Source organism: Rubellimicrobium arenae (genome assembly GCF_017916275.1).
GTDB classification, from domain to species: Bacteria; Pseudomonadota; Alphaproteobacteria; order Rhodobacterales; family Rhodobacteraceae; genus Rubellimicrobium; species Rubellimicrobium arenae.
Genome location: NZ_JAFMST010000002.1, coordinates 223,468 through 447,739 on the forward strand (window position 1 = coordinate 223,468; position 224,272 = coordinate 447,739).

A 224,272-nucleotide genomic window follows, 5' to 3' on the forward strand; every position below is an offset into this window, starting at 1 on the left:
GCTGGCTCTCGGCCGACAGGTCCTCCTGCCGGGCCAGCTCGGCCTGCGCGGTGGCCAGGAGCGAGGCCTGCCGCTCCGCCTCGGATTGCGTGTCCCGCGAGGACGCCTCGGAGGCGGCGACCTGCTCCAGCGCCTCGGCCAAGCGGGCGCGCAGGTCGGCCTCGGCCTGCCCGGAGGCCTGGGCCGCCTCGTCGCTCTGCTGCTGGCGCAGGACGGCCTCGGCCAGCCGTGAGGACAGGTCGTTCCGTTCGTCGGACAGGCGTTCCAGCTCCCGCTCTGCGGCCGCCCGGGCCTGGGTCTCGCGCGCGAGCTGCTGCTGGAGATCCGTGCGCTCGGCCTGGGCCGCCGTCAGCGCCCCGGCGGCGTCCTGCCCCTCGGCCTCGAGGGCCTGGAGCCGGGTCCGGGTTTCCTCCTCCCGCGCACGGGCGGCGTCGCGGTCGAGGATGGCCTGGGCCAGACGCTCCTGGGCGTCCTCCTGGCTCAGACGGGCCTGGGACAGCGCCTGCTGAAGCGCCTCCTGGGCCGTCTGGAGATCGCCCTGGGCCGTCTCCCGGTCCGCGAGGGCAGCAGCGAGGCGCGCCGAGAGCGAAGCCCCTTCGGCCTGCGACGCCTGCAGGGCATCCCGCGCCGCCTGAAGGTCGGCTTCGGTCGTCCGCTGGAGGCTCAGGGCGGCCAGCAGCCGGGCGTCGAGGTCGTCGCCCCGGGCCTGAGCATCGGTGGCCCGCTCCTCGGCCTGCTGCCGCGCGAGGATGGCAGCGGCAAGCTGGGTGTCCAGGTCATCGCGCGCGGCCTGGGCCGCGGCCAGGAGCGTCAGCGTGTCCTCGGCCTTCTTCCGTTCCTCCTCGAGCGACAGCGTCATCGCGGTGAGCTCGGCCTCGGAGTCGCGGAGCTGCGCGCGGAGCTGCTCGGCGGCGGCGGCATCGGCCAGGCGCTGCGCCTCGGCGTCGGACAGAGCCTGCCGCGCATCGGCCAGCGCCTCGCCCCCTTCGGCGGTGTCGTTCTGCAACGACCGGATGAGCTGCTCCAGCGCCTCGCGCCGGGCGGCGGCCAGCCGGGCCTGCTCCTGCCCCGCGTCGATTTCCTGCCGCGCGGAGGCGAGCGCCTGGTTCAGCGCCTCGGCCTCGTCGGCCTGCCGGGAGGTCTGCTCCTCGAGGGAGGCCACCCGGTTCCGCGCCCGGTCACGCTCGGTCAGGAGGGCCGCGACCTGCGCCTCGAACTCGGTGATCCGGCCCTGGGCGTCGGACAGCTGCTGCGCCTGGGTGTCCCGTTCCTGGGTCAGGCGGTCGATGACCGAGGCCTGCTCCCGGCTCTGGCGGTCCGCCTCGCCAAGGGTGCGGCTCAGCTCCTCCTCGCGGGTCTGCGACAGGCCGAGCGCATCGGTCAGCGACGCGACCTGGGCGGCAAGATCATCGAGCCGGGTCTGCTGGCCCGTGATCTGGTCGCGCAGGGTGAACTGGACGACAGTGAAGATCGTGAGAACGAACATCAGGACCAGCAGCAGGCCGGTCATGGCGTCCACGAAGCCCGGCCAGGTGTTCGCGTGCTGCCCTCGGCGTCGGGCGCGGAGCATCCCCTACCTCGATTCGTCGCGGAGCCGGGCGGGCGCCCGCAGCGTCCGTCCGAGGTTGGCCAGATCGGTCCGCAGCTCGGCCATGGTCTCCTGCCGGCCGGCCGAGATCTCCTCGAGGATGCGGAGGAGCTGCACGTCGATCGACCGCAGGCGCATCCGGCTTTCGGCGTCGGCCCCGCCCTCGGCCATCTGGGCGTTCAGCCGGTCGAGCGCCGCCACCATCCTTTCCTGCCCTTCGGCGATCCGGGCCAGGGCCGGGCCGTTGTCGCGTTCCTCGATCTTCTGGACGAGCTGGCCGATCAGGATGGCGAGGTCCCCCAGCCGCCGGTCGGTCTGCGCCCGGGTCATGTCCGACTGCGTGAACATCCGCTGGAGGGATTCCATCTGCTCGGCCATCGTGTCCACGACCTGCCCCATGATCGAGCCCTCGCCCGATCCGCCCTCCTCGCCCGAAAGGCCGACGCGCGTCATCGAGGACAGCCATTCCTCCAGCTCGCGGTAGAACCGGCCCTGCCCGTGCCCGGCAAAGAGTTCGAGCAGGCCGACGATGAGCGAGCCGGCCAGCCCCATGAGCGAGGACGAGAAGGCCGTCCCCATCCCGCCCAGCTGGCTTTCGAGCCCGGCCTGAAGGCGCGCGAAGATGTCGGCCCCCGTCTCGCCTTCGGCCGGGGTCAGCGTGCGGATGGTCTGGACCAGCGACGGGACCGTCGTGGCAAGGCCATAGAAGGTGCCGAGAAGCCCCAGGAAGATCAGGGTGCTCGACAGGTAGCGGGTGATCTCCTGATCCTCGTCCACCCGCGTCGCCACCGAATCGAGGATCGATCGCGTGGAGGTCGAGGTGAGCTGCATCCGCGCGCCCCGCGACCGCAGGAGCGAGGCCAGCGGCGCCAGCAGGGACGGCGGCGCGCGAAGCTCCCGGTCGCCCGGCTCGGACCGGGCGAAGGCCTCGATCCACGAGACCGACTGCATCAGCAGGATCACCTGCCGAAAGCAGCTCAGCACGCCCAGGGTGAACACCACGGCGATGACGGTGTTGAGGTAGACGTTGGTGAAGTAGATCGCTTCCAGCGTGCGGAAGCCCAGATAGGCCCCGGACAGCACGAGAGCGAGCACGATCAGCATCAGGCTGATCTGGCGCACCGGCTGAGAGAAATGCGGCGCGGCGCCGTTGTCCCGCTTGTCCATGCCCCCGCTGCGATCCCCGTCCTTGATCCCGACAGCGGCAGGCTAGAGGAGCGCGCCTGGAAACCCAAGCCCCGCCGGAGGGGCGTTTCCCCCGTCCAGGCCTCAGCCCCCGAGCGACCGGGTCCGCTGCATCAGGGCCTCGATCTCGGCGTCGTGGATGCCCAGCCGGTCGAACTGCGCGGCGGTGTTGGTCAGGTAGTCGAGGTTGGGGCCGCGCTGCCCTTGCGCCCGGGCGATGGTCCTGGCCTGGGTCTCGAGATCCACGCGGGCGTATTGCCGGTGCTCGCGCCGGATCACGTAGGCGACCGCCTCCACGACGCGGCCATCGGCCAGCGCCAGCGGAAGGCGCCTTTCCTGGTAGGCGTCCGACACCAGCTCCCGGGCGCGGAGCCCGTCGAGGACCTCGTCCGCCTTCGCCGGATCGGCCCGCAGGGCCAGCCCTTCGCAGAAAGCGCCGGCATCCTCGTCGAGCGCGAGCACAAGGCCGGGACGATCCTCGCTGCCGCGGTAGTGGAAGGACCACATGCAGAAGCTGCGGCGCCAGCCGTCGAGCCGCGCGCGCACCGACTCCACCGGCTCGAACCCCGCATCCCAGAGGAGCGATCCGTAAGCGAAGACCCACATGTCCATCGATTCCGTCACAAGGCTGGTTGCGTCCTGCCCGTCACCTATAGAAGACGGTGGAAAGGATCACGGGATGCGCGTTCTCTTTTTCGTGGTGGCCGTTCTGGCGGCCCTCTATGGCGGCTATTGGTTCGTGGGCTCGTCGCAGGTCGAGTCCCGCGCGCGCGCCGCGCTGGCCCAGCTCGAGGAGCGGGGCTGGGATGTCGCCTATTCCGACCTGTCCACCGAAGGGTTCCCGTCGCGGTTCGACACCACGGTGACCGACCTGCACCTGGCCACGCCGGGGGACCGCGTGACCTGGGACGCGCCCTTCGTCCAGCTTCTCGCGCTCAGCTATCGGCCGAATCAGGTGATCGCGATCTGGCCGCCCGAGCAGCGGCTCAGCGTCCTGGGGCAACCGCTCGACGTCACCTCGGATGGGCTGCGGGCCAGCGCGACCGTCGGCTGGTCCACGGACCTCCCCCTGGATCACGCCGTGGTGGAAAGCGGGCCGCTGAACGTCACCTCGGGGCCGGGATGGAACCTGTCGCTGGACCGGGTCCTGGCCGCGATCCGGACGGCGGGCCCCGCCGCCAACAGCTATGACATCTACCTTGAGGGCCAGGGGCTCAGGTCGGCCGCCATGGCCGGCGGGCTGGAGCAGATCCGGCTGGACACGCAGGCCGAGTTCGCCGCCCCGCTGGATCGGCGGCTGGAGGGGCCGCCGCAGCTCCGGCGCCTCACGATCCGGGACATCCGGCTGGCCCAGGGCGGCATCGCCCTGAGCGGGTCCGGCGGGCTCGCCCCCGATGACCAGGGCTTCGCGGCCGGAGAGGTCACGCTGGCCGTCGAGAACTGGCGCGGCCTTCTGGACGTGCTCGATCAGGCGGGCCTACTGCCCCTGGCGCAGCGGGCCTTCCTGCTCGCCCTGTTCGAGCAGCTTGCGCAGGGGCGGACGGATGTCAGCGTGCCGCTCACCTTCGCGGACGGAAGGGTCGAGGTGCTGGGCGTGGCCCTGCTGGAGGCTCCGCGCCTCAGGTGAGGCGCCCCCCCTGGACCGATCAATCAGGCGGCTGGCCCGGGCACCCGGCCGAAGTCCGGAGCGGCGGTGTCCTGACCGGCCTCGACGATGCCCCGCCGGATCGCGCGCGTCTTGGTGAAGTAGGCGTGCAGATGTGCGCCATCCCCCATCCGGATCGCCCGCTGCAGCGTGAACAGCTCCTCGGTGAAGCGGCCCAGGATGTCGAGGGTGGCGTCCCGGTTGGTCAGGAAGACGTCGCGCCACATCGTCGGGTCCGAGGCGGCGATCCGCGTGAAGTCCCGGAACCCCGAGGCCGAGTACTTGATGACCTCGCTGTTCGAGACCTGCTCCAGGTGGTCGGCCACGCCGACCATCGTGTAGGCGATCAGGTGAGGGGTGTGCGACACGACGGCGAGCACGAGGTCGTGGTGATCGGCGTCCATCTCGTCGACGTTGGCGCCCATCCCGCGCCACAGCTGGGCCAGGCGTTCGGTCGCCTGCCGGTCGGCGCCTTGCGGCACGAGAATGCACCAGCGGTTGTCGAAGAGCGTGGCGAAGCCTGAGCGCGGCCCCGAGTATTCCGTGCCGGCCAGGGGATGCGCCGGAATGAAATGGACCCCGGCGGGAACATGCGGGCCCACGGCCTCGATCACGGCGCGCTTGACCGAGCCCACGTCGCTCAGCGTCGCGCCGGGCTTGAGGACGGGGGCGATCTCCTCGGCGACGGCGCCCATGGCTCCGACCGGCACGCAGAGCACCACGAGGTCCGCGCCCTCGGCGGCCTCGCGCGCGGTGTCCACGACCCGGTCGCAAAGCCCGATCTCGCGGGCGACCTCGCGCGTTTCGGCGGTGCGGGCGTAGCCCACGATCTCCCCCGCGAGGCCGCCGCGCCGCATGGCATGGGCCATCGAGGAGGCGATCAGCCCCAGTCCGATCAGCGCGACGCGTTCGTAGATCACCTTACGCCCTTGAACTGGCCGATGGCGTGCGCCACCCGGCGGCAGGAAGCCTCGTCGCCGACGGTGATCCGCAGGCAGTGGGGCAGCTTGTAGCCCGCCACGCGGCGGACGATGATGCCCTCGCCCCGCAGGTGCGCGTCGCAGGCGTCGGCCTCAGCCGGGTCGGCGAAGCGGGCCAGGATGAAGTTCGCGGTGGACACATCCGAGGGCACGCCCATCTCGGCCAGCACGCGGGCCAGCCAGTCGCGCCAGCGGGCGTTCTCGGCCCGGCAGCGGACGACCCAGGCGCGGTCGCGCACGGCGGCCTCGGCGGCGGCCTGCGCGGCGGTGGACAGGTTGAACGGTCCCCGGATGCGGTTCAGCACGTCGATGATCGCCTGCGGGCCGTAGCCCCAGCCGACCCGCAGCCCCCCCAGGCCGTAGATCTTGGAAAAGGTGCGCGTCATGACGGCGTTGTCCCGCTCCGCAATCAGGGCGGTCCCGGCGTCATAGCCTTCGACGTATTCGGCATAGGCGCCGTCGAGCACCAGGATCGCCTGCGGCGGCAGCCCGTCGGCCAGGCGGCGCAGCTCGGTCTGGCCGATCATGGTGCCCGTCGGGTTGTTGGGGTTGGCCAGGAACACCAGCCGCGTCCGGTCCGTGCAGGCCGCCAGGATCGCGTCCACGTCGGTGGTCCGTTCCCGTTCCGGCACTTCCACGGGTGTCGCGCCCACGGCCAGCGCCGAGATGCGGTACATGGAGAAGCCGTGCTCGGTGTGGATGACCTCGTCGCCCGGGCCGGCATAGGCCTGGCACAGGAAGGTGATGATCTCGTCCGAGCCGACGCCGCAGATGATCCGCCTCGGATCGAGCTGCCACACCTCCCCGATCGCCTGCCGGAGCGCGGCGTGGTCGGTCGACGGATAGCGGTGGAGGTCGCGCACGGCGCGCCCGAAGGCCTCCCGGGCGGGCTCGGGCGCGCCCAGGGGGTTCTCGTTGGAGCTGAGCTTCAGGACGTTGGCCTTGCCCTCGAGATGCGAGACGCCGGCCTCGTAGAGGGCGATGTCCATGATGCCGGGCTGTGGAACGATCCTGGTCAAGGGGCTTTCTCCTGTCGTCGCCCTTCTAGCGACGCCGACACGGGGATGCCACTGTCAATTCACGGCCTTGGAGACCAGCGCCGACAGGCGTTCGGGGTCGTATTCCGAGGGCAGGACGCGCGCCGCCCCGTCCTTCAGCACGGCCAGCGTCGGAAAGCTGCGAAGCCCGATCCGCCGTCCCTGGGCCCAGACGGCTTCGGCCAGCTCGGCATCGTGGATGTCCGGAAGCTCCGGGCCCAGCCCCACCTCCGCCAGGAGGGGCGCATAGGTTTCGGCCTTGTTGAGGTCCCGTCCCTCCAGCGCATGAACCTCGATGACGCGGTGGGCGAAGTCGAGCGCGCGGTCCGGGGCGAGCCCCGCCACATGGGCAATGGCGATGCACGGCGGGCCGCTGTCCGCCATCACGCCGGGCCGGGCGATCAGGCGGAAGAAGGCGTCGGAGGGCTCCCGTCCCGTGACCTGCCGGAGCTGCGGCGCCGCGCCACGGATGAAGTCCGAAAGCTGCGCGTAAGGACGGACCCCCTCTTCGGCGAAGAGGCCGGCCATCACCAGCCGGATGGGGATGTCGGGGTGGTCCGCCCGCACCTGGCGCATGGCCGGAACGATGCCGAAGCACCAGCCGCAAAGCGGGTCGAAGCCGTAGATGAGTTCCGTCATGTCAGTTCCCCAGGGGTGACGCTTCGGCCGCGCCGCCGGGCGAAGGCGCAAGCCGGCCAGGCGGTCCCGGCGTCCACCCCCACGAGATGGCCACGGCAGGACGCTGCCGCAAGTGCCCCGCCCCGTCCGTGGCTCAATCAGCGCACGACGGCAGGAGCTCCGCACAACCCTCGGAGGGACCAGCCTTTTCGGGCAGCCCCCTTTCGCCGGTGCGGCTCGGAACTAGATCAGGGTCACTGGGGTCTTACCCGACCGGGTGCCGGCATGTGGCCGGTCCGGTCCTCGCGCCGGTTCGGGCGCGCTTCGGAGGAACGAATGCCGACCAACTTCTCATTCTCGTCCAACACGCTGACCGACGTCACATTCCTGTCCCGCGCCCTGTTCACCTCCGGGTCGGGCGGAGGCGTGGACGACCCGCGCTCGCAATCGATCATCGCGACCAACCAGACCATCGAGTCCAGCGGGGACGTGGACGTCTTCGCCATCTCGCTGAAGGCGGGGCAGACCTACACCTTCGACATCGACCGCGGGGCGGGCGGGTCCAACTCGATCGACCTCCAGCTCGATCTCATCAACGACCGGGGCAGCCGCGTCGCCACGAGCGACGATGCCGGGGGCGGCGACGATCCCCGCCTGGTCATCAAGCCCGACACCTCGGGCATCTACTACGTCGCCGTGCATCAGGACCGGAACGACTACATCAACGGGGAATTCCGGTTCGACGACGACGGGTCCGACCGGGGCGACTACATCTTCAGCCTGTCCACCCCCAAGCTCCCCAGCCTCCAGTCGCTTTCGGACTCGAGCAACGACCGCTCCTTCTCGGACAGCGCGCAGCGCGTCCTGGCGCTCGCGGGGAACGACACGCTGCGGATGAGGGGGGGCGACGACATCGCCCATGGCGGGTCGGGCAATGACCAGCTTTATGGCGGCTCGGGCACCGACGAGCTCTTCGGCAGCACCGGCGACGACCGGCTGTTCGGCGGCAGCTCGCGCGACATGCTGGTCGGCGGCTCCGGCTTCGACCGGCTCTATGGCGGCGACGGTGGTGACGACCTGAACGCCGGCGCGGGGAACGACCTTCTTCTGGGCGAATCCGGCGCCGACACCATCTGGGGCGAATCCGGCAAGGACCGGATCTACGGCGGCGGCGGCGACGACTTCATCCGCGGCGGCTTTGGCGTCGACACCCTGTACGGCGGCACCGGCGATGACACCTTCCATTTCCTTCGCGGCGAAGGCCCGGCCAGCGACGTCCAGGTCGAGGATCGGATCGAGGATCTGGAGTCCGGCGACCGGATCGACTTCAGCGACCTTTACAGCGGCACGCTCGAGTGGCGGGGCACCGGCAGCTTCACCGACGCCTTCCAGGTGCGCGCCGTCGTCCTGGAGAACGGCTATATCGACGTGCGGGTGAACCTGGACTTCGACTCCGGGAGCGAGCTCGAGGTGCTGGTGGACATCGACGACGGCTCCTCGCTGGGCAGCAGCGACTTCATTCTCTGAAGCCCCTGGCGGCCGCCTGGCCTGTCCGGGCGGCCCGTCCCGGCGCGGGGGAACGGGACGGCCCCGGAGGGCCGTCCCTTGCAGGGAGGCCGCCATGACCGAGAAGCTCCTGCGACAGGCCATCGCCGATCGCCGGGTGATCGAATTCCGCTACCACGGCGAACTTCGCACCGTCGAACCCTACCGGCTCGGCCTCGACGGGGGCCGGGTGCGCCTGATGGGATGGCAGGCCCGCAAGGGCTGGCGCAGCTTCTATGCCGACGACATGGAAGACCTGGAGCTGACCTCCCGCACCTTCCTCGATCCAAGGGAAGGCTATGTGCGCGGCGACGACCGCATGGACCGGATCCTGGCCGAGGTCTAGGCCGCCGCGCCGCCCCTCAGGTCGCCAGCACGTTGATGAAGGCCCAGGGCTCGTGGTCGTCGTGCTCCTCGGGGAAGAGGTCCCACCGCGTCGCGAGCGGCGTCCAGTCGGTGTAGTGCGCCTCGACCGGCCCGAGATAGGGTCTCTGGATCTCCAGGCAGCGCGCATGGTCCATCTCGTCGGTTTCGACGATCCCGGCCCGCGGGTTCTCCAGCGCCCAGACCATGCCCGCCACGATGGCCGAGGCCACCTGCAGCCCCGTCGCGTTCTGGAGCGGCGCAAGACGGCGCGCCTCGTCGTTGGATAGCCGCGACCCGTACCAGAGCGCGTTCCGTTCGTGCCCGAAGAGCAGCACCCCCAGCTCGTCCCCACCTTCCGTGATCTCGTCGGCGGTCAGGATCTCCTGGCGGGCCTGCTTGCTGCCGGACCCGAACATCTCGTGCAGGGACAGGATCGCCTCGTCGCAGGGATGATAGGCGTAATGGCAGGTCGGGCGGAACTCGGGCGACGAGGGGTCCCCGACCGTATAGTAGTCGCTGATCGAGATCGCCTCGTTGTGGGTGACCAGAAAGCCGTATTGCGGTCCGGGGGTCGGGCACCAGGTGTGGACGCGGGTGATCGCGCCGGGGCGCTCCAGCCAGATGGCGGCCTGGCAGCCCGTCTCGAACCGATGGCCGTTCTCGGGGAACCAGGGCTCGAAGGTGCCCCAGCCCAGCTCGGCGGGCTGGAAGCCCTCGGCGATGAAGCCCTCGACCGACCAGGTGTTGACGAAGGTGCCGCGCGGGCGCGGACGCGGGCGGGCCTGGGTGTCCCGCTCGGCGATGTGGAGCCCCTTGACGCCCAGGGCCTGCATGAGACGGGCCCAGCCCTCGCGGTCCCTGGGGGCGCTGACCTCGCGCCCGGTATCTGCGGCGAGGCGCAGGAGCGCCTCCTTGACGAACCAGGACACCATGCCGGGGTTCGCGCCGCAGCAGCTGACCGCAGTGGGCCCGCCGGGGTTGCGGGCGGCCTCGTCCCGGACCGCCTGCCGGAGCGCATAGTTGGTGCGGGCCGCGTTGTCCTCGGTCTCGAAGTAGAAGCCGGCCCAGGGCTCCACGACGGTGTCGATGTAAAGGACGCCGATCTCGCGGCAGAACTTCATGACGTCGAGCGAGGACACATCCACCGAGACGTTCACGCAGAAGCCGGGGCCGCCGTCGAACAGGCCGCCCAGCACCTCCCGGAAGTTGTCGCGCGTCAGGCCCAGATTCAGGTGGTTGATCCGGTGCTGGGTGAGCCAGTTGCTCATGTCCGGATCGGGGTCGATCACCGTCAGCTTCGAGGCGTCGTACTGGAAGTGCCGTTCGATGAGGGGCAGGACCCCCATGCCGATCGAGCCGAAGCCGATGATGACCACCGCGCCTTCGATGCGGGCGTGGACGGGATGGCTGGGGGCGGTGCGCCCGCGAGGTGCTGTCTGGACCATGATCCCATTCCTTTGCACCGAACGCTTGGCTTCGGCAACGAAAAGACCCGTCGCAGGGTTCTGCGACAGGCCTGTGTCGTCCGGCCGGAATGGGCTCGGATCAGCCGTTCTTGGCGTAGAACTCGACCACGAGGTTCGGCTGCATGATGACCGGGTACGGCACGTCGGCCAGGCCCGGCTGGCGCACGAAGGTCGCGGTCAGCTTGTTGTGGTCCACTTCCAGGTAGTCGGGGACGTCACGCTCGGTCAGCTGGATGGCCTCTTGGATCAGGCCGAGCTGCTTGGACTTGGCGCGGACCTCGATGACGTCGCCTTCCTTCACGCGGTAGGAGGGGATGTTCACCGACTTGCCGTTCACCGTCACGTGGGCGTGGTTCACGAACTGGCGGGCGGCCCAGATGGTGGGCACGAACTTGGCGCGGTAGACCACGGCATCCAGGCGACGCTCGAGGAAGCCCACGAGGTTCTCGCCGGTGTCGCCGGTGACGCGGGCGGCGTCGGCGTAGATACGCTTGAACTGCTTCTCGGTCAGGTCGCCGTAGTAGCCCTTGAGCTTTTGCTTGGCGCGCAGCTGCGTGCCGAAGTCGGACAGCTTGTTCTTGCGGCGCTGGCCGTGCTGGCCGGGGCCGTATTCGCGCTTGTTGACGGGCGACTTCGGACGGCCGAAGACGTTCTCGCCCATGCGGCGGTCAAGCTTGTATTTGGCAGCGGTGCGTTTGGTCACCCCTGATCTCCTTCGATGGCCCATGTCGGGCAGGTTGAAGGGCGTTGTCCTTTCCCCAAGGGGCGACAGGCATCCCCTTGCGGGGGCCACCAACACCAGGCGCGCCTCTTCGCCGCTTCGGCGGGGGTTGTCAACCCTCGCGCCGAAGCCCAGGACTGTCGGCCATGAGAAAGCAGTTCCTGGCCATCCGCTGGGGCCGGAAGTACGGGCCCGAGTATCTGAACCGCCTTTACGGCATGGTCGCGCGCCACACGACGCCGCCCTTCGACTTCTGGTGCCTCACCGACGACTCCGCCGGCGTCCGGCCCGAGGTGCGTTGCCTCCCCCTGCCCCCGATGGGCTGCGAGATGCCCCGGAACACCTATGGCGTCTGGGGAAAGTCGCGGCTCTGGCGTCCGGACCTGGGCGGCCCGCAGGGGCCGGTGCTGTTCATCGACCTCGACGTGGTGATCACCGGGTCGCTGGACGCCTTCTTCGAATTCGGGTCCGAGGATGACGTGATCCTCGCCCGCAACCCCAACACCCCCTTCGAGAAGCTGGGCCAGACGTCCATCTTCCGCTTTCCGGTCGGCAAGCTGGCGCCCTTGCGCGAAAGGTTCCTGGCCGACCCGCAGGGCGTCGCCGACGAGTACCGGTTCGAGCAGCGCTTCGTCACCCGCAACGCGCCCGGCGGCGTGACCTTCTGGCCCGCGGGCTGGGTCGCCGTCTTCAAATGGCACTGCATCCCGGCCTTTCCGCTCAACTACGTCCAGGCTCCGCGCCTGCCCAGGGATGCCCGCGTCGTGATCTTCCCCGGACCGCTGAACCCGCCCGACGCCATCGCCGGGCGCTACCGGGACAGCGAGCCCGCGCGCGCGCCCCTCGACCACCTCGCCCGGGGATTCCGGGGCGAACGGCGCGAAGGGCTGGTGAAGCATCTCCGGCACTACATCCGTCCGGCCCCCTGGGTGGCCGAGCATTGGCGGGAGTGACCATGGCCGATCCCGCATCCCGTCCCCGGCCGCTGCACATCCTGGCGGCGCTGGGCTCCGGCGGGCTCCTCTCGCTCATGGTGCTCTGCAACTCGACGGTCACGGCCCATGCCGGTCCTTTCTGGGGGTCGCTCGTGCCCCATGCGACGGGGACGGTGGCGGCCCTTCTGGCCTTGGCCGTCCTGCGGCGGCCGTCGCCACCCGGACAGGGGGCGGGGGCGCCGGCCTGGGCCTATCTGGGCGGCCTCCTGGGCGCCATGACGGTGATGCTGTCCTCGGTGTCGGCCAACACGGCCCTGGCGCTGTCGGGGACGCTGGCGCTCGGGCTCGTCGGGCAGGCAGGCTTCGGGGTCGCGGCGGACCGCTGGGGGCTGCTCGGGCTGCCGCGCCGCAAGGCGACGGCGCGCGATCTCGTGTCGCTGGGCCTGATCCTGGGCGGCAGCGCGATCCTCATCTTCGGAGCGCCGGCATGATCGGCCCGATCGCCATGGCCGTGCTGGCAGGCGTGCTCATCGGGCTCAGCCGGCAGGTGAACGGCCGCCTTTCGCTGTCCAAGGGGGCGCTCGGCGCATCGTTCTGGAATCACCTGGTGGGCGCGCTGGCCCTGGTCGCGGCCGTTCTGGCGCTCTGGGTCGGCGCGGGCGGGCCGCTCTGGCCCACGGCCCTGTCCGACGTGCCGGCCTTCGCCTGGGCGGGCGGCGCGCTCGGGGTGGTCTTCGTCGCCTCGGGGAGCTGGCTCGTGTCCCGCATCGGGGCTGCGAACACCGCACTCCTGGTGATCGCGGGCCAGATGGTCACGGGAGCTCTGCTCGACACCCTGCGGGGGGCCGAGGGGGCGCCGATCCGGGCCCTGGGCGTCGCCGTCATCCTTGGCGGCGTGGCGCTCCGCTCAAAGGGGTAGGATCTCGATGCCCTCGGGCCCGTGGCGGGGGCCGTCGATCCCTTCGGCCCGGAGCCGCCGCCAGTAGCCGCTGCCTGCGTTGAGCGTCGGATCGGCCCGCGTCTCGGGCAGGCAATACAGCTCCACCACGTCGTCGCCCCAGGCGAGGAAGCTCACCTCGACCGGACCTTCGGGTCGCTCCAGGGTCACGCGTGACCGCTCCTCGAGACCAAGATCAACGAGGAACCGGCGCATCGGGTCGAACTCGGCGCAGGACAGGCCGATATGGTCATGCCCCCAGGGGGCTGGCGGCGCGGGCGCGCGCCGGGCCAGCAGCTCGACCTTGGCGCCCTCGGGACCATCGATGAACACATAGTCCACCCCGGCCTGCCAGAATTCCGGGATATGGAGAGGGCCGTCCGGCGTCGCGGAGGACAGCCGCCCTCCCCGCGCCAGGCACTCCTCCAGCGCCGCCGGCACGTCCGGCACCGAAAGCGCGAGGTGATCGAAGCGGCCGTGCCGCCCGTCGGGCTCGCCCTGCGCCAGGATCACGGCCTGCGATCCCCTCGCCATTCGGTCGCCCTCGCGGCGGAAGCCGAAGACCTGCTCCAGCTGGGCGGCTCCGGCTTCGGGGTCCCGCAGGACGAGCTCGGGGATCAGGGCACGTGACATGGGGGCCTCCTCGCAACCATTCCCGGCCTCCTAGCCAGACGGCACGAGGATGGCGAGTCCCCGGAGGCGACCCCGATGGAGCGGCCTCCGGCGTCCCGACCTCGGGGATCAGTCGTCCTCGACACCGCCCTTCCGTTCGTTCCCGGCCATGGCATCGTCCAGGAACTCGCGGGTGTCCTCGTAGAGGCGGCTGATCGAGTCGGTCTGGTTGAGGTCCTCGGCCTCCATCTCCTCGTTGACGCCCACTTCGGCGCCCGCGGACAGCGGGTCCTCGCCCGGGGTGGCGATCAGCTTCTCCTCCAGCGACAGGTTGTCGTCCGGAAGGTCCCGATGCTCGGGCAGGAACGGCGTGTTGTTGGGATCGATGATCGAATCGTCGGCCAGGATGTCGCCGGCCATGCCCTCGATGGTCATGTCCCCCGCGATCTCCTCCTCTTCGGACAGCTCCGGATCGAACTCGTCGTCGACGCCCTGCGCCACCACCGTAGAGGCGTCGCCTCCTTCCCAGCCTTCCAGCGCCCCCGCGAGGACAGCGCCACCGACGCCCGCGCTTTCCGACGTGGCGTCGCGCAGGTCGCGCTCGTCGTTCTCGAGGTCCTGGAGATGAGCGACCCGCTCCCGGTTCCAGGCGGCCTTGTCCTCGTGGCCGTGGCCGATGATCGAGCCGTCGGTGTCCTCGTCCTCGATCGGCACCTCCCCTTCCTCGGGGGCGTTCATGCGGATGCCGTGCCCGCCGTTCAGGTTGGGGTCCGTATCCCGGTCGCCGCCCAGGGCGTCGCCACCCGGCGGCACCATCAGCTCCTCGAGCTGCCCGTCACCGGTTTCCAGCCCGGGAGCGTCGCCGCTGCGGTCCGCCGCTCCGCCGCCCGCGACGGGGAAGCTGTCCGAATCGGGCATCATCTCCTGGAGCTGCCCATCCCCGGTCTCGAGTCCGGGCGCGTCGGAGCCGCGGCGATAGCCGTCGTCATCCTCATCCTCGTCGAAGGTGTCGGGATCGTTGTCGTCGTCGCGATAGCCGTCCTCGTCCTCCTCGGGCGCGACCGGATCCACGTCGTCGCGGTCCTCCGAGGGGTAGCCGGCGCCCTCGATGCGGAGATCCTGCTGGCCGGTGGTCTCGGCCTGCGGGGCGGTCGCGTCCTCGGGGCGGCGGCGGCTGAAGGCGGCGTTGATCGCCCGTCCGGCGCCCGCTTGGGCCGCGGAGGGCCGCCCCATGTCCACGGCGCGCTCGGTGATGGCGTCGTCGGGATCGGGCGGGTTCGGTTGGTTGGCCACGATGTCGCTCCTTCCGATGCAGTGGTCGGGGCGCGGAATTGCCTGTCCTGTCCCCTTCCCCCCTTCAATGCCCAAGCCGCGCGGGGGTTCCTGTCACCCGCAGCGCGAGAAGCCGCAGGTGGCGCAGCTCAGGCAGCCTTCCTGCACCCGGACCTCGTAGCTCCCGCAGGAGGGGCAGGCCATGCCGGGCGGCGCGGCGACGGCGTCCCGGGCCGGGGTTTCCTCCCAGCCCGCGTCGTCGAACTTGCCGGTCCGGATCACCGGGGTCGCCACGCCCTGCGGCTCGACCAGCGCCACCGGCCCGTCCACGAAGCCAATGCGCTTGAGGTGCTTCTCGATCTCCAGGCCGATGGCCGCGAGGATCGAAGGCACGTACTTGCCCCCCATCCAAGCGCCGCCGCGCGGGTCGAAGACCGCCTTCAGCTCGTCCACGACGAAGGCCACCTCGCCCCCGCGCCGGAACACCGCCGAGATCATGCGCGTCAGCGCCACCGTCCAGGCGTAATGCTCCATGTTCTTGGAGTTGATGAAGACCTCGAAGGGCCGCCGCTTCCCGTCCACCACGATGTCGTTGACGGTGATGTACATGGCGTGCTCGGAGCCGGGCCAGCGCAGCTTGTAGGTCGCGCCCTCCAGCTCCTCGGGCCGTTCCATCGGCGTGTCCTCGGCCCTGGGTTCGGGCTTGGGCGGCTCGGCCACCGACAGCACCGATCCCGTGACGGCGTTGGGCCGGTAGGTCGTGCAGCCCTTGCAGCCCTGGTCCCAGGCGGCCTGATACACGTCACGGAACGCCTCGAAGGGGATGTCGGCGGGCACGTTGATCGTTTTGGAAATGGACGAATCCACCCACTCCTGCGCCGCCGCCTGCATCCGCACATGGTCCAGCGGCGCGAGGTCCTGCGCCGTCACCACATGCGCGGGCAGCGGCGCGTCGCCCTTGAGCCGGCGCCAGAGCGCAACGGCATAGTCCACCACCTCATCTTCGCGCCGGGTGCCATCCGGCATCAGCACCTTGCGCGTGTAGGAGGTGGCGAAGACCGGCTCGATCCCGCTCGACACGTTCCCCGCATACAGCGAGATCGTCCCCGTCGGCGCGATGGAGGTCAGGAGCGCGTTGCGGATGCCGTGCGCCCGCACCGCCTCGCGCACGTCCTCGTCCATGCGCCGCATCGTCCCGGACTCCAGGTACTTCTCCGCGTCGAACAGCGGGAACGGCCCCTTCTCTTTGGCCAGATCCACGCTCGCCAGATAGGCGGCCCGCGCCACCTGCCGCATGACGCCCCGCGTCCAGTCCGCCGCCTCGGGCGAGCCATAGCGCAGCCCCACCATCATCAGCGCATCGGCCAGCCCCGTGACCCCCAGCCCGATCCGCCGCTTGGTCTGCGCCTCCTCGGCCTGCTGCGGCAGCGGAAAGCGCGACAGGTCCACCACGTCGTCCATCATGCGGACCGCGACGGCGACGAGGTCCCGCAGCTCCCCCTCGTCCAGCCGCGCCTCGGGGCCGAAGGGGTCCCGCACCAGCCGCGACAGGTTCACCGAGCCCAGCAGGCATGCGCCATAGGGCGGCAGCGGCTGCTCCCCGCAGGGGTTGGTGGCGGCGATCGTCTCGGCGTAGCGCAGGTTGTTCTGCTGGTTGATCCGGTCGATGAAGATGACGCCCGGCTCGGCGAAGTCGTAGGTCGCGCGCATGATCCGGTCCCACAGGTCGCGCGCCCGGATCGTCCGGTAGACCTTGCCGCCGAACACGAGGTCCCAGTCGGCGTCGTCCCGCACCGCCGCCATGAAGGGGTCGGTGACCAGCACGCTCACGTTGAACATCCGCAGCCGCGCCGGGTCCTGCTTGGCGGTGACGAAGTCCTCGATGTCGGGGTGGTCGCAGCGCATCGTCGCCATCATCGCCCCGCGCCGCGACCCCGCCGACATGATCGTCCGGCACATCGCGTCCCAGACGTCCATGAACGACAGCGGCCCCGAGGCGTCGGCTCCTACGCCCTTCACCGGCGCCCCCCGGGGCCGCAAGGTCGAGAAGTCGTAGCCGATGCCGCCCCCCGCCTGCATCGTCAGCGCCGCCTCCTTGAGAGCGTCGAAGATGCCGGCCATGGAATCCTCGACCGTCCCCATGACGAAGCAGTTGAACAGCGTCACCGCCCGGCCCGTCCCCGCGCCCGCGGTGATCCGTCCGGCGGGCAGGAAGCGGAAGCCCTCCAGCGCCGCCTGGAACCGCGGCTCCCACTCCTCCGGCCGCGCCTCGACCGAGGCGATGGCCCGCGCCACCCGCCGCCAGGTGTCCTCGACCATGCCGTCCACCGGCGTCCCGTCCGGCGCCTTGAGCCGGTACTTCATGTCCCAGATCGACTCCGAGATCGGGGCCAGGAACCGCGAGCTCATCGGGCTTTGGTCGTTCGCCATGGGGCCTCCTGAACAAAGGGGGAACACCGATCTTGGCGTTCCGCCGGGGCATGGTCAACAACATGTGGGACCGGCCCCCTTGCGGACAAGCGCCGCGGGCCGCATGGTGCCCGCCGCGCTGGGGGCGGCGCATGTTCGGGGGTCGGGGGACCGCATTGGCCAAGCTGCATCTGATCAAGCTGTCGGTGGGCACCGACGACGTGGCGGACCTCGCCGGCTGGCAGTCCGGCCCGGGCCGGGGCCATGACGGCCGTCCGCGCCACGTCACCCGCATGTGGCCCAAGCGCGAGGAGGAGCTGCTCGACGGCGGCTCGATCTACTGGACGATCAAGGGCGTGGTGCTCTGCCGCCAGCGCCTCCTGGGCCTCGAGGAGGTGCGGGGCCACGACGGCATCCCCCGCTGCGCCCTGGTCCTCGACCACGAGATTGTCCGCGTGACGCCCACGCCCCGCCGTCCCTTCCAGGGCTGGCGCTACCTTCCCCATGACGAGGCGCCGCGGGATCTCGGCCATTGGGATGCCACCGAGGATGAGCTTCCCCCGAAGCTGTCCATGGCGCTGGCCGAATTCGGCGTCGTCTGGGGCCCGGCCCCCAAGCGATAGCCCTGGATCGGCGCAGGGCCCGGCCCCTGACGGGCCTTGGCCCGACGTCCTCCTGCCCAAAGCGCAAATCCCACTGTTGATGAACAATCAACAATGGATGTCAAGTTCGGACCGCCTCACTCGTTCAGGTGAGGTCGGACGCGATACCACTGACTCACGCCCCGATTGCCGGGGTGGCCCAGTCAGATTTTCAGCCAAGAGATCATTATGGCCAAGGTATTCGCGAACAAAGCGTACAACATGACGAAGTACGACTTTAACTCCCTCTACTCGCTCACCGAACTCGTGACCCACGCGGGCGAGCCCTATACGGTCAAGGGCGTCACCTACCAGGATCAGATCGAGGCCCGCTACAATGATGGCAGCGGGTCGCTCGTGCTCGCGTTCCCGGACGCCAGCACCGGCAAGCTCGGCGGGTTCTTCCACTCCTCGAGTTCGTCGGCTTCGGATGTCTGGGCCGGGATCCAGGACTTTTCCGTGGACTTCACGCAGATGGGAAATGCCTGGGACACGCCCGATCGGGCCGACGACATGGCCGTCCTCGAGCGGATGCTGTCCAAGGCCGACACCTTCAAGCTGTCCAACGGCAATGACGTGGCGATGGGCTTTGGCGGCCGCGACACGATGAACGGCAACGGCGGCTCGGACCGGCTGTTTGGCGGGAACGGCAACGACAGCGTCCACGGCGGCAAGGGCGACGACAAGCTGTTCGGCGAGGATGGGGCGGACACGCTCGTGGCCGGAGCGGGCAGCGATTCCCTGAACGGCGGCGGCGGCAAGGACATCCTGATCGGCGGGACCGATGGCCAAAGGGATGTGTTCGTGTTCCAGGACTGGCTGGACAGCATGCCCGGCTCGGCCCATGACGAGATCCGCAACTTCACGCGTGGCGTGGACGACATCAACCTCCGTGCGGTCGACGCCGACGAGAACTCGACCGAGTCGAACGAGGCGTTCCACTGGTCCGGCAAGTCCGCCGACGAGTACTCCGTCTGGTGGAAGGGCACGAGCGGCGGCGTCCTCCTGCGGGCGGATGTCAGCGGCGACGGGGTCTACGAGTTCGAGATCTTCGTGAAGGGCGTGGATCGGCTCAGCGAGAGTGACCTTATCCTCTGAAGCCTGCGCCCCGGGCCGACTGGCGGAGCCGGGGGCGGGACGGCGAAGGTCGTCCCGCCCCCGGCCCCCAGGGTCCGGCCCCCGGATGCCCTAGAGGCCGAGGCGAACCTTCAGGCTGGCCAGCGCCGCCTGCTCTCCTCCGCTCCAGGGGGCCTGGCGGCTCAGGAACAGGGTCGCCTGGCTCGCGTGGATGAGGCCGTCCGAGAGGATCTTGAGGCCATTCGCGCGCAGCGTCTCGCCGGTGGAAGTGATGTCCGAGATGGCCTCGGCGGTCTCGCCCCGCACCACGCCCTCGGTCGCGCCCTGGCTGTCCACCAGCAGGTAGTCGGCGACGCCGTGCTGCTGCAGGAAGTCGCGCGTCAGCCGGTGGTACTTGGTCGCGATCCGCAGCCGCTGGCCATGGGCGCGCCGGAAGGCCGCGCAGGCGGCGTCGAGGTCGTCCAGCGTCTCCACGTCCACCCAGAAGCGCGGCACCGCGATCACCACGTCCGCCGCGCCAAAGCCCATGGGGACCAGTTCCTCGACCCGGGCCTCCCACCGCGCGACCTTCTCGCGCACGAGGTCCGATCCAGTGACGCCCAGATGGATGCGCCCGCCCTCCAGCTCTCTCGGGATCTCCCCGGCCGAGAGGAGAACCGGCTCCAGATGCTCCCAGTCGGACTGGGCGGCGTATTCGCGCTCGCTCCCGGCGCGGCCCAGGGTGATGCCGCGCGCCGCGAACCAGCCGAAGGCGTCCTCCATCAGCCGCCCCTTGGACGGCAGGCCCAGGCGCAAGGTCATGCCGCCCCCCGCAGTTGCACGACCAGCTCGGGCCGGATGACGCCGCCCACGGCAGGGACCACCCGCCCCCGCCCCAGCACCCGCGTCAGCGCGTCATAGCGCCCGCCCGTCGCGACGGGGGGCAGGTCGGGACGCCCGGCGGCGAACAGGCCAAAGACGAAGCCGTCGTAATATTCCAGCGTGGTGCGGCCAAAGCTGCCCTCGAAGGCCATCTCGGCCACCGCCACCCCGCGCCGCTCCAGCGCCTCGACCCGCCGTTCGAGCCGGTAGAGCGCGGGGCCAAGGCCGGGGGCGTCCTGCTCCAGCCCGCGCAGGGTCTCCAGCGCCACGGGCACCGGCGCGGCCAGCGTCAGGAGCGCGTCGATCAGCGCCACTTCCGAGGACGGCAGCGGCGGGGCCGCCGCCTCGTCCCGCAGGAGGGCGAGCCGCGCCTCCACCTCGGCCCGGGTCCGCAGCCCGATCTCGGGCCCGGCCTCGGCGAAGGGATCGGCCGAAGCCAGCAGCGCCGCCCGCCCCTCGGGCAGCGGCGTGCGCCCGGCATAGCGGTCGAGCAGCGCCCGAAACCGCCGGGGCCGCCAGACATGCCGCCGCAGCGCCGCCTTGCGGGGGGCGGTCGTGGACAGCCCGTCCACCGCCGCGAGGATCAGCCCGATGTCGCCCATCGCCGCCCGCAGGTGCAGGTCGGGGATGGCCGAGGCCAGCGTCGCGAAGACCTCCGCATCGGCCTCGGCGGGGTCGCGCCCCCCGAACAGCTCGAAGCCCGCCTGGAGGAACTCGCTCGGCCGGGTCTCGCTCTCGGTCTCCTGGCGGCGGAACACCTCGCCCGCGTAGGCGTAGCGCGCGGGGTCGAGCCCCGCCTCCATGTGCATCCGCACCACCGGCACGGTGAAGTCCGGCCGCAGCATCACCTCGCCGCGCAGGGGGTCCTGCGTGACGAAGGCGCGGGCGCGGATGTCCTCGCCATAAAGGTCCAGAAGTTCCTCGGCGGGCTGGAGGATGCGGGCCTCCACCTCCTCTGCCCCTTGGGCGGCGAAGTGCGACAGGAGCCGCTGCGCCTCGGCCCGGGCGGCGATGCGTTGGGCGGGAAGGGTCACTTGGCCAGCAGAGCCCGCAGATGCGCCACGAGGTCGGCGCGCGCCACCTCGGCCTGCGCGGGGCGGTCCTTCCATTCCTCCAGGCTCGCCGTCTGGGCGGCCTGCGCCCCGGCGATCAGGTCCTTGACCTGCACGACCCCCCTCGCCTTCTCGTCCGAGCCTTCGATGATGGCGAAGGGCGCGCGGCGGCGGTCGGCGTACTTCATCTGCGCGCCGAAGTTCTTGGGGCTGCCGAGATAGGCCTCGGCCCGGATGCCCGCCTGCCGCAGCTCGGCGACGATGGCGAAGGTGTCGGCCATGCGGTCGCGGTCCATGACGGTGACGACCACCGGGCCCGCCCCTTCGGCCTGCGCGCGGCCCTTGGCGCGCAGCGCGGCCAGCAGGCGGTCCACGCCGATGGAGATGCCGGTCGCGGGGACCGCCTCGCCGGTGAAGCGCTTCACGAGGTCGTCGTAGCGCCCGCCCCCGGCGACCGAGCCGAACTGGCGCGGCTTGCCGTCCTCGCCCAGGATCTCGAAGGTCAGCTCGGCCTCGAAGACCGGGCCGGTGTAGTAGCCCAGGCCCCGGACGGTGGCAGGGTCGAGGAGGATGCGGTCGGGGCCGTAGCCGCCCGCGTCCAGAAGCTCGGCCATCTGCGACAGCTCCGCGACGCCGGCCGCGCCGGTCTGGGTCCGGCCGCAGAGGTCGGTGAGGTTGCGGAGGGTGTCCGCCCCGGTGGCGCCCCGCGCCTCGACGAAGCCCAAAACGACCTGCGCCTGATCCTCGGACAGGTTGGCGCCCTTGGTGTAGTCGCCGCTCTCGTCCTTGCGGCCCTCGCCCAGGAGGGCCCGGACGCCCTGCGGCCCGAGTCGGTCGAGCTTGTCGATGGCGCGGAGCACGATGCCGCGTTCATGGGCGAAGCGGTCGGGGTCGGCGGGGTCGAGGACGCCCGCGGCCTCCATGACGCCGTTCAGCACCTTGCGGTTGTTGATCTTCACCAGGTAGTCGCCGCGCGCGATGCCGACGATTTCAAGGGCGTCGCAGAGCATCCCGCAGATCTCGGCGTCGGCGGCGACGGTGGGGGTGCCCACGGTGTCGGCGTCGCATTGATAGAACTGGCGGAAGCGGCCCGGCCCCGGCTTTTCGTTGCGCCAGACGGGGCCCATCGCATAGCGGCGGTAGGGGGTCGGCAGGCTTTGGCGGTGCTGGGCGTAGACGCGGGCGAGCGGCGCGGTCAGGTCGTAGCGGAGCGCGAGCCAGTCCTTGTCCTCGTCGAGCCAGGCGAAGACCCCCTCGTTCGGGCGGTCCACGTCGGGGAGGAACTTGCCCAGCGCCTCGACCGTCTCGACCGCCGAGGTTTCCAGCGCCTCGAAGCCGTAATGGCGGTACACCTCGGCGATCCGCGACAGCATCGCGGTGCGTTCGGTCACCTCGGGGCCGAAGTAGTCACGGAAGCCCTTGGGCGTCTCGGCCTTGGGGCGGCGGGTCTTGGGTTCCTTGGGCACGCGGGGTCCTCCGGGCTGCGGAGGCGCTTTAGCGCGGGGCCGGGCCGGGGGCAACGGCGGGGGCTGGACAGGCGGCACGGCCTGGGGCTTCCTGCGCCGATGGACCTCACCCCCCTCGAAGAGCGCATGGCTCACCTGCTGCGGACCGTGGACGACCTGTCGGACATCGTGGCCCGGCAGGAGCGCGAGATCGCCCTCCTCACCCGCCGCGTGCAGATGCTCATGGAGCGGGAGGCCGACCGCGAGGCGCAGGCCCTGCGCGAGGTGCCGATCGACAAGCCGCCCCACTGGTGACGGCCCGATCGCCGCAGGCGGCCGGGCAGGAAGGAACGCGTTCGTCGGCACCTGGGATCTCCTTGCTGGTGTGGAAGGAGAGTGCCCGGACGCGGTTGACGGACCCTTTCGGCACCGCGCGGTGGGGTTAACGATTCATGACGGCGGCGCGTCGGCGGCCACGAGCTGCCCGCCGTGGAGCAGGAGGTCGTTGTGGCTCTCCTGCCCGAAGACGGGGTAAAGGGACACGAACACGGTATCCGCGGCCAGCCGGTCGAGGGCGTCGCCGCAGGGCTGGCCCGGCGAGGCGCCGCAGGCCTGGGCCTTGATCTGCTCATAGGCGGTGTCGGCGGCGGTATAGGCCCCGTCCGGGGCCTCGTAACGCGTGGTCTCGTGGGTCGCGAGGTCCCCGAACATCACCAGCGCCGCCGTGACCGGGCGGGCGCAGCCGTCCTCGAATCCGGTGATGTAATGGGTGCGCGGCGCAGTCGTCCCGGGCGCGGTGTCGTGGACGGTGTAGCCCGCGCGGGATTCCACCGGCGCGCCCAGGGCGGCGTCGGACAGGCCGCAGGCGGGGGGGATGCTGGCCGAAGCCTCGGCAAAGGCGGCGGTCATCCCGGGGCGCTGCATGGCCTGGTCGCAGGCGGCAAGGGGCAGGAGCGCAAGGGCGACGGTGGCGGCGCGCGACATGGGGATCCTCCGGATTGTCCGAAGGGTGTAGGGCGACGGCCGCCGTTGTCGAAACTGGCGGCCCGCTTGGGTGGTTCTTCGCCCATCCGGGCGAAGGCCGCCCCCGGGATCACACCTCCTCCACCTCGAGCACGCCGGGCAGCGACCGCAGGGCGCGGCGGATCTGCGGGGTGACGGGGAAGTTGTCGCCCACCTCCACCTCCACCTCGCCCGGAAGACCCGGATGCATGAGGAGGAGCGTCACCGGCCCGCCCCGCGCCCTCTTGGCCGCCTGGCGCGCCTGATCGAGGAGTCTGGCCACCGAAGAGAACGCCTCCTCGGCCTCGATGAAGACGCGCAGGCCGGTGCCGCTGTTGGCCAGGGCGTCGTCGATGGGCGTGACGGCGCGGCCCGTGAGGCGGAGCTGGTCGCCCTCGGAGGTGGCCTCGACCTGGATGATCACGCGGGAGCCGGGTTCGAGATGGGGACGCCCGGCCTCGAGGGCTTCGCTGAACAGCGTCACCTCGAACTGGCCGGTCGGGTCGGACATGGACACGAAGGCGAAGCGGTTGCCGCGCGCCGACTTGCGTTCCTGCCGTGCCGCCACCGTGCCCGCGATCTTGGCGATGTGGGGTCCCTGCTGCACCCGCAGCGTCACCTCGTCGTAGGTGGAGACCCCCTGCCGCTTGAGGGCGGGGAGGTAGTCGTCGAGCGGGTGGCCGGTGAGGTAGAAGCCCACGGCCTTGAACTCCTCGGCCAGACGCTCGGGCGGGTCCCAGTCGAGGGTGTTGGGGAGGCGCGGCTCGGGCAGGTCGGCGCCCGCCTCGCCGAAAAGGCTGACCTGCGAGGAGGCGCGCTGCTCGTGGACGGCGGCGGAATAGGCCACGAGGGCGTCGAGCCCCTCGCAGACGCGCTTGCGGTTCTTGTCGAGCATGTCGAAGGCCCCGGCGCGGGCCAGCATCTCCAAAGGCCGCTTGCCCACGCGCTTGAGGTCCACGCGGCGGGCCATGTCGAAGAGCGTGGCGAAGGGACGGTTGGCCCGCCCCTTCACGATCAGCTCCATCGCGTCCACGCCCACGTTCTTGAGGGCGCCAAGGCCGTAGATCAGCTTGCCGTCCTCGACGGAGAACACGGCCTGGGACCGGTTCACGCAGGGCGGTACCGTCGGGATCCTGAGGTGCTTGCGCACCTCCTGGAAGTAGACGGCGAGCTTGTCGGTGATGTGGAGGTCGCAGTTCATGACGCCGGCCATGAACTCCACGGGGTGGTTCGCCTTGAGCCAGGCGGTCTGGTAGCTGACGACCGCGTAGGCGGCGGCGTGGGACTTGTTGAAGCCGTAGTTCGCGAATTTCTCCAGAAGGTCGAAGACCTCGCCCGCCTTCTTTTCGGGGACGCCGTTCGCCTTGGCGCCCTCGACGAACTTGGGACGCTCCTTGGCCATCTCCTCGGCGATCTTCTTGCCCATGGCGCGGCGCAGGAGGTCGGCGCCGCCGAGGCTGTAGCCCGCCATGACCTGCGCGATCTGCATCACCTGTTCCTGGTAGACGATGATGCCCTGCGTTTCCGCGAGGATATGGTCGATGGTCGGGTGCAGCGGCTCCAGCGGGCGGGTGCCGTTCTTGACCTCGCAGTAGACGGGGATGTTCTCCATGGGGCCCGGGCGGTAGAGCGCCACGAGGGCCACGATGTCCTCGATGCAGGTGGGCTTCATGCGCTTGAGCGCATCCATCATGCCCGTCGATTCCACCTGGAACACGGCCACGGTCCGCGCGCGGGAGAAGAGGTCGTAGGTCGCCTCGTCGTCGAGCGGGATGGACAGGATGTCGTTCTCGGTCCCCGGGGCGGGATCGTAGATGCGGCGGCCGTCGGCGGCGACATGCAGGTCGCGGGTCTGCCGGATCAGCTTGACCGCGTTGTCGATCATGGTGAGCGTCTTGAGGCCCAGGAAGTCGAACTTCACGAGGCCCGCCTGCTCCACCCACTTCATGTTGAACTGGGTCGCGGGCATGTCGTCGGTGCCGGGCGCGCGGTAGAGCGGCACCAGTTCGTCGAGCGGGCGGTCGCCGATCACCACGCCCGCCGCGTGGGTGGAGGCGTTGCGGAGCAGGCCTTCGAGCTGCTCGGCGTAGGTCATGCAACGGTGGACGACCTCGGCGGATCGCATCTCCTCGCGCAGGCGGGGCTCGTCGGCCAGCGCCTTGGTGATGGAAACGGGCTTGACCCCTTCCATCGGGATCATCTTGCTGAGGCGGTCCACCTGGCCATAGGGCATCTGGAGGACGCGGCCCACGTCGCGCACGGCGGCCTTGGACAGCATCGCACCAAAGGTGATGATCTGGCCGACCTTTTCCGCGCCGTAGCGGTCGCGCACGTATTCGATCACCTCGCCGCGCCGGTCCATGCAGAAGTCGATGTCGAAGTCGGGCATCGACACGCGTTCCGGGTTCAGGAACCGTTCGAACAGCAGGGAATAGCGCAGGGGGTCGAGGTCGGTGATCGTCAGCGCATAGGCCACGAGCGACCCGGCGCCCGAGCCCCGGCCCGGCCCCACCGGGATGCCCTGCGACTTGGCCCATTTGATGAAGTCGGCCACGATCAGGAAGTAGCCCGGAAAGCCCATCTGCTCGATGATGCCGACCTCGAAGGCGAGGCGCCGTTCATACTCCTCGACCGGGGCGGCGTGCGGGATGACCTTGAGGCGGGCCTCCAGCCCCTCCTTGGCCTGGCGGCGCAGCTCCTCGACCTCGTTGTCGGCGAACTTGGGCAGGATCGGCTTGCGCTTGGGGACCTTGAAGGCGCAGCGCTTCGCGATCTCGACGGTGTTCTCCAGCGCCTCGGGGAGGTCGGCGAAAAGGGTCGCCATCTCCTTCTGCGACTTGAAGTAGTGCTGGGGCGTGAGGCGGCGGCGCGGCCCGGACTGGTCGACATGGGCCCCCTCGGCGATGGCGAGGAGGGCGTCGTGCGCCTCGTAGAGGTCTTCCTTGGGGAAGTAGACGTCGTTGGTGGCGACGATGGGCAGGTCGAGCGCGTAGGCGAGCTCAAGGGTCGGGCGTTCCGTCACCCGCTCCGACTCGGGAAGGCCGCCGTCGATGGGGTGGCGCTGGAGCTCGACGTAGAAGCGGCCGGGGAAGATCCCGGCCATCCGGCGCAGGAACTCCTCGGCGCGGGTGCGCTGGTTGGCCTGGAGCATCCGGCCCAGCGGGCCGTCGGGACCGCCGGACAGGCAGATCAGCCCGGCGTTGTGCTTTTCGAGGTCATCGAGCGTGATCTGCGGCAGGCCGTCGCCGTTGGTGTCCACCAGATAGGCGCAGGAGGACATCTTCATGAGGTTGTTCCAGCCGGCCTCGCTTTGGGCGAGCAGCACGACCGGAGCGGGGCGGTAGGGTGGACGGCCCGGATCGGGCGGCAGGTAGCACAGGTCCATCTGCGCCCCGATGATCGGCTGGACGCCCATCTTGGCGGCGTAGTCCGAGAACTCGAGCCCGGCGAACATCGCGTTGGTGTCGGTGATCGCCACGGCGGGCATCCCGGCCTCGGCGGCGAGCTTGGGGAGCTTCTTCACCGGGACCGCCCCTTCGAGGAGCGAATGTTCGGTGTGGACGCGGAGGTGGATGAAGCGAGGATCGGCCATGGAGACCAGACTAGGGCGGATGGCCCCGAGTCGAAAGTGCAGGCTGGCCACATCCCTGTGGGTAAGTCGTGCCGGGGTCGCCGGGTGGCGCGTTGCCGCCCGAGCGCCGGCCCGCCCGTCACGCGGCGCGGGCGGGCTCCTCGCCCGGGGTGCGGGCCAGCGCCACGGCCAGCCCGAGGCAGGCGACAAGGCCGCCGAGAAGGATGATCTCGCTCATCCCCGGGCGCAGGACCAGCAGGGCCAGCGCCGCGGCCTGGGGCGCCAGATGGATCGCGGCCAGGCCCAGGACCCTCCGGACGGAGGCCGGTCCGGGGACGTGGCGCGCCATCTCGACGGCGGGACGCAGGACCGTGATGCCAAGGGTCAGAGTCGCGCCCATCAGGGCCAGCACGACCAGGGCCCAGCCCCCGGGGAGCGCGCCCGCGGCCCAGGCCAGCCCCCCGCCCCCGGCCACCGTGGCCAGCATCGCGGGCCGAAGCGCGCAGCGGTCGATCAGGGCCGCCTCGTCCACGGCGCGCCGGGCGGCCTCGTGGTCGGAGCCGTCGGCGACGCTCAGCAGGATGAGCCCGAGCACCGCGACGGAACCGGCCCAGACGAGGCCGCCGATGATGTGAATGAGTCCCGAAACAAGGAGGAGGTCCATTATCGTCGCCAAGGAAAAGATCCGATGAATAAGCCGAGATTAGGCGATTCCGGAGGGGCTGGGCATGGAGGTATTTCCTACCTGTCCGCCCGGTGGTGTCCCGTTGGCCCAGGGGGCGATGCCGTGCCCGTCCATGGCAAGGGCCTGCCGCGGCATGCGCGGCAGGCGACCGGGTCCATGACCCGCTGTGCGTCGGGATGGGAGGGAGTGGCGCGCGGGCCGGGACGGCCCCCGGCTCAGGCCGGCTGGGCGGCGACGGGGCGACCCGGCGCCCGGAGAACGGCCAGTCCGCCCAGGAGGAGGAGCGCCGCCGGGACCAGGAGGTGGAGGTCGGTCCAGGACGGCTTGAGCACCATGAGGCTGATGATCGCGAACTGTCCGGCAAGGTCGAGCTTGACGAGCCGCAGGACGCGACGCCCGTGCACCATGGACGCCGCCGCGTCCCCGCTCTCCTGGTGGGACTTGACTGCGCGCTCGCAGGTGGGGCCGAGGAACAGGGCGCCCAGGACGAAGGTGCAGGCCACGATCATCGCGGCCAGGATCGTCCAGGCGGCAAAGCCCCAGGACCCCAGCCAGGCGGCCGCGAGGCCCGTGACGATGGTGAAGAGGCCGAGCGGCGCGAAGACTCGGTTCCCCAGGAGCGCGACGTAGGACACGCCGGTCATGGTGGCCGCGTCATCGCCCCGGCGGTCGAGGATGAGCACGAGGAGCGTCAGGATCGAGGCTCCGCCGACCCAGAAGATCGCCGCCATGACGTGAGCGAACTTGAGAAGCAGGTAAGGGTCCATGGGAAGGGTTCCTGGAATTGGCAGGGAAAAGGATGAGTGAATGGCCCTTGTCCTAGCCCCGCCACGGTCGGCGCAGACAGTCGGGATTTCCTGACCCCTCACCGCGCCGGTCGTCCGGGTCTTGCCAAGCGTCGATCTTTCCGCCTTGATCGCGTCTGGCGCGGTCTACGCCGCATCGACCGCGCCCAAGGCCAACGGGGTAAGGCGGCGGGCTTTCAGATGAAGATCGAGTTTCTCCTCAACGGGGAACGGGTCGAGGCCGAGGGGCTGCCGACGCGAACGCTGCTGGACTGGCTGCGCGACCAACGGGGGCTGCGCGGCACCAAGGAGGCCTGCCGCGAGGGCGACTGCGGCGCCTGCACGGTGATGGTGACGGACGATCGGGGCGCGCGGGCGCTGAACGCCTGCATCCTGTTCCTGCCGCAACTGGCCGGGAAGGCCGTGCGGACGGTGGAGGGCATCGCCTCGCCCGAGGGCGAGTTGCATCCCGTCCAGAGGGCGATGGTGGAGCATCACGGCTCGCAGTGCGGGTTCTGCACGCCGGGCTTCGTGGTGGCGATGGCGGCGGCGCACCTGAACGGGGAGCGGGACTTCGACACGGCGCTGGCGGGGAACCTTTGCCGCTGCACGGGCTATGCGCCGATCATCCGCGCGGCCGAGGCGGCGGCGCGGGCGCCGGTGCCGGACTGGGTGCGCGACGTGCCCCCGGGCGGGCCCCCCTGGGTAGTGGGCGAGGCGGCGGGTCCCGGCGCGGGCGACATGCCCCCCGGCGAGGGATGGGCAGGGCGGCGCGACGATGCGGTGGACCTGGTGGAGAGCGACGCCACAGGCCCTGGCGCGGAGCCCCCGAAGGCGGGCCAGCGGGGCGAGGCGACGGGCGGCGCGGTGACGTCGGACCCCGGGGTGGCGGTGCCGGTCGAGGTGCCCCCTGCCCCGCCAGCCCCCGAGGGCGCCGCCGTGCTGCCCGACAGCGCCGATGCCCTCGCCGCATGGTACGAGGCGAACCCGGACGCGACGCTGATCGCGGGGGCGACGGATGTGGGGCTCTGGGTCACCAAGGGGCTGCGCGACCTGCCCAAAGTGGCGTTCCTGAACCGGGCGCGGGACCTTGCCCGGATCGAGGTCGCGGGCGACCGCATCCGGCTGGGCGCGGGCGTCACCATGACCGAGGTGCTGGCCCTCGCGGAGGAGCGGTTCCCGAGCTGGGCGCGGCTGATCCGGCGCTATGGCTCGCAGCAGGTGCGGAACGCGGCGACGATCGGGGGGAACGTGGCCAACGGCTCCCCTATCGGGGACAACCCGCCGGCGCTGATCGCGCTGGGGGCGGTGCTGCACCTGCGCCGGGGGGCCACGCGGCGCGAGATGCCGCTGGAGGACTTCTTTCTGGCCTATGGAAAGCAGGACCGTCAGCCGGGCGAGTTCGTGGAGGCGGTGACGATCCCGGCCGCCGCGCCGGACTTCCGCGTCTACAAGCTGTCGAAGCGGTTCGACCAGGACATCTCGGCCGTCTGCGGGGGGTTCAACGTCGCGGTGCGGGACGGGGTGGTGCAGTCGGCGCGGATCGCCTTCGGCGGCATGGCCGGGGTGCCCCAGCGGGCGGCGGCGGTCGAGGCGGCGCTGGTCGGGCGGCCCTGGACCGCGGAAACGGTGGCGGCGGCGATGCCGGCGCTGGCCCGGGACTTCACGCCGCTGTCGGACATGCGGGCCAGCGCGGCCTATCGGCTGGAGGCGGCGGGCGGCATGCTCATGCGCTATGTCGCGGAGATGTCGGGGGCCGAGACGGACATCCGGGAGGTCGCGCCATGAGCGTCGGGCTGCGCGAGACGCACGATTCCGCCGTGCTGCACGTCACCGGGGCGGCGCGCTACGTGGACGACATCCCGGCGCCCGAGGGCTGCCTGCACCTGGCCTTTGGGCTGTCGGACGTGGCGCGGGGGCGACTCGTGTCGCTGGACCTGAGCGCGGTGCGCGCCGCGCCGGGGGTGATCGCGGTGCTGGCCGCGAGCGACCTGCCGCGGCCAGTGGACACCTCGCCCTCGGCGCACGACGAGCCGCTGCTCTGCGACGGGCCGATCCATTTCGTGGGGCAGCCGCTGTTCCTGGTGGTCGCGACCAGTCACCTCGCCGCGCGCAAGGCGGCGCGGCTGGGCCGGGCCGAGGTGGCCGAGGAGCCGCCGATCCTGACCATTGAGGAGGCGCTGGCCGCGAACAGCCGGTTCGAGGAGGGGCCGCGCGTCTGGACCAAGGGCGACGCGGAGGCGGCTCTGGCCCGCGCGCCGCGGCGGCTGAGCGGCACCTTCGAGATGGGGGGGCAGGAGCATTTTTACCTGGAGGGGCAGGCCGCGCTGGCCCTGCCCGGCGAAGGGCAGATGGAGGTCCACTGCTCCACGCAGCACCCCAGCGAGATCCAGCACAAGGTGGCGGACGCGCTGGGCGTCCACATGAACGACGTGCGCGTGGTGATGCGGCGGATGGGCGGCGGCTTTGGCGGCAAGGAAAGCCAGGGGAACGCGCTAGCGATCGCCTGCGCCGTCGCGGCGGAGCGGACGGGCCGCGCCTGCCGGATGCGCTATGACCGCGACGACGACATGGTCATCACCGGCAAGCGCCACGACTTCCGCATCGCCTATGAGGTGGGGTTCGACGAGGACGGGCGGCTGCTGGCGGTGGACGTCACGCAGATCACCCGTTGCGGCTGGTCGCAGGACCTGAGCCTCGCCGTCGCCGACCGGGCGATGCTGCACGCGGACAACGCCTACCTGATCCCGCACATGCGGATCACCTCGCACCGGCTGAAGACCAACATGCAGTCGGCCACCGCCTTTCGCGGGTTCGGCGGGCCGCAGGGCATGCTGGGGATGGAGCGGATCGTCGAGCATGTCGCGCGCGAGCTGGGCCGCGACCCGGTGGAGGTGCGGCGGCTCAACTTCTATGCGGCCGCGGATGCGGACGGTTCCGGGGCGGACGGGGACGGCGCGGCGCGGGGCGGGCCGGGCACCGGGCGGCGGTTCGGCGGGGCCCATTCCCGCCGGGAGGAGCCGCAGACGACGCCCTACGGGATGCCGGTCACCGACTTCCTGCTGCACGAGATGACGGAGGACCTGCTCGCGTCCTCGGACTTTGCGGCGCGGCGCGAGGCGATCCGGGCCTGGAACGCGCAAAACCCCATCCTGAAGAAGGGGATCGCCTATTCGCCGGTGAAGTTCGGCATCTCCTTCACGCTGACGCACCTGAACCAGGCGGGCGCGCTGGTGAACGTCTATCGCGACGGGTCCATCCTGCTGAACCACGGCGGGACCGAGATGGGCCAGGGCCTGCACCGCAAGATCACGCAGGTCGCGGCGGCGCGGTTCGGCGTGCCGCTGGAGCGGGTGCGGATCAGCGCCACCGACACGACCAAGGTGCCCAACACCTCGGCCACGGCGGCGTCCTCGGGGGCGGACCTGAACGGGATGGCGACGCAGGCGGCCTGCGACACCCTGCGGGAGCGGATGGGCGCGCATCTGGCCGGGCTCTACCAGACCACGCCCGACCGGGTGGAGTTCCGGGACGGGATGGTGACGGTCGGCGGCGAGAGCCTGACCTGGGACGGCGCGGTCGAGGCCTGCTACCTGGGCCGCGTGTCGTTGAGCGCGACGGGCTTCTACGCCACGCCGGACCTGGAATGGGACCGGCTGCGCGGCCAGGGGCGGCCGTTCTTCTACTTCGCCTACGGCTGCGCGGTGACCGAGGTGGTGATCGACACCCTGACCGGAGAGAACCGCATCCTGCGGGCCGACGTGCTGCACGACTGCGGCGCCTCGCTGAACCCGGCGCTGGACGTGGGGCAGATCGAGGGCGGCTATGTGCAGGGCGCGGGCTGGCTGACCACCGAGGAGCTGGTCTGGGACGACAAGGGGCGGCTCAGGACGCACGCGCCCTCCACCTACAAGATCCCGGCGGTGAGCGACCGGCCCGCGGTGTTCAACGTCCACCTCTGGGATGCGCCGAACCGGGCGGAGACGATCTACCGCTCCAAGGCCGTGGGAGAGCCGCCGTTCATGCTGGGCATCTCGGCGTTCCTCGCGCTGGGGGACGCCTGCGCGGCCTGCGGGCCCGCGTTCCCGGACCTTCAGGCGCCCGCGACGCCGGAACGGGTGCTGGCCGCGGTGCATCGGGCGCGCGGGTTATGAGCCTCGACCCCGCCAGCCTCCAGGGGGCGGTGGCGGCGCAGGGACGCGTCGTCCGCATCCTCGTGGTGACCGTCGCGGGGTCCGTGCCGCGCGACGCCGGCACCTCCATGCTGGTCTGGGAGGGCGGCGAGGAGGGCACCATCGGCGGCGGAGAGCTGGAGAACCAGGCGGTGCGCGAGGCGCGCCTCATGCTCGCCGCCGGCCATCCGGAGCCGTTCCTGCGGACCGTGCCGCTGGGGCCGGCGCTGGGCCAGTGCTGCGGCGGCTCGGTGACCCTGGCCTGGGAACGATTCGACGCCGGGACCCTGCCCGACGCCCTGCCCTACGCGCGGCGGCTGTCAGGCACCGCCAGCCCATGTCCGAGCGTGGAGCTTGCGCCGGGGTCGAGGCCCCTGGTGCGCGACGGCTGGCTCATCGAGGCGGCGCCCGCGCCTGGACGGCCCCTTTGGGTCTGGGGCGCGGGGCATGTCGGACGGGCCATCGTGAACGTGCTCGCGCCCTGGCCCGGCGTGGCGATCACCTGGGTCGACCTCGGGCCCGACCGGTTTCCCGCCGCGGTGCCGGCGGGCGTGACGATCCTGCCCGCCGCCGAGCCTGCCGCCCTGGTCCGCTATGCCCCGGTCGAGTCGGACCACCTGGTGCTGACGCGCTCGCATGAGCTGGACCTCCAGCTCTGCCATGCCCTTCTGGTCCACGGATTCGCGAGTCTCGGGCTTATCGGATCGGCCACGAAGATGGCCCGGTTCCGGTCGCGGCTGGGCTCGCTCGGCCACACGGCTGCTCAAATCTCGCGCATTGCCTGTCCGATAGGCGATCCGAGCCTCGGGAAGCATCCTCAGGCCATTGCCGTCGGCGTTGCCGCCGCGCTAATCAGGGCGATGGAAACGGGCGGGCAACGCCAGGAAAGGGATGCGACCGGATGAGCGACGTGCTGCTGGCGATCCGGGGGCTCACCAAGGCCTATCCGGGCGTGGTCGCCAACAGCGACGTGAGCTTCGACATCCGTCCGGCCAGCGTTCACGCCCTGCTGGGCGAGAACGGGGCGGGCAAGTCCACCCTCGTCAAGACCATCTACGGCCTGGTGCGGCCCGACGCCGGCAGCATGACCCTGGCGGGCCGGCCCTATACCCCCGCCGAGCCCCGCGCCGCCCGCGCCGCCGGGGTGGCGATGGTGTTCCAGCACTTCTCTCTGTTCGACGCGCTCTCGGTGGCCGAGAACATCGCGCTCGGCATGGAGAACCCGCCGCCGCTGCGCGACCTTTCAAGCCGCATCGCCCAGGTCTCCAGGGAATACGGGCTTCCGCTCGATCCCCGGCGGACGGTGGGCGACCTGTCGGCGGGCGAACGGCAGCGGGTGGAGATCATCCGCTGCCTGCTGCAGGCGCCCCGCCTCCTCATCATGGACGAGCCGACCTCGGTGCTGACCCCGCAGGAGGTGGACATCCTGTTCGGGACGCTCCGGCAACTGCGCGAGGAAGGGACGGCGATCCTCTACATCTCCCACAAGCTCGAGGAGATCCGGGCGCTGTGCGAGGAGGCGACCATCCTGCGGGGCGGCAAGGTCGTCGCCACCTGCGACCCGCGCGCGACCTCGGCCCGGCAGATGGCCGAGATGATGGTCGGCGGCACGCTCAAGACCCCGGCCCGCGCCACGATCGCCGGAGGAGAGGTCGTGCTGGAGGTGCAGGGATTGTCGGCGGCCTCGCCCCGCCAGCACGGCATGGCCCTCCGGGACGTGACCTTCTCGGTCAGCCGGGGCGAGGTCCTGGGGATCGGCGGCGTCGCGGGCAACGGGCAGGACGAGCTGCTTCTCGCGCTGTCCGGCGAGATGAGGACCGCGCCGGGGATGGTGCGGCTCGGGTCGGACCCGATCGGGCGCTGCTCCCCCTCCGAACGCCGCGCGCGCGGGCTGCTCTGCGCCCCGGAGGAGCGGATGGGCCACGCCGCCGCGCCGGACATGACCCTGACCGAGAACGCCTTCCTGACGGGGCGCGTGCGCGAACGGCTGGCCCGGGGCGGCTTCGTCGACTGGACCGGCGCGCGGAGCTTTGCGGAACGCGTGATCCGGGGCTTTGACGTCCGGACGCCCGGCCCCGGGGCGGCGGCACGGTCGCTGTCGGGCGGGAACCTCCAGAAGTTCGTCATCGGGCGCGAGATCCTGCAGCGCCCCGAGGTCCTGGTCGTCAACCAGCCCACCTGGGGCGTGGACGCCGCCGCCGCCGCGTCGATCCGGCAGGCCCTGCTCGACCTCGCCTCCCAGGGGGCGGCCGTGGTGGTGGTGAGCCAGGATCTCGACGAGCTGATGGAGATCTCGGACCGCTTCGCCGCGCTCAACGAAGGGCGGCTCTCGCCCGCGCGCCCGGCCCGTGGCCTCACCGTCGAGGAGATCGGCCTCATGCTGGGCGGCGCGCACGGGATGGAAGTGGCCCATGCGCACTGAGCGCGTTCGTCCGGCGTCCGTGGCGGGCGCCGCCCCCTTTCCTCCGACCCGCTCGGAGCATCCCGGCCGGAGGCGCGCCCGATGATCTACCTGGAAAAGCGCCCGACCCCGTCCCGCGCCTGGGCGCTGGCGACGCCGCTGCTCGCGGTGCTGGCGACCATGATCGTGGGCGGCCTGCTCTTCGCCGCCATGGGCAAGGACCCCGTCCTGGCGATCCGCACGATCTTCTGGGACCCCCTGTTCGGCGAGTTCGCCAGCTACACGCGGCCGCAGCTGCTCATCAAGGCGGGGCCGCTGATCCTGATCGCGATCGGGCTCAGCTTCGGCTTCCGGGCCGGCATCTGGAACATCGGCGCCGAAGGGCAGTACATCCTGGGCGCCTTGACCGGAGCGGCGGTGGGGCTGGCCTTCTACCCGTCCGAGTCCCGGCTGATCTTCCCCCTCATGGTCCTGGCCGGAGCCTTGGGCGGCATGGCCTGGGCGCTGATTCCGGGGCTTTTGAAGGTCAGGTTCGGCACGAACGAGATCCTCGTGTCGCTGATGCTGGTCTATGTCGCGACCAACCTTCTGGCCTATGCGGCGCTGGGGCCGCTCCAGAATCCCGAAGGGATGGGCTTCCCGGGGTCGCGGAACCTGTCGCAATGGTCCGCCTCGGCCAATCCGGAGCTGTTCACCGGGACGGGCATCCACTGGGGCGTGATCGCGGCGGGGCTGTCGGTGCTCGTGGCCTATGTCCTGCTCGCGCGGCACGCCTTCGGGTTCGCGGTCCGGCTGGCCGGGCAAAGCCCGCGCGCCGCGGCCTTCGCGGGCGTGTCGCCGTCGCGGCTCGTGCTGACCTGCATGGCGATCTCCGGCGGCCTCGCGGGGCTCGCGGGGGTGTTCGAGGTCACGGGCCCGGCCGGGCAGATCTCGATCGACTTCAACGTGGGCTATGGCTTCACGGCGATCATCGTGGCCTTCCTGGGCCGGCTTCACCCGGTCGGCATCCTTCTGGCGGGGCTGCTGATGGCCCTGACCTACATCGGGGGCGAGATGGCGCAGCTCCAGCTCTCGCTGCCCGCGGCGGCGATCCAGCTCTTCCAGGGGATGCTCCTCTTCTTCCTGCTGGCGATGGACGTGCTGACGCAGTTCCGCGTCCGCGTGCGATCCGGCCGCGCCCAGGCGCCCCAGGCCGTGGTCGCCCAGCCCAAGCCGGCCCAGGGAACGCACTGATGGATCTTTCGGGCATCTCCCCCGTCCTCCTGCTCGCGTCGCTCATCGTGGCGTCGACCCCGATCCTCCTGGCCGCCCTGGGCGAGCTGGTCGTGGAACGGTCGGGGGTCCTCAACCTCGGCGTCGAGGGCATGATGATCACCGGGGCGATCACCGGGTTCGCCACCGCCGTGGCGACGGGGTCGCCGGCCCTGGGCTTCCTGGGCGCAGCCGTCGGGGGCGCGGCGCTGTCGGTCCTGTTCGCGGTGCTGGTGCTCTGGCTCAAGTCGAACCAGGTGGCGACGGGCCTCGCGCTGACCCTCTTCGGGCTGGGCCTCGCCTCGATGGTGGGACAAGCCTACAACGGGATCCGCGCGCCCGAGATGGGAGACATCGCGATCCCCCTGCTGTCGGACATCCCCGTGCTGGGCCCGATCCTGTTCCGGCACGACTGGGTGGTCTACCTGGGCGTCGCGCTGGTGGCGGGCGTCTGGTGGTTCCTGAACCGGAGCCGGGCCGGCCTCACGCTCCGCGCCGTCGGCGAGAACCACGACGCCGCCCACGCGCTGGGCTACCATGTCCTGCGGCTGCGATTCCTGGCCATCCTGTTCGGCGGCGCCTGCGCCGGGCTGGGCGGGGCCTACCTGTCGCTCGTGCGCGTGCCGCAATGGACCGAAGGGATCACCGCCGGCGCGGGCTGGATCGCGCTGGCCATCGTGGTCTTCGCCTCCTGGCGGCCGCTGCGGCTGCTGCTCGGGGCCTGGCTCTTCGGCGGGATCTCGGTGCTTCAGCTCAACCTCCAGGCCGCGCGGGTGCCGATCCCGGTCGAGGTGCTGTCGATGGCCCCCTACCTCGTGACGATCCTGGTGCTCGTCCTGATCTCGTCGGGCCGGGGGCGGGCGGCGCTGGCGGCGCCGGGCTCGCTCGGCCAACCCTTCCACGCCTCGCGCTGAGGCGGATGACATCCAACTAGGGAGTTTCTTGGATGAATCTGAACAGACGGACGCTTCTCGCCTCGGGCGCGACGGCCGCGACGCTGGCGACGCTGGGCCTGCCGGTCCGCGCCCAGGAAGGCCCGCTCAAGGTGGGCTTCATCTATGTCGGCCCGATCGGCGACGGCGGATGGACCTTCCAGCATGACCAGGCCCGCCTTGCGGTCGAGGAGCATTTCGGCGACGCCGTCGAGACGGTCTACCAGGAATCGGTGCCCGAAGGCGCCGACGCCGAACGCGCGATCACCCAGATGATCCTGGGCGGCGCCAAGCTGATCTTCACCACCTCGTTCGGCTTCATGGATGCGACCGTGAACGTCGCCACCAAGTTCCCCGACGTGAAGTTCGAGCACGCCACCGGCTACAAGCGGTCCGACAACGTCGCGACCTATGACGCACGCTTCTACGAAGGCCGCGCCGTGATGGGGACCATCGCGGGCCGGATGACCAAGACCAACAAGATCGGCTACATCGGCTCGTTCCCGATCCCCGAGAACATCCAGGGCATCAACTCGGCCTTCCTGCACGCCAAGAAGGTGAACCCGGACGTCGAGATGGTCGTGATCTGGGCCTACACCTGGTTCGATCCCGCCAAGGAAGCCGACGCCGCCAAGGCCATGATCGAACAGGGCGTGGACGTCATCCTCCAGCACACCGACTCGACGGCCCCGCAGGCCGCCGCGCAGGAGGCCGGGAACGTCTTCACCTTCGGGCAGGCCTCGGACATGGCGGCCTTCAAGCCCACGCCGCGGATCTCGTCGATCATCGACAACTGGGCGCCCTACTACATCAACCGCGTCCAGGCGGTGCTCGACGGCTCGTGGCAGAGCCAGGCGTTCTGGGGCGGCATCGGCGAGGGCGAGGTCCAGATCGGCGAGATCACCGAGGCCGTCCCCGCCGAGGTCAAGGCCGAGGCCGAGGCCCTGCGCGACCGGATCGCCTCGAAGGAGTACCACCCGTTCACCGGCCCCATCAACAAGCAGGACGGGACGCCCTGGCTTGCCGAAGGGCAGGTCGCCACGGACGAGGAGCTGGCGGGGCTCAACTTCTACGTCGAAGGCCTGTCGGGCGACATCCCGTCCTGACCAGCCTTCGGTCGGGGACCCGGTTCGCCGGGCCTCCGGCAGCTCCGGGCGGTCGAATCCGGACCGCCTGCGAAACATCCTTGCAGGGCCGGCAACGGGGCCGGGCGGGCGCAGGTGTCCCTGCGCGGATCGTCGCGGGGCCTTGGCTCCCGGGCCTGGCGCCGCGGCCGTCACCTGACTGGGCCGCGGTCCTCCCGCCACCTCCAGACATCGGGCCTCGATGATCGACTATCTTGTCATTGGCGGCGGGATCGCCGGCGTCTCGGCTGCGGCACGGCTGTCCTCGCTGGGCTCCGTGACGCTGCTGGAGGCCGAGCCCACGCTGGCCCACCATGCCTCGAGCCGCTCGGCTGCGGTCTTCGAGGAAACCTATGGCGCGCCGTCGACGGTGGCGCTCAACCGCGCGAGCCGGGCCGAGCTGGAACAACGCGAGGTGATGTCGCCCCGGGGTCTCCTGATGGTGGGCCGGTCCGGCGAGGAAGCGGTGTTCGAGGCCGACCTCCTGGGCCTCGAGATGACGGAGATCGGGCCCGACGAGGCGCGCAGGCTTTTCCCGATCCTGGGACCGGAGGTGACGCGGGCGGCGTTCCAGCCCAACACCTTCGATCTCGACACGGACCGCCTGCTTCAGGGCTTTCTGCGCGAGGCCCGGAGCCGGGGCGCGGAGGTCGCCACGCGCGCGCGCGTCACCGCGATCCGGAAGATCGCGGGGGGCTGGGCCGTGACGGCCGGCGACACCTACGAGGCACGGGTCCTGGTCAACGCCGCCGGCGCTTGGGCCGACCGGGTGGCGGAGCTTGCGGGGCTGCCGCGCCTCGGCCTTGTTCCCATGCGGCGGTCGATGGCCCGCATCCCCGCGCCGCAGGACCCGTCGAGCTGGCCCATGGTGATCGGCGCCGGCGAGAGCTGGTACATGAAGCCCGACGCGGGCGCCCTGCTCGTGTCCCCGGCCGAGGAGGACCCGCAGGAGCCCCACGACGCCTGGGCGGATGACATGGTGCTGGCCGAAGGGCTCGCGCGGTTCGAAGCGCATGTCACCCTGGAGGTCACGCGGCTGCTCGCCTCGTGGGCCGGCCTGCGGACCTTTGCGCCCGACCGGCAGCTCGTGCTGGGGCCGGACCCGCTGGACGGCTCGTTCCTGTGGTGCGCGGGCCAGGGCGGCTACGGCTTCCAGACCGCCTGCGCCGCGAGCCGGCATCTGGCCGAACTGGCCGCCGGCACCGCCCCGACCCTTGGGGCCGATGTGGCGGCCGCCCTCTCGCCCGCGCGGCTGCGGAAGTGATCCTATCGGGCGACGGCAGGAGCCCCCTCCCCACCCGGGTCCGGGGGTGATAGGGGACCTCATGCTTTCCTATCAGCACGGCTATCACGCCGGGAACCTCGCCGACGTCCACAAGCACGCCACGCTCGCCTGGGTGCTGTCGGAGCTGACGAAGAAGGACAAGCCGCTCAGCTACTTGGAAACGCATGGAGGCCGGGGCCTTTACGACCTGGGCAGCCCCGAGGCCCTCAAGACCGGCGAGGCCGCTGCCGGCATCCGGAAGGTCGAGGACTGGTTCCCGCCTGCCGATCCCTACGCGCGCGTCCTGGCCCGGACGCGGCAGTTGCATGGGCGGCGCAGCTATCCGGGCTCCCCGCTCGTGGCGGCGCTCTGCCTGCGGCCCAAGGACCGGATGGCGGTCGCGGAGCTGCACCCGCGCGAAGGGGAGGCCCTGGAGCGGAACCTCCGGCCCCATGGCGCGCGCATCGAACGGCGGGACGGCGCGGAGATGGCGCTGACCCTGACGCCGCCCGATCCGCGGCGCGGGTTCCTGCTGATCGACCCGTCCTGGGAGGTGAAGGACGAATACGCCACCATCCCCGACCTCATGGAAAAGGTGCATCGCCGGTGGAACGTGGGCATCCTGATGCTGTGGTACCCCCTCCTGCCCGATGCGCGTCACGCCCCCATGGTCCAGCGGCTGGAGCGAAGCTTTCCCGACGGGTTCCGCCATGAGGTGCGCTTTCCGCCCGCGCGGCCCGGCCACGGGATGGAGGGCTCCGGCCTCTTCACCGTGAACCCGCCCTGGCGCATCGGGGAACGTGCGGACTGGCTGTCGCAACGCTTCGTGACGCTCTGAGCCCTTTCCCCCCGCGCCCGACCGCTATACCTCCGCCCCATGTTCGAGTCCCTTCTCCGCCGCCTCCTGTCGCCCGCCCCGGAAACCCTGCCCGACCCCGACGCGCGGCTGGCGCTCGCGGCGCTGCTGGTGCGGCTGGCGCGAACCGACGGTCACTATGCGGGCGCCGAGGTCAGCCGCATCGATGCCGTCCTGCGCGCCCGCTTCGGCCTCGGGCCGTTCGAGGCCGCCCGCCTGCGCGGGGACGCGGAGGATCTGGAGCAGGAGGCCCCCGACACGGTGCGTTTCACCCGCGCCATCAAGGAGCACGTCCCCTACGAGGAGCGGCTGGGCGTCATCGAGGCGCTCTGGGAGGTCGCGCTGGCGGACGGCAAGCGGGACGCGGACGAGGACGGGCTCATGCGGCTCGTGGCGCCGATGCTGGGCGTGGAGGATGCGGACAGCGCCCTCGCACGGCAGCGGGTCGAGGCCCGGATGCGGTGATCGCAAGCCTGCCCATGTACGACCGGCCCGAGAACCGGGCTGCGCATGACGCGCTCTGGGCCCTGATCCGGGACGGGCTGCGGGCGCGCGGGGTCGCCGCGCCGGACGCGCTGGACCGCGAGACGGACTACATGGAGGGCTGGGGCCGGCCTGACCTCGTGCTCGGGCAGATCTGCAACCTGCCCTGGCGCGCCCGTTTCCGCGACAGGGTCACCGTCATCGCGGCCTCGGATTACGGGCTGCCCGGCGCAGGCCCCGGAGAGTACTACAGCTACATGATCGCGCGGGCCGACGATCCGGCGCCGGGGGACCGCTTCGCGCTCAACGACCCCTTGTCCAACTCGGGCTGGGACTTCGCGCAGGAATGGTCGCGGGCGACGGGCGTCCCGCTGCGCCCCGTCATGATCACCGGATCGCACGCCGCGTCCCTGCGGGCGGTCGCCGACGGCCGGGCGGACCTGGCCTGCATCGACGCGATCACCTTCCGCGCCCTCGAGCGGTGGGACGAGGCGACGCAACGGGTCCGCATCCTGGGGCGGACGGCGGCGGGCCCGGGCATGACCTTCATCACCGCGCGCGGGAACGACCCGGCCCCCTTCCGGGAGGCGATCGCCGCCGCCGTCGCCGCGCTGCCGCCGTCCGAGGCGGGCCTGCTCGGGCTCCGGGCGATCGTGGAACTTCCGCCCTCGGCCTACGAGCGCCCGCTTCCCGGATCACCCGACGTCACGGCCCGCTGAGCCCAAAAACGTTGCAATCGCTTGGGAAATGACGTCTCCTTCCCGGACAACAGGGATCCCAACGTGCCAAACGACGTCGCGCCGGTCATCGAAATCCGCAACCTGCACAAGGCCTACGGGTCTCTCGAAGTGCTCAGGGGCGTGGATATCGCGGCTCCGGCGGGGCATGTCGTGGCGATGATCGGCTCCTCGGGTTCGGGCAAGTCCACCCTGCTCCGATGCTGCAACCTGCTCGAGGACAGCCAGCAGGGCGACGTGCTGTTCTGCGGGGAGCCGGTGCGCTGGAAGGGGACCGGCGTCGAACGGCGCCCTGCGGACCGCGCCCAGGTCGTCCGCATCCGGACCAACCTGTCGATGGTCTTCCAGAGCTTCAACCTGTGGTCCCACCTGACCATCCTCCAGAACGTCATGGAGGCCCCGGTCACCGTCCTGCGGCGCGACCCCAGGGAGGTCGAGGAGCGGGCCCGGGCCTATCTCGCCAAGGTGGGGATCGGCGACAAGGCCGACGCCTGGCCCGCGCAGCTTTCGGGCGGGCAGCAGCAGCGCGCGGCCATCGCGCGGGCGCTCTGCATGGAGCCCAAGGCGCTGCTCTTCGACGAGCCGACCTCGGCGCTCGACCCCGAGCTGGAGCAGGAGGTGATCCGCGTGATCAAGGCGCTGGCGCAGGAAGGCCGGACGATGATCATCGTGACGCACGACATGAAGCTCGCGGCGGATGTCGCCGACCATGTGGTGTTCCTGCACAAGGGCCGCATCGAGGAGGAAGGCCCTCCCGAGCAGCTCTTCGGCCATCCCCGGACCGAGCGGCTCCGGGGCTTCCTGTCGGCCACGCAGGCCGCCTGACACGAACGCTCGACCAGCAAGGGATCCCGATGACGACGACCAGACTTCTCCTTGCCTCCGCCCTGGCGCTCTGCGGCTCGGCCGTGCTGGCCCAGGACGTGGTGCGCATGGGCACCGAGGGCGCCTATCCGCCGTTCAACTTCATCAACGACCAGGGCGAGGTCGACGGCTTCGAGGTCGAGCTCGGCAACGAGCTTTGCGCCCGCGCCCAGCTGACCTGCCAATGGGTCACCAACGAATGGGATTCGATCATCCCCAACCTGGTGTCGGGCAACTACGACACGATCCTTGCCGGGATGAGCATCACCGATGAGCGGGATGCCGTGATCGACTTCACCCAGGAATACTTTCCCAACGTCCCCTCGGCCTATGTGGCGCTGAGCGACGGGGTCGACGTCACCGGCGGGGTCGTGGCCGCGCAGACCAACACCATCCAGGCCGCGCATGTCGCCGAGACCGGGGCCACCCTGGTCGAGTTCGCCACCCCCGAGGAAACCGTCGCCGCCGTCCGCAACGGCGAGGCCGATGCCGTCTTCGCCGACCGCGACTTCCTGGCCCCGATCGTCGAAGCGTCCGGCGGACAGCTGGTCTATGTCGGCGAGCCCGTTCCGATCGGCCAGGGCGTGGGCCTCGGCCTGCGCGAAAGCGACACCGAGCTGAAAGCCAAATTCGACACGGCCATCGCCGCCATGAAGGAGGACGGGTCGCTGAACGCCCTGCTCTCCAAGTGGTTCGACATGGACGCCCCGACCTATTGACCCGAAAGGACCCGGGGGGCCTGCCGGTCCCCCGCCCAGCCCACGATGTGCTCCGACCCGTCCACGCTCAATGACCTGTCCTGGTTCGTCTGCTACCTGACGACCGGAAAGCATCTGAGCTTCTACGCGTCCTTCGGGACGGTCCTCCTGCTGCTGGCGGTGACGGCGCCCGTTGCCCTTCTCCTGGGCTTCGGCGGAGCCATGCTGGCGCGGTCGCGCGTGGCGCCGCTGTCCTGGGCCGGGCAGTCCTACATCTCCATCGTGCGGGGCGTCCCCGACATCGCGTTTTTCCTGTTCTTCGTGATCGCGCTGGATCAGGCGTTCGAATACGTCCGCCACCGCGTCCTGTGCCCGGACTGGGGCCAGGCGGTCTACCAGGGGAACGACTTCGTCGTCTGTCCGGCTGCCAAGCTGCCGTTGTCCTCGGCCCCGCAATGGGAGCACGAGGTCTACGGTTTCCTCCTCGCGGTCATCACCTTCTCGCTCGTCTTCGGGGCCTTCGCGGCGAACGTGCTTCATGGCGCGATGCGGGCCGTGCCCCGGGCCCAGATCGAGACGGCGGAAGCCTATGGCATGACGCAGCGCCAGGCCTTCTGGCGCGTGCTGGTGCCGCAGATGTGGGTCTATGCGCTGCCCGGGCTGTCGAACCTGTGGATGGTGCTGATCAAGGCCACGCCGCTGCTGTTCCTCCTTGGGGTCGAGGACATCGTCTACTGGGCGCGCGACCTTGGCGGCTCCAAGACGCCGCAGTTCACCGACTATCCGCACGGCGACTGGCGGATGTGGTACTTCCTGTTCCTGCTCGTGTTCTACCTGGCCTTCACCAAGGTCTCGGAGGTCCTTCTCAACCGCCTGATGCGCCGCCTGACCCATGGGCAGGCGATCGCCGGAGGCGAGGCGCAGCGCAAGTCCGCGCTGGAGGGGGCCGCATGAGCTGCTGGGACACCGTCCAGTCCTATGCCTTCCGGTCCCTGGGCTACGGCGAGAGGCTCCTTCCCTCCACCGACTTCACGATGTGCCAGCAGGTCACGCTGATCGGGTCGGGCCTGCTCTGGAACATCTACTTCGGGGCGCTCTCGCTGGTGGCCGGGTTCTTCCTGGCCACGGCCGTGGCGCTGGCCCGAACCTCGCACCACGTCTGGCTGCGCAAGCCTGCGGAATGGTTCGTGTTCGTGTTCCGGGGGTCGCCGCTCTTCATCCAGTTCTTCTTCGGCTATTTCCTGTTCCTGAGCCTCAAGGGCCAGTTCCCCGGCCTCGGGATCCTCACCTCGGCTTGGCTGGGCGCCCTGGTCGTGCTGTTCCTGAACACGGCCGCCTATTCGGCGGAGATCTTCCACGGCGCGCTCCAGGCGATTCCGCGGGGCGACCTCGAGGCGGCGGACGCCTATGGCCTGTCGGGCTGGACCAAGTTCCGGCGGATCGTCTGGCCGACGATGCTGCGGCTGGCCTGGCCCGCCTACACCAACGAGGCGATCTTCCTGTTCCACGCGACGACGCTGGTGTTCTTCACCGGCTTTCCCGCGATCCAGCAGAAAGGCGACGCGCTTTACTATGCGTCGTATTTCGCGGACAAGACCTTCAACCCCTTCGTCCCGTACCCCATCCTCGCGGGGTATTTCATCCTCCTCACCCTGAGCATCGTAGGCCTGTTCTACCTTGGCTCGAGGAGGCTCAACCGCCATCTGCCCTCCCGGTCGGGACGCTGGAGGGCCAAGTTCCAGGTGATACGATGACATGGCCCCCACGGTTTCTGGCCGTCGGCCCGACGCGCGACTGACCCTTCCAGAAACGTCATAGGTGACCAAATGAGCTGGCTCGACCAGCACCCCGAGGTGCGCAACGTCCGTTGCGGCGCCGTCGACCTCAATGGACAGGCCCGCGGCAAGCGCATCCCTGTCCGATTTGCCCGCAAGATCGAGGAGGAAGGCACGCGCTTTCCCCTTTCCGTCCTCAACCTCGATATCTGGGGCGAGGACGTGGAGGACTCGCCCCTGGTGTTCGAGATCGGGGACCCGGATGGCGTCCTGCGGCCCACGGAACGGGGCTATGTGCCCATGCCCTGGCTGGGCACCCCGTCCGCGCTCCTGCCCATGTGGATGTACACCGAGGAGGGCGAGCCCTTCGCCGGCGACCCCCGGCACGCCCTGCGCTCTGTCGTGGAGCGGTTCCGGGACCACGGGCTCGTCCCCTGCGTCGCGACCGAGATGGAGTTCTATCTCGTGGACGACTCGGGCAGCGAGATCCGGCAGCCGCCCTCGCCCCGCTCGGGCAAGCGGAGGCCGGGCGCCGAGATCCTGAGCCTGAGGGCGCTGGACGCCTTCGACGCCTTCTTCAACGATCTCTACGAGGCCTGCGATGTCATGGACATCCCGGCCGAGGCCGCGATCAGCGAAGTGGGCCTGGGCCAGTTCGAGATCAACCTGAGCCACGTTCCCGACGCGCTCAAGGCGGCGGACGACGCCTGGCTCTTCAAGCAACTGGTGCGCGGCCTGGCCCGGAATCACGGCTTTGCGGCCTCCTTCATGGCCAAGCCCTACGAGGACTATGCCGGGAACGGGCTCCACACCCACTTCTCCATCCTGGACGGGGAAGGCCGGAACGCCTTCGCCGACGGCACCTTCGAGGGGTCGCCGCTCCTGCGGAACGCCATCGCCGGCTGCCTGAAGGGGATTCCCGACCTCACGTTGGTCTTCGCGCCCCATTCCAACAGCTACGAGCGCCTGGTGCCCGAGAGCCACGCGCCGACCGGCGTCTGCTGGGCCTATGACAACCGGACAGCCAGCGTGCGCGTCCCGGGGGGCAGCCTCATGTCGCGCCGGGTCGAGCACCGGGTCGCGGGCGGGGACGTGAACCCCTACCTGTTCCTGGCGGCGGTGCTGGGGTCGGCGCTCGTGGGGATCGAGGACAACCTGCAACCGCCTCCGCCGATCATGGGCAATGCCTATGAGCAGGACCTCCTGCAGATCCCCGACACCTGGGAGCAGGCCATCGATGCCTTCGAGACCAGCGGGATCGCCCGCCGGATCTTCCCGGCGCAGCTCATCGAGAACCTCGTGATGACCAAGCGGCAGGAGTTGCACTACATGGCGGAGCTCACGCCCCGGCAGCAGCTGGAGCTGTACCTGGACACGGTGTGACCCCGGCCCGCCACGGCGGGAGATGCCCGCGCCCCTCGCCGTCACGGCCAGAGGCGCGGGGCGACAAGCCCGGCGCGCCGCAGCACCACGGCCGCCGCCCCATCCGGCTGGGGGATCGGAGGCACCGGGCAGGACGCACCCACCCGCCGATCCCGGAGGCCGGAGGGCTTGACGACCCCCCCGGGTCCGGGCGTAGGCAAAGGCACCTCAACACGAGACTCCCATGCTTATCGGCATCTTGCAGACCGGCCACGCGCCCGACGCGCTTCGGCCCGACTATGGCGACTATCCGGATCTCTTCGAGCGGCTTCTCAAGGACAAGGGCCTGACCTTCCGCACCTGGGCCGTCGTCGACGGGGAGTTCCCCTCCGGCCCGCATGACGCGGAAGGCTGGCTCATCACCGGATCGCGCCACGGCGCCTACGAGGATCATCCCTGGATCCCGCCGCTCGAGCGGCTGATCCGCGACATCTACGCCGAGGCCGTGCCGCTGGTCGGCATCTGCTTCGGCCACCAGATCATCGCCCAGGCGCTGGGCGGCAAGGTCGAGAAGTGGCCGGGCGGCTGGTCCGTGGGCCGCACGGAATACGACTGGGGCGGAGAACGGGTCGCCCTCAACTCCTGGCACCAGGATCAGGTGGTGGACAAGCCGGAGGACGCGGTCGCCGTGGCCTCCTCCCCCTTCTGCGCCAACGCCGCGCTCGTGTATGGGAACCGCATCTTCACCGTGCAGGCCCACCCCGAGTTCGATCAGGGCTTCGTTGCCGACATGATCGAGAAGCGGGGCCGCGGGCTGGTGCCCGATCCGCTTCTCGATGCGGCCAAGGCGGCGGTCGAGCAGCCGATCGACGACGGCCGGCTTGCCGACCGGATCGCGCGCTTCTTCAAGGAACGGGTGGCGGCATGAGCTGGAACGACCGGATTCCCGCCGCCGCGCGGGACTACCTCGACAAGAACCGCCTCGACGAGGTCGAGTGCGTGATCGCCGACTTCCCTGGCATCGCGCGCGGCAAGGCCGTGCCGGCCGCCAAGTGGGAGCGGCAGCAGTACTTCCACCTGCCGAACTCGATCTTCTTTCAGACGATCACCGGCGACTGGGCCGAGGCCGCGACCGACGGCTTCACCGAGCCGGACATGATCCTGCGCCCCGACCTCGACACCGCGACGGCGGCGCCCTGGGCGGTGGACGGAACGCTCCAGGTGATCCACGACGCCTTCGACATGTCGGGCCAGCCCATCGGCGTCGCGCCGCGCAACGTGCTCAAGCGGGTCGTGGCGCTTTACCGCGAGCGGGGCTGGACCCCGATCATCGCGCCCGAGATGGAGTTCTACCTCGTCGGCAAGAACATCGACCCCGCCAAGGAGATCGTGCCGATGATGGGCCGGACCGGCCGTCCGGCCGCGGCGCGCCAGGCCTATTCCATGACCGCGGTGGACGAATACGGCCCCGTCATCGACGACATCTACGAATATGCCGAGATCCAGGGCATCGAGATCGACGGCATCACCCAGGAAGGCGGCGCGGGGCAGCTGGAGATCAACCTGCGCCATGGCGATCCGGTGCGGCTCGCGGACGATGTGTTCTTCTTCAAGCGGCTGATCCGCGAGGCGGCGCTCAAGCACGACTGCTTCGCGACCTTCATGGCCAAGCCCATCGAGGGCGAACCCGGATCGGCCATGCACATCCACCATTCGGTGGTGGACACCAAGGGCCGCAACATCTTCTGTGGCCCGAACGGCGAAGAGACTCCGGACTTCCTGAACTTCGTGGGGGGCCTCCAGCGGCACATGCCGGCGGCCATCGCGGTCATCGCGCCTTACGTCAACAGCTACCGCCGCTATGTCCGCAACCACGCCGCGCCGATCAACCTGGAATGGGGGCGCGACAACCGGACCACGGGGCTGCGCGTGCCCGTGTCCTCGCCCGAGGCGCGACGGATCGAGAACCGGCTGCCGGGCATGGACTGCAACCCGTACCTTTGCATCGCCGCCAGCCTCGCCTGCGGCTACCTGGGCATGGTGCAGCAGACGCCGGCCGGGCAGATGTTCGAAGGCGACGCCTACAAGTCGGACGCGGAGATCCCCTATTCGCTGTCGGATGCGCTGGACCTGTTCGAAGAGGCCAAGGATCTGCACGGCGTGCTGGGCGAGGAGTTCGCCCGGGTCTATTCGATCGTCAAGCGGACCGAGAACGAGGAATTCCTGCAGGTCATCAGCCCCTGGGAGCGGGAGCATCTCCTGCTGAACGTCTGATGCCGCGTGATCCGCTGAGCCGGAACGATCCCACCCCCGGGGCCTATCCGTCCTCGTGGTACGCCGCCTCCGCGCAGGTCGCCGCCCCCCGCGGCCCCCTCAAGGGATCGCACCGCGCCGACGTGGCCATCGTCGGCGCGGGCTACACCGGGCTCTGGGCCGCAAAGACCCTGGCCGAACGTGGCCTGAAGCCCGTGATCCTCGAGGCGCACCGGGTCGGCTGGGGCGCCTCGGGGCGCAACGGCGGCCAGGTCGGGACGGGTTACAACTGGGACCAGCGCAAGCTGGAGGCCCGCATGGGCCGCGACGCCGCCCGCGCCGTCTGGGACGTCGCCGAGGAGGGCAAGCGCCAGCTGCGCGACTTCTGCGCCGCCGAGGCGCCCGAGGCGCATTACCGGCCCGGCGTGGCGCATGGGGAATACTCGGCGTCGGAAGCGCGCGACACCCGCGAGGCCGCCGAGCATCTTGCCCGTCATTATGGCTATGACCAGATCGAGGTCATGGACAGGGAGGCGTTCCGGGCGCTGGTCAAGTCGCCCCTCTATGTCGCGGGAGCGCTGGACCGGGGCGCGGGCCACATCCACCCGCTGCGCTATGCCCTGGCCCTGGCCCGCGCGGCGGAACGGGCCGGCGCGGTGATCCACGAGGGGTCCATCGTCCTGGGGATCGAGAACGGGCAGCCCGCCGTGCTGCGGACCCGGGACGGGGAACTTCGCGCCGATCATGTCATCCTGGCCGGGAACGGCTACATGCCCGACCTGGAGCCTCGGGTTGCGGCCCGGGTCATGCCGATCAACAGCTTCATCGGTGCGACCGAACCCCTGCCCGACCGCTGGCAGGACGTGCTGGCCGAGGACATCGCGGTCGCGGACTCCAAGTTCGTGGTCAACTACTACCGCTTTTCCGAGGACCGCCGCTTCCTCTTCGGCGGTCGGGAAAGCTACGGGCTCGGCTTTCCGCGCGACATCGCCGGACCGCTGCGACGCCGGCTCGCGGACCTGTTTCCCCAGCTGACCGGAGCGAAGATCGAACATGTCTGGGGGGGCACGCTGGGCATCACCATGACGCGCCTGCCGCTGCTGCTCCGGGTCGCGCCGAACATCCTGTCGGGCGGCGGCTTCTCGGGGCATGGCGTGGCGCTGTCCGGGATCTCGGGCCGCGCGATGGCCGAGGCGATCCTGGGCCAGGCGGGGCGCTTCGACGCGCTCGCCCTCCTGCCCACGCCACGGTTTCCGGGCGGGGCCCTGGCGCGGGCGCCGCTGCTCACCCTGGCGATGACCTGGTACGCCATGCGCGACCGGCTGGGCGTCTGAAGGGCCGGGAGCGACCTCCGCGCAAGGCCGTTCGGCGCAACTACGGGCGGACGCGAGGATCTTGCGCTGGCCAGCGTCGATCCCGCGCCGGCTCGCATTGCCCGCAGCGCGGCCGACAGGTTAGACATTGTCAGAACGAGGAGAGCCGCCATGAATGACCAGAGCCCCAACAGCTGGGAAGCGCGCGCCGACGCCGCCACCTTCTACGGCTTCACGGACCTTCCCTCGGTGCGACAGCGCGGCGCCGTGGTCCTCACGCATGGCAAGGGGCCCTACATCTACGATGTGCATGGGCGCGAGTACCTCGACGCGAACTCGGCGCTGTGGAACATGGTGGCGGGCTTCGACCACCCGGGCCTGATCGCCGCCGCGCAGGAGCAGTACGCCCGCTTCCCGGGCTATCACGCCTTCTTCGGCCGCCTGTCCGACCAGACGGTGATGCTGAGCGAGAAGCTGGTGGAGGTTTCGCCCTTCGAGAGCGGGAAGGTGTTCTACACCAACTCGGGGAGCGAGGCGAACGACACCCTGGTCAAGATGCTCTGGTTCCTTCACGCCTCGGAGGGGAACCCCCAGCGCCGCAAGATCCTGACGCGGATCAACGCCTACCACGGCGTGACGGCGGTCTCGGCCTCGATGACCGGCAAGCCCTACAACAGCGTGTTCGGGCTTCCGCTGCCCGGGTTCATCCATCTGACCTGCCCGCATTACTGGCGGAACGGAGCGGATGGGGAGACCGAGGAGCAGTTCACCCAGCGCATGGCCGATGAACTGGAGGAGGTGATCGCCCGCGAAGGCGCCGATACCATCGCGGGCTTCGTGGCCGAGCCGGTCATGGGCGCGGGCGGCGTCATCGTGCCATCCAAGGGCTACTTCCAGGCCATCCAGCCGATCCTGAAGAAGCACGGCATCCCGCTCATCTCGGACGAGGTGATCTGCGGGTTCGGTCGCACCGGCAGCACCTGGGGCTGCGAGACCTTCGGCTTCATGCCGGATGCCATCATCTCCTCCAAGAACCTGACGGCCGGCTTCTTCCCGATGGGGGCCGTCATCCTGGGGCCGGAGCTGACGGACCGGCTGCAGCGCGCCTCGGACGCCATCGAGGAGTTTCCCCATGGCTTCACCGCATCGGGCCACCCGGTCGGCTGCGCCATCGCGCTCAAGGCCATCGACGTGATCCTGAACGAGGGCTTGGCGGACAACGTGAAGCGCCTGACCCCGAAGTTCCAGGCCGGCATGGCCAAGCTTGCCGAGCATCCGAACATCGGCGAATGGCGGGGCGTGGGCCTGATGGGGGCGCTGGAGGCGGTGGCCGACAAGGCCACCAAGCGGCCCTTCGACAGCAAGCTTTCGGTGTCCGAGCGGATCGCGAATGCCTCGACCGATCAGGGTCTGATCTGCCGTCCGCTGGGCCAGGCCATCGTGCTGGCCCCGCCGTTCATCATGACCGACGCGCAGATGGATGAAATGTTCACCAAGCTCGGCCGCGCGCTGGACAAGGTTTTCAGCGAAGTCGCGTGACGGATCACGGGGAAGGGTCGCGGCCCTTCCCCATCAGGGCGCCGCGGCGGGTTCCGTTCCGGCGGCTTGCCTGGGCGTCGGGTCAAAGCGTCGTCATCCGTCAATGACCAGGGCCGACCTTCCGCCCGTCCTTGAGGGCCGACCCGTCGCGGGAACACAGCGGTCCCCGGACGCCCGCAAGGTCACCTTTTCTTGTCCTCGTCCTCGTCCTTCTGGGGCCCCGAGGTCCCGGAGAGGCCGCCTGTGAGCGCCTTGAAGAACGCTTCCTGCTGGGCGCGCATGGCCTCGAAGCCCGGAAGCTTCGTCATCGGATTGCCCTTGGTCATCTGCTCCAGCATCTTGGCCTGGCTGTCGCGCATCATCTCGAAGCTGGCGGCCAGGAACTGGGGCATGACGGCGGCGGCCTGGGTGGTGTAGGTCCGCACGAGCGAGGTCAGCACATCGGTGGGCAGGACGTTCTCGCCCCGGCTTTCATGTTCGGCGATGATCTGGAGCAGATACTGCCGGGTCAGGTCGTCCCCGGACTTGAGATCCACGATCTGCACGTCCCTGCCCTGGCGGATGAAGGCCGCGATGTCCTCCAAGGTCACGTAGTCGCTCGTTTCGGTGTTGTAGAGACGGCGGCTCGCGTAGCGCTTGATCAGGAGCGGCTTATCGTTCTCAGGCATGGACGGCCCCACTTGCTGCGACTGCAAACAGCCTAGGACGCCCGTTCGCAAAAAGAAAGGGCGGACCCGCCTGGGCCCGCCCTCATCTATGATCCGGCAGGAGAAGTCTCCCGCCCGGCCATCGCTCGATCCCGGACGGGATCAGACGTTGGTGGAGGTCGAGGTGACCTTGACGCCGTTCGTGGCGGCGGTGGTCATGTCGGCCGTGGCCTTGCGGGCGGCGGCGGTCATGTCTTCGGACATGTCCTTGCCGGCCGCCATCAGCAGCTCGAGCGTTTCGGTCTGGACGCGCTTGGCGATCTCGGCGAAGGCGGCCATGTGCTCGGCGGCGGCTTCGGCCGAGGTCGACACGAAGTCGGTCACGGACTTGGCGTAGTCGGCGGGCTCGGCCTTGACCTGGGTCACGGTCGAAAGCTTGGACAGCGTGTCCTGCATCCAGCGGGCCGACAGCTCGGTGGACTTCTGCGCGGCCTCGATGGCGACGGCGGACATCTTCTCGGCCAGGGCGGCCTGGGACTTGGCGAGGTTCTCGACCGAGGACGTGTCCACGGGGAAGTTGCTCATCATGTCCTTCATCATCTGGGCGTAATCGGTCGAAGCCATCTCGGTATCCTTTCGGAATTGGAGTCGAGGGCGTCGCCCCCGCGTTCAGTGACCGAAATATGGATGCTGCGGTGCAGCATTGCAAGGGTTTCCTCTGCGCCGCAGCAAGGGGATGCGCGGAATCTGGCGTGCCAGATTGCCGCAGGGTCAGGAGACGGCGGGCACCGCGCGCACATAGGTGCCGGGCGCGGGGGCCAAGGGCGGATGAGCGGCGTCGCCGGGCTGGCGCGCAGGCACGAGACCGCCGGACCGGGCGCCCAGCCATTCCCCCCAGCGGGGCCACCAGCTTCCGTCGTGCTTTTCGGCCGACTTCAGCCATTCCTCGGGCGGCAGGGACAGGTCGTGGCCGGTCCAATGGCCGTACTTCTTCTTGGAGGGCGGGTTCACGATGCCGGCGATGTGGCCCGATTCGGACAGGATGAAGGTCTTGTCCGTCGCGCCCATCTGCTGGACGCCCCGGTAGGAGGACTTCCAGCCCGCGATGTGATCCGTCTCGCAGGCCACGGCGCAGAGCGGGACGTCCACCTCGGAGATGTGCGCCGTCTGTCCGCAGATCGGGAAGCCGTCCGTGGCGAACAGGTCGTCCTGGCAAAGCCCGCGCAGGTATTCGACGGCCATCTTGGCGGGAAGGTTGGTGGAATCGCCGTTCCAGTAGAGCAGGTCGAAGGCCGGCGGCGTTTGCCCCATCATGTAGGACCGGATGGCCGGCTGGTAGATGAGGTCGTTCGAGCGCAGATAGCTGAAGGTGCGCGACATGAAGAAGGCTTCGAGCACCCCCTTCTCCATCGACTCCTTCTCGATGCCATCCACGAAGTCGTCGTCGAGGAAGACCCCGACCTCGCCCTGGTCCGAAAAGTCCGTGAGCGTGGTGAAGAACGTGGCGGAGTTCACCGTGGTGTCGCCCCGCTTCTTCATCAGCGCCAGCGTCAGGGCCAGCGTGGTCCCGGCGATGCAGTAGCCGACGGCGTTGACCGCCTGGGTCCCGCAGATCGCCTTCACCTCGCGCAGGGCGGCCAGGTAGCCGTCCTGCACGTAGTCGTCCATCGTCGTGTCCCTGTAGGACGGGTCGGGGTTGACCCAGGACACCACGAAGAGCGTGAAGCCCTGATCCACGACCCACTTGATCAGGCTGTTCTGCGCCTTGAGGTCGAGGATGTAGAACTTGTTGATCCACGGCGGAAAGATCACGACCGGGATCTCGCGCACCTGATCCGTGGTGGGGGTGTACTGGATCAGCTCGAACATCCGGTTGCGGAAGACGACCTCGCCCGGCGTGGTGGCAAGGTTCTCGCCCACCTGAAACGCGCTCTCGTCGGCCAGGCGCACGATCAGCTCGCCGTCGTTGCGCTCCAGATCGGCCACGAGGTTGGCGAGGCCATCCACGAGCGACTGGCCGTCCGTCTCGATCGCGCGTTCGAGCGCGTCGGGGTTGGTGGCGAGGAAGTTCGTCGGCGCCAGCATGTCCACGATCTGGCGGGAGAAGTACTGGAGCCGCTTCTTGTCCTTGGCCGTCAGTCCGTCCGTCTGCTCCACGGCCTTCTGCACGGCCTCGGCGTTGATCAGGTACTGCTGCTTCCAGAAATTGAACCACGGATGGCTTTCCCAGAGCGGGTTCGAGAACCGCTTGTCCCTGGGCCCAGGATCCTCGGGCGCCTTGAACGGTCCCTTGGCCAGCGCGGCCTGCGCCTCGGCGAAGTGGGCGAGCGTCTTGCCCCAGTATCCGGCCTGCAGCTCGATGATCTTGGCGGGATGCTCCATCGCTTCGGACATCCAGGCCTGCGCCGCCTTGAGATAAAGGTCCTGCGACGGACCCTGGAGCGCGGCGGGGACCTTCCTGCGCTTGGCCATGATGGCCACCAGCCGCTTGGTCAGGGCGTCGATCTTCTTCAGGTTCCCTTCGAACACCTCGAGGTTGCGGCCCATTTGCTGCCCTCCCTCGTTCGTGTCTGTGCGCTCCGTTGCCATAAGCGGAACCCCGCGTTAGTTTTGCAGTTGCAGCATCAAGGCGTCGTCAAGGACCTGGATGCGATCCTTGCCCGCCCTGAGCCGGAGACCTGCCATGAAGTATATGTTGACCTACGACCTCATGGAAAGCGTGCGCAACACCAATCAGTGGCTAGGCGCGACGGCGCGGGCCATCGGCGCCTACCCGGCCATGGCGGCCACGGGCAATCCGCTGGTCGAATGGATCAAGGCCTGGGGCGACGTGACCGAGCGGACCTTCGCCCGCATGGTGGTCAAGCCGGACTGGGGCATCTCGGCGGTCACCGGCGATGACGGGCGCGACCACACCGTCCGGATCGAGACGCTGATCGCCAAGCCCTTCGGCAATCTCATCCACTTCCGCGTGCCGGGGCGCTTTCCGCGCCAGCGGCGCGTGCTGCTCGTGGCGCCAATGTCGGGGCACTACGCCACGCTGCTGCGCAAGACGGTGATCTCGCTCCTGCCGGATTGCGAGGTCTTCATCACCGACTGGCACAACGCCCGCGACATCCCGGTGAGCGAGGGCAAGTTCGACATCGAGGATTATACCCTCTACGTCACCGAGTTCATGCGCCACCTCGGCCCCGACATCCACGTCATGGCCATCTGCCAGCCCGCGCCCCTGGTCCTCGCCGCGACGGCCCTCCTGGCCGAGCAGGCGCCCGAGGCGCAGCCCCGGTCCCTGATCCTTGTGGGCGGCCCCATCGACCCCGATGCCAACGCCACGGACGTGACCGACTTCGGCCGCCGCGTGACCATGGGCCAGCTCGAGCAGCTCGTGATCCAGCAGGTGGGCTACAAGTACAAGGGCGTGGGACGGATGGTCTATCCCGGGCTGCTTCAGCTCGCGTCCTTCATGTCCATGAACGCCCAGACCCACACCGAAAGCTTCGTGGACCAGATCTTCCGCGCCTCCAAGGGCGAGGCCTCCGATCACGACAAGCACAACGCCTTCTACGACGAGTACCTGGCCGTCATGGACATGACCGCCGAGTTCTACCTTTCGACCGTGGAGCGCATCTTCAAGGGCCGGGAGGTCGCGCGGAACGCGTTCAACGTCGCCGGCCGGGCCGTGGACATCGGACGCATCAGCACCGTGGCGGTCATGGTGGTCGAAGGGGAGAAGGACGACATCTCCGCCCCCGGTCAGTGCCTTGCTGCCCTCGACCTGCTGACGGGCCTGCCCGACGCGAAGAAGGCCGCGCATCTCGAACCCAAGGCCGGCCATTACGGGATCTTCGCGGGCAAGAGCTGGCGCGACAACATCCGGCCCCTGGTGCTCAAGTTCATGGACGACAACGAGGGCAAGTCCGAGCGCCGGCCCCGGCCCTCGATCGTCATGCCCGCCGTCGCCGCATCCAGCGCCGACTGACCGCGGCGGGCCAGCTCAGCCGGACACCTCGCCGATGGCCTGGGCGATGAGCTTGAGGCAGCGCGGCGAGGAGAACCGGTGGTCGGCGTCCTTGACCAGCGTCAGCCGGATGTCCGGCCCCGTTGCGTGGTCGAACAGCCGCTGGGCCGTCGCCATGGACACGTCCTCGTCCGCCGAGCCCTGGAGCATCCGCGTCGGCATCGGCAGGTGGAGCGGCGAGCGGAGCACGAGGTGGTCGCGTCCGTCCTCGATCAGCTTGCGGGTGATCGGATAGGGCGCGCCGTATTCCGATGGCAGATGGATGATCCCTTCGTTCAGGAGCTGCTCCTGGAGGAAGTCGGGCGCGTTGGCCCAGTAGGAATCCTCGGTGAAGTCCGGCGCGGCGGCGATGGTGACGAGGCCCGCCACCCGTTCGGGCGACCGGCGCGCGATCAGGAGGGAGATCCACCCCCCCATCGACGACCCCACGAGGGTCACCGGCCCGGGCGCGAGGTCGAGGACCGCCTCGGCGTCCTCGAGCCACTGGCCGATGGCCCCGTCCTCGAAGGCGCCCTCGCTCTGGCCGTGGCCGGAGTAGTCGAAGCGGATGAAGGCCCGGCCCTGGGCCTGCGCCCAGTCGGCCAGCCAGGCGGCCTTGGTGCCCGTCATGTCCGAGCGGAAGCCGCCCAGGAACACGACGTGGGGCCCCTGCCCCGCCTGCCGCATCATCGCGAGCGTCCGTCCCTGGGGCGTGGTGATGGTCTCCATGGCGCGTCTCCTGCTTCGCTGCGGTTGCATGGTGCTCGGCCCTTGACGGTTCCGCAAGCGGGGGGCAGAACCCCCGGACCCGCAACCGGGCGCAATCGTGGGCGCCAAACCGACGAGGAGCAGGCTATGGCCTCCATCTCCCTGACATTCCCCGATGGACAATCCCGGCAGTACGACGCCGGAGTCACCGCCGCGCAGGTGGCGCAGTCCATTGCCCCTTCCCTGGCCAAGTCTGCTGTTTCGGCGACCCTCGACGGCCGTCACTGGGATCTCCAGTGGCCGATCGAGGCCGACGGCGCGCTGGCCATCAAGACGCTCAAGGACGCCGAGGGGCTCGAGCTGATCCGGCACGACCTCGCCCACGTCATGGCCCGCGCCGTCCAGGCGCTCTGGCCCGACGTGAAGGTGACGATCGGCCCCGTGACCGAGACGGGCTGGTTCTACGACTTCGACCGCAAGGAGCCCTTCACGCCCGAGGACCTGGGCGCCATCGAGGCCGAGATGCGCCGCATCATCGGCGCCAAGGACCCGATCCGGACCGAGGTCTGGGACCGCGCCCGCGCCATCGCCCACTACGAGGCGAACGGCGAACCCTTCAAGGTCGAGCTCATCAACCGCATCCCGGAGGGCGAGCCCATCCGGATGTACTGGCACGGCGACTGGCAGGACCTCTGCCGCGGCCCGCACCTGCAGAACACCGGGCAGCTTCCGGGCGACGCCTTCCGGCTGATGGGCGTCTCGGGCGCCTACTGGTTCGGCGACGTGAACCGGCCGCAGCTCCAGCGGATCACCGGCGTGGCCTTCCGCAACCGCGACGAGCTCAAGGCGCACCTGACGATGCTGGAGGAGGCCGCCAAGCGCGACCACCGCAAGCTCGGCCGCGAGATGGAGCTCTTCCACATGCAGGAAGAGGCGCCGGGGATGGTGTTCTGGCACCCGAACGGCTGGACGCTCTGGCGGACGCTCCAGGACTACATGGGCCGGCGGCTGCGGCGCGCGGGCTACAAGGAGATCCGCACGCCCCAGGTGCTCGACCGCATCCTGTGGGAGAAGTCCGGCCACTGGGAGAACTACCGCGAGAACATGTTCATCGTGGAGGTGGACGAGGACGGGGCCAAGGAGAAGCGCATCAACGCGCTCAAGCCCATGAACTGCCCCTGCCACGTCCAGGTCTACAACCAGGGCCTCAAGAGCTACCGCGACCTGCCGCTTCGGCTCGCCGAATTCGGGGCCTGCCACCGCTATGAATCCTCGGGCTCGATGCACGGGCTGATGCGGGTGCGCGGCTTCACGCAGGACGACGCCCACATCTTCTGCACCGAGGACCAGATCGGTGAGGAGTGCCGGGCCTTCATCGAGCTCCTGGCCTCCGTCTACGAGGACCTCGGCTTCGACGGCTTCGAGATCAAGTTCTCCACCCGCCCCGAGAAGCGGATCGGCTCGGACGAGACCTGGGACAAGGTCGAGGGCGCGCTCGAGGCGGCGATCCGGGCCACGGGGCGCGACTTCGAGGTCGATCCCGGCGAGGGGGCGTTCTATGGGCCGAAGCTCGACTTCAAGCTCACCGACGCGATCGGCCGGAAGTGGCAGTGCGGCACGTTCCAGGTGGACCCCAACCTGCCCGACCGCCTAGGCGCCGAATACGTGGCCGAGGACGGGGCCAAGCACCGGCCCTACATGCTCCACCGCGCGATCCTGGGCAGCTTCGAGCGGTTCCTCGGCATCCTGATCGAGAACTACGCGGGCAAGTTCCCCTTCTGGCTCGCCCCCCGGCAGATCGTCGTGGCCTCGATCGTCTCGGACGCGGACGACTATGTCCGCGAGGTGACCGAGGCACTGCAGGCGGCGGGGCTGCGCGCCGAGGCCGATACGCGGAACGAGAAGATCAACTACAAGGTCCGCGAACACTCGGTCGGCAAGGTCCCGGTGATCCTGGCGCTGGGCATGAAGGAGGTCGAGGGCAGGACCGTGTCCATGCGCCGGCTGGGCGAGGACGGGCAAAAGGTGATGCCTCTGGGCGAGGCCATCGCACAACTCGCAGGCGAAGCGCGGGCGCCCGACCAGCGGGGCTGATCGCCCCCTAATTTCTGGGTCCGCGCGCGGAACGAACCGCGCGCGGAGGCCGTTTGTCCTGCATCCCGCCTAACGGGGCAGACAGACGGCGAGGACCCATGGCGCTTTCCCCCATTTCCGGCACGACTGATTCCCTTTCCGACGAGGAGCGGCTCCGCCTGGCCGAGCGGCTCCCCGAGGGCGCGTTCATCGAACGCATCGAAGAACGGGTCGTGCTCGGCAAGCGCGTCGTGGACCAGGGCGGCGTTCGCGTCGCCACCCGGACCGAAGCCCATGCGGAAACGGTCCGGGACACCGTCGAAGAGACGAGCGTGGAGGTCGAGCGCATCCCGGTCGGCCGCTTCGTGGACGCCGTCGAGGCGCCGCGCGTCGAGGGAGACCTCACGATCCTGCCTGTCTACGAGGAACGCCTCGTCGTCGAGAAGCGCCTGTTTCTCGTCGAGGAGGTCCATGTCCGCCGCCAGGCCCGGACCCGGCAGGTCGATGTGCCTGTCGAGGTGCGCCGCCAGGTGGCCGACGTGACCCGCCTGCCCCCGTTGGACGATCAAACCCTAAGTCCAGACACCCACCAAGGAGTGAGCAGCATGATGGACGACATGTACACGGGGTCGCGAACCGTCACGGCCCTTTTCGACAACAGCGCCGAAGCCGAACGTGCCGTGTCCCGCCTGCGGACGGCCGGGATCTCCGATTCGCAGATCCGCGTCACCCCCGGCGCGACGCAAAGCTATTCGGGCACCACGGACTACAACGACACCACCTACCGCGACCAGCACAAGGGCTTCTGGGACTCGCTGTCGGACTTCTTCTTCCCGGATGAGGACCGCTACACCTACGCCGAGGGCCTGTCGCGCGGGTCGACCATGGTGACGGTGACCGGCTTCGATCCCGGTCTGCACGACACGATCGTCGATATCCTGGACGACGAAGGCTCTGTGGACATCGACGCCCGCGAGAGCGAGTGGCGGTCCTCGGGCTGGGGCGGCTACCAGGGTTCGGCCGACATCTCGGGCACGGGCGGCATGGCGGGCGGGCATTCGGGCCAGTACGCCACCGGGTCGGCCGGGATCGCGGGCTCGGAGGACACCTCGGACGTCGGCGGAATGAACACCCGCGGCACGATCTATGACGACGGGCTGCAGGACCGGAACGTGCAGATGGCCGCCGACATGGGCCGTCGCAGCCAGGCCGACCTGGGGTCGCAGCAGCAGGGCTATGCCTCGTCGGGCTCCATGGGCCAGACCGGCGGCCTCGGCGGGGCGGGCGACTTGGGCGCCACCGGTGCGATCGGCGGCACGGGGTCGACCGACTTCGGCGCCACGGGCTACCGTGACAACGAGCTGAACGAGGATGGCACCGTCAAGGTGATCGAGGAACGACTGGCCGTCGGCAAGCGCGAGCAGGAGATGGGCCGCGTCCGCGTCCGGTCCTATGTCCGCGAGGAGCCGGTCTCGGCCGACGTGGACCTGCGCGCCACCCGCGTCTATGTCGAGCGCCGTCCGGTGGACCGCGCCGTCAATCCTGGGGACGTCGACCTGCGCGACCAGGTGATCGAGGCCCGCGAAACGGCCGAGACCCCGGTGGTCGCCAAGGAAGCCCGCGTGGTCGAGGAGATCGGCCTGCGTCAGGAGACCGAGGTCCAGCACCAGACCATCCAGGACACCGTCCGCAAGACCGAGGTCGAGATCGAGGACGAGCGCACCGGCGAGCGTACCTCGCTGAGCGGCGGCACGACCGGAACCGGCTCGGGCAGCACGGGTTCGGGCACCTTCTGAGCGGCCTGCTGAACTGACGGGCGGAGCCCCGGATTGCGCAGGCAGTCCGGGGCTTTCGCTTTGGGAGGTCCTGCAATTTCCGGCAGAGCAAGCGTTGCCCCGTTTTGCTCGGCCCCTAGATCGCACGAAGGGACCGGCCCTGGCCCGGCCAAGACGCGATGGAGAGACTGACTATGCCCAAGGGCACCGTGAAATGGTTCAACACGACGAAGGGCTATGGCTTCATCGCCCCTGACGACGGGGGGAAGGACATCTTCGTGCATATCAGCGCCGTCGAGCAATCGGGCATGACCGGCCTGGCCGACAACCAGAAGATCGAGTTCGACATGATCCAGGGCCGCGACGGGCGGCAGATGGCCGGGAACCTGCGCAAGTCGCAGTGACCCTGCCCGCCTGAATGGATGAAGGCCGGGGCATCGCTCCGGCCTTTTGCGTTCCGGGCGGGGTCGGGCCAGGCCCAGCCGGTCAGGCGCGCCGTCGCCGCGCCGCCGCGCCGAGGAGACCCAGCCCCAGGAGCAGCGCCGCCGCCGGCGTGGGCGCGGGGATTGGCGCCACCGGAGCCAGCGCGACGTTGTCGATCGCGAAAGTCCCGGTGCTGCCGGGAGCGAAGGCGAACTGCAGCGAGGTCGTGCTGGACAGGGAACCCGCGAGATTGACGAAGACCGGGCTGTCCCCTGTCAGCGGGATGCTGGCGAGGGTGGTTCCGTCGCCATCGGAGATCAGAAGCTCCCCCGAGGCGGCAAGGCCGGAGTCGAGGACGGCGGACACGTCGAGGCCCGCGAGGCGGAAGGGTTGCACGTCCAGCCGTTGAAGCGTGAAGAACGCGCCGCCCGCTGCCGCCAGAAGTTGGGACGCATTGCCGGTGGCGCCTGTCGGATCACCGGCCACGACGCCGGGCGAGCGATCCCCCATCCCGAGCACGAGGTAATCGCCAACGACGAGCGACGTGCCGGTGCTGCCAAGGGCGGCATCCTCGAAGTCGAGGACGGCGGGCGTGACCGTGGCCGCGCTGGCGGCGCAAGCCGTCAGGCCAAGGACCGCCACCAGGGCCGCCGTCAGTCGTCGCATGATCGCCTCCCCCGGTGAACGGACCCGAGGGATCATGCCACAGGTCACATTGTTGCCAAAGCGGGAACAGAACAGCGGCCGTAGCGTCAAGGAGGCCGACGCGAGGCCGCAAGGATCCAAAGGCCCCGGGGCGCGTCCTCGACGCGCGGCGGCTGGCATGGCACCAGCGGACCCCGCCCATGTGGTCCCCAAAGAGCTATGGCCCGGCGGGGCGGTTCACATCGGCACGGGGGCCGGCCTCCGGGGGCGCGGGCGGGAGCATGTGGTCCCGGGCCGTCGCAGGGGGAAGCATGGCACAAGATGGTTAAGGGGCCGTTAGCTCCAGACGGCCTCGAACTCGCGCCATTCGCCCTTGCTCATGCCGGAGGTTTCCTGCGTGACGACCTCGCCGGCCAGGCGGCGGCGGAGCACCTCGACGGCCTTCGCGGACAGGCTGACGCCGCCCATGCGGAAATCCTCGAAGGCGGTCCAGGCGAAGGGCACCCAGTCGCGGACGATCCCCGCGATGGCGTCGGCGTAGACGCGGATCTCGTACTGGGCGTGGGAATCGGCACGCAGGCGGATGAAGTTGAACAGGTTGTGGAGGTTCGTCTTCCAGTACCACTGGGTGTAGACGTTCATGGGGAGGTTCATGCGGGCAAGCTCGCGCGCGAGGCCCTGCTGCCCTTCCTGGGAAATCATCGCCTCATAATGGTCGTAGGTCTGGGTCGCATCCTCGCGCAGCCAGTCGAGCACGCGGGCGGCCTCGTCGTCGCCCAGCACGTCCCCCCGTCCCTGGTTGTTCACCGCGCTCTGGGCGGCCAGCGCCTCGCGGGCGGGGATGTAGAACTCCCGGTCGAGGATGGAGTAGCGGGCGGAGTATTCGTTCACGCTCGCGGTGCGGTGGCGGATCCACTGGCGGGCCACGAAGACCGGCAGCTTCACATGGAGCTTGATCTCGCACATCTCGAAGGGGGTCGAGTGCCAGTGGCGCATGAGGTAGCGGATCAGCCCCTCGTCGTTCTGCACGGACTTGGTGCCGCGCCCGTAGCTGACGCGGGCGGCCTGCACGATGGAGGAGTCGTCGCCCATGTAGTCCACCACGCGGACGAAGCCGTGGTCGAGCACCGGATGGACGAGGTGGAGGTGCTTTTCCATCCCGTCCGCCACCGGACGGAGGGTGGGGCGCGGCGCATCGCGGAGGGCGGCGATCTCGGCTTCCTGTTCGGGCGTGAGCGGCATGGGCTGTCCTCCTCTGGTCGGGACCGTCTTGCGGCTTGGGGGGCCAAAGGGTCAAGGCCGCGACGGACCCGATCCGCCTGCGGCGCCCCGGCCCTTGCGCCGCAGCCGCAGGGCTGGCGCGGCGGGGCGGCGCTGCTAGGTTGCCGTCCGACAAGGAGGGGACGAATGACGATCCGCTATCTGCACACCATGGTCCGGGTGCTCGACCTGGAGAAGAGCATGGCCTTCTATGAAAAGCTGGGCCTTCGGGAGATCCGGCGCATCGACAACGAGGGGGGCCGCTTCTCGCTCGTGTTCCTGGCGCCGCCCGGCCAGGAGGAGTGCCCGGTCGAGCTGACCTGGAACTGGGACGGGGACGAGGGGCTGCCGTCCGATTCGCGGCATTTCGGGCACCTGGCCTACGAGGTCGACGACATCTACGAGATGTGCCAGCAGCTCATGGATTCGGGCGTGACGATCAACCGCCCGCCGCGCGACGGGCACATGGCGTTCGTCCGGTCGCCCGACAACGTGTCGATCGAGCTGCTGCAGCGGGGCCCGCGCAAGGCGCCGCAGGAGCCCTGGTCCTCCATGCCCAACACGGGCCACTGGTGAGATGAGGCCCTGCCCCCCGGTCCTGGCACGGACGGTCCGGGGGGCGGCGCTGCTCCTGGGGCTGGCGGCGGGCGGCGCCGCGGCGCAGGACTGCCGGCTGGCGCTGGTTCTGGCGCTGGACGTGTCGTCCTCGGTCGATGCGGCCGAGGACCGGCTCCAGCGCGAGGGGACGGGGCGGGCTCTCGTGGCGCCCGACGTGGTGCGGGCCTTCCTGCTGGGCGATCCCGTCGCCCTTTATGCCTTCGAATGGTCGGGGCGGCGCGCGCAGGTGCCGCTGCTGCCCGGCTGGGTCCTGGTGCGGAGCGAGGACGACCTGCGGCGCGTCGCCTCGGCCATCGCCAAGGCGCGCCGGAGCCACAACGAGCTGCCGACCGCGCTGGGCGCCGCGCTGGGCTTTGCCGCGACCCGGCTGGGGGACGCGCCGGACTGCCGGGCCCGCACGATCGACGTGTCGGGCGACGGCATGAACAACGAAAGCTTCGGGCCGCGGATCGCCTACGAGACCTTTCCCTTCGACGGCGTCACGGTCAACGCGCTGGTGATCGGCGGGTCCCGATCGGCGGCCGAGCTGGTGGCGTGGTTCCAGGACGAGGTCCTGCGCGGACCCGGCGCCTTTTCGATCTTTGCCGACGGCTACCAGAGCTACGAGGACGCCATGCGGGCCAAGCTCCTGCGCGAGCTGGAGATCCCGGCGGTCAGCAGCCTGCCCGGGGGTCGTTCGGACGCGGGCTGACGGTCGGGGGGAACAGCGGCCGGGCCGTGCCGTTGAACGGGGGGACCGGGGTATCCAGATTAGGGCGTACCGTTCGGGACGGTCCGGCGGCTTGGGGATGATGTGGCATGGCGCGGCTGATCCTGTTCCTGATGCTGTTCGCGGCGCTGGCGCTGGCCGTGGCGGCGGCGGCGACGGCGTTCCGCGCGCTGACCGCGCCATCGCCCGCGCCGCTGCCGGTGGCCAAGGAGGACAAGATGCCGAAAGGAGCCCGCACCCTGGCCTATGGGGTGCTTCTCGTGCTGCTGCTCGGACTGACCAGCGGCTGGCTGGGCCCGGCCTGATGGCGCGGCGGTTCGGCGGGAAGTACAGCCCCGGCGCGGCCCCCGGGGATGGTCCTCCGGCCCAGGCCGTGCAGGAGGCCATCGTCGAGACGCGCCGCGTGGATGCGGCGGGGGCGCGGGCGAACCTCCTGTTCGTGCCGGCCGTCATCGCCGCGGTGACCGGGATCGCGGGCGGCCCCGAGGTGCTGGTCCTGAGCCTGGGGGCGGCGGCGGTCCTGGGCCTGGGGGCCTGGCTGCTCCGCGACGGGCTGCGCGCCGAGGCCGCCTACGACGCCCGTCCGGCGGCGCGGCGCCCCGCCCTGCCCCGCAAGATCCTGGCCGGAGTGCTGGCGGGCGGCGGAGCCATGCTGGCCGCCCTGTCCGGCGGGACCGACCTCCCGGGGAGCGTCCTTTACGGGGTCGTGGCGCTGGCGCTGCATCTGGTGGCCTTCGGGATCGATCCGATGAGGGACAAGCGGGTCGAGGGGATCGACACCTTCCAGCAGGACCGCGTGGCGCGGCTGGTGGACGAGGCGGAAGGCTACCTTGCCACGATCCGCGACCGTATCGCGGCGCTGGGCGACCGGGGCCTGGCCACCCGGGTCGCGGGCTTCGAGGCGCTGGCCCGCCGCATGATCCGCACCGTGGAGGAGGACCCCCGCGACCTGACCGCCGCGCGCAAGTACCTGGGCGTCTACCTGATGGGCGCGCGGGACGCGACGGTGCAGTTCGCGGACCTTTACGCCCGCACGCGGGACGCACGCGCGCGCACGGACTACGAGGCGCTGCTGGGCGACCTGGAGACCAACTACGCCCAGAGGACCGCCCGGCTCCTGGAGGGCGGGCGCGAGTCCATGGACCTCGAGATCAAGGTCCTGCGCGACAGGCTTCAACGAGAGGGCGTGACGCCCGAGTAACAGGAGGGGTTCGACATGTCCGACACCACCCGCGAGGCCGCCCAGGCCGCCCTGGCCCAGGCCGAGAAGGTCACCACGATGGTGCTGCCCGAGCCGGCCCCGGCGGCCGAGGTCACGCCCCTGGCGCAGGCCACCCCGGCGATGAGCGAGGAGATCCGCCGCCGCATGGCCGAGATCGACCCGACGAACACCGGCTCGATCGTCGCCTTCGGGTCGCGCGCGCAGGGCGAATTGCAGCAGATCAGCCAGTCGATGCTCCGGGGCGTCCGCAACAAGGATGTCGGGCCGGCGGGCAATTCGCTGCGGTCCATCGTGGCGGCGCTGCGGGGGTTCTCATCCGAGGAGCTGGACGTCCGCCGGGAACGGTCCTTCTGGGAGAAGATCACCGGGCAGGCCGCGCCCATCGCGAGGTTCGCCGCCCGGTTCGAGGAGGTGCAGGGCCAGATCGACCGGATCACCGACGACTTGCTCAAGCACGAGCACCAGCTTCTCAAGGACATCGAGTCGCTGGATCAGCTTTATGACAAGACCCTCGCCTTCTACGACGAGCTGGCGCTCTATATCGCGGCGGGCGAGGCCAAGCTGCAGGAGATGGACAGCCGCGACATCCCCGAGAAGGAGCGCGCCGTCCAGAACGCCCCCGAGGAGCAGGCGGTCATGGTGGCGCAGGAGCTGCGCGACCTTCGCGCCGCGCGCGACGACCTGGAGCGGCGGGTGCATGACCTCAAGCTGACGCGGCAGGTCACGATGCAGTCGCTGCCCTCGATCCGGCTGGTCCAGGAGAACGACAAGAGCCTGGTCACCAAGATCAACTCGACCCTGGTCAACACCGTCCCGCTCTGGGAGCAGCAGCTGGCCCAGGCCATCACCGTCCAGCGGTCGGCCGAGGCGGCGGACGCGGTGCGCGAGGCCAACGATCTCACCAATGAGTTGCTGACGCGCAACGCCCAGAACCTGCGGGAGGCCAACCGCACGATCCGGACGGAGATGGAGCGTGGCGTCTTCGATATCGAGGCGGTACGGGCCGCAAACGAGAACCTGATCGCCACCATCGACGAAAGCCTCCAGATCGCCGACCAGGGTCGGAGCCGTCGCGCGGCGGCCGAAGCCGATCTCGAACGCATGGAGCAGGAGTTGAAGACGGCGCTGGCCTCTGCCAAGTCCGGCAACAATCGCCCGAACGAGTCGATGGCTGGCTCCCGGGCGCGCTGACGCACCTTCGAGGGAGACCACCGTGAGCCTTCGCCGCCCCCTGTCCGCCGCATTCGCGGGCCTTCTGGTCCTTGCGGCGGCCGGCTGCGAGAAGGCTCCGGTCGAGCCGCCCGGGCGCCCCCCCGCCGTGAGGCCCGCGCCGCCGCCGCCCCGCGCGGTCGAGACGCCCGCGCCCGAGCCCGCCCCCGCCGTGGCGCGCCCGCCCTCTCTCGAGAGCCTGGAGCTGGCGCAATACTACCAGCGGCTCCAGGCGGATCTCCTGAAGCAGGGCCTGCTGCGGGGCGACGCGGGCGGGGTGGATACCCCGTTCACGGACACGATGCTGGCGCGGGACTTCATCGCCATCGCGCTTTACGACGAGTACGTCCAGGGCGCGGACACCCGGGTCTCGAATCCGCAGGAGGCGGTGCTGCGGCGGTGGGACCAGCCGATCCGCATGGAGATGGTCTTTGGCACCTCGGTCCCGGCCGAGCAGGCGGTGCGGGACCGGGCCAGCATCGGGGCCTATGCCGCGCGGCTGTCGGGCCTGACCGGCGTGCCGATCCAGCAGGTCGACGGGGGCGCGAACTTCCACGTCGCGGTCCTGAGCGAGGACGACCGGAAGGATTTCGCCGCGCAGCTTCGCGACATGGTGCCGGGGATCGCCGAATCCTCGATCCGCGCCTTCATCAACCTGCCCCGGTCGACCCTGTGCCTGGTGATCGCCTTCGGGTCGGGCGAAAGCTCCGGCTACAGCCAGGCCGTGGCCCTGATCCGCGCCGAGCATCCGGACCTGCTGCGCACCGCCTGCATCCACGAGGAGCTGGCGCAGGGCATGGGCCTGGCCAACGACAGCCCCCTGGCCCGCCCGTCGATCTTCAACGACGACGAGGAGTTCGGCCTGCTGACGCGGCATGACGAGCTCCTGCTCCGGATGCTTTATGATCCGCGCCTGCGCACGGGCATGACCATCGACGAAGCGACCCCCGTCGTGCAGACGATCGCGGCCGAGATGATGGGCGGAGGTCCCGTCTAGGACGCCGGGCCGCGTTCCCCAAGGTGGGGAAAGCCGCCGTGGCGCCACGGCCCGGACGCGCCTATATTCGGGGTGTCCGGCCGGGTCCGCGTCCCGGCCCTCCACCCATGCAGGAGCCGCCCCCGATGGCCCTCTTCGACTTTCTGTCCGGCCAGTTCATCGACGTCATCGCGTGGACGGACGACACGCGCGACACCATGGTCTGGCGCTTCGAGCGCTACGGCAACGAGATCAAGTACGGCGCCAAGCTGACGGTGCGCGAAGGCCAGGCCGCCGTCTTCGTCCACGAGGGGCAGCTCGCCGACGTGTTCGGGCCGGGGCTCTACGAGCTCCAGACCAACAACATGCCGATCATGACCACGCTCCAGCACTGGACGCACGGCTTCCAGTCGCCCTTCAAGAGCGAGGTCTATTTCGTCAACACCACCCGCTTCACCGACCAGAAATGGGGCACCAAGAACCCGATCATGTGCCGCGACCCCGAGTTCGGCCCCGTGCGGCTGCGGGCCTTCGGCACCTATGCGATGCGCGTGACGGACCCGGGCCTCTTCATCAAGGAGATCGTGGGCACCGACGGGGAGTTCACCACCGACGAGGTCACGAACCAGATCCGCAACGTCGTCGTGCAGGAGGTGAGCCGCGTGCTCGCCGCCTCCAAGATCCCGGTGCTCGACATGGCGGCGAACACCCAGGACCTGGGCGGGCTGGTGGCCGAGGCGATCAAGCCGACCATCGCGGCCTACGGGCTCGTCATCCCCGAGTTCTACATCGAGAACGTGTCGCTGCCCGAGGAGGTCGAGCGCGTGCTCGACAAGCGGACCTCGATGGGGATCGTGGGCGACCTGAACAGGTACAGCCAGTTCTCGACCGCCGAGGCGATGACGGCCGCCGCGGCCAACCCGTCGGGCGGCATGGGCGCGGGCCTGGGCATGGGGATGGGCATCGGCATGGCCGGAGCCGCCGGCCCCTGGGGCGCCCGCCCCGCCGAGCCCGCCGCCCCGGCCGCCCCGGCGCAGGCCGCCCCGCCCCCGCCGCCCCCTCCGGCGGCCGAGCCCCAGTGGCACGTCGCGGAGAACGGGCAGACGCGCGGTCCCTTCGGCCAGCGGGAGATCGAGCGGATGGTCCGCGACGGGACGCTGACCCGCGGCAGCCTGGTCTGGACCGCCGGGCAGGACGGCTGGAAGCCCATGGGCGAGGTGAGCGCGCTGGCATCGGCCCTGGCGCAGGTGCCCCCGCCTCCGCCGCCCGCCCCCTGAGGATCCATCCCTGACGCCGGGCCGCAGGTCCGGCGCGCCGGGGGGACCGGCGTTGCACCGGCCCCGGCCCATCGGCCATAACGGCGCCACGACCCGCGCGCGCGCGCCCCGGAGATTCCATGCCCGAACATCGCTTTCCCTGCGACAACTGCGGCGCGCAGCTCGTCTTTGCGCCGGGGCAGACGGTGCTCACCTGCCCCTACTGCGGCCATGTGCAGGACATCCCCGCAGGCGGCGCCGAGGAGCAGGGCGTGGCGCTCCGGGAGATCGACTATTCGGACACCGTGGCCCGGATGGAGCGGGGCGCCGTCTACGAGGAGACGCGCGTCCTGAAATGCCCGAACTGCGGGGCCGAGACCGAGTTCCCGGAAGGCACGCAGGCCACCGTCTGCCCGTTCTGCGCCACGCCGCTCATCACGGGGACGGGCGTGCACCGGCACATCAAGCCCGCGGCGCTGATCCCGTTCCAGCTCAGCGAGGATCAGGCGCGGCGCGCGATGACGGACTGGCTGGGCAGCCTGTGGTTCGCGCCGAACGGCCTGCAGGACTACGCGCGCAAGGGCCGCAAGATGGACGGCATCTATGTCCCCTACTGGACCTTCGACGCCGACACGACCACGACCTACCAGGGCCAGCGCGGCGACGACTACTACGTGACCAAGACCCGCACGGTGAACGGCCGGACCGAGACCTACCAGGAACGCCGCACCCGCTGGCGATCGGTGAGCGGGACGGTCGCGCGCTTCTTCAACGACGTGCTGGTGCTGGCCTCCACCTCCCTCCCGCGCGAGCACACGGACGCGCTCGAGCCCTGGGACCTGAGCGCCCTCGCGCCCTACCGCCCGGACTACCTGTCGGGCTTTGCGGCCGAGGGGTATCAGGTCGGGCTGGAGGACGGGTTCGCCCTCGCCCGCGAGAAGATGGACCGCGTGATCGAGCAGGACATCCGCCGCGACATCGGCGGCGATCACCAGCGCATCACCGCCAAGCATCCGGTCCTCAGCGACGTGACCTTCAAGCATGTCCTGCTGCCGGTCTGGATGGCCGCCTACAAGTTCCAGGACCGGAGCTTCCGCTTTGTCGTCAACGCCCAGACCGGCAAGGTCCAGGGCGAGCGGCCCTGGTCCAAGTGGAAGATCTTCTTCGCGGTCGTCCTTGCCCTCATCCTGGCCGGAGGGGCCGCCTACCTTTACCAGTGGGCCGTCGCCAACGGTTACATCCGGCCGCAATAGGGCTACACGATCCCGAGACCGACCAAGAGGCCCGAGATGATTCTGTCCTGCGGCGAGGCGCTGATCGACATGCTGCCCCGCACCACCCCGGCGGGTGAGTCCGCCTTCGCCCCCTACGCGGGCGGCGCCGTGTTCAACACCGCCATCGCGGTGGGCCGCCTGGGCGCGCCGTCGGGCTTCTTCTCGGGGCTGTCGTCGGACCTGTTCGGCGACCTGCTGCGGCAGGTGCTGGCGGATTCGCGGGTGGACACCTCGCCCGCCCACGTCTCGGCCCGGCCGACGACGCTGGCCTTTGTCCGGCTCACCGACGGGCACGCCACCTACACCTTCTACGACGAGAACACCGCCGGACGGATGCTGTCGCCCGACGACCTTCCCGTGCTGGGCGAAGCGACGCAGGCGCTGTTCTTCGGCGGCATCTCCCTGGTGGGCGAGCCGGCCGCGCAGGCCTACGAGGCGCTGCAGGCCCGTGAATCCGCCACCCGCGTGACCATGGTGGACCCCAACATCCGTCCGAGCTTCATCACCGACGAGGCCGGCTACCGCGCCCGCATCGGCCGGATGCTGGCCCGCGCCGATGTCGTGAAGCTGTCCGACGAGGACCTGCACTGGCTGATGGGCGCGGGCGACAGCCACGACCAGGCCCGCCGGATCCTCGACATGGGGCCGAGCCTCGTCTGCATCACCGAAGGGTCCCGCGGCGCCACCGGGCACACCCGGGCCGGATATGTCCAGGTCCCGGCCCCGCGCGTGACCGTGGCCGACACGGTTGGCGCGGGCGACACCTTCAACGCCGGGCTCCTGACCGCGCTGTGGAAGGCCGGCCTGCTGACCAAGGCCGCCCTGCGGTCGCTGGACGAGGAGGCGCTGCGCGAGGCCCTGAGCCTCGGCGTCCGCGCGGCCGCCATCACCGTGAGCCGCCCCGGCGCCAACCCGCCCTGGGCGCACGAGCTGTGAGGGCGCTGGTCCAGCGCGTGTCCGAGGCCGCCGTCCGCGTGGATGGCGAGACCCTGGGCGAGATCGGGCCCGGGATGCTGATCCTGGTCTGCGCCATGCAGGGCGACGACGATGGCAAGCCGAAGGCCCTGGCCGAGAAGCTGTCCAAGCTCCGCATCTTCCAGGACGAGGCGGGCAAGATGAACCGCTCGCTCAGGGACGTGGGCGGGAGCGCCCTCGTGGTCAGCCAGTTCACGCTCGCCGCCGACACCTCGCGCGGGAACCGCCCCGGCTTCTCCACCGCCGCGCCGCCCGCCGAGGGCGAGCGGCTTTACGAGATGTTCGCCGGGGAAGTGGCGGCGCTGGGCATCCCCACCGCGCGGGGCCGGTTCGGCGCGGACATGAAGGTCAGCCTCGTCAACGACGGGCCGGTGACCATCTGGGTCGAGGTTTGACGCTTGCATCACGCGGCGTCAGCCCCTAAGGCCCGTTTCATGAGCAGGACCCACGCGATCCGACGCCGACGCTGACCTTTCGCCCCCCTGGGGGCTGTTCCTGCTCGTCCCTCCCGTTGACACACCTATGGCCCTCCGGCATCGAAGGGCCTTCCACTTTCGGGGTATTGCCGATGATCCCTGCCGTCCTGCCCACCTACAACCGCGCCCCCCTCACCTTCGAGCGCGGCGAAGGATCCTGGCTCGTGGCCGAGGACGGCCGCCGATACCTCGACCTGGGCGCCGGGATCGCGGTGAACGCGCTGGGCCATGCCAATCCCGCCCTGACGAAGGCGCTGACGGACCAGGCCCACAAGGTCTGGCACCTGTCGAACCTGTACCGCATCCCCGAACAGGAACGCCTGGCCGAGATGCTGGTCGACAAGACCTTCGCGGACACGGTGTTCTTCACCAATTCGGGCACCGAGGCGGCCGAGCTCGCCGTCAAGATGGCGCGCAAGTACTGGTACGAGGCGGGCCAGCCCGACCGCACCCGCATCCTGACCTTCGAGGGCGCGTTCCACGGCCGCTCCTCGGCCGCGATCGCCGCTGCCGGGTCGGAAAAGATGACCAAGGGCTTCGGCCCCCTCCTTCCCGGCTTCACGCAGCTGAAATGGGGCGACCACGAGGCGCTGGAGAAGGCCATCCGCGAAGCCGACGTGGGCGCGGTGATGGTCGAGCCGATCCAGGGCGAAGGCGGCATCCGCCCGATGCCCGACGTCTGCCTCAAGGGCCTGCGCGACCTTTGCGACGAGACCGGCGTGCTCCTGATCCTCGACGAGGTGCAGTGCGGCATGGGCCGGACGGGCAAGCTGTTTGCCCACGAATGGGCGGGCGTGACGCCCGACATCATGATGGTGGCCAAGGGCATCGGCGGCGGTTTCCCGCTGGGGGCGGTCCTCGCCACCGAGGCGGCGGCGGCGGGCATGACGCTCGGCACCCACGGATCGACCTACGGGGGCAACCCGCTGGCCTGCGCCGTCGGCGCGGCGGTGATGGAGGTCGTCGCGGACGAGGGCTTCCTGGCCGAGGTGCGCCGAAAGGCGGGATTGTTCCGCCAGGGGCTCGAGGGCCTCGTGGCCGCGCATCCCGACGTGTTCGAGGGCGTGCGCGGCCTGGGCCTGATCCTGGGACTCCGGTGCAAGGTCGCCCCGGCGGACCTGGTCAAGGCAGGCTACGCGCAGGGCATCCTGACCGTGCCCGCGGCCGACAACGTGGTGCGCCTGCTTCCGCCGCTGAACATCGCGGACGAGGACATCGCCGAGGCGCTGCGACGCCTCGATGCCGCCGCGACCGCCGTGAGCCCTGCCCCCTGATCCGACAAGGGGGTGCCAAGGCCCCCCGACAAGAGACCCGCGATGAACCACTTCCTCGATATCGACAAGATCGATGCCGCCGATCTCCGGGCCATGATCGACCATGCCCGGAGCATGAAGATCGCCCGGAACGGCCGCCCCAAGGGGATGCCGGACGATTCCCAGCCGCTGGCGGGGCGCATGGTCGCCCTGATCTTCGAAAAGCCCTCCACCCGGACGCGCGTCAGCTTTGACGTGGGCGTCCGCCAGATGGGTGGCGAGACGATGGTCCTGTCCGGGGCGGACATGCAGCTGGGCCACGGCGAGACCATCGCCGACACGGCGCGGGTGCTGAGCCGCTATGTCGACCTCATCATGATCCGCACCTTCGAGGAGGCCACGCTCCTCGAGATGGCGGAATACGCCACGGTGCCGGTCATCAACGGGCTGACGAACCGCACCCACCCCTGCCAGATCATGGCCGACGTCATGACCTACGAGGAGCACCGGGGCCCGATCGGCGGGCGCAAGGTGGTCTGGTCCGGGGACGGCAACAACGTCTTCGCCTCCTGGGCGCAGGCGGCGGGGCAACTGGGCTTCGACATCACCTTCACCGGCCCGCCGACGCTGGACCCGGAGCCCGCCTTCATCGACTTCGCCCGCGGCAAGGGGTCCAGGGCCGAGATCGTGCGCGACCCGTTCCAGGCCGTGCAGGGGGCCGACGTGGTGGTGACGGACACCTGGGTGTCGATGCACGACCCGCAATCGGCCAAGGAGCGTCGGCACAACCAGCTCCGCCCCTACCAGGTGAACGAGCGGCTGATGGCCGCCGCCAAGCCCGACGCGCTGTTCATGCATTGCCTGCCCGCCCACCGCGACGACGAGGTGACGAGCGCGGTGATGGACGGACCGCAGTCGGTGATCTTCGACGAGGCCGAGAACCGCCTGCACGCCCAGAAGGCCGTGATGCGCTGGTGCCTGGGGGTCTGAGGACCCCCGCGCTCAGTCCGGGGGACCGCCGCGGTCCCCGTGCCGGCGAAGCCCCTCCTCCAGCCGGTCCGCCAGCGCGGCCCGGCCCTCTGGCGTGATCGCGGCCATGCGCGCCACCAGCGCCTGCTGGACAGCGTCCTGCACCTCGGCCACGCGGGACCGCTGCGCGGCGAGCGCGCGCGCCAGCCGGTCGGGCGCGAAGGGGTCGGCCCGGAGGGCGGCGACGATCTCGGCAAAGGCGGCGGCCTGCTCCTCGCGCCGGGGCGGCTGAAGGTCCGGGCGCGCGCGCACCGCCGCAAGGATCGCGTCGCGGTCCTCCTCGCCCAGCGCCCGCGCCAGAGGACCCAAGGCCAGCTCGACCGGCCGGGGCCGCCGCCCGGGACCGTCCTCGTCGAAGAACGAGCCGACCACGATCCCCGCCACCAGCAGGTTGAGCGCCAGCGAGGCGACCAGAAGCCAGCGGAACGGCCCGGTCAGGCGCGGGACGGTGGGGGAAACGCGGGTCACGATTGGCTCTCCAGTACGCTCAGGGGATCCTCGTCCACCCCCACGGCCACGGTCACGCTGTCGCCCCAAAGGCTCGGGGCGACGCTGGACAGCCCCTCGGGCGGGGCTGCGCCGATCCACAGGCCCGCCGCCGTGGCGGCGACGAAGCCCCCCAGCGCGGGCCAGCCGCCGAGGGTCCGGAACCAGTCCCGCCAGTCGGCGCGGCGCGGCACCGGGGCGGAGACGGGCGGGCGCGGCCGTTCGCGCGCGGCGTCGGCCATCAGGCGCGCCATGAGGTCGGCCGACGGCTGCGGGTCCTGCGCCCGCGCCCGGGCGAACAGGTCCTCGAGCCCGTCCTCGGTCGGGTCGTCCCCGGCCAGGTCGTCACGATCATTCATCGCCATAGCCCAACTCCGCCCTTCGCCCCTTGAGAAGCGCCGCCAGCGCCCGCTTGCCCCGTGCCGTCAAGGATTCGACGGCCTCGATCCCGATGTCCATGACGGCGGCGATCTCGGGATTCGAGAGCCCCTCCAGATGCCGGAGCGACACGGCCTGGGCCTGCCGTTCGGGCAGTTGCGCCAACGCATCCGACAGGGCCCTCAGCCGCGATTCGCCCTGCATCCGGTCGGCCGCCGAGGGCGTCGGGTCCGCCGGCTCGGCGATGTCGTCGAGCCCCACGGACCGGCGCCGGCGCCGCAGCCGGTCGGTGCACAGGTTCGCCGTCACCCGGTAAAGCCAGGTGGACACCCGCGCCTCGCCCTGCCGCCAGTCGGGCGCGACCCGCCAGAGCCTCAGGAAGACCTCCTGCGTCACGTCCTCGGCCTCGGCGCGATCGGCCATCATCCGCAGCGCCTGGGCGAGGACACGGGGCGCGAGCGCCTCGGTGATCTCGCGCGCGGCGTCGGTGTCCCCGTTGGCGTAGGCCACAAGAAGCGCACCCTCCCGATCCGGAGGCGGGACAGGCTGGACCGGGAAGGATGGCACCTCGGAGGGCATGACCCTCGGGTTCTGGTACATGGGACGCCGACCGTAAAGCGGGCAGGCCGTCCCCAGGCCGGTCATCGCCGACCCGGGAACCGCAGCGGGGTGTCAGTCGCGATGGCCGCGGCCATGGCCGCCGTGGCCGAAGCCTCCGTCCGGCCCCTCGCCGCGACCCGGACGCCCGGCCTGCATCTCCTCGAGAGAGATGCCGTCGTCGCCATCGGTGTCGAGCCGGTCGAAGAGCGGCGCGAGGCGCGGCGTGCGGGCTTCCATCTCCTCGGTCTGGAGGAGGCTGTCGCCGTTGTCGTCCATGCGGCGGATCTGCTCGGCGGCCCGGGCGAGGCGCATCTCCTGCCGGATCGCATCCTCGAGAGCGATCAGCTCCTGCGGCGAAAGGGCGCCGTCGCCGTCCGCGTCGGCGGTGGCGAAGCGTTCGGACCGCTTGGCCTCGATCTCGGCCTGGGTCACGATGCCGTTGCCGTCGGTGTCGTAGGTGGGAAGCGGCGCGAGGCCCAGCGCGTCCACGCCCCGGCCGCCCATCGGCCCCCGTCCCATCGGACCCATCGGGCCGTCGTCGCCCATGGGCGGAGCCGGAGGCGGCTCGGCCCCGGCGGGGGGCTGCGGGGCGGCTCCGGGCGCCGCGTCCTGCGCAAGAGCCGCCGTACCGATCAGCCCGGCCAGGAGGCCCGCCATCAACGCAGTCATCTTCATGTCCAGGGTCCTTTCCCATCTGGAACCCGGCCCGTGCTGGCCGGAACTGACCCTTGAACGACGCACCCGGGGCCTTCCGTCGTCGACGACGCCGTCGTGACCGACAGCGGCGGGGGCCGGAGCCTGTCGCGACATGGCGCCGCAATGGCCGGTTGGGCTCTTTCCAAAGCCGCCGCAGGAGGCCAGATCAGGCGGGCCCCTTCCTGTCAGACGAGGTCCGTCATGGACGATCACGCCACCACGGCCACGGCCGCCCAGACCCTCGCGGATGTCGAGGAACGGCCCACCTGGCCCGCCGTGCGGCGCGGCCTCCTTCGGCGCTGCCCGAACTGCGGCCAAGGCCACCTCTTCGACGGCTACCTGAAGGTGACGGACACCTGCGCCGCGTGCGGCGAGGTGCTCAAGCACCACCGCGCCGACGATGGCCCGGCCTACCTCACGATCCTGATCGTGGGGCACCTGCTGGCCTTCGTCATGCACTTCGTCTGGGTGAACTTCCGGCCCGAGCCGCTGGTCTTCGCGACCATCCTCACGGTGTTCGCGGTCGGGCTGTCGCTCTGGCTGTTACCGCGCTTCAAGGGCGCGATCGTGGGCTACCAGTGGGCCCACCGGATGCACGGCTTCGACGACGGGCGCTGAGCGCGGCGCCCGGCGCAGGATCGGGTGGGGGACCGGATCCTTGGCCCGGAACAGGTGCCGTCCGAAGATCTCCCGGTAGGACCGGTACCGATAGCCGCCGTTCACGCCCAGGTAGCGGGCCGGATTCGACCGGTAAAGGCCGGGCAGCCGGTACCAGGGCACGCGCGGGTGCATGTGGTGCACGACGTGGAGGTTGTTGTTGAGGAACAGGAGGGCGAGCGGCCCCCGGTCCTCGATGATGACGGTGCGGCCCCGCACCTTCTCGTGGGCCTGATGCTCCAGGAAGGTCCGGATCTTGAGAAGCGACAGCCCGAGATAGGCCGCCGCGAGGTAGGCCCAGACCGGCATCGGCGACACCGCGACGACGACCATCACCAAGAGCGCGGCAGGCAGGTGCCAGAGCCAGCCCTGCGCCACCCGCCGGTCGCCCGCGCGCAGCAGGCGCGCCTCCGACTGCATCCAGAACACCTGCCCGACCAGCGGGCCGATGAGCAGCCGCCCGGCCAGGGTGTTGTTCAGGCGCAGCACGCCCCGAAGCCAGCCGGGCAGCCGCCGCCAGTCGCCTTCGGCCATGTAGTTCGATTCGGGGTCGTCATAGGGATCGGTCAGCACCGCGTCCTGATGGTGGGCGAGGTGGCTGTCGCGGAAGCGCAGGTAGGGCACCACGAGGGTCAGGGCCGGGAACACCAGCGCCGCGTTCAGGCGCGGGTCGCGAAACGGATGGCCGTGGATGACCTCGTGCTGGAGCGAGGAATGCTGGGCGATGGCCCAGGCGGCCACCGGCACCGCGATCCAGAGCGACAGGTCGGATAGCCAGAACACCGCCGCGCCCCAGGCCGCGTAGCAGGCCAGCAGCAATCCCAGCGTCGGCCATTCGGCCGCCCGCAGCATCCGTTTCATGTCATGTCCTCTGTCGCCGCCGTCCCGAAGCGGTCCTTGGCCCGAATCCTGACAGAAGGCCCTTGACGCGCCCATTCGGCATCTGCGCAACATTTCCGCAACTCTGTTGCGTTCGGTCAACGATGTCGGAAAAGATCGACAAACGCGCCCGATCGGGCCTGTTCCGGCAGCGGCTCGCAACGGCCATGGCCGAGTCGGGCATGACCCAGGCCCGCCTGGCCCGCAGCATCGGGGTGGATCGCTCCACGATCTCGCAGCTTCTGGACACCGAGGCCGCGCGCCTTCCCAACGCCCAGGTGGCGGCGGAATGCGCGGGCGCGCTGGGCGTCTCGGCGGATTGGCTGCTGGGGCTGTCGGACCGGCGCGAGCCGGCGGCGGACCTCGTGGCGGCGGCCCTGACCATGACCGAGGCGCCGCGCGCGCTGGTGGACGACCAGATCTTCGCCTGGCACCGCGAGGCCGCCGGTTACAAGATCCGCCATGTCCCGGCGGGCCTGCCCGACATGATGAAGATCCCGGAGCTCCTGCATTGGGAATCGGAGCCCTCGCTGGGGCGGACCACCGACCAGGCCATCGGAGCGAGCCGGGACCGGCTGGACTGGATGCGCGGCGCCCGGTCGGACCACGAGATCGCCCTGCCCCTGCACGAGCTGGCGACCTTTGCGCGGGGCGAAGGCTATTATGCCGGGCTCGACCCCGCGCTGCGCCGCGCCCAGATCGCGCATATGAGGGAGCTGCACCGGCAGCTTTATCCGACCCTGCGGGTGCATCTGTATGACGCGCGGCGGGTGTTCTCGGCTCCGATCACGGTGTTCGGGCCGCTCCTCGCGGTGATCTATCTTGGGCGGCATTACCTGGCCTTCCGCGACACGCACCGGGTGCAGGCCATCAGCCGGCATTTCGACGATCTCGTGCGCGAGGCGGCGGTCCCCTCCCGCGACTTCCCCCGTCACCTGGAGGAGCTGGCCGCCGGGTTCTGACCGCTTGCCGCGGTCCCGGGGGTCGGGCAAGCTTTGGGGGACGTTTCCCAAGGAAGGATGCGATGCTCCTGTTCCTGATCTTCCTCCTCGCCTGCCTTTGCGCGGGGATGACCGGCTACCTGTTCCCCACGGGGGACTGGTACAGCCGGCTGCGCAAGCCCGACTGGACGCCGCCGAACTGGGCCTTTCCGGTGGTCTGGACGACGCTTTACCTGTTCATGGCGATCGCCGGGGCGCGGGTGGCGTCGATCGGCGGGCCGGGGGCCACGACCGCGCTGGCCTTCTGGGCGCTCCAGATCGCGGCCAACACGCTCTGGACGCCGACGGTCTTCGGGCAGCACCGGCTCCGGCTGGGCCTTGGGGTGATCGGCCTGCTGTGGATCGCCGTGTTCGGTGCGATGATCGCGCATTGGAGCGTCTCGACCTTCGCGGGCCTCCTGTTCCTGCCCTACCTCGTCTGGGTGAGCATCGCGGCCGCGCTCAATGCCGCCCTGATCCGGCTGAACCCGGGCGAGGCGCGCTGATCTGCGAGGAGACTGGCCCGCCCCGCTGGGGGCTGGCCGTTGCTGGAGCGGGTAGCGGGAATCGAACCCGCCCCATCAGCTTGGAAGGCTGAGGCGCTACCACTACACCATACCCGCGCTCCGGGTGTCATATAGGCCGACGTCGGCCCCGCGCGCAAGCCCGTCAGGCGGGGTTCAGGGGAACCGGCACGATCAGCCCTTCGCCCTGGGACCTGGACGAGTTGATCTCGGTCCCGACGCGGACCATCTCGAGCGCATTGTCCGGCACGGCGCCCATGAGCCGGGCGGCGCCCTTCCCTTCCTCGCCCAGCCAGAGCGGCCAGTCCTCGGGTTCGAGGATGACCGGGAGGCGGTCGTGGATGCGCGACATCCGGGCGTTGGCGGCGCAGGTGACGATGGCGACCGTGGACATCAGGTCCTCGCCCCGCCCCCAGTCCTGCCAGAGCGCCGCAAAGACCATGGGCGCGCCGTCGCTCCGGGTGACGTACCAGGGCAAGGGCTTCTTGGGATCGCTCCGGTCCCATTCGTAGAAGCCCGAGGCGGGCACGAGGCAGCGGCGTTCGCGGATGGCGGCCCGGAAGGCGGGCTTTTCAGCGACTGTCTCGCTGCGGGCGTTGATGAGGAGCGGGCCGTCGTTCGGCGTCTTGTACCAGTGGGGGACCAGGCCCCAGCGCATCGGACGGTAAAGCCGCCGTTCCTCCTCCCGGGTGCAGACGGCGATGCGCTGCGTCGGGCAGACGTTGAAGTTCGGCACCTCCGGCAGGTCGTTGGCCGGTTGTGCCGCGAAAAGCTGCGCCATGGCGTCATGGGGCAGCGTGATGGCCATGCGTCCGCACATGGGGGAAAGGTGGCGCGGGACCCGCGCCACCGCAAGGGGTCGTCAGGGATTCGCCGGGGCGGCGGGAAGCTCGCCCGTCACGGTGATCCGGCCGTCCACGAAGGGCGTGTAGGGCTGGTGCGCCGCGAGGTATTCGGCGGTGACGTCGGCCAGGTCGGGGCCGTAGTCGTAGGGGTTCTGGGCGTCGATGAACATCTCGAAGCCGTCCCCGCCCTGGCGCACGTAGTTGTTCGTGACCACGCCATAGGTCGCGGCCGGGTCGATCGGCGCCCAGGCGTCGCCACCCACGAGCACCATCACGTCGGACACGCGGGACCCGGCGGGCTTGGACAGGTCGATGCTGTACTCGAGCCCGGCGACCTGCGCGAATCGGCCGGCCTGCTCCTCGATCTCGCTTGCGCCGTTCTCGAGGGCCTCGACGATGGTCTGCCCGTCCGTCTGGAAGGTCGAAAGCGTGTTCTGGAACGGAAGCACGGTCAGCACCTCGCCCATCGTGACGGGCCCGGCGTCGATGGAGGCGCGCAGCCCGCCGCCGTTGGCGATGGCGATCGTCACGCCCTGGTCCTTGACGCGGTCCAGCATGGCCTCGGCCACGAGGTTGCCCATCTCGCATTCGACGGCGCGGCAGGACTCCCGCTCTCCGTCGACGGCGTCCGCGGTCTCGGCCACGACCTTGGCGCGCAGCTCGTTCAGCGGCTCGGCCAGCTCGGCGACGCGGGCCTTGGCGGCCTCGTCCTCGGCCACCGAGGCGTCGAGCAGGATCGGGTCGCCCGAGGCCGCCGTCACGTTGCCCTGGTCGTCGAAGGTGACCGTCAGCTCGCCCAGGTACTTGCCGTAGGACCGCGCGGTCACGATGGGGACATTGTTGACCATGGTCGGATAGGGTCCGGCGGCGCCCTCCTCGGTGTTCGACAGAAGGGTATGGGAATGCCCGCCGACGATCACGTCGACGCCGGTCAGCTGCTGCGCCAGGGCCTGGTCCTCGACGTAGCCGGCATGGCTCAGCAGGATGATCTTGTTCACCCCCTGCCCGGTCAGGTCGTCGATGGCCTGCTGCGCGGCATCATACGGAACGAAGTTCACATTCGGGCCCGGCGCGGCGATCTCGGGCGTTTCCAGGGTCGTCAGGCCGACGACGCCGATCCGTTCGCCGCCCACCTCGATCACCGTGGACTTCGCGATCTTGCCGGCAAGCTCGGGCTCCCGCGAGGCGTCGATGTTGGCCGACAGGACGGGGATCTTCAGCGCGTCGATGAACCGGCCCAGCACGGCCGGGCCATCATCGAACTCGTGGTTGCCGACGGCCATGGCCTGGTAGCCCAGCTGGGGCATGAACTCGGCCGACATCGCGCCCTTGTACTGGGTGTACAGGAGCGAGCCCTGGAACTGGTCGCCTGCATCCACCAGGATACTGTTCTCGGCCCGCCCGCGCGCGTCGTTCACGGCGGTGATGAGCCGGCCGATGCCCCCGAAGCACTCGTTGGCGGCGGCGTCCTCCTCCGAGCAGGTCGAGTCGCTGCCGTTGATGGGCTCGAACCGGTCGTGGAAGTCGTTGGTGTGAAGGATGGTCAGCGTGAAGTCGGCCGCGGCCTGGGTGGCAAGCAGCGCGACCCCGGCCGTGGTGAGCCAGAGGCGAAGGGACATGGGGGCAGTCTCCCTGGGTTGTTTTGCCGTCTAATCTGCACTGGCCTTCGGCACAGTCAAAGCCGTACTGCCCGGACTTTGCGAAGAGGGCGTGACGTCGCTTGACCCCCGCGCCGACCCGGCGCATCTGGCGGGGCATGGCCATCTACAAGATCTTCCGCGCCCCCGAATGGGAGGAGTTCGCCGCCGCCGGGCACAGCCTGGGGGCGCCCATCGACCGCCAGGACGGCTTTGTCCACCTTTCGACCGCCGAGCAGGTGGAGGAAACGGCCGCCCGGCATTTCGCGGGCGAGGACGGGCTCATGCTCCTCGCCGTCGATGAGGGGCGGCTCGTGCCCGAGCTGAAATGGGAGCCGTCGCGCGGCGGCGCCCTGTTCCCGCACCTTTACCGCGAGCTTCGGGCGGAGGACGTGATCTGGTCCGCTCCCCTGCCCCTCGAGGGCGGGCGGCACAGGTTCCCCGCGCCGTGAGGCGGCTGGTCGAGCAGGCGGGGCTCCGCGCCCTGCGGCGGATGGACCCCGAGGCGGCCCATGGTCTCGCGCTCCGGGCGCTGCGGTCGGGCCTGGGGCCGGTCGGGGGGCCGGTGACCTCGGCCCGGCTTCGGACCAACCTCGCGGGGCTGGTCCTGCCGAACCCGGTCGGCGTCGCCGCAGGATTCGACAAGAACGCCGTCGCCCTGGCGGGTCTGGCGCGGAGCCCGCTGGGCTTTGTCGAGGTCGGCGCCGTCACGCCACGCCCGCAGGAGGGCAATCCCAGGCCCCGCCTGTTCCGGCTGACCGAGGACCGGGCCGTCATCAACCGCTTCGGCTTCAACAACGACGGCATGGAGGCCGTGGGCGACCGCCTCGCGCGGCGCCCGGACGGGATGGTGCTGGGGGTCAATCTCGGCGCCAACAGGGACAGCGCGGACCGGGCCGGCGACTTCGCCCTCGTGCTCGGGCGGCTCGGCCCCTTCGCGGATTTCGCGACCGTGAACGTATCCTCGCCCAACACCGAGCGGTTGCGGGACCTTCAGGGCCGAGCGGCGCTGTCGGCCCTTCTGGCCCGCGTCATGGAAGCGCGCGAAGGCCTGCCGCGGTCCATTCCGGTCCTGCTCAAGATCGCGCCCGACCTGAGCGCGGAGGAGTTGGCCGACGTGGCCGAGGTGGCGAACGGCTCGGGCCTGTCCGGCCTCGTGGCGACCAACACGACGCTGTCGCGGGACGGGCTCCGGAGCTCCCATGCAGGGGAAAAGGGCGGCCTGTCGGGCGCGCCGCTGTTCGAGCGCTCCACCCGCGTCCTGGCGCGGCTCTCGACGCTGACCGACCTGCCGCTGATCGGAGTGGGGGGCGTGGATTCGGCCGAAGCGGCCTTCGCCAAGATCCGGGCCGGGGCCAGCGCCGTCCAGCTTTACACCGCACTGGCCTATGGCGGCCTGTCGCTCGCGGGGGAGATCGCCCGGGGGCTGGACGCGCTCCTGGCCCGGCACGGCTTCGAATCCGTGGCCCAGGCCGTGGGCACCGGGCGCGGCGACTGGCTCTAGGCCGCCGCGCGTTCCAGCGCCGGATAGCGCCAGGCCAGGGTGACGGCGCGCAGGAGCCAGCTCAGCGCGAGGGCGCCCCACAGCCCGTGGTTCCCGAAGGCCAGGGTGAGCGGCCAGGCTGCGGCGAAGTAGAGCGCGACCGCCAGCACCGTCATGTTCCGCATGTCGCGGGTCCGCGTCGCGCCGATGAAGATGCCATCCAGCATCCAGGACGGCAGCCCGGCGAGCGGCGCCGCGACGACCCAGGGAAGGAAGCGCGCCGCCTCGGCCCGCACCTCGGGCGAGGTGGTCATCGCAGCGACGACCGCAGGGCCTGCCGCCGCATAGGCCAGGCCCAGCAGCACCGCCATGGCGAGCCCCCAGACCGAGGCGACCCGGATGCCCTGGCGCAGGTCGCCGATCCGCCCCGCCCCGAAGGCCTGCCCGACCAGCGCCTCGGTGGCGAAGGCGAAGCCGTCGAGCGCGAAGGCCGCGACGTTCACGAACTGCATCAGCACTTGGTTGGCGGCGAGCGTGACATCCCCGAGCCCCGCGCCCCAGAACTGGAAGCTGACGAAGATCGACAGGAGCAGAACGGTCCGCACCAGGATGTCGGCGTTCACGGCGGCCATGACGCGCAGCCGCGCCGGATCGAGCACGCGCGCCGGGTCCCGCCACGCCGCCCCCCGGAACGCATCGCGGCAGAGCCAGAGGCCCAGGAGGAAGCCGGACCATTCGGCCAGCGCCGTCGCCGCCGCGACGCCCGGCACCCCCCAGCCCAGCCCCAGCACGAACCAGACGTCGAGCACGATGTTCAGGCCGTTGGTCCAGAGCTGGATCGCCAGGACGCCGCGCGTCCGCTCCTGCCCGATGAGCCAGCCGTTGATCCCGTAGGCCGCGATCGCCGCCGGCGCGGACCAGATCCGGATCGCGAGATACTGGCGGGCCAGCTCCTCCACCTCGGCCGAGGCGGGCGACATGCGGAAGGCTGCGGCGGACAGGAGGCCCTGGAGGAGGATCAGCAGCACCCCTCCCCCCAGGCCGACCAGCAGCGCCCGCGCAAGCAGGGCGGCGACCTCGCCCGGTTCCCCGGCGCCGCGCGCCTGTGCGGTCAGTCCCGTGGTTCCCATCCGCAGGAAGCCGAACACCCAGTAGATGGAGCTCAGCACCACCGCGCCGATGCCCACCGCCCCGATCGGAGCGGCCTGCCCGAGCTGGCCGACGACGGCGGTGTCCACCGCCCCCAGCAGCGGCACGGTGGCGTTCGACAGCACGATGGGCAGCGCGATGCGCAGCACGCGCCCGTGGGTGATCGGCTCGCTCACCCTGCGGCGTCCGGCATCAGGAAATGCCCCGTCGCCTGCGCGAAGAGCCGCGCGCGGTTGTCCTGCCAGGCCTCCACGTGGACGCTGGCGTAGCGGCGCCCCGACCGGTTCACCCGCGCCCGCGCATAGGCGTCGCGCGGCAGGCCGGACCGGAGGTAATCCACCGTGAAATCGATGGTCTTGGGCAGGCGCACTGCGGCGTCGGGGCCGATCCGCCCGGCCTCCATCTCTTCCCACATCGCGGCCCAGGCCAGCTCGATGACGGCCGTGCATTCCAGGAAGGCCGCCGTCGCCCCGCCATGCAGCGCCGGGAGCAGCGGGTTGCCGATCAGGTCGTCCCGGTAGGGCAGCACGGCCGTGAGCTCGTCCCCGCGGCGATCGAACCGCAGGCCGAGGAACCCAATGAACGGCACCCCGCCCACCAGCCGCTCGAGAGCGGCATCCCGGCGGCCCTTCACCACCTGCACGGGTTCGGGGGGCGCCCTCATGACCGGATGCCTTCGACCGTCCAGGCGCCCGTCGCCATGGCCACGGGCCGCCCCTCGCCGTCCTCGGCCGTGGCCCGGACAAAGGCCACCGTGCGCGTGACGTGGTAGCATTCGGCCCGGGCCTGGATGGCATGGCCCGGAGCCGCCGGGCGCATGTAGTCGATCCGCAGATCGAGCGTCGCCGTCCCCCCGGGGGTCGAGGGATGCGCCATGACGGCGACGCTGGCGCAGGTGTCCATGAGGGCGAAGACCGCGCCGCCGTGGATCACCCCGGTCGCGGGGTCGCCGATCAGGCGGTCGTCCCAGGGCATCACCATCCGGGCCATCCCGTCGCCGAGGTCCGACAGGGTCAGGCCCAGCGCCCGGGCAAAGGGCAAGGCCGAGATGAATCGCCGGGCGCGCTCCTGACGCGGATCGGGGCGCGGCTCGGGGCTCGGGTCCTGTGTCATGGCGGAAACCATGGCATCAAAAGCTCCGCGCGCAAGGCCCCGGCTGCGCGGCGCAGTTGCCCGTGTTCCGCCAAGGGACTAGGCTGCAGGCGCAGCGAGGACCCATGGCAGACGCGAAACCCGAGACCCGTCTTTCCTTCAAGGAGATGTGCACGCGCTTCGACGTGACACCCCGGACGCTGCGCTACTACGAGTACATCGAGCTGCTCTCGCCCGAGCGGGAGGGCCGCGCCCGCTTCTACGGGCCCCGGGAGGTCGCGCGCATGACGCTGATCCTGCGCGGGCGGCGCTTCGGCTTCTCGCTCGAGGAGATCCGGCAGTGGCTCCTCATCTACGAGGAAGAAGGGACGGAGGCGCAGATGCGCCGCTTCCTCGACGGAGCCGACCGGCAGCTGGCCGAGCTGGGGGAGCAGAAGCGCCAGCTCGAGGACACCATCGCCGACCTGCAACAGCTGCGGGACCACACGGTCCAGATCCTGGAACGGCGCTGATCGCTTCGTTTCCGACGTGCCGTCACGCTGCGGCGTGACGTCGCGTAACGCTGACATGACGGGTAAACTTGCTTGTAAGAAGAAGGCGTTCGGCCCATTTGCCGCTTTCTCACGTGGCGGCAAGAACAAGAGGGCCAACCCGAATGACCGACCAACTTCTGACCATCCGCGAGATGTGCGAGCAGTATGACGTGACAGCCCGGGCGCTGCGCTTCTACGAGGCGAAGGAGCTGCTGTTCCCGATCCGCGAAGGGACCAAGCGGCTGTTCACCAAGTCGGACCGCGCGCGCCTGACGCTGATCCTGCGGGGCAAGCGCTTCGGCTTCTCCCTCGAGGAGATCCGGCAGCTCCTGGACCTCTGGAACGGCGGCAAGGGCCGGATGGAGCAGCTGGAACGCACCTGCGAGGTGGCGGAGCGCCATCTCCACGAGATGGAGGCGCAGCGCGCCGAGCTCGACCGGACGATCAAGGAACTACGGGAACAGCTCGACTGGGGTCGGGCCGAACTCGCGCGGCCGGGGAAGCACGCCACCGCCGCCTGAACGGGACGCTGACAGGGGGACCACCGGGAATGCCGATCTACCAAAGCCCGATCAAGGACATGCAGTTCGTCCTTCATGAGGTGCTTCGGGTCAGCGAGGACGATTGCCCCGGCTACGCGGATCTCGACCGCGACATGACCGGGGCCATCCTCGAGGAGGCGGGCCGGGTGGCCGCCGAGGTTCTCCTTCCCCTGAACGCCGTGGGCGACCGCGAGGGGTGCCGGCTCGAGAACGGTGTCGTCCGCACGCCCACGGGATTCCAGGATGCGATGCGCGCCATGCGCGAGGGGGGCTGGACCTCCATCGACTGCGATCCGGAGCATGGCGGCCAGGGGCTGCCCTACGTCATGCACACCGCCGCGCAGGAGGCCTTCGTTTCCGCGAACATGGCCTTCAACATGTACCAGGGCCTGACGCACGGCGCCTATTCCGCCATCCGGAGCCATGGGACCGAGGCCCAGAAGGCCACCTACCTGCCGCGGCTGGCCACGCACGAATGGTCCGGCACCATGAACCTGACCGAGCCGCATGCGGGGACCGACCTCGGCATCATGCGGACGCGCGCGACGCCGAACGGCGACGGCAGCTATGCGATCACCGGCCAGAAGATCTTCATCTCCTCGGGCGAGCATGATCTCACCGAGAACATCATCCACCTCGTGCTGGCCCGGATCCCCGGCGGACCGGACGGCACGAAGGGCGTCTCCCTGTTCATCGTGCCGAAGTTCCTCGTCAACGAGGACGGCAGCCTGGGGGCGCGCAACGGCGTGGCCTGCGGGAAGCTCGAGGACAAGATGGGCATCCACGGCAACGCCACCTGCGTGATGAACTACGACGGCGCGACCGGCTTCCTCCTGGGCGAGGAGCACAAGGGCATGCGGGCCATGTTCACCATGATGAACGAGGCCCGGCTGGGGGTCGCCATGCAGGGCATGGCGCAGGCCGAGATCGCCTACCAGAACGCGCTGGGCTACGCGCGCGAACGGCTCCAGGGCCGCGACCTGACGGGCGCGAAGAACCCCGGCGGCCTCGCGGATCCGATCATCGTCCACCCGGACGTGCGCCGGTCCCTGATGGAGCAGAAGAGCTTCTGCGAGGGGGCCCGGGCCTTCACCTACTGGGGCGCGACCCTGATCGACCGCGCCCATCGCACGGGCGATCAGGACGCCGAGGCGCTGATCTCGCTGCTCACCCCGGTGCTCAAGGGCTTCCTGACCGACAAGGGCTTCGAGATGACGGTGGCCGCCCAGCAGCTCTATGGCGGGCATGGCTACATCGAGGAATGGGGGATGTCGCAGTTCGTCCGCGACGCCCGCATCGCCATGATCTACGAGGGCGCGAACGGCATCCAGGCGCTCGACCTCGTGGGGCGCAAGCTGGCCTCGGATGGCGGCCGGCCGGTCATGGCCTTCTTCGACATGATCAAGGGCTTCATCAAGGCCCATGAGGGCGACGCGGACCTGAAGGCCGGGGTGCTGGACCCGCTCAAGGCCGCGTCCAAGGACCTGCAGGCGGCGGCGATGTTCTTCATGCAGGCCGCCGGAAAGGCCCCGAACGACGCGCTCGCGGGGGCCACGGACTTCATGCACATGATGGGGCATGTCTGCCTGGGCTACATGTGGGCGCGGATGGCGGTCGCGGCCAAGGCCAGCCTGTCGGAAGGGGCCGGGGACCGGGCCTTCTACGAGGCCAAGCTGGCCACGGCCCGCTATCATGCCGCCCGGCAGCTCCCGGCGACGGGGATGCACCTGGCGCGGATCACCTCCGGGGCCGCACCGGTGATGGCGCTGGAGGCCGCGAGCTTCTAGGCTGCCCGACAACGCGGAACGGCGCAGGGGGACCGAACGCATGGACGATCGAACGGGTCGGATCAGGCCGGGGGCACGGGCATGACCTTCCGGCTCTACTGCTTCGGCGAGTCCGGCAACGCCTACAAGGCGGCGCTCACGCTCACGCTATGCGGACTCGACTGGGAACCGGTCTACGTGGACTTCTTCCACGGAGAGACCCGCAGCCCCGCGTATCGCGAGATCAACGTGATGGGCGAGGTGCCCGTCCTCGTCGGCCCGGACGTCAGGCTGACCCAGTCCGGCACCATCCAGCTCTGGGCGGCCGAGACGACGGGCAAGCTCCTGGGGAACCGGGCCGAGGCGCTGCGCTGGGTCTTCTTCGACAACCACAAGGTCTCGTCGCAGGCGGGTGCGCTGCGCTTCCACATGAACTTCCTCGACCCGCTCAAGCGGGAGGCCGCCGTCATCGAGTGGCTGAACGGCCGCCTCGCCGCGGCCTACAGGGTGCTGGAGGCGCAGCTCGAGCGGACCCCCTTCCTTGCGGGGGACGAGGTCACGATCGGCGACACCGCCTGCTGCGGCTACCTGTTCTATCCCGAGCCCTTCGGCTTCGACCGGGCGAAATGGCCCGCCATCGACGCCTGGCTTTCCCGCATCCAGGCCCTCCCGGGCTGGAAGCACCCCTACGACATGATGCCCGGATCGCCCGCCGACCGGACCCCCGCCTGAGAGGACGCCATGCCAGAGGCCTACATCTACGACGCGATCCGCACCCCGCGCGGCAAGGGCAAGACCGACGGGGCGCTGCACGAGGTCACGTCGGTGCGCCTGTCGGCGCAGGTGCTGGATGCGCTGCGGGAGCGCGCCGACCTTCCGGCCGACGCCATCGAGGACGTGATCTGGGGCAACGTGACCCAGGTCGGCGAACAGGGCGGCTGCCTGGCGCGGTCGGCGGTGCTGGCCTCGTCGCTGGCCGAATCCGTGCCCGGCCTCGCCATCAACCGCTTCTGCGCGAGCGGCATGGAGGCGGTGAACCTGGCCGCGAACCAGATCCGAGGCGGCGCGGGCGACGCCTACATCGCCGGCGGCGTGGAGATGATGGGCCGCGTGCCCATGGGTTCGGACGGGGCGGCGATCGCCGTCGATCCGACGCTGGCCATGGGCACCTACTTCCTGCCGCAGGGCATCGGCGCCGACGTCATCGCCACCATGCACGGCATCTCCCGGGACGAGGCCGACGCCTTTGCCGTCCAGTCGCAGAAACGCGCCAAGGCCGCCTGGGACGACGGGCGCTTTGCCCGCTCGGTGCTGCCCGTGAAGGACCAGAACGGCCTCACCATCCTCGACCATGACGAATACATGCGCCCCAGCACGGACATGCAGGCCCTCGGCGCACTGGAGCCGTCGTTCCGCGCCATGGGCGAGGTGATGCCCGGCTTCGACAAGGTCGCGATCATGCGCTACCCGGAGCTGGAGCGGATCAACCACATCCACCACGCCGGCAACTCGTCGGGCATCGTCGACGGCGCGGCGGGCCTCCTGCTGGGAAGCAAGGAGTTCGGGGAACGGCACGGCCTGCGGCCCCGCGCCCGCATCCGGGCCACGGCCAAGGTGGGGTCGGACCCATCGATCATGCTGACCGGCCCCATGCCCGCCACCGAGAAGATCCTTCGGGAATCGGGGATGACCACCTCGGACATCGACCTGTTCGAGATCAACGAAGCCTTCGCCGCCGTGGCGCTCCGCTACATACAGGCGTTCGACCTCGATCCCGAGGTCGTCAACGTCAACGGCGGCGCGATCGCCATGGGCCACCCGCTGGGCGCGACGGGCGCGATCATCATCGGCATCCTGCTCGACGAGCTGGAGCGGCGCGGGCAGGGCGTGGGCCTTGCCACCCTGTGCGTCGCCTCCGGCATGGGCGCCGCCACGATCATCGAGCGGGTCTAGCCCTGGGGACCTGGATGCTTGGGGAACCGGTCCGGGCTGGTCTATGCTCTTCCCACGGAACCCCCGCCCGTGGTCCGTGGCGCGCCGCCCATCCGGCGCCGGGGAGGTCAGATGAACCGCTTGGACCGCAAACCGCAGCCGGTCAGCGCCTTCTTCCAGCGCTTGGGCGACCTCTTCGTCCAGGGGCGGATCCGGGAGATGACCGGATCCTGGGCCTATCCGTGCCCGGTGGAGGTGCAGGGCGGGCTGGTGGTGATGCGCAACGCCGCCATGATGGAGGCCTTTCTGGCGATGCGTCACGCCGATGCCATCCAGCGGGGCCTGACCGCGATGATTCCCCGCATCGCGGCCATCGAGATGCCACGCAAGGAACGGTTCCGGGTCTGGCTTCGCTGGGAGTACGAGTTCCGCGACCAGTGCGTGCCCGACGAATACGGCTCGCTCTATTATCTTGCCCGCAACCCCTGGGGGACGCTGACCATCGAGATGCTCGACGTGGTCCACGTGCCCCCGTTCGCCGCCCAGGCCGACTGCGCCTGACCCGGGACCGGCCCCGCGGCCCCTGCCCGACGCCGAGCCAGTCCGCATTCCCATTCGCCCTCCGGAGGAGCCCAGCCCCATGACCGACTTCACCATGCAGACGGACGACCAGGGCGTCGCGGTCATCACCTGGGACGTGCCTGGCCGATCGATGAATGTCCTCAACCTCGATTCGCTGCGCGACCTCGATGCGCTGGTCCGGCAGGCCCTCGAGGATCCCGCCGTGGCGGGCCTGGTCATCACCAGCGGCAAGAAGGACTTCGCGGCCGGGATGGACCTGGCCGTGATCGCGGCCATGAAGGACAACGCCGGGGACGAGCCCGCCCGGGGCCTGTTCGATGGCATCATGTCGATGCACCACGCGCTGCGCCGGATCGAACGGGCGGGTATGGCGCCCAAGACCAACGCCGGGGGCAAGCCGGTCGCCGCGGCGCTGCCCGGGACGGCGCTGGGCATCGGGCTGGAGATCCCCCTCGCCTGCCATCGCATCTTTGCCGCCGACAATCCGCGCGCCAAGATCGGCCTGCCCGAGATCAAGGTCGGCATCTTTCCCGGCGCGGGCGGCACCACGCGCCTCGTCCGCAAGCTGGGGGCCATGGGCGCGTCGCCTTACCTGCTGGAAGGCCGGACGATGGACCCGCAGGCCGCCAAGTTCGCCGGGATCGTGGACGAGGTGGTCCCGCCGGACGAGTTGCTGGAGCGGGCACGGGCCTGGGTGCTGTCGGCCGTGGGCACGGACCTGTCCAAGCCCTGGGACCGCAAGGATTACAAGATGCCGGGCGGCGCCCCCTACCACCCGGCGGGCTACATGACCTTCGTGGGCGCCTCGGCCATGGTGAACGGCAAGACCTGGGGCGCCTACCCGAACGCCAAGGCGCTTCTGTCCGCGGTCTACGAAGGCGCGCTCGTCAACTTCGACGCCGCGCTCCGGATCGAGGCGCGGTGGTTCACGAACATCCTGATGAACCCTTCCTCCTCGGCGATGATCCGGTCGCTGTTCCTGAACATGCAGGCCCTCCAGAAAGGGGCCAATCGCCCTGGGCTGCCCGACCAGAAGGTCAAGCGGCTGGGGGTGATCGGGGCGGGCATGATGGGCGCCGGGATCGCCCATGTGGCCGCCCAGGCCGGGATCGAGGTCGTCCTCGTCGATTCAAGCGAGGAGGCGGCCGCGCGCGGCAAGGGTCACAGCGAGACGCTGCTCGACAAGGACATGTCGCGCCGCCGGATCACCGGCGAGAAGAAGGCCGAGGTCCTGTCGCGCATCACGCCCACGACCGGCTACGCGGCCCTGTCAGGCTGCGACCTGGTGGTGGAGGCGGTCTTCGAGGATCCCAAGGTGAAGGCGGACGTGATCGGCGGCCTCCTCGCCCATGTCGGCCCGGACTGCATCATCGCCACAAACACCTCGACGCTGCCGATCTCGGACCTCGCCCGCGCCGCGGACCGCGCCGAGAGGTTCGTGGGCATCCACTTCTTCTCGCCGGTGGACAAGATGCAGCTGGTGGAGGTGATCCGGGGCCGCGAGACCGGCGACCTGGCCGTGGCCAAGGCGCTCGACTTCACGCGGCAGATCGGCAAGACGCCGATCATCGTCAACGACGCCCGCTTCTTCTACGCCAACCGTTGCATCATCCCCTACCTGAACGAGGGCGTCCGCATGGTGGCCGAGGGCGTGCCCCCCGTCTTCGTCGAGAACGCGGCCAAGCTGGCGGGGATGCCGGTCGGGCCGCTCCAGCTCATCGACGAGATCTCGCTCGATCTCGCGGTGAAGATCGCCAGGGCCACCAAGTCCGCGCTGGGCGACGCCTACCGCGACGACGACGTGGACCGCGTCCTGTTCCCGATGACGGAGGAAGGACGGCTGGGCCGCAAAGCGCGGGCCGGCTTCTACGCCTATGACGATTCAGGCGAGCGGACCGGGTTCTGGCCCGAGTTGGCCCGCCGTTTCCCCGCTGCCGACGATCAGCCGGACCTGAAGGAGGTGCAGAACCGGCTTCTCTTTGCCCAGGTGCTCGAGGCGGTTCGCGCGCTGGAGGACGGCGTCCTCACCGACATCCGCGAAGGCGACGTGGGCGCCATCCTGGGCTGGGGGTTCGCCCCCTGGTCCGGCGGACCGTTCTCCTGGCTCGATATCCTGGGCGCCCGCGAGGCCGTCCGGCAATGCGACGATCTGGCGGCCCGGCACGGCGATCGCTTTGCCGCGCCCCGGCTCCTGCGCGAGATGGCCGACCGCGGCGAGACCTTCTACGGGCGCTTCGGTTCGGGAACCGCCAAGGCGGCCTGAACCGCCGGCCGATGCAGGGCCTCCGCGCGACGGAGGCCACTTGCCGGCAGGGCAGGCTCAGACCTCGTCCCGCACGGCCATCGCCCGGGGTTCGCGCAGCGCGATCAGCATTCCGGCCAAGGTGACGAGCCCGAGTCCCAGCGCCTCGAGCGGACCCGGAACCTCGCGCCAGAGCGCGATGGCCCACAGCGTCGCAAATACAAGGAGCGTGTTCTCCATCACCGAGACCAGCGTCGCGTTCGCGATCTGGTAGCCCCGGATGGACATGCCCACGCCCACCACCGATCCGACCGCCTGCATCGCGATCACGAGGAGGAAGATCCCTTCTGGGGCGACCCAGCCCCGCGTGATGAACCCGTCCGAGCCCGCCGGAACCGGAAGCGGATGCACCCAGAGCCACAGGCAGCCCAGCGCCCCCCACAGCGACATCAGCCCGAAGAACCCGCCCAGCAGCGTCAGGGTCCCCTCGTCCGCGCACCATTTCCGCGTCACGAGGTTTCCGAGCCCGTAGAGCGCCCCCGCCACGACGGGCAGCAGCGACCAGCCGGACAGATCCTCGGTCCGGAGCCCGAGCGCGAGGAGGACGCCCGCGAAGCCCAGGGCCACCGCCGACAGGCGCCAAGGTCCCACCCGTTCGCCGAACAGGAGGATCGAGAACAGGACGACCCAGAGCGGGGCCGTGAACAGCCCGGCCACGACCTGCGCGATCGGCATGAAGCCCAGGCAGCCGAAGTAGATCACCATGGCGAGCGAGTTCAGGACCGACCGCAGCCCCACCCGCCCCGGCTGGAGCGGCCGAAGCCGCACGCCCCAGAGCCAGGCCGCGGGCAGCAGGATGGCCAGGGCGATCAGGCCGCGGAGGAAGTGGAACTGCCAGAGGCCGCCCTCCTCGGCCGCCAGTCGCATGAAATTGTCGATGAGCCCGAACAGCGCCATCGCGCCCACAACCAGCGCCGCCGCCTGCGCGGGCCGGTTCGCCGCCGCCTCCATGCCTGCCTCCTTGAGGGATTTTCCCTCTCCTAGCCGTTGGCGCCGGACGCGGATCGCCCGATTGCGACATGCCCGGATCCAGCCGCCCCACCTTCCCCTTCCCGCGCCGGGCAGGATAAGGTGCCCGCGAAGTCACGCCCCGAGGATCATGACCGCGCTGTCCCGATATGCCCGTCTCGAAACCACGGGCCTCTGGCGTGCGGGCCCGACGGATGCGGGTCGCGAGGTTCTGGTGTCCTTCGGCAACGCCACCCTGGTCCTGGGCGAAAGCTCGGGCCAGCCCCTGGCGCACTGGTCGCTTCCGGCGGTGATCCGGCTCAATCCCGGCGGCTCGCCGGCGCTGTTCGCCCCTGACGAGGCCGGGTCCGAGACCCTGGAGATCGATGACGACATCATGGTCTCGGCCATCGAGACGGTGCGCGCCGCCGTGTCGCACAGGCGCGGGGTGCCGCCCCGGCTGCGCCGCATGGTTGCCGGCGGCGCGGCGGCCCTGGTGCTGGCCTTGGTCCTGTTCTGGCTGCCCGGCGCTCTCCGGCGCGAGGCGCTGACGGTCCTTCCGGCCCCCAAGCGGATCGAGATCGGGGCCACGCTTCTGGGGCATCTCCAGCGCCGCCTGGGACCGGCCTGCCGGGACCCGCTCGGGGCCGAGGCGCTGCGCCACCTTCATGACCGGACCTTGGGCCAGGGCGGACAGGCTGTCGTCCTTCCGACGGGTCCGGCCAGCCCGCTCGCCCTTCCGGGGGGGATCATCGTCCTGTCGCGCGAGATGGTGGAGCGGGCCGCCGAGCCGGCGGTCGTCGCGGGCCAGCTCCTCGTGGCCGAGGCCGCGACGGGCGGGACCGACCCGCTGGCCCTGCTGCTCGACGATGTCGGGACCATTGCCCTCGTCCGTCTGCTGGCGACCGGCAGCCTCGACCCGGATGCCGTCGAGGCCCATGCCGGCGATCTCCTGGAGGCTCCGATGCCGGACCCCGGGCCCGGGACGCTCGGCCCCGCCTTTGCGCAGGCCGAGGTTCCGATCACGCCCTATGCGATGGACAGGGATCCGACGGGCGAGGCGGTCAAGGATCTGGTGGAAACCGACGCCTATGCAGGCGGGGAGGCACCGATCCTCATCTCGGATTCGGAATGGGTGGCACTTCAGGACATCTGCCAGGGGGGCTGACCCGCTAGCGGGTCACGTAGGCGTCGGGGAACCCGGCGCGATGCAGCGTCCGAAGCGCGGCCTGCGCATCCTCGGACGTGGCGAAGGGACCCGCCGCGACCTGGGCCAAGAAACCGTCGCGGAGTCCCACCGCGAAACCGAGGGCGCGCAGCGCCGCAATGGTCCGCTGCACATTGGACAGCTGTGCGTAAGCGCCGACCTGCACATAGACCGGACGGGCGTCCCGATGAGCCGCCCCTCCGCCACCGCTGACCGGCGCGGGCCGCGGGACCGTCTGGAGCGCTGCCGTTTCCACCGGCCCGGTCCTGGCGGGGTGCGCCGAAACGGCCATCGCCGCAGCAGGCCGCGGATCGGGACTGGGCGCCACGATCCGCCGGGCCGTCGCCGGATCGGGCAGCGGATCCAGCCAGGCCGGACGGGCCGGGGCCACGCCCTCGGGGCCATGCCGCGGCGGCAGCGGAGTTGCGGCCTTGGCGGTCCGCCGCAGGCTGGCGCTGGAGGTGCCGCTGGACTGGGACAGGCAGGCGGGCTTCGCAGGCGCGCCGGCACAGGCCATGGCGTGCCACCGCCCGAGGGGCCCGACCTGGGCGATCGTCACGCCTGTCACGGCAGCCAGCGCGACGGCGGCCCCGAAGAGCCGTCCAGTCCTCAGCCATGCCGGCCCTGCCACCGTCATCGTTCCTCCGCGTTGGGCTGGCCGACCCATGCCCAAGCGAGTCGGGCGGCGATAGCCGCCCTTGCGTCAACACTCCGTTGCGGAATCGATGATTACTTGGTCCCGAACATCCGGTCGCCCGCATCCCCGAGCCCCGGCACGATGTAGCCGTGGTCGTTGAGGTGGCTGTCGATGGCCGCCGTGACGATGGCCACGTCCGGATGCGCCTCCTGCATCCGTGCGATCCCTTCGGGCGCGGCCAGAAGGCAAAGGAACCGGATGTCCCGCGCCCCCGACTTCTTGAGCAGGTCCACGGCCGCCGCCGACGAGTTGCCGGTCGCCAACATGGGGTCCACGACGATGCAGGTCCGGTCCTCCAGATGCTGCGGCACCTTGAAGTAGTACTGCACCGGCTGGAGCGACTCCGGATCGCGGTAAAGCCCCACGAACCCCACGCGCGCCGCCGGGATGAGGTCCAGGATTCCGTCCATGAGCCCGTTCCCGGCCCGCAGGATCGAGATGAGGGCCAGCTTCTTGCCCTCGATGGTGGGGGCCTCCATCTCGACCAGCGGCGTCTGGATGGTCTTGGTCGTCATCGGCAGGGTCCGGGTGACCTCATAGGCCAGGAGGAGGCTGATCTCGCGCAGGAGCTGCCGGAACGAGGCGGTGGACGTGTCATGCTCGCGCATGAGCGTGAGCTTGTGCTGCACCAGGGGATGATCGACGACGGTGACGGGCGCGGGCGTTCCGGGCGGGGTGTTCGGGATGTCGGTCATGCGGCCTCCAGCGTCTTTCTGATCCGGTCCTTTGTCGCCTCGTCGCAGAACGCGGCCGAGAGCGCCACCATGTTCAGCTCCGTCAGGTCGCCCTCGTTCCAGCCGAAGGTCTTGTCCAGCATCTCCCATTCGCGCGTCATGGTGGTGCCGAAGAACGGCGGGTCGTCCGTGGACACCGTAACCTTCACCTCGCGCGCGCGCAGGGTCTCGATGGGGTGCTTCTGCCAGGATGGCACCGCGCCCAGGTAGACGTTGGATCCGGGGCACACCTCGAGGACCACGCCCGCCTCGGCGATGCGCTCCATGAGGGCGGGGTCCCTGGCCGCCGCGATCCCGTGCCCGATCCGTTCGGGGCGCAGGTCGCGCAGCGTGTCGGCGACCATGCCGGGCCCGCCCCATTCGCCCGCATGGCAGGTGAGCCTCAGCCCCGCCTCGCGCGCGAGGTCGAAGCTCCAGGCATAATCCTTGGGGGCGCCCACCGTCTCGGCCCCGGCCATCCCAAATCCGGTGACAAACCCGCCCATCGTCTCGGCCGCGCAGAGCGCCGCGCGCTTGGCCTTGTCCGGCCCGAAATGCCGGATGCAGGTCACGATGGTCCGCAGCGTGATCCCGGCCCTGGCCTCGGCCTCGCAGGCGGCGTCCTCGATGGCGGCGATGTGGTCGCGCCAGGACTCGACGTCCCCGCCCCCGCAAAAGTCAGGGGAAACGAAGGCCTCGGAATAGACGACGCCGTTCGCGGCGCTTTCCTCCAGCACCGCCAGGGTCAGGCGCCGGTAGTCCTCGGGCGAGGTCAGCACGGAGCAGGCGGCCTCGTAGACCTTCAGGAAATGTTCGAAGCTCCCCGTGCGGTAGCCGCCCCGCTCGTCGAAGATACCCGAGATGTCGATGGACTTCTCGGCGGCCATGCCGCGGATGAAGCTGGGCGGCGCGGCACCCTCCAGATGGAGGTGCAGTTCCACCTTGGAAAGGTCCTTCCAGCTCACAGCACGCTCCTCCCCTGCCCCTGGGCGGGCACCCCCAGGTGCGCCGCCACGGACGCGCCCACATCCGCGAACCCCATCAGGCCCAGCCCCCTCGCGCTGATCCCGTGAATCAGCACCGGGACCCGCTCGCGCGTATGGTCGGTGCCGCTCCAGGTCGGGTCGTTGCCATGGTCGGCCGTGATCACGAGCAGGTCCCCGGCCTTCAGCCGCGAGATCAGCTCCGCCATCCCGGCGTCGAACCATTCGAGCTGCCGGGCGTACCCGGCCGCATCCCGCCGGTGGCCGTAGTCGGTGTCGAACTCCACGAAGTTGGCGAAGGTCAGCGAGCCGTCCTCGGCCTCCGCGGCCAGCCGGTGCAGGTGTTCCATCAGCTCCCGGTCCGGTCCCTTGGACAGCGTGTCGATGCCGCGCATCGAGAAGATGTCGCCGATTTTTCCTACCGCATGGACCCGCCGCCCGGCCCCCTGCACCCAGTCGCAGAGCGTCGGCGCGGGCGGCGCAATGGCGAAGTCGCGCCGGTAGGGCGTGCGCCTGAAGCTTCCCGGGCCGCCGATAAAGGGCCGGGCGATGACCCGGCCCACGCGCATCCTGTGCAGCGTCGGCGCCAGGTCGCGGCAAAGGTCGATCAGCCGGTCGCGCCCGAAGGCCTCCTCGTGGGCCGCGATCTGGAAGACCGAGTCGACCGAGGTGTAGCAGATCGGCCAGCCGGTCCGGAGATGCTCCTCGCCCAGGTCGTCGATGATCGCGGTGCCCGAAGCATGCCTGTTCCCGAGAATGCCGTCCGTTCCGGCAAGCCGGCAGACCTCGGCCACCAGATCCGGCGGAAAGGCGGGCTCTGCCTTGGGGAAGTAATGCCAGTCCCAGGGCACCGGGACCCCCGCGAGCTCCCAATGGCCCGATGGGGTATCCTTGCCCCTGCTGATCTCCGTCGCCGCGCCCCAGGCGCCGGCCGGGGTGGCGGTCAACTCGGGCAGGTCCAGCCCCGAGGCAAGCCTGACCGCAGGGCCGAGCCCCAGCCGCGCGAGGGTCGGGACCTTCAGCCCCACCTCGGCCGCGATATGGCCGATGGTGTTGGCGCCCGTGTCGGGGCGATCCCCGTTGAAGTACTGGTCGGCGTCAGGCGCCCCGCCGATGCCCACCGAATCCATGACGACCAGGAAGGCGCGCGTCATCCCACGCGCTCCCTCACCAGGGGTCCGATCCTGGCTGCCTGGCCGATCCGGATCGCGGCCCGGACCGCGTCGGCGGCCGCCCGGGCCGCCGCCTCGTCGCGCGCATGGACCAGGGCCAGCGGCTCCCCCTGCGACACCCGGGCGCCACGCTTGAGCACCTGGGTCAGGCCCACGGCAGGATCGACGGGGTCGGTCTCCCTCGTCCGCCCGCCGCCCAGGGCCACGACCGCGAGGCCAAGCGCCTCCCCGTCCACCTCGGCCACGACCCCGGCCTCGCCAGCGGGGACCTCGATCACGACGGGGGCCTTGGGCAGCCGCCCGCGCCAGGTGGAGGCCAGGTCCGGCGGGCCGCCCATCATCGCGACCATCCGCTCGAACCGCTCCATGGCGGCGCCCGAGGCGATAGCCTGCGCAATCTGTTCCTCGCCTTCGCCCTCGGACTGACCAGCCAGCGCGAGAAGGCGTCCCCCCAGCGCCACGGTAAGGTCGTGCAGGCGCGGCGCGACCTCCCGCCGGCCTTCCATCACCTCCAGGCACAAGGCCACCTCGACCGCGTTGCCCAGGGCCGGGCAAAGCGGCTCGTCCATGTCGGTGACGAAAGCCGCCGTCGGGCACCCGGCCCCGTTCGCGGTGGCGACCAGCGCCTCGGCCAGCGCCAAGGCCTCCGCATCCGTCTTCATGAAGGCGCCCGAGCCGCATTTCACGTCCAGCACCAGCCCGTCCAGCCCAGCCGCCAGCTTCTTGGACAGGATGGAGGCCGTGATGAGGTCAATGCTTTCGACGGTCCCGCTGACGTCCCGGATCGCATAAAGCCGCCGGTCGGCGGGCGCGATCTCGGCGGTGGCGCCCGCGATGGCGCAGCCGACCTCGCCGACGATCCGGCGCAGCCGGTCCTCGGACACCTTGGGCTCGACGCCGGGGATCGCCTCCATCTTGTCCAGCGTCCCGCCCGTGTGCCCCAGACCCCGGCCCGAGATCATCGGCACCGCCACGCCGCAGGCCGCGAGCGCGGGCGCGAGGATCAGCGACACCGCATCCCCCACGCCCCCGGTCGAGTGCTTGTCGAGCACCGGCCGGTCGAGCCGCCAATCCAGCACCCGCCCCGAGTCCCGCATGGCGAGCGTCAGCGCCACCCGCCCCTGCTCTCCCAGCCCCCTCAGGCACACGGCCATCGCGAAGGCCCCGGCCTGCGCGTCCGTGACGGCCCCGCTGGCCAGGCCGCGCGCGAACCAGCGCAGCTCGTTCTCGGTGGGCGTTTCCCCGCGCCGGAGCCGCCCGTTCACCCAGCGCGCGTCGAGCCGGGGTTCCATCATGCCATGTCCCGGTCCGTGAAGGCGCCAGGGAGCAGCTCGGCCACGGTCGTTTCCTGCCGGGCGCCGCGCGTGGTGGCCAGGGTGACCCTGACGTCGCCCGCCCCGAACTCGGCCAGCTTCTGCCGGCAGCCGCCGCAGGGCGGGACCGGCCGGGGGGCATCGGCGATCACCGCGACCTCGGCGATCCGGGTCTCTCCGGCCGCGACCATGGCCGCGATGGCCCCGGCCTCGGCGCAGGTGCCTTCGGGGTAGGCCGCATTCTCGACGTTCACGCCCAGGTAGACCTGGCCCGACCCGGCCCGGATCGCCGCGCCGACCTTGAAGTTGGAATAGGGCGCATAGGCGTTCCCGCGCACCTGGGCGGCGGCTTCGACGAGCGTCATGGGCTGGCTCCTTCCGTTTGGCCGCAACTCTGGTCAGGCGGAGGGTCCGGCGCAAGACGGCGCGACCCGGGCCGCCCGGGACGTTACGCCGGGTTTTTCGCCGGGGCTGTCGCGAAGCGCCCCGGAAGGGCCACTTCCAACAGCTCCAGATCCTCCGAAGGGGCCGACCATCGGGTCGCCATCCCGGGCGGGATCACGAAGGCGTCGCCCTGGGAGAGGGTGTAGGCGTCCTTGCCCTCGCCCTCCAGCGTCAGGCCGCCCCGCATCACGAAGCCGAACAGGATGTCGGCGTCATGGGTGGCCCAGCCCGCCTCGCCCGCGCCGGGACGGACGACCTGCACGCCGGCCACGCCGCCCGTGTTGTCGGCGATGGTGGTGTCCCGCGCCTCGAAGCCCCCAAGACGGAAGGGCGACCAGACCGCGCCCTCGGCCTGGTTGTGGACGAAGCGCTGGCCATCCCATTCCCGGTCCGGACGGAGATGCGGTGTGGGCAGCGCCATGTCATGGTCGATCTCGGTCACGTGCTCGGCGGGGACGCCGATCTCGATCACTTCGATGCCGTCGGAGGCCTCGAGGACCCGGTGGCGGATCCGGGGCGGCTGGATGAAGCAGTCGCCGGCATGAAGGCGGCGCGGCCCGCCCTGGTCCTCGTAAAGGACATCCACCCATCCCTTGATGCAGAAGATGAGCTGGAAGCCCACCTTGTGGAAATGCACCATGTCCGGCACCGGCCCGCCGTCCGGAATGCGGATGTGGGACGCGATCATCGCGCCGCCGAGCCGCGACGGCACCAGGTCGCGGTAGTGCATCCCGGCGCGGCCGATGACCCAGGGCGCCTGGTCGGCCAGCCGTCGCACGACAAAGGCGTGTTGCGTCGCGGGCAGCACGAGGGGCGGGTTCAGTTCATCGATCTCGACCCGCGTGCCGCCGGGCGAGGTCAGCGCCCGCTCTCCGCCGGCAAAGCCAGCATCGTCGGTCAGGAGCCGCAGCATCCCCGGCGTCCCGGGCTCCTGCACCAGCCGGACGCGCAGCCCGTGGCCGGAGAGCACCGCCACCGCCGGGTCGTCGGCGGGGTAGATCATGTCGAGCCGCATCTTCAGGGTTCGCGTGAAGAACGGCAGGTCGGCCCGGAGGTCCGTGGTGGGCAGCCGCGCCTCGGCGCGGATCTCGGCGGCTTGGGTCAGGGTCATGATGCGGGGAACCCTGATGGCCGCGTCATGCCTTTGCAAGGGCCCGGCGCCATGCTTATAGCAGCCAAAACAGGCGGGCGCGGGAGAGCGAGCATGGCCGACGACGGCAAGGACGGACTGCGGCAGGCCGCGCTGGACTACCACCGTTTCCCGCGGCCCGGAAAGCTCGAGATCCGGGCCACCAAGCCCCTGGCCAACGGCCGCGACCTGGCCCGCGCCTATTCGCCCGGCGTGGCGGAGGCCTGCCTGGAGATCCGCGCGAACCCGCAGACGGCCCGCGACTACACCTCGCGCGGGAACCTCGTGGCGGTGGTGTCGAACGGCACGGCCGTTCTGGGCCTTGGGAACATCGGCGCGCTGGCCTCGAAGCCGGTGATGGAGGGCAAGGCGGTGCTCTTCAAGAAGTTCGCCAACATCGACTGCTTCGACATCGAGCTGAACGAAGCCGACCCCGAGAAGCTGGCCGAGATCGTCTGCGCGCTCGAGCCCACCTTCGGCGCCATCAACCTCGAGGACATCAAGGCGCCGGACTGCTTCACCGTCGAACGGATCTGCCGCGAGCGGATGAACATCCCGGTCTTCCACGATGACCAGCACGGGACCGCCATCGTCGTGGGCGCGGCGACCACCAACGCCCTGCGCGTCGTCGGCAAGGACTGGGCCGACATCAAGGTCGTCTCGACCGGTGGCGGCGCGGCAGGGATCGCCTGCCTCGACATGCTGGTGAAGCTGGGAGTGCGGCGCGAGAACATCTGGCTCTGCGACCTCGCCGGGCTGGTCCACGCGGGCCGCGAGGCCGAGATGACGCCCCAGAAGGCCGCCTACGCCCAGGGCACCACGCCCGCGACGCTCGACGACGTGATCGGGGGCGCGGACATGTTCCTGGGCCTGTCCGGCCCGAACGTCCTCAAGCCCGAGATGGTCGCCAAGATGGCCGACCGCCCGATCATCTTCGCCCTCGCCAACCCCTCGCCCGAGATCATGCCCGACGCGGCCCGCGCCGCCGCCCCTGGTGCCGTGATCGCCACGGGCCGGTCGGACTTTCCGAACCAGGTCAACAACGTGCTTTGCTTTCCCTTCATCTTCCGGGGTGCGCTGGACGTGGGCGCGACCACCATCAACGACGAGATGAAGCTGGCCTGCATCGAAGGCATCGCCGAGTTGGCCCGGCAGACCACCTCGGCCGAGGCCGCCGCCGCCTACCACGGCGAGGAGATGACCTTCGGCCCCGACTACCTGATCCCCAAGCCCTTCGACCCGCGCCTGATGGGCGTCGTCGCCACGGCGGTCGCGCGCGCGGCGATGGAATCGGGCGTGGCGACCCGGCCCATCGCCGACCTCGACGCCTACCGGGACGAACTGAACGGCTCGGTCTTCCGCTCCGCCCTCATCATGCGCCCTGTCTTCGAGGCGTCCAAGCACGCCGCCCGCCGCATCGTCTTCGCCGAGGGCGAGGACGAGCGGGTCCTGCGCACGGCGGCGGCGATGCTGGAAGAGACCGACGACAAGCCCATCCTCATCGGACGGCCCGAAGTCGTGGACGTCCGCTGCCGCCGCCTGGGCCTGCCCATCCGCCCGGACCGCGACTTCGAGCTGGTGAACCCCGAATCCGACGCGCGCTATCGCGACTACTGGGGCACCTACCACGAGCTGATGGCCCGGCGCGGCGTGACCCCGGACACCGCGCGGGCGATCATGCGGACGAACGCCACCGCCATCGGCGCGGTCATGGTCCACCGGAGCGAAGCCGACAGCCTCATCTGCGGCACCTTCGGCCAGTACCTTTGGCACCTCACCTATGTCCGGCAGGTCCTGGCCCGCGGCGGCCTGCGGCCCCAGGGCGCCCTGTCGCTGATGATCCTCGAGGACGGCCCGCTGTTCATCGCCGACACCCAGGTCCACCCCGATCCCACGCCCGAGCAGGTCGTGGACGCCGCCATCGGTGCCGCCCGCCACGCCCGCCGCTTTGGCGTCACCCCCAAGGTGGCCCTCTGCTCCCAAAGCCAGTTCGGCAACCTCGACACCACGTCGGGCCACAAGATGCGGCAGGCCATGGACCTTCTCGCGCAGCGCGAGCCGGACTTCGCCTACGAGGGCGAGATGACGGTGGACGCCGCGCTCGATCCCGAACTGCGCGAACGGCTTCTGCCGGGCAACCGGCTTGAGGGGGTGGCGAACATCCTCATCTTCGCCGGGACCGACACGGCGTCGGGCGTGCGCAACATCCTCAAGATGAAGGCGCGCGCTCTGGAGGTGGGGCCGATCCTGATGGGCATGGGCAACCGCGCCCATATCGTGACGCCGTCCATCACGGCGCGCGGCCTCCTCAACATGAGCGCCATCGCGGGCACGCCGGTCCAGCACTACAGCTGACCGGCCGCCCTGCGGTCTGGCCCCCTCCCCGGCTCACCAGCCGTACTGGAGGGTCACCCCCAGATCGCCATCCTGTTGGGTGACGTCCGATGCGGTGCCCTGGCCGCCTTGGATGATGACATGGGCGTTGCGGTTGCCGGTCTGATCGAGGCTGGCCCGGTGATCGCGTCCCCTCTGGTAGATCGCGCCACGGTTGCCGGACCCGGACTGGGACAGGGTGGCGCTGTTGGCATCTCCCCTCTGCCGGATGACGCCTTCGTTCCGCAGGCGGTCCCGAAGGGTCAGGAGCGTGAGACCCAGCCGGATCGACCGGGCCTCCTGCTCGGTGCGGGGCATCCATGTGTAGGACAGGGTCTCGGCCCCCGAAACGATCGGAAGAAGGGTGAACAGAAGCAGGGCGGCGATCCGAAGCATGGTCGGGCTCCCTTGCGTTGCGGGGCGGCGGGGGGGGGAGTCAGCCTGGCCGGACGGGGCAGGCCACCGTTCGTCCCTCCGAGGTGACGGTCATGCTGGCCTCCAGGCCGACCATCCCTCCATTGACGCTGGCCTCGCCGACCACGGCGTCGGTTCCGGCCTTCATCGACAGGTCGCCCGACTGGTCGATGGACACCCCAGGGCCGCGCACCCGGAGCGCATAGGTGGCCGAGACCGCCTCCGTCGCCTCGAGGCGGCCCTCCAGCGCGACGGCGCCGCCCTGCTGCCGCGTCGTGAGAGCACAGGTGAAGGGAAAGGCCTGCGCGGTGCCCTGGACCGGCGCCGCGCGCGCCGACGTGCCCGCCGGTCCGGTCGAGCCCATGGCCATGGCGCAGGCCGTGAGGACGAGGGCCGCGAAGGCCATGAGGAGTGGGGATCGCGTGATCATCGAAGGTCCTCCTGGAAAGGGGGCGCGCCGTGCCGCGCACCCCTGGCGGTGAACGGGGGGTCAGTCCTGGACGATGACGGCGACGTTGCCGCTGCCGTACTGGCGGGCGGTAGCGTGGCCGTTCCGGCCCGTCTGGATCACCCCGATGGCGTTGCAGCGCCCCGCCTGCTCCAGGTCCGCGTCGTTGCTCGAGCCGAACTGCGCCACCCCCAGGACATTGCAGCGCCCCGCCTGGGAGGTCGTGGTGCTGTTGTAGGCTCCGGTCTGGCCGACGACGGTGCGGTTCCTTGCGCCGTCCTGCGTCGCGATGGTCGTGTTGCGGTAGCCGTCCTGGGTGATGGACATGCGGTTGCGGGCCCCGTCCTGCCGCAGCCCCACGCCGTTGTGCAGGCCCCACTGGTCCAGCCGGACGATGTTGCGACCACCATCGGCCAGCGCCGGCACCGCGGCCAGCCCGAGCGACAGACCGAAGGCCGCGCTGGCGAGGATTGTTCTGAGGGTCATCGTGGATCTCCCGTACGGGCGGCCTTGCGCCCGGCTCGTTGCGTCGGCCCGACGTCCGGGTCCGATGCGATGAGGAAGGGGGCTCCCGGCAGAGCAGGCAAAATCCGTGCGGCGCTAGCGGCTGTCGCGCGGCCGCCGGAGGCGCGTTATCCGATATCCCGGGAGGAGGTGGCCCGACCTCAACCGTGCCGGGGCGGAAGCAGGATCAGGGCCGCCCCCAGGAGGACCACGGCGCCGCCGCCAAGGTCCCAGCGATCCGGCCTTTGTCCTTCGACCAGCCAGAGCCAGGCGAGCGAGGCCGCGACATAGACCCCGCCATATGCCGCATAGGCCCGTCCGGCGAATACGGCCTGGGATTGCGCGAGCACCGTGGCAAAGGCCAGGAGGGAGGCCACCCCTGGCAGGACCCAAAGGGCCGAGGCGCCGCCGCGGCTCCAGGCCCAGACGGCAAAGCACCCCGCAATCTCCAGCACGGCGGCCAGCGCATAAAGCGCCAGCGTCATGCGAACTGCTCGCGGATCAGCCGCTCGTCCAGGCCGTGGCCGGGATCGAAAAGGAGGTGATGCCGCACCGCGGGCTCCGAGGCGATCTCGACCCAGGCGACGTCCCGCACGGGGCGGGAGTCGGCGTCGGCGCGCACGGGGCGCTTTTCCGCCTCGATCACCTCGAAGCGGACGACGGCGTTCTTGGGGACCAAGGCGCCGCGCCAGCGCCGTGGGCGGAAGGGCGCGATGGCCGTCAGGGCCAGCACCTCGGCCCCGATGGGCAGCACCGGCCCGTGGGCCGAATAGTTGTAGGCCGTGGAGCCGGCGGGCGTGGCCACCAGAGCGCCGTCACAGACGAGCTCCTCCATGCGGACCTTGCCGTCCACCGACACGCGCAGCTTGGCGGCCTGGGGACCGGCGCGCAGCAGCGACACCTCGTTGATGGCCAAGGCCTCCTGCACCCCGCCCGTGATGGGCGCGGCCCTCATGCGCAAGGGATTGATGACGGCGTGCTCGGCGCTCGCCAGGCGCTGGCGCAGGTCGCTTTCCCGGTAGGTGTTCATCAGGAACCCGACGGTGCCCCGGTTCATGCCATAGACCGGCGTTTCCGACCCTTCCACGGAATGAAGGGTCTGGAGCATGAAGCCGTCGCCGCCGAGGGCGACCACCACGTCGGCCTCCTCCAGCGACACGTCGCCGTAGCGCGCGGCGAGCCGGTCGCGGGCTTCGCGGGCCAAGGGGGTCTCGCTCGCGGCGAAGCTGATGCGGATCGCGGTCATGCGCCTGGCCAAGCCCCCCGGGGTTTCCCCGGGTTTGTCCGCTGCCACGATACGAAACGCAAGCGCTCGATCGGCTTCGCAAGAGGCGGCGCGCGCGTCGTTTTGCGCCTCGCGTCATGGGCGGCAAGCCGGTAAGAGGCATCAAGCCGCCCGAAAGGACTTCCGATGCTGGACCAAGCCTTCTTCGACACCTCCCTTGCCGCCCGCGACCCCGAGATCGCCGCCGCCATCGCGCAGGAGCTCGGTCGCCAGCGCCACGAGATCGAGCTCATCGCGAGCGAGAACATCGTGAGCCGCGCCGTCCTCGAGGCGCAGGGCTCGGTGATGACCAACAAGTACGCCGAAGGCTACCCGGGCAAGCGCTACTACGGCGGTTGCCAGTTCGTCGACATCGCCGAGAACCTGGCCATCGAGCGGGCCAAGAAGCTCTTCGGCTGCGGCTTCGCCAACGTCCAGCCCAACTCCGGGTCGCAGGCGAACCAGGGGGTCTACACCGCCCTGCTCCAGCCCGGCGACACGATCCTCGGCATGAGCCTCGACGCCGGCGGCCACCTGACCCACGGGGCCAAGCCCAACCAGTCGGGCAAGTGGTTCAACGCCATCCAGTACGGCGTGCGGCGGCAGGACTCGCTGCTCGACTACGATCAGGTCGCCCAACTCGCCGAACAGCACAAGCCCAAGGCGATCATCGCCGGGGGATCGGCCATCCCGCGCGTCATCGACTTTGCCCGGATGCGCGAGATCGCGGACAGCGTGGGCGCCTACCTGATCGTGGACATGGCGCACTTTGCGGGCCTCGTGGCGGCGGGGCTTTACCCCTCGCCCTTCCCGCACGCCCATGTGGCGACGACCACCACGCACAAGACCCTGCGCGGCCCCCGGGGTGGCATGATCCTCACCAACGACGAGGACATCGCGAAGAAGGTCAACTCGGCCATCTTCCCCGGCATCCAGGGCGGCCCGCTGATGCACGTCATCGCCGCCAAGGCGGTTGCCTTCGGCGAGGCGCTGGATCCGTCGTTCAAGGACTATCAGGGCCGCGTCGTGGCCAACGCCCAGGCTTTGGCCGATGAGTTGATGAAGGGCGGGCTCGACATCGTCACCGGCGGCACCGACACCCACCTCATGCTGGTGGACCTGCGGCCCAAGGGCGTGAAGGGCAACGCGACCGAGCAGGCCCTGGGCCGCGCGCACATCACCTGCAACAAGAACGGCGTCCCCTTCGACCCCGAGAAGCCCACCGTGACCTCGGGCGTCCGCCTGGGCTCGCCCGCAGCCACGACGCGCGGCTTCGGCGAGGAGGAGTTCCGGCAGGTTGGTCGCTGGATCATCGAAGTCGTGGACGGGCTCAAGGCCACCGACGGCCAGGGGGATGCCGCCGTCGAGGCCAAGGTGAAGGCCGAGGTCGAGGCGCTCTGCCATCGGTTCCCGATCTATCCGGGCCTTTGACGTCCTGCCCGGGAGGATGCGACCGGGCTCGTGGCCGATCATGAACTGATGGAAGGGCCGGGAGCGCATCGCTCGCCGGCCCTTCGTCCGTCCAGGGACGACGATGACATGCGCTGCGACAGAAGCCTCGTGCCCGGCCTGCAGGACGCCGGGCCGGCGGGTCGGCAGCCGTCCCCCGATCAGGACGCAGCGGCGCCTAGATGAAGCCCCGCCACCAGAGCACCGCGACGATCAGCGCGGCGGTGGACAGGATGTAGAATCCGGCTGTCGCCAGCCAGTCGAGCCGACGGTGACGACGCGCCTGAACGGGATCGAGGCTGCGCAGATGCGAGGCGACCCGTCCTTCGGCTTTCGCGACCTGTCGAGGGTCCACGAGGCGGGCCAGACGGGGATGGCGCGCCATCTCTTCGGCGCGGGCCAGAAACAGCGCATCAGTGCGGAGCGCGCGCGGAAGTCGCCGTCCTGCGCGCCGGACCTGCTGGCCCAGTGTCCGCCCCCGAACGCCAAGCTGGTCATGCAACAGGGTGCGCAGGCTGGCGAGGTGGGGGGACCAGTCGGACATGATGCAACTCTGGCGGCCGCAGCGCCCGGGCTCAAGCCCCCTGGAGCGCAAGGGGCAGCGCAGCTAGGTAAGTGCCATGCTGAACGTCATCCGCCACGGCGCCCCGACCGATCGCCCTGCCCTGCTGATTGCCCATGGCCTGTTCGGCTCGGCCCGGAACTGGGGGGTGATCGCGCGCCGCCTGTCCGACACGCGCGAGGTGCTGGCCGTGGACATGCGGAACCACGGGCAGAGCTTCCACGACCCCGTTCACGACTATCCCGCCATGGCCCGGGACCTGGCCGGTGCGATCGAGGACCATGGAAGTCCGGTGGACGTCCTGGGCCATTCCATGGGCGGCAAGGCGGCGATGGTGCTGGCGCTGTTGCGGCCCGGGCTGGTGCGGCGTCTCGTGGTGCTCGACATCGCGCCGGTCGCCTATGGGCACACGCAGATGCCTTCCATCGAGGCGATGCGGCGGGTGGACCTGGCCACGGTTGGCTCGCGCGCCGAGGCCGAGGCGCAGATGCAGGCCGATCCGGCGCTTGCACCGTTCCTGCTGCAAAGCCTGGATCTCGCGAACCGGCGCTGGCGGTTGAACCTCGACGCGCTGGAGGCGAACATGGCCACCGCGGTCGGCTTCCCGGAGGTCGTGGGGCGCTTTGACGGACCGACGCTGTTCCTGTCGGGGGAGCTTTCGACCTACGTCCTGCCGGAGCATCGGCCGCGCATCAAGGCGCTGTTCCCCAATGCCCGCTTTGTCCGGGTCAAGGGGGCGGGCCACTGGGTCCACGCCGACCGCCCCCGCGAGACGGAGGCGGCCGTGCGGGCGTTCCTGGACGCCTAGATCAGCGCATCGACACTTCGGCGATGTTGTCCTTGTAGTCCTTGGTCGGGTCGCGGCCGAGCAGGGTCAGCGCATAGGCCACGAGCGAGGACCCGTCCTTCCACAGCTTGGCGTGCTGGGGGTCAAGCCGCAGCAGCGCGAGCTTGGGGTCGTCCTTGCCGCCCTCGTACCAGGCCGAGACGTAGGAGTTCCACAGCTTGTCGATCATCGCGCGGTTGTTCTCGACCTGCAGCGTGCCGGACACCGTGGCCCAGATATCATGGCCCTTGGAGACGAAGTGGAAGCTCGCGTCCTTGGCGCCGGTCCCGAGGTGCTCCACCAGGTCGGATTCGCGGTTGCCGAAGAACCAGATGGGCCCGGTGCTCTGGTCGTCCTCGAGCTGGGCGGTCATCGGGCGGTACTCGATCTCGGTGCCGAGGCCCAGCATGACAGTCATGTCCTTGCGGAGGGCAGCCCAGAAGCGGGCCTCGATCTCGGCGTCTTTCTTGGGGTCGTCGGTCATGGAAACTCTCCTTGCCGTGTCCGGTCAGGAACGAGCAGCACGAGGCCCGGTTCCAGCGAAGCACAGGACATGTGATCGCGCCCGCCTGCCGGACCTCGGGTCAGGTTTCCCCCACTATCCGGCGTCCGGGGATCATGGTTCATTCCTTGGCATTCAAAACACGGGAATTTTCATCATGATCCTCGATTACCTGAAGAAGGGCGGCTTGGCCGCGCTGCTGCTGGCCGTGATCGCCCTGGGCGCGGCCACCCTGTGGACGACCGGGACCGGGCCGGCGCGCGCGCTCGCGGACCACGGCATCACGACGACGGCTTTCGTGGTGCAAAAGCAGAGGGCGAGCGCCGGCACCGGGGCCATGACCGTCACCTACGCCTACCAGTCGGTCGGCACCGACGGCGACGAGCGGACGCACCGGATCGGGCACGCGGTGCCGCCGTCGGTCTTCGACAGCGTCCGCGTCGGCCAGGAGGTCGAGGTCCGCTACCTCCCGGAGGACCCGGCCATGGCCGAGGTCTATCCGGGCGAGCATGCGGACGGCCGGACCCTCCTGGACATGACGGCGCTCATTGCGGCGCTGGGCGCGGCCGGCCTTGCGGTGGCCGGGATGGGCGCGGCGCGGCGGCCCCGGATGGACCTCCAGCCCGCATGACACGCCACTGGACGACACAAGCGCGGCGCGGCCCAAAAAAGGCCGCGCCGCGTCCTTGCGTTCAGACCGTCGCTGCCCCTTGGGCATGGCGTGGTCCGGCCCACGCCCGTCAGGGCGTCACATCACTGGTTCTCTGCGGTGCCCGGCGTGACGGGCTGGCTCGACTGCGCGTCGGCGGGGTTGCCCTCCTGCACGTTCTCGGGCCCGCCGGTGGCGAAGAAGATGTAGATGAGGACCAAGACGACGAACACCCCGATGAGGATCGCCCAGAGCTGGCTGCGGTTCATGGTGGGGTCCTTTCCGGTGGAGGCGGCGGAAGGGAAAGGGTTGGGGGTGGGGGGTGGTTCCGGGAGCACGCGATCCGAGACGAGGCCGATGTCCTCGCGCATGTGGAGTATTGCCGGATCAACCCGGCCAAGCACGGGCTCGTGGAGAATCCGGAGGATTGGCCGTTCTCGTCGTTCCGGCGGCGGGAGGGTGAGTGAGGTTCGGCGTCGGAAGAGCCGTCGCGTAGGGTGGGTGGAGCCCGCATCGCGGACGCAACCCACGCGGTTCCCCCACGAGAGCCCCTCCGCGTGGGTTGCGCGCCCGAGGGGCGCTCCACTCACCTTAGGCTTGCTGCATGGAACTGCCCTCTAGACCTCCTAATCGCTCTGGACGGCCGGAGGACTTATCGCGTTGCCCGTCTGAGGAGACCTCGGAGCAAGCCAAGCAAAGGCCGCAAGAATAATCGCCAACAACGGCACCCAGTTTCGCATTATTGAACCCAGAACAACGCGCCATGCGTGGTCTTCAGCTGCTCTCCGAAGGCTCTTCACATCCAAGAACGTTTCAGAGAATTGGTTTCTACTTCGCTGCGCAACCTTATAGCCGTAAGTCGTCGGATGCTGAACAAACGGCTCTAACTTCTTAATCGGGGAATGCTGAATGAACAGAACCCTAAACAATCTCTGCCCAACATAGATGCGGCGCTCTTTGTTTGAAAAGTTGACTAGAGTTGCCCCGAGAGGCCCATCATAGCCCGGGTCAACTACTCCAACATTCAAACAAAGGATTCCCTCTTGCGTCAGCGATGTTACTAACGTCGCTAATCCCGTAACGTCGGCGGGTAAAGAGAGGCGCTGCGATGTGACAACGGAAACCATGTGGCTCGGCTTGAGCCAGATCTCGTCGGAGTCGTTGGACCACTCAACTGAGTCCGGACCGGCAGGAAAAATCCTGCCGACGGTGAGATCGCAGGTAGAGTTCTTGGTTTGGATCTGCGAGGCAGGAGAGACTAAACCTCGCTCCTCAACTTGGCTCTCAACAACTAACATCAACTACCTCCGAGTTCATGAAGATGATCAAGTCCACTTCCTCCACTTCCGAACGTTGGGACAAGCGGTTCCTAGGTTTGTGCGATCACATCGCTGGTTGGAGCGAGGAAAGAGGAAGACGAGTTGGCGCTGTTATAGTTGGAGACGGAAATGTTATTTTGTCGACGGGCTACAACGGCCTGCCTAGAGGAATCTCTGGCGACATTGAAGACCGCCACAATCGTGTAACAGGCGAAAAGTACTTCTGGTTTGAGCACGCCGAGAGAAATGCAATCTACAATGCAGCTCGTACCGGCGTACCTCTTGCCGGATCAGCTATCTACAGCAACCTTTTTCCCTGCGCGGATTGCATGAGAGCCATCATTCAGAGTGGGATCTCAACATTAATTACTTACGAACGCCCAGCCAACGAAGTAAATTTTGCCGCAAGCATGGAGGTCAGCATCCGCCTTATTCGCGAGGCAGGTCTTGCGTTAAGACTAGTGCCACTCACCCGTCCATCTTCAACGCCGAGATAAACGCCTCCTGAGGGATGTCCACTTTCCCGAACTGCCGCATCTTCTTCTTGCCCGCCTTCTGCTTGTCCAGCAGCTTGCGCTTCCGCGTGGCGTCGCCGCCGTAGCACTTGGCGGTCACGTCCTTCCGCAGCGCCGACAGAGTCTCGCGGGCGATGACCTTGCCGCCGATGGCAGCCTGGATCGGGATCTTGAACATGTGGCGGGGGATCAGGTCCTTGAGCTTCTCGACCATGGCGCGGCCCCGCATCTCGGCGCGGTCGCGGTGGACCATCATGGAGAGGGCGTCCACGGGCTCGTCGTTGACCAGGATCGACATCTTGACCAGCGCGTCCTCGCGGTAGCCGGTGATCGAGTAGTCGAAGCTGGCGTAGCCCTTGGTCACGGACTTCAGGCGGTCGTAGAAGTCGAACACGACCTCGTTCAGCGGCAGGTCGTAGACCACCATCGCGCGGTTGCCGGCGTAGCTCAGGTCGAGCTGGATGCCGCGCCGGTCCTGGCAGAGCTTGAGCACGTCGCCCAGGTATTCGTCGGGGACGAGGATGGTGGCCTTGATCCGCGGCTCCTCCAGGTGGTCCACGTAGGTCAGGTCGGGCATGTCGGCGGGGTTGTGGAGGTCCTTCACCTCCCCGTCCTTCATGTAGAGGTGATAGACCACCGAGGGCGCCGTGGTGATGAGGTCGATGTCGTATTCGCGTTCGAGCCGGTCCCGGATGACCTCCAGGTGGAGGAGGCCCAGGAAGCCGCAGCGGAAGCCGAAGCCCAGGGCGGCCGAGGTCTCCATCTCGAAGGAGAAGGACGCGTCGTTGAGGGCCAGCTTCTCGATGGCGTCGCGCAGGTCCTCGAAGTCGGCGGCGTCCACGGGGAAGAGGCCGCAGAACACCACGGGCTGCGCGGGCTTGAAGCCCGGGAGCGGCGTCTCGGCACCCTTGCGCTCGGTCGTGATGGTGTCGCCGACGCGGGTGTCGCGGACCTGCTTGATCGAAGCGGTGAAGACGCCGATCTCGCCGGGGCCGAGCTCGTCGATGTCGACCATCTGCGGGCGCAGCACGGCGAGCTTGTCGATGCCGTAGACGGCGTTGGTCTGCATCATGCGGATGCGGTCGCCCTTGCGGATGACGCCGTCCATGACGCGGATCATGACGACCACGCCGAGGTAGGAGTCGTACCAGGAGTCGACCAGCATGGCCTTGAGCGGCGCGGCGCGGTCGCCCTTGGGGGCGGGCAGGCGGTTGACGATGGCCTCTAGCACGTCGGGGATGCCGAGGCCGGACTTGGCCGAGATCAGCACGGCGTCCGAGGCGTCGAGGCCGATCACGTCCTCGATCTGCGCCTTGACACGGTCGGGCTCGGCGGCCGGAAGGTCGATCTTGTTGAGGACGGGGACGATCTCGTGGCCCGCGTCGATGGCCTGGTAGACGTTGGCGAGCGTCTGCGCCTCGACGCCCTGCGAAGCGTCGACGACGAGGAGCGAGCCTTCGACCGCGCGCATGGAGCGGCTGACCTCGTAGGCGAAGTCGACGTGGCCGGGGGTGTCGATCAGGTTCAGGACATAGGCGTTGCCGTCCTTGGCCCTGTAGTCGATCCGGACGGTGTTGGCCTTGATGGTGATGCCCCGCTCCCGCTCGATGTCCATCGAGTCGAGCAGCTGCTCCTTCATGTCGCGGTCGGCGACCGTCCCGGTCGACTGGATCAGCCGGTCGGCGAGGGTGGATTTGCCGTGGTCGATATGGGCCACGATGGAGAAATTGCGGATGCGGGAAAGCTCGGTCATGGCTGCACGCTATGGTGTCGAAAGGGCAACGCGTCAATGCGCTCGCACGCGTCCGGACGGCGCCACGACGTCGCGCTTGCGTGAACGAGCGGCCCCAGGAGGCGGAGGGACGCCGCACGCCCCGATCGGGCGAATTGCGCTTCGCCGCCCGGATCGCCAATATACCCGGCGGGCAGAAGAACACGAGGCAGGTCAGTGCGGAGATTCGGGCTGTGCGGCGCGCTGGCGGCGCTTTGGGTGCTCGGCGGCTGCGGGGGCGGCGTGTCGGGCGATATCGGGCGGGCTTGCATGGCCGGGGGGCGGAATGCGGCGAACGCGCAGCTCTGCTCGTGCATCCAGGGGGTCGCGAACCAGTCGCTGTCGGGATCGGACCAGCGGCGCGCGGCCGGCTTCTTCGAGGACCCGCAGTCCGCCCAAGAGGTCCGCCAGTCGAACCGCCCCGGGGACGAGGCCTTCTGGCGGCGTTACAAGGCCTTTGCCGACCGCGCCGCCGCGATCTGCGGTTGATGAGGGAAGCGTCCCGGCGGGACGCCTCCCGGAGGCTCAGGCCGTGACGGCGCGGCGGCGCAGGACCGCAAGACCGCCCAGCGCGGCGCCAAGCAGAAGGCCAGCGGCCGGAAGCGGCACCGGGACCGGCGCGCTGGCGACGGCGAAGCCCTGAAGCGAACCGAAGCTCGTCCCGACATCGCCGATGAAGTTGAGCGCGACCTTCTCCCCAGCTCCGGGCAGCAGGAAGCTGAACAGCGATTGCACGCCGTCGATGCTCAGCAGCGCGTAGGCCGTGTTGTCGCCCTCGAACATCGACAGGATATCGAAGCCGCCGACGCTCGAGAAATCGACCTTGCTGCCATTCAGGTAAAGCTGGCTGACGGTGGTCAGGGTGCCTGCGTTGTTGCCCAGGAGCGCCAGCGAGTCCGTCCCGCTGTCCAGCACATATTGGACGTTGGACGTCGCCATCGGCACAGCGTTTGTGTAGGCGTTGGAGAAGATGGTCGGATCCACTCCTTCGTTGACGTCACCCGCCACGTAGAAAAGGTCCGTCGCCTGCGTGACGGTGGCGGGCATCACCTTGGGATCGAAGACGAAGTTGTCGTCGTTGGTCGTGACCAGCCGTGCCGCATCGATGACGTTGTTGAAATCGAAGCCAGCCGCGGCGCCCTCGTTGACTGCCGGCCCCATCGCCTGAGCCGTCGCGATCCCCGTCATGGGATCGACCAGATAATAGGTGTCGGTGGTGCCGCTGTAGCCGTAAAGCCCGCCGGTGCTGGGACGGACGGAGAGGTCGTCGAGGGCCAGGTCCCGGCCATCCGCCGTGGACAGCATGACCCCGGACAGGCCCGCGGGGTTGTTCAGGTCGCCGATGGTGACCAGCGAAGCCCCGCCGTTGCCCAGCGCATAGCCCAGGCCCGTCGTGGCCGCGCTTGCGGCGCCGGCCGCTGTCAGAACCGCAAGGCATGCGGTGGTGGCAAGCAGTCGTGATGTCATCTGAAACTCCCGGTTTCTGGTCACGAGGACCTCTCGCGCCGGTGACAGGCACGTAAACGGAAACAGAGAGTTTCTATATTAGCATCACATACCCGTGATGACCCGCCTTTCGATGGCTCGGGGCCTCAGCCCCCATGGCCCTCGTGGTCGTGCCCCTCGGGCTCGGCATGGTCGCCATGATCGTGACCCTCTTCGGGCATGGCGTGCTCCCCATGGTCGGCCATCGGCGCGTCGTCGGTCAGCCGGCCAAGGTCCACGGGGACGCGAAAGGTCATCTCGCCCGCCTTCTCGAAGGTAAGCGTCAGCTCGATGACATCGCCATCCTCGAACGGCTCCTTGACGCCCATGAACATGATGTGCGGCCCACCCCGCGACAGGTCGAGCTCTCCATCGGCCGGGATCGGGAGGCCCCCCTCGATCGGTTGCATGCGAAGCACGCCATTCTCCTCGGTGGTCGTGTGGAGCTCCACACGTTCCGCGGCGGGAGAGGAGGCCGAAAGGAGGCGGTCGTCCTGGTCGCCGTGATTATGGATCAGCATGTAGGCGGTGCCGGTCGGGGCGCCCGGCCGGCTGGCGATGGCATAGGGATGGTGGATGCCGATGTCCCCGGCCAGCGCGGGCGCGGCAGACAGCAGGAGCGCGGCCAGGGCGGCGCGAAGGATGGACGGCATCGGAAGTCCTCTCGTTCTATGGCTCGGCGCGCCTCTAGCATGAGCCCGCCGCAGTAGACCATGCGGCACCCTGGCCCTCCCTGGCCGCGCCTGCTAGGGATCGGACGACCCCCTGCCCCGGATGCGTGCCATGGCCGACAGAACCCTGACCGGCGTCGCCCTCATGCTGGGCTTCGTCGTGACCGCGCCCCTGATCGACGTCGCATCCAAGCTCGCGGCCCAGACCTTGCCGGTGGGCGAGGTGACGGCGGCCCGCTTCCTCGTGCAGGGCGCGCTGATGCTGCCGCTGGCGGTCGCGCATGGGCTTCTGCTCCCGTGGGGGCTCTGGGGTCCCGTGGGGCTGCGGGCGCTCTTCCTCGTGCTGTCCACCTATGCCTTCGTGTCGGCCATCGATGTCATGCCTTTGGCCGACGCGCTGGCCATCGTGTTCGTGATGCCCTTCGTGCTGCTGATCCTGGGGCGGCTGGTGTTCGGCGACACGGTGGGACCGCGCCGGATCGTCGCCTGCGCGGTGGGGTTCATAGGGTCGCTCCTCGTGATCCAGCCGAGCTTTGCGACCTTCGGCCCGGTGGCCCTGTGGCCCCTGGGCACGGCCCTGAGCTTTGCCGCCTACATGCTGGTCACCAGGGGCCTGTCCAAACGCATGCACCCGATCCCCATGCAGTACCACACCTCGGTCCTCGCGTTCGCGATCTGCCTTCCCGCGCTCTGGTGGGCCGACGGGACGGGGCTGCCCGAGCTCGATCCGGTCTGGCCGGAGAAGCTGGCCTGGCTCTGGCTGTTCGGCGTGGGACTGGCCTCGGCGGTGGCGCATATGCTGATGACGGTGGCGCTGCGCTTTGCGCCTTCCGCAACGCTCGCCCCTCTCAACTATCTCGAGATCGTGACGGCGTCCACTCTGGGCTTCCTCGTCTTTGGGGACTTTCCGGACGCCCTGACCTGGATCGGGATCGCGGTGATCGTCGGGTCCGGCCTTTATGTCATCCACCGGGAGCGGGCGGCCAGCGTGGCGCGGCGCGCAGCGAGTCGAGGGCCAGCGGCAGCGTCGCGCGTGGCAGGATGACCAGCGCCCCCCGGGTGGAGGGCCTGAGCCGCACCGGGCCAGCCGCCTCGTTCGAGGTGCCGATGCGGCGATCGGGCGCGAATTCGAGGTGATCCGTCGGCCAGCGCAAGCCGTCGGACCGAAGGCGCAGGGGCGCGAACGGAAAAATGGACACAAGGGTGCCTGGCGCCAGCGGCAGATCGATCTCGGGGGGCGCATGGAACGCGAGCGTGTCGGGACCGAGCAGCAGACAAGGCCGGTCGGCGCGCAGCACGAGGCTATGAAGCGCGGCCAGCTCGTGATCGAGCCGACCTCCGGCGAACCCGACGGCGAGCACCACGGGCGCCTCGATGCGGGTGAGGGCCTTGTCGAAGTCGGTCGTATCCTGCTCCGCCACGGGATGCAGGCAGGGGGCAAAGGCCGCAGCCGCCTCGGGCGACAGGCTGTCCATGTCCCCGATCACCGCCTCGGGCCTCAGCCCCAGGGCCAATGCAGTCCCGGCCCCGCCGTCCGCCGCCACGAGCGTCGGAGCCAGCTCCAGCGCGGTAGCCACATCATCGGCCGGCGCGACCCCGCCACCCAGGAGGGTGACGGGCCACTTGCTATGGACGACCGCCCCGGCGCTCATGCATTGTCACTCCAGGTCAGGCGGCGCCTTGAAACCGTCATGAAAGAACCCCTGTTTCGTCGATGGCTCGTTTGGCTTGATGCCCGAGTCGCATGAACAGCCTGGCGGCACGGGTCCGAGTGAACGAGCAATGTCATGAGTGATGCCAGCGACGGAATGCAGGTCACCATAGGCGGCCTAACGTTCAACCTGCGGGATTTCGACGATCCAGCCGAGGCGGCCGCCGCGCTCTCCGAGGCCTTGCGGGGCCTCGAGAGCCGGGACGGCACCGCCCCGCCATCCCTGGACATGGGCGCGTTGAAGCGGATCGTGGAAATGGCCCAGAGAGCGGCCAACGCGCCTCCGGCCGGCGCGCCCGCCGTCAAGTCGCCCCGGCCTGGCCGTGCGCCACGACGCCGGCAGCTTCCGGACACGCCATCCGACGTCGATGGGGACACGCTCGACCGATTCCTGTCCGAAGCCGAGCGCCACCTCGCGGCCCCGGACGCGGCACGCCGCCGGGAGACGCTGGCCCACCTCAAGGCCGCCGTTGCGGCGGCGGAAGCAGAAAGGCTCCTGGGCGGGCCGCAATCGGGGGCCGAGCGTCGCAGGACCTCGTTCCGCCATGACCTCGATGCGGCCGTGCGGGCGACGCCGCCTGCCGCCGGATCGCACCCGGACCACCACGAGGACAAGGACCCGGCCTGACCGGGGCGGTCAGGGCCGGGGCGGCCGGTCGGGGTCATCGCGCGCGACACCTCGGAAGACCGACCGGAACGGGAGAGCCCAAAGGAAGCCCAGGGCCACATACACGATCAGCTGGAGCCAGACCGGCGCACGGCCGTATTCGCCTTCGATCCAGTTGATCAGGCTGACGGCGGCCACGACGTAGACCGGCAGGCCGACCAGCAGGATCAGGTAGGTCCAGATGCGCCGCGCGCGGTAGCTCAGGGCCATGGCTCAGTCCGCGAAAGGGTCGGTCACGAGGATCGTGTCGTCGCGCTCGGGGCTCGTGGAGACCAAGGCGACGGGGCACTGGATCAGCTCCTCGATCCGGCGGACATACTTGATGGCCTGGGCGGGAAGGTCGGCCCAGGAACGTGCGCCGGCCGTGGAGGAGTTCCAGCCCTCGATGGTCTCGTAGATGGGCTTGCAGCGGGCCTGGGCATCGGCCGCCGTCGGCAGGTAGTCGAGCCGCTCGCCATCGAGATCGTAGGCCACACAGATCTTCAGCTCGGACAGGCCATCGAGAACGTCCATCTTGGTCAGAGCGATGCCGTTGACGCCCGACAGCGCGCAGGTCTGGCGCACGAGCACCGCGTCGAACCAGCCGCAGCGGCGGTTACGTCCGGTGACGGTTCCACGCTCATGTCCGACGGTCCGCAGGTGCTCCCCGATCTCGTCGTGCAACTCGGCGGCGAAGGGTCCTTCGCCCACCCGGGTTGTGTAAGCCTTAACGATGCCCAGGACGAAGCCCGCCGCGGAAGGCCCAAGGCCGGTGCCGGTCGCTGCCTGCCCAGCCAGCGTGGTGGAGGAGGTCACGTAGGGGTAGGTCCCGAAGTCCACATCGAGGAGCGAGCCCTGCGCGCCTTCGAACAGGATTCGCTTGCCGGCGCGGCGGGCCTCGTTCAGCACCTTCCAGACTGGGGCGGCGTAGGGCCGCAGCTTGGGTGCGATCTCTTCCAGGCGCGCCTGAAGGTCTGTGGCGTCGACTTCCGGCAGGCCCAGGCCGCGGCGAAGCGCGTTATGGTGCGTCAGCAGCCGCTCGATGCGCTGGGCCACGGTCGCGGGGTCGAACAGATCGGCCACGCGGATCGCGCGGCGGCCCACCTTGTCCTCATAGGCCGGGCCGATCCCGCGCCCGGTCGTGCCGATCTTGGCCACCGCGGTGCTGCTCTCGCGCGCGCGGTCGAGCTCCCCATGGAGGGGCAGGATCAGCGGCGCGTTCTCGGCGATCATCAGGTTCTCGGGCGTGATGCGGACGCCCTGCCCTTCCAGGCGGGCGATCTCCTCCATCAGGGCCCAGGGGTCCAGGACCACGCCGTTGCCGATCACCGACAGCTTGCCGCGCACGATGCCGGACGGAAGGAGCGAGAGCTTGTAGACCTGGTTGCCGACGACGAGGGTGTGGCCCGCGTTGTGCCCCCCCTGGAACCGGGCGATCACGTCCGCCCGTTCGGACAGCCAGTCGACGATCTTGCCCTTTCCTTCGTCGCCCCATTGCGCGCCCACGACGACGACGTTGGCCATGCTGGTTCCCCCTGATGCAAACGCGCCCCCTATAGCGGTGACGTGAGGGCGGGGGAAGCCGTGCGGACGAAGGCTTGCGGGACCCCGCGACTCCCTTTAGAAGCGCCGCGTTCCGCCCCTTGAGAAAAGCGCCATGGAAACCGTTGCCCTCGTGATCCTCCTGATCCTTGCCGTCGCGCTGATCGGGGTGGTGCTCCTTCAACGTTCCGAAGGGGGCGGCCTGGGCATGGGCGCGGGCGGCGTGATGTCGGGCCGGGGCCAGGCCACGGCTCTGGGGCGGGCGACCTGGATCATCGGCGGGGCCTTCATGGCGATGTCCGTCGTGCTGACCATCATCGCGGCCGAGAAGTCGGCCGGATCCTCGGTCGTGGACCAGATCAACTCGGACGCCCACGGCGGCACGGCCGAGGAAAGCGAAGCGCCGGCCCTACCCGACCTGGGCGGCGACGGCAGCCTGCTGCCGCCCCCGGCCGGGACAAACACGCCAGCGCAGGACGCGCCGCTGGTGCCCTCGGGGGACTGAACCGACTTGACGGCTGGCGGTTGCGCAAGCGGGGCGCTTCCGTCTAGAAGGAAATCCCGTGGCGGCGTGACCCATGGTGCGCCGGCCCTGATTCTATTGGTCATTCCACGGGGGTTCCGATGGCGCGCTACATCTTCATCACCGGCGGTGTGGTCTCCAGCCTTGGCAAGGGCTTGGCTTCGGCGGCCCTGGGGGCTCTGCTGCAGGCACGGGGATACACGGTGCGGCTGCGCAAGCTCGATCCCTACCTGAACGTCGATCCCGGCACGATGTCGCCCTTCGAGCATGGCGAGGTCTTCGTGACCGACGACGGCGCCGAGACGGACCTCGACCTCGGCCATTACGAACGCTTCACCGGCGTCGCGGCGCGGCGCACGGATTCAGTCTCCTCCGGCCGGATCTATTCGACCGTCCTCGAGAAGGAGCGGCGGGGCGACTACCTGGGCAAAACGATCCAAGTGATCCCGCACGTCACCAACGAGATCAAGGACTTCCTGTCCATCGGGGAGGACGAGGTCGACTTCATGCTGTGCGAGATCGGCGGGACCGTCGGCGATATCGAGGGGCTGCCCTTCTTCGAGGCGATCCGCCAGTTCACGCATGAACGGCCGCGCGGCCAGTGCATCCTGATGCACCTGACCCTCCTGCCCTACCTCGCCGCTTCGGGCGAACTGAAGACCAAGCCCACCCAGCACTCCGTCAAGGAACTGCAGTCCATCGGCCTCGCCCCCGACGTGCTGGTCTGCCGCTCCGAACACCCGATCCCCGAGCGGGAGCGCGAAAAGATCGCCCTCTTCTGCAACGTGCGGAAGGAGGCCGTGATCGCGGCCTATGACCTCAAGTCGATCTACCAGGCCCCGCTGGCCTACCACAAGGAAGGGCTGGACCAGGCGGTGCTGGACGCGTTCGGCATCTCGCCCGCGCCCAAGCCCAACCTGAGCCGCTGGCACGACGTGATGGACCGGCTCGAGCACCCCGAGGGTGAGGTCAAGGTCGCCGTCGTGGGCAAGTACACGCAGCTGGAGGACGCCTACAAGTCCATCGCCGAGGCGCTGACCCACGGGGGGATGGCCAACCGCGTGCGCGTCAGGGCCGAGTGGGTGTCGAGCGAGCTCTTCGAGCGCGAGGACCCAGCCCCCTACCTCGAGGACTTCGACGCGATCCTGGTTCCCGGCGGATTTGGCGAGCGGGGGACCGAGGGCATGATCGCGGCGGCCAAGTTCGCGCGCGAACACAACGTGCCGTATCTGGGCATCTGCCTGGGGATGCAGCTTGCCGTCATCGAGGCCTCGCGCAATGTCGCCAAGGTCGAGGACGCGGGCTCGGAGGAGTTCGACCACGAAGCCGGGCGCAAGCGGTTCACGCCGGTCGTCTACCACCTGAGGGAATGGGTGCAGGGCAACCACGTGGTCGAGCGCAAGGTGACCGACGACAAGGGCGGCACGATGCGCCTGGGGGCCTACACGGCCCATCTCGCGCCGGGATCGCTGGTGTCGGACGTCTACGGCGCGACGCAGATCGAGGAGCGCCACCGCCACCGCTACGAGGTGGACACCGCCTTCCGCGAAAAGCTGGAAACCTGCGGCCTGTGCTTCTCGGGCATGAGCCCCGATGGGCGGTTGCCCGAGATCGTCGAGTGGAAGGACCACCCCTGGTTCATCGGCGTTCAGTTCCACCCGGAGCTGAAATCCAAGCCGTTCGCCCCTCACCCCCTGTTCGCAGGCTTCGTCAAGGCGGCGGTGGAGTCGGCGCGGCTCGTCTGAGCCGCACCATCCTTCAGAAGTCCAGGCTGAACCGCCGCGTGACCAGCAGGCTTGCGGTGATCTGGTCGTCCTCGCCTGTGATCGGACTGTCGGCGGCGTCGTTCATCAGGCGCTCGTAACGCACCCGAGCGCGCAGGCCCCAGACGTCGGTCAGCTGATAGGTCGCAACCGCCTCGAGCCCGGAGGACAGGACCCCACCGTCGGCGTCGTAGGCTGCAAGGCTGGGCGTCGCCTCGGGAACGCTGAAATAGGCGTCGGCGTAATCACCGCTTCCGATCAGCACACGAGGACCGGCGCGCAGCGTCAGCCGCTCCGTGGGTTGCGCGATGACGTTCAGACCCAGCTCGCCCACCCAGGCCTCGTGGCCGCCAAAGCCGTAGCGGGCGACGGCGAAGGTTTCCCAGTTGCGTTGGGCGTAGGACAGGCCACCCCCCAGTTCGAAGGTGCGGTCCACGTCCGGGAGGCCGGCGAGTTCGTCGTGGTCCTCGGACGAGCGCTCGGGGATGTACCGGAACGAGCCCCGGAAGCCGAATCCTTCGGGCCGTGCCGTGGGATCCTCGCGCCCGACCGAGAACCGTCCGAAGCGCAGATAGGGCGCGATCACGCGGAAATCGAACTCCGGGACGGCTTCGTCCGAGCCGAAGTAATCGGGCACCGCCGCAACCCCGACCCCGAGCGTCAGGGCCACCCGGTTGCCGCCCGATGGCGGGTAGGATTGAGCCAGCGCCGGAAGCGGAGCCAGCGCGGCGAGCAGCACGAGGGTTCGGAGCATCGACAGGACCTTCCCGAGGGGTATGATCCCGAGGGTAGATCACCGCTTCCCCCCGTCCACGTCGTCGGCCGAATGAAAACGTCAGTTCGGACGGGGCAACACGACGTGGTCCGGGGCGCGCGTCCGCGTCGCCCCGGAACGTGATATCGGTCCTGGCCCTCAGCCGTCCTGACGGATCCGGGCGTTGGTCGGGTCGTAGGGGCTGTCCTCGGTCACGACGGCGTCGAACAGCTCGCGGAACATGCGGACCTTGAGCTTCGTGCCCGGGACGGCGAGGTCGGGCCGGATGTAGCCCATGCCGATCGACTTGCCGAAGGCGACCGAGTAGCCACCCGAGGTGAGTCGGCCGATCTTCTCGCCGCCCTCGGTATACAGCGCCTCTCGGCCCCAGGGGTCGGCGTCGGCGGGGCCGTCGATGAGGACGGTGACGCACTTGGAGCGGATCCCCAGCGCCTGCATCGCCGCCTTGCCACGGAAGTCCTTCTCCTGGTCCACGAAGCGTGGCAGGTCGGCTTCGAGCGGGGTCGCGTCCCGGCCCAGTTCGTTGCCGAAGGCGCGGTAGCTCTTTTCCTGCCGCAGCCAGTTCTGGGCGCGGGCGCCGACCAGCTTCAGGCCATGCGCCTCCCCGGCCTTCATCAGCAGGTCGAACAGGTAGTTCTGCATCTCGATCGGGTGATGCAGTTCCCAGCCAAGCTCACCGGTGTAGGCCACGCGGATCGCCTGGACCGGGCACATGCCAAGCTCGATCCGCCGGGCCGACAGCCAGGGGAAGCGCTTGTTCGACAGGGCTGACTCGGGGTCGGCATCCTTGATCACCGCGCTCAGCAGCGCGCGGGAGTTCGGACCAGCCAGCGCGAAGACGCCCCATTGGGTCGTGACGTCCTGCACCTCGATGCGGCCGAAGGTGGGCTCCATGTCCTCGACGGACTTCCGCAGGAAGTCGCCGTCATAGTCGGCCCAGGCCCCGGCGGAGACGAGGTAGTAGTCGTCCTCGGCCAGACGGACGATGGTGTACTCCGTCCGCGTCGTGCCCGCATCCGTCAGCGCGTAGGTCAGGTTGATGCGCCCGACCTTGGGCAGCTTGTTGGTCGTGAACCAGTCGAGGAAGGCGGTCGCGCCCGGGCCCTTGACCCGATGCTTGGCAAAGGCGGTGGCGTCGATCATGCCAACCGTCTCGCGGATCGCCTTGGCTTCGTCGACGGCGTACTGCCACCAGCCGCCGCGGCGGAAGCTGCGGGTGTCGTGGTCGAAGCCTTCGGGCGCGTCCAGCGGGCCGAAGTAGATCGGACGTTCCCAGCCGTTCACCTGCCCGAACTGCGCGCCGCGCGACTTCTGCCGGTCATAGGCCGGAGAGGTCCGGAGCGGACGGCAGGCCGGGCGCTCCTCGTCGGGGTGGTGAAGGATGAAGACGTGCTCGTAGGCTTCCTCGTTCTTGCGGGCCGCGTACTCGGTCGTCATCCAGTTGCCAAAGCGCTTGGGATCGAGCGAGGCCATGTCGATCTCGGCCTCGCCGTCCACCATCATCTGCGCGAGGTAATGGCCGGTGCCGCCTGCGGCGGTGATCCCGAACGAGAAGCCCTCGGCCAGCCACATGTTGCGCAGGCCGGGCGCCGGGCCCACGAGCGGGTTGCCGTCGGGCGTGTAGCAGATCGGGCCGTTGTAGTCGTCCTTGAGGCCCACGGTCTCGGAGGACGGGAGGCGGTGGATCATCGACATGTACTCGACCTCGATCCGGTCGAGGTCGAGCGGGAACAGGTCGGCACGGAACGATTCCGGCACGCCGTATTCGAAACGGGCGGGCGCGTTGCGCTCATAGGGGCCGAGGATCCAGCCGCCCCGCTCCTCGCGGACGTACCACTTGGCGTCGGCGTCGCGCAGCACCGGGTGCTGCGGGTTGGTGGAGCGCCACTGCACCAGCGCCGGGTCCTGTTCGGTCACGATGTACTGGTGCTCGACCGGGATGGCGGGGATCTTGATGCCGAGCAGCTTCGCGGTCCGCTGGGCGTGGTTGCCGGTGGCGGTCACGACATGCTCGGCCCGGATGACCTCGCGGTCCTCGGTGGGGAGGAGGTTGCCGCCCCGGTCCTCCATGCGCGTCACCGACACGCGCCAGTGGTCGCCCATCCAGCGGTAGCCGTCCACCTGCCACTTGCGCTCAATGGTCACGCCGCGCTGGCGGGCGCCCTTGGCCATGGCCATCGTGACGTCGGCGGGGTTGATGTAGCCGTCCTGCGGGTGGAACAGCGCGCCCTTCAGGTCCTCGGTCCGCACCAGCGGCCAGCGGTCCTTGATCTCGGCGGGCGACAGGAACTCGTGGTAGACGCCCGCGGTCTCTGCGGTGGTCGAGTACAGCATGTACTCGTCCATCCGCTCCTGCGTCTGCGCCATGCGGAGGTTGCCCACCACGAAGAACCCAGCGTCGAGGCCCGTCTCGGCCTCAAGGGACTTGTAGAAGTCGACCGAGTACTTGTGGATGTGGGTGGTGGCGTAACCCATGTTGAAAAGGGGCAGGAGGCCCGCCGCGTGCCAGGTCGAGCCGGACGTCAGCTCGTCCCGCTCCAGCAGCATGGTATCCCAGCCCCTCTTGGCGAGGTGATACGCGATCCCGGTGCCCACGGCCCCGCCACCCACGACGAGCGCCTTCACTTCTGTCTTCAACCCGCTCATCGAATCCCTCGCGCGTTAGCCGCGGGCAATCTGGCGTAACCGGCAAGCGAGCGCGAGAGGAGGCCGACCCCTTGGAGGTCGAAACCGACGCGCAACCGATCCATCAAGCAACTGTTAGAAGGACGTGGATGACGGCCCGCTGGGTCGGATGCCGCGCCGGCCACCGCAGCCCGGCGAACGGCTCGCCCCAGGCAGGCTTGCCGCCCTCGTCCTCCCCTCCTAGAACTCGGTGCGCGCAAGGGAGGGGCCATGAACACCTGCGAGACCGTCGCTGCGATCCGGGCGCTCCGGAAGGGCTGGACCGGATCGGTGGCGCTCGTGCCGACCATGGGGGCGCTTCACGCCGGGCACATGGCCCTCGTGCGCGAGGCAAAACGCCGGGCGGATCACGTCGTCGCCTCGATCTTCGTAAATCCGACGCAGTTCGGGGATCCCAGGGACCTCGAAACCTATCCCCGCACTCTGGACGCGGACCGGACGCTCCTCACGGAGCATGGCGTGGAGGCGCTGTTCCTCCCCTCGGTCGGGGAGATGTACCCCGACGGGGACGAGACCATCGTCGAGACCACCCGGCTGTCCGGGCTGTTCCATGGGGCCGTCCGGCCCGGGCATTTTCGTGGCGTGGCGACGGTCGTCACCAAGCTGTTCAACATCGTGCAACCCGACATGGCCCTGTTCGGGGAAAAGGACTACCAACAGCTCGCCGTCATCCGGACGATGGCGCGGGACCTGCACATGCCCGTCCAGGTGGTCGGCGTCCCCACCCTGCGCGAACCCGACGGGCTGGCCATGTCCTCGCGGAACGCGCGCCTTTCCCCCGAGGCGCGGAGCGCAGCGACGGTCCTGAACCGCGCTCTCGACCGAGCAGAGGCGCTCGCCCGCGATCACGTGGCCGTCGAGCGGATCGCCGAGACGATCCGCGAGGTCATCGCCCAGGAGCCGCGCGCCACGCTCAGGGGCCTCGATATCGTGGACGCCGAGAGCTTTACGCCCGTGGTGCGCTACATCACCCGGCGCGCAGGCATCATGCTCTCGGCCGAGGTCGGTGGCGTCCTGCTGATCGACCAGCGCGAGATCGAGCCGCCGAAGGAGCCGCGATGAGCACCGAGCCCACCTCCCCCGTCCGCCGCATCACCGTTCCCCAGATCCGCGACCGGAAGGGCGGCGATCCCATCGTCTCGCTGACCAGCTATCACGCGCACACGGCGGCCATCGTGGACCGCTACGCCGACTTCATCCTCGTGGGCGACTCGCTCGGCATGGTGATGCATGGGATGGAGTCGACCGTGGGCGTGCCACTGGATCTCATGATCATGCACGGCAAGGCCGTGGTGCGGGGGACGCGGCGGGCGCTGGTGGTCGTGGACATGCCCTTCGGCACCTACGAGGAAAGCCCCAACATGGCGTTCCGCAACGCCGCCCATATCATGAAGGAAACAGGCTGCGGGGCCGTGAAGCTCGAGGGCGGCGCCCGCATGGGCGAGACCATCCGCTTCCTGACCGAGCGGGGCATCCCGGTCATGGCACATATCGGGCTGACGCCCCAGTCCTCGCACGTGATGGGGGGCTTCAAGACCCAGGGCCGCCAGGAAGAGAGCTGGCCGCTGCACGAGAAGGACGCGCAGGTGGTGGCCGAGGCGGGCGCCTTCGCCGTGGTGCTGGAGGGGATGGTCGAGCCCTTGGCCGCGCGGATCACGACGCAGGTCCCGATTCCGACGATCGGGATCGGGGCGTCGGCCGCTTGCGATGGCCAGATCCTGGTGCTCGAGGACATGCTTGGGCTGAACCCGAGCCGGCCGCCGAAGTTCGTGAAGGTCTATGGCCAGCTGGGCGCCATGATCGACGAGGCCGTCCGGTCCTACGCCGAGGAGGTGCGGAGCCGCGCCTTCCCGTCCGAGTCCCAGGTTTACCGCTGACATGGAAAGGCCCCCGGTGGGGGGGCCTTTCGACATCGTTCTATCGTCAGACCGGGGGACGGCCCCGGACGGCGCGCATGATCATCGCGATCACGAACAGGGCGATGAACACGAAGAAGATGATCTGAGCGATCCCGGCCGAGGCGGAGGCGATACCCCCGAAGCCGAAGAGCGCAGCGATCAGAGCGATCACAAGGAAGGTGACGGCCCATCCGAGCATGGTGAACTCCTTTCGGAAACAGGCATTTGTAAGTCAAACTCGCGCGGTGCGCTCGGGTTCCGGCGAACGAATGCGCCAGTTCACTCGCGCCGTTGCTGCGGCTAGCTTGCATCACGTCGCCCGCATTCAGGAGCCCACCATGGCCGAAGCTGTCCGAACCGTCGTCATCCGCCAGACAGGCGGCCCCGAGGTCCTCGAGATCGAGGAGCGTCAGGTGGGCGACCCTGGCCCGGGCGAGGTCCGCATCCGGCACCACGCGGTCGGACTCAACTTCATCGACGCCTACCAGCGGTCGGGGCTGTATCCGATGTCCCTGCCCGCCGCGCTGGGCCAGGAAGGGGCCGGGATCATCGAGGCCGTCGGCGAGGGCGTGACGCACCTGAAGCCCGGCGATCGCGCCGCCTATGGCGGGGGACCGTCGGGCGCCTATGCCGAAGCGCGGGTGATGCCGGCCGGGACGGTCGTGCCGCTGCCCGACGGCATCTCGTTCGAGGATGCGGCGGCGGTCATGCTGAAGGGCCTGACCGTGCAGTTCCTGTTCCGCCGTACGACGCCGATCGGCGCGGGCGACACGGTCCTGTTCCAGCCCGCCGCCGGGGGCGTGGGCCTGATCGCCTGCCAATGGGCGCGCTCCGAGGGCATCCGGCTCATCGGGACGGCCGGGTCCGAGGAGAAGTGCGCCCTGGCGCGGGAGCACGGCGCCGCCGAAGCCATCAACTACCGGGAGGCGGACGTCGCGGTCGAGGTGCGGCGGCTCACCGATGGGCGCGGGGTGGACGTGGCGATGGACGGCGTGGGCAAGGACACGTTCGAAGGGTCGCTGAACGCCCTCCGCCCGCTCGGGATGCTGATCGCCTTCGGCAACGCGAGCGGAAAGGTCCCGCCCTTCGACATCACCGCGCTGATGGCCAAAGGATCGCTCAAGCTGACACGACCCACGCTCTTCACCCATATCGCCGACCCTGCGACCTGCCGCGAGATGGCGGCGGACCTGTTCGGCAAGGTCCTGAACGGCGACATCAAGGTGCGCATCGACCAGCGCTTCCGCCTGGACGAGGTCGCCGAGGCGCATCGGGCCATGGAAGGCCGGGCGACCACCGGGTCCACGGTGCTCATCCCCTGACCACCATCGCCCGGTGGCGTTCAGGCGGGGCGCGATCCGATTTCCATGGCAGGCCGTGGCGGGGCCGCCATCGAAATGCCTGTCAACGGGGGAGCACTGGATCGGCGGAACCGACGGACGGATTCCGCCGTCCCGGGGCGCTGCGGCCCAAGCGCCTTGGGGGAGGGCCGTTCGGCAAGGCCCCGCCACCGTCGCAGCGCGACAACAGGCGGACGGCCTTGCTGGTCGTGGACGGCGCGGACTCTTCCGACGGTTGTCGTCCCGTGGCAAGGTGCAGGCGGCAACCGAGGGCGGGAACAGCCCCGGCATCTCATGACTTCGAGGGCGGCATGACGGATTGGCGGTGGGCGCGCCTTGGTGCGGCGCTATGGGTGGCGGTTCTGGCGGCGAACCCGGCCGCAGCCGAGATCAGGCCCCAGGCCAGGCCCGACGCGATCACGAATCCCGCGCCCGCCCCGGCCGCCGAGGCGGTGGTCGTGCCGGCCTCGGTGAGGCCGGCGCCTGTCGCCCCTCCCGCGCCGACCATCGGGCCCGAGACGACACTGCCCCTGCCCCGTTTCGTGTCGCTGAAAAGCGATGAAGGAAACGCGCGCCGCGGGCCGTCGATCGACCAGCGCATCGACTGGGTCTTCGTCCGCGAGGACATGCCTCTCCTGCTCACGGCCGAGTATGGCCACTGGCGACGCGTCGAGGATCGTGACGGCCAGGGAGGCTGGGTGCACTATTCGCTTCTGTCGGGGACGCGGACGGTCATCGTGGACGAGGACCGCCTGCCGCTCCGCACACGGCCCGACGAAGGCTCTCAGGCCGTGGCGCTCCTCCAGAAGGGCGTCATTGCCCGGCTCGAATCCTGCGAGGTGGACTGGTGCCGCATCTCGGCGGGCGGCTACGGCGGCTGGACCCCCAAGACCTCCATCTGGGGCGTGACCGCGGACGAAGTGATCCACTGAGGACACCCCGAGGTCCGGACGACATCCGGACCCCTGCAAACGTCGTGGCGGCCTCCACCCTCGCGGGGGCCGATGCCTGCGCCTCAGCGGGCGGGGACCACGTCCTCCCCGCGCGCATCGAACAGCCTGCCCCGTTCGGCGATCAGCACGCAGATGACGGCCATCGCGCCCAGGACGAAGTAGCCGGCGGCCGTGGGCACCACGGTGCCGTTGAACTGCTGGCCCACGAAGCCGCCCAGCGCGGCCCCGCCCAACGTCTGGATGAAGCCGAACACGGACGAGGCCGTGCCCGCGATCGCCCCGAGCGGCTGCAGCGACAGGGAGTTCATGTTCGAGGCCGCCCACCCGAACATGAACATGATGCAGGACAGGAGCCCCAGGAACAGCCACAGGGGCGGGTGGCCCCGCATCATGACGCTCGCCAGCAGGAGAATCCCGCTGAGGCCGGTGAAGGTCAGAATGGCGAAGTGCGAGATGCGGCGCATCCCCCAGACCCGAACGATGCGGGAATTGAGGAAGGACGACACGGCCATGAGCCCGGCGACGAAGGCGAAGGCCGCCGGGAACCAGACCCCAAGCCCGTAGATGTCGACATAGATCTGCTGAGCGGTGCTGATGAAGCCGAACAGCGCCCCGAAGGTGCAGGTCCCAGCCATGGCGTACCAGAAGGCCATCCGGTTCGACACCACGATCCGGAAGCCGCCGAAGATGGACTCGGCCGTCAGCGGGCGTCGCTTCACCGGATCGAGCGTCTCGGGCAGGCGGAACAGGGCCCAGAGCCCGAAGACCAGGGCGAGCGCCCCCATGAAGAGGAAGATGCTCTGCCATGGGCTGAAGGCGAGCAGAACCTCCCCGATCGACGGCGCCACCACGGGGATGATCATGAAGACCATGAAGGCCAGCGACATCACCTCGGCCATCGCATGGCCCGAGAACCGGTCCCGCACGACGGCGGTCGCGATGACGCGGGTGCTGGCGGATCCAAGGCCCTGGATGAAGCGCAGGGTGAGGAGCAGCCCGAAGGTCGGCGCGGCGGCGGCGGCCACGGCGGCGACGATGTAGAGCGCGATCCCGACCAGTAGCGGCGCGCGCCGGCCGAACCGGTCCGAGAGCGGCCCCACGATCAGTTGGCCCAGTCCGAAGCCGATCATGTAGACCGACACGACGAACTGGCGGTGATTGTCATCCGTCACGTTCAACGCCGCCCCCATATGGGGAAGCGCGGGCAGCATGACATCGATGGCCAAGGCGTTGAGCGACATGATCGCAGCGATCAGCGCAACGAATTCGGAGCGCGAGAGCGCCCCCACAAGCGGCTTGTTCATGAAAAATCCGAAGGGCGGGGAGGTCGAAGAAGGAGGAGGCAAACTATGCGGGACCGCCGGGAAGCTAGGCCAGACCCGGTTCCCGTCGAGGCATTCGGATCTTCCATGCCAAGGGCCGAAGTTCAACGCAGGGCTGTCATGCATTGCCTGCATAGCGGCGAGATGGGACCGGCAAGGCTGGCCCGCGGACAGGACAGGTCTCCTGCGGCAACGTTCCCACGGGCCGGACCCCGGCCCTTCCTCCTCCTCTCGGCAGGATTGCCGCGGCGCGGACCGGACAGCTCGTTGGAGGACGACCCCGGCGGGAGCGGCGCCGATTAAGGGCGCCGATCGGTCATGCTGCTCGTGGACGGCCAGCCTGGAGACCCATCACCCCGGTCAACCGGGAGTTGACCTGATCAGCTAGACTGATGGTGTCAAGAGGAGGAATTGGCTGTAAATACTAAACTTTGTGTTTGCAGATTCACACCAATGGACTTAGCCTGACCCGAGAGCCCGCGCCACGTTTTCAACGCTGGCGCGAAGGGGAGGCCGATCGATCTGAGCAGTCTGGCGTGCCAGCGCGCAGAGCGTGTCCAGAGCGCCTGACGGCGTTCCGGCGGCCGATAAGAGTGTCTGAATGACGCCGCCAGATCGGGCTCGGGGACAAATCAAAGAGAAGCGAAGCATTCAATTTGCTCGGCACCCGGATGCGAGTGTGTCGGTTTGAAAGAGGTTGGGTCATGGCTGTGGATCTTGCAACGGATTTCACCCAGTTTTCGCTGACGGGTGCGTCGATCAACAATCCTACATCAATACAATTCGGCGCCGATGGCCGGCTTTACGCCAGCCAGCAGGACGGAACGATCAAGATCTTCACCGTCCAGAAGTCCGACACCGGGTACAATGTCGTCGCGACCGAGACCATCAATCTGGTCAAGGCGATCCCGAACCACAACGATGATGGCACCCTGAACTCGGCCGTGACGACGCGGCAGGTGACGGGCCTCGTGGTGGCCGGCACCGCGGCCGCTCCGGTGATCTACGTCGGCTCGAGCGACCCGCGGATCGCCGTGAGCTCGGATTCCGGTCTGGACACCAATTCGGGGATGATCTCGCGGCTCACGCTGAACACGGCGACCGGACAGTGGGACAAGGTGGACCTGGTCCGGGGCCTGCCCCGCAGCGAGGAGAACCATTCCGTCAACGGCCTCCAGTACGACAAGGCCACGAACACGCTCTATGTCGCGGTGGGCGGCAACACGAACATGGGCGCCCCGTCGAGCAGCTTCGGCTACCTGCCTGAATACACGTACTCCGCCGCGATCCTGAAGGTCGACCTGACGGCGATCGACGCCATGCCCATCAAGATCGACTCGTCGTCGGGAACGCCGCAGAAGTACATCCATGACCTTCCGACGCTGAACGATCCGACGCGGGCCGACGACATTGAGACGGTGTTCGGCGGCAACGACGGCCTGAACATGGCCAAGATCGTGGCCGGCAGCCCGGTGCAGATCTACTCGCCCGGCTACCGGAATCCCTATGATTTAGTGCTGGCCGCCGATGGCAAGATGTACGTCATGGACAATGGCCCCAACAGGAACTGGGGTGGCCTGCCTGTCATCGGCCCGAACGGCATCACCAACCAGGCGGTCGAGGGCGGGCCGACCAAGGGCGACACGCTTCATCTGGCCAGCGAGGGCTATTACGGGGGCCACCCCAACCCGATCCGGGCGAACGGACCCGCGGCAGGCCTGACCGAAAGCGATGGGGACCCGAACGACGGCGTCCTGGACGGTGCGCTCATGCCGGTGGGCCAGCTTCCGTCCGACTGGAACCAGGTCGTCGCCTCGATCAACCCCAAGGAAGCGGTCTACAAGCATCCGGGTGGTGACATCCCGGCCCTCTGGACCAACGGACAATCGACGAACGGCCTGACGCAGTACGTGGCCAGCACCTTCGAAGGCCAGCTCAAGGGCGACCTTTTCACGGTCGGGTACGGCGGCACGCTCTATCGGCTCGACCTCAGCAGCGACGGCCGCACCGTGCAGGCCGTGAGCACGATCTCGGTCGGGGGCACCCCGCTGGACGTGATCGCCCAAGGGGACGACGCGCCGTTCGCGGGCACCATCTGGGTGGCCAAGTACGGGGCCGACTCGATCACGATCCTGGAGCCCAGGGCCTCCAGCACGCCGCCGCCGTCGAACGACGATGACGGCGACGGCCTGTCCGACACGATCGACCACTTCGCGCTGGACCCCCTGAACGGGATGGGGACCGTGATCCGCGCCGGCGAGACGATGTCCTGGAGCTTCAGCGCCGCGGACTCCAATACCCCCGGGCCGACGAACAGCCTGTTCGGGATCGGCTTCACGGGCCTGATGGTCGATAACAGCACGCCCTACCAGGGCCTCTACGCCATCGAGAACATCACGCCCGGCGGGGCGGCGGGGGTGGTCACCATCGACGACGTGGCGGGCGGCACGGCCCTGGGCGCGCTGAACACCCAGCGCGAGGCGTTCCAGTTCGGCGTCACGACGGATGACAACGTCGAACGCTTCACGGTCGTGTCGGACCTCGACAATCCGTTCGACATGATCGTCCACCCGACCGACAACCAGAGCCAGGGCATCTACATCGGCACGGGCGACCAGAAGACCTATCTTTCGATCACGGCGCACGCGAACGGCGGCGCAGGCGGGATCGAGGTCCTCTACGAGAACGGCGACGTCGTGAACCGGACCGTCTACTCCGCCACCGGCCTGATCGGATCGGCCGCGGCGACGGACAAGATCACCTTCTACCTGGATGTCGACGTGGTGGCTGGAACGGTGAAGCCAAGGTGGACGTATACGACCAACAACGGCACGCAGACCCTTGGCGGCGAAGGCACGGCCGTCACGCTCACGGGGGATCTGCTGACGGCACTCAGGGGGGATTACATGGTGGACAGCAAGGCGAGCGGCCTGGCGGTGGGGCTCATGAGCACCTCGGCCGGGGAAGGCGGTCCCTTCACGGCGACCTGGGACAACATCCGGATCCTGGCCGCTCCGGCCGCCTCCCCGACCGAAGGCGGGGCGGCGATCAAGATCCACCCGGGCGGCCTGCTGGAAGCCTCGAGCTACAACGCCAACTCGTTCGAGATCACGAACACGGGTGAGAAGAACATCACCAGCGTGACCTTCGACACCCGGTCGAACCTCCTGCCCGGCATCGTCTTCGACCCCGCCGGGACCGCGGGCGACACCGTGGCCAAGAACCTCAAGATCGATACAGCCGGGGCGACGGGTGCGTTCCAGCCTGCCTCGACCGACTACTCGGCCTTCTCGGCGCCGATCAACGGCGGCTACAACGTGATGCGGGTGAACTTCAACTCGGCGGTCAGCGGGGGCTTCAACCCCGGCGAGACCGTCAAGTTCTCCGTGGACGTCGATCCGCTCAACATCAAGAACTCCGGCGTGGACGGCGACGCGGGGTCGGTTTCCGGACTCGAGATGACCGGCACAACGGTCACGGTCACCTACTCCGACGGCACTACCCAGACGACCCGCCTCATGGGCGACGGCTCCAAGGGTGGCGGCGCGGCAACCCTGTCGGACGACATCCTCGCGGCTCCGACGCTGACCCTGGCCGGCAAGAGCTCCGGCCAGGTCGGCGTGACCTCGGCCACACAGTCCGTCCAGGTCACGGGGGCGGCGAACCAGACGGTGACCGTCATGATCATGACGGGAGGATCCGGCAACAACGTCACGCCGACCAGCGCCTTCGACGCGAACAAGGCGGTCGCGGTCGCCTACCAGCAGGTCCTGCTGGGAAGCGACGGAAAGGGCAGCCTCAACATCAACGTGCCGGCAGGAAACCCGCTCTACCTCGCCGCCGCGATCAATGGCGGGGCGGCGGGCTACGGCCTCGTCAGCGCGCCGCTGGTCGTCGCCATGTCCGCGCCCCCGACCTCGACCTATGTGAACCTGACGTCCGGGTCCGACATCTACACGGCCCCGAATGACGGCAACTTCGTGATCCAGGGCCTGGCGGGCAACGACAGCATCACCACAGGCGCCGGCAACGACCTCGTAAACGGCGGGGCCGGCAACGACACGATCTCGACAGGGGGCGGCAACGACATCATCGAGGTGACAGGCGCCTCGGCGGGCAACGACGCCATCAACGGCGGAGCCGGCACGGATGTCATCCGGGCAACCGCCAACGGGACCTACATCCGCCTCTCGGCCCTGTCGGGCGTCGAGCAGATCTCGGCCAACGGATTTACCGGCGTGCAGATCCTGGGCACGGCGGGCAACGACAACCTGAACCTGGCGGGGGTCACGCTCAGCGGCATCACGAAGATCGACCTCGGTTCGGGAAGCGACACGCTGATCGGGTCCGGCGGCAACGATCTGGTGGTCGGCGGGGCCGGCAACGACACGATCTCCACCGGAGCCGGCGCCGACATCATCGAGGTCGCGGGCACTTCGGCCGGCAACGACATGATCGATGGCGGGGCCGGAACGGACCTGATCCGGGCGACGGCAAACGGCACGATCATCCGGCTGGCCTCGATCACCGGGGTGGAGCAGATCTCGGGCAGCGGCTTCACCGGCGTCCAGGTTGCCGGCTCGAACGGGAACGACAACTTCAACTTCTCGGCCGTCACGCTGACGAACATCTCGGCGATCGAGCTCGGGTCGGGGAACGACACGCTGGTCGGGTCGGCCGCCAACGATACGATCATCGGGTCCCGCGGCAACGACGTGCTCGGCGGGGGCGAAGGCAACGACACCTTCATCCTCGGGGTAGGTGCCGGGGTGGACACGATCAACGGCGGCAACGGCATCGACACCCTGCTCGCCAACGGCGCCGATGCCAAGATCTACTGGGGCAACCTCAGCAGCATCGAGACCATCACCGCGACAGCCACCAACGTGGTCATCCTGGGGACGGCCGGGAACGACGTCATCAACCACGCCGTCCTGCCCTGGTCGGGCATCGCCCTGGTGGACGGGGGCGCGGGCGCGGACACGATCACCGGCGGCGCGGGCAACGACCGCATGGCAGGGCGCGCCGGGGCCGACATCCTGGGTGGCGGACTGGGAGCCGACGACTTCGTCTACTTCGCAGCCGGGGACAGCCGGTCCACTGGGGTGGACACGATCAACGGCTTCGTTTCGGGGCAGGATCAACTCGACCTGAGCGCCATCGACGCCAGCACCCTCGTGACGGGGAACCAGGCCTTCACCTTCATCGGCGCAGGCGGTTTCACCAAGGCCGCCGGCCAGGTGCGGTATGATGCCACCAGCTTCGCAGGCGAAACCCATGTCTATGCCGACACCAATGGCGACGGTAAGGCGGACATGGACATCCGGCTGGCCGGCACCCTGGCCCTGGCCACGTCCGACTTCCTGCTCTGACAGGCTTGGGCCCGCCGGATCATCGCACGAACGGCGATCCGGCGGGCCAACCAGTCCCGAACCCATTCAACTCGGGCGCAGGGACCTCATGTACTCGACGGCGGACTTCCAGTTGAACGAGTTCGCCATGTCGGCCGCGAGCACGGTGCGGGCGTCCCGGTGGGCGCCCTCGTCTCGCAGCAGGCGCGCCACGCGCCGGGCGGCGTTCTGGCGCATCTGCAGCGTCACCTCGATCAGCTCCGTCCCGGCGCCGCCCTGCTTCAAAAGAGCCCCGAGCATGTCCATGGCCTGCGCCCGTTCGCGCCACATGGCCTTTTCGTTCCGCGTGAGGCTCCCCGGCCGCCGGCGGTAGATCACGTACTTGCCCTCGGTCACGTGGATGTCGTTCTTCCAGCCGACCTGCATCATGAGCAGCGTATCCTGCGCGATCCTCAGCTCGGTGTTCCACGGGGTCGGCCCCAGCGTGTCGACCAGCGCCTTCCGCCGGACGATCGTCGTGGACGGCAGAAACAGGTTCGTCCTGGCCTGGATCAGCCGAAAGAATTCGGGCGGCGTCAGACGTCGTGGCGTCGAAGGGTTCTGCACTGGAAGAGACGCCCGCCCCTGCCGGATCTCGTCGTCGGACAGCGTCTCATGCCCGACGGAAAGGACCTGCACGGTCGGATCCGCGAACACCGAATGCGCGTAGCCCAGCATCCCCGGCGCCACGAGATCGTCCGAGTCGAGGAAGTACACGAGCTCGCCCGAGGATTCTTGGAACCCCAGGTTGCGTGCGGTCGAGACGCCACCGTTCCGAGGCGCCTCGATCAGCTTCAGCCGCGGATCCGAGACATCGAGGAACTTCTTGGGGGACCGCCCCCCATCGTTGACGACCGCGATCTCGAAGTCTTCGTGATCCTGCGCCAGGACGGAGCGGATCGTGGCCTCCAGGGTGTCTTCATTGTTGAAGGTGGGGATGATCACCGAGATCGTCATGCCAGGGCCCCAAGGTCAGTCATTCGGTCGTCCACCTTCCGTTTTCAATCCTACCGATTCTGCTGTTGTCCGAAGACCGGGCCGGAGGGCACAGGCCAAGGCGCCGGGAAGCCGAACAGGACCGTCCCCTGGGTCGGGGACGAGCATGGCGTCACGCCGCCTCGACCAACTGCTCCATCCGGGGAAGCACAGCCGCGCACCAGACATGCCAGTTGAGCCTGTTGTCGAAGTCGTCGCGCGCCGCGACCCTCATCTGCTCCAGCCGGCCCGGCACCTCGATAACCCCAAGGATCCGTTCGGCGTAGGCTGACCCGCCCTCGGTGACGGGAATCGTGAAGCCCGTGACCTGGTCCCGGATGACCTCGGGCACGCCGCCCGTCTGGGTCGCCAGGGACACCGTCGCGAATGCGGCGGCCTCGCAGAACACGACCCCGTAGCACTCGGCCTGCGTGGGAAGGATGAGGAAGTCCGCTTCCGCAAAGATCTGGCGGAACCTCGCCTTCTGTTCGGGGACGTGCTTGTCGAGGAAGGGGATGACCTCCACGCCCGGCGGCAACCGGTCGAGCGGAGGCACGCATCCCAGGATGCACAGGGTGGCATCCACCCCGGCGGCCCGCAGTTCCTCATAGCAGTCGAGCGCGATCTGCCCGCCCTTGCGCACCCAGTCGACGCCGCAGAACAGGAGGCGGAGCGGCCCGGGCACCCTTGGCCCCAGCACGCTCGCCCGGTCGGGCGGGTCCTCGAGGTTCGCGCCGTAGGGCTGGATCATGATGCGCGACGGATCGATGCCATAATCCTCGATCGCCGACCGCGCGGCCCAGCCCGTTGGAAAAATCAGGAGATCGGAGCGCATCATCGCGTCCGCCTCCAAGGCGATGGCCCTCCGCTCGACCGATTTGGGGAGTCCCGAATAGGTGGGATAGTAGCTCGAAATGAGCCGCATCGTCACGTCGGAGGTGTAGGCGATCGGAACGCCCGGGGGAATGCGGGCAATCAGCGTCGAACCCGCCGCCGCGAAGATGACGTCGGCCGGTTGGCTGGCCAAGCGCCGGTTCATGGCCCGCGCCTTCAATTCGGCCATCAAGGGCATCCGGTTCAGCATGGGATCGAATCCTGCGAAGCGCCGGAATGCCTTGCTGGCCCGGTTGAGCGCGATCGTCGGCGTCTCGAGGATGGGGCCGGCCTGGACCACATCTGCTCCTTCGGACTGCATCGCATGATACAGGTGGGCAATCGTGCCCGACCACGCCTCGCGGCGATCGAAGGAAAGATCGGTCGCAAAGCCGATCCGAACCTTCCTGTTCATCATGGCCGCTGATCCCTTGGGCCGACGGGCCATGTCTGAAATGGTGTTATGGACGGCTATCACGACCACACTCGCTTTACTCCCAACCAGGGCTACAACTTCCGCGTGTTCGCGTGTTGTTGAATAGAGTAAGTCAATTGTTCCGACCTTTTCGATAACATATCCATCGCTGCCATTAGGCAACCCCTCTCCTGCCGCGTGCCCCTGGTCGGCGGATTGGCATCGGCGGCAATCAGCGCGGCACTCCGGCCAAGGCCGAGCCCCGGGAGGGCGATCCCCTTCGAAGCGGCCAAGCGGTCCAGCCACGACCAGGGACCAGGACCGAGCCAGCCGCTTCGACGGCGTCCGTCACCTTCGCCGGGGCTCATCCGAAACCAGATCTCCGGATCGAGACGAGCGACAATCATCGGAATAATTTCTATGAGCCAATAGGTTACCAGACACCCGCTGCAGCAGGCCACCTTGGACCGAGTTGCGACAGCGGGACGACCTCAGCGCACAAGCCAGCGCATGGCGTCCCATGGCCGTCACTCGCCCCTCTGCCTCGACCGGTCCATGCTGGCATTTGTCAGCTTCGATCGTCAGGTATCCCGAGGCTCGATCACAGTCGGACCCGACGCAACGGGCAGCTGCTATGCGCCGCCCTCAAATCTCACAATCCGGAAACAATCACTCACTCCTTGGGCAGTCAGGCCGGAGATGCCTCAGGCCTGGGCAGCTTTGCGGCGCGATCGGTGCTCCGAGCCGCACACCTTCGGAAGGCTGAAGGCAAGCTGTCAGCACGGCAGGGCACGTGGCCCGCGCGGCATCCAACCCGTTCGGACGGAACCCCGCGATGCCACCCGACCGGCCGCGGCCAAGGCTCAACCGCCCCGCCCCGCTGCGCGACCGGTCACAGCCAGTCCGGATCGACCGATCTCAGGCTGAAGTCCGGATCGAACGGGGGGGCCTTGCCGGTGGTCAGCCAGGCGCCAGCCTCGAGCACCGCGTAGCGGGCGGGTCCCTCGAAATCGAGATCGAAGGTTCGGCCCCGGTTCAGGACGAAGGTGTCCTGCTCCCGGCCGGCGGCATCATAAGTGGTCAGGATCGCGGCTTCCTGCGCACGCCCGACAGAACTGAGGCCGTCGAGGGCAATCTTCACCCCGTCCGCTGCCCGCCCGAAGTCGATGCCGATCCGCTCGGACTCGCCGCCCCTGACGGGGTGGAAGTCGACCTCCGAGTCCGAACCGATCTGGCCCACCCCGATCTTGTTGCCGGCCCGGCCGATGGGCGCCGGGGCATCATCGGATCCGAACCCGAACAGAAAGACGTCCCCGAGGTCGTAGCTTGGCCCCCGGGTCGAGAACGGTGCCCTGAAGTTTCCGGAAGGAGTGGGCGACGGGTCGTCAGGCTCCGCCTCCCCACGCGCGGAAATCACGATGCCATTCACCTTCGCATTGTCGATCACGCTCAGGAATTCGAGATCCAGTCGTCCGTCGGTGACCGACACCGTAATGTCGACATCGTGGGCGATGTTGTGGCCGCCTGCGGACTTCCAGATATCGAAATCGTTCAGGACGCGCCGGCCTTCGGCCATCACATCGAACACGCGCTGTCCAGCGGCGTCGAAATAGATCTCGGCGAATTTCAGCGTGACGGTGTAGCTGCCATCCGCAATAGGAACGGAATAGGAGAAATCGCCGTAGCGTTCCGATTGATACAACCTGTCGTCGCTCGTTCCCGTGATCGGGGAATCCGTCGAGTACGATCTGCCGCCGCTCACGTAACGATCGGCAAGGAAGGTCAGCCCGCCCGTCCCGGCGAACACCCCTCCCCCGGCGTTGATCGTCACCTCCTTCCCGGTCTCGGCGCCTCCGACATCGACGCGAACCGTCGCGGTGTCACGGCCACCGTGCCCGTCGCTGACGGTGTAGCTGAAGCTGTCCGAGCCGCTGAACCCGTTGTCAGGGGTGTAAAGGATCTCGCCGTTCCGAGCGATGGTCACGCGCCCGTTGGCCGCCTGGGTCACCGCTTCGACGCCAAGGCGGTCCCCGTCGGGATCGGTATCGTTGGCCAGCACGGCAAGCCGCAGCGAATGCCCCTCCCGCACGGAGGCGCTGTCGTCTCGGGCGACCGGGGCGGCGTTGGCCGGATCGGGATCAGGAGTCGGCGCTGCGCCATTCGCCTTGAGGAGGAGCACCCAATCCTTGCCGGCGTCGGAGGGCGGGCCATCGATCGGTCGGAGGGCGCCGCCGTCCACCTGGCCATCCGCGAGGAGCCGCCCGCCGGTGCGAGGATTGTACCAGAACACGTCGAACGACGTGCCGGCGCCAGCGGTCAGGTCGAGCCGCACGTCGTCCGCCGCGCCATAGGGCAGGTAGACCACATAGGTCTCGCCCGGGTCGGCCATGACGAAGTCACCCCGCGCCTGGGTCAGCTCGTCGTGCTCGGCCATGCGCCAAAAGGGAATCTGGTCGTTGAAGAAGTCGGTCGCGGCGGCCGTCCAGGTCCAGATCGAGCGGAAGCCGTCGAAGGTGTCCATGTTCTGGTCGTAGGAATGACCGGACGCGCCCTTCACATACCAGCTCACCCCCGAGCCCCCCGCCGTGAGCGTGCCCCAGAGCGCCTCGCGCAGGGTGCGCTCGTTGGTGGAGTCCGGGTTGTTCGAGTAGGCCGGGATGATGGAGTTGCCGCTCGAGTCCTCGTCCCAGCCCAGCACCCAGGGGTCGCCCGCCGCAGCGGAGCGGGCCAGGTACTCGGCGATCCGGGCGCGCACGTGGCCCGCGCTGGCCTGCAGCGAGGTGCCGTCGAACGCCTCCTCGCCCAGGAGCGGGCGGTAGACCTGGTCGACCTCCGACGGCCAACTGTGGGCCACGACCAGATGATCGTAGGGGTCCACCGCCTTGGCCCACTCGGCCATGTCGGCCCGCTGCCGGGCGGAGTTGCTGTTCTCCTCGCCCAGGTTCCATTGCAGGCCGTTGGCGTGGCCGAAGCGGGCGATCATCTCGCGCATGTAGATCAGCCGCTCGACGCTGAGGCTCGAGCCCGCCGCGGCGGTGCCGCCGTCCAGGAGGTTGTCGTTCTCGCGTTCCTGCAGGACGAGGTTCTTGTAGATGCCCTTGGCGTCCATGTGGTCGAACAGGATCTCCCACTGCGCGAGCTTGCTGACGTCGTACACGGAGGTGATGGACGGGTTCAGGCGGGCCGTGTCGGTGGGCAGGCGCTGCAGGTCGGTGGCGGCCCAGGGCCAGACGTCCTTGCCGTCCCCGCCCGCGGTCAGCAGCATGACATACATGCTGTTCTGGCCCTGCTCGGCCAGGTAGTTGATCGCGCCCAGCATGGCCTTGCCCTGCCCCCCCGACCAGGTCGGGTCGCCGGCGTTGAAGTCCTTCAGGTGCGTGGCGTAGTCGTGCCGCCCCGTGGGGGTATTATCGATGTCGCGGCTGGCCAGGAAGTTCTCGGGCACGCCAGGGCCGCCGCGGACGAAGTAGTCGTCATCGCCCTGGTGCTGGAGGTAATGGCTGTCCTCGCCTTGCAGGATCATGCCCTTGGCGCGGAAATCGTCACCGGTCTTGTTGGTCGGCGCGACCACGAAACGGCCCGCTTCGCCGTCCAGGCCTTCGACGGCCACCCCGGCGCGCGCGTCCAGGCTGGCCGCGATGTCGTTCCCGGTGCGAAAGGACGCCGTGTAGGTCCAGGTGCCTTCGGAGGGCGGGTTGAAGTTGACCCGCCAGACCCGGCCCTCGCTGGCCCCTGTGTCGGCCGCATCACCGTCGGCGGCGAAGAAGCCCGGCACCGTCAGGGTTTCGCCCGTGCGCGCATTGGTGAAGGTCACATCCAGGCGATAGTCGCGAAAGGTATCCGCGCTTTCGCTGAACGTCATCGGCGCCACGAAATCGAGCGTCGCCTTGTGCCAGGTCCTCAGTTCGCCGGTGATCCGAGCGGGCATCACGGTTCCTCCTTGCCAATGCGGAGGGCTGTCTAGGGACGGCCCGCCCGGTGAGCCAGCCTGTCATATGGTCCATGGCGAGAACGCGCTGACGCCTAGCGGGTTTCAGCCGCCAGAGGATGTATCGAGCATCTCGCTGGGCAAAGAAGCGCGCACGCGCAGCATCGCTTCGGCTCGTTTGCGCTCAGCACGCACGAACAGGACGGATGAACGCCGCCCTACCGGGGCGGTAGCCCGTCAGCCTGGCACGCCGCCGAGGGCGCCAAGGCCCTGGCTGGGCACCCCGGATCCGATCCGTCCACGTTCGTTCCGGAAAAGGTCGGCGGCAGGTCAGAACCTATGGCGGAGCGGCGACCTTCGGCTGCCATGCGGCCCGAAGATCGCCTGCCCCGTCCTCAGGCGTGGACCGCCTGGTTCATCTCTCCGAGCTCCACAAGGCGCTCGCGCAGCGACGGCACGGTGCGGGCAAGACCTTCCTCGATCTGAACCGTCGGGCTCCAGTTCAGCAGTTCGCGGGCGCGGCTGATATCCGGGCGGCGCTGCTTGGGATCGTCCGCCGGAAGCGGACGCCAATCGAGCTTGGATCGGCTTCCCGTGAGTTCGATGACCTTTTCCGCCAGTTCGAGGATGGTGAACTCCCGCGGGTTGCCGATGTTGATCGGGCCCGTGACGCTGGAATCCGTGCCCATCAGGCGGATCAGACCTTCCACGAGGTCATCGACATAGCAGAAGGACCGGGTCTGCTTGCCATCCCCATAGATGGTCAGCGGGTCCCCCCGCAGCGCCTGAACGATGAAGTTCGACACGACCCGGCCGTCCGCGTGATGGACCCGGGGGCCGTAGGTGTTGAAGATGCGAACCACCTTGATCTGAAGGCCATGCTGCCGGTGGTAGTCGAAGAACAGCGTTTCCGCGCAGCGCTTCCCTTCGTCGTAGCAGGACCGGGGGCCGATCGGGTTGACGTTGCCCCAATACTCCTCGGTCTGCGGATGCACGGCAGGATCCCCGTAGACCTCGGATGTCGACGCCTGGAGCACCTTGCATTTCAGCCGCTTGGCCAAGCCCAGCATGTTGATCGCCCCATGGACCGACGTCTTGGTCGTTTGGACGGGATCGTGCTGGTAATGCACCGGAGAGGCCGGACAGGCGAGATTGTAGATCTCGTCGACCTCCACATAGAGCGGGAACGTGACATCGTGACGGATCAACTCGAAGCGTGGATGGCCGTGGAGGTGATCGATGTTGCGCTTGGTTCCCGTGAAGAGATTGTCGACGCAAATGACTTCGTGTCCTTGCTCGAGCAGTCGGTCGATCAGATGCGAACCGATGAATCCGGCCCCACCGGTGACCAGGATACGCTTGCGGCTGTCATAGAGTCTCGCCAATTCAGAACCCTTCCAAGTGCCACGTGTTCAAAGCCAGCGCGATCCCAGCCGAAAAATCAAGGGAAGGCTGGCCAGCCGACGGGTGTCGCCGCAAATCCGATCACGTTTGGATCAATCGGCGGCACTCGGCCTGTTCCCGCTCCCCGTCCCGGGCCCGAGCCCAGGCAACGGTAGTTCAAGCATCCATCTTTGCGAGGCGTGGCGCCAGCCCTGTCTCCCCGGCCCGCCGTTTTGGCCGACACGATGGGCCAGGGACGGCCCGCCTCCTCGAACTGCGTACGGGTGCGACGCCGCGACCACGGGACAAAGGCGATCCGGGCGGTTGGCAGTTCCGTCCGTTGGCGCTAACCATCGGGCAGACCGACGGGCCGAGGCCCGCCCGAAGTCGCGCGGAGGTCGCGGGACGCCAACGAATGCATGGAACGCGATGACACTGACCGCCGTGCCCGCTTCCTGGGCGTCTCCACGAACCGGCCGTCGCCGGGCGGGTCGCCCTTCCGCTCTGGCGAACGGGGCCAGGTTGCCATTGGAGCGATCCTGCCACCACATGCTGGAATGCTGATGACGCGAGCACTCCGTCCGGCGGCGCGCCCGGCCATGCATTCGGCTCGGGCCCCTGGCTGGGGCGCTGGCTCGGCTCATCGTTTCGATAAGGCCAGGGGCCCTGGCCTGCCCCTGACGCCCATCGGCGTCCGTCGGAAAGGCCATCTGATCTGGTCCTTCCGCCGGGGGCGGAGAGTCCCTTCCTCCGGTCGCGGCGCCCGATCAACGCACGGCCAATCGGCGGCCGTTCAGGGCCCTAACATTCGCGGGCGGGGGGCGGGCGAAGGCGGACCCGTCCGCCCGGCCGGAGCAGCGATGCTCCAGGGCCTCTCGGCTGTCCGAAGGGGCCTTGCTGGCCCGGACCTGCCGGTGCCATCGCCAGGGTTGTCGACGAAAATGCGACGGCGCGTCCCGTCACGAACCCCACACACCGCGGGGCTCGGCAATCCGAGCTCCATCACCTGATCCCTCCTCAGTCGAAGGCACTCATGTCCAAGCGCCCCATCCGCGTCTGTCTCCTGATGCACTCCACCCGTTCCGACAACCTGGGCCTGGGAGCCCTGACGGAGTCCGAGATCAGCATCCTTCGGGACATTGCGCGCGATCTCGGCCGCGAGATCCAGATCACCATCCTCGATGGGAAGGAAAACAGGGTTCCCTACATCACCGGACCCGACATCCGCATCGTCGAGATGAACGGCAAGTTCATCCTGAACCCGACAGGCTTCCTCCGCGAGGTCCGCAAGGCCGACCTCGTGATCGACATCGGGGCGGGCGACAGCTTTGCGGACATCTATGGCGCGAACCGGCTCCGGCGGATGTTCACGACGAAGTTCCTGACCCATGGCGCCGGCGTCCCACTGGTGATGGCGCCGCAGACCGTGGGTCCTTTCACCAAGCCGACCTCGACCCGGCTCGCCAAGCTCACCATGCGGCTTTGCGCCCTGGTCTGCACGCGGGATGCCATGTCGACCGATGCCATACGCGACATGGGGCTCAAGCGCCCGGTCATCGAAGCCTCCGACGTCGCGCTGCGCCTTCCGTTCGACACGCCCGCCCCCCGCGACCCCGGCGCCCCGGTGAGGGTGGGGCTGAACGTCTCGGGCCTCCTGATGGCCAAGGGCTACACGGGCAAGAACGAGTTCGGCCTGTCCGCCGATTACCCCGACCTGATCCGTGACATCATCCGGCACTTCCAGGGGCAAGGCTGCGAGGTTCACCTTGTGTCCCACGTGCATCCGCCCCGGCAGGAACTGACGCACCGGGAGGACGACTACGAGGCCTCGACGAAGTTGCAGGCCGAGTTCCCTGGCGTCCATCTCGCTCCGCGCTTCCGGACGCCCTCCGAAGCCAAGAGCTTCATCGCGGGCCTCGACTTCTTCATGGGCGCGCGGATGCACGCCTGCATCGCGGCCTTCTCGTCGGGCGTGCCTGTGGTGCCGATGGCCTACAGCCGCAAGTTCGCCGGGCTGTTCGGCTCGCTCGGGTATGACAGGACGGTGGACTGCACGACCGAGACGAACGACGCGATCCTCGGCAAGATCCAGGCGGCCTTCGACGACCGGCACCAGCTGGCGCAGGAAACGAGCGCCGCGTTGTCCAAGGGGCTCAAGAAGCTGTCGCTCTATCAGGACGCCCTGCGCGACCTGATCGCGCGTCGGGCCGGCGCCTGATCCGGCGTGCGGGATAGTCCACGGCCTCGACCGGGGCCGCGCTTCCGAGCCGGTCCGGCGGTCGCGCCCGTGCTTTCCAGGCTTGCTGGACGCCGGTTCGGGATACATGATCCTTTCGCCCGCTTGCGTCCACAAGCCCGCGGGCTCCTGACCTGTGCTCCTCGGAGGTCCGAATGACTGACACCTGGCCGAAGGTCAGCCTGCTGGTCCTGGGTTACAACCAAGAAGCTTACATCGCGGATACGATCCAGGGGGCATTCGAGCAGGACTACCCGAACCTGGAGATCATCCTGTCGGATGACTGCAGCTCGGACGGAACGTTCGGGATCATGAGCCGGATGGCCGAGGACTATTCAGGCCCGCACCGCGTCATCGCCACCCGCAATCCGAACAACCTCGGCATCGTCGGGAACGTCAATCGGATGATGGAACTCGCGACGGGCGAGATCATCATCAAGAACGACGGAGATGACATCTCCTTGCCGCACCGGACCCGCCGGATCGTCGAAGAGATCTCCAGGTCGGGCGGCAGCGTGAAGGTGCTCGTTTCCGCCGTGACGCAGATTGGCCTTGATGGTGCGGAGCTCGGGACACTGCGGATGACCCCGGGGAGCCCCATCGGGGCGCGCGACCTGATCGACAACGGGACGCCGCTCAATGTCGTGCGCAAGAGCCTGTGGATCCTCGGGGCGGCCTCGGCCTGGACCCGGGACATCTTCGACCGCTTCGGGCCGATCGACCCTGCCGCCCGGGTCGAGGACGCCGTCATCCCATTCCGCGGGTCGCTTCTGGGCAGGATCGCCTACATCGATGAGCCTTTGGTGCTTTATCGCGTCGGCGGGCTCACGACCTTGGATGTCGGGAAGAGCCTGGGCTACAGCAAGATGTATGGGCGTCGGCTGAAGCTCAACCTGCTCCATGCAGCCAGCAAGCAGGCGATGCTCCGGGACATGGACAAGATGGAGTTTCCGGACCGGGAGGCGTGCAGGGCGCTGTGCGAGGAGTCGATTCGCCGGGTGGAATTCATGTCCAGCATCGCGGCCATGAGTCCCGGTCGACGCTATCTGACGCTTCCGACCTCCGTGGCCCGATCGGTCCGAACCTCCAATCCCTATTACGCCTACATCAATCTGAAATACGCCTTGGATTTCGTGGTCATGCGTGTCTACGACTGGCGCGCCCGCTCCCAGTAGACAGAGAGGCGGAGACCGGCGGCCCCACGTTCGGCTGCGCCCTGCGCAAGGGTCGAGATGGCTCACGCCCAACTATTTAACGAGGCGGGCCAGGGGGCGAGCATGCAGCCCCTGGGGGCCAGCAGATGGAAGGGTGGGCCTTCGAACCTGGCCCAGGTGCCATTGCGGGCATGCGATTCGTCGAAGCCATGGGGCTCCCGACGGGGCATGGGTCAGGACCCGGCCAGCCCGCGCCCGAACGCAATCCCGAGGCGACGGCAGCGTCCCTTGCCCCGAAGGTATCGAAGGGCGAAATCCTGGAACTCGGACCGGCGCGCCCCTGTCCAACACATAAACTGCGCTGCGGCATTGTGCGAATATGGTGCCCGGGGGCGGATTTGAACCACCGACACGCGGATTTTCAATCCGCTGCTCTACCCCTGAGCTACCCGGGCCACCGGGATGCGAAGTGCTTTTCGCATCGGGTGCCGCCTCCTAACCGACCTGTTCGGGGGTGTCCAGAGGTCTCGAGGTCAGGCTGGGCCTACTTTCTCGTCCACGCGACGAGCCCTAAAGCATCACCTGCGGATTCCTTGACGTAGGGTCCGCTTACCCTCTGGACAAAAGGGCAGCGGGAGCCCATGTGAATGAACGTTCATTCACAAAGCTGAGCAGGACGATCTTCCTTGCGCCACGAGACCCTTCCCGACGCCAAGTCCACCGAGACGCTCGAAGCCGGCCAGCGAGGGGACGAGATCCTGTCCCTTGCGCGACAGGCCTTCGTCGAGAAGGGCTTCGACGGGGCCTCGATGCAGGACCTGGCTCGCGCGGCCGGCATGAGCGCAGGGAACTTCTACCGCTACTTCCCCTCCAAGGCCGCGCTGGTCGAGGCGATGATCACGCATGACCTCGACGAGGTCGAGCGGACGTTCCAGGAGATCGTCATCTCGCCGGACCCCCTCATGGCCCTCAAGGCCGCCCTCAGAGAGCGGCTGGACTACGACTGCGAAAAGGATCACCCCCTTTGGGCCGAGATCATGGCCACTGCGGCTCGAAAGCCCGAGGTTGCCGGCCTCTTCTGCCGCATGGAAGAAGGCATCGTCCAGCGCATCGTGCAGGTGCTGGCCATCGTGAGCCAGACGCCCGAAGACCTGGCGATGCGTCGCTTTGGCGCCTATGCCCGCCTGATCGTTCTCATCGTGCGGGGCGCCGCCATGGGCGATGTGGATGGCGGCGGGCAGAAGGACGAACTGAACACCCTGATCCTGAACACCATCGACCGGCTCATGGACGACGCCCTGGCCGGCGGCGAGGATGACTGACATGACGACCCTGCCCTTGGCCTCCCTCCGTCGCCTTCCGTTGCTGGCCGTTCTCATCGGCCTGCCGGGTTTCCTCCACGCTCAGGAGGCCACTCCGGCCTCGGCCACCGAACACGCCGAGGCGCCTACCCCCGAGGCGGCGCTTCCCGCGATCACGGTGTCCGAGGTGAAGCCCGTGCACCTCGTCGATCGCGTGATCGCCTCCGGCCTCGTTGATGCCGTCGAGGAGGTCACGGTCCAGACGCTCGTGGAGGGCCAGCCGATCGACGCGCTTCTGGCCGATGTCGGGGATACCGTGCAGGCCGGCCAGGTGCTGGCACGGCTGTCCACCTCGACCCTGGAGCTTCAACTCAGCCAGCTTGCCGCCAACCGCGCCTCGACCGAAGCCCAGATCGCGCAGGCGGAGGCGAGCCTTGTCCAAGCCAACGCCAACGCCCAGGAAGCCGAAAGGGTCGCGCGGCGGAACGCCGAGCTGGTGCAGGCCGGATCGGTGCCGCAGGCCCAGGCCGATCAGACCGCGGCAGCCGCGCAGGCGGCCCAGGCCTCGGTCCGGGTGGCCGAGCAAGGCATCGCCTCGGCCCGCGCGCAGCTTGAACTGGTGGACGCGCAGATCGCGAACGCTCAACTCCAGCTTTCGCGGGCCGAGGTGAAGGCACCTGTCGGGGGCCTGGTGGTCGCGCGCAACGCGCAGGTCGGCGCCATCGCTTCGGCCGCTGGCCTGCCGATGTTCACGATCGTCCGGGACAGCGCCATGGAGATGCGCGCCGAGGTCTCCGAGCAGGATCTGCTCAAGCTCGCGGCGGGCCAGGAGGCCCGGCTCACGGCCCTCGAGGGCTCCGATCCGATCGTCGGCCGCGTCCGGCTCGTGGAGCCGGCCATCGATCCGCAGACGCGGCTGGGCGCCGCACGGATCCAGATCGACGACCCCACGCAGGTGGTAAAGGGCATGTTCCTCACCGCCGAGGTGATCGTCGCCGAGGACGATGACGCCCTGGCCGTCCCGGTGACGGCGGTGGGCTCGGGCCCGGACGGCGCGACGGTGATGCGCGTCCGCGACTCGGTGGTGGAGCGCGTGCCGGTCAGCACCGGCATCCGGGACGGCGGGATGATCGGCATCACCGCCGGGCTGGAGCCGGGCGACCTGGTGGTGACGAAGGCCGGGGCCTTCGTGCGGGACGGCGACCGGATCAACCCGGTCCCGGCGGACACGTCGGCCGCCCTTGGCGGCCAAGTGGAAGGGGAATGACGCCATGAACTTTTCCGCCTGGTCGATCCGGAATCCGGTCGCACCGATCCTGGCCTTCGCGCTGCTCCTGCTGTTGGGATGGCAGTCCTTCAACACGCTGCCGATCACCCGCTTTCCGTCCATCGACGTCCCCCTGGTCGCGATCACGGTGACCCAGTCGGGGGCCGCGCCGGCCGAAATGGAGACGCAGGTCACCAAGGAGGTCGAGGATGCGGTCGCGGGCATCTCGGGCGTGAAGACCATCACCTCCACGGTGGTCGACGGGCAGTCCACGACCGCCGTCGAATTCCGGATGGAGGTGCCCACGGACAAGGCCGTCGATGACGTGAAGGACGCCATCGACCAGATCCGCGGCGACCTTCCGGCCGACGTGGACGAGCCGCGCGTGACGCGCATCGATGTCGAAGGCCAGGCCATCATGACCTTCGCGGTCTCCGCCCCGGCCATGACCTTCGAGGAACTGTCCTGGTTCGTCGACGACACCATCAAGGGCGAGATCCAAGGCCGTTCCGGTGTCGGACGGGTGGACCGCTATGGTGGCGCCGACCGCGAGATCCGGATCGAGCTCGATCCCGGCCGGCTCGACGCCTACGGCATCACGGCGGCCGCCGTGAGCCAGCAGATCCGTGCGACCAACTCCAACCAGGGCGCAGGACGCAGCGAGCTTGGCTCGGGCGAACAGGCCATCCGGCTCCTGGGCGACCGCGGCGACGCGGAGCGGCTGGCCCGGACGACGATCGCGCTGCCCTCCGGCCAGCAGGTCCGGCTGGAGAACCTCGGGACCGTGACGGACACCTACGAGGAGCTCCGCTCCTTTGCCCGGGTGGACGGACAGGAGGTCGTGGTCTTTGCCGTGTTCCGGGCCAAGGGCGCGTCCGAGGTGTCGGTGGCCGAGACCGTGAACACGGCCCTGGACGAGATCCGTGCGGCCAATCCCGGCGTCAGCATCGAGATGGTGGACGACACGGTCTTCTACACCTACGGCAACTACGAGGCCGCGCTCCATACTCTGGTGGAGGGGTCGATCCTCGCCGTGCTGGTGGTGCTGGCCTTTCTGCGGAACTGGCGCGCGACGGTCATCGCCGCGCTGGCATTGCCACTGTCGGCGATCCCGACCTTCTGGGCGATGGACCTCCTGGGCTTCTCGCTGAACCTCGTGTCGTTCCTGGCCATCACGCTGGCCACCGGGATCCTGGTGGACGACGCGATCGTCGAGATCGAGAACATCCAGCGCCACATTCGGATGGGCAAGAGCCCCTACCGTGCCGCCATCGACGCGGCGGACGAGATCGGCCTCGCGGTGATCGCGACCACCTCGACCATCGTGGCGGTGTTCGTGCCGGTGTCGTTCATGCCCGGCATTCCGGGGCAATACTTCCGGCAATTCGGCCTCACGGTCGCGATCGCCGTGCTGTTCTCGCTCCTAGTGGCCCGTCTCGTGACGCCGCTGCTGGCAGCCTACTTCATGAAGGCCAAGGACGCCCATGCGCACGAGGAAAAGGACGGCGTCATCATGCGCGCCTACCTTTCGTTCGTTCGGATGACGCTCAGGGTCAGGTACCTGACGCTTCTGGCGGCCTTCGGGGTCTTGGGCGTTTCGGTCTACTTCATGGCGCAGATCCCGGGGAGCTTCATTCCTCCGGAGGACGTGAGCCGGTTCCCCATCTCGGTCGAACTGCCCCCGGGCGTGACGCTGGACGAGACGGAGCGCGCCACGGACGCGATCTTCGCCGCCATCCAGGACGTGGATGGCGTGAAGAGCGTGTTCATCCTGGGGGGCTCCTCGCCCACCGGGGATCTCGACGTGCGCCGCGCGGCGGTGACGGTCATCCTCGACCGTCTGGATAACGGGCTGGAGCGCAAGCTTCTCGACCTCGTGAACCGGATCCCGGTCGTCAACGATCTCGTGCCGGACATCCCGCCCCATGGCCGCATCCGCCCGCAGAACGAGATCGAGGCCGAGGTCTTCCAGCGGTTGACGGCCATCCCCGATATCCGGGTGCTCAAGCTCAACGACCGGGGGGAGCGTGACATCGCCTACTGGGTGAAGTCGGATGACGCGGACGCGCTCAACACGGCCGTGGCGCAGATCGAGGAAGCGCTGCGGAGCGAGCCGAGCCTTGCCGCCGTCGCCAGCGAAGGGGCCCTGCCCCGGCCGGAGCTCCAGATCACGCCCCGCACCGAGGAGGCCGCCCGACTGGGCGTGACCACCGCCGCCATCGCGGAGGCGGTGCGGGTCGCCACCATCGGCGACGTGGACCAGGCGCTCGCGAAGGTCAGCATCGACAACCGGCTGATCCCGGTGCGCGTGCAGCTGACCGACACGGCGCGGGACGACCTGGCGCGGATCGGCGCCCTGCGCATCCCAACCGCCTCGGGCGGCTCCGTGCCCCTGAACGCGGTGGCCAACGTCAACATCGCCGAAGGGCCATCGGTGGTCGAGCGGATCAACCGCCAGCGCTACGCCACCGTGGGGGCCAGCCTGCCGCCCGGCGTGGCGCTCGGGACGGCGCAGGCCCGCTTCCAGGCGGTCGTCGACGGGCTGGAACTGCCGCCCTCGGTCACCGTGACGGCCTCGGGGGATGCCGAGATCCAGGCGGAGATGCAGCAAAGCTTCGGCAATGCCATGCTGATGGGCCTTCTTCTCGTGCTCACGGTGCTGATCCTGCTGTTCCACTCGGTCATCCAGCCCTTCACCATCCTGTTCTCACTGCCTCTCGCCATCGGCGGCGTGGCGGCGGCGCTGATCCTGACCTCGAGCCCGGTCTCCATGCCGGTCTTCATCGGGATCCTGATGCTGATGGGGATCGTGACCAAGAATGCGATCCTGCTAGTCGACTTCGCCATCGAGATGCGGGCGCAGGGGATGGACCGGCTCCAGGCCATCATCGAGGCGGGGCACAAGCGGGCCCGGCCCATCGTGATGACCTCGATCGCTATGTCGGCCGGGATGCTGCCCTCGGCGCTGGGGGTGGGCGAAGGGGGCTCCTTCCGGGCGCCGATGGCCACGGCGGTGATCGGGGGCATCATCGTCTCGACGGTGCTGTCGCTGGTGATCGTGCCCTCGTTCTTCCTCATCATGGATGACCTGTCGCGCCTGCTGTCCTGGATCTTTGGCCGATTCGTCGGCCAGAAGGACGAGGAAGCCGCCCCGCCCGAGCTGGACGAGCTCGCCAGCGGAATCGCCGCGCGCCGGGCCGAGATCGCGGCCCTCGAGTCCCGGCTTCTTCGCCTCGAGGCCGAAAACGCGCGCCCGGTGCTGCACGTGGCCGAGTAGAGGCCCGGTTGCCATGAACGGATAGCCTGGACAGGCGCCCGCGGGCGCCTGTTCTCGTTTCGGGGGTCTGGCACGGCCGCCGGGACCCCTGCCCATCGCTTGGGCGATCCCGCAGCGCAAAGGTTCCCGCTGCCCCAAAAAGCTGACCGTTCGGTCAGTTTGTGACAAAGCCGGTTGTCACAAACCCGTTTCAGTCGTCTACTAAGCCGCGCAAGCCGGAAGGACGGATAGTCCGGCAACCTATTGGGGAGACTACGATGAAATCGACGAAGTGGCTGGCCGCCTCGGTCAGCATGGCTGCGATGTTCCAGGCGGGGGCCGCGCTGGCCCAGTCCATGGACGAGCTGGTCGCCGCCGCGGAGGCCGAGGGGACGCTGACCGTCATCGCCCTTCCCCACGACTGGTGCGGCTACGGCGCGGTCATCGACGGGTTCAAGGCCAAGTACCCGAACATCACCGTCAACGAGCTCAACCCCGACGCCGGCTCGGCCGATGAGCTCGAGGCGATTCGCGCGAACAAGGACAACACCGGCCCGCAGGCGCCGGACGTGATCGACGTGGGCCTGGCCTTCGGGCCCCAGGCGCTGTCCGAAGGGTTGATCCAGCCCTACAAGGTCGCCGAATGGGATGAGATCCCCGAGGACGTGAAGGACCCGGACGGTAACTGGTACGCCGGCTACTACGGCGTCATGGCCTTCGGCGTGAACACCGATCTCGTGTCGACGGTGCCGACCTCCTGGGCCGACCTTCTCAAGTCCGACTACGCCAATGCCGTCGCCCTGACCGGGGACCCGCGCGCCTCGAACCAGGCGATCCTGGCGATCATGTCCGCCGGCATGTCGGCTGGCGCCGCCGCAGGCGAGGAGTCCGGCAATGCGGGGCTCAAGTTCTTCGCGGACCTGAACAACGCGGGCAACTTCGTTCCGGTGACGGCCAAGTCGGGCACGATCGCGCAGGGGGCCACCCCGATCGTCGCCGCGTGGGACTACAACCTGCTCGCCTGGCGCGACAGCCTCGCGGGGAACCCGCCGGTCGAGGTGGTCGTTCCCTCGGACAGCGTGCTTGCGGGCGTGTATGTCCAGGCCATCTCGGCCTTTGCGCCCCATCCGAACGCGGCCAAGCTCTGGATGGAGTACCTGTATTCGGACGAAGGGCAGCTCGGCTGGCTGGCCGGCTACTGCCACCCTGCCCGGTTCAACGCGATGTCCGCGGCCGGCACGATCCCGCAGGAGCTTCTCGACAAGCTGCCCCCGGCCGCGTCCTACGAAGCCGCCTACTTCCCGACCCTTGAGGAGCAGGACGCCCACAAGAACGTCGTGACGACCCAGTGGGATGCCGTCGTCGGCGCCGAGGTCGCCGAGTGACGTCCCGGGTCCGTCCTGGCCCTGGCGGGGCGGACCCGCACGTTGACGGCGCCGTCCGGGCGCCACGGTCGAGCCGGAGGGATCTCCGGCCTGCACTGAACTGGCTGGGCATCGCCCCGTTCCTGATCTTCGCCCTGCTCTTCCTTCTGCTGCCGACCCTGAACATCGTTCTGGGCGCGTTCCGTAGCCCGGAAGGCGGGATGACACTGGATCATGTGGCCAAGCTGTTTGCGCCCAGCATCCTCAAGGCCTTCTGGACCTCCATCCGGATCAGCCTCTTCTCGGCCTTGTTGGGGGGCCTGCTGGGCTTCCTGATCGCGCTGGCGATGACGCACGGGGGACTGCCCCGTGCCGTACGCGACCCGCTGCTGACGTTTTCGGGCGTGGCGTCGAACTTCGCGGGCGTGCCGCTTGCCTTCGCCTTCATCGCGACACTGGGCAGGCTGGGCTTTGTCACCGTCCTGCTGCGGGATTGGCTGGGGTTCAATCTCTACGCCACGGGGTTCAACCTTCTCAGCTTCTGGGGCCTGGTGCTCGTCTATCTTTACTTCCAGATTCCGCTCGCCGTTCTCATCATCACGCCGGCGCTCGATGGGCTGCGGCGCGAATGGCGCGAAGCAGCCGAGATCCTGGGCGCCACGGGCGCGCAGTACTGGCGCATGGTGGCCTTGCCGATCCTGACTCCGGCGTTCCTGGGAACCATCGCCCTGCTGTTCGCGAACGCCTTCGGCGCGGTGGCGACGGCCATCGCCCTGACCGGGTCGTCCCTGTCCATCGCGCCGATTATCCTGTTCGCCCAGATTCGCGGGGACGTCCTCCAGGACCCGTCGCTGGGCTATGCGATCGCCTTCGGCATGATCGCCGTCACGGGAATCGCCAACATCATCTACATCGTGCTCCGCACCCGCGCCGAACGGTGGATCAAATGACGTCGTCCCGCATCTGGTCCTGGGTGGCCTTCGGGCTTGGGGTCGCGTATTTCCTGCTTCCCCTAGTGGGGATGTTCGAGTTCTCGCTCCGTGCGCGACGGGGCGAATACAGCTTCGATGCCTATGCGAGCGTGCTGGGCGACCCGCAGTTCCGCACGACCTTCGCCTATTCCGTGACGATGGCGCTGGTAACCATCCTGCTGGGCGTGCTGATCGTCCTGCCGACGGCCTTCTGGGTCCGCCTGCGCATGCCGAGGCTCCGCCCGCTGGTCGAGTTCATCACCCTGCTGCCCCTCGTCATCCCGGTCGTGGTGATCGCCTTCGGCTACATCCGGCTTTACAACACCTCCTCCATTCTCCCCCTGACCGGCAGCGTCATGGGCACGAACGTCCTGCTCGCCCTGGGCTATGCCTCCCTCTCCCTGCCCTACATGTACCGCGCCATCGACACGGGTCTGCGGACGATCGACGTCCCCACCCTGACCGAGGCGGCCCAGAGCCTGGGGGCCGGCTGGGCGACCATCCTGGGACGGGTCATCCTGCCGAACGTCCTGGGCGCAGTCCTTTCGGGGGCGTTCCTGACCTTCGCGATCGTGCTGGGCGAGTATGTGTTCGCGGCCCTGCTGAACCGGCCCGCCTTCGGACCCTACATGGTCTGGATCAGCGGCAACCGCGCCTACGAGCCGGCCGCCCTGGCCGTCATCGCCTTTGCGATCACCTGGGCCTGCATGGGGCTGATCAGCCTCGTGTCGCGCACCCAGAAGCACACGAGAGCCCGTTCCTGATGCCTTACCTCGACATCTCCCACCTCGAAAAGTCGTTCGGGACCAACCGTGTGGTGAAGGACTTCTCCCTCCCGATCGAGAAGGGGGAGTTCGTGTCCCTCCTGGGTCCGTCGGGCTGCGGAAAGACGACCGTGCTGCGGATGGTTGCAGGCTTCGAGACGCCCAGCGCAGGCGCGATCCGGATCGAAGGCAAGGACGTGGTTCCGCTGCGGCCGAACCAGCGGAACATCGGGATGGTGTTCCAGGCCTATGCCCTGTTTCCCAACCTGACGGTCGCCCAGAACGTGGGCTTCGGGCTCAAGATCGCCGGGGTCGCCGCCGCCGAGTCCCGGGCCCGCGTCCAGGAAATGCTGGAGCTGATCGGCCTGCCGGAGATGGGCGGGCGCTACCCGTTCCAGCTCTCGGGCGGTCAGCAGCAACGCGTGGCGCTGGCACGCGCCCTGGCGCCGCGGCCCCGGGTCCTGCTGCTCGACGAGCCGCTGTCGGCGCTCGATGCCAAGGTCAGGGTGCGGCTTCGGGGCGAGATCCGCGAAATTCAGCGCCGGCTCGGCATCACGACCATCTTCGTGACCCACGACCAGGAGGAAGCCCTGTCGATCTCCGACCGGGTGGTGGTCATGAACGCCGGGATCGCCGATCAGGTCGGAACGCCGTTCGAGATCTACAACCATCCCGCCAGCCCCTTCGTGGCGAGCTTCGTGGGAACGCTCACCCCCTTCGAGGCGACGGTCGTCGATCCGGCCGCGGGAACGGTCATGTCGGGCGGGCTCACGATGAACCTGGGCCGCGCACTCGCCGCGCAGGCGGGGGCCAGCCTTCCGATCGCGCTCAGGCCCGAGGCCGTCCACCTGGGCCGAGCCTCGGGCCGCGAGATCGTCCTCCCCGCCACCGCCCGGGAGGTGGAGTTCCTCGGGTCCGTCATCCGGATCCGCGCCGAGGCCGGGGGGCAGGCTTTCCTTCTCGACACCTTCAACCGCCACGATGCCCCGCCTCCGCAACCCGGCGAACCTGTGGAGATCAGCTTCTCGGGCCGCGACGTCGTCGTGATCGGGGGGCGCTGATGACACCTTGGGACCAGCCCGGCCGCTTCTGGCGCGGGAACCTGCACACCCATTCGACCTTGTCGGACGGCATCCTGAGCCCCGAGGAGGTCTGCCGTCGTTACCGGGACGAAGGGTATGACTTCCTGGCCCTGACCGATCATTTCGTCGGGCAGTTCGGGTATCCGATCGCCGACACCCGGCCCTTCCGGACGAACAGCTTCACTACGATTCTCGGGGCGGAGCTGCACTCCGGAGCCATGCAGAACGGAGAGTTGTGGCACATCCTGGCGGTCGGGCTGCCGCTCGACTTCGCGCCGACGAACACCCCGACCTTCCGGCCCGTCCCGGACCAGGAAACAGCGGCCCAGGTGGCGCAGCGGGCCGTGGAGGCCGGCGCCTATGTGGCCATTGCCCACCCGCAGTGGTCCGGTCTCACTCTCGACGATGCCCGGGCCTTGGCGGGGATTGCCCACGCGGTGGAAACCTACAATCACGGTTGCGCCATGGGCTGCGACCGCCCGGACGGCTTTCACACCCTGGACCTGCTGCTGAGCGAAGGGGCCCGCCTGAATCTCTGCGCCACGGACGACGCCCATTTCTACGAGCCCGACCACTTTGGCGGCTGGATCATGGTCAAGGCCGACGCGAACGAGCCCGCAGCCCTGCTGGCCGCCCTCAAGGCCGGAGCCTACTATTCCACCCAGGGGCCGGAACTGCGGAACATCGAACTCGCGGGCGAGAGCCTGACCGTCGCCTGCTCGGCCGTGTCGTCGATCATCGTGCAGGGCCAAGGCACGGCCGCCAAGGCGATCCATGGCGAGTCGATGACCCGCGGCGAGATGCCACTGGAGCGGTTCAGGGACTCGCCGTGGCTCCGCGTTTCGCTGATCGACCGGGCGGGGCGACGGGCCTGGTCGAACCCGATCTGGAGGTGAGCGTCGCAGCCCGGCGCGGCCTTAGCCGTCGCGCTGCTCCCCTTGGGGATCCGGACGCTCCTCCTCCTCGGAGACGGTTCCGGGGATGATGTAATCCCCTCGGAGCCACCGTGCGAGGTCGATGTCCGCGCAGCGGCTCGAGCAGAAGGGGCGATATTTCTGTTCCGTCGGCTTTCCGCAGATCGGGCAGGCCATTACGCCTCTCGCAGCAGTCGGGCGAGCGGCAGGCGCTCGCGTTTCCGGGATAACTCGAACAGGCCCATCGCGGTCCAGCCGACCAGCGAGGTTTCGATCGGATCGCTGCGGAAGCTGTCGCGGATCGACTGCTCGAGCTGCTTGCGATGCCCCTTGGACATGCCGGCAAAGTCCACGACGACCTGCCCGCCCAGCCCGCGCAGGCGGAGCTGGCGCGGCAAGGCGCGGGCGGCCGCCATGTTCGCCTTGAGCGCCGCGGCGGGCGAGGTGTCGCCGCCCGTGTTCACATCCACGGCGACCAGGGCGCGCGTGGCCTCCACGGTCATGAAGCCTTCGCCCAAGTCGATCTCGGCGCGCGTCAGGGCATCGATCTGATCGAGCACGCCTTCCCGGGCAAAGCCGCCCGGCTTGGTGACGACGGTCGGGGCAGACCATTCTCGCCAGGCCAGAAGATGCGGGCCATCGCCCTCGGTCAGCATCTCGGGCGGGCCGCTGACATCGGCCATGACCCGGTCCGCCAGATCCCGCATCGCGGCGATGTCCTCGGCGATGTCCTGCTCGGAAGCGCCCTCGCAGGAGGATCGGAGGATGAGGCCGCGCGTGTCGTCCATCTCGTCTTGCGCAATGGCCAGGAGACGTTCGCGTTCCGCGTCGTCGCGGATCTGGCGGGAGATGTTGGTGCCCGGTGCCCCGGGCGTCACGATTGCATAGCGGGACTTGAAGAGGATCCGGTCGGTGACGGGAACGGCCTTGCCGCCCTCCGGCACGCCGGTCACCTGCACGAGCATGGTTTCGCCGGATTTGAGCCCGCTCGCATTGCGGAGCCATGCCGTTCCGTCGGGGATGCGGAGCATCATGCCCCCCTGCCCCTTCATCCCGCGATCCGTCACAGCGCGATAGATCGTGCCCGGCCGCGGCGCGGAGTCGTCGTCGATCAGCAGATCGTCGAGCCGTCCATCCACCAACAGAGCGGCCGCCTCGCGCCCACCCAGATGATCCAGGACGATGGTACGGCCCTTCATCTCAGTCCCCCCGTGAAGCCTGCCGCCGTCAGCAGGCCCAGGGTCTCCTTGAGCGGCAGGCCGACGACGCCGGTGAACGATCCGTTGATCCAGGGGATGAGCGCCCCGAAGGGACCCTGGATCGCATAGGATCCGGCCTTCCCGCGCCAGTCCCCGGTGGCGAGATAGGCGGCAATCTCCCCGGATGAAAGGGGTTTGACGAGGACGGCCGTCGTGACTGCCTTTTCCCAGATCAGCCCGGCGCGCCGAACGGCGACAGCGGTGATGACCCGGTGACGGCGACCGGAGAGAAGCGAGAGCATGCGCCCCGCCTCCGCCTCGTCGGCGGGCTTGCCAAGGATACGGCGGCCCAGCGCAACGGTCGTGTCCGCGCAAAGCACGATCTCATCAGCCCCGGCGTCGACCGCCGCGAGCTTTTCCCGGGCGATGCGACGCACATAGTCGAGAGGCGCTTCCGCCGTCCGGGGCGTCTCGTCGATCTCGGGGGGACGGATGGCGTGAGGCACGATCCCGACCTGGGCCAGCAGATCGAGACGGCGGGGCGATGCCGAGCCTAGAACCAGCCGCAACGCAGGGTCCGGTGCAAGCGTCGTCATCGTGGTGCCGCCCGCCAGGACGTCACTTGAAGCGGTAATTGATACGCCCCTTGGTCAGGTCGTAGGGGGTCATCTCGACCTGAACCTTGTCGCCAGCGAGCACCCGGATGCGGTTCTTGCGCATCTTGCCTGCCGTGTGTGCGATGATCTCGTGGCCGTTCTCCAGCTCGACCCGGAACGTCGCATTCGGCAGGAGCTCCTTCACGACACCAGGAAATTCGAGCAGTTCTTCCTTGGCCATGTGATCTCCAAATGGAATCGGGCCGCGAAACAGAGCGGCCCGGGGCCTAGATGGCCCCGCGCGGTCGGTTTTACAAGCACCAATCGTCAACGGAATGACGCACAAGCCGAGGCGCGGGTTCCACCTAGCGCGGAGGCAGCCACGAACCGCGTGGAGGCCCGAACCGGTCAAGGAGCCGCCCAAGGATCATGTCCCGCGTCTTACGGTAGGACTCGAGCCGCGCCTCGCGCCCCTCGCCCAGTCCCGTGGGGTCGAGGATCGGCCAATACTCGACGTTGATGGCGCTGTGCCGCGTGAGATCAAGGGCGCGGTGCTGGCTGGCCGGCGTCAGGGCGACGACGAGATCGAAGGAGGACAGATCGTCCCCCCATGTCCTCATGTCGTCGAAGCTGCGCGTCCGGTGGCGCGACAGCTCGATCCCGATCTCCTGGCAGACGGCGATGGCGAAGCCGTCGATCTCCAGGTCGCCCTTGACCCCGGCCGATTGCACATAGCAGGCGGTGCCGTACAGCTTCTTCATCATCCCTTCGGCCATCGGAGACCGGACGGCGTTGTGGTCGCAGCAGAACAGGACGGACTGGGGGAGCGTGTCCGACGCCGTGGGTGCAAGCTTGTCCCCTTCCACCCTCAGCCCCCGAACTGCAGCACGCATATCAACGTGAACAACCGCCGCGCGGTGTCCTGGTCGATGTCGGCCTTGCCGGCCAGACGCTCCTGCAGGACGCGGGCCCCTTCATTGTGGATGCCGCGCCGCGCCATGTCGATGGTTTCGATCTGCGATGGCGGAAGGGTCCGCACCGCGTCGTAGTAGCTTTCGCAGATCTGGAAGTAGTCCTTGACGACCTGACGGAACGGACCGAGCGAAAGGTGGAACTCGCCCGCCGGATCGCCCGCTTCCGTCGAGACCGCGAAGACCAGCCGACGTTCCCGGACCGAGAGCGAGAGCCGCCAAGGCCCTGCCACGGGCCGCCCCTCGCGGGAAGGAAGGGCAAAGCGGTTCTCCTCAAGGAGGTCCACGACAGCGATCCGACGCTCCTGCTCCATCTCGGGGGTCGGAGCGGGCAGGCCCGTGTCGTCGATCTCGATGGCGATCAGGCGGTCGGTCATCCGTTCAGCCGGTCCAGGCGCGCACGCACGGACAGGCCATGCGCTTCAAGCCGCTCCGCCTTGGCGAGCCTCTCGGCCGAAGGGCCAAGGGCGGCCAGGGCCGCAGGCGTCATCTGCGACATGGTTGTGCGCTTGAGGAAGTCCATGACCGACAGCCCCGACGAGAACCGAGCCGTCCGCGCCGTCGGCAGGACATGGTTCGGCCCGCCAATGTAATCGCCAATGGCTTCGGGGGTCCAGGGCCCAAGGAACATGGCACCGGCATGGCTGATCCTTGCGGCGAGCGCGGCGGGATCGGCGACCAGCAGCTCCAGATGCTCGGCCGCGATGCGATCGGCCAGGCCGACCGCCTCGTCCAGCGAGCGGACGGTGATGACCGCGCCGAAGTCGCGCCAGCTTGCCCCGGCAATGGCCGTGCGGGGCAACGTCTCGAGCCGGGCTTCCACGGCCCGCGCGACGGACTGCCCGAAGGCCTCATCGTCGGTGATCAGGAGAGCCTGGGCCGATTCGTCGTGTTCAGCCTGGCTCAGCAGGTCGAGGGCGATCCAGTCGGGGTCGTTGTCCCGGTCGGCGATGACGAGGATCTCGGACGGTCCGGCGATCATGTCGATGCCGACCCTTCCGAAGACACGGCGCTTGGCAGCCGCGACGAAGGCATTGCCCGGGCCCGTGATCTTGTCGACGGGGCGGATCGTGTCCGTCCCATAGGCCAGAGCGGCGATCGCCTGTGCGCCCCCGACACGGAACACCTCGTCCACGCCGGCGATCCGGCAGGCCAGCAGCACGAGCGGGTTCGCCACGCCATCAGGGGTCGGCACCACGACCGCCAGCCGCCGCACGCCTGCAACCTTGGCCGGGATCGCGTTCATGAGCACGGACGACGGATACGACGCGAGTCCCCCCGGGACATAGAGTCCCGCTGCGGCGACCGGCGTCCAGCGCCAGCCCAGGGTGGCGCCCAGATCGTCCGTCCAGCTCTGGTCCTGGGGCATCTGCCGCTGGTGATAGGCCCGGATGCGCTCGGCGGCGAGCGTCAGAGCGGCCCGTTCGGCCTCGGGCACCTCGGCGCACAAGGCGTCGATCTCGGCCTCGGAGATGCGCAGGCGCTCGGGCGTCAGGGTCATGCGGTCGAATCGCCTGGTCAGATCGACAAGGGCGGCGTCCCCGCGCTCCCGCACCTCCTGGATGATCGCGGCGACCGTCGCATCCACGTCGGGGCTGTCCTCCCGCTTCTGGGACAGGAGGCGCTGAAACAGGTCCTCGAAGTTCGGATCTCGCGTGGACAGGAATTGCGGCATGGCGGGCCTCCTCGGGTCGCCCCTGCCTTAGCGGGCCACGGGACCACCTTCAATCGACTGGGCCGCCTCGCTGCCGGCGCAGGCCGCCGTGCAGGGTCCGCCCCGAACAGGGATCTCCTATTCGGGATGGGAGGGTGCGCGGCGCGACGGCGCGAGGTAGGGCTTGGTCACGTCCTGAAGCAGAACCTCAAGCGCCTCGACCTCGATCGAGATGATGCCATCCCCCGCCAGGGTCAGGAGCAGCCGCCCGGCCCCATCCTCGCCCGGCTCCCAGGTCAGCGAAAGGAGCGACAGCACGAGATCCTTGTCCCGAGGGTCGATCCCCTGGCTCCGCACCGCCGTCACACCCTCGATCACGAGCATGGAGCGCACCCGTTCCGGCGTTCGGGTCTGACCCTCCCAGCGGAAACGGTTGACCAGCGCGGCCAGGCGGCGGTGCTTTCTCATGTAGCCGATCTCGGCGGCCTGCAGCACGGCATCCTGCACGAGGGCCGAGACGATCGTCAGATCCTCCGGATCCAGCGCTCGAAGTCGGAGCGGCTTTTCGTCGGCATCGGAAAAGCGCGCGTCCTCGGTCATGCAGCCACCCTTTCGATCCTGGCTCCCACGGCCGAGAGCTTCTGTTCCACCTGCTCATAGCCGCGGTCGAGATGGTAGACACGGCTCACCACCGTCTCGCCCTCGGCTCCGAGCCCCGCAAGGATCAGCGACACTGACGCGCGGAGGTCGGTGGCCATAACGGGTGCGCCGCGCAGTCGTTCCACGCCCGTCACGCGGGCCGTGCCGCCCGATAGGTCGATTCGCGCGCCCATCCGCATCAGTTCGGGGGCATGCATGAACCGATTCTCGAAGATCCGCTCCTCCAGCACCGAGGTCCCCTCGGCGGTGCAGAGCATGGCCATCATCTGGGCCTGGAGGTCGGTGGGGAAGCCCGGGAACGGCTCGGTCACGACGTTCACGGCCCGCGGCCGGCCGGCCGCGCGGCGAACCTTGAGGCCGCGCTCGGTTTCCTCGATCTCCAGGCCCGCCGCCTCGAGCTTCTCCACGAAGGCGCCGACCAGGTCGAGCCGTCCGCCCAGGCATTCGATCTCGCCGCCCGTGAAGGCCGGGGCGAGCATGTAGGTGCCCAGTTCGATCCGGTCGGTCACCACAGCATGGGTGGCCCCGTGCAGGCGATCCACGCCCTGCACCGTGATGGTCGCGGTGCCCTCGCCTTCGATCTGCGCCCCCATCTTGCGAAGGCACTGGGCCAGGTCCACGATCTCCGGCTCCCGGGCGGCGTTCTCGATGATGGTCGTGCCCTTGGCCAGGGTCGCGGCCATCAGCACGTTCTCGGTGGCGCCGACGCTGGCGAATCGCAGAGGCACGCGCGCACCCCGGAGACCGGCTGGCGCACTGGCGTGAAGATAGCCGTCCCGCAGGTCGATGACGGCGCCCAGCCGTTCCAGCGCGTCGATGTGGATGTCCATCGGCCGCGCGCCGATGGCGCAGCCCCCCGGCAACGACACCACCGCCTGTCCTTCCCGTGCGAGCAGAGGCCCGAGCACCAGGTTCGATGCCCTCATCTTCCGCACGATCTCATAGTCGGCGCGGCTGGAGGTCAGTCCATGGGACGAGGCCGCGAGGACCTTGCCCCCGGCCAGGGCAGAGACCTCGGCGCCCAACGACTGAAGGAGCGTCGTCATCGTCCGGATATCCGACAGCCGCGGCGCGTTGGTCAGAGTCAGTGGCTCTTCGCTCAGCAGCGTCGCCGGCATGAGGGCAAGGCAGGCGTTCTTGGCCCCGGCAATCGGGATCTGGCCATTCAGTTCGGCCCCGCCGCGGACGATGATGGAGTCCATTCAGTCAGTCTTCCTTGGATGAGGCGTGCGGCGCATCGCCCTGTGAGTCCTCCGACGGCTCGGTTTCAACAGCCTGGGCGCGGGCCTTGCGCCGGGCGATGTTGGCCTTCAGCGCGGCCTTGAGCCGCGCGTCCCGGTCGCCCTTTGCAGGCTTGTCCTGTCGCCTCTCCGTCATGGCGGGGTCATAGAGCGGGCGTCCTGTCGCGTCCAGCCGCACGAACCCCCTTGCGCTCGGCGGCAGGGTCGCTAGAAGGCGCCCCAGTGCTGCGGTAGCTCAGTGGTAGAGCACACCCTTGGTAAGGGTGAGGTCGAGAGTTCAATCCTCTCTCGCAGCACCAGCTAACTCCATAGATTTGTCGTGTCACTCTCTGCGAGGGGCAACTCGAAGGCGCTGGCATTCGGACTAGGCGGCGCCTGGGGTCCGATGGACCGAACGGCATCCGGGACCTTCAAGGGTTTCCGCGACAAGCTTCGTCCGGGGCGAACAGCGAGTGATCCAGTGATCGGGCCCGGCGAACGGGCGGGTCACAGCCGTCTCACAGCGCTCGTGCCGGAGGGGCCGGGTCATCGACCGGATCGCTTGCCCGCCGCCTTGGCCCCCGGACATGCCGATCGCGTGGAAAGGGCGTCCAGACCCGCTCTGGTGAGATCTGGTCGGACCATGGAGGGGATGGCGCCGGGTCACCCTCCACCGTTCCCTGAGACGATCCGAACTTCCTCAGGACCGAGGCAGGATGGCCTGGACGAGTTCGAACTGGTCGCGCCCGGACGCCTGGGCGATGTCGGTCAGCGTTTCGTCCGGTCCCTGAACCGTGAACCCTGCGGCCGTCAGTTGCTCCACCAGGGTCTCGGACGTGGATCCGAGCAGCGGCGCGACTTCGGAGGGCGAGTGGTCCAGGACGGCGCTGGCGAGGGCGAACTGTGGCGGACCGCCGGCGCCGGCCTCGCCGGATTGCATCGCGAAGGCCAGCGCAGCAAGGGCCGAGGCAACAAGTCCCACGGTCATCGGCGTGCGCCCGAAGTAGTTCGCGAGAGGTCGCCAGTTCTTCCAGACGTGAAGCGCGAACGGCAGGATCAGGACCATGCTGAGGATCTCGTGCATCTCGTGGAAGATGCTCTGGCCCAGGCCGAGGAACAGTCCCACCCCTGAGATGAGCGAAACGAGGAAAAGCCCCGTGATGAGGGGGGTTGCGTAACGTTGAAGCAGTCTCGGCATGATCGTGTCTCTGTTGTCAGTTGGGGAGCCGGAGGAGCGACGGACGCCCGACCCGGCAGGTTCTCGGGCAGCATCGCACGGGGTCGGCGCTGCCGTGGACATGGAAACCTTCAGGGCCAGTAGGCTGGCCTTTCGATCCGAAGGACGCGCGCGCGGGAATCGCCACTGCCGCCCACGGCCTGCACCTGCCGATCCCCGACATGTTTCCTCCGCCGACCGCATGTCCGCCGCATTCCCTGGCCTCCTGTCCGGATCCCTGCACCTTGAACGTTCCTGCGTGGAAGTTCCGTCGCGACGAGATGAACCCTGGCGTCGAAGCGCAGCCTTGGCCCACCCTGTTGGCATGTCAGCCAGGCACCCCGCTTGACGGTCCCGGGAACCACTCCACCGTCAGCGCCCCGAACGCAGGAGGCAGGGCGATGCCGGTTCCCCTCACGATCTTTGGCCGGCACGACACAGGCACCCTCGCGCAGATGGAGACCTGCCTCGAGACCGGGTCCGCAGCTGCGGGCGTGCTCTGCGCGGACGGGCATCTGGGCTACAACCACCCGATCGGGGGCGTGGTGGGCTACGAGGACCACCTGTCCATCAGTGGCGTGGGCTACGACATCGCCTGCGGAAACAAGGCGGTGCGGCTCGACGCCCGGTACGAGGACGTGGCCCCCAGGACCGCTGTCATCCTGAACGACATTGCCCGCAACGTGAGCTTCGGACTTGGCCGGGCGAACGCCGAGAAGGTGGACGATCCTCTCTTCGACAGCGATCTCTGGACGACGGCCGGCATCAGGGACCTCAAGGCGCTTGCGCGCGAGCAACTCGGCACCGTCGGCGGCGGCAACCACTACGTCGACCTCTTCCGCGACGAGGAGGGCTTCGTCTGGATCGGGGTGCACTTCGGCTCGCGCGGGCTCGGCCACCGGATCACGACCAAGTACCTGGCCTTGGCCAAGGCGAACGGGAACATGCTCGCGCCCCCTGCCCTGCTGCGGGCGGACAGCGACGCCGGACAGGGCTATCTTGCCGGTGTCGAGCTGGGCGGACTCTACGCCTATGCGGGCCGGGACTGGGTGGTGGAGAAGGTGCGCCGGATCATCGGCGGCACCATCACGGACGAGGTCCACAACCACCACAACTTCGTCTGGCGCGAACGGCACGGCCATCGCGACCTCTGGGTCGTACGGAAGGGCGCGACGCCCGCCTTTCCGGGCCAGCGCGGGTTCGTCGGCGGCTCCATGGGCGATGACGCCGTGATCCTGCGCGGCCTCGATTCGCCCGAGAGCGCCAAGGCGCTGCATTCCACCGTCCATGGCGCCGGCCGCGTCATGTCGAGGTCCGAGGCCAAGGGCAAGGTCGACCGCCGCACGGGGCGCGTTCTTCGCCAGCCTGCCGTGAATGCCGCGGAGATGCGGGCCTGGCTTCAGCGGCGTGGCGTGATGCTCGTGGGCGGCGACCTCGACGAGGCGCCCCAAGCCTATCGCAGGCTCCCCGAGGTGCTGGACGCCCATGCCGGCACCATCGCCGTCGAGCGCGTCCTCCAGCCGTTCGGCGTGGTCATGGCGGGGCCGGGGGACGTGGACCCCTACAAGGACTGAGCCGCGTCTCCTGCGAAGAGCACCTCGCATGGGCCGAGCATGAGGCTCTCGGGCAGCGGACCGGCGGCTCCGGCCAGCCAGCCCGGGTCCCGGGCGGCTTCGGCGGTCGCAGGAGACAGGATCGTGCCCACCGGGAACGGCGCAGGAGCGGTGACCGGCGACAGGCCCGCATTGGCCAGGATCGCGCCGCTTTCCCACGCGACGCCTCTCAGGCCCGCCACCGGATCGACGCGCACGACCCGCTCGGCCACGCCGTTCAGGGCCGCGAGAGCATGGAAGATCGGGCGTGCTTCGCCTTGTGAACCCAGAATGCCGAAGGGCCCCACCGGAGCGGCCAGTGCCACGGCCTCGGCGCCGGCCTGCGCGGCCGCCGCACAGGCCGCGACGGCATAGGCCGCGGCGAGGAGGCCCTTCTGGCGGGGGTCCTGGGACGTCATTGTGCGGCGCGTGCCATTGGGATTGGGCGACAGCCCCGCCCCATACGGGTTCGACCGCATCCCGATCGACACCAGCCCGAGCCGGAGCCCCCGCGCGCCGGCGATTCGCCTGGCATCCGCAAAGACCTGCGGCAGGGCCTCCAGCGTTTCCAGCACCGACGCGTCATCCGCGGCGTGCACGATGGCCGAAGTGCCATGCGTCACGTAGTGACCGACCGAATCGACGCCGGGACGACGGTTCAGCTCGGTAAAGTTGGTGAGCATCCCCAGCCCGACGCGCGCCTCGGGAAAGGCGTGCGATACGGCTTCGGCGCAGGCTTCGGGGCTCGGGCCGCCGGGCCATTCGGCATCCGGCTGGTAGCTCTTGAGGAAGGCTTCGGGCAGCGCGATCACATGGCGCGGGAACAGTCCCGCCCGCGCCAGCCGCAGCGCCAGGGCGTCCATCGCCGCACCGGGCTCGGTCCCCTCGGGCAGGACGACCTCGAGGTCGAGCAGCCCGCCCCGCGCCAAGGTCCGGGCCGCCTCCTCGAGCGTGGCGTCCTCCTCCTGCCCCGCCCGGAGACGCAACAGCAGCCCGCGGGCCGGAAATGGCAGGTCCGGCGCCATCCAGCCCGCCTCGGCGGCCAGCAGGACATCGGGCATCCGGACCTGCATCTCCGAGACCGGCACGGCCGAGGCGTCCTGCGGTGCGGCGTCGCCGAGCCGGATCGTGATGCGCTGGGTCACGGTCTCTCCTTCAGCGATGCGGTAGGGCTTGGGCCGCGACAGCGGGCGGCAATAGGTCTTGTAGGAGGCATCGGTCCAGTTCCGCTGGTCCTCCATCTCGAAGACCTCGCCCTCGAACTCGATCGCGACATCCACCGGCCCGACCCGGTGCGCCAGGGCCATGATGTCGAAGACCGGTTGCGCGGGCGAGATGGGTTCCGGGAAGGCCGTGTCCTCGGGCCGCCCATCCGAATGGGTGACCCGCAATGGCCGCCCCGCGACCCCCTCGACGGGGTGGAGCAGGCAGAAGCCGGCCCGGTTGACCATCATGTCCCGGACCCCCGTTAGCGTGAGGCTCGCGCGGACGAGGCCCGCGGCCTCGGCCTCGATCTCGAGGAGGCCGGCCAGCGCCCCGCCCGCGGCCGTGAACCGACGGGTCAGCCGCAGGCGGTCAGGCCCTTCCTCGATCTCCTCGGACGCATTCTCCTCGGACCACGTGCCCCAGGATTCATCGCGGAGGGGGGCGGACAGGCCCCGGACGACCTCGGTCCCGCGCCAGGACAGACGGCGCAGGGTCCCGCCTTCGAGCCGGAACTGCATGGGCCCCAGGGCCACGTCACGCCGGGGGGCGCCGGGCTCGGATGTCCCGAAGCGGATGATGTCGTCGTCCAATGCCACGCCAGCCCTCCTCTGTCCGCCAGTGATAGGTTGGCCCAGGGCGCGGCAGCAAGGGGCCTACAGCCAGCCCCTCCATTTGAAGTACGCCCAGGTCCCCACCGCCGACAACACCATCAGGGCCAGCGCCACCGGATAGCCCCAAGGCCAGTCCAGCTCGGGCATGTTGTGGAAGTTCATGCCGTAGACGGTCCCGATCAAGGTGGGCGGCAGGAACAGCACCGCCACCACCGAAACGATCCGCACCGTCTGGTTCTGCGACAGGTTCACCATACCAAGCGTCGTATCGGTGGCGAGCCCGACCCGCCCGGACAGGAAGTCGGCATGCACCTCCAGCGCCTGCATGTCGCGCATCATCGACTTCACATAGGGCTTCAGGTTCCCGCTCTGGTCCCGGTCGTCCGTCCACAGGCTGAACACCGACAGCATCCGCTCCACGGTCAGGAGGCCGAGCCGTACGCGGGCCACCACCTCCCCCTGGCGACCGGTGGACCGCAGCGCGTCCTCGAGCTCGTCCGAGGTCAGGGCCTCGTTGGTGCCGGCGTAGACCCGCGCCGCGATGGCATCGAGCACATGGCCCGTGGCCTCGAGAAGGTCGGCAAAGCGCGAGACGATCTCCTCGACGAGGCCGAGGAACAGCCGGATATGCGACCCGCAGCCGGTCGAGGACCGGTCGGCGCGCGCTGCGAAGGTCTCGAAGGGGCGCGGCGCATGGTGGCGGACCGTGACCAACCGACCGGGCATCAGGATGAAGGTGACCGGACCCGAGGACTGGGTGCCGTCCGGCGTCTGCCCCGGCAGGATGACCGTCATGAAGTCGTTGCCGTCCTCCCGGTAGAAGCGGTTGGAGATCTCGATCTCCTCCATGTCGGCCAGGGTCGGCACGTCGATGCCAAGCTCGGCCTGCACCTTGGCCGCCTGCTCGGGCTGCGGCCGGTACAGGTCGACCCAGATCGCCTCGCGCAGGTCGGCGCCCGGCCCTAGCCTTTCCAGGCGGCGGTCCACGAGTCGGTAGGCGAAGAGCATGGAGCCGGCTCCCAGGATTGGCGCGCCGGACCATACGGCGGGGCACCGCCGGGTTCCACCCCGCCGGCGGGGTGGCCCCTACTCGACCCAGGCCCAGGGGCGGGTGTAGGCTCCCAGGGCCCGGGCCACGTCCTCGGTCCCGGCCGAGCCGGTGCGGCGGATCTGCGCGACAAGGCCCAGCTTGCGGTCCTCGACCACCTCGATCACCTCGGCGGCCACGTCGGCGCTGGCCAGCGCCTGGTTGTAGACCCGCCGGATCGCCAGCTTGCGGAGGTCGGGCTTGAAGATCTTGCCCACGGCGGTCTTGGGCAGCTCGGGCAGGACCTCCAGATGCTTGGGCCGCGCCGCGCGTTCGTGGACATGGGCGCTGGCGTGCTCCAGAAGCTCGTCGGAGCTCGCGCTCGCCCCCTTCACGAGCTCCACGTAAACGCAGGGCACCTCGCCCGCATGGGCGTCAGGCTGGCCGATGGCTCCGGCGAAGGCGACCGCCGGATGGCTGCAGAGCGCCGCCTCGATCTCGGCGGGGTCGATGTTGTGACCGCCCCGGATGATGATGTCCTTGGCGCGTCCGGTGATCCAGAGATAGCCGTCCGGATCGCGGCGCCCCAGGTCCCCCGTCCTGAGCCAGCGGGGGCTCCCATCCTCGCCCGGATAGAAGATCGCGGCGTTCCGTCCTTCCTCGGTGTAGGTCTGCCCGCCCCACACGCCCGGGTTCGACACGCAGATCTCCCCCACCTCGTCGGTGGGACAGTCCATGTGGGTCACCGGATCGATGATGCGGACGCTGGTGTAGGGAAATGGAATGCCGATGGAGCCGATCTTCTTCTCGCCCTGGGGCGGGTTGATCGAGACCAGGCAGGTGGCCTCGGTCAGGCCGTAGCCTTCGCAGATGGTGACCCCGGCGGCGTCCTCGAACCGTCGGTAGAGTTCGACCGGCAGGGGCGAGGATCCGCAGAAGGCCAGCTGGAGCGAGGAGATGTCGGCGTTCACCGGACGTTGCATCAGCGCCGAGATCGCGGTCGGCACCGTGATGAGGAAGGTGATGCGATACCGTTCGATCAGCTTCCAGAAGTTGTCGAAGACCCCTTCGCCCCGGTAGCCCGCCGGGGTGGGGAACACGATATGCGCCCCCGAGGCGAGCGAAGCCCCCATCGCCACGACGGCGGCAAAGACGTGGAACATGGGCAGCGGGCAGATCATCGTGTCCCGCTCGGTGAACAGGAGACGGTTCGCGACCCAGCCGTTGTAGATCAGCCCGCGGTATCGGTGCTGGGCGAGCTTGGGCAGCCCCGTCGTGCCGCCCGTATGGAAGTAGGCCGCGACCCGGTCGCCCGCGCTGTCCTGGAACCGGAGCGCACGGGGCTGGCGCTTGGTCTCGCGGTGGAAGTCCAGGACCCGGGCCTTGTGCCGCACCGGGTTCCGGGGCCGGACAAGCGGCACGATCAGCCGCTTTGCGCCCGTCAGGTAGCGCAGGAGATCGACCTCGATCACCGTCCGCACGTTCGGGGCGAGCGCCACCGCCTCGGCCGCCTTCTGCGCGACATCCGTCTTGGGAAAGGCCCGGAGCGTGACCAGGACCTTGGCCCCCGTCTCGCGCAGGATGCCGGCGATCTGCTCGGCGTCGAGCAGGGGGTTGATCGGGTTCACGATCCCGGCCACCTGCCCGGCCAGGTAGGTCAGCACGGTCTCGGTGCAGTTGGGCAGGAGATAGGCCACCGCATCCCCCTCCCCGACCCCGAGCTCGCGGAACAGGTTCGCGGTCTGCGCGACCTTCTCGCGAAGCTCCTGCCAGGTCAGCGTCTCGGCGGAGGCACGCGGATCGGACAGGAGCTGGAAGGTGACGGCAGGGCGCGACCCGACCCGGTCCGCCGTCCGGCCCAGCACGCCCCAGGTCGTCCGTGGAAGGTCGCGCGCGTCCCACGGGCCTTCCGCCTCGATGGCGGCACCGTCGGCGATCGAGGCATAGCCCATCCGCCCTCCTCCTCCCTGATGGCGGGCCGCCGTGGATCCGCGGCTCCTTCAACCATCACGAGAATGGGAACGTCCGGCTGGCGTGGCAAGCCCGACTCGCGGTCACTCCGCCGCGAGACCCTCGGTGAACTGCAGCCGCGCGAGCCGCGCATAAAGCCCGCCCTGGGCCACGAGCGCGTCATGCGTGCCCTGCGCCACCACCTGCCCATCCTCCAGAACGACGATGCGGTCGGCCCGCTTCACCGTCGCCAGCCGGTGCGCCACGATGATCGTGGTCCGGTCGCGCGACAGCGCCTCGACCGCCTGCTGGACCGCGCGCTCGCTTTCCGCATCGAGCGCGGAGGTCGCCTCGTCCAGAAGGAGAAGCGGCGCGTCCCGCAGGATGGCGCGGGCGATGGCGATCCGCTGCTTCTGCCCGCCCGAGAGCATGACCCCCCGTTCGCCGACGAAGGTGTCGTAGCCCTGCGGCAGCGCCATCAGGAAGTCGTGCGCGGCGGCGGCGCGGGCGGCGGCCTCGATCTCGGCCTCCGTGGCGTCGGGGCGGCCGAAGCGGATGTTGGCGCGGGCGGTGTCGGCAAAGATCACCGGATCCTGCGGCACCAGCGCGATCTGCCGCCGCAGGCTGTCGCGCGACATCGTCCGCAGGTCCACCCCGTCGATCCGCACGGCCCCGTCCTGCGGGTCCCAGAACCGCTGGATGAGCTGGATCACCGTGGTCTTCCCCCCGCCCGACGGCCCGACCAGCGCGACCGTCTCGCCCGGGCGGATGGTGAGCGAGACCCGGCTCAGGGCGCTGCGGTCGGGGCGGGTCGGATAGCGGAACGTGACGTTGTCGAGCGTCACCTCGGCAGTCGCGAGGCTGGGGGCGGGCACCGGGGCGGGCGGGTCCTGGATGGTGTCGGCCAGGTTGAGGAGCTCGACCAGGCGCTCCGTCGCGCCGGCGGCGCGCTGCACCTCGCCCCAGACCTCGGTCAGGGACCCGACCGCGCCAGCGACCATGACCGCGTAGATCACGAACTGCACAAGGCTGCCGATGGTCATCGCGCCCGACTGCACGTCGCGCGCGCCCACCCAGAGCACGCCGACCACGCCCGAGAAGATCAGGAAGATGACGATGGCCGTCATCACCGCCCGGACCCCGATCCGCGCCCGGGCCGAGTCGAAGCTCTTTTCGGTCAGGTCGCGGAAGCGCAGCCGGGTCGGCGCCTCGGCGGTGAAGGCCTGGACCGTGGTCGCGGCCAGCAGGGATTCGGAGGCCGCGCCGGAGGAGGCCGCGATCCAGTCCTGGTTCTCGCGGCTCATGCGCCGCAGCCGGCGGCCCAGCACCACGATCGGGATCACGATCGCCGGCACGATCAGCAGCACGAGCCCGGTCAGCTTGGCCGAGGTCAACAGGAGGAGCACCAGCCCCCCGAGCAGCATCAGCAGGTTGCGCAGGGCGACCGATACCGAGGAGCCGATGACCGAAAGGATCAGCGTCGTATCGGTGGTGATGCGGCTCAGCACCTCGCCGGTCATGAGCCGCTCATAGACGGCGGGGCTCATGCCGATCATGCGGTCGAAGACGGCGGCGCGGATGTCCGCGACGACCCGCTCGCCCAGCCGGGTCACGAGGTAGTAGCGCAGCGCCGTGCCCAGAGCGAGCACGGCCACGATGGCCAGCGCCGCCCCGAAGTACTGGTCGAGCAGCTGCGTTTCCGCGACGCCGAAGTGATCCACCACCCGCCGCACGGCGATCGGGAGCATGAGCGACACGCCCGCGGTCAGCACCAGCGCGCCCAGGGCAAGGATCATCATGCCGAGATAGGGCCGCATGAAGGGCCAAAGGGCGGCCAAGGCTCCCACGCGGCGGGACGGTGCGCGGTCCTCGAAGGAAGGGCGTGGGGCTCGGGCCATGGTCGGTCTCTCCTGAACGGCGCGGGCATACGCGCGTGCCACCCACCGTGGCAAGGCTCGGCGCCTGCGGCGCAGCGTCCTAGCTTCGTCGCGGGGAGGACGGGACCGGATCGCCCTGCCTGGAATGCCCGGGCTCGGCGGGCTGGCGCGTCAGCTTCCAGCCAGGACCGAAAGCTCCATGGTCTGCTCCTCACCTCCGCCGGTCGCGAAGGTCACCTCCACCCGGTCGCCCACCGCATGGGCGTCGAGCGCCGCCAGCAGGTCATCGAGCGTGGCCACGGGCTCCCCCCCGAGTTCGGTGATCACGTAGCCGGGCCGCACGCGCCCGTCCCGAAGGATCTGCGCCGGCTCCACGCCCTCCTGCGCGGCCTCGGAGCCACGGTCCACATCCAGCACGATGGCCCCGGGCAGGCCCTGGCGGTTGATCGCCGCGTTGATGCGCGGGTCGAAGGTGAGGCCAAGGGTCGGCGGCGTGTAGCGCCCGGAGCGGATCAGCTCGGGCACGACGCGGGCGACCGTGGCGGCCGGAATGGCGAAGCCGATCCCCGCGCTTCCCCCCGAAGGCGAATAGATCGCGGTGTTCACCCCGATCACCTGCCCGGCCGAGTTCAGCAGCGGCCCGCCCGAGTTGCCGGGATTGATCGCGGCATCCGTCTGGATCAGCCCGCGCCGCACCGTTCCGGCCTGATCCGAGGGCAGTTCCCGTTCCAGCGCCGACACGATGCCGGTGGTCAGCGTCCAGTCGAGCCCGAAGGGATTGCCGATGGCCAGCACGCGCGAGCCGACCAGCGGGGGCTCGGGCGCGGCCAGCGTCAGCGGCGTCGGCAGGTCCTGACCGTCGATCTGGAGCACGGCCAGGTCATGGATGGTATCCCGCCCCACGAGGCTCGCGTCGAAGGCGCGGCCGTCGGCAAGCTGCACCGAGGCGGCCGAAGCGCCTTCGATGACATGGGCGTTGGTCACGACATGGCCCTGGTTGTCCCAGAGCCATCCCGATCCGGTTCCGAGCGGCACCTCGCCCGCGTTGCGCCCGAAGACGTCGCGCTGGGAGGTCGAGGTGGAGATGGCAACGACGCTGTCCCGTGCCGAACGGAAGAGGTCGATGGTCGCGGCCTCGTCCGATCCTTCCGGCGCGACGGTGATCACAGGGGCGGGCGACGCCGGCGTGAGCGCGGTGACCTGCGGCTCCCGCTGGCCGAGAAGGCTGGCGCCCTCGAACCCCAGACCCAACCCCAGGCCCAGCGCCAGGGCCACGACCACCGCAACGAAGAGCCCGCGCACGACCCGCCCCCGATCCCGTGAGGCACGGCCGGGCCCGACTGGAAGGACCCTTGACCCGCGCCATGTTCCCCCGTGAACCTAGCCATATCCACGGCCGCCTCAAGTGATCCTTCGAAGCGACGCCGGCCCATCCAAGGAGATTCACTTGCGTCCCGCCCTCAGTCTTGCCGTCCTGGCCCTTGCCCTGCCCGCCGCCGCCCAGGCCCTGTCCTGCGGCAACGACGCTTCGGGCTTCGAGGCCTGGAAGCAGGAGTTCGCCCAGGTCGCCGGCGCCAATGGGGTCGGAGAGAGGGGTCTCGCGGCGCTGGCCGGCGCGAGTTACGCCACCCGGACCATCGACGCCGACCGCAACCAGCACTCCTTCCGTTATCCCCTGGACGAGTTCATGCGGATTCGCGGGGCCGATACCATCGTGTCCCAGGGCCGCCGCATGCTCGCCGACAACCGCGATTTCTATACGTCGCTCGAGAACGCCTATGGCGTTCCCGCGGGCGTGCTCATCGCGATCCACGGCATGGAAACGGGCTTTGGCAACTTCATGGGCGATTCCAACGTGGTCTCGGCCATCACCACCCTGGCCTACGACTGCCGCCGCCCGGAGTTCTTCACCCCCCACGCCCTGGCCGCGCTGGCCCTGGTGGACCGGGGCTGGGTGTCGCCCGAGTCGATCGGCGCGCGGCACGGGGAGTTGGGCCACACCCAGTTCCTGCCGGGCAACATCCTTCAGTACGGGCAGGATGGGAACGCCGACGGGCGCGTGGACCTGACGGACGTGGCAGATGCCATGGCCTCGACTGCGAACTTCTTCCGCCAGAAGGGCTGGCAGCCGGGGCTGGGCTTTCAGGAGGGTGAGCCGAACTACCCGGTGCTCCAGCAGTGGAACGCGGCGACCGTCTACCAGCAGGCCATCGCCCTGATGGCGGCCCGCATCGAGGGCTAGGCGCCGCGCAGGCCCGGGCCTACGCGGGCGCGCTGCGACAGTTCGGAAATGTCGTGCTGCAACGCGGAACCCTGCGGGGCCTCGCAGGTTCGGGAAGGCTTCCGGACCGGAGAATTCCATGTTGCCTTCCCAGACGTCAGATCCCTTCGCCCATCGGCCTTCCGGCCCTGCGGAGGCTGGGCGATGACCGGCCCGCAGGGACGGACGACCTGGGGGGCGACGCTGGAAGGAGACGGGCGCGTGCGCTTCCGGCTCTGGGCTCCTGCGGTCGATGGGCTGTCGCTCCGGATCGAGGGACAGGACCGCCCCATGGACGCCCAGGAGGATGGCTGGTTCGAGCTTGCGGTCCCGGGCCTGCGGCCGGACACCGACTACGCCTTCGTGCTGCCCGACGGCCAGGTCGTCCCCGACCCGGCCGCGCGGGCCCAGGCCGCCGATGTCCATGGGCCGTCTCGCCTCGTGGACTCCGGGGCCTATCGGTGGCGCACGACCTGGGCCGGGCGCCCCTGGCACGAGGCCGTCCTCCACGAGATCCACATCGGAACCTTCACGCCCGAGGGCACCTTCGCGGCGGCCAAGCGGCATCTGCGCCATCTCGCGGAAACGGGTGTCACGGCCATCGAGATCATGCCGATCGCCCAGTTTCCGGGGAATCGCGGCTGGGGCTATGACGGCGTGTGCCTCTACGCCCCGCACCGGGCCTACGGCACGCCGGACGATCTGCGCGACCTCGTGGATACGGCGCACGAGCACGGCCTGATGGTCCTGCTCGACGTGGTCTACAACCACTTCGGGCCCGAGGGGAACTACATCGGCCTTTACGCGCCCGACTTCTACGACGAGGCCCGCCACACGCCGTGGGGCGCCGCCATCGCCTACGAGCGGGATCCCGTGCGGCGCTTCTACGTGGAGAATGCCCTCTATTGGCTGACCGAGTTCCGGCTCGACGGCCTGCGGCTCGATGCCATCGACCATGTGCGCGATCGCACCGACCCCGAGATCCTGGTCGAGATCGCCCGGCGCATCCGGGCCGAGATCACCGACAGGCCGATCCACCTCACCACCGAGGACAACCGGAACGTCACCCACCTCCACGAGCGTGGTCCGGACATGTCGGTGCCCCTTTATTCCGGCGAATGGAACGACGATTTCCACAACGTGGCCCATGTCGTGGCCACGGGGGAAAGCGAAGGCTACTATCTCGATTTCGCGCGGGATCACTGGCGCCTGCTGGCCCGGTCGCTGGCCGAGGGCTTCGCCTTTCAGGGCGAGGTCACGCCGCAGACGGGCCAGCCGCGGGGTCAGCCGAGCGGGCATCTTCCGCCGACGGCTTTCGTGGACTTCCTTCAGAACCATGACCAGGTCGGCAACCGCGCCTTCGGCGAGCGGCTGGCCACCCTGACCAGCCCCCCGATGCTGCGGGCGCTGACCACGATCCTGCTGTTGTCCCCGCACATCCCGCTGCTGTTCATGGGCGAGGAGTACGGCGAGACGCGGCCGTTCTGCTATTTCACCGACTACGAGGGCGACCTTGCCGACGCCATTCGCGAAGGCCGCCGCAGGGAGTTCGCCGATTTCGCCGCCTTCGCGGGGGGAGGAGAGGCGCTGTCCCATGTGCCCGACCCCAACGCCGCCTCAACCTTCGAAGCCTCCAAGCTCGACTGGGGCCGCTGCGGACAGCCCGAGGGTCAGGAACGGCTCGCGGAGGTCCGGGACCTGCTGGCGCTGAGGCGCGAGTTCATCGTTCCTCATCTCGCCGGAACAGGACCGGGCTCTGGGACGGTGCTGTCCTGGGAGGATGGAGCGGTCGCAGTGGACTGGCAGCTGAACGGCGCCCTCCTGCAACTGCGCGCCAACCTGGGCGCGACGCCCTGCCCGCTGCCCCCGGCGCGAGGAAGGCTCCTCATCGCGACCTCGGAGGGACCCGCGGCCAAGGCCCCGCCCCTGTCGGTCGCGGTGCATCTTCTGCGTCAGGACGGGGCCGCGGCCACGCCCATGCCTGTCTGATCCTCCGGGGCGGGTCCGGGCCACGTTTGCCCGCACGAGACGGCGCCTTCGAACGCAGGGCCGCAGGGCGATTTCGGCGTGGAACGGACCCTAAGTTTATTCCGCTCCGGGAACGATCCTGGCACCGCGCGACTACGAGGCTCCGCCCCTGGACCGGGCAACCGACGAGGCGCTGCGTGGCGTCATCGCACGTCGCAAGGGTGCGGCGGACGACATGTGGCCTTGATCCCGCCCCTCCACCAGGGGCCGGTGGTCCGGTCGGGCGCTCGGATCGCGAAGGGTCAGAGATCCTTCACGAGCCGGAGCGCATCGTAGATCGCCGCGTGCGTGTTCCGCGCGGCCACGGCGTCGCCGATCCGGAAGACACGGAACCGGCCTTGGGGGTTGTTGAGCACCCTTTGGGGCATCCCGGTGGCCAGGGCCTCGTAGTCCACCTCGCCCGCGTTCGAGGACAGCGCCTTCAGCTCGAAATAGACCTCGTCGAGCGGACGGGTGCCATGGTTCACCACGACCTGGTCCACCACCCGCTCGCGCGTCGTGTCGCCATAGTCCGAACCCAGCGTGGCCAGGAGCTGGTTGCCCTGACGCTCGACCCGCGTCAGCCGCCAGGTGACGGTGAAGGTGGTGTCGCGCCGCTGGAGGGAGCGCATGTAGGGCACGAGGTTCATGGCCATGACCTCGGGCGCGAAGGCACGGTCGGGGGTCACGATCTCGACGCGCGCGCCAGTGGCCGCGATCATGTCGGCCGCCTGGAGCCCGGCATGGTCGCCCGCGTCATCGTAGACCAGCACGTTGGACCCGGGCCGCACGTCGCCCGACAGGATGTCCCAGGCCGAGACCACGAGGTCGTTGCCCTCCTCCAGCACCTCGGTATGCGGAAGGCCGCCGGTGGCAACGATCACCTCGTCGGGTTCGGAGGCCAGCACGGCCTCCGCGTCGGCCAGGGTGTTGAAGTGGAAGCGCACGCCGCGCTTCTCGCACTGGGCCATGCGCCAGGCGACGATGGAGATCATCTCGCGCCGCCGCTCGCTCTGCGCGGTGAGGCGGATCTGGCCACCGGGCTCGTCGGCCGCCTCGAAGACGGTGACCTCGTGCCCGCGCTCGGCGGCCACGCGCGCGGCCTCGAGCCCCGCCGGGCCCGCGCCCACGACGGTGATCCGCTTGTGCCGCGAAGCGGCGGGGATCGTCTGGGGCATGGTCGTCTCGCGGCCCGTGGCCGGGTTGTGGATGCAGAAGGCCGCCCCGCCCTGGTAGATGCGGTCGAGGCAGTAGTTCGCGCCCACGCAGGGCCGGATGTCGTCCTCGCGCCCTTCCAGGATCTTCCGCATGATGTGCGGGTCGGCCATGTGCGCCCGGGTCATCCCCACCATGTCCAGCTTGCCGGAGGCAATGGCGTGCCGCGCGGTGGCGAGATCGGGGATGCGCGCCGCGTGGAAGGTCGGAAAGCCCGTGGCCGCCTTGATCTCGCCCGCGAAGTCGAGATGCGGGGCGCTGGGCATGCCCTGGATGGGGATCACGTCCGTCAGCGCGGCATCCGTGTCGATGCGGCCGCGGATGACATTCAGGAAGTCCACCAGCCCGCTGCTCTTCAGGCGATAGGAGATCTCGAACCCTTCCTCGCGGGTGATCCCGCCCGGCGTCCCTTCATCGCCGGTGTAGCGGACACCGACGATGAAGTCCGGTCCGCAACGCTCGCGCACGGCCTGGAGCACGTCGAAGGTGAAGCGCAGGCGGTTGTCCAGGGAGCCGCCATAGGGCGCCTCAAGGTCGTTGGTCAGCGGCGACCAGAACTGGTCCAGGAGGTGCCCATAGGCCTCGAACTCGATGCCGTCGACGCCCGCGGCCTTCATCCGCTCGGCCGCGTCCGCGTAGTCGCGGATGATGCGGGCGATGTCCCAGTCCTCCATGCGCTTGGGGAAGGCGCGGTGCGAGGCCTCGCGCTCGTGCGAGGGCGAGACCACGGGCAGCCAGTCGCCTTTGTCCCAGCGCGTCCGCCGCCCGAGGTGGGTCAGCTGGATCATCACCGCCGCGCCGTGGTCGTGGCATTCGTCCACGAGCTGGCGCATCCAGCCTACGACCTCGTCCTTCCAGGCCAGGATGTTGTTGAACACCGGCGGGCTGTCCCGCGCCACCGAGGCCGACCCCGCCGTCATCGTCAGCGCGATTCCCGCCTTGGCCCGCTCCACATGGTAGGCGCGGTATCGCTCCTTGGGCATCCCGTCCTCGGGATAGGCGGGCTCATGGCTCGTGATCATGACGCGGTTGCGCAACGTCAAGTGCTTGAGCTGGAACGGCTGGAGAAGGGGATCTTGATGCATGGGGAGGCGTCCGGGCCGAAGGGGATGGCAAAGGGCTAGACCCGAATGTTCACATGTGTCAAGAACAAGGTCACGAGTGACCAGCCGTTGGACATCCCCGTCAGCCCTGGCCGCCGCAGGGCCCTTGCACGTGACACGGGGGGAGCATGTCCTTGAACGAGACCGGATGGCGCGGATCGGCTGACGCCTGGCTCGATGCGGCCTATCAGGCCCTGATCGAGGGTGGCGTGGAGGCTGTGAAGATCCTGCCCCTGGCCCAGCGCCTCAACATCTCGCGCACGAGCTTCTACTGGTTCTTCAAGGACCGCGAGGAGCTGCTGGCCGCCCTGGCCGATCGCTGGGCGGGCAAGAACACCGGCAGCCTGCTGGCCGCCACCCAGGCCTATGCCGAGAGCGAATCCGAGGCGATGCTGAACGTCATCGGCTGCTTCCTCGACCCGGAGGGCTTCGACGCCCGATTCGAGTTCGCGGTGAGGAGCTGGGGGTTGCAATCCCCCGGCATGACCGGGCGCGTCGCCCAGGCCGACCGTGAACGGCTGGCCGCCTTGACGGACATGCTGCAGCGCTGGGGACATGCCCCGCTGGATGCCGACGTGCGCGCCCGGACCATCTACCTGGTCCAGATCGGCTACATCTCCCTGCAGTCCGAGGAAACGCTGGGCGAGAGAATGCGACGCATCCCCACCTACGTGGAAATCTACACCGGCCGGAAGCCCGAGCCGAGGGAGCTCGCGCGCTTTCATGCAAGGCATGGTTATGTTCCTGAAACGGCGGACCTGACGTGACGCGGCTGGGGATCGTCGGCGCGACTGGCTGGCTGGGCAGCGCCCTGAGGCGCGGCGTCCTGGACGCCGGACTGGTGCCGGAGACCGACCTCGTGCTGCTGAACCGCAGCGGGCCGCGGCCCGACTACCACGGGCGAGCCCACGTCACCTGGGCTTCGGACCTGGCCGACCTTGTCGCCCGGACCGATGTGATCGTCCTGGCAGTGAGGCCGCAGGATTATGCGGCGCTGAACCTGCGTGCGCCAGGACGGCTCGTGGTATCCTTCATGGCCGGGGTCCCCCTGAGCGCACTGGAGCTGACAGGCGCCCGCATCGTTCGCGCGATGCCCAACGGGGCGGCGGCGCTTGGGCGCTCCTACACGCCCTGGCTGGCCGGAGCGGACGTGACCAATGCCGACCGGACCTTCGTTCGGGTGATGCTGGCCGCGTTCGGGCAGGAGGATGAGGTCGCTTCCGAGGCCCAGATCGATCTGCTGACGGCGCTGTCGGGCTCGGGGGCGGCGTATCCGGCCCTGATGGCGGCGGCGCTGCTGGGGGAAGCCCGGGCGGCGGGATTGCCCGAGCCGGTGGCCCGGCGTGCCGTCGAAGCGGTCGTCTGCGATGGCGCCGATCTTCTGCGAGGGCGCATCGAATCGGCTCCGGAGATGGTGGGCACGTATCGGGCCTACCAGGGCACCACGGCGGCGGGGCTCGACGCGGCGGAGCGGGCGGGGTTCTCGGCTGCCTTGACCTCGGCGCTGCGCGCCGCCGCGGCGAAAGCCCTGCGGATGTGGCCCACCACCGAGTCCTGAACTTGCTCCACCGGTTGCAGCGTAGAAGGTCGGGAGCGGGATGAACGGACCACCTTGCCCCCAGCGGTCCGGGCAGGCCCCTAGGCAACCCCCACGGCGCTCCGCCCTGTCCGGGTCCCGTGCCCGGCGCGACCCGTGACAGGCCTCCCGAGCAGGCCGGCCGCCCAGATCCCTCGTCGGGCCATGTGACGTCGCCCGCTTCCGGAACATAGCCCGACCTCCATGTGGTCGGTTACGGCGCCGCCGGCCGACCTGACACCTCGGTGCATCACCGGAACGGGCCGCTCGGCACACCGGCATGAAGGAAGGCCAGCACGCTGCCTCGAACGCCTTCAACAGCTTCGTTGCCCGACGGTTGCTCGCGTCCGGACTTGCCGGGAGGCTGAACGCCCGAGTGGGAGTTCAAGGCGATAGTTCCCTAAAAGGCTGTGGCATTAGCCTGCCATTAATAGGAAGACCGCTCCTCTCGGCGCAGCAACGTCGACCGAGGTCCAAAGCATGAGCCGCATCCGAGAATTCGACAACAAGCTCACGATCAGGAAGCGCCTGGTCCTGGCATTCACGGTGATGGCCGCCCTCTCCGCCGGAGCCATGGCCCTGTCGACCTTCAGTCTCCTGTCCCTCAACGGGCGGGTTTCCTCCATGGTCGAGAACGATGTGGAACGGGTCCGGCTCAGCGAGAAGCTGCTTCTTGAGCAGATGCGGGTCCAGAAGCTCGTCCGCGAGCATATCCTGGTCAGCGATGCCGCCCTGAAGCAGCAGATCGAGCAGGACCTGTCCGTGTCCCGCTCCAAGAGCGACGAGGTCGTGGCCGAGCTGAAGCTCTTGGGGACCGACGACGACATCGCCGACCTCGATGCCTTCAACGACCTGCGGGCCCAGCTCCGGGCCGTCAACGATCGGGCCATCGCCCTGTCGCGCGAGAACAAGCTGGTCGAGGCCAGCGACCTCGTCGTGGCGAACGGGGTCGAGATCTGGAACCGGATGGAGCCGGCGCTCGACGACATCGTCAAGGAAAGCCAGGGCACCCTTCACGACAAGGACGTGGCGAGTCGCCAGATCACCTATCGCTCGCTCGCCATGCTGATGGTCCTCCTGTTGGTCTCGGTCGCCTTCGGGACCGTGAGCGCACGCTGGACCATCCGGATCATCTCGAAAGCGTTCTCAGATGCGCTCGACATGGCGCAACGCGTGGCCCGCGGCGATCTCACGGCCACGGCCACGATCGAAAGGACCGACGAGGCCGGCGAGGTCATGGGCAGCCTCAACGGCATGGTGCTGAGCCTCCGCACCATCGTGGAACGGGTGCTGGCCAGTTCCAGCCAGATGACCTCGGGGGCCGTGCAGCTTGCCGCCGCCGCCCAGCAGCTCACGTCCAGCGCGACAGAGCAGGCTGCTGCGACCGAAGAGGTCTCCGCCTCGGTCGAGGAGATCGCGGCCAACATCAAGCAGACGGCCTTCAACGCCTCCGAGACCGAGATCGTGGCCAAGCGGTCGGTGGACGAAACCCGTGGGTCGGGACAGTCCGCGGCGGAGGCGGTCCGGGCGATGACGACGATCGCCAAGAAGACCACCATCGTGCAGGAGATCGCGCGCCAGACGGACCTGCTGGCGCTCAATGCCGCCGTCGAGGCGGCACGGGCGGGCGAGCACGGAAGAGGGTTTGCCGTGGTGGCGTCCGAAGTTCGCAAGCTTGCGGAACGGGCGCGCGCGGCCTCCGAGGAGATTGGGGAGTTGTCGGAATCGACGGTCGAGATCTCGCGGAGCGCAGGCGACAAGCTGCAGGGGTTGGTCCCCGAGATCGAGAAGACCGCGAGCCTCATCAGCCAGATCACCCACGCCAACCAGGAACTCGCGACGGGCGCCGCCCAGATCACGACCGCCATCCATCAGATCGACGCGGCCGCCCAGCAGAACACCGCGACCGCCGAGCAGGTGGCCTCGACGGCTGGTCTCCTCGCCTCGCAGGCTCACGAGCTTCGGGCCTCGATGGGGTTCTTCCGGCTCCATGCCATGAAGGATCAGAACCAGGGCAGCGAGGCAGCGCCGTCCGGCACGAGCGCGACGGCCACTGCTGCGCCCTTCACGACGCTGCCGAGCCCGGAGGATGTACCGGCCAAGCCCCAGGAGCTCAGGCCCAACGTGGCGCGGCCGGCCCTCTCCCTGGGCTACGACTTCGTCCTGGCCGAGGGGGAGGATGAACTCGACCAGCAATTCCGTCGGACGGGTGCTTCCGGCTGAGGTCGGGATCGAAGCCGGCTCGACCGTTCGAGGCCTGACACCCGGCTACAACGCTCAAGGCCCGGTCAGGGAGATCCAGACCGGGCCTTCATCGACTTACTGGCAGGCCGCTCGCTTCGGATTCGTGACAATGCGGCCCACCGCGCGGATGACCTGCTACCCCCGGCCAGGCTGCTCTGGCTCCGGCCGCATCTCTCCGACCAGGGCCCAAGATGAGTCGGGCGACACATGCACCCGATTTCGGCCAGATCTCTTGGCCTCATAAAGGGCCGCATCCGAAGCCAGCAGCGCCGAGCCGAGCCGTGATCCCCCGGCGTGTCGAGCAAGGCCAGCCGAGATCGTGACAGGCCCGAGGGGCGTCGCGACAGCGGACTCGATGCTTTCGCGCAGGCGGTTCGCGATGCGAAGGGCTTCTGCTTGGTCGACCTCCGGGAGGACCAGGATGAACTCCTCCCCTCCGAAACGCGCAAGGACATCACTGGCCCGCAGCAGGGTGCCCGCGACGCCTGCGACACGACAGATGATCTGGTCGCCCATGTCGTGACCGAAGGCATCGTTGATCCGTTTGAACTGGTCGATGTCGAAATGAACGAGCCATCCTGCGGGCGATCTCATCAGGCGCCGCTCGGCTCCCCGTCTGTTCAATAGACCTGTCATCGGGTCGGTGTCCGCCTCGAGACGCGATTGGTCGACGTGGTCCGTTACGCGGTCCAGGAGCCTGTTCGTATGGTGCATGACTCGTCCGACCTCGTCGGCAAAGTCATCCGGCAGGTGGCCGGGATGCCGGCCCGCATCCCAGGACTCGAGATGCCGCGCGATGACGAGGAGCGGGCTGAGGATATTGCGCAGCGCCATCAGCGTCAGCAGAGTCCCGATCGCCGTGGCCATCACCATGACGACGATGGATGCCAGCGTCTCATGAAGCTCGCGGTCGAGCCCAAGGTCGACAAAGGCCAGGAGAGGGATCTGGATTCCGAGGCAGGCCAGGAGCAGCACCTTGGCCGCAAAGCTCGCAGGGAAGATCCGGGACATCAGGCGGTAGAGTTTCATCCGAAGACCGATGCATTGACTGCAAATCTCTGTCGGGCCTGACGCGTTGAAGTTCTGCTAATGGTTCAAATTCTGCTCATTCAGTCCCAACGATCACATCCGGGGCATTTGGACCCCGGGTGCATGGAGCAGGACTGAGCACATGAACCAGCGGCGCCTGGCCATGATCAGCGCAGACGTGCCTCCACGATTGCGCCCTCGCGATGATGTCCTTTCGACATCCCTCATCTCTCGACAAACTTCGGTCCAGCGAGGTGAGCGCCCCTGAAGATCGGGGCAACCACCGCCTTGATGCACAGGAGCCTCCGCCGACGCTGGTTCGGTGAGGGCGGCTCGACCGCCACGGGGCCCGCGATATCGCAAAGGTTGGTGTGCGTCAGTCCATCCGGTGGTCAACCCGCATAGGCCGCGCCTTCACGCCTCTCAGGTGCGCTCGGTACCGCCCGATCTGAAATTCGGTATCCTTGTCGTGGTAGCTCCTCGATCCGGATCGTTGCTCGGGAGGACACGCCCTCCCCGCCTCCCGCCGGTGACACCCCGACGGCCCGGATTGCCGAGGTGCGGGGCACCCCCCGGATGGCACTCGGTTGCGGATCGCCGTCCCGACATTTCTGCCTTTGGGCAAGGAGACCCGCCTTGTGCAGGGCTACTGCCGCTGGCTCAAGGACCGGCATGGCATAGCCTCTCGGTCAGCCATCCACGCCCCGACGTTCAAGCAATCTGCCGACGAGGTCCGATCCACAGTTCGGGTGTGGAAACCTGAGATCGCGCAAGCCCCAAGACGCACGGACGCCGACCCACCCCATCAAACCGACCTGCAAGCCGGGAACACAGGATGCCGCGTGGAAGGGCTTGGGTGTGGTACCGCCTCCCCGGCTCGAACGGGGGACCCCCAGATCCACAATCTGGTGCTCTAACCAACTGAGCTAAGGCGGCACTGCGCGGGGACGTAGCGCCGGACTGCGGCGAATGCAAGGGCCTTGCAGGATGGGGCGCGGCCGCGCTACGCCCAGAGCCGATCGGCAGAGCAGGAGGAACGCCATGAGCATCGACAAGCAGAGCGACGTGTCGGCCAACCTCCAGATCGGCCCCACCTCGGTCGGGATGGTCCGAATCTATGTCGAGGCGGAAGGCGGGATCGAGCTCCCGCTCGACTTTGAACCGGAAGAAGCCCTGGAGATCGCCGAAGAGCTGCGCGCCGCCGCGGAGATCGCCCGCGGCATGGGCAAGAACCGGCGCTGACCCGGGCCGGTCAGCCCAGGCCAAGACCGGGATCGCGCGCGCCGTGCCAGCGCAGGGCGGCGTGACGCGCAAAGCGGTGCGTCAGACCCTTGCGCCGAGCCGAGGCGAGCTTCTGCTCCGGTGCCATCCGCACGATCTCGGCATCGTAATGGTCCGCGATGATGAGTCCCATGTCTTCGGGCAGGAGCTCCACGGGAAAATCCGCATCGACCGCCCAGAAGAAGCGGTCGCACCAGTCGAGATAGCCCTGCCACTTGCGGTCCGACTGGAAGTCGGCGCGCGACGACTTGCATTCGACGACCCAGATCTCCCCCTTGGGGCCCAGCGCCATGACATCCACGCGCAGGCCGGGCGTGGGCGTCATCTCCTCGATGGTGACGAAGTCATGGGTGAGGAGGTGCCGGCAGACCCCACGCGCCAGCAGGACGCCCGGGCGCGGCGCGGGCGCCGGCAGATCGAGAGCGGGTTGAGGAAGCGGCATTCGTCGAATCTCGCCGCTCCGTCGTTCCCGGTCAAGCGCGGCGCGGTCACATCCCCCGGCGCGGCGGTTGCGTCCCCGCGAGGGGCGGTCTAGCAACAGGCCCTGGAGGTCGTTCCCATGTTCACAGGCATCGTCACCGATCAGGGCGAGATCCTCGCCGTCCAGCGCGAGGGGGACCTGCGCGCCCGCATCGCCACCAGCTACGACGTCGACCGCATCGACATCGGGGCTTCGATTTCCTGCGATGGCGTCTGCCTCACGGTGGTGGCCAAGGGCCACGAGCCACGCCCCTGGTTCGAGGTGCAGGTCTCGGCCGAGACCTTGGACAAGACCAGCATCGGACACGATGGCTGGGCGCCGGGGCGGCGGATCAACCTCGAACGTGCCCTCAAGGTAGGCGACGAACTGGGGGGGCATATCGTGTCGGGTCACGTGGATGGCGTGGCCGAGGTGGTTTCGATCCGGGCCGAGGGGGACAGCACCCGCGTCACGCTGCGCGCGCCCGACTCGCTGGCCCGTTTCATCGCCCCGAAGGGATCCGTGGCGCTTGACGGCATCTCCCTGACCGTGAACGAGGTCGAGGGGGCGACCTTCGGGGTCAACCTGATCCCCCACACCAAGGAGGTGACCACTTGGGGAACCCTGCGGGAAGGGCAGCCGGTCAACCTCGAGATCGACACGATGGCGCGCTATGTCGCGCGGCTTCGGGAATGGGCCTGACGCCCGGGCCCGGCCACAACGGCGGCCCGTCGCTGGACGACGGGATCTCTTGGCGCCGCTTCGCCTGGACGCAGGCCCGCGCCTCTCTTCTGCCGACGCTCCCGATCGAGGTCGTGCGCCTGAGGGTGTCCCGCGCGCGGGAGCTGGGCCTGCCCTATCGGACCTATGCCGGAATCCGCGCCAGCACGGGGCGGGATGTCATCGGGTTCCTCTTCTCGACCAACGCCTTGCAGCTGATCCGCCCGACGGACGTGCTGCCCCGGGACCGGCGCGACCGTCTGTCGGCCCTGACCGGCTGCCAGCGCGTGGCGCTGGTCCAGCACCCGCTCGATCCAGGCCAGATCGCCACGACGGTCCCGCTCGACGATGCCGTCGCGGCCCCGCCCCCGCACGAGCCTTGGTCCGCCACGCGCGACCGCCTCCGCGCCGTGCTGAGGGCTCGGGGGATGCCCGGCGACGGCGTCGTCCTCGTGGCGGAGACGGACCTCGAGCGGGAATGGTGCGAGATGGCCCGCCTTGCCGGCGTTCTCCGGGGCGACGCCTACTTCGCACCCCTGCCCTGACGTCTCAGACCCAGAGCTCGAAGTTCGACGCCGACAGCGACTCCACGCCGGCCAGCACCGCCACGGCCCGTGCGCTCGCGCCTCCGGTTCCGTCGCGGTCCCAATAGAGCGTGTCATTGGCGTCGTTGTAGACGAAGGTGCCCCGGCCGGTCGTTGCGGCCGTGCCGTTCACCAGGCGCAAGGTCGAAGTCATCCCGTCGAAGTTCTCGACCCGGAAGGCGAGATGGTCGTTCCCCGAAAAGTCGGTGATGCGGTCGGCCCGATCGAGGTGATCCTCCTCCCACCAGATGAAGGTGTCGGAACCGCCGCCGCCGGTCATGCTGTCCGCCCCCCGGGCGCCCTCGAAGTCGTCAGCGCGGGCCGAGCCGCGGATGCGATCGTTTCCGTCACTGCCGGTGATCTGTTCGATGCCGATGGCGGTCTCCTTGTTGCCGAAGCCGTCATCGATGATCTGGCCTGCCGCAAGGCTCAGATCGACCCTGATCCCGGAGGGCTCCGGGCCGACGAACGAGCCCCGGAACTCCAGCCGGTCATGCCCTGCCCCGCCCTGATAGGTGTCGCGCCCCTCGCCACCCTGGAAGGCATTGTCCGCGCGGGAGCCGATGAAGCTGTCGCCGAAGCGCGTGCCCACGACATCCTCGATGTCGGTCACGGTATCCACGTTGCCGAAGCCATCACGGATCGTGCCGCGGATCGACCCTTTCGAGAAGGATGTTTCAAGATCTGCCCGGATCCCCAGCCAGCCGCCCTGCCAGTAGTCGTTGTCGTACTGGACCCGATCGTGGCCGTCATCGGTCGGCTGGCCGTCGACGTAGCTCCTGCGTCCCCCATTGAAGCTGTCCCGGCCCCGCAGGCCGCTGAACTCATCATCGCGATCGGCTCGCCCCCTGAACACGTCGCCGAAGCGCGAGCCCTCCGCCGCCTCGATGCCGTTGATCCGATCGCGCCCGCCCCATGGGTCCGTGACCGTGCCGGCCCTCAGGTCGATGACCGCGCCCCGGGTGGCGGTGATCCCGTTGTTGTAGGTCGTGTCCCGGAAGGTCAGGCGGTCGAAGCCGCCGCCGCCGTTGTAGGTGTCGTTGCCGATCCCACCCTCGACCTGGTCGTCCCCAGCCCCCAGATCGTAGATGTCCTGTCCGACATCCGCCCCCGCAAGCGTTTCCCAGTCGTCCCCGGACGTGCCCCTGATGACGTCGTTTCCGGTCATCAGGTGATCCCAGACGATGGAGCTGTTCGGCCAGGGTCCAGCGTCCGGGACCTCGGATCCGAAGACGTTCGAGTAGAATTGCGACAGGTCCTTGGACACGGGGGTCCCGCCGGCAAGATCGCCGAACGTGACGAGCGTGCGTCCCCGGTCGTCGGCGACCCGCACCTGGGACATGGTTCCAGCGACCGCGACGCCGTCCAGGTAGGAAAAGCCGGTTCCGCTCACGACAACGCTGTAGCCTTCGAAGTCCGTCCCAGGCCCGAGCGTGAACTTGAGCTGGGTGGCGCTTCGCAGGGTGACCTCGGTCCCTGCCCCGCGGGAGGCGTCGAACAGGTTGCCGGGCCATGAGTCCAACTGGGAAAAGCGTGCGGTGAGCGTGACGGTCGCCATCGTGTGTCCCCCCGGGAACTCCGCGATGCCGGATGCGCGCAGACATGGCGGACTTGTTGAACAGGTACAGGCGCGCCTGTGTGAACCCTACCACGTTCGGACCATCCCGGCACTTGGCCTTTTGGCGGCGGCCGACCGGCGCAACCCTGCGTTCGTTTCGGCACAGGGTCCGTGCGCCCCTTCCAAATCCGGGGCGTGTCGGCTAACTGCGGCACAACAGGAGCCCCGCGTCATGACCATCACCTATGAAGAACCCGGCCCCGTCGAACGCGACTGGGCGACTGCCATCTCGCCGGTCGAAGAGATCATCGAGGAGGCGCGCAACGGGCGGATGGTGGTCCTGGTGGACCATGAGGACCGCGAAAACGAGGGTGACGTGATCATCCCGGCCCAGCTCTGCACGCCGGAGGCTGTCAACTTCATGGCGCGCGAGTGCCGGGGCCTGATCTGCCTCGCGCTGACCGAGAAGCGGGTGGACCAGCTCGGCCTGCCGCTGATGGCGGCGCAGAACTCCTCGCGCCACGAGACGGCCTTCACGGTGTCCATCGAGGCGCGCGAAGGCATCTCGACGGGGATCTCGGCGCATGACCGCGCCCGCACCATCGCCGTGGCCATCGACGCGAGCCACGGGCGCGAGGACCTGGCCACACCGGGGCACGTCTTCCCCCTGCGCGCCCGCGATGGCGGCGTGCTGGTGCGGGCAGGCCATACCGAGGCGGCCGTGGACCTGGCCCGGCTTGCCGGCCTCAACCCGTCGGGCGTAATCTGCGAGGTCATGAACGAGGACGGCACCATGGCGCGCCTGCCCGAGCTGGTGGCCTTCGCGCAGCGTCACGGCCTCAAGGTCGGCACGATCTCGGACCTCATCGCTTACCGGCGCCGCCATGACAATCTGGTGCGCGTCATCTCCGAGCGTGCCATCCAGTCCGAGTTCGGGGGCGAATGGACGCTCCGCGTCTACGCCGACCAGATCCAGGGCGCCGAGCACATCGCGCTCGTCAAGGGCGACCTGTCGGGGCCCGAGCCTGTCCTCGTCCGGATGCACGCCTTCGATCCGCTCCTCGACATCGTGGGGACCGGCAGCCAGGGCCGCGCCCACGAGTTCCAGGACGCCATGCACCTGATCGCACGGGAAGGCCGGGGCGTGCTGGTGCTGCTGCGCGATCTGCAGATGAAGCTGGCCGGCGAGGCGGATGCCGCGCCCCAGACCTTGCGCCAGTACGGCCTGGGCGCGCAGATCCTGTCCTCTCTCGGGTTGTCCCGCATCATCCTGCTGAGCAACTCTCCCAAGCCCCGCATCGTGGGGCTCGATGCCTATGGGCTCGACATCGTGGGCACGCAGAAGATTTCGGAGGGCTGACATGGCCGGATCGCAGACCCAAGGCCTCGAACGGGGCCGCTTCGACGGGAAGCCCGTCAAGGTTCTCATCGTCGTTGCCCCCTACTACCGCGACATCTCCGATGCGCTGCTCGAAGGGGCGCGGACCGAGATCGAGGCCTGGGGCGCCACGCACGAGACGGCCGAGGTTCCCGGTGCCCTGGAGATCGCGCCTGCCATCGCCATGGCCGCCCGTCTGGGCGAGTTCCAGGCCTTCGTGGCCCTGGGCTGCGTGATCCGGGGCGAGACCACCCATTACGATACCGTGGTGGAGGAATCCGCCCATGGCATCACCCTGCTCGGGCTCCAGGGTCATTGCATCGGCAACGGCATCCTGACCGTCGAGAACGAGGAGCAGGCGCGGGTCCGCGCCAATCCGCAGGACCAGAACAAGGGCGGCGGCGCTGCGGCGGCGGCGCTCCATCTGGTCCAGCTCTCGCGGCGCTGGACGCGGGCCGAGAAAGGCCTGGGCTTCCTGCGCGATCGGTTGGGAGCCACGGAATGAAGCCCGAGGAAAAGCGCCGGATGCGCTCGGCCGCGCGGTTCTACGCCGTGCAGGCCCTGTTCCAGATGGAAGCGTCGGGCGTCACGGTGGACACCGTGGCCCGGGAATTCGAGACTCATCGCTTTGGCGAGGTGATGGACGGCGTGGAACTGTCCGAGGGTCATGTGGACCTGTTCCGGAAGATCACGTCCGAAGCGGTGAACCATCAGGCCCGCATCGACCAGATGACCGACCGGGCGCTGGTCGCGAAATGGCCCATCGATCGCATCGACCCAACGCTTCGCGCGGTGTTCCGGGCGGCGGGGGCCGAACTGGTCGCCCATGATACCCCGCCGAAGGTGGTCATCACGGAATACCTGAGCATCGCGGACGCCTTCTACCCCGAGGGCCGGGAAAAGGCCTTCGTGAACGCCGTGCTCGACCACATGGCTCGCGAGGCCCATCCAGAGGCCTTCCGGTAAGCCGATCCGCCCGAGGCTCCTCCAAACGCGCTCGGGCCGTCGGGCAGCCTCGGACGACGCGGCGAAGGACCGCGGGCTCGTTCCTATGGAGCGGTGTAGGACGACAGTCGGCGGTTGGATATCCGCCATGCTCCCGACCGTCTTGCCCCATGCAAGCCGCAGCCAGAGCGTCTGCCGTCAGGAGAGATCCCTGCCAGTTTGACCGAGCCAGCGCCCCACAGGGCAGCGCTGCCGTCCGGCAGGAAAGTGGCGGGAACCGCGGCAACCGTGTGGGTGACGTTTCCCGAGGACCTGTGCATACAGGTGGGCGTCAGGTGATCAGGCCAGAACCTGACCAGAGCCGACTCCCTCGGAGTCATTATAGGCCACTGGAATCGAACCCGTTCACGAGAGGGGCAGAAGCCCGCCGTCGATCAAGGTAGGTGCACCCACCGGGGGCCGCAAGGGGCCTGACGCCGGGTCGCGTAAGGAACCGGACTCCGCCTTCACTCGCGCACCCAGCGGCTCATGACATCGTCACCGATGGGCCGCAGGTCCGTCAGGCGGAGGCGCGGTGCATCGGCCAGTCGCTCTGACCCAAGGCGCCCCAGCATCGCCCGGCCCTGGGACCCCAGGGCCATTCCAGCCTGAAAGAGCACGAGTTCATCCACGAGGTTGGCCTGCAGGAGACCGGCAGCGACCTGCCCCCCGCCCTCGCAGAAGACTCGCGTGATGCCTTGGCCCGCCAGGACGCCCAACGCCGCCCGGAGGTCGAGACCATCCCTCGTGTCCGGGCAGGGCAGGCAGATGGCTCCGGCGGCGTCCCAGGGCCCGGCGTCCGCACCATGGCGATGAAGAAGCCAGAGCGGGACCGCCCGCGCCGTCCGGGCCAACTGCCCGTCGAGCGGCAGATCCAGGTCGCGGCTCAGAACGACCCGCACAGGGTCAGGTCGCTCGCCCATGCCACGAACGGTCAGCAGGGGGTCGTCGGCCCGCGCCGTCCCTCCGCCCACCATCACGGCGTCCGATTTCGCCCGGAGCGCATGGACCATGGCACGCGCGGCCGGTCCGGTGATCCACTGGCTTTCCCCGGTCGCAGTCGCGATGCGACCGTCGAGGGTCGAGGCCAGCTTCAGGGTCACGAAGGGCCGACCCGATGTCACGCGCAGAAGGAACCCCGCGTGATCGCGCCTCGCCTCCTCGCCCCGCACTCCCACGGTGACCGCGATTCCGGCCGCCTCCAAGATCGCGATGCCACGGCCGGCCACCCGGGGATCGGGATCGCCCGTCGCGACGACCACCCGTGCCACGCCGGCAGCGACCAACGCCTCGGCGCAAGGTGGCGTCCGTCCGTGGTGGGCACAGGGCTCGAGCGTCACATAGGCCGTCGCGCCGCGCGCGTCGCCGGCTTGGGCCAGGGCCTGCGTTTCCCCGTGCGGCCGCCCGCCATCCGCCGTCCAGCCACGGCCAAGCACCCGGCCCTCCCGGACGATGACGCATCCCACGGCCGGGTTGGGCCAGACCCGCCCCAGCCCGCGCCGCCCCAGCGCAAGGGCAAGGGTCATCCAGCGGTCATCCTCTTCGGCCGTCACGCCTCGGGAGTCTCCTGGGGGCGAAGCTCCGCCATGAACCGGTCGAAGTCGCCGACCGCCTGGAAGTTCATGTAGACCGAGGCAAAGCGCACATAGGCCACCGTATCGATCCGGGCGAGCGTTTCCATGACGATCTCCCCGATCTGCCGCGAGGAGATGTCCGTTTCCCCCAGCGACTCGAGCCGCCGCACGATGCCGGACACCATCTGATCGATCCGATCCGGCTCGACGGGACGCTTCTGCAAGGCGATGCGGATCGACCGCTCCAGCTTGCCCCGATCGAAATCCTCCCGCCGTCCGTTCGCCTTGAGCACCACCAGATCGCGAAGCTGGACCCGTTCATAGGTCGTGAACCGCCCCCCGCAGGCTGCGCAGAAGCGGCGGCGGCGGATCGCCACATGGTCCTCGGCCGGACGCGAGTCCTTGACCTGGGTGTCGACGTTTCCACAAAAGGGGCAGCGCATGGTCCGGTCTTTGTCCTGTCCTGCGCCGCAGCATAGAAAGCGTGGCAGCCATTGTGTAGTCGGGATTTCTGGCGCCTAGATGATGGGCCCCGTCCCGCATGAATACGGTTGGGCTACTCGGCCGCCGGGATCACGCGCTGCGGCGCCTCGTTTGCAGGCTCCCGCGCGGCTGCCGCGTCCTCCTCGCTGTCCCCGTCGAACGCGAGCGCGAGCGACTTGTTGGTCTTGGCCCCGAGCTTCTTGAGCTTTTCAACCTGTCCCACGAGGTTTCCGCTTCCCTTGGTAAGCTGGCCCAGCGCCTTTTCATGCGCCGCCGTCGCGGTGCCAAGCGCACGCCCCACCGCCGAAAAGCTTTCGATGAAACCGGCCAGCTTGTCGTACAGGAACCCGGCGCGCTCGGCGATGCTTTCGGCGTTCTTGTTCCGGTTTTCCACGTCCCAAAGGTGCTTCACCGTCCTGAGCGCCATGAGCAGCGTTGTGGGATAGGCAATGCCGATCCCCCGCTCCATGGCATAGGTCCCGATGTCGGCCTCGTGCGCCCAGGCGGCGCTGACCGCCCCCTCAATCGGCATGAAGAGAAGGACCCAGTCCACCGCTCCATCCTCGAGGTTCTGGTAGCCCTTGGACGCCAGTTCGTCGATGCGGGCCTTCACGGCCTTGACGTGATCCCGCAGGTGGCGTCCCCGCTCCTCCTCCGTCTCGGCCCCGATGGCGGCGGCATAGCTGACCATCGACACCTTGCTGTCGATCACCAGAGCCTTGCCGCCCGGCATCCTCAGGATCACGTCCGGACGGAGCCGGTCGCCTTCGTCTCCGGTCCGGCTCGACTGGGTGACGAAATCGATGTCCTTCTGGTAGCCCATGTATTCGAGGTAACGCTCGAGCTGCGCTTCGCCCCAGGCGCCCTGGCGGTGCTTCTCCCCCTTGAGGGCGCGTGCGAGGTTCGTGGCCTCCTGGCTCACCATCTCGGTGCGCGAGGTCAGTTCGCGGATCTGCTCGGTCAGGACGGCCCGGTCGCGGCCTGCCGACTGGTGGACCTCCCGCAGTTCCAGCTCGAAGCGGCCCACCTGCTCCTTGAAGGGGCTCAGAAGGGCGTTCAGCTTTTCCTCGTGGGCCCGGGAAAACTCCGACCCGGTCTCGCGCAGGGTCCGGCCCGCGAGATCGCGGAACTCGCGTGTCATCTCCTCGCGGATGGCTTTCAGGGACTCCACCTCGCGCGCGGCCGAGATCAGCTTGCCGTCCGTGTCGGCCCGAAGGGCCGCGTGATCGGCCTTGAGCCGCGTATGCTCGTCCTGGGTGTCCTGAAGGAGCCGTCGCACGGCAGCGACGTCCTCGCGCAGGCCGCGCTCCACCGCCTCAAGGCGCGAGACCGCCTCGTTGGCCTTGGCACAGCGCGACTCCGCATCGGCGCAGCGCGTCTCGGCGTCGCGGTGGGTCTGCCGCAGCGCCTCGACCTCGCGGGCGATGTCGCGAAGGCGGTGGTCGCGATCATCGACCAGCCGGACCTGCGCCTCGAGTTGCGCCCGCGCCACCTCGGACGAGGTGCGGGCCTGCTCCAGCTGGCGCAGCGCGGCCTCTCCTTCGGCTCGAAGCCGGCTCACCTCCGCCTTGGCGCCCCGGGCCCGAAGCATCGCAGCGCCGGCCAGCACGAACAAAGCCACGGAGACGATCAGGCTCAGGGTCTGGATGTTCAACGGCTCAACTCCGACGGTTCGCCCCATGATCGCAACCGGGGGGTCGGGGTCAAGCGCCGGTTGGGAAACAACCGCCCGACACGCGTCGGCGCAACGCCGCGCGTCGCGGGACCGAACCGCCGCCAGTAACCCAGGCCGGGTGGAAGCGGACCGAGCCCTTTCTAATCTATTGGCCCAAGAACAGCGCCAGGGAGGCCGACCATGACACGACTGACCGCCAGCGATTTCTCGCCGCAGCTTCTCGAGCTCTACGACGGCTACGCCCACGGCCGCATCACCAAGCGCGAGTTCCTCGACCGCGCCGCGGGTTTCGCTATAGGCGGGATGACCGCGCCGGCCCTCCTTGCGGCAATGAGCCCGAACTACGCGCTCGCCCAGCAGGTCGAGTTCACCGATCCGGAGATCCTGCCCGAATACGTGACCTACGATTCGCCGGACGGCACGGGTGACGTCAGAGCCTATCTCGTTCGACCCGCCACCCCAAAGGAGGGTGCGCAGCCGGGCCCCGAGGACGCTGGCGCAGGTCCCTTTCCCGCCGTGGTCGTCGTGCACGAGAACCGCGGCCTCAACCCTTACATCGAGGACGTCGCACGCCGCCTCGGCAAGGCCGGGTTCCTTGCACTTGCGCCCGATGGCCTGAGCTCCGTGGGCGGCTACCCGGGCAATGACGAGGAGGGGCGCGCGCTTCAGCAGCAGGTCGATCCCGAACGGCTCATGAATGATTTCCTGCGTGCCGTGGACTGGTTGCGTGGCCACGAATTGTCGACCGGGAATGTCGGGATCGTGGGGTTCTGCTACGGGGGTGGCGTCTGCAATGCCGCAGCGGTCGCGATTCCCGAGCTCAAGGCCGCCGTGCCCTTCTATGGCCGCCAGCCCGACCCGGCGGATGTGCCGCGCATCAACGCGCCGCTCCTGATCCATTACGCCGAGCTCGACACGCGCATCAACGAAGGCTGGCCCGCCTATGAGGAGGCTCTCAAGGCCAATGGCAAGACCTACGAGGCCCACATCTATCCCGGCGTGAACCACGGCTTCCACAACGACTCGACGCCCCGCTACGACGCCGAAGCCGCCGAGCTGGCCTGGAGCCGTACGCTCGACTGGTTCCGCCGCTATCTGGCCTGAGCCGGTCAGGTCCTCTCGGCCCGGGACGGACCTCGGCCACCATCGCGTCGCGTGGCGCGGGACCATCCGACGATGACGCCCGCGACCATCCCGACCGCGATGCCCAGAAGCATCGAGAGTGCCACGACATACCCGGAATATCCTTCGAACCCGGAGGTGGCCGCCCCTTCCGTATAGACCAGCCCCGCCACCAGTCCGGCGAGGCCACCGGCCATCGCCCCGAGGAGGGCACCCAGAAAAGCGAAGCCGACCTTACGACCAAGAGCCATGCGGTCCTCCAGCGTTCTGTCCGGTACGCCAATGAACGGCCGCCAGTCCGACCGGGCGCCATCGTTCCACCGGGTAATAAAAAGGCGCCCCTTGGGGCGCCTCTCGGTGTTACTGGTCCAGGAAACTCCGCAATTTCCGGCTCCGGCTCGGGTGCTTCAGCTTCCGCAGCGCCTTGGCCTCGATCTGCCGGATCCGCTCCCGCGTCACGCTGAACTGCTGACCCACCTCTTCCAGCGTATGGTCGGTGTTCATCCCGATGCCGAACCGCATCCGCAGCACCCGCTCCTCGCGCGGCGTCAGCGAGGCGAGCACCCGCGTCGTGGTTTCCTTCAGGTTCTCCTGAATGGCCGAATCCAGCGGCAGGATCGCGTTCTTGTCCTCGATGAAGTCGCCAAGCTGCGAATCCTCCTCGTCCCCGATGGGCGTCTCGAGGGAGATCGGCTCCTTGGCGATCTTCATCACCTTGCGGACCTTCTCCAGCGGCATCTGCAGCTTTTCGGCCAGCTCCTCGGGCGTCGGCTCGCGGCCGATCTCATGGAGCATCTGGCGGCCGGTCCGCACCAGCTTGTTGATGGTCTCGATCATGTGGACCGGGATGCGGATCGTCCGGGCCTGGTCCGCGATGGACCGGGTGATGGCCTGCCGGATCCACCAGGTCGCATAGGTGGAGAACTTGTAGCCGCGCCGGTACTCGAACTTGTCCACGGCCTTCATCAGGCCGATGTTGCCCTCCTGGATCAGGTCCAGGAACTGCAGGCCGCGGTTCGTGTACTTCTTGGCGATGGAGATCACGAGCCGGAGGTTCGCCTCGACCATCTCCTTCTTGGCCTGACGGGCCTCCTTCTCGCCCTTCTGGACCTGCGCCACGATGCGCCGGAACTCCGAGATGTCGACGCCGACATACTGGCCGACCTGGGCCATCTCGCCGCGCAACTCCTCGATCTTGTCGCGCGACCGCTCCAGCAGCATCGCCCAGCCGCGGCCCGCCTTCTGGCCCATGCGGTCCAGCCACGCGGGGTCCAGCTCGCTGCCCCGGTACTCGTCGATGAACTCGCGACGGTTGATCCGCGCCTGGTCGGCCAGCTTCACCATCGCCGAATCGATCGACATGATGCGCTTGTTGATGCCGTAAAGCTGGTCGATCAGCGCCTCGATCCGGTTGTTGTGCAGATGGAGCGAGTTCACCATCGCCACGATCTCGGAGCGCAGCTTCTGGTATTGCTCCTCGTCCGTCTTGGAGAAGGACCCGTCCTCGTTCAGCGTGGCGGACATGCGGGCATCCTGCATGTCCGACAGCATCCCGAAGTCGTGGGCGATGCTTTCCAGCGTTTCCAGAACCCGCGGCTTGAGCGTCGCCTCCATGGCGGCGAGGGACATGTTCGACTGGTCGTCGTCATCCTCCTCGTCGTCCCGGGCGATCTCGTTGCCGTCGGCATCGAACTCGGGCCCGGAGGACGACGGACGGGGGCCGGAGCTCACGCCCCCCGCTTCCACGAGAGGCTCGAGCCCCGCATCTTCACCCAGCTGGTTGCCGAAGGTCGCCTCGAGGTCGATCACGTCGCGCAGCAGGATGTCCTCGGACAGCAGCTCGTCGCGCCAGATCGTGATGGCCTGGAAGGTGAGCGGGCTCTCGCAGAGCCCCGCGATCATCGTGTTCCGGCCCGCCTCGATCCGCTTGGCGATGGCGATCTCGCCCTCGCGCGACAGCAGCTCCACCGAGCCCATCTCGCGCAGGTACATGCGCACCGGGTCGTCCGTGCGGTCGAGCTTTTCGGTTTCGGCCCCGGCCAGCGCGACGTCCCGGTTGCCGCCGACCACAGCGACCTCACGGGAGCCCTGGTCCTCCTCGGTCTCTTCCGACTCCTCGTTCTCGGTGACCTGAATCCCCATCTCCGAGAGCATGGACATCACGTCCTCGATCTGGTCGGACGAGACCTGATCGGGAGGAAGCACGGCGTTCAGCTGATCGTAGGTGATGTAGCCCCGCTCCCGAGCGTCTGCGATCATCTTCTTGACCGCAGCCTGGCTCATGTCGAGCGAGATGTCCCCGTCGTCGGCGTCGTCCTTCTGGTGGTCGTCAGTGTCCTTGGCCATTGGGAGCTCCCTCGGGTCCGGGGTGATTCGGGTGATTCGTCGGGTCTGGCGTCTTGCGAATCAATCGAGGTCTCGGGTGATTCGCAATCGCCATATAGTCAGTTTTCAAAGCCCTGCCACATGGGGCGGAACCTCTGCCACGTCAAGCGCGTGTGCCGCGCCCGCCCCGGCTGTAGTCGATGCCGGAAAAGGTACGGTCGGCCCGCTCCTTCTCCTCCTTGTCGAGGGCCACGCCGTTGGGCGCCAGGAACACCTCCCGGGTGTCCTCGGTCTCCTTGCGGCGGGTCACGTCCACCTCGGCGGCGGCCTGGCCCAGGCGACGGGTCAGCCATTCGTCGGCCGTTCCGTCGATGTCCTCCAGAGCTTCCTCGATGGCAGCCGCATGGCTGCGACGCGCGGCAAGCTTGGCCAGCACCTCGGCCAGATCGAGGCGCGCCGCCTCGGCCTCCCCCGGGCGGCGCACGGCGAGGATGTGGGCAGCGGCAAAGAGCCTTTCAAGACGCTCGCCCCCCAGCTCGGTCGAGAGCGCGGCCTGCAGGTCTGACGCATCGGCATGCCGCAGGATCGCGTCCCTCAGCGCCCCCTGCGAAAGGTCGGGGCAGTCCATCATCTCGATCTCGTGGGCAAAGGCCGGGATCAGGGCAGGCGTCGCGATCAGAAGAGCCAGCACCACCTCCCGAAGCTGGTCGTCGGGCGACATCGCCCCCAGCGCAAGAGCCGAGGCGCGGGCCGAGGGCGTCGGCTGGGCAGGGGCGTTCTTGCCCCGGAACTCCCGCCGCTCGAACGGCCGCGAGGATCGCGGCTTCTGGCCCCAGAGCTCATAGCGGAGCTGCTTGATCTCCTCGCCGTAATGATGGCGGATCGAGGGGTCCTTGATCCCGGCGATGGCCGCCCGCAGCGACTTGTCCAGCGCGGCCTTGCGCTCCGGGCTGTCAAAGACCTTCCCCTCGGTCTCCCGCTGCCACAAAAGGCGCACCATCGGCTGCGCGGCGTCCAGCACCGCCTGCATCGCGCCCGCGCCCTTGGCCTTGATCAGCTCGTCCGGGTCCTGCCCGCCGGGCAGCAGGGCAAAGCGCAGGCCCTTCCCGGCCTCCAGCCGCGGCAGCGCGAGGTCGATCACCCGCATCGCCGCCCGCACGCCCGCCGTGTCGCCATCCAGCGCCAGCACCGGCTCGTCCGAGATGCGCCACAGCAAGCCCAGCTGATCCTCGGTGATCGCGGTGCCCAAGGGGGCCACGGCGCCGCCGAACCCCGCCTCCGACAGCGCGATCACATCCATGTAGCCCTCGGCCACGATCAGCGTCGCGCCCTTGCCGCAGGCCTCCCGCGCGGGGCCGTGGTTGAAGAGGTTCCGCCCCTTGTCGAACAGCGGCGTCTGCGGCGAATTGAGGTACTTGGCCCGCGCGTTCGGGTCCATCGACCGGCCGCCCAGCGCGATCGCCCGCCCCCGCGCGTCGCGGATCGGAAAGATGATCCGCCCCCAGAACCGGTCGTAGGTGCCGCCCTGCCCCTCGCCGGTGAGCCCCGTCTCCAGCAGCAGGTCGTCCGTCGCGCCCTTGGCCTTGAGCGCGCGGGCCAGCCCGTGCCGGTCCTCGCCGGCCCAGCCGATCTCCCAGCGCTTCTGCGCCGCCTCGCTCAGGCCTCGCCTGGCGAGGTAGGCTCGCGCGTCCTCGGCGCCCCGCGTGCCCAGTTGCAGGCGGTAATGCTGGACCGCCATCTCCATGACCTCGGCCAGCCGGGTGTTGCGCGACACCTTCTCGGCGGCGCGGGGATCCTGCGCGGGCATCTGCAGCCCGGCCTCGCGCGCGAGGATCTCGATGGCCTCGATGAAGGGCACGTTCTCGGTCTTCTGGACGAACGAGATGGCGTCGCCCTTCTCGTGGCAGCCGAAGCAGTAATAGAATCCCTTGCGGTCATCGACGTGGAACGACGCCGACTTCTCCTGATGGAAGGGGCACGGCGCCCAGAAATCGCCCTTGGCCTGGTTCGACTTGCGCTGGTCCCACGTGACCTTCCGCCCCACCACCCGGGCCAGGGGCAGGCGATTGCGAAGCTCTTCGAGGAAACCGGGAGGCAGACTCATGGCGGAGGACTCCTCTGCCACAAGGATTCCCGATCCGTCCAGCGCGCACCAGCCCGATGACGATCAACTTCCGCGACGCGCGGCAAAGAAATCGCGCAGCAGGGCGGCGGACTCCGCTGCGCCGATCCCTTCGTACACCTCGGGGCCATGATGCGCCTGCGGATGGGAATAGATCCGCGGGCCGTGCCGCACCCCGCCCGACTTCGGGTCCTCGGCCCCGAAATAAAGCCGCCCGATCCGCGCGAACCCGATGGCAGCCGCGCACATCGGACAGGGCTCGAGCGTGACCCAGAGGGAATGTCCCACCAGCCGTTCGCTGCCCCGTGCCGCGCAGGCCATGCGCAGCGCCAGCATCTCGGCATGGGCCGTGGGGTCGTTCAGCTCCCGCGTGCGGTTGCCGGCCAAGGCCACGACCCGACCGTCCGGCCCCACCACGACGGCCCCGACCGGAACCTCGTTCCGGAGGCCAGCGGCCCGCGCTTCGGAGAGGGCGGCCCCCATATGGCTCACGAAAGACATGGCGCTTCGTCGCAGGCCCCCTACCCTCTAGCAACCCCCTCTAGCGGGAGCGGATCATTAGCGTTATGGGCGGCCGATGAGCACAGATGACAAGACCCCCGAAGGCGCCCCGGGCGAAGGCGAGCGCATTGCCAAGGTCCTCTCCCGCGCGGGGGTGGCCTCCCGCCGCGATGCCGAGCGGATGATCCTCGAAGGCCGCGTGACCGTCAATGGCGCAAAGGTGACGTCGCCGGCGACCAACGTGACCGACAAGGATCGACTCGCCGTCGATGGCCAGCCCGTGGGCGAGGCCGAGGCCACGCGCGTCTGGCTTTATCACAAGCCGGCCGGCCTTGTGACGACCGAGCATGACGAGGAAGGCCGCCCGACGGTCTTCGACTCCCTGCCCGAGGACATGCCCCGGGTGATGTCGGTCGGCCGGCTCGACCTCACCTCGGAAGGGTTGCTGCTGCTCACCAACGACGGCGAGATCAAGCGCAAGCTGGAGCTGCCCTCGACCGGATGGTCGCGGCGGTACCGCGTCCGCATCCATGGCACCCCCACCAAGGAGCAGCTCGAGCCGCTGCGCCAGGGGATCACCGTGGATGACATGGACTACCAGCCGATGGAGGTCAGCATCGACCGCCAGCAGGGCGCCAACGCCTGGCTGACGATCACGCTGCGCGAAGGCAAGAACCGCGAGATCCGGCGCGCCATGGAGCACCTGGGCTTCACGGTGAACCGCCTGATCCGCATCAGCTATGGCCCCTTCCAGCTGGGCGACCTGCCCGTCGGCGACGTGGAGGAGGTCCGTCCCAAGATCGTTCGCGACCAGCTTGGCCTGTCCAAGCCCGAGGCGGTGACCCGCGCCCGCAAGCGGCCCTCGCCCGATGACATGCCCGTCTTCGACGACGAGCCCGAGGACCGGCCCGCGCGCGATCGCCTGTCCACCGCCCGCCCGGCGGGCGCGACGGTGAAGCGCGAACTGAAGGCCCGCGGTCCCAGGTCCCGCGATGCCGGGGACGACGACACCCGGTCGCGTCCCACCCGCAGTCCCCGCAAGGTGGCCGCGCCCAGCGCGTTCTCCAAGCCGCGGACCTGGATGAGGACGGACGAGGCCCGTGCGGCCCGCGAGGATGCCGGGCAGGCCGACGAACGGCCCCACCGTGGCTCCGGCGAGGGATCGCGGTCCTCCGGCTTCAAGAGCCATGGCCGTCCCCCGCGCGCCGAGGGCGGCGGGGACCGCTCCCGGTCGTCCGGGTTCCGCAGCCATGCCGCCGAAGGTGGGCGCTCCCGCTCGGACCGCGAGGAGGGCGATGGCCCCCGGAAGAGCTTCCGCGACCGCGGGCCCCGCGCCGATGGGGACCGGGGACCGCGCAAGTTTGGTGACGATGACCGCCGGCCGCCGCGCCGGTCCGACGACGAACGTCCGCCGCGCCGCTTCGAAGGGAACGACCGACCGCGTGGCCCGCGTCCGGCCCGCGATGCCGACGAGGCCCGGCCCGCGCGCGCCTACAAGCCGCGTACGCCGCGGGAGGGGACGGACGAACGGTCCCCACGCCCCTTCAAGCCGTCGCGTCCCGCCCGTGAGGGCGACGAGGGCCGCTCGGCCAAGTATGCCCGCGCGCCCCGGCCCCAGCGCGAGGGCGAGGAGCGCCGTCCGCCCCGGCGCTTTGAAGGCCAGGACGGCCGGCCCGACCGTGGGTTCAAGCCGCAACGTCAGGATCGCGGGCAGGACAGCCGCCCGCCCCGGTCCGATCGCCCCTCCCGCGAGGGAGACGAGCGCCGCCCCTTCCGGGCGGATCGAAACGATGGTCCCCGGGGGCCGCGGGAGGGCCGCAACGATGGCGAGCGCTCATTCCGCAAGGGACCTCGCGAAGGGGGTCCCAAGGGCCGTCCCTCCGGTGATCGGCCGTTCAAGCCGAAGCCCCGCAAGGACTGAGCAGGAGCTGGCCGGATCATCCGGCTGGCTTGGCTTACGGCCCCGGGCAATGGATCCGGGGCCCAAAGCGGACGCGGCCTCGAGGTCGGGTGGCAGGGACGGGCGGGATCTTACGGGGGGATGAGAGCTGCATCACCGCCGAAGGAAGCCCAGCGCCCTGTGCCGGAGTACCCGGTAGGCTTGAGCTGAACGTGATGGGGGGCGCTGGCCGTCGGCTACGCGGCCCATACAGCCGGACGGGACGCCCCGTTCGCATCCCTCGAACTTGGCCCTGAGACCACCCTGCCCGATGCGCCCGGACATGGTCACATGGTCAGTAGATGTAGCGGATCTGGTCGGTCCAATAGCGTTCCATGCGCTTCAGCGCGTGGGTGATCTCGTCCATGGAATCGGCATCGAGAATGGCCCGCGTGGTCAGGCCTTCCGCATGGGCGGCAAAAAGGCGTGCCACGATGTCGCGAAGCTTGCGGCCCTTGTCCGTCAGGCGCACACGGACCGAGCGACGGTCGATCTCGCTCCTTTGGTGGTGCATGTAGCCGAGGTCCACCAGCTTCTTGAGATTGTAGCTGACGTTCGAGCCCTGGTAATAGCCGCGGCTTTTCAGCTCGCCCGCCGTGACCTCGTTGTCGCCGATGTTGAAGAGCAGCAGCGCCTGGACAGGGTTGACCTCGAGGATCCCCAATCTCTCGAACTCGTCCTTGATGACGTCGAGCAGCAGCCGGTGCAGCCGCTCCACCAGCGTGAGCGCGTCCAGGTAGCTGCGCATGAACGCCGCGTCGCGGGCCGGCAGGATAGGATCGACGGGGGTCCGGACATTCATGGCGGCGTCTCCGATGTGTCGTATTTGCCGCAACATAATCCCAAGATTGACAATACCGGGTTAAGCCCCCGGGGACCCCAAGCGGTTGTTCCTGAAAACTTGAGTAAAGCTCTTCAGTCGGGCCGGGTAAGCCCGACGGCCCCGGCCTGGATGCGCCGGATCAGCCCGTCGTACCGCCCGGGCGTGGGCGCGGCCCCGCTGATCCACGCCAGGAGGTCGTGATCTCTTTCCCCGAGGAGATCCTCGTAGAGGTCGAGATCGGCGGGTTCGAGCGCCGCAAGCTCCCGGTTCGAGAAGTCCCGCAGGATCAGGTCCATCTCGCGGATCCCCCGCCACATGGAGCGGGTCTTCAGGCGTCCGAGGCGGGCCTCGCGCGTTTCCGTCATGGCTCGCCTCCCTTCGTGCTTGTGAGCCTCACGGGCCGGCCCTAAACGCAGGTTGTTCCCGCGCCCGAAAGGCTTCCTCCCATGCCGTTCCTGTCCTCCACGCTCGACCGCGTCAAGCCGTCGCCCACCATCGCCGTCACCACCCGTGCCCAAGAGTTGCAGGCCATGGGACGGGACGTGATCGGCCTTGGCGCCGGGGAGCCCGACTTCGACACGCCGGCCAACATCCAGGAGGCGGCGATCCGCGCCATCCGGGACGGCAAGACCAGATACACCGCCGTGGACGGCATCCCCGAGCTCAAGCGGGCGATCTGCCAGAAGTTCGACCGGGAGAACGGGCTCGTGTACCAGCCCTCGCAGGTCAGCGTCGGGACCGGCGGCAAGCAGGTGCTCTACAACGCGCTGGTGGCCACGCTGAACCAGGGCGACGAAGTCATCATCCCGGCCCCCTATTGGGTCAGCTACCCGGACATGGTGCTTCTGGCCGAGGGCACGCCCGTCTTCGTGGCGGCGGGCCCTTCCGTCGGCTTCAAGATCACGCCCGAGCAGCTCGAGGCGGCCATCACGCCCCGCACCAAGTGGCTCATCTTCAACTCGCCGTCGAATCCCACCGGGGCCGGCTACACCGCCCAGGAGATCAAGGGCCTGACCGACGTGCTGCTCCGGCATCCCCAGGTCTGGGTGATGACCGACGACATGTACGAGCATCTGGTTTTCGACGACTTCCGGTTCGCGACCCCCGCCCAGGTGGAGCCGGGCCTTTATGAGCGCACCCTGACCGTCAACGGCGTGTCCAAGGCCTATGCCATGACCGGCTGGAGGATCGGCTACGCCGCCGGGCCGGTGCCGCTCATCCGGGCCATGGCCAAGGTGCAGTCGCAGAGCACGTCCAACCCTTGTTCGGTCAGCCAGTGGGCGGCGGTCGAGGCGCTGACGGGGCCGCAGGATTTCCTGGAGCCGAACCGCAAGCTCTTCGAGCGTCGGCGGAATCTCGTAGTGGGAATGCTGAACGACGCCGCGGGCGTCCATTGCCCGACCCCGGAAGGCGCGTTCTACGTGTATCCCGATATCTCGGGCTGCATCGGCAATACGAGCCGCAACGGCGTGCGGATCGAAACGGACGAGGATTTCGCGACCGCTCTCCTCGACGAGACCGGGGTGGCCGTGGTGTTCGGGGCGGCGTTCGGGCTCTCGCCCGCGTTCCGGATCAGCTATGCGACCAGCGACGCCCAGCTGCGCGAGGCCTGCTCGCGCATCCAGGACTTCTGTGCGGGCCTGAGCTGACGGCTCAGGTCCGGCGGCGCTTCAGCAGGCCGCGCACCACGCGGTAGAGATAGAGCGCGAGGATCCCGAGGACGACCAGGGTCGAGATGGGGTTCACCCATTGCTCGACCCGCTCATAGTTGTCCTCGAGGAGGTAGCCCGCCCCCGCGAGGATCGCGATCCAGATCAGGCTTCCGGCGGCGGTGTAGACGAGGAACGACAGGAAGGACATCTCCGACAGTCCGGCCGGCACCGAGATGAGCGTCCGCACCGTGGGGACGAGACGCCCAAGGAGGACCGCCGCAGGGCCATAGCGGTGGAACCAGGCCATGGCGGTTTCGGCCTCTTCGCGCGACATGGTCAGCCAGACGCCGTGCCGGTCGAGGAAGCGCAGGAACCGCTCGCGGCCCCAGGCGCGGGCCAGGCCGTACCAGAGCAGCGTCCCGAGGACCGAGCCGAGGGTCGCGACGATCAGCAGGCCAACAAGGCTGAAGCCCCCTTGCGCCGCCATGAAGCCGGCCAGCGGAACGATCAGCTCGGACGGGATTGGGGGGAACACGTTCTCGAGGACCATGAGGAGGCCCACCGCAAGGAGGCCTCCCTGCTGGATCCAGCCGGTGATGAAGTCGAACATTAGGCGTGCAGTCCTGTCAGGGGGCGCGAAGCGCGTCGCCAGAACCGTGCCATGAGCAGCACGGAGGCGCAAACCAGTGACGCGACGAGCCCGATCCAGACCCCGACCTCGTGCCAGCCCAGCACGAAGCCCAGCAGATAGCCGATGGGTATGCCCAGGCCCCAGTAGCTCAGCGCGGCGAAGATCATCGGCACCGTGGTGTCCTGGATTCCACGGAGGAGCCCGATGGCCAGGACCTGCGCGCCGTCGAAGATCTGGAAAATGGCGGCCAGCCCCAGGAGCGTGACGCCCACGGCCAGCACCTCGGGCCGCTTCGGGTCCGCGGGGTCCACGAACAGGGACAGGAGCTGCTCGGGATAAAGAAGGAACAGGGCGCTCGCCAGGATGGCGAGGCTGGCCGACAGCACGATGGCCACGACGGCCCCCTGCCTCATCCCTTCGTGGTCGCCGCGCCCCAGCGCCTGGCCGGTGCGGACCGTGACGGCCTGGCTGAGCCCCAGGTGGACGTTAAACGTGGCCGACGCCAGCTGCAGGGCCACGCCATGCGCGGCCAACGGCACCTCGCCGACCCAACCCACCATGATGGCCGATCCGGCGAAGAGACCGACTTCGGCGAGGAGTTGCCCGCCGATGGGCCAGCCGAGGCGGAACACCCGACCCATGGCGGCCCAGTCCGGACGCCAGAACCGCGCGAGGAGTTCGTACTCGGGCAGCCGGAGAAGCGCATAGCCCAGCAGCAGCAGCGTCGAGAGCGTTTGCGTGGCCAGCGCGGCCCAGGCCGCGCCCTCGATGCCCATCTCGGGCAGGCCCCAGGCGCCGAAGATCAGGGCATAACCCCAGACGGCGTTCAGCATCGCCGATCCGATGGTCGCCCAGAGAAGGACGGCCGTCCGTTCGAGGGACGTCAGGAAGGAGCGCAGGACCATGCCGACGATGGTCGGGATGATGCCCCATCCCGCGATGCCCAGATAGCGTCCGGCCTGGTCGGCCACCTCGGCTTCCTGCCCCATGGCGGCGAACAGGTGGCCCGATCCCAGGAGCACCACCAGCGCGAAGACGGCGTAGGCCAGGGACAGCCAGAGCCCCATGCGCGTGATGCGCCGCACCTCGCGGATGTCGCCCTCCTCCGACGCCTTGGCGGCGAGCGGCATGACCGCTCCGGCAAAGCCCGACCCCATCAGCATCATGATGTACCAGAGCGACGAAGCCAGCACGATCCCGGCCAGAGCGGTCACGTCGTACCAGCCCAGAAGGACGGTGTCCGTCAGGTGGATGGCGAAGCCGGCAAGGTTCGATCCGATCAAGGGCACGGCGAGCCCGAGAAGGCCGCGAGCATGGCCGGACCAGCCCGTGAGGGCCGGGGACAGGGCGGGTGCTTGGGTCATGGCGGCGGAGTTAGGCCGGAACGGCTCTGGCGTCTAGGTAGATGAACACGCAATGACCAGGCTGGCGCGGATTGCAGCAGTTTGGAAACCGGAGGCTCCTTCGGCGCGGCGCCGGACGAGCCTCCGTCGGATCAGGTGCCCGTCGCCGTGAACTTGGCCCGGAGGTAGGGACCGGACCGGACCGGTGGATACGCGTCCGAGCCGTCGAGCGGCGTGATCTCGGCCTCCCAGTCGGGCTGATGGAAGAAGGCGAGGCTTTGCCGCGCGGGCTGTCCGGGGATGGCGACCACGCGATGGAGCGTGGACACCCAGCGGTCGGCGGTCCAGCGGGCCATCAGGTCGCCGATGTTGACGACGAAACAGCCCGGCGGGGCCGTGACTTCGGTCCATTGGCCGCTGTGGGGGTCGCGGATCTCCAGCCCCCGCGAACCCGGCTGCGGGAGGAGGATCGTGAGGGAGCCGTAGTCGGTATGCGCTCCGGCCCGCTGCTGGCCGGGCAGCGCGGCCTCCGGCGTGGCCGGGTAGTGCAAGGCGCGCAGCGCCGAGACGGGGGCGGTCAGGTAGGCGTCGAAGAAGGTCTCGGGCAGGTTCAGCGCCGCGGCCATGGCGCGCATGACGCGGGCGGCAAGATCCTCGAGCGCGCGGTAATAGGCCTCCCACGCCTCGCGGAAGCCGGGGAGGTCGGGCCAGAGGGTCGGGGCGTAGTAGAAGGCGTAGGCGTCGGGATCGGCGATGCCGCCCGGACGCGTGAGGGGACCGCCGTTGAACGACTCCTTGAGGTCGGGGGGCGTCTCCTCCCCCTTGGACCGGGCCAGCGCCTCGCGGTCAGGGCCAAGCCAGCCATAGGGGTAGCCGGGATAAGGGGCGGACACCTTCGCCTTTTCCTCGGGCGGGAGGGCGAAGAAGTCCTGCGCAGCCCGCCAGACCCCCTGGATGGTCGCCTCGGGCACGCCATGGCCCGACAGCACAAGGAAGCCCGTCTCGCGGCAGATGCGGTCGAGGTCCTGGGCCGAGGCGGCGCGGGCTGCCCCTGTCGCCCCTTCGAAGGCGGCAAGGTCGAAGGCGCGGATCAGCGGCGCCGTGGCAAGATCGGTCACGGCAGGTCCCTCCAGCCATGCGAGGGCGCGTAGTTGAGCAGCCGCTTGGCCTTGGCATTGCAGTAGAAGGTCTCGTATTCACCCAGGGGCCGCCTGAGCGGAATGCCCTCATAGAAGCGGTGGATCACCTCGGCCGAGGGGAGCCCGACGGAGCTGTCGTCGTTCGACACGTTGAAGACCTGATATCCGAGCCCGTCCGTCCTGAGGCAGCGGTCCACCATGTGGCCCAGGTCGCGCGCATCGATATAGGCAAAGATGTTGCGGCGGCGGACCTCGGGATGCTCGCGCCAGGTCTTGGCGTAGGCCAGGTACTCGTGCGGCTCGATGACGTTGTTGATCCGCAGGGCGTAGATGTCGAAGCCGGTTCGGGCCTGGAAGCTGCGGGCTGTGGCCTCGTTGCAGACCTTGGACATGGCATAGCTGTCCTGCGGGACGGTCGGATGCTCCTCATCGACCGGGATGTAGTCCGGCCGCACCTCCCCGTCGGCGAAGCAGACGCCATAGGTGGTCTCGCTGGAGGCGATGATGACCTTGCGGATGCCGAGCTTGGTCGCGGCGTCGAGCACGTTGAAGGTGGACAGGACGTTGACGCGGTAGGTTTCGTTGTCGGCGGTCAGGAACATCGACGGGATCGCCGCAAAGTGGACCACCGCGTCGTAGCGGGGCACGCCCGTGCCGGGCTCCAGCTCCGCGCTGCTGGCATGCGAGGCCATGGCGTTGAAGACCTGCGACCCATCTGTCAGATCCACGCGCAGGTCAGGGACTCCGGGATGGTTCAGTCGGTTCAGGTCGATGTTGACGACGCTGTGCCCCTGCTCGACCAGATGCGGGATCGCATGGCGGCCGGCCTTGCCGGCGCCGCCCGTGAAAAAGACGCGCATGGGTGTTCCTCCTTTGCCGCGCCGGGAGTGAACCCCGCCCTGCCCCGGCTTTCAAGGCCGCGTGAGGACGTCTAGCAAGGAGGGATCAAGACGGAGAGACCTCATGCCCGTGATCTACGGCGCCTACCGCAGCCGAGCGACCCGGAACTTCTGGCTCGCGGCGGAGATCGGGCTGGAGCTGGAGCTGAGGCAGGTCTGGCAGGCCTACCGGCTGGACAAGCCCGACGCGCCGGACGCGCCGCTCAACACCCGCTCGCGGGAGTTCCTGGCCTTGTCGCCGATGGGCGCGATTCCCGTCCTCGTGGATGGGGACTTGGTGTTGACCGAGTCGCTGGGCATCAACCTTTATCTCGCGCGCCGGTACGGCGGCGACTTCGGTCCCCGCGACGAGGCCGAGAACGCATTGATGACCCAGTGGACCCTGTTCGCGGCCACCTCGATGGAGGAGCCGGGCCTGACGATCCAGAACGCCTACACCTACGGCCGTGCCGACAGCGAAGGCGGGCGGGCCGAGATCGCCGAAATGGTCGAGCGGCTCGGGCGGCCCTTGCGCGTCCTGGAAGGGCATCTCTCCCGCGAGGATCACCTGGTTGGCGGCCGGTTCACCGTCGCGGACGTGAACCTGGCCGAGATCCTGCGCTACGGCACCGCGCACGAGCCGCTGCTGGCCGACTATCCGGCGGTGGACGAATGGCTTCGCGCGTGCCAAGCCCGTCCGGCGTTCAGGCAGATGTGGGAGAAACGTTCCTCCGAGCCGATGTGGCTGTGATTCAGGCCGGCTGCGTCACCCTGAAACGTTGCGAAAAGGGCAGGAAATGACTAGTTGGGAAGAACACAACGAGAACGAATTTGCCATGCCCGACGACCTTCTCGCCGCTGCCGACACCTACGACGCGTCCTCCATCGAGGTGCTGGAAGGACTCGAGCCCGTTCGCAAGCGCCCCGGCATGTACATCGGGGGCACGGACGAGGCCGCACTGCACCATCTCGTTGCCGAGATCCTCGACAACTCCATGGACGAGGCGGTGGCGGGCCACGCCAACCGCATCGAGGTGGAGCTGTTGGCCGATGGATCCGTGACGATCCGCGACAACGGGCGCGGCATGCCCATCGACCCGCACCCCAAGTTCCCCGGCAAGTCGGCGCTGGAGGTGATCCACTGCACGCTCCACGCCGGGGGCAAGTTCTCGGGCAAGGCCTACGAGACCTCGGGCGGGTTGCACGGCGTGGGCGCGTCGGTGGTGAACGCGCTGTCGGACAGCCTTGTCGTGCAGGTCGCGCGGAACAAGACGCTTTATGAGCAGCGGTTTTCGCGCGGGATCCCGCTCGGGCCGCTCCAGACGTTGGGCGCGGCGCCGAACCGGCGGGGGACCTCGTCCACCTTCCACCCCGACGAGGAGATCTTCGGGCATCACACCCTGCGGCCCTCGCGGTTGTTCAAGATGGTGCGGTCCAAGGCCTACCTGTTCTCGGGCGTCGAGATCCGCTGGAAGTCCGAGATCGAGGAGGGCGACACGCCGCTGGAGGCGGTGTTCCGCTTCCCGGGGGGCTTGGCGGACTACCTGACGGAGACGCTCGGCGCCGCCAGCACCTATGCCGAGAAGCCCTTCGCCGGGACGGTGTCGTTCCAGGAGAAGTTTGGCGTCCCCGGCAAGGTGGAATGGGCGATCAACTGGACGCCCGCGCGGGACGGCTTCCTGCAGAGCTACTGCAACACGATCCCCACGCCCGAAGGCGGCACGCACGAGGCCGGGTTCTGGGCGGCGATCCTCAAGGGCCTCAAGGCCTATGGGGAGCTGGCGAAGAACCGGAAGGCCGCGGACATCACGCGCGAGGACCTGCTGACGGGCGGCTGCGCGCTGGTGTCCTGCTTCATTCGCGAGCCCGAGTTCGTGGGACAGACCAAGGACCGCCTCGCCACCACCGATGCCGCGCGTCTGGTCGAGGGGGCGGTGCGCGACCACTTCGACCACTGGCTGGCCGCCAACACCAAGTCGGCGGGGTCCATCCTCGACTTCCTGATCCTGCGGGCCGAGGAGCGCATCCGCCGCCGTCAGGAGAAGGAGACCGCGCGCAAGTCCGCCACGCGCAAGCTGCGGTTGCCGGGCAAGCTCGTGGACTGCTCGGCGTCCTCCCGGGCGGGGACGGAGCTGTTCATCGTCGAAGGCGACTCGGCGGGCGGGTCGGCCAAGATGGCGCGGGATCGGCGGACTCAGGCGCTGCTGCCGCTCAGGGGCAAGATCCTGAACGTGCTGGGGGCCGCGTCCTCCAAGCTCGGCAGCAACCAGGAGATCGCGGACCTCGCGCAGGCTTTGGGCGTGTCGCTGGGCAGCAAGTTCAACATCGAGGACCTGCGCTACGAGAAGATCATCATCATGACCGACGCCGACGTGGACGGGGCCCACATCGCGTCGCTGCTGATGACGTTCTTCTTCACGCAGATGCGGCCGCTGATCGACAAGGGGCACCTTTACCTCGCCTGCCCCCCGCTCTACCGGCTCACGCAGGGGTCGAAGCGGCTCTATGTGGCCGACGACGCCGAGAAGGCAAAGTGGCTGGCCAAGGGGCTTGGCGGAAAAGGCAAGATCGACGTCCAGCGATTCAAGGGTCTGGGCGAGATGGACGCCAAGGACCTCAAGGACACCACCATGGACCCCGCGACGCGGCGGCTGATCCGGGTGTCCCTGCAGGACGATGAGCCGGGAGAGACGGAGGACCTCGTCGAGCGGTTGATGGGCAAGAAGCCCGAGATGCGGTTCCAGTTCATCCAGGAGAACGCGCGGTTCGTCGAGGAACTGGACGTGTGACGTGGAAGGGGGCGCCGTGGCGCCCCCTTGTTCTTCAGTAGATGTTGGCGACCGGCATCCCCAGCGCCATCCGCCCCGCATATTCGGCCTGCGGGCCAGCCTGCATCGGGTGGTACCGCGCGCCCTGGAGGTCCCGGAACCTCCGCTCCACGCCGTTCGCGCGATAGAAGGCCGCGCCGCCCGAGGCCTCCATCGCGAGGTCACCCACGGCGAGGACGTGGCGGGCGCAGAGGGTGCGGCCCATCATCACCCGATTGACGCTGCCGGCGTCGGGCGCATCCTCGGCGATGACGTCGAGCATGCCCCGGAGCGCGAGGCGGGCACCCATTAGTTCGGTGTCGAGGCGGCCCACGAGGTCGATCGTGTGCGACGTGGGCTTGCGTCTCGCAAGCGCGACGGCTGCATCGCGGGTGCCCTCGGCGACGCCGACATAGACCGAGTAGATCAGCGGGATCGCGATGGTGGCGATGATCTGGAAGACCGGATGCCATTCCCCCGACCTGCGGCGCATCGAGACGCCCGCCTCGGGAACGACGTGGCCGTCGATCACCACGTCATGGGAGCCCGAGCCGCGCATCCCCAACGTGTGCCAGGTGTCCTCCAGCCGGACGTTGGGCGACTTGAAGGGCACGGCGAAGTGCAGCACCTCGTCGGGGCGGCCATCCTCGCCCTTGAGGATGGCCATGGTCATCATCAGGTCACCCACAGGCGAGGCAGAGGAAAAGATCTTCCGCGCCTGGATGCGGTAGCCTCCCTCGACGGGGATGGCCTCGCCGCCGCCGCCGACCCAGTCGGAGCCACCGGTCGAGACGAGGACCAGCCTCTCGACGGCAATGCGCCTGAGAAGCGGCTCCACGGCGGCGACGCCGTGACGCCAACGCCAGGCCGGAATCGCGACCTGGTGGGTGTGCATGGCCAAGGCGAGGGCCGTGGATCCGCAATGGCGCGCAAGGGTGCGGAGCATCATCGAAAGCTCCGGAATGCCGGCTCCGCCACCCCCAAGCTCGGCCGGAACGCCGGCTTCGAGGAAGCCCCCTGCCTTGAGGTCCGCAAAGCTCTCGGCCGCGAAGGCATCGCTGTCGTCGAGATGCTGGGCCCGACGGGCGAGGACCGCTCCCAAGGCCTCTGCTTTGTCGACCAGGGGGACCGGGGTGGAAATCGTATCGATAACAGTCATTGAAAACCTCCAGTTCGAATGCCCGGGAGTGTCCATGGACGGCGCGAATCGGTCCAGTCTCGAATCTGTACTGGACGCGTGCCCCGTCGGGGCGCATTATCCGGCTGGTTCATGGGGAGGCGGGAATGGGCTCCTCCTACGGCCAGTTCTGCCCTGTTTCTATGGCGGCCGAGGTCGTCTGCTCGCGCTGGACCATGCTTGTCGTCCGCGAGCTTCTTTGCGGCTCCACCCGGTTCAACGATCTCCGGCGCGGGGTGCCCCGCATGTCCCCGGCCCTCCTGTCCAAGCGCCTCAAGGAGTTGGAGCAGGCGGGCGTGGTCAGGGTCATGCCGACGGGGACGTCCGGCCTGAACGAGTATCGCCTGACCGAGGCCGGCGAGGAACTGCGGCCCCTCGTGATGAGCCTGGGCGACTGGGGGCACCGGTGGGTGGAGGCGCAACTGTCGCTGCGCAACCTGGATCCCACGCTGCTGATGTGGGACATCCGGCGCGGGATCGTGGCAGAGGCCTTTCCCCCGGGGCGTTCGACGGTTCAGTTCCTGTATCCCGAACTCGCCCCGCGGCATCGGAACTTCTGGCTTGTGGTCGAAGAGGGGGAGGCCGACCTCTGTTACCACGACCCCGGCTACGAGGTGGACCTTCTGGTGACGTGCGGTCTGCGGACCATGACCGCCATCTGGATGGGCTACACGACGCTGAGGGCCGAGATCGCATCGGGCGCCATCGAGGTGGACGGGGCCCCGACGCTGGCGCGCTCCATGCCGACCTGGCTGGGGCTGTCGCCCTTTGCGAGAACGCCCCGGCCTTCGGTGGCATGACGCCGGGTTGGCCCTTGCTCCGGATCGTCCGGCATGGCCTCATCGCTCAATGCGCCCTGCCCTTCTTGCCCTTGTGCTCCTTGCGGCCTGCGGACGGCCGCTGACCTCGAACGAGGTGGCCTTCCTGTCCGACTTGCACGGTCCCGCGCTCGACACCAGCCGCGTCCGCCTCCATGACGGGATCCAGCTCGGCTCGCCGCGCGTCGTGCCCGCCCCGCCCCGGCTGACCTGCCAGTCCCGCCTTTTCCCCCCGCCCCGGGGGGAGACGGTACGCGTTCACACCGGAGCCATCTCGATCTTCGAGGACGTCTACGTCCGGTCGGATCTTTACCGGGACGACATGGTGGAAGGATGGCCGGAGGTCCTGCCCCTCGCGGATGCCATGCTTCTGGCGCATGAGATGGTCCACGCGTGGCAGTGGCAGAACAGGGGCCTGACGGGCTACTTCCCGCTGAAGGCCGCCTTCGAGCACGCCCGGGAGGCGGATCCCTACCTCTTCGAGCTGGATACCAGCGCCGATTACCTCGACTACGGCTACGAGCAGCAGGGCTCCATCATGGAGGAGTATGTCTGCTGCCGCACCCTGGCGCCCCATTCTCCCCGGACCGAGCGTCTCCACACGATGCTGTCCAGGTACTTTGCCCTGAAGCCGATTGATGAGCCGCTGACCGAATGGGTTGCGCTGCCCTGGGAGGGCGTGCAGGTCGAAGGCATCTGCGACTGAGCCAGCCGGCACCGGCCCAACGCTGGTTCCGGGGCCGGGCCACGCCGCACCCAGGAGGGCGCATCCAAAGGGACCGCCTGCGGAGCCTATGGCTCCTGGATGCTCTCAAGGTAATCGGCGAGGGCCAGCAGCCGCTCGGGAATCGGCGTGCCGACGCCCGGGGTTTCCTCGACGATCACGGTATCGCCCATGTCGGTGGCCCCGAACTCGGGCATGGCGGGACTGAAATGGGCTCCGCGCGCGAAGCCGTCGATGACGCTCATGACGTAGTCGCGCGGAAATGGGCCGCCATGACGCGCGGCGATGGTGGTGAGGTCGGCGGGACGTGGGTCGAGCCCGGCAGCCATGGCGCCCGTTCCCTTGGCGTCCACCCCATGGCAGCCGGCGCAGGACTCGAGAAAGGCATTGCGGCCCGACACGTCCTCGTGCGGGTCCGGCACGCAGGCCATGAGCGCCAGGGGCGCGAGAAGGATCAGACGGCGCATGTGGGCTCCTGCTCGTTTTGGTTCAGGCTGACCGCCAGGCTCCTGGGCCGCCTTGATCTGGATCATGCCGGCACCACGTGCCCGCCGTCCAACCTGAGCACCCGGTCCATTCGGGCGGCCAACTGAAGGTTGTGCGTGGCGATGAGTGCCGCGAGCCCCGTCGACCGCACCAGGACCATGAGGGCGTCGAACACCCGATCCGACGTCTCGGGGTCCAGGTTGCCGGTGGGCTCGTCCGCGAGGAGCAGCCGCGGCGCGTTGGCAAGCGCCCGGCAGAAGGCGACTCGCTGCTGCTCGCCCCCGGACAGGGCCGCCGGGCGATGGGCGGCCCGTGGCCGCACGCCCACCCGATCCATGAGGTCGAGGGCGCGGGCCTCGGCCTCGCGCCGGCTGGACCCATGGGCCAGTTGCGGCAGAACGATGTTCTCGAGCGCGGTGAACTCCGGCAGGAGGTGATGGAACTGATAGACGAACCCCACGAGGTCCCGCCGGGCCAGGGTTCTCGGGCGGTCGCCAAGCCGCGTCATGTCGGTTCCGCCAAGGACCACCTGCCCGTCGTCCGGCGCATCGAGCAGGCCCGCGATGTGGAGGAGCGTGGACTTGCCCGCGCCCGACGGTGCGACCAGGGCCACGACCTCGCCCGCCGCGATGGTCAGGTCCACGCCGCGCAGCACGTCCACGGCATTGGGCCTTCCGGCGTTGTAGGTCTTCCGGACGCCCCGAAGGGCCAGGGCCTCATTCATAGCGCAGCGCCTCGACGGGGTTCATGCGCGCCGCGCGGCGGGCCGGAAAGAGGGTCACGACCCAGGACAGGACGAGCGACAGCATCACGGCCGACAGCACGTCGCCGGCCTCCAGCTTGGCGGGCAGGCGGTAAAGGCCCCGGATCGAGGGATCCCAGACCCCCCCGCCGGACAGGTAGTTCACGGCGGCGAAGATCGGATCGATCCAGATCGCGAAGGCGCATCCCAGGATCACGCCGAGGATGGTTCCCAGTGTGCCGATGCTGGCCCCGCACAGGAAGAACACCCGAAGGATCGCCCCTTCCGTCAGCCCCATGGTGCGCAGGATGCCAATGTCGCGTCCCTTGTTCTTCACCAGCATGATCAGGCCCGAGATGATGTTCATCGACGCGATCAGCACCAGGACCGAAAGGATGACGAACATCACGTTGTCCTCGACGGTAAGGGCGCTCAGGAACGCGCCGGAGGAGTCCTTCCACGTCCAAGCATAGGCATTCGGTCCGGCGGCCTTCAGGATCGGGGGGACAAGCGGCTCGATGGCATCGGGATCGGACACCATCACCTCGATCTCGTCGGCCACGCCGTCGCGGTTGAAGAAGCTCTGGGCTTCGGGCAACGGCAGATAGGCGCGGGTGCGGTCGATGTCGTAGCGGCCGGCGGTGAAGATGTACGTCACCTCGTAGGCCGACACGCGCGGCGACACCCCCATCGGCGTGCGCGCGCCGTCCGGCGAGATGATGCGGATGCGGTCCCCCACGCTGACGCCCAGCTCCCGGGCAATGCCCGAGCCGATGGCGATCCCGTCGGGAAAGCGGGCGAGGTCGCCCTCGGCCTCCTCGGGACGGGCGATGCGGGGAATGGCGGCGAGATCCCCGGGCGCGATGCCCAGGACCTCCATCCCGGCGTTGCGTCCCTGGAACGTCGCCATCACCTGACCCCGCACCAGCGGCGCGGCACGCGTCACCCCCGGCACCTGCCCGATCCGGTCCGCCATGGCCGCGGCGTCCGGGATGGTCCGGATCTCCTGCCCCTGGGGGCCGAGCGTGGGGGCGGTGTAGATGGTGACATGGGCGTTCGAGCCCAGGATCGTGTCGACGAACTCCTCGCGGAACCCCGAGCGGACGGCCAGCGTGGCGATCAGCGCGAAGACGGCCAGGGTCACCCCCACGAGGGAGATCCAGGTCATGACCGAGACGCCCCCCTCGGCGCGGCGAGCCCGGAGATACCGCCAGGCGATCATCCATTCATAGGGGGCGAAGGGGGCGGGGCTGCGGGCCATGGGGGTCCTTTCGGTCGCGCGGACCATGCCGCCGGGGGCAGGCAAGGTCAACGCAGGGCCGCCTGACGCCGGTTCGCATTCACGCCATCGCAGGGACAGCGGGCCAGGCGGATCGCCGCGAGGCTCCGCAACCCTCCTGCGGTCCGCTGCGTTTGGGTGTCGTCAGCGGAAAGGAGCGGACCATGGCCGAGGCGCAACGGACGGACCCCAGGCTTTGGGAGAAGGTGAAGGCCGAGGTCACGGCAGGCGCCAAGGGGGGCGACCCGGGCGAGTGGTCGGCGCGCAAGGCCCAGATGGCCGTGCAGGAATACAAGCGCCGGGGCGGCGGCTACGACGAATCCGGGCCGTCGCAGGACGAGACCGATCTTCACCACTGGACCGAGGAGGACTGGGGGACCAAGTCCGGCCACGAGAGCGGCGAGACCGGGGAACGCTATCTGCCCAAGCTCGTCAGGATGCTCCTGACCGAGGAGGAGTACGCCCGCACGACCGCCAAGAAGCGGGGCGGCCGGCTCCAGTTCGTGGACCAGCCCGAGGATATCCGGGAAAAGGCCGCAAGGATCCGCAAGGATGGCCCCACCAAGGCCATGCTGGATGCGCGGGCCAGGGAGCTGCGGATCGAGGGCCGCTCATCCATGGACGAGAAGCGGCTGCTCAGGGCCATCGAGGAAGCCACGGACGAGAATGGCCGCGCCCAGGGCTCTCCCTCAAGCCTCCGCGACCGGAGCAAGGCCGACCTCCTGACCCTCGCGAGGGAGCGGGGTCTGGAGGGGCGGTCGCGGATGACCAAGGACGAGCTGGCACGGGCTCTGGCGGGCTGATCTCCCCTACCAGTGGCTGCCGGGGCTCTGGAACCGGTCCACCCCCTGCCCCTCGGCTTGGGCCTTGCCCTGCGCGGCCCAGAGGAGACCACGGCGAAGCATCTCGAAGGGCGCGCCGCCGGCGATCACGTCCGCCTTGTGACCCAACGCGTTATAGTAGACCCGCCCCAGGCCCCAGGCGCGGGTCCAGGCGACCGGCATCTGCACCGGACCGTTGGAGGAATGATACCACGGCACCGTGGGGAAGGTCGTGGTGGCCAGGATACGGTTGGCCGGGTCCACATGGAGGTAGTACTGCTCCGTGGTGACCTCGAAGTCGCCGATCCCCTGCACGAGTTCGTGGTCGGGCTGCGTGATGCGGACCGTGTAGCGCTGGCCATCGCCCCCCGGATGCGCGACCCACTGCCCCCCCGTGATGAACTGCCAGAGGGGATTGCCCCGGAAGGCGTCGCACATCCCGCCATGACAGCCCGCGATCCCCGTGCCGCGCGCCACCGCCTCGGAGACATTGGTCGCACGCTCGCGCGATAGCTCGCTCATGGTCCAGACCGGCACGATAAGGTCGAGGGAGCGCAGCCCCTCGGGGTCATCGAACATGTCGAGCGAGTCCGTGACCCTGACTTCCAGGCCCTCGGCCTCCAGCATCCGCCGAAAGACCTCGGCCACGCGGTCGGGCTCGTGTCCCGGCCAGCCTCCCCAGGTGATGAGCGCTCGGGTCATGATTTCCTTACTCCTCCCGTGCATCCGGCATTGTTAACCAGATGACATTCTATCCGAAACCCAATGACCCATTGTTATCCATAGAGGATTCAAATGAAGCTTCAGGCTCTGCTATCCGTCCTTGCCGTCGCGGCAGCCACCAGCGCCCATGCGGTGCCGGTCACCTGGGTCGATTGGGATCGCAACCAGACCTGCGATGCAAGTGGCTGCACCGTTCTGGGCACCATCGGCACCGGCGACCATGCGGTGGACGTGACGTATCACACCACCAGCACGGGGTTCGCGTTCCTCAACAGCGGCGCGGATTCCGAGACGGACTACTGGGAGTCGGTCGGCTCGGGCGGGTCGCCCTACACCAGCTCGGGTCCCAAGGGGAACGACAACGGCCCGACCGACACCGACATGATCGGTTTGACGCAGGCCGGCCTGCACAGCTTCACCTTCAGCGCTCCGGTCGAGGACATCTACTTCGCCTTCGTCAGCGCCAACGGGAACACCTTCAGCTTCAGCTCGGCCATCGAGCTTCTGAGCTCCGCTGGCGAGAACGTGGACGGGACCGGGAAGGACGCCTGCGGCTCCTGGGGGTGCGGCACCGTCAGCATCCAGAACGGCACCGACATGGTGGGCGGCGGCGAGGCCAGCGGCGTCGTGCTGATGAGCGGAGAGTTCACGACCTTCTCGTTCACCAACGAGGCCGAGTTCTGGCACGGCTTCACCTTCGGGGCGGCCGGTTGGACGGACGGGTCGGGCGGCGGGGAGGATCCGGCTCCGGTCCCGCTCCCGGCGACGGGCGTGCTGCTGCTGGGCGGTCTGGGTGGCCTGGGCGCACTTCGGCGCCTGCGCCGCTGACAGCGATCCGCAGAACGAAGGACGGCCGCGGCGGATCCCCGTCGCGGCCGTGTTCCATCGTTCGCTCGGGCGATCAGACGCCCGCGTAGATCTCCGTGACCCTGGCGATCGCGGCCTCGGGCGACATCTCCTCGCTCTCGCCGGTGCGGCGGGAGGTGAGCTCCACGACGCCGTTCTTGAGGCCGCGCGGCCCCACGGTGATCCGCCACGGCAGGCCGATGAGGTCGGTGGTCGCGAACTTCTCGCCCGCGCGGGCGTCGCGGTCGTCATAGAGGGGGTCGAGGCCGCGCGACCTCAGGCCCTGGTAGATCGCCTCGCAGGCCGCATCGGCGTCGGTGTCCCCTTGCTTGAGGTTGACGATGGCGGCGTGGAACGGGGTCACGCCCTCGGGCCAGATGATGCCCTTGTCATCGTGGCTGGCCTCGATGATGGCGCCCAGGAGCCGCGACACGCCGATCCCGTGCGATCCCATGTGGACCGGCACCTTGCTGCCGTCCGGCATCGTCACGGTCGCGCCCATCGGCTCGGAGTACTTGGTGCCGAAGTAGAAGATCTGCCCGACCTCGATGCCGCGGCCGACCTTGCGCCGCTCTTCCGGGATCTGGTCGAAGAGCGCGGAGTCGTGCGTCTCGTCGGTGCGGGCGTAAAGGGTCGTGAACTCCTGGCAGATGGCGGCCACCTGCGCGGGATCGTCGTAGTTCACGCTGCGCGAGCCCAGCTCCAGGTCGGTCACGGCGGAGTCGTAGAAGACCTCGGATTCGCCGGTGGAGGCCAGCACCAGGAACTCGTGGGTGTTGTCGCCGCCGATGGGGCCGGAGGCCGCGCGCATCGGGATGGCCGTCAGGCCCATGCGTTCATAGGTCCGCAGATAGCTGACCATGTGGCGGTTGTAGGCGTGGATCGCCTGCTCCTTGTCCACGTCGAAGTTGTAGCCGTCCTTCATCAGGAACTCGCGCCCGCGCATGACGCCGAAGCGGGGGCGCATCTCGTCCCGGAACTTCCACTGGATGTGGTAGAGCGTGAGCGGCAGGTCCTTGTAGCTGTTCACGTGGCTCCGGAAGATGTCGGTGATCATCTCCTCGTTGGTGGGGCCGTAAAGCAGCTCGCGCTTCTGGCGGTCGGTGATGCGGAGCATCTCCTCGCCGTAGTCGTCGTAGCGGCCGGATTCGCGCCAAAGGTCCGCCGTCTGCAGCGTCGGCATCAGGAGCGGGATGTGCCCGGCGCGCTGCTGCTCCTCGTGGACGATCTGTTCGACCCGGCGCAGGACCTTGAAGCCGAGGGGCAGCCAGGAATAGATGCCCGCCGCCTGCTGCTTGATCATGCCCGCGCGCAGCATGTAGCGGTGCGAGACGATCTGCGCCTCCGCCGGATTTTCCTTGAGCACGGGGAGGAAGTAGCGGGTCAGGCGCATGAGGTGTCCTAGCGGCGAGAACTCGGGTCGGGACCGTTTAGGACAAGGAAACGGGCCGGGCAAGCGCGCGCCTGCCCGGCCCTCACTCGTTACTCCCCGGGGTCACTCGGCGGGCGTCAGGGCTGCGTCGAACCGTGCGTCCCGCGTGTTCGCGGGGGCAGCGCCGAAGCCGTGACGGATCACGGTGAACAGGAACACCAGCATCGAGGCCGCCGTCATCAGCGATCCCCCGATGGCGGCGGGCAGGAACTCGGGACGCCCCGCGAACTCGGCCGCGAGGCCGCCCGTCATGAGCAGCACGCCCGGGATGGCCAGGCCCGCATGGATCCGGGGCAGCCAGCCCTGCGCCGCGCGCGGCGTCAGGCGATAGTAGATGGCAAAGAGCGCCATGGTGGCCCAGCCCACGAGGTTCAGGTGGGCGTGGACCGGGGCAAAGGTGAAGTTCTGCGCGATCCCCATCCAGATACCCAGAGCCATGCCACCCGTCACGCAAAGGACGGCGGCCAGAAAGAAAACGAAAGCGATGTCGCGCATTGAAATCCTCTTGTAATGCGGCGTCAAAATTCTTCGTCGGAGCCGCTGAAATGATCCGGCTCCGGTGGTCAGGATGCGAAATGCATCCGCGTTTCGAATGGAAATGAACACCTCAGGTCCTCGTGCGTCAAGCCTGCATGAGCCGGAGGTAAGGAAAACCGGACGCGGCCCCCGCGTCCGGTCCCAGGATCACAGCGGCGGGCCGGTGAAGTCGAGGTGGTGGCGCCCGGCACTTTCCAGGATGGGCCCCATTTGATCCGGGATGCGGTACGCGTGGCGCGCCATCTCGGCGAAGAAGCCTTCGAAGCCGCCAGGGGTCAGGATCACGAGGTGGCGGGACTCGGTCAGGGCGCGGAAGGTGTGCTCGGCGCCACGGGGGATGAAGGCGGCCTCGCCCGCGCCCTTGCGGAAGCTCTGGCCCTCGACCGAGAACTCCATCTCGCCGGACAGGACGACGAAGCATTCGTCCTCCCGGTGATGGACATGACGCGGAGGACCCGACAGGGCCGGCGAGGTGCTGTCCACGACGCACATGCGTCCGCCCGTCTCGGCGGTGGCGACCAGGGTGCGATAGGTGGTTCCGTTCCAATCGAGGATATCGGAATCGGCAACAGAAACGTCTTTCATTTCAATCTCCAGGATCAAGCTGCGTCGACAATGATCGACGACGGGGACATACCTCGGCTGCCGGAGTCGTGGAA

210 protein-coding genes, 4 tRNA genes and 1 other RNA gene (1 of these 215 cut by a window edge) are annotated in these 224,272 nt (G+C 69.0%); 105 read left to right on the forward strand and 110 right to left on the reverse strand.

What is annotated here, in order from left to right:
• The 3 genes from J3P31_RS03710 to J3P31_RS03720 all read right to left on the reverse strand — a co-directional run.
• Nucleotides 1-1,570, reverse strand: partial view of a peptidoglycan -binding protein gene (locus J3P31_RS03710; protein ID WP_210527054.1) — the 5' portion only. The gene continues 731 nt to the left of window position 1, outside the view; the window shows 1,570 of its 2,301 coding nt (coding positions 1-1,570); its start codon is at nt 1,568-1,570; its stop codon lies beyond the left edge, outside the window.
• Nucleotides 1,571-1,573: 3 nt separating this feature from the next.
• Nucleotides 1,574-2,755 carry a biopolymer transporter ExbB gene (locus J3P31_RS03715; protein WP_210527055.1) on the reverse strand — a complete coding sequence of 394 codons (1,182 nt, stop codon included), beginning with the start codon at nt 2,753-2,755 and terminating at the stop codon, nt 1,574-1,576.
• A gap of 102 nt (nt 2,756-2,857) precedes the next feature.
• Complete coding sequence (locus J3P31_RS03720) at nt 2,858-3,379, reverse strand: gamma-glutamylcyclotransferase (protein WP_210527056.1); 522 nt, start codon at nt 3,377-3,379, stop codon at nt 2,858-2,860.
• A gap of 73 nt (nt 3,380-3,452) precedes the next feature.
• Here J3P31_RS03720 and J3P31_RS03725 point away from each other — a divergent pair, with 73 nt between their 5' ends.
• A complete protein-coding gene (locus tag J3P31_RS03725; RefSeq protein ID WP_210527057.1) occupies nt 3,453-4,400 on the forward strand; it encodes a DUF2125 domain-containing protein in 948 nt (315 codons plus the stop codon).
• A 23-nt stretch (nt 4,401-4,423) separates the two neighbouring features.
• On the opposite strand, the gene J3P31_RS03730 is transcribed toward J3P31_RS03725, so the two are convergent.
• The 3 genes from J3P31_RS03730 to J3P31_RS03740 form a co-directional block, all read right to left on the reverse strand.
• A complete protein-coding gene (locus tag J3P31_RS03730) occupies nt 4,424-5,338 on the reverse strand; it encodes a prephenate/arogenate dehydrogenase family protein (protein WP_210527058.1) in 915 nt (304 codons plus the stop codon).
• Complete coding sequence (hisC, locus tag J3P31_RS03735) at nt 5,335-6,387, reverse strand: histidinol-phosphate transaminase (protein WP_246849287.1); 1,053 nt, start codon at nt 6,385-6,387, stop codon at nt 5,335-5,337. The genes J3P31_RS03730 and hisC overlap by 4 nt, the downstream gene beginning before the upstream one ends.
• 84 nt (nt 6,388-6,471) lie before the next feature.
• On the reverse strand, nt 6,472-7,074 hold the full coding sequence (locus tag J3P31_RS03740; protein WP_210527060.1) for a DsbA family protein: 603 nt from the start codon (nt 7,072-7,074) through the stop codon (nt 6,472-6,474).
• A 315-nt stretch (nt 7,075-7,389) separates the two neighbouring features.
• Here J3P31_RS03740 and J3P31_RS21740 point away from each other — a divergent pair, with 315 nt between their 5' ends.
• Nucleotides 7,390-8,580 (forward strand): calcium-binding protein, encoded by a 1,191-nt coding sequence (locus J3P31_RS21740; RefSeq protein WP_210527061.1) that lies wholly within the window; start codon nt 7,390-7,392, stop codon nt 8,578-8,580.
• Nucleotides 8,581-8,674: 94 nt separating this feature from the next.
• A complete protein-coding gene (locus J3P31_RS03750; protein ID WP_210527062.1) occupies nt 8,675-8,944 on the forward strand; it encodes a WYL domain-containing protein in 270 nt (89 codons plus the stop codon).
• A gap of 16 nt (nt 8,945-8,960) precedes the next feature.
• On the opposite strand, the gene J3P31_RS03755 is transcribed toward J3P31_RS03750, so the two are convergent.
• Both J3P31_RS03755 and rpsD read right to left on the reverse strand, forming a co-directional pair.
• Nucleotides 8,961-10,409, reverse strand: a complete 1,449-nt coding sequence (locus J3P31_RS03755; protein ID WP_210527063.1) for a homospermidine synthase — start codon at nt 10,407-10,409, stop codon at nt 8,961-8,963.
• A gap of 100 nt (nt 10,410-10,509) precedes the next feature.
• A complete protein-coding gene (rpsD, locus tag J3P31_RS03760) occupies nt 10,510-11,133 on the reverse strand; it encodes a 30S ribosomal protein S4 (protein WP_210527064.1) in 624 nt (207 codons plus the stop codon).
• 164 nt (nt 11,134-11,297) lie between these two features.
• Here rpsD and J3P31_RS03765 point away from each other — a divergent pair, with 164 nt between their 5' ends.
• The 3 genes from J3P31_RS03765 to J3P31_RS03775 are packed head-to-tail and all read left to right on the forward strand — an operon-like array spanning nt 11,298 to nt 13,005.
• The gene (locus tag J3P31_RS03765) at nt 11,298-12,104 is read left to right on the forward strand and encodes a glycosyl transferase (RefSeq protein ID WP_210527065.1); all 807 of its coding nucleotides are present in this window, start codon (nt 11,298-11,300) and stop codon (nt 12,102-12,104) included.
• Nucleotides 12,105-12,106: 2 nt separating this feature from the next.
• Complete coding sequence (locus J3P31_RS03770) at nt 12,107-12,577, forward strand: DMT family transporter (RefSeq protein ID WP_210527066.1); 471 nt, start codon at nt 12,107-12,109, stop codon at nt 12,575-12,577.
• Nucleotides 12,574-13,005, forward strand: coding sequence for a DMT family transporter (locus J3P31_RS03775; RefSeq protein WP_210527067.1), 432 nt, complete (start codon nt 12,574-12,576; stop codon nt 13,003-13,005). The genes J3P31_RS03770 and J3P31_RS03775 overlap by 4 nt, the downstream gene beginning before the upstream one ends.
• On the opposite strand, the gene J3P31_RS03780 is transcribed toward J3P31_RS03775, so the two are convergent.
• From J3P31_RS03780 to J3P31_RS03790, 3 genes are all read right to left on the reverse strand, one after another.
• Nucleotides 12,994-13,656 (reverse strand): VOC family protein, encoded by a 663-nt coding sequence (locus J3P31_RS03780; protein WP_210527068.1) that lies wholly within the window; start codon nt 13,654-13,656, stop codon nt 12,994-12,996. The two genes, J3P31_RS03775 and J3P31_RS03780, sit on opposite strands and share 12 nt — an antisense overlap.
• Before the next feature lie 108 nt (nt 13,657-13,764).
• Nucleotides 13,765-14,928: a hypothetical protein gene (locus J3P31_RS03785; RefSeq protein WP_210527069.1), complete on the reverse strand. Its 1,164-nt coding sequence runs from the start codon at nt 14,926-14,928 to the stop codon at nt 13,765-13,767.
• A gap of 93 nt (nt 14,929-15,021) precedes the next feature.
• The gene (locus tag J3P31_RS03790; protein WP_246849259.1) at nt 15,022-17,337 is read right to left on the reverse strand and encodes an adenosylcobalamin-dependent ribonucleoside-diphosphate reductase; all 2,316 of its coding nucleotides are present in this window, start codon (nt 17,335-17,337) and stop codon (nt 15,022-15,024) included.
• A 155-nt stretch (nt 17,338-17,492) separates the two neighbouring features.
• Here J3P31_RS03790 and J3P31_RS03795 point away from each other — a divergent pair, with 155 nt between their 5' ends.
• Entirely contained in the window at nt 17,493-17,939 is a 447-nt protein-coding gene (locus J3P31_RS03795; RefSeq protein WP_246849260.1) for a DUF1489 family protein, read from the forward strand.
• 207 nt (nt 17,940-18,146) lie between these two features.
• Nucleotides 18,147-19,055 (forward strand): calcium-binding protein, encoded by a 909-nt coding sequence (locus J3P31_RS21745; RefSeq protein WP_210527071.1) that lies wholly within the window; start codon nt 18,147-18,149, stop codon nt 19,053-19,055.
• Between the two features lie 90 nt (nt 19,056-19,145).
• Here J3P31_RS21745 and hisG read toward each other — a convergent pair whose 3' ends face one another.
• The 3 genes from hisG to hisS are packed head-to-tail and all read right to left on the reverse strand — an operon-like array spanning nt 19,146 to nt 22,413.
• Nucleotides 19,146-19,835 (reverse strand): ATP phosphoribosyltransferase, encoded by a 690-nt coding sequence (gene hisG, locus J3P31_RS03805; RefSeq protein WP_210527072.1) that lies wholly within the window; start codon nt 19,833-19,835, stop codon nt 19,146-19,148.
• Entirely contained in the window at nt 19,832-20,929 is a 1,098-nt protein-coding gene (locus J3P31_RS03810; RefSeq protein WP_368373009.1) for an ATP phosphoribosyltransferase regulatory subunit, read from the reverse strand. Before J3P31_RS03810 ends, hisG begins: the two co-directional genes overlap by 4 nt.
• Nucleotides 20,926-22,413, reverse strand: coding sequence for a histidine--tRNA ligase (gene hisS, locus J3P31_RS03815; RefSeq protein WP_210527074.1), 1,488 nt, complete (start codon nt 22,411-22,413; stop codon nt 20,926-20,928). The genes J3P31_RS03810 and hisS overlap by 4 nt, the downstream gene beginning before the upstream one ends.
• Nucleotides 22,414-22,512: 99 nt before the next feature.
• On the opposite strand from hisS, the gene J3P31_RS03820 reads away from it, so the two are divergent.
• Nucleotides 22,513-22,707 carry a SlyX family protein gene (locus tag J3P31_RS03820; protein ID WP_210527075.1) on the forward strand — a complete coding sequence of 65 codons (195 nt, stop codon included), beginning with the start codon at nt 22,513-22,515 and terminating at the stop codon, nt 22,705-22,707.
• Between the two features lie 135 nt (nt 22,708-22,842).
• Here J3P31_RS03820 and J3P31_RS03825 read toward each other — a convergent pair whose 3' ends face one another.
• The 4 genes from J3P31_RS03825 to J3P31_RS03840 form a co-directional block, all read right to left on the reverse strand.
• Nucleotides 22,843-23,376 (reverse strand): hypothetical protein, encoded by a 534-nt coding sequence (locus J3P31_RS03825; protein ID WP_210527076.1) that lies wholly within the window; start codon nt 23,374-23,376, stop codon nt 22,843-22,845.
• 109 nt (nt 23,377-23,485) lie between these two features.
• Nucleotides 23,486-26,986: a DNA polymerase III subunit alpha gene (gene dnaE, locus J3P31_RS03830; protein WP_210527077.1), complete on the reverse strand. Its 3,501-nt coding sequence runs from the start codon at nt 26,984-26,986 to the stop codon at nt 23,486-23,488.
• Nucleotides 26,987-27,104: 118 nt separating this feature from the next.
• Nucleotides 27,105-27,641: a hypothetical protein gene (locus J3P31_RS03835; protein ID WP_210527078.1), complete on the reverse strand. Its 537-nt coding sequence runs from the start codon at nt 27,639-27,641 to the stop codon at nt 27,105-27,107.
• A 224-nt stretch (nt 27,642-27,865) separates the two neighbouring features.
• Nucleotides 27,866-28,417, reverse strand: coding sequence for a DUF2269 family protein (locus J3P31_RS03840; protein WP_210527079.1), 552 nt, complete (start codon nt 28,415-28,417; stop codon nt 27,866-27,868).
• Nucleotides 28,418-28,636: 219 nt separating this feature from the next.
• Here J3P31_RS03840 and xdhA point away from each other — a divergent pair, with 219 nt between their 5' ends.
• The 20 genes from xdhA to J3P31_RS03940 all read left to right on the forward strand — a co-directional run bounded on the left by xdhA (nt 28,637) and on the right by J3P31_RS03940 (nt 51,459).
• Nucleotides 28,637-30,223, forward strand: a complete 1,587-nt coding sequence (gene xdhA / locus J3P31_RS03845) for a xanthine dehydrogenase small subunit (protein WP_210527080.1) — start codon at nt 28,637-28,639, stop codon at nt 30,221-30,223.
• The gene (gene xdhB, locus J3P31_RS03850; protein WP_210527081.1) at nt 30,220-32,589 is read left to right on the forward strand and encodes a xanthine dehydrogenase molybdopterin binding subunit; all 2,370 of its coding nucleotides are present in this window, start codon (nt 30,220-30,222) and stop codon (nt 32,587-32,589) included. Before xdhA ends, xdhB begins: the two co-directional genes overlap by 4 nt.
• Complete coding sequence (gene xdhC, locus J3P31_RS03855) at nt 32,586-33,512, forward strand: xanthine dehydrogenase accessory protein XdhC (protein ID WP_210527082.1); 927 nt, start codon at nt 32,586-32,588, stop codon at nt 33,510-33,512. Before xdhB ends, xdhC begins: the two co-directional genes overlap by 4 nt.
• Nucleotides 33,509-35,029 (forward strand): ABC transporter ATP-binding protein, encoded by a 1,521-nt coding sequence (locus tag J3P31_RS03860; protein WP_210527083.1) that lies wholly within the window; start codon nt 33,509-33,511, stop codon nt 35,027-35,029. Before xdhC ends, J3P31_RS03860 begins: the two co-directional genes overlap by 4 nt.
• Before the next feature lie 81 nt (nt 35,030-35,110).
• A complete protein-coding gene (locus tag J3P31_RS03865; RefSeq protein WP_210527084.1) occupies nt 35,111-36,241 on the forward strand; it encodes an ABC transporter permease in 1,131 nt (376 codons plus the stop codon).
• Nucleotides 36,241-37,173 carry an ABC transporter permease gene (locus J3P31_RS03870; RefSeq protein ID WP_210527085.1) on the forward strand — a complete coding sequence of 311 codons (933 nt, stop codon included), beginning with the start codon at nt 36,241-36,243 and terminating at the stop codon, nt 37,171-37,173. Before J3P31_RS03865 ends, J3P31_RS03870 begins: the two co-directional genes overlap by 1 nt.
• Nucleotides 37,174-37,211: 38 nt before the next feature.
• Nucleotides 37,212-38,297 (forward strand): BMP family ABC transporter substrate-binding protein, encoded by a 1,086-nt coding sequence (locus J3P31_RS03875; protein WP_210527273.1) that lies wholly within the window; start codon nt 37,212-37,214, stop codon nt 38,295-38,297.
• A 220-nt stretch (nt 38,298-38,517) separates the two neighbouring features.
• On the forward strand, nt 38,518-39,579 hold the full coding sequence (locus tag J3P31_RS03880) for an NAD(P)/FAD-dependent oxidoreductase (protein WP_210527086.1): 1,062 nt from the start codon (nt 38,518-38,520) through the stop codon (nt 39,577-39,579).
• 61 nt (nt 39,580-39,640) lie between these two features.
• Nucleotides 39,641-40,417 carry a 23S rRNA (adenine(2030)-N(6))-methyltransferase RlmJ gene (rlmJ, locus tag J3P31_RS03885; RefSeq protein ID WP_210527087.1) on the forward strand — a complete coding sequence of 259 codons (777 nt, stop codon included), beginning with the start codon at nt 39,641-39,643 and terminating at the stop codon, nt 40,415-40,417.
• Between the two features lie 39 nt (nt 40,418-40,456).
• Complete coding sequence (locus J3P31_RS03890) at nt 40,457-40,900, forward strand: tellurite resistance TerB family protein (protein WP_210527088.1); 444 nt, start codon at nt 40,457-40,459, stop codon at nt 40,898-40,900.
• Nucleotides 40,897-41,637 (forward strand): phosphate/phosphite/phosphonate ABC transporter substrate-binding protein, encoded by a 741-nt coding sequence (locus J3P31_RS03895; RefSeq protein ID WP_210527089.1) that lies wholly within the window; start codon nt 40,897-40,899, stop codon nt 41,635-41,637. Before J3P31_RS03890 ends, J3P31_RS03895 begins: the two co-directional genes overlap by 4 nt.
• Before the next feature lie 63 nt (nt 41,638-41,700).
• The gene (locus J3P31_RS03900; RefSeq protein ID WP_210527090.1) at nt 41,701-42,480 is read left to right on the forward strand and encodes an ABC transporter ATP-binding protein; all 780 of its coding nucleotides are present in this window, start codon (nt 41,701-41,703) and stop codon (nt 42,478-42,480) included.
• 29 nt (nt 42,481-42,509) lie between these two features.
• A complete protein-coding gene (locus J3P31_RS03905; RefSeq protein ID WP_210527091.1) occupies nt 42,510-43,238 on the forward strand; it encodes a transporter substrate-binding domain-containing protein in 729 nt (242 codons plus the stop codon).
• Nucleotides 43,239-43,283: 45 nt separating this feature from the next.
• Nucleotides 43,284-44,171, forward strand: a complete 888-nt coding sequence (locus J3P31_RS03910; RefSeq protein WP_210527092.1) for an ABC transporter permease — start codon at nt 43,284-43,286, stop codon at nt 44,169-44,171.
• Nucleotides 44,168-44,971 carry an ABC transporter permease gene (locus J3P31_RS03915; protein ID WP_210527093.1) on the forward strand — a complete coding sequence of 268 codons (804 nt, stop codon included), beginning with the start codon at nt 44,168-44,170 and terminating at the stop codon, nt 44,969-44,971. Before J3P31_RS03910 ends, J3P31_RS03915 begins: the two co-directional genes overlap by 4 nt.
• A gap of 72 nt (nt 44,972-45,043) precedes the next feature.
• Nucleotides 45,044-46,375, forward strand: coding sequence for a glutamine synthetase family protein (locus J3P31_RS03920; protein ID WP_210527094.1), 1,332 nt, complete (start codon nt 45,044-45,046; stop codon nt 46,373-46,375).
• 223 nt (nt 46,376-46,598) lie between these two features.
• Entirely contained in the window at nt 46,599-47,282 is a 684-nt protein-coding gene (locus tag J3P31_RS03925; RefSeq protein ID WP_210527095.1) for a type 1 glutamine amidotransferase, read from the forward strand.
• On the forward strand, nt 47,279-48,628 hold the full coding sequence (locus tag J3P31_RS03930; protein WP_210527096.1) for a glutamine synthetase family protein: 1,350 nt from the start codon (nt 47,279-47,281) through the stop codon (nt 48,626-48,628). Before J3P31_RS03925 ends, J3P31_RS03930 begins: the two co-directional genes overlap by 4 nt.
• Nucleotides 48,628-49,941 (forward strand): NAD(P)/FAD-dependent oxidoreductase, encoded by a 1,314-nt coding sequence (locus J3P31_RS03935; RefSeq protein ID WP_210527097.1) that lies wholly within the window; start codon nt 48,628-48,630, stop codon nt 49,939-49,941. Before J3P31_RS03930 ends, J3P31_RS03935 begins: the two co-directional genes overlap by 1 nt.
• 150 nt (nt 49,942-50,091) lie before the next feature.
• The gene (locus tag J3P31_RS03940) at nt 50,092-51,459 is read left to right on the forward strand and encodes an aminotransferase (protein ID WP_210527098.1); all 1,368 of its coding nucleotides are present in this window, start codon (nt 50,092-50,094) and stop codon (nt 51,457-51,459) included.
• A 182-nt stretch (nt 51,460-51,641) separates the two neighbouring features.
• Here the strand turns inward: J3P31_RS03940 and phaR are convergent, their stop codons facing one another.
• From phaR to J3P31_RS03955, 3 genes are all read right to left on the reverse strand, one after another.
• Nucleotides 51,642-52,127, reverse strand: coding sequence for a polyhydroxyalkanoate synthesis repressor PhaR (gene phaR, locus J3P31_RS03945; protein WP_210527099.1), 486 nt, complete (start codon nt 52,125-52,127; stop codon nt 51,642-51,644).
• Nucleotides 52,128-52,268: 141 nt separating this feature from the next.
• Nucleotides 52,269-52,730, reverse strand: a complete 462-nt coding sequence (locus J3P31_RS03950; RefSeq protein ID WP_210527100.1) for a Phasin — start codon at nt 52,728-52,730, stop codon at nt 52,269-52,271.
• Between the two features lie 147 nt (nt 52,731-52,877).
• The gene (locus J3P31_RS03955; protein ID WP_246849261.1) at nt 52,878-54,653 is read right to left on the reverse strand and encodes a PHA/PHB synthase family protein; all 1,776 of its coding nucleotides are present in this window, start codon (nt 54,651-54,653) and stop codon (nt 52,878-52,880) included.
• 136 nt (nt 54,654-54,789) lie between these two features.
• Between J3P31_RS03955 and phaZ the strand changes: the two genes are divergently transcribed.
• On the forward strand, nt 54,790-56,085 hold the full coding sequence (gene phaZ, locus J3P31_RS03960; RefSeq protein ID WP_210527102.1) for a polyhydroxyalkanoate depolymerase: 1,296 nt from the start codon (nt 54,790-54,792) through the stop codon (nt 56,083-56,085).
• Between the two features lie 15 nt (nt 56,086-56,100).
• Here the strand turns inward: phaZ and J3P31_RS03965 are convergent, their stop codons facing one another.
• The gene (locus J3P31_RS03965; protein WP_210527103.1) at nt 56,101-56,832 is read right to left on the reverse strand and encodes an alpha/beta hydrolase; all 732 of its coding nucleotides are present in this window, start codon (nt 56,830-56,832) and stop codon (nt 56,101-56,103) included.
• Between the two features lie 126 nt (nt 56,833-56,958).
• Between J3P31_RS03965 and thrS the strand changes: the two genes are divergently transcribed.
• The 3 genes from thrS to J3P31_RS03980 all read left to right on the forward strand — a co-directional run bounded on the left by thrS (nt 56,959) and on the right by J3P31_RS03980 (nt 61,063).
• Entirely contained in the window at nt 56,959-58,905 is a 1,947-nt protein-coding gene (gene thrS, locus J3P31_RS03970; RefSeq protein ID WP_210527104.1) for a threonine--tRNA ligase, read from the forward strand.
• Nucleotides 58,906-59,003: 98 nt separating this feature from the next.
• Nucleotides 59,004-60,680: a DUF2382 domain-containing protein gene (locus J3P31_RS03975; protein WP_210527105.1), complete on the forward strand. Its 1,677-nt coding sequence runs from the start codon at nt 59,004-59,006 to the stop codon at nt 60,678-60,680.
• A gap of 173 nt (nt 60,681-60,853) precedes the next feature.
• Nucleotides 60,854-61,063 carry a cold-shock protein gene (locus tag J3P31_RS03980; RefSeq protein WP_210527106.1) on the forward strand — a complete coding sequence of 70 codons (210 nt, stop codon included), beginning with the start codon at nt 60,854-60,856 and terminating at the stop codon, nt 61,061-61,063.
• Nucleotides 61,064-61,145: 82 nt separating this feature from the next.
• Here J3P31_RS03980 and J3P31_RS03985 read toward each other — a convergent pair whose 3' ends face one another.
• Both J3P31_RS03985 and thyX read right to left on the reverse strand, forming a co-directional pair.
• Complete coding sequence (locus J3P31_RS03985; RefSeq protein ID WP_210527107.1) at nt 61,146-61,748, reverse strand: hypothetical protein; 603 nt, start codon at nt 61,746-61,748, stop codon at nt 61,146-61,148.
• Nucleotides 61,749-62,063: 315 nt separating this feature from the next.
• The gene (gene thyX / locus J3P31_RS03990; RefSeq protein ID WP_210527108.1) at nt 62,064-62,969 is read right to left on the reverse strand and encodes an FAD-dependent thymidylate synthase; all 906 of its coding nucleotides are present in this window, start codon (nt 62,967-62,969) and stop codon (nt 62,064-62,066) included.
• Between the two features lie 165 nt (nt 62,970-63,134).
• Between thyX and J3P31_RS03995 the strand changes: the two genes are divergently transcribed.
• From J3P31_RS03995 to argF, 12 genes are all read left to right on the forward strand, one after another.
• Nucleotides 63,135-63,563 carry a VOC family protein gene (locus tag J3P31_RS03995; RefSeq protein WP_210527109.1) on the forward strand — a complete coding sequence of 143 codons (429 nt, stop codon included), beginning with the start codon at nt 63,135-63,137 and terminating at the stop codon, nt 63,561-63,563.
• 1 nt (nt 63,564) lies between these two features.
• Nucleotides 63,565-64,296: a DUF1194 domain-containing protein gene (locus tag J3P31_RS04000; protein WP_210527110.1), complete on the forward strand. Its 732-nt coding sequence runs from the start codon at nt 63,565-63,567 to the stop codon at nt 64,294-64,296.
• 107 nt (nt 64,297-64,403) lie between these two features.
• On the forward strand, nt 64,404-64,619 hold the full coding sequence (locus J3P31_RS04005; protein WP_210527111.1) for a hypothetical protein: 216 nt from the start codon (nt 64,404-64,406) through the stop codon (nt 64,617-64,619).
• Complete coding sequence (locus J3P31_RS04010; protein WP_210527112.1) at nt 64,619-65,515, forward strand: 5-bromo-4-chloroindolyl phosphate hydrolysis family protein; 897 nt, start codon at nt 64,619-64,621, stop codon at nt 65,513-65,515. Before J3P31_RS04005 ends, J3P31_RS04010 begins: the two co-directional genes overlap by 1 nt.
• A 15-nt stretch (nt 65,516-65,530) precedes the next feature.
• The gene (locus J3P31_RS04015; protein ID WP_210527113.1) at nt 65,531-66,727 is read left to right on the forward strand and encodes a toxic anion resistance protein; all 1,197 of its coding nucleotides are present in this window, start codon (nt 65,531-65,533) and stop codon (nt 66,725-66,727) included.
• Nucleotides 66,728-66,749: 22 nt separating this feature from the next.
• Nucleotides 66,750-67,742: a DUF2927 domain-containing protein gene (locus J3P31_RS04020; protein WP_368373010.1), complete on the forward strand. Its 993-nt coding sequence runs from the start codon at nt 66,750-66,752 to the stop codon at nt 67,740-67,742.
• Nucleotides 67,743-67,867: 125 nt separating this feature from the next.
• Nucleotides 67,868-68,998: an SPFH domain-containing protein gene (locus tag J3P31_RS04025; RefSeq protein WP_210527114.1), complete on the forward strand. Its 1,131-nt coding sequence runs from the start codon at nt 67,868-67,870 to the stop codon at nt 68,996-68,998.
• A gap of 119 nt (nt 68,999-69,117) precedes the next feature.
• Nucleotides 69,118-70,230 carry a zinc ribbon domain-containing protein gene (locus tag J3P31_RS04030; RefSeq protein WP_210527115.1) on the forward strand — a complete coding sequence of 371 codons (1,113 nt, stop codon included), beginning with the start codon at nt 69,118-69,120 and terminating at the stop codon, nt 70,228-70,230.
• Nucleotides 70,231-70,266: 36 nt separating this feature from the next.
• Nucleotides 70,267-71,187, forward strand: a complete 921-nt coding sequence (locus tag J3P31_RS04035; protein ID WP_210527116.1) for a carbohydrate kinase family protein — start codon at nt 70,267-70,269, stop codon at nt 71,185-71,187.
• Nucleotides 71,184-71,621 carry a D-aminoacyl-tRNA deacylase gene (dtd, locus tag J3P31_RS04040; protein WP_210527117.1) on the forward strand — a complete coding sequence of 146 codons (438 nt, stop codon included), beginning with the start codon at nt 71,184-71,186 and terminating at the stop codon, nt 71,619-71,621. The genes J3P31_RS04035 and dtd overlap by 4 nt, the downstream gene beginning before the upstream one ends.
• 173 nt (nt 71,622-71,794) lie before the next feature.
• On the forward strand, nt 71,795-72,976 hold the full coding sequence (locus J3P31_RS04045) for an aspartate aminotransferase family protein (protein WP_210527118.1): 1,182 nt from the start codon (nt 71,795-71,797) through the stop codon (nt 72,974-72,976).
• A gap of 42 nt (nt 72,977-73,018) precedes the next feature.
• Nucleotides 73,019-73,945, forward strand: coding sequence for an ornithine carbamoyltransferase (argF, locus tag J3P31_RS04050; protein WP_210527119.1), 927 nt, complete (start codon nt 73,019-73,021; stop codon nt 73,943-73,945).
• A gap of 12 nt (nt 73,946-73,957) precedes the next feature.
• On the opposite strand, the gene J3P31_RS04055 is transcribed toward argF, so the two are convergent.
• From J3P31_RS04055 to J3P31_RS04070, 4 genes are all read right to left on the reverse strand, one after another.
• Nucleotides 73,958-74,452, reverse strand: a complete 495-nt coding sequence (locus J3P31_RS04055; protein WP_210527120.1) for a periplasmic heavy metal sensor — start codon at nt 74,450-74,452, stop codon at nt 73,958-73,960.
• On the reverse strand, nt 74,449-74,835 hold the full coding sequence (locus tag J3P31_RS04060) for a hypothetical protein (protein ID WP_210527121.1): 387 nt from the start codon (nt 74,833-74,835) through the stop codon (nt 74,449-74,451). The genes J3P31_RS04055 and J3P31_RS04060 overlap by 4 nt, the downstream gene beginning before the upstream one ends.
• Nucleotides 74,822-75,427, reverse strand: coding sequence for an RNA polymerase sigma factor (locus J3P31_RS04065; protein ID WP_210527275.1), 606 nt, complete (start codon nt 75,425-75,427; stop codon nt 74,822-74,824). Before J3P31_RS04065 ends, J3P31_RS04060 begins: the two co-directional genes overlap by 14 nt.
• A gap of 93 nt (nt 75,428-75,520) precedes the next feature.
• Nucleotides 75,521-76,123, reverse strand: a complete 603-nt coding sequence (locus J3P31_RS04070; RefSeq protein WP_210527122.1) for an EF-hand domain-containing protein — start codon at nt 76,121-76,123, stop codon at nt 75,521-75,523.
• Between the two features lie 222 nt (nt 76,124-76,345).
• On the opposite strand from J3P31_RS04070, the gene J3P31_RS04075 reads away from it, so the two are divergent.
• Nucleotides 76,346-76,762 carry a DUF983 domain-containing protein gene (locus tag J3P31_RS04075; RefSeq protein ID WP_210527123.1) on the forward strand — a complete coding sequence of 139 codons (417 nt, stop codon included), beginning with the start codon at nt 76,346-76,348 and terminating at the stop codon, nt 76,760-76,762.
• On the opposite strand, the gene J3P31_RS04080 is transcribed toward J3P31_RS04075, so the two are convergent.
• Nucleotides 76,688-77,662: a fatty acid desaturase gene (locus J3P31_RS04080; RefSeq protein ID WP_210527124.1), complete on the reverse strand. Its 975-nt coding sequence runs from the start codon at nt 77,660-77,662 to the stop codon at nt 76,688-76,690. The genes J3P31_RS04075 and J3P31_RS04080 overlap by 75 nt on opposite strands.
• 122 nt (nt 77,663-77,784) lie before the next feature.
• Between J3P31_RS04080 and J3P31_RS04085 the strand changes: the two genes are divergently transcribed.
• Complete coding sequence (locus tag J3P31_RS04085; RefSeq protein WP_210527125.1) at nt 77,785-78,642, forward strand: helix-turn-helix domain-containing protein; 858 nt, start codon at nt 77,785-77,787, stop codon at nt 78,640-78,642.
• Between the two features lie 62 nt (nt 78,643-78,704).
• On the forward strand, nt 78,705-79,166 hold the full coding sequence (gene tspO, locus J3P31_RS04090) for a tryptophan-rich sensory protein TspO (protein WP_210527126.1): 462 nt from the start codon (nt 78,705-78,707) through the stop codon (nt 79,164-79,166).
• 43 nt (nt 79,167-79,209) lie between these two features.
• Here tspO and J3P31_RS04095 read toward each other — a convergent pair.
• The 3 genes from J3P31_RS04095 to J3P31_RS04105 all read right to left on the reverse strand — a co-directional run bounded on the left by J3P31_RS04095 (nt 79,210) and on the right by J3P31_RS04105 (nt 81,648).
• Nucleotides 79,210-79,283: transfer RNA gene (locus J3P31_RS04095), tRNA-Gly, on the reverse strand.
• Nucleotides 79,284-79,329: 46 nt separating this feature from the next.
• On the reverse strand, nt 79,330-80,004 hold the full coding sequence (locus J3P31_RS04100; protein ID WP_210527276.1) for an SOS response-associated peptidase: 675 nt from the start codon (nt 80,002-80,004) through the stop codon (nt 79,330-79,332).
• Nucleotides 80,005-80,046: 42 nt separating this feature from the next.
• On the reverse strand, nt 80,047-81,648 hold the full coding sequence (locus tag J3P31_RS04105) for a bifunctional metallophosphatase/5'-nucleotidase (RefSeq protein ID WP_210527127.1): 1,602 nt from the start codon (nt 81,646-81,648) through the stop codon (nt 80,047-80,049).
• 137 nt (nt 81,649-81,785) lie between these two features.
• Between J3P31_RS04105 and J3P31_RS04110 the strand changes: the two genes are divergently transcribed.
• Nucleotides 81,786-82,118 (forward strand): DUF952 domain-containing protein, encoded by a 333-nt coding sequence (locus J3P31_RS04110; RefSeq protein WP_210527277.1) that lies wholly within the window; start codon nt 81,786-81,788, stop codon nt 82,116-82,118.
• 5 nt (nt 82,119-82,123) lie between these two features.
• A complete protein-coding gene (locus J3P31_RS04115; protein WP_256439127.1) occupies nt 82,124-83,170 on the forward strand; it encodes a quinone-dependent dihydroorotate dehydrogenase in 1,047 nt (348 codons plus the stop codon).
• Here J3P31_RS04115 and J3P31_RS04120 read toward each other — a convergent pair.
• Genes J3P31_RS04120 through J3P31_RS04130 form a run of 3 tightly spaced genes read right to left on the reverse strand, consistent with a single transcriptional unit; the run spans nt 83,167 to nt 85,411 of the window.
• A complete protein-coding gene (locus tag J3P31_RS04120; RefSeq protein ID WP_210527128.1) occupies nt 83,167-84,474 on the reverse strand; it encodes an MATE family efflux transporter in 1,308 nt (435 codons plus the stop codon). The genes J3P31_RS04115 and J3P31_RS04120 overlap by 4 nt on opposite strands.
• Entirely contained in the window at nt 84,471-84,962 is a 492-nt protein-coding gene (locus J3P31_RS04125) for a PaaI family thioesterase (protein ID WP_210527129.1), read from the reverse strand. The genes J3P31_RS04120 and J3P31_RS04125 overlap by 4 nt, the downstream gene beginning before the upstream one ends.
• The gene (locus tag J3P31_RS04130; RefSeq protein ID WP_210527130.1) at nt 84,959-85,411 is read right to left on the reverse strand and encodes a PaaI family thioesterase; all 453 of its coding nucleotides are present in this window, start codon (nt 85,409-85,411) and stop codon (nt 84,959-84,961) included. Before J3P31_RS04130 ends, J3P31_RS04125 begins: the two co-directional genes overlap by 4 nt.
• Nucleotides 85,412-85,515: 104 nt before the next feature.
• Between J3P31_RS04130 and J3P31_RS04135 the strand changes: the two genes are divergently transcribed.
• The 7 genes from J3P31_RS04135 (at nt 85,516) to J3P31_RS04165 (ending at nt 93,008) form a co-directional block, all read left to right on the forward strand.
• Entirely contained in the window at nt 85,516-85,902 is a 387-nt protein-coding gene (locus J3P31_RS04135; protein WP_210527131.1) for a MerR family transcriptional regulator, read from the forward strand.
• Between the two features lie 143 nt (nt 85,903-86,045).
• Nucleotides 86,046-86,444, forward strand: a complete 399-nt coding sequence (locus tag J3P31_RS04140; RefSeq protein ID WP_210527132.1) for a MerR family transcriptional regulator — start codon at nt 86,046-86,048, stop codon at nt 86,442-86,444.
• A gap of 29 nt (nt 86,445-86,473) precedes the next feature.
• Nucleotides 86,474-88,252, forward strand: a complete 1,779-nt coding sequence (locus tag J3P31_RS04145; protein ID WP_210527133.1) for an acyl-CoA dehydrogenase C-terminal domain-containing protein — start codon at nt 86,474-86,476, stop codon at nt 88,250-88,252.
• 81 nt (nt 88,253-88,333) lie between these two features.
• Nucleotides 88,334-88,963, forward strand: coding sequence for a glutathione S-transferase family protein (locus J3P31_RS04150; protein WP_210527134.1), 630 nt, complete (start codon nt 88,334-88,336; stop codon nt 88,961-88,963).
• 9 nt (nt 88,964-88,972) lie between these two features.
• Nucleotides 88,973-90,184, forward strand: coding sequence for an acetyl-CoA C-acetyltransferase (locus J3P31_RS04155; RefSeq protein WP_210527135.1), 1,212 nt, complete (start codon nt 88,973-88,975; stop codon nt 90,182-90,184).
• 111 nt (nt 90,185-90,295) lie between these two features.
• Nucleotides 90,296-90,724, forward strand: a complete 429-nt coding sequence (locus J3P31_RS04160) for a hypothetical protein (RefSeq protein WP_210527136.1) — start codon at nt 90,296-90,298, stop codon at nt 90,722-90,724.
• Nucleotides 90,725-90,803: 79 nt separating this feature from the next.
• Complete coding sequence (locus J3P31_RS04165; RefSeq protein ID WP_210527137.1) at nt 90,804-93,008, forward strand: 3-hydroxyacyl-CoA dehydrogenase NAD-binding domain-containing protein; 2,205 nt, start codon at nt 90,804-90,806, stop codon at nt 93,006-93,008.
• Between the two features lie 57 nt (nt 93,009-93,065).
• Here the strand turns inward: J3P31_RS04165 and J3P31_RS04170 are convergent, their stop codons facing one another.
• The gene (locus tag J3P31_RS04170; RefSeq protein WP_210527138.1) at nt 93,066-93,998 is read right to left on the reverse strand and encodes a DMT family transporter; all 933 of its coding nucleotides are present in this window, start codon (nt 93,996-93,998) and stop codon (nt 93,066-93,068) included.
• Nucleotides 93,999-94,146: 148 nt separating this feature from the next.
• On the opposite strand from J3P31_RS04170, the gene J3P31_RS04175 reads away from it, so the two are divergent.
• Entirely contained in the window at nt 94,147-95,163 is a 1,017-nt protein-coding gene (locus J3P31_RS04175) for a hypothetical protein (RefSeq protein WP_210527139.1), read from the forward strand.
• Nucleotides 95,164-95,167: 4 nt separating this feature from the next.
• On the opposite strand, the gene J3P31_RS04180 is transcribed toward J3P31_RS04175, so the two are convergent.
• The 7 genes from J3P31_RS04180 to J3P31_RS04205 form a co-directional block, all read right to left on the reverse strand.
• Nucleotides 95,168-95,839, reverse strand: coding sequence for an SPOR domain-containing protein (locus J3P31_RS04180; RefSeq protein WP_210527140.1), 672 nt, complete (start codon nt 95,837-95,839; stop codon nt 95,168-95,170).
• A gap of 92 nt (nt 95,840-95,931) precedes the next feature.
• Nucleotides 95,932-96,594 (reverse strand): uracil phosphoribosyltransferase, encoded by a 663-nt coding sequence (gene upp, locus J3P31_RS04185; RefSeq protein ID WP_210527141.1) that lies wholly within the window; start codon nt 96,592-96,594, stop codon nt 95,932-95,934.
• On the reverse strand, nt 96,591-97,577 hold the full coding sequence (locus J3P31_RS04190; protein ID WP_368373011.1) for an adenosine deaminase: 987 nt from the start codon (nt 97,575-97,577) through the stop codon (nt 96,591-96,593). The genes upp and J3P31_RS04190 overlap by 4 nt, the downstream gene beginning before the upstream one ends.
• Nucleotides 97,574-98,749, reverse strand: a complete 1,176-nt coding sequence (locus tag J3P31_RS21300; protein ID WP_246849263.1) for a phosphopentomutase — start codon at nt 98,747-98,749, stop codon at nt 97,574-97,576. Before J3P31_RS21300 ends, J3P31_RS04190 begins: the two co-directional genes overlap by 4 nt.
• On the reverse strand, nt 98,746-100,062 hold the full coding sequence (locus J3P31_RS04195; RefSeq protein WP_246849264.1) for a thymidine phosphorylase: 1,317 nt from the start codon (nt 100,060-100,062) through the stop codon (nt 98,746-98,748). The genes J3P31_RS21300 and J3P31_RS04195 overlap by 4 nt, the downstream gene beginning before the upstream one ends.
• Nucleotides 100,059-100,445 (reverse strand): cytidine deaminase, encoded by a 387-nt coding sequence (locus J3P31_RS04200; RefSeq protein WP_210527143.1) that lies wholly within the window; start codon nt 100,443-100,445, stop codon nt 100,059-100,061. The genes J3P31_RS04195 and J3P31_RS04200 overlap by 4 nt, the downstream gene beginning before the upstream one ends.
• 83 nt (nt 100,446-100,528) lie before the next feature.
• Nucleotides 100,529-101,635, reverse strand: coding sequence for a cupin domain-containing protein (locus tag J3P31_RS04205; RefSeq protein WP_210527144.1), 1,107 nt, complete (start codon nt 101,633-101,635; stop codon nt 100,529-100,531).
• 93 nt (nt 101,636-101,728) lie between these two features.
• On the opposite strand from J3P31_RS04205, the gene J3P31_RS04210 reads away from it, so the two are divergent.
• Nucleotides 101,729-104,008, forward strand: coding sequence for an NADP-dependent malic enzyme (locus J3P31_RS04210; RefSeq protein WP_210527145.1), 2,280 nt, complete (start codon nt 101,729-101,731; stop codon nt 104,006-104,008).
• A 33-nt stretch (nt 104,009-104,041) separates the two neighbouring features.
• On the opposite strand, the gene J3P31_RS04215 is transcribed toward J3P31_RS04210, so the two are convergent.
• From J3P31_RS04215 to J3P31_RS04235, 5 genes are all read right to left on the reverse strand, one after another.
• Nucleotides 104,042-104,422, reverse strand: coding sequence for a hypothetical protein (locus tag J3P31_RS04215; RefSeq protein WP_210527146.1), 381 nt, complete (start codon nt 104,420-104,422; stop codon nt 104,042-104,044).
• 40 nt (nt 104,423-104,462) lie between these two features.
• Nucleotides 104,463-104,870, reverse strand: coding sequence for a curli-like amyloid fiber formation chaperone CsgH (csgH, locus tag J3P31_RS04220; protein ID WP_210527147.1), 408 nt, complete (start codon nt 104,868-104,870; stop codon nt 104,463-104,465).
• A gap of 60 nt (nt 104,871-104,930) precedes the next feature.
• On the reverse strand, nt 104,931-105,374 hold the full coding sequence (locus J3P31_RS04225) for a hypothetical protein (protein WP_210527148.1): 444 nt from the start codon (nt 105,372-105,374) through the stop codon (nt 104,931-104,933).
• A gap of 179 nt (nt 105,375-105,553) precedes the next feature.
• Complete coding sequence (locus J3P31_RS04230; protein WP_210527149.1) at nt 105,554-105,877, reverse strand: YnfA family protein; 324 nt, start codon at nt 105,875-105,877, stop codon at nt 105,554-105,556.
• Nucleotides 105,874-106,638 carry an NAD kinase gene (locus tag J3P31_RS04235; RefSeq protein ID WP_210527150.1) on the reverse strand — a complete coding sequence of 255 codons (765 nt, stop codon included), beginning with the start codon at nt 106,636-106,638 and terminating at the stop codon, nt 105,874-105,876. Before J3P31_RS04235 ends, J3P31_RS04230 begins: the two co-directional genes overlap by 4 nt.
• A gap of 165 nt (nt 106,639-106,803) precedes the next feature.
• Here J3P31_RS04235 and glyA point away from each other — a divergent pair, with 165 nt between their 5' ends.
• Entirely contained in the window at nt 106,804-108,087 is a 1,284-nt protein-coding gene (gene glyA, locus J3P31_RS04240) for a serine hydroxymethyltransferase (protein WP_210527151.1), read from the forward strand.
• 196 nt (nt 108,088-108,283) lie between these two features.
• Here the strand turns inward: glyA and J3P31_RS04245 are convergent, their stop codons facing one another.
• Nucleotides 108,284-108,649, reverse strand: coding sequence for a hypothetical protein (locus J3P31_RS04245; RefSeq protein WP_210527152.1), 366 nt, complete (start codon nt 108,647-108,649; stop codon nt 108,284-108,286).
• 76 nt (nt 108,650-108,725) lie between these two features.
• Here J3P31_RS04245 and J3P31_RS04250 point away from each other — a divergent pair, with 76 nt between their 5' ends.
• Entirely contained in the window at nt 108,726-109,475 is a 750-nt protein-coding gene (locus tag J3P31_RS04250; RefSeq protein WP_210527153.1) for an alpha/beta fold hydrolase, read from the forward strand.
• 1 nt (nt 109,476) lies between these two features.
• Here the strand turns inward: J3P31_RS04250 and J3P31_RS04255 are convergent, their stop codons facing one another.
• Nucleotides 109,477-109,977 (reverse strand): pyridoxamine 5'-phosphate oxidase family protein, encoded by a 501-nt coding sequence (locus tag J3P31_RS04255; protein WP_210527154.1) that lies wholly within the window; start codon nt 109,975-109,977, stop codon nt 109,477-109,479.
• A 175-nt stretch (nt 109,978-110,152) separates the two neighbouring features.
• Between J3P31_RS04255 and J3P31_RS04260 the strand changes: the two genes are divergently transcribed.
• Nucleotides 110,153-110,626, forward strand: a complete 474-nt coding sequence (locus J3P31_RS04260; protein WP_210527155.1) for a DUF3592 domain-containing protein — start codon at nt 110,153-110,155, stop codon at nt 110,624-110,626.
• Nucleotides 110,627-110,748: 122 nt separating this feature from the next.
• Here J3P31_RS04260 and J3P31_RS04265 read toward each other — a convergent pair whose 3' ends face one another.
• Nucleotides 110,749-110,913, reverse strand: a complete 165-nt coding sequence (locus J3P31_RS04265) for a hypothetical protein (RefSeq protein ID WP_210527156.1) — start codon at nt 110,911-110,913, stop codon at nt 110,749-110,751.
• 357 nt (nt 110,914-111,270) lie between these two features.
• Nucleotides 111,271-111,942, reverse strand: a complete 672-nt coding sequence (locus J3P31_RS04270; RefSeq protein ID WP_210527157.1) for a dCTP deaminase domain-containing protein — start codon at nt 111,940-111,942, stop codon at nt 111,271-111,273.
• A gap of 23 nt (nt 111,943-111,965) precedes the next feature.
• On the opposite strand from J3P31_RS04270, the gene J3P31_RS04275 reads away from it, so the two are divergent.
• The gene (locus J3P31_RS04275; RefSeq protein WP_210527158.1) at nt 111,966-112,460 is read left to right on the forward strand and encodes a deoxycytidylate deaminase; all 495 of its coding nucleotides are present in this window, start codon (nt 111,966-111,968) and stop codon (nt 112,458-112,460) included.
• Here the strand turns inward: J3P31_RS04275 and lepA are convergent.
• The gene (lepA, locus tag J3P31_RS04280) at nt 112,432-114,231 is read right to left on the reverse strand and encodes a translation elongation factor 4 (RefSeq protein ID WP_210527159.1); all 1,800 of its coding nucleotides are present in this window, start codon (nt 114,229-114,231) and stop codon (nt 112,432-112,434) included. The two genes, J3P31_RS04275 and lepA, sit on opposite strands and share 29 nt — an antisense overlap.
• 195 nt (nt 114,232-114,426) lie before the next feature.
• On the opposite strand from lepA, the gene J3P31_RS04285 reads away from it, so the two are divergent.
• Entirely contained in the window at nt 114,427-114,738 is a 312-nt protein-coding gene (locus J3P31_RS04285; protein WP_210527160.1) for an arginine transporter, read from the forward strand.
• A gap of 36 nt (nt 114,739-114,774) precedes the next feature.
• Here the strand turns inward: J3P31_RS04285 and J3P31_RS21305 are convergent, their stop codons facing one another.
• Both J3P31_RS21305 and J3P31_RS04295 read right to left on the reverse strand, forming a co-directional pair.
• Complete coding sequence (locus J3P31_RS21305; RefSeq protein ID WP_246849266.1) at nt 114,775-115,716, reverse strand: DUF4394 domain-containing protein; 942 nt, start codon at nt 115,714-115,716, stop codon at nt 114,775-114,777.
• Nucleotides 115,717-115,841: 125 nt separating this feature from the next.
• Nucleotides 115,842-116,387, reverse strand: a complete 546-nt coding sequence (locus J3P31_RS04295; RefSeq protein WP_210527161.1) for a copper chaperone PCu(A)C — start codon at nt 116,385-116,387, stop codon at nt 115,842-115,844.
• A gap of 121 nt (nt 116,388-116,508) precedes the next feature.
• Between J3P31_RS04295 and J3P31_RS04300 the strand changes: the two genes are divergently transcribed.
• Nucleotides 116,509-117,450 (forward strand): DMT family transporter, encoded by a 942-nt coding sequence (locus tag J3P31_RS04300; RefSeq protein ID WP_210527162.1) that lies wholly within the window; start codon nt 116,509-116,511, stop codon nt 117,448-117,450.
• Here J3P31_RS04300 and J3P31_RS04305 read toward each other — a convergent pair.
• Nucleotides 117,368-118,057: a thiamine diphosphokinase gene (locus tag J3P31_RS04305; protein ID WP_210527163.1), complete on the reverse strand. Its 690-nt coding sequence runs from the start codon at nt 118,055-118,057 to the stop codon at nt 117,368-117,370. The genes J3P31_RS04300 and J3P31_RS04305 overlap by 83 nt on opposite strands.
• 135 nt (nt 118,058-118,192) lie before the next feature.
• Between J3P31_RS04305 and J3P31_RS04310 the strand changes: the two genes are divergently transcribed.
• Nucleotides 118,193-118,744 carry a hypothetical protein gene (locus tag J3P31_RS04310; RefSeq protein ID WP_210527164.1) on the forward strand — a complete coding sequence of 184 codons (552 nt, stop codon included), beginning with the start codon at nt 118,193-118,195 and terminating at the stop codon, nt 118,742-118,744.
• Nucleotides 118,745-118,753: 9 nt separating this feature from the next.
• Here the strand turns inward: J3P31_RS04310 and J3P31_RS04315 are convergent, their stop codons facing one another.
• Together J3P31_RS04315 and J3P31_RS04320 are read right to left on the reverse strand one after the other, a co-directional pair.
• Complete coding sequence (locus J3P31_RS04315) at nt 118,754-118,993, reverse strand: DUF2842 domain-containing protein (RefSeq protein WP_210527165.1); 240 nt, start codon at nt 118,991-118,993, stop codon at nt 118,754-118,756.
• 3 nt (nt 118,994-118,996) lie between these two features.
• Nucleotides 118,997-120,286: an adenylosuccinate synthase gene (locus J3P31_RS04320; RefSeq protein ID WP_210527166.1), complete on the reverse strand. Its 1,290-nt coding sequence runs from the start codon at nt 120,284-120,286 to the stop codon at nt 118,997-118,999.
• Nucleotides 120,287-120,419: 133 nt separating this feature from the next.
• On the opposite strand from J3P31_RS04320, the gene secG reads away from it, so the two are divergent.
• Together secG and pyrG are read left to right on the forward strand one after the other, a co-directional pair.
• Nucleotides 120,420-120,809: a preprotein translocase subunit SecG gene (gene secG / locus J3P31_RS04325; RefSeq protein WP_210527167.1), complete on the forward strand. Its 390-nt coding sequence runs from the start codon at nt 120,420-120,422 to the stop codon at nt 120,807-120,809.
• A gap of 119 nt (nt 120,810-120,928) precedes the next feature.
• The gene (gene pyrG, locus J3P31_RS04330) at nt 120,929-122,572 is read left to right on the forward strand and encodes a CTP synthase (protein ID WP_210527168.1); all 1,644 of its coding nucleotides are present in this window, start codon (nt 120,929-120,931) and stop codon (nt 122,570-122,572) included.
• Nucleotides 122,573-122,585: 13 nt separating this feature from the next.
• Here the strand turns inward: pyrG and J3P31_RS04335 are convergent, their stop codons facing one another.
• Both J3P31_RS04335 and J3P31_RS04340 read right to left on the reverse strand, forming a co-directional pair.
• A complete protein-coding gene (locus J3P31_RS04335; protein ID WP_210527169.1) occupies nt 122,586-123,344 on the reverse strand; it encodes a MipA/OmpV family protein in 759 nt (252 codons plus the stop codon).
• A gap of 159 nt (nt 123,345-123,503) precedes the next feature.
• Nucleotides 123,504-126,002: a GcvT family protein gene (locus tag J3P31_RS04340; protein WP_210527280.1), complete on the reverse strand. Its 2,499-nt coding sequence runs from the start codon at nt 126,000-126,002 to the stop codon at nt 123,504-123,506.
• 258 nt (nt 126,003-126,260) lie between these two features.
• Here J3P31_RS04340 and panC point away from each other — a divergent pair, with 258 nt between their 5' ends.
• Together panC and panB are read left to right on the forward strand one after the other, a co-directional pair.
• Nucleotides 126,261-127,112 carry a pantoate--beta-alanine ligase gene (panC, locus tag J3P31_RS04345; RefSeq protein WP_210527170.1) on the forward strand — a complete coding sequence of 284 codons (852 nt, stop codon included), beginning with the start codon at nt 126,261-126,263 and terminating at the stop codon, nt 127,110-127,112.
• Nucleotides 127,109-127,927: a 3-methyl-2-oxobutanoate hydroxymethyltransferase gene (panB, locus tag J3P31_RS04350; protein WP_210527171.1), complete on the forward strand. Its 819-nt coding sequence runs from the start codon at nt 127,109-127,111 to the stop codon at nt 127,925-127,927. Before panC ends, panB begins: the two co-directional genes overlap by 4 nt.
• A 46-nt stretch (nt 127,928-127,973) precedes the next feature.
• Here the strand turns inward: panB and J3P31_RS04355 are convergent, their stop codons facing one another.
• Nucleotides 127,974-128,147, reverse strand: a complete 174-nt coding sequence (locus tag J3P31_RS04355) for a DUF1328 domain-containing protein (RefSeq protein ID WP_210527172.1) — start codon at nt 128,145-128,147, stop codon at nt 127,974-127,976.
• A gap of 139 nt (nt 128,148-128,286) precedes the next feature.
• On the opposite strand from J3P31_RS04355, the gene J3P31_RS04360 reads away from it, so the two are divergent.
• Together J3P31_RS04360 and J3P31_RS04365 are read left to right on the forward strand one after the other, a co-directional pair.
• Nucleotides 128,287-129,270 (forward strand): quinone oxidoreductase family protein, encoded by a 984-nt coding sequence (locus J3P31_RS04360; protein WP_210527173.1) that lies wholly within the window; start codon nt 128,287-128,289, stop codon nt 129,268-129,270.
• Nucleotides 129,271-129,599: 329 nt separating this feature from the next.
• Entirely contained in the window at nt 129,600-130,220 is a 621-nt protein-coding gene (locus tag J3P31_RS04365; RefSeq protein WP_210527174.1) for an SH3 domain-containing protein, read from the forward strand.
• 83 nt (nt 130,221-130,303) lie between these two features.
• Here J3P31_RS04365 and J3P31_RS04370 read toward each other — a convergent pair whose 3' ends face one another.
• Complete coding sequence (locus J3P31_RS04370) at nt 130,304-131,545, reverse strand: multidrug effflux MFS transporter (protein WP_210527175.1); 1,242 nt, start codon at nt 131,543-131,545, stop codon at nt 130,304-130,306.
• Between the two features lie 722 nt (nt 131,546-132,267).
• On the opposite strand from J3P31_RS04370, the gene J3P31_RS04375 reads away from it, so the two are divergent.
• The gene (locus J3P31_RS04375; protein WP_210527176.1) at nt 132,268-136,935 is read left to right on the forward strand and encodes a calcium-binding protein; all 4,668 of its coding nucleotides are present in this window, start codon (nt 132,268-132,270) and stop codon (nt 136,933-136,935) included.
• 66 nt (nt 136,936-137,001) lie between these two features.
• Here the strand turns inward: J3P31_RS04375 and J3P31_RS04380 are convergent, their stop codons facing one another.
• The 4 genes from J3P31_RS04380 to J3P31_RS04395 all read right to left on the reverse strand — a co-directional run bounded on the left by J3P31_RS04380 (nt 137,002) and on the right by J3P31_RS04395 (nt 144,529).
• Nucleotides 137,002-137,910: a glycosyltransferase family 2 protein gene (locus J3P31_RS04380; RefSeq protein WP_210527177.1), complete on the reverse strand. Its 909-nt coding sequence runs from the start codon at nt 137,908-137,910 to the stop codon at nt 137,002-137,004.
• Nucleotides 137,911-138,061: 151 nt separating this feature from the next.
• The gene (locus J3P31_RS04385; protein WP_210527178.1) at nt 138,062-139,219 is read right to left on the reverse strand and encodes a glycosyltransferase family 4 protein; all 1,158 of its coding nucleotides are present in this window, start codon (nt 139,217-139,219) and stop codon (nt 138,062-138,064) included.
• Between the two features lie 889 nt (nt 139,220-140,108).
• Nucleotides 140,109-143,144, reverse strand: a complete 3,036-nt coding sequence (locus J3P31_RS04390; RefSeq protein WP_210527179.1) for a malectin domain-containing carbohydrate-binding protein — start codon at nt 143,142-143,144, stop codon at nt 140,109-140,111.
• 395 nt (nt 143,145-143,539) lie between these two features.
• On the reverse strand, nt 143,540-144,529 hold the full coding sequence (locus tag J3P31_RS04395; RefSeq protein WP_210527180.1) for a UDP-glucuronic acid decarboxylase family protein: 990 nt from the start codon (nt 144,527-144,529) through the stop codon (nt 143,540-143,542).
• Nucleotides 144,530-145,560: 1,031 nt separating this feature from the next.
• On the opposite strand from J3P31_RS04395, the gene J3P31_RS04400 reads away from it, so the two are divergent.
• The gene (locus J3P31_RS04400) at nt 145,561-146,745 is read left to right on the forward strand and encodes a polysaccharide pyruvyl transferase family protein (RefSeq protein ID WP_210527181.1); all 1,185 of its coding nucleotides are present in this window, start codon (nt 145,561-145,563) and stop codon (nt 146,743-146,745) included.
• A gap of 173 nt (nt 146,746-146,918) precedes the next feature.
• A complete protein-coding gene (locus J3P31_RS04405) occupies nt 146,919-147,938 on the forward strand; it encodes a glycosyltransferase (RefSeq protein WP_210527182.1) in 1,020 nt (339 codons plus the stop codon).
• A gap of 359 nt (nt 147,939-148,297) precedes the next feature.
• Here J3P31_RS04405 and J3P31_RS04410 read toward each other — a convergent pair.
• Nucleotides 148,298-148,372 (reverse strand) — tRNA-Phe (locus J3P31_RS04410).
• A 231-nt stretch (nt 148,373-148,603) separates the two neighbouring features.
• Between J3P31_RS04410 and J3P31_RS04415 the strand changes: the two genes are divergently transcribed.
• From J3P31_RS04415 to J3P31_RS04450, 8 genes are all read left to right on the forward strand, one after another.
• Nucleotides 148,604-149,239 carry a TetR/AcrR family transcriptional regulator gene (locus J3P31_RS04415; RefSeq protein WP_210527183.1) on the forward strand — a complete coding sequence of 212 codons (636 nt, stop codon included), beginning with the start codon at nt 148,604-148,606 and terminating at the stop codon, nt 149,237-149,239.
• A 1-nt stretch (nt 149,240) separates the two neighbouring features.
• Entirely contained in the window at nt 149,241-150,485 is a 1,245-nt protein-coding gene (locus tag J3P31_RS04420; RefSeq protein ID WP_210527184.1) for an efflux RND transporter periplasmic adaptor subunit, read from the forward strand.
• Between the two features lie 4 nt (nt 150,486-150,489).
• Nucleotides 150,490-153,762 carry an efflux RND transporter permease subunit gene (locus J3P31_RS04425; protein ID WP_210527185.1) on the forward strand — a complete coding sequence of 1,091 codons (3,273 nt, stop codon included), beginning with the start codon at nt 150,490-150,492 and terminating at the stop codon, nt 153,760-153,762.
• 257 nt (nt 153,763-154,019) lie between these two features.
• Entirely contained in the window at nt 154,020-155,126 is a 1,107-nt protein-coding gene (locus J3P31_RS04430; protein WP_210527186.1) for an ABC transporter substrate-binding protein, read from the forward strand.
• A 200-nt stretch (nt 155,127-155,326) separates the two neighbouring features.
• A complete protein-coding gene (locus J3P31_RS04435) occupies nt 155,327-156,055 on the forward strand; it encodes an ABC transporter permease (RefSeq protein WP_246849784.1) in 729 nt (242 codons plus the stop codon).
• Nucleotides 156,052-156,840: an ABC transporter permease gene (locus J3P31_RS04440; protein WP_210527187.1), complete on the forward strand. Its 789-nt coding sequence runs from the start codon at nt 156,052-156,054 to the stop codon at nt 156,838-156,840. Before J3P31_RS04435 ends, J3P31_RS04440 begins: the two co-directional genes overlap by 4 nt.
• A complete protein-coding gene (locus J3P31_RS04445) occupies nt 156,840-157,901 on the forward strand; it encodes an ABC transporter ATP-binding protein (RefSeq protein WP_210527188.1) in 1,062 nt (353 codons plus the stop codon). The genes J3P31_RS04440 and J3P31_RS04445 overlap by 1 nt, the downstream gene beginning before the upstream one ends.
• Nucleotides 157,901-158,818, forward strand: a complete 918-nt coding sequence (locus J3P31_RS04450; protein WP_210527189.1) for a PHP domain-containing protein — start codon at nt 157,901-157,903, stop codon at nt 158,816-158,818. The genes J3P31_RS04445 and J3P31_RS04450 overlap by 1 nt, the downstream gene beginning before the upstream one ends.
• Before the next feature lie 21 nt (nt 158,819-158,839).
• Here J3P31_RS04450 and yacG read toward each other — a convergent pair whose 3' ends face one another.
• From yacG to J3P31_RS04500, 10 genes are all read right to left on the reverse strand, one after another.
• Nucleotides 158,840-159,013 (reverse strand): DNA gyrase inhibitor YacG, encoded by a 174-nt coding sequence (gene yacG, locus J3P31_RS04455; protein ID WP_210527190.1) that lies wholly within the window; start codon nt 159,011-159,013, stop codon nt 158,840-158,842.
• Complete coding sequence (locus tag J3P31_RS04460) at nt 159,013-160,035, reverse strand: ribonuclease E/G (RefSeq protein WP_210527191.1); 1,023 nt, start codon at nt 160,033-160,035, stop codon at nt 159,013-159,015. Before J3P31_RS04460 ends, yacG begins: the two co-directional genes overlap by 1 nt.
• Nucleotides 160,032-160,631: a Maf family protein gene (locus tag J3P31_RS04465; protein WP_210527192.1), complete on the reverse strand. Its 600-nt coding sequence runs from the start codon at nt 160,629-160,631 to the stop codon at nt 160,032-160,034. Before J3P31_RS04465 ends, J3P31_RS04460 begins: the two co-directional genes overlap by 4 nt.
• Nucleotides 160,632-160,653: 22 nt before the next feature.
• A complete protein-coding gene (infA, locus tag J3P31_RS04470; RefSeq protein WP_007205486.1) occupies nt 160,654-160,872 on the reverse strand; it encodes a translation initiation factor IF-1 in 219 nt (72 codons plus the stop codon).
• A gap of 124 nt (nt 160,873-160,996) precedes the next feature.
• Nucleotides 160,997-161,497: an arsenate-mycothiol transferase ArsC gene (locus tag J3P31_RS04475; protein WP_368373012.1), complete on the reverse strand. Its 501-nt coding sequence runs from the start codon at nt 161,495-161,497 to the stop codon at nt 160,997-160,999.
• 2 nt (nt 161,498-161,499) lie between these two features.
• On the reverse strand, nt 161,500-161,979 hold the full coding sequence (locus J3P31_RS04480; protein WP_210527194.1) for a UPF0262 family protein: 480 nt from the start codon (nt 161,977-161,979) through the stop codon (nt 161,500-161,502).
• On the reverse strand, nt 161,976-163,277 hold the full coding sequence (hisD, locus tag J3P31_RS04485; RefSeq protein ID WP_210527195.1) for a histidinol dehydrogenase: 1,302 nt from the start codon (nt 163,275-163,277) through the stop codon (nt 161,976-161,978). The genes J3P31_RS04480 and hisD overlap by 4 nt, the downstream gene beginning before the upstream one ends.
• Before the next feature lie 117 nt (nt 163,278-163,394).
• Complete coding sequence (locus tag J3P31_RS04490) at nt 163,395-163,856, reverse strand: DUF2948 family protein (protein WP_210527196.1); 462 nt, start codon at nt 163,854-163,856, stop codon at nt 163,395-163,397.
• The gene (murA, locus tag J3P31_RS04495) at nt 163,853-165,118 is read right to left on the reverse strand and encodes a UDP-N-acetylglucosamine 1-carboxyvinyltransferase (protein WP_210527197.1); all 1,266 of its coding nucleotides are present in this window, start codon (nt 165,116-165,118) and stop codon (nt 163,853-163,855) included. The genes J3P31_RS04490 and murA overlap by 4 nt, the downstream gene beginning before the upstream one ends.
• 4 nt (nt 165,119-165,122) lie before the next feature.
• Entirely contained in the window at nt 165,123-165,335 is a 213-nt protein-coding gene (locus J3P31_RS04500; protein WP_210527288.1) for a hypothetical protein, read from the reverse strand.
• 46 nt (nt 165,336-165,381) lie between these two features.
• Between J3P31_RS04500 and J3P31_RS04505 the strand changes: the two genes are divergently transcribed.
• Nucleotides 165,382-165,456 (forward strand) — tRNA-Thr (locus tag J3P31_RS04505).
• A gap of 380 nt (nt 165,457-165,836) precedes the next feature.
• On the opposite strand, the gene J3P31_RS04510 is transcribed toward J3P31_RS04505, so the two are convergent.
• Complete coding sequence (locus J3P31_RS04510; RefSeq protein ID WP_210527198.1) at nt 165,837-166,334, reverse strand: DUF4405 domain-containing protein; 498 nt, start codon at nt 166,332-166,334, stop codon at nt 165,837-165,839.
• A 419-nt stretch (nt 166,335-166,753) separates the two neighbouring features.
• Between J3P31_RS04510 and J3P31_RS04515 the strand changes: the two genes are divergently transcribed.
• Complete coding sequence (locus J3P31_RS04515) at nt 166,754-167,926, forward strand: RtcB family protein (protein ID WP_210527199.1); 1,173 nt, start codon at nt 166,754-166,756, stop codon at nt 167,924-167,926.
• On the opposite strand, the gene J3P31_RS04520 is transcribed toward J3P31_RS04515, so the two are convergent.
• The 5 genes from J3P31_RS04520 to J3P31_RS04540 form a co-directional block, all read right to left on the reverse strand.
• Complete coding sequence (locus J3P31_RS04520; protein WP_210527200.1) at nt 167,914-169,746, reverse strand: D-apionate lactonase family protein; 1,833 nt, start codon at nt 169,744-169,746, stop codon at nt 167,914-167,916. The two genes, J3P31_RS04515 and J3P31_RS04520, sit on opposite strands and share 13 nt — an antisense overlap.
• 57 nt (nt 169,747-169,803) lie before the next feature.
• The gene (locus tag J3P31_RS04525) at nt 169,804-170,769 is read right to left on the reverse strand and encodes a magnesium transporter CorA family protein (protein ID WP_210527201.1); all 966 of its coding nucleotides are present in this window, start codon (nt 170,767-170,769) and stop codon (nt 169,804-169,806) included.
• A gap of 78 nt (nt 170,770-170,847) precedes the next feature.
• Nucleotides 170,848-172,740, reverse strand: coding sequence for an acyl-CoA synthetase (locus J3P31_RS04530; RefSeq protein ID WP_210527202.1), 1,893 nt, complete (start codon nt 172,738-172,740; stop codon nt 170,848-170,850).
• Nucleotides 172,741-172,842: 102 nt separating this feature from the next.
• Nucleotides 172,843-174,636 carry an ABC transporter transmembrane domain-containing protein gene (locus J3P31_RS04535; RefSeq protein ID WP_210527203.1) on the reverse strand — a complete coding sequence of 598 codons (1,794 nt, stop codon included), beginning with the start codon at nt 174,634-174,636 and terminating at the stop codon, nt 172,843-172,845.
• Nucleotides 174,637-174,786: 150 nt separating this feature from the next.
• The gene (locus tag J3P31_RS04540) at nt 174,787-175,917 is read right to left on the reverse strand and encodes a S1C family serine protease (RefSeq protein WP_368373013.1); all 1,131 of its coding nucleotides are present in this window, start codon (nt 175,915-175,917) and stop codon (nt 174,787-174,789) included.
• 145 nt (nt 175,918-176,062) lie between these two features.
• On the opposite strand from J3P31_RS04540, the gene J3P31_RS04545 reads away from it, so the two are divergent.
• Complete coding sequence (locus tag J3P31_RS04545; RefSeq protein ID WP_210527204.1) at nt 176,063-176,857, forward strand: lytic murein transglycosylase; 795 nt, start codon at nt 176,063-176,065, stop codon at nt 176,855-176,857.
• Nucleotides 176,858-177,040: 183 nt separating this feature from the next.
• Complete coding sequence (treZ, locus tag J3P31_RS04550; protein WP_210527205.1) at nt 177,041-178,864, forward strand: malto-oligosyltrehalose trehalohydrolase; 1,824 nt, start codon at nt 177,041-177,043, stop codon at nt 178,862-178,864.
• 281 nt (nt 178,865-179,145) lie between these two features.
• Here treZ and hpbA read toward each other — a convergent pair whose 3' ends face one another.
• Entirely contained in the window at nt 179,146-181,182 is a 2,037-nt protein-coding gene (hpbA, locus tag J3P31_RS04555; protein ID WP_210527206.1) for an NADH:flavin oxidoreductase, read from the reverse strand.
• A 146-nt stretch (nt 181,183-181,328) separates the two neighbouring features.
• On the opposite strand from hpbA, the gene J3P31_RS04560 reads away from it, so the two are divergent.
• The 3 genes from J3P31_RS04560 to J3P31_RS04570 all read left to right on the forward strand — a co-directional run bounded on the left by J3P31_RS04560 (nt 181,329) and on the right by J3P31_RS04570 (nt 184,999).
• Nucleotides 181,329-181,967 (forward strand): TetR/AcrR family transcriptional regulator, encoded by a 639-nt coding sequence (locus J3P31_RS04560; protein ID WP_210527207.1) that lies wholly within the window; start codon nt 181,329-181,331, stop codon nt 181,965-181,967.
• Nucleotides 181,964-182,758 carry a pyrroline-5-carboxylate reductase family protein gene (locus J3P31_RS04565; protein WP_210527208.1) on the forward strand — a complete coding sequence of 265 codons (795 nt, stop codon included), beginning with the start codon at nt 181,964-181,966 and terminating at the stop codon, nt 182,756-182,758. Before J3P31_RS04560 ends, J3P31_RS04565 begins: the two co-directional genes overlap by 4 nt.
• A 498-nt stretch (nt 182,759-183,256) precedes the next feature.
• Complete coding sequence (locus J3P31_RS04570) at nt 183,257-184,999, forward strand: methyl-accepting chemotaxis protein (protein ID WP_210527209.1); 1,743 nt, start codon at nt 183,257-183,259, stop codon at nt 184,997-184,999.
• A 156-nt stretch (nt 185,000-185,155) separates the two neighbouring features.
• Here the strand turns inward: J3P31_RS04570 and J3P31_RS04575 are convergent, their stop codons facing one another.
• Together J3P31_RS04575 and J3P31_RS04580 are read right to left on the reverse strand one after the other, a co-directional pair.
• A complete protein-coding gene (locus tag J3P31_RS04575; RefSeq protein ID WP_210527210.1) occupies nt 185,156-186,049 on the reverse strand; it encodes a GGDEF domain-containing protein in 894 nt (297 codons plus the stop codon).
• An 859-nt stretch (nt 186,050-186,908) separates the two neighbouring features.
• Nucleotides 186,909-186,985, reverse strand: a tRNA-His gene (locus J3P31_RS04580).
• A 105-nt stretch (nt 186,986-187,090) separates the two neighbouring features.
• On the opposite strand from J3P31_RS04580, the gene J3P31_RS04585 reads away from it, so the two are divergent.
• The gene (locus J3P31_RS04585; protein WP_210527211.1) at nt 187,091-187,291 is read left to right on the forward strand and encodes a DUF6324 family protein; all 201 of its coding nucleotides are present in this window, start codon (nt 187,091-187,093) and stop codon (nt 187,289-187,291) included.
• Nucleotides 187,292-187,301: 10 nt separating this feature from the next.
• Here J3P31_RS04585 and J3P31_RS04590 read toward each other — a convergent pair whose 3' ends face one another.
• A complete protein-coding gene (locus J3P31_RS04590; RefSeq protein WP_210527212.1) occupies nt 187,302-187,772 on the reverse strand; it encodes an MmcB family DNA repair protein in 471 nt (156 codons plus the stop codon).
• 117 nt (nt 187,773-187,889) lie between these two features.
• Between J3P31_RS04590 and J3P31_RS04595 the strand changes: the two genes are divergently transcribed.
• Together J3P31_RS04595 and J3P31_RS04600 are read left to right on the forward strand one after the other, a co-directional pair.
• The gene (locus tag J3P31_RS04595; RefSeq protein WP_210527213.1) at nt 187,890-188,492 is read left to right on the forward strand and encodes a riboflavin synthase; all 603 of its coding nucleotides are present in this window, start codon (nt 187,890-187,892) and stop codon (nt 188,490-188,492) included.
• On the forward strand, nt 188,483-189,055 hold the full coding sequence (locus tag J3P31_RS04600) for a hypothetical protein (protein WP_246849267.1): 573 nt from the start codon (nt 188,483-188,485) through the stop codon (nt 189,053-189,055). Before J3P31_RS04595 ends, J3P31_RS04600 begins: the two co-directional genes overlap by 10 nt.
• Nucleotides 189,056-189,059: 4 nt before the next feature.
• Here the strand turns inward: J3P31_RS04600 and J3P31_RS04605 are convergent, their stop codons facing one another.
• On the reverse strand, nt 189,060-190,652 hold the full coding sequence (locus J3P31_RS04605) for a calcium-binding protein (RefSeq protein ID WP_210527214.1): 1,593 nt from the start codon (nt 190,650-190,652) through the stop codon (nt 189,060-189,062).
• A 232-nt stretch (nt 190,653-190,884) separates the two neighbouring features.
• Between J3P31_RS04605 and ribB the strand changes: the two genes are divergently transcribed.
• The 3 genes from ribB to nusB are packed head-to-tail and all read left to right on the forward strand — an operon-like array spanning nt 190,885 to nt 192,996.
• Nucleotides 190,885-192,012 (forward strand): 3,4-dihydroxy-2-butanone-4-phosphate synthase, encoded by a 1,128-nt coding sequence (gene ribB, locus J3P31_RS04610; protein ID WP_210527215.1) that lies wholly within the window; start codon nt 190,885-190,887, stop codon nt 192,010-192,012.
• 1 nt (nt 192,013) lies between these two features.
• A complete protein-coding gene (locus J3P31_RS04615) occupies nt 192,014-192,535 on the forward strand; it encodes a 6,7-dimethyl-8-ribityllumazine synthase (RefSeq protein ID WP_210527216.1) in 522 nt (173 codons plus the stop codon).
• Entirely contained in the window at nt 192,532-192,996 is a 465-nt protein-coding gene (gene nusB, locus J3P31_RS04620; protein ID WP_210527217.1) for a transcription antitermination factor NusB, read from the forward strand. Before J3P31_RS04615 ends, nusB begins: the two co-directional genes overlap by 4 nt.
• A 249-nt stretch (nt 192,997-193,245) precedes the next feature.
• Here nusB and ssrS read toward each other — a convergent pair.
• The 4 genes from ssrS to J3P31_RS04640 all read right to left on the reverse strand — a co-directional run bounded on the left by ssrS (nt 193,246) and on the right by J3P31_RS04640 (nt 196,725).
• Nucleotides 193,246-193,401, reverse strand: a non-coding RNA gene (gene ssrS / locus J3P31_RS04625) — 6S RNA.
• An 80-nt stretch (nt 193,402-193,481) separates the two neighbouring features.
• Nucleotides 193,482-194,567 (reverse strand): bifunctional diaminohydroxyphosphoribosylaminopyrimidine deaminase/5-amino-6-(5-phosphoribosylamino)uracil reductase RibD, encoded by a 1,086-nt coding sequence (gene ribD / locus J3P31_RS04630; RefSeq protein WP_368373014.1) that lies wholly within the window; start codon nt 194,565-194,567, stop codon nt 193,482-193,484.
• The gene (nrdR, locus tag J3P31_RS04635) at nt 194,564-195,031 is read right to left on the reverse strand and encodes a transcriptional regulator NrdR (protein WP_210527219.1); all 468 of its coding nucleotides are present in this window, start codon (nt 195,029-195,031) and stop codon (nt 194,564-194,566) included. Before nrdR ends, ribD begins: the two co-directional genes overlap by 4 nt.
• 113 nt (nt 195,032-195,144) lie before the next feature.
• Nucleotides 195,145-196,725 (reverse strand): DNA recombination protein RmuC, encoded by a 1,581-nt coding sequence (locus tag J3P31_RS04640; RefSeq protein ID WP_246849268.1) that lies wholly within the window; start codon nt 196,723-196,725, stop codon nt 195,145-195,147.
• Nucleotides 196,726-196,926: 201 nt separating this feature from the next.
• Between J3P31_RS04640 and yghX the strand changes: the two genes are divergently transcribed.
• Nucleotides 196,927-197,850, forward strand: a complete 924-nt coding sequence (gene yghX / locus J3P31_RS04645) for a YghX family hydrolase (RefSeq protein ID WP_210527221.1) — start codon at nt 196,927-196,929, stop codon at nt 197,848-197,850.
• 5 nt (nt 197,851-197,855) lie between these two features.
• Here yghX and J3P31_RS04650 read toward each other — a convergent pair whose 3' ends face one another.
• The 4 genes from J3P31_RS04650 to J3P31_RS04665 form a co-directional block, all read right to left on the reverse strand.
• Nucleotides 197,856-198,119: a hypothetical protein gene (locus J3P31_RS04650; RefSeq protein WP_210527222.1), complete on the reverse strand. Its 264-nt coding sequence runs from the start codon at nt 198,117-198,119 to the stop codon at nt 197,856-197,858.
• A gap of 109 nt (nt 198,120-198,228) precedes the next feature.
• Nucleotides 198,229-200,214, reverse strand: a complete 1,986-nt coding sequence (rpoD, locus tag J3P31_RS04655; RefSeq protein ID WP_210527223.1) for an RNA polymerase sigma factor RpoD — start codon at nt 200,212-200,214, stop codon at nt 198,229-198,231.
• A 142-nt stretch (nt 200,215-200,356) separates the two neighbouring features.
• On the reverse strand, nt 200,357-202,297 hold the full coding sequence (gene dnaG, locus J3P31_RS04660) for a DNA primase (protein ID WP_210527224.1): 1,941 nt from the start codon (nt 202,295-202,297) through the stop codon (nt 200,357-200,359).
• A 63-nt stretch (nt 202,298-202,360) separates the two neighbouring features.
• A complete protein-coding gene (locus tag J3P31_RS04665) occupies nt 202,361-202,816 on the reverse strand; it encodes a nucleoside deaminase (RefSeq protein WP_210527225.1) in 456 nt (151 codons plus the stop codon).
• A gap of 76 nt (nt 202,817-202,892) precedes the next feature.
• On the opposite strand from J3P31_RS04665, the gene J3P31_RS04670 reads away from it, so the two are divergent.
• Nucleotides 202,893-204,737, forward strand: a complete 1,845-nt coding sequence (locus J3P31_RS04670; RefSeq protein ID WP_210527226.1) for a pseudouridine synthase — start codon at nt 202,893-202,895, stop codon at nt 204,735-204,737.
• Nucleotides 204,738-205,050: 313 nt separating this feature from the next.
• Here the strand turns inward: J3P31_RS04670 and J3P31_RS04675 are convergent, their stop codons facing one another.
• Both J3P31_RS04675 and J3P31_RS04680 read right to left on the reverse strand, forming a co-directional pair.
• Nucleotides 205,051-205,557 (reverse strand): MarR family winged helix-turn-helix transcriptional regulator, encoded by a 507-nt coding sequence (locus tag J3P31_RS04675; protein ID WP_210527227.1) that lies wholly within the window; start codon nt 205,555-205,557, stop codon nt 205,051-205,053.
• A 113-nt stretch (nt 205,558-205,670) separates the two neighbouring features.
• Nucleotides 205,671-205,943, reverse strand: a complete 273-nt coding sequence (locus tag J3P31_RS04680) for an FAD assembly factor SdhE (RefSeq protein WP_210527228.1) — start codon at nt 205,941-205,943, stop codon at nt 205,671-205,673.
• 81 nt (nt 205,944-206,024) lie between these two features.
• Here J3P31_RS04680 and J3P31_RS04685 point away from each other — a divergent pair, with 81 nt between their 5' ends.
• Nucleotides 206,025-207,227, forward strand: coding sequence for a pyridoxal phosphate-dependent aminotransferase (locus tag J3P31_RS04685; RefSeq protein ID WP_210527229.1), 1,203 nt, complete (start codon nt 206,025-206,027; stop codon nt 207,225-207,227).
• Nucleotides 207,228-207,231: 4 nt separating this feature from the next.
• Here J3P31_RS04685 and J3P31_RS04690 read toward each other — a convergent pair whose 3' ends face one another.
• The 4 genes from J3P31_RS04690 to J3P31_RS04705 all read right to left on the reverse strand — a co-directional run bounded on the left by J3P31_RS04690 (nt 207,232) and on the right by J3P31_RS04705 (nt 211,203).
• Entirely contained in the window at nt 207,232-207,840 is a 609-nt protein-coding gene (locus J3P31_RS04690) for a DedA family protein (RefSeq protein WP_210527230.1), read from the reverse strand.
• The gene (locus J3P31_RS04695) at nt 207,840-209,225 is read right to left on the reverse strand and encodes an MATE family efflux transporter (protein WP_210527231.1); all 1,386 of its coding nucleotides are present in this window, start codon (nt 209,223-209,225) and stop codon (nt 207,840-207,842) included. Before J3P31_RS04695 ends, J3P31_RS04690 begins: the two co-directional genes overlap by 1 nt.
• Before the next feature lie 131 nt (nt 209,226-209,356).
• A complete protein-coding gene (locus tag J3P31_RS04700; protein ID WP_368373015.1) occupies nt 209,357-210,322 on the reverse strand; it encodes an isopenicillin N synthase family dioxygenase in 966 nt (321 codons plus the stop codon).
• Nucleotides 210,319-211,203, reverse strand: coding sequence for an NAD-dependent epimerase/dehydratase family protein (locus J3P31_RS04705; protein ID WP_210527232.1), 885 nt, complete (start codon nt 211,201-211,203; stop codon nt 210,319-210,321). Before J3P31_RS04705 ends, J3P31_RS04700 begins: the two co-directional genes overlap by 4 nt.
• Before the next feature lie 103 nt (nt 211,204-211,306).
• Here J3P31_RS04705 and J3P31_RS04710 point away from each other — a divergent pair, with 103 nt between their 5' ends.
• Complete coding sequence (locus tag J3P31_RS04710) at nt 211,307-211,972, forward strand: glutathione S-transferase family protein (protein ID WP_210527233.1); 666 nt, start codon at nt 211,307-211,309, stop codon at nt 211,970-211,972.
• A gap of 85 nt (nt 211,973-212,057) precedes the next feature.
• A complete protein-coding gene (gene parE / locus J3P31_RS04715; RefSeq protein ID WP_210527285.1) occupies nt 212,058-214,010 on the forward strand; it encodes a DNA topoisomerase IV subunit B in 1,953 nt (650 codons plus the stop codon).
• Nucleotides 214,011-214,044: 34 nt separating this feature from the next.
• Here parE and J3P31_RS04720 read toward each other — a convergent pair whose 3' ends face one another.
• Nucleotides 214,045-215,187, reverse strand: a complete 1,143-nt coding sequence (locus J3P31_RS04720; protein WP_210527234.1) for an acyl-CoA dehydrogenase family protein — start codon at nt 215,185-215,187, stop codon at nt 214,045-214,047.
• A gap of 125 nt (nt 215,188-215,312) precedes the next feature.
• On the opposite strand from J3P31_RS04720, the gene J3P31_RS04725 reads away from it, so the two are divergent.
• Both J3P31_RS04725 and J3P31_RS04730 read left to right on the forward strand, forming a co-directional pair.
• Entirely contained in the window at nt 215,313-216,005 is a 693-nt protein-coding gene (locus J3P31_RS04725; RefSeq protein WP_210527235.1) for a winged helix-turn-helix transcriptional regulator, read from the forward strand.
• A gap of 49 nt (nt 216,006-216,054) precedes the next feature.
• Nucleotides 216,055-216,729, forward strand: coding sequence for a hypothetical protein (locus J3P31_RS04730; RefSeq protein ID WP_210527236.1), 675 nt, complete (start codon nt 216,055-216,057; stop codon nt 216,727-216,729).
• A gap of 86 nt (nt 216,730-216,815) precedes the next feature.
• Here the strand turns inward: J3P31_RS04730 and J3P31_RS04735 are convergent, their stop codons facing one another.
• The 3 genes from J3P31_RS04735 to J3P31_RS04745 form a co-directional block, all read right to left on the reverse strand.
• On the reverse strand, nt 216,816-217,214 hold the full coding sequence (locus J3P31_RS04735; protein ID WP_210527237.1) for a c-type cytochrome: 399 nt from the start codon (nt 217,212-217,214) through the stop codon (nt 216,816-216,818).
• A gap of 62 nt (nt 217,215-217,276) precedes the next feature.
• Complete coding sequence (locus tag J3P31_RS04740) at nt 217,277-217,957, reverse strand: ABC transporter ATP-binding protein (protein ID WP_210527238.1); 681 nt, start codon at nt 217,955-217,957, stop codon at nt 217,277-217,279.
• On the reverse strand, nt 217,950-219,236 hold the full coding sequence (locus tag J3P31_RS04745) for a lipoprotein-releasing ABC transporter permease subunit (RefSeq protein ID WP_210527239.1): 1,287 nt from the start codon (nt 219,234-219,236) through the stop codon (nt 217,950-217,952). The genes J3P31_RS04740 and J3P31_RS04745 overlap by 8 nt, the downstream gene beginning before the upstream one ends.
• Before the next feature lie 182 nt (nt 219,237-219,418).
• Here J3P31_RS04745 and J3P31_RS04750 point away from each other — a divergent pair, with 182 nt between their 5' ends.
• Nucleotides 219,419-220,057, forward strand: a complete 639-nt coding sequence (locus J3P31_RS04750; protein ID WP_210527240.1) for a DUF5872 domain-containing protein — start codon at nt 219,419-219,421, stop codon at nt 220,055-220,057.
• A 6-nt stretch (nt 220,058-220,063) separates the two neighbouring features.
• On the opposite strand, the gene J3P31_RS04755 is transcribed toward J3P31_RS04750, so the two are convergent.
• Nucleotides 220,064-220,777, reverse strand: a complete 714-nt coding sequence (locus J3P31_RS04755) for a ThuA domain-containing protein (protein WP_246849269.1) — start codon at nt 220,775-220,777, stop codon at nt 220,064-220,066.
• A gap of 93 nt (nt 220,778-220,870) precedes the next feature.
• Between J3P31_RS04755 and J3P31_RS04760 the strand changes: the two genes are divergently transcribed.
• Nucleotides 220,871-221,626 carry a VPLPA-CTERM sorting domain-containing protein gene (locus tag J3P31_RS04760; RefSeq protein WP_210527241.1) on the forward strand — a complete coding sequence of 252 codons (756 nt, stop codon included), beginning with the start codon at nt 220,871-220,873 and terminating at the stop codon, nt 221,624-221,626.
• A 73-nt stretch (nt 221,627-221,699) separates the two neighbouring features.
• Here the strand turns inward: J3P31_RS04760 and proS are convergent, their stop codons facing one another.
• The 3 genes from proS to J3P31_RS04775 form a co-directional block, all read right to left on the reverse strand.
• The gene (gene proS, locus J3P31_RS04765) at nt 221,700-223,037 is read right to left on the reverse strand and encodes a proline--tRNA ligase (protein ID WP_210527242.1); all 1,338 of its coding nucleotides are present in this window, start codon (nt 223,035-223,037) and stop codon (nt 221,700-221,702) included.
• A gap of 102 nt (nt 223,038-223,139) precedes the next feature.
• The gene (locus J3P31_RS04770) at nt 223,140-223,571 is read right to left on the reverse strand and encodes a hypothetical protein (protein WP_210527243.1); all 432 of its coding nucleotides are present in this window, start codon (nt 223,569-223,571) and stop codon (nt 223,140-223,142) included.
• Between the two features lie 189 nt (nt 223,572-223,760).
• A complete protein-coding gene (locus J3P31_RS04775) occupies nt 223,761-224,198 on the reverse strand; it encodes a cupin domain-containing protein (RefSeq protein WP_210527244.1) in 438 nt (145 codons plus the stop codon).
• Nucleotides 224,199-224,272 lie beyond the last annotated feature (74 nt).

Excerpts from the sequence above, each read along its gene's own strand:
- J3P31_RS03715 (WP_210527055.1), bottom strand. The coding sequence starts at position 2,755 with ATGGACAAGCGGGACAACGGCGCCGCGCCGCATTTCTCTCAGCCGGTG.
- J3P31_RS03720 (WP_210527056.1), bottom strand. The coding sequence starts at position 3,379 with ATGTGGGTCTTCGCTTACGGATCGCTCCTCTGGGATGCGGGGTTCGAG.
- J3P31_RS03725 (WP_210527057.1), top strand. The coding sequence starts at position 3,453 with ATGCGCGTTCTCTTTTTCGTGGTGGCCGTTCTGGCGGCCCTCTATGGC.
- hisC (WP_246849287.1), bottom strand. The coding sequence starts at position 6,387 with ATGGACATCGCCCTCTACGAGGCCGGCGTCTCGCATCTCGAGGGCAAG.
- J3P31_RS03740 (WP_210527060.1), bottom strand. The coding sequence starts at position 7,074 with ATGACGGAACTCATCTACGGCTTCGACCCGCTTTGCGGCTGGTGCTTC.
- J3P31_RS21740 (WP_210527061.1), top strand. The coding sequence starts at position 7,390 with ATGCCGACCAACTTCTCATTCTCGTCCAACACGCTGACCGACGTCACA.
- J3P31_RS03750 (WP_210527062.1), top strand. The coding sequence starts at position 8,675 with ATGACCGAGAAGCTCCTGCGACAGGCCATCGCCGATCGCCGGGTGATC.
- J3P31_RS03755 (WP_210527063.1), bottom strand. The coding sequence starts at position 10,409 with ATGGTCCAGACAGCACCTCGCGGGCGCACCGCCCCCAGCCATCCCGTC.
- J3P31_RS03765 (WP_210527065.1), top strand. The coding sequence starts at position 11,298 with ATGAGAAAGCAGTTCCTGGCCATCCGCTGGGGCCGGAAGTACGGGCCC.
- J3P31_RS03770 (WP_210527066.1), top strand. The coding sequence starts at position 12,107 with ATGGCCGATCCCGCATCCCGTCCCCGGCCGCTGCACATCCTGGCGGCG.
- J3P31_RS03775 (WP_210527067.1), top strand. The coding sequence starts at position 12,574 with ATGATCGGCCCGATCGCCATGGCCGTGCTGGCAGGCGTGCTCATCGGG.
- J3P31_RS03780 (WP_210527068.1), bottom strand. The coding sequence starts at position 13,656 with ATGTCACGTGCCCTGATCCCCGAGCTCGTCCTGCGGGACCCCGAAGCC.
- J3P31_RS03790 (WP_246849259.1), bottom strand. The coding sequence starts at position 17,337 with ATGGCGAACGACCAAAGCCCGATGAGCTCGCGGTTCCTGGCCCCGATC.
- J3P31_RS21745 (WP_210527071.1), top strand. The coding sequence starts at position 18,147 with ATGGCCAAGGTATTCGCGAACAAAGCGTACAACATGACGAAGTACGAC.
- hisG (WP_210527072.1), bottom strand. The coding sequence starts at position 19,835 with ATGACCTTGCGCCTGGGCCTGCCGTCCAAGGGGCGGCTGATGGAGGAC.
- J3P31_RS03820 (WP_210527075.1), top strand. The coding sequence starts at position 22,513 with ATGGACCTCACCCCCCTCGAAGAGCGCATGGCTCACCTGCTGCGGACC.
- J3P31_RS03825 (WP_210527076.1), bottom strand. The coding sequence starts at position 23,376 with ATGTCGCGCGCCGCCACCGTCGCCCTTGCGCTCCTGCCCCTTGCCGCC.
- dnaE (WP_210527077.1), bottom strand. The coding sequence starts at position 26,986 with ATGGCCGATCCTCGCTTCATCCACCTCCGCGTCCACACCGAACATTCG.
- J3P31_RS03840 (WP_210527079.1), bottom strand. The coding sequence starts at position 28,417 with ATGGACCCTTACCTGCTTCTCAAGTTCGCTCACGTCATGGCGGCGATC.
- xdhA (WP_210527080.1), top strand. The coding sequence starts at position 28,637 with ATGAAGATCGAGTTTCTCCTCAACGGGGAACGGGTCGAGGCCGAGGGG.
- xdhB (WP_210527081.1), top strand. The coding sequence starts at position 30,220 with ATGAGCGTCGGGCTGCGCGAGACGCACGATTCCGCCGTGCTGCACGTC.
- xdhC (WP_210527082.1), top strand. The coding sequence starts at position 32,586 with ATGAGCCTCGACCCCGCCAGCCTCCAGGGGGCGGTGGCGGCGCAGGGA.
- J3P31_RS03860 (WP_210527083.1), top strand. The coding sequence starts at position 33,509 with ATGAGCGACGTGCTGCTGGCGATCCGGGGGCTCACCAAGGCCTATCCG.
- J3P31_RS03865 (WP_210527084.1), top strand. The coding sequence starts at position 35,111 with ATGATCTACCTGGAAAAGCGCCCGACCCCGTCCCGCGCCTGGGCGCTG.
- J3P31_RS03870 (WP_210527085.1), top strand. The coding sequence starts at position 36,241 with ATGGATCTTTCGGGCATCTCCCCCGTCCTCCTGCTCGCGTCGCTCATC.
- J3P31_RS03880 (WP_210527086.1), top strand. The coding sequence starts at position 38,518 with ATGATCGACTATCTTGTCATTGGCGGCGGGATCGCCGGCGTCTCGGCT.
- rlmJ (WP_210527087.1), top strand. The coding sequence starts at position 39,641 with ATGCTTTCCTATCAGCACGGCTATCACGCCGGGAACCTCGCCGACGTC.
- J3P31_RS03890 (WP_210527088.1), top strand. The coding sequence starts at position 40,457 with ATGTTCGAGTCCCTTCTCCGCCGCCTCCTGTCGCCCGCCCCGGAAACC.
- J3P31_RS03905 (WP_210527091.1), top strand. The coding sequence starts at position 42,510 with ATGACGACGACCAGACTTCTCCTTGCCTCCGCCCTGGCGCTCTGCGGC.
- J3P31_RS03910 (WP_210527092.1), top strand. The coding sequence starts at position 43,284 with ATGTGCTCCGACCCGTCCACGCTCAATGACCTGTCCTGGTTCGTCTGC.
- J3P31_RS03915 (WP_210527093.1), top strand. The coding sequence starts at position 44,168 with ATGAGCTGCTGGGACACCGTCCAGTCCTATGCCTTCCGGTCCCTGGGC.
- J3P31_RS03920 (WP_210527094.1), top strand. The coding sequence starts at position 45,044 with ATGAGCTGGCTCGACCAGCACCCCGAGGTGCGCAACGTCCGTTGCGGC.
- J3P31_RS03925 (WP_210527095.1), top strand. The coding sequence starts at position 46,599 with ATGCTTATCGGCATCTTGCAGACCGGCCACGCGCCCGACGCGCTTCGG.
- J3P31_RS03930 (WP_210527096.1), top strand. The coding sequence starts at position 47,279 with ATGAGCTGGAACGACCGGATTCCCGCCGCCGCGCGGGACTACCTCGAC.
- J3P31_RS03935 (WP_210527097.1), top strand. The coding sequence starts at position 48,628 with ATGCCGCGTGATCCGCTGAGCCGGAACGATCCCACCCCCGGGGCCTAT.
- J3P31_RS03940 (WP_210527098.1), top strand. The coding sequence starts at position 50,092 with ATGAATGACCAGAGCCCCAACAGCTGGGAAGCGCGCGCCGACGCCGCC.
- phaR (WP_210527099.1), bottom strand. The coding sequence starts at position 52,127 with ATGCCTGAGAACGATAAGCCGCTCCTGATCAAGCGCTACGCGAGCCGC.
- J3P31_RS03950 (WP_210527100.1), bottom strand. The coding sequence starts at position 52,730 with ATGGCTTCGACCGATTACGCCCAGATGATGAAGGACATGATGAGCAAC.
- J3P31_RS03955 (WP_246849261.1), bottom strand. The coding sequence starts at position 54,653 with ATGGGCCGCAACCTCGAGGTGTTCGAAGGGAACCTGAAGAAGATCGAC.
- phaZ (WP_210527102.1), top strand. The coding sequence starts at position 54,790 with ATGAAGTATATGTTGACCTACGACCTCATGGAAAGCGTGCGCAACACC.
- J3P31_RS03965 (WP_210527103.1), bottom strand. The coding sequence starts at position 56,832 with ATGGAGACCATCACCACGCCCCAGGGACGGACGCTCGCGATGATGCGG.
- thrS (WP_210527104.1), top strand. The coding sequence starts at position 56,959 with ATGGCCTCCATCTCCCTGACATTCCCCGATGGACAATCCCGGCAGTAC.
- J3P31_RS03975 (WP_210527105.1), top strand. The coding sequence starts at position 59,004 with ATGGCGCTTTCCCCCATTTCCGGCACGACTGATTCCCTTTCCGACGAG.
- J3P31_RS03980 (WP_210527106.1), top strand. The coding sequence starts at position 60,854 with ATGCCCAAGGGCACCGTGAAATGGTTCAACACGACGAAGGGCTATGGC.
- J3P31_RS03985 (WP_210527107.1), bottom strand. The coding sequence starts at position 61,748 with ATGCGACGACTGACGGCGGCCCTGGTGGCGGTCCTTGGCCTGACGGCT.
- thyX (WP_210527108.1), bottom strand. The coding sequence starts at position 62,969 with ATGCCGCTCACGCCCGAACAGGAAGCCGAGATCGCCGCCCTCCGCGAT.
- J3P31_RS03995 (WP_210527109.1), top strand. The coding sequence starts at position 63,135 with ATGACGATCCGCTATCTGCACACCATGGTCCGGGTGCTCGACCTGGAG.
- J3P31_RS04000 (WP_210527110.1), top strand. The coding sequence starts at position 63,565 with ATGAGGCCCTGCCCCCCGGTCCTGGCACGGACGGTCCGGGGGGCGGCG.
- J3P31_RS04005 (WP_210527111.1), top strand. The coding sequence starts at position 64,404 with ATGGCGCGGCTGATCCTGTTCCTGATGCTGTTCGCGGCGCTGGCGCTG.
- J3P31_RS04010 (WP_210527112.1), top strand. The coding sequence starts at position 64,619 with ATGGCGCGGCGGTTCGGCGGGAAGTACAGCCCCGGCGCGGCCCCCGGG.
- J3P31_RS04015 (WP_210527113.1), top strand. The coding sequence starts at position 65,531 with ATGTCCGACACCACCCGCGAGGCCGCCCAGGCCGCCCTGGCCCAGGCC.
- J3P31_RS04025 (WP_210527114.1), top strand. The coding sequence starts at position 67,868 with ATGGCCCTCTTCGACTTTCTGTCCGGCCAGTTCATCGACGTCATCGCG.
- J3P31_RS04030 (WP_210527115.1), top strand. The coding sequence starts at position 69,118 with ATGCCCGAACATCGCTTTCCCTGCGACAACTGCGGCGCGCAGCTCGTC.
- J3P31_RS04035 (WP_210527116.1), top strand. The coding sequence starts at position 70,267 with ATGATTCTGTCCTGCGGCGAGGCGCTGATCGACATGCTGCCCCGCACC.
- J3P31_RS04045 (WP_210527118.1), top strand. The coding sequence starts at position 71,795 with ATGATCCCTGCCGTCCTGCCCACCTACAACCGCGCCCCCCTCACCTTC.
- argF (WP_210527119.1), top strand. The coding sequence starts at position 73,019 with ATGAACCACTTCCTCGATATCGACAAGATCGATGCCGCCGATCTCCGG.
- J3P31_RS04060 (WP_210527121.1), bottom strand. The coding sequence starts at position 74,835 with ATGGCGATGAATGATCGTGACGACCTGGCCGGGGACGACCCGACCGAG.
- J3P31_RS04065 (WP_210527275.1), bottom strand. The coding sequence starts at position 75,427 with ATGCCCTCCGAGGTGCCATCCTTCCCGGTCCAGCCTGTCCCGCCTCCG.
- J3P31_RS04070 (WP_210527122.1), bottom strand. The coding sequence starts at position 76,123 with ATGAAGATGACTGCGTTGATGGCGGGCCTCCTGGCCGGGCTGATCGGT.
- J3P31_RS04075 (WP_210527123.1), top strand. The coding sequence starts at position 76,346 with ATGGACGATCACGCCACCACGGCCACGGCCGCCCAGACCCTCGCGGAT.
- J3P31_RS04080 (WP_210527124.1), bottom strand. The coding sequence starts at position 77,662 with ATGAAACGGATGCTGCGGGCGGCCGAATGGCCGACGCTGGGATTGCTG.
- J3P31_RS04085 (WP_210527125.1), top strand. The coding sequence starts at position 77,785 with ATGTCGGAAAAGATCGACAAACGCGCCCGATCGGGCCTGTTCCGGCAG.
- tspO (WP_210527126.1), top strand. The coding sequence starts at position 78,705 with ATGCTCCTGTTCCTGATCTTCCTCCTCGCCTGCCTTTGCGCGGGGATG.
- J3P31_RS04100 (WP_210527276.1), bottom strand. The coding sequence starts at position 80,004 with ATGTGCGGACGCATGGCCATCACGCTGCCCCATGACGCCATGGCGCAG.
- J3P31_RS04105 (WP_210527127.1), bottom strand. The coding sequence starts at position 81,648 with ATGTCCCTTCGCCTCTGGCTCACCACGGCCGGGGTCGCGCTGCTTGCC.
- J3P31_RS04110 (WP_210527277.1), top strand. The coding sequence starts at position 81,786 with ATGGCCATCTACAAGATCTTCCGCGCCCCCGAATGGGAGGAGTTCGCC.
- J3P31_RS04125 (WP_210527129.1), bottom strand. The coding sequence starts at position 84,962 with ATGAGGGCGCCCCCCGAACCCGTGCAGGTGGTGAAGGGCCGCCGGGAT.
- J3P31_RS04130 (WP_210527130.1), bottom strand. The coding sequence starts at position 85,411 with ATGACACAGGACCCGAGCCCCGAGCCGCGCCCCGATCCGCGTCAGGAG.
- J3P31_RS04135 (WP_210527131.1), top strand. The coding sequence starts at position 85,516 with ATGGCAGACGCGAAACCCGAGACCCGTCTTTCCTTCAAGGAGATGTGC.
- J3P31_RS04140 (WP_210527132.1), top strand. The coding sequence starts at position 86,046 with ATGACCGACCAACTTCTGACCATCCGCGAGATGTGCGAGCAGTATGAC.
- J3P31_RS04145 (WP_210527133.1), top strand. The coding sequence starts at position 86,474 with ATGCCGATCTACCAAAGCCCGATCAAGGACATGCAGTTCGTCCTTCAT.
- J3P31_RS04150 (WP_210527134.1), top strand. The coding sequence starts at position 88,334 with ATGACCTTCCGGCTCTACTGCTTCGGCGAGTCCGGCAACGCCTACAAG.
- J3P31_RS04155 (WP_210527135.1), top strand. The coding sequence starts at position 88,973 with ATGCCAGAGGCCTACATCTACGACGCGATCCGCACCCCGCGCGGCAAG.
- J3P31_RS04160 (WP_210527136.1), top strand. The coding sequence starts at position 90,296 with ATGAACCGCTTGGACCGCAAACCGCAGCCGGTCAGCGCCTTCTTCCAG.
- J3P31_RS04165 (WP_210527137.1), top strand. The coding sequence starts at position 90,804 with ATGACCGACTTCACCATGCAGACGGACGACCAGGGCGTCGCGGTCATC.
- J3P31_RS04170 (WP_210527138.1), bottom strand. The coding sequence starts at position 93,998 with ATGGAGGCGGCGGCGAACCGGCCCGCGCAGGCGGCGGCGCTGGTTGTG.
- J3P31_RS04175 (WP_210527139.1), top strand. The coding sequence starts at position 94,147 with ATGACCGCGCTGTCCCGATATGCCCGTCTCGAAACCACGGGCCTCTGG.
- J3P31_RS04180 (WP_210527140.1), bottom strand. The coding sequence starts at position 95,839 with ATGACGGTGGCAGGGCCGGCATGGCTGAGGACTGGACGGCTCTTCGGG.
- upp (WP_210527141.1), bottom strand. The coding sequence starts at position 96,594 with ATGACCGACATCCCGAACACCCCGCCCGGAACGCCCGCGCCCGTCACC.
- J3P31_RS21300 (WP_246849263.1), bottom strand. The coding sequence starts at position 98,749 with ATGACGCGCGCCTTCCTGGTCGTCATGGATTCGGTGGGCATCGGCGGG.
- J3P31_RS04195 (WP_246849264.1), bottom strand. The coding sequence starts at position 100,062 with ATGATGGAACCCCGGCTCGACGCGCGCTGGGTGAACGGGCGGCTCCGG.
- J3P31_RS04200 (WP_210527143.1), bottom strand. The coding sequence starts at position 100,445 with ATGACGCTCGTCGAAGCCGCCGCCCAGGTGCGCGGGAACGCCTATGCG.
- J3P31_RS04205 (WP_210527144.1), bottom strand. The coding sequence starts at position 101,635 with ATGACCCTGACCCAAGCCGCCGAGATCCGCGCCGAGGCGCGGCTGCCC.
- J3P31_RS04210 (WP_210527145.1), top strand. The coding sequence starts at position 101,729 with ATGGCCGACGACGGCAAGGACGGACTGCGGCAGGCCGCGCTGGACTAC.
- J3P31_RS04215 (WP_210527146.1), bottom strand. The coding sequence starts at position 104,422 with ATGCTTCGGATCGCCGCCCTGCTTCTGTTCACCCTTCTTCCGATCGTT.
- csgH (WP_210527147.1), bottom strand. The coding sequence starts at position 104,870 with ATGATCACGCGATCCCCACTCCTCATGGCCTTCGCGGCCCTCGTCCTC.
- J3P31_RS04225 (WP_210527148.1), bottom strand. The coding sequence starts at position 105,374 with ATGACCCTCAGAACAATCCTCGCCAGCGCGGCCTTCGGTCTGTCGCTC.
- J3P31_RS04230 (WP_210527149.1), bottom strand. The coding sequence starts at position 105,877 with ATGACGCTGGCGCTTTATGCGCTGGCCGCCGTGCTGGAGATTGCGGGG.
- J3P31_RS04235 (WP_210527150.1), bottom strand. The coding sequence starts at position 106,638 with ATGACCGCGATCCGCATCAGCTTCGCCGCGAGCGAGACCCCCTTGGCC.
- glyA (WP_210527151.1), top strand. The coding sequence starts at position 106,804 with ATGCTGGACCAAGCCTTCTTCGACACCTCCCTTGCCGCCCGCGACCCC.
- J3P31_RS04245 (WP_210527152.1), bottom strand. The coding sequence starts at position 108,649 with ATGTCCGACTGGTCCCCCCACCTCGCCAGCCTGCGCACCCTGTTGCAT.
- J3P31_RS04250 (WP_210527153.1), top strand. The coding sequence starts at position 108,726 with ATGCTGAACGTCATCCGCCACGGCGCCCCGACCGATCGCCCTGCCCTG.
- J3P31_RS04255 (WP_210527154.1), bottom strand. The coding sequence starts at position 109,977 with ATGACCGACGACCCCAAGAAAGACGCCGAGATCGAGGCCCGCTTCTGG.
- J3P31_RS04260 (WP_210527155.1), top strand. The coding sequence starts at position 110,153 with ATGATCCTCGATTACCTGAAGAAGGGCGGCTTGGCCGCGCTGCTGCTG.
- J3P31_RS04265 (WP_210527156.1), bottom strand. The coding sequence starts at position 110,913 with ATGAACCGCAGCCAGCTCTGGGCGATCCTCATCGGGGTGTTCGTCGTC.
- J3P31_RS04270 (WP_210527157.1), bottom strand. The coding sequence starts at position 111,942 with ATGTTAGTTGTTGAGAGCCAAGTTGAGGAGCGAGGTTTAGTCTCTCCT.
- J3P31_RS04275 (WP_210527158.1), top strand. The coding sequence starts at position 111,966 with ATGATCAAGTCCACTTCCTCCACTTCCGAACGTTGGGACAAGCGGTTC.
- lepA (WP_210527159.1), bottom strand. The coding sequence starts at position 114,231 with ATGACCGAGCTTTCCCGCATCCGCAATTTCTCCATCGTGGCCCATATC.
- J3P31_RS21305 (WP_246849266.1), bottom strand. The coding sequence starts at position 115,716 with ATGACATCACGACTGCTTGCCACCACCGCATGCCTTGCGGTTCTGACA.
- J3P31_RS04295 (WP_210527161.1), bottom strand. The coding sequence starts at position 116,387 with ATGCCGTCCATCCTTCGCGCCGCCCTGGCCGCGCTCCTGCTGTCTGCC.
- J3P31_RS04300 (WP_210527162.1), top strand. The coding sequence starts at position 116,509 with ATGCGTGCCATGGCCGACAGAACCCTGACCGGCGTCGCCCTCATGCTG.
- J3P31_RS04305 (WP_210527163.1), bottom strand. The coding sequence starts at position 118,057 with ATGAGCGCCGGGGCGGTCGTCCATAGCAAGTGGCCCGTCACCCTCCTG.
- J3P31_RS04310 (WP_210527164.1), top strand. The coding sequence starts at position 118,193 with ATGAGTGATGCCAGCGACGGAATGCAGGTCACCATAGGCGGCCTAACG.
- J3P31_RS04315 (WP_210527165.1), bottom strand. The coding sequence starts at position 118,993 with ATGGCCCTGAGCTACCGCGCGCGGCGCATCTGGACCTACCTGATCCTG.
- J3P31_RS04320 (WP_210527166.1), bottom strand. The coding sequence starts at position 120,286 with ATGGCCAACGTCGTCGTCGTGGGCGCGCAATGGGGCGACGAAGGAAAG.
- secG (WP_210527167.1), top strand. The coding sequence starts at position 120,420 with ATGGAAACCGTTGCCCTCGTGATCCTCCTGATCCTTGCCGTCGCGCTG.
- pyrG (WP_210527168.1), top strand. The coding sequence starts at position 120,929 with ATGGCGCGCTACATCTTCATCACCGGCGGTGTGGTCTCCAGCCTTGGC.
- J3P31_RS04335 (WP_210527169.1), bottom strand. The coding sequence starts at position 123,344 with ATGCTCCGAACCCTCGTGCTGCTCGCCGCGCTGGCTCCGCTTCCGGCG.
- panC (WP_210527170.1), top strand. The coding sequence starts at position 126,261 with ATGAACACCTGCGAGACCGTCGCTGCGATCCGGGCGCTCCGGAAGGGC.
- panB (WP_210527171.1), top strand. The coding sequence starts at position 127,109 with ATGAGCACCGAGCCCACCTCCCCCGTCCGCCGCATCACCGTTCCCCAG.
- J3P31_RS04355 (WP_210527172.1), bottom strand. The coding sequence starts at position 128,147 with ATGCTCGGATGGGCCGTCACCTTCCTTGTGATCGCTCTGATCGCTGCG.
- J3P31_RS04360 (WP_210527173.1), top strand. The coding sequence starts at position 128,287 with ATGGCCGAAGCTGTCCGAACCGTCGTCATCCGCCAGACAGGCGGCCCC.
- J3P31_RS04365 (WP_210527174.1), top strand. The coding sequence starts at position 129,600 with ATGACGGATTGGCGGTGGGCGCGCCTTGGTGCGGCGCTATGGGTGGCG.
- J3P31_RS04370 (WP_210527175.1), bottom strand. The coding sequence starts at position 131,545 with ATGAACAAGCCGCTTGTGGGGGCGCTCTCGCGCTCCGAATTCGTTGCG.
- J3P31_RS04375 (WP_210527176.1), top strand. The coding sequence starts at position 132,268 with ATGGCTGTGGATCTTGCAACGGATTTCACCCAGTTTTCGCTGACGGGT.
- J3P31_RS04380 (WP_210527177.1), bottom strand. The coding sequence starts at position 137,910 with ATGACGATCTCGGTGATCATCCCCACCTTCAACAATGAAGACACCCTG.
- J3P31_RS04385 (WP_210527178.1), bottom strand. The coding sequence starts at position 139,219 with ATGATGAACAGGAAGGTTCGGATCGGCTTTGCGACCGATCTTTCCTTC.
- J3P31_RS04390 (WP_210527179.1), bottom strand. The coding sequence starts at position 143,144 with ATGCCCGCTCGGATCACCGGCGAACTGAGGACCTGGCACAAGGCGACG.
- J3P31_RS04400 (WP_210527181.1), top strand. The coding sequence starts at position 145,561 with ATGTCCAAGCGCCCCATCCGCGTCTGTCTCCTGATGCACTCCACCCGT.
- J3P31_RS04405 (WP_210527182.1), top strand. The coding sequence starts at position 146,919 with ATGACTGACACCTGGCCGAAGGTCAGCCTGCTGGTCCTGGGTTACAAC.
- J3P31_RS04420 (WP_210527184.1), top strand. The coding sequence starts at position 149,241 with ATGACGACCCTGCCCTTGGCCTCCCTCCGTCGCCTTCCGTTGCTGGCC.
- J3P31_RS04425 (WP_210527185.1), top strand. The coding sequence starts at position 150,490 with ATGAACTTTTCCGCCTGGTCGATCCGGAATCCGGTCGCACCGATCCTG.
- J3P31_RS04430 (WP_210527186.1), top strand. The coding sequence starts at position 154,020 with ATGAAATCGACGAAGTGGCTGGCCGCCTCGGTCAGCATGGCTGCGATG.
- J3P31_RS04435 (WP_246849784.1), top strand. The coding sequence starts at position 155,327 with ATGACACTGGATCATGTGGCCAAGCTGTTTGCGCCCAGCATCCTCAAG.
- J3P31_RS04440 (WP_210527187.1), top strand. The coding sequence starts at position 156,052 with ATGACGTCGTCCCGCATCTGGTCCTGGGTGGCCTTCGGGCTTGGGGTC.
- J3P31_RS04445 (WP_210527188.1), top strand. The coding sequence starts at position 156,840 with ATGCCTTACCTCGACATCTCCCACCTCGAAAAGTCGTTCGGGACCAAC.
- J3P31_RS04450 (WP_210527189.1), top strand. The coding sequence starts at position 157,901 with ATGACACCTTGGGACCAGCCCGGCCGCTTCTGGCGCGGGAACCTGCAC.
- yacG (WP_210527190.1), bottom strand. The coding sequence starts at position 159,013 with ATGGCCTGCCCGATCTGCGGAAAGCCGACGGAACAGAAATATCGCCCC.
- J3P31_RS04460 (WP_210527191.1), bottom strand. The coding sequence starts at position 160,035 with ATGAAGGGCCGTACCATCGTCCTGGATCATCTGGGTGGGCGCGAGGCG.
- J3P31_RS04465 (WP_210527192.1), bottom strand. The coding sequence starts at position 160,631 with ATGACGACGCTTGCACCGGACCCTGCGTTGCGGCTGGTTCTAGGCTCG.
- infA (WP_007205486.1), bottom strand. The coding sequence starts at position 160,872 with ATGGCCAAGGAAGAACTGCTCGAATTTCCTGGTGTCGTGAAGGAGCTC.
- J3P31_RS04480 (WP_210527194.1), bottom strand. The coding sequence starts at position 161,979 with ATGACCGACCGCCTGATCGCCATCGAGATCGACGACACGGGCCTGCCC.
- hisD (WP_210527195.1), bottom strand. The coding sequence starts at position 163,277 with ATGCCGCAATTCCTGTCCACGCGAGATCCGAACTTCGAGGACCTGTTT.
- J3P31_RS04490 (WP_210527196.1), bottom strand. The coding sequence starts at position 163,856 with ATGACCGAGGACGCGCGCTTTTCCGATGCCGACGAAAAGCCGCTCCGA.
- murA (WP_210527197.1), bottom strand. The coding sequence starts at position 165,118 with ATGGACTCCATCATCGTCCGCGGCGGGGCCGAACTGAATGGCCAGATC.
- J3P31_RS04510 (WP_210527198.1), bottom strand. The coding sequence starts at position 166,334 with ATGCCGAGACTGCTTCAACGTTACGCAACCCCCCTCATCACGGGGCTT.
- J3P31_RS04515 (WP_210527199.1), top strand. The coding sequence starts at position 166,754 with ATGCCGGTTCCCCTCACGATCTTTGGCCGGCACGACACAGGCACCCTC.
- J3P31_RS04525 (WP_210527201.1), bottom strand. The coding sequence starts at position 170,769 with ATGCTCTTCGCCTACCGACTCGTGGACCGCCGCCTGGAAAGGCTAGGG.
- J3P31_RS04530 (WP_210527202.1), bottom strand. The coding sequence starts at position 172,740 with ATGGGCTATGCCTCGATCGCCGACGGTGCCGCCATCGAGGCGGAAGGC.
- J3P31_RS04535 (WP_210527203.1), bottom strand. The coding sequence starts at position 174,636 with ATGGCCCGAGCCCCACGCCCTTCCTTCGAGGACCGCGCACCGTCCCGC.
- treZ (WP_210527205.1), top strand. The coding sequence starts at position 177,041 with ATGACCGGCCCGCAGGGACGGACGACCTGGGGGGCGACGCTGGAAGGA.
- hpbA (WP_210527206.1), bottom strand. The coding sequence starts at position 181,182 with ATGCATCAAGATCCCCTTCTCCAGCCGTTCCAGCTCAAGCACTTGACG.
- J3P31_RS04560 (WP_210527207.1), top strand. The coding sequence starts at position 181,329 with ATGTCCTTGAACGAGACCGGATGGCGCGGATCGGCTGACGCCTGGCTC.
- J3P31_RS04570 (WP_210527209.1), top strand. The coding sequence starts at position 183,257 with ATGAGCCGCATCCGAGAATTCGACAACAAGCTCACGATCAGGAAGCGC.
- J3P31_RS04575 (WP_210527210.1), bottom strand. The coding sequence starts at position 186,049 with ATGAAACTCTACCGCCTGATGTCCCGGATCTTCCCTGCGAGCTTTGCG.
- J3P31_RS04585 (WP_210527211.1), top strand. The coding sequence starts at position 187,091 with ATGAGCATCGACAAGCAGAGCGACGTGTCGGCCAACCTCCAGATCGGC.
- J3P31_RS04590 (WP_210527212.1), bottom strand. The coding sequence starts at position 187,772 with ATGCCGCTTCCTCAACCCGCTCTCGATCTGCCGGCGCCCGCGCCGCGC.
- J3P31_RS04595 (WP_210527213.1), top strand. The coding sequence starts at position 187,890 with ATGTTCACAGGCATCGTCACCGATCAGGGCGAGATCCTCGCCGTCCAG.
- J3P31_RS04600 (WP_246849267.1), top strand. The coding sequence starts at position 188,483 with ATGGGCCTGACGCCCGGGCCCGGCCACAACGGCGGCCCGTCGCTGGAC.
- J3P31_RS04605 (WP_210527214.1), bottom strand. The coding sequence starts at position 190,652 with ATGGCGACCGTCACGCTCACCGCACGCTTTTCCCAGTTGGACTCATGG.
- ribB (WP_210527215.1), top strand. The coding sequence starts at position 190,885 with ATGACCATCACCTATGAAGAACCCGGCCCCGTCGAACGCGACTGGGCG.
- J3P31_RS04615 (WP_210527216.1), top strand. The coding sequence starts at position 192,014 with ATGGCCGGATCGCAGACCCAAGGCCTCGAACGGGGCCGCTTCGACGGG.
- nusB (WP_210527217.1), top strand. The coding sequence starts at position 192,532 with ATGAAGCCCGAGGAAAAGCGCCGGATGCGCTCGGCCGCGCGGTTCTAC.
- nrdR (WP_210527219.1), bottom strand. The coding sequence starts at position 195,031 with ATGCGCTGCCCCTTTTGTGGAAACGTCGACACCCAGGTCAAGGACTCG.
- yghX (WP_210527221.1), top strand. The coding sequence starts at position 196,927 with ATGACACGACTGACCGCCAGCGATTTCTCGCCGCAGCTTCTCGAGCTC.
- J3P31_RS04650 (WP_210527222.1), bottom strand. The coding sequence starts at position 198,119 with ATGGCTCTTGGTCGTAAGGTCGGCTTCGCTTTTCTGGGTGCCCTCCTC.
- rpoD (WP_210527223.1), bottom strand. The coding sequence starts at position 200,214 with ATGGCCAAGGACACTGACGACCACCAGAAGGACGACGCCGACGACGGG.
- dnaG (WP_210527224.1), bottom strand. The coding sequence starts at position 202,297 with ATGAGTCTGCCTCCCGGTTTCCTCGAAGAGCTTCGCAATCGCCTGCCC.
- J3P31_RS04665 (WP_210527225.1), bottom strand. The coding sequence starts at position 202,816 with ATGTCTTTCGTGAGCCATATGGGGGCCGCCCTCTCCGAAGCGCGGGCC.
- J3P31_RS04670 (WP_210527226.1), top strand. The coding sequence starts at position 202,893 with ATGAGCACAGATGACAAGACCCCCGAAGGCGCCCCGGGCGAAGGCGAG.
- J3P31_RS04675 (WP_210527227.1), bottom strand. The coding sequence starts at position 205,557 with ATGAATGTCCGGACCCCCGTCGATCCTATCCTGCCGGCCCGCGACGCG.
- J3P31_RS04680 (WP_210527228.1), bottom strand. The coding sequence starts at position 205,943 with ATGACGGAAACGCGCGAGGCCCGCCTCGGACGCCTGAAGACCCGCTCC.
- J3P31_RS04685 (WP_210527229.1), top strand. The coding sequence starts at position 206,025 with ATGCCGTTCCTGTCCTCCACGCTCGACCGCGTCAAGCCGTCGCCCACC.
- J3P31_RS04690 (WP_210527230.1), bottom strand. The coding sequence starts at position 207,840 with ATGTTCGACTTCATCACCGGCTGGATCCAGCAGGGAGGCCTCCTTGCG.
- J3P31_RS04695 (WP_210527231.1), bottom strand. The coding sequence starts at position 209,225 with ATGACCCAAGCACCCGCCCTGTCCCCGGCCCTCACGGGCTGGTCCGGC.
- J3P31_RS04705 (WP_210527232.1), bottom strand. The coding sequence starts at position 211,203 with ATGCGCGTCTTTTTCACGGGCGGCGCCGGCAAGGCCGGCCGCCATGCG.
- J3P31_RS04710 (WP_210527233.1), top strand. The coding sequence starts at position 211,307 with ATGCCCGTGATCTACGGCGCCTACCGCAGCCGAGCGACCCGGAACTTC.
- parE (WP_210527285.1), top strand. The coding sequence starts at position 212,058 with ATGCCCGACGACCTTCTCGCCGCTGCCGACACCTACGACGCGTCCTCC.
- J3P31_RS04720 (WP_210527234.1), bottom strand. The coding sequence starts at position 215,187 with ATGACTGTTATCGATACGATTTCCACCCCGGTCCCCCTGGTCGACAAA.
- J3P31_RS04725 (WP_210527235.1), top strand. The coding sequence starts at position 215,313 with ATGGGCTCCTCCTACGGCCAGTTCTGCCCTGTTTCTATGGCGGCCGAG.
- J3P31_RS04730 (WP_210527236.1), top strand. The coding sequence starts at position 216,055 with ATGCGCCCTGCCCTTCTTGCCCTTGTGCTCCTTGCGGCCTGCGGACGG.
- J3P31_RS04735 (WP_210527237.1), bottom strand. The coding sequence starts at position 217,214 with ATGCGCCGTCTGATCCTTCTCGCGCCCCTGGCGCTCATGGCCTGCGTG.
- J3P31_RS04740 (WP_210527238.1), bottom strand. The coding sequence starts at position 217,957 with ATGAATGAGGCCCTGGCCCTTCGGGGCGTCCGGAAGACCTACAACGCC.
- J3P31_RS04745 (WP_210527239.1), bottom strand. The coding sequence starts at position 219,236 with ATGGCCCGCAGCCCCGCCCCCTTCGCCCCCTATGAATGGATGATCGCC.
- J3P31_RS04750 (WP_210527240.1), top strand. The coding sequence starts at position 219,419 with ATGGCCGAGGCGCAACGGACGGACCCCAGGCTTTGGGAGAAGGTGAAG.
- J3P31_RS04755 (WP_246849269.1), bottom strand. The coding sequence starts at position 220,777 with ATGACCCGAGCGCTCATCACCTGGGGAGGCTGGCCGGGACACGAGCCC.
- J3P31_RS04760 (WP_210527241.1), top strand. The coding sequence starts at position 220,871 with ATGAAGCTTCAGGCTCTGCTATCCGTCCTTGCCGTCGCGGCAGCCACC.
- proS (WP_210527242.1), bottom strand. The coding sequence starts at position 223,037 with ATGCGCCTGACCCGCTACTTCCTCCCCGTGCTCAAGGAAAATCCGGCG.
- J3P31_RS04770 (WP_210527243.1), bottom strand. The coding sequence starts at position 223,571 with ATGCGCGACATCGCTTTCGTTTTCTTTCTGGCCGCCGTCCTTTGCGTG.
- J3P31_RS04775 (WP_210527244.1), bottom strand. The coding sequence starts at position 224,198 with ATGAAAGACGTTTCTGTTGCCGATTCCGATATCCTCGATTGGAACGGA.